This is a genomic window from Caproiciproducens lactatisolvens, assembly GCF_052443335.1.
Lineage (GTDB): Bacteria > Bacillota > Clostridia > Oscillospirales > Acutalibacteraceae > Caproiciproducens.
This window is the reverse complement of sequence record NZ_CP195750.1, coordinates 1,669,074-1,899,759: the sequence shown is the minus strand read 5'-3', so window position 1 is coordinate 1,899,759 and position 230,686 is coordinate 1,669,074. Positions and strand designations below refer to the sequence as shown.

Annotated in this window: 222 protein-coding genes, 2 tRNA genes, 1 pseudogene and 1 other annotated feature (2 of these 226 only partly in view); of the genes and pseudogenes, 155 read left to right on the top strand and 70 right to left on the bottom strand. The window is 52.5% G+C overall.

The annotated features are described in order from the left end of the window. From ACRQV7_RS09350 to ACRQV7_RS09335, 4 genes are all read right to left on the bottom strand, one after another. On the bottom strand, positions 1-414 hold the 5' portion of the coding sequence (locus ACRQV7_RS09350) for a LemA family protein (RefSeq protein WP_038324681.1). The gene continues 144 nt to the left of window position 1, outside the view; 414 of the gene's 558 nt are visible here — the first part of the coding sequence; it begins with the start codon at positions 412-414; the stop codon falls past the left edge of the window. Positions 415-606: 192 nt separating this feature from the next. Then, complete coding sequence (locus tag ACRQV7_RS09345; RefSeq protein WP_275717626.1) at positions 607-1,248, bottom strand: redox-sensing transcriptional repressor Rex; 642 nt, start codon at positions 1,246-1,248, stop codon at positions 607-609. A gap of 26 nt (positions 1,249-1,274) precedes the next feature. Beyond that, positions 1,275-2,483: an NADP-dependent isocitrate dehydrogenase gene (locus ACRQV7_RS09340; RefSeq protein WP_444657927.1), complete on the bottom strand. Its 1,209-nt coding sequence runs from the start codon at positions 2,481-2,483 to the stop codon at positions 1,275-1,277. Between the two features lie 53 nt (positions 2,484-2,536). Beyond that, on the bottom strand, positions 2,537-4,471 hold the full coding sequence (locus ACRQV7_RS09335; RefSeq protein ID WP_444657926.1) for an aconitate hydratase: 1,935 nt from the start codon (positions 4,469-4,471) through the stop codon (positions 2,537-2,539). 244 nt (positions 4,472-4,715) lie between these two features. Here ACRQV7_RS09335 and ACRQV7_RS09330 point away from each other — a divergent pair, with 244 nt between their 5' ends. The 5 genes from ACRQV7_RS09330 to ACRQV7_RS09310 all read left to right on the top strand — a co-directional run bounded on the left by ACRQV7_RS09330 (position 4,716) and on the right by ACRQV7_RS09310 (position 11,276). After that, complete coding sequence (locus tag ACRQV7_RS09330; RefSeq protein ID WP_275717629.1) at positions 4,716-5,552, top strand: ClpP family protease; 837 nt, start codon at positions 4,716-4,718, stop codon at positions 5,550-5,552. A 207-nt stretch (positions 5,553-5,759) separates the two neighbouring features. Beyond that, entirely contained in the window at positions 5,760-8,258 is a 2,499-nt protein-coding gene (locus ACRQV7_RS09325; RefSeq protein ID WP_444657925.1) for a DNA translocase FtsK 4TM domain-containing protein, read from the top strand. Positions 8,259-8,263: 5 nt separating this feature from the next. After that, a complete protein-coding gene (locus ACRQV7_RS09320) occupies positions 8,264-10,138 on the top strand; it encodes a YgiQ family radical SAM protein (protein WP_444657924.1) in 1,875 nt (624 codons plus the stop codon). After that, positions 10,105-11,028, top strand: a complete 924-nt coding sequence (locus tag ACRQV7_RS09315; protein WP_444657923.1) for a ComEC/Rec2 family competence protein — start codon at positions 10,105-10,107, stop codon at positions 11,026-11,028. Before ACRQV7_RS09320 ends, ACRQV7_RS09315 begins: the two co-directional genes overlap by 34 nt. A gap of 26 nt (positions 11,029-11,054) precedes the next feature. After that, the gene (locus tag ACRQV7_RS09310; protein WP_444657922.1) at positions 11,055-11,276 is read left to right on the top strand and encodes a DUF3006 domain-containing protein; all 222 of its coding nucleotides are present in this window, start codon (positions 11,055-11,057) and stop codon (positions 11,274-11,276) included. A gap of 74 nt (positions 11,277-11,350) precedes the next feature. On the opposite strand, the gene ACRQV7_RS09305 is transcribed toward ACRQV7_RS09310, so the two are convergent. The 3 genes from ACRQV7_RS09305 to ACRQV7_RS09295 all read right to left on the bottom strand — a co-directional run bounded on the left by ACRQV7_RS09305 (position 11,351) and on the right by ACRQV7_RS09295 (position 15,343). Beyond that, a complete protein-coding gene (locus ACRQV7_RS09305; protein WP_444657921.1) occupies positions 11,351-12,502 on the bottom strand; it encodes an FtsW/RodA/SpoVE family cell cycle protein in 1,152 nt (383 codons plus the stop codon). Positions 12,503-12,627: 125 nt separating this feature from the next. Continuing rightward, on the bottom strand, positions 12,628-14,667 hold the full coding sequence (locus tag ACRQV7_RS09300; protein ID WP_444657920.1) for a histidine kinase dimerization/phospho-acceptor domain-containing protein: 2,040 nt from the start codon (positions 14,665-14,667) through the stop codon (positions 12,628-12,630). After that, a complete protein-coding gene (locus tag ACRQV7_RS09295) occupies positions 14,642-15,343 on the bottom strand; it encodes a response regulator transcription factor (RefSeq protein ID WP_444657919.1) in 702 nt (233 codons plus the stop codon). The genes ACRQV7_RS09300 and ACRQV7_RS09295 overlap by 26 nt, the downstream gene beginning before the upstream one ends. A 264-nt stretch (positions 15,344-15,607) precedes the next feature. Between ACRQV7_RS09295 and ACRQV7_RS09290 the strand changes: the two genes are divergently transcribed. The 5 genes from ACRQV7_RS09290 to upp are packed head-to-tail and all read left to right on the top strand — an operon-like array spanning position 15,608 to position 19,541. Further along, positions 15,608-17,275 (top strand): formate--tetrahydrofolate ligase, encoded by a 1,668-nt coding sequence (locus ACRQV7_RS09290; RefSeq protein WP_444657918.1) that lies wholly within the window; start codon positions 15,608-15,610, stop codon positions 17,273-17,275. Positions 17,276-17,294: 19 nt separating this feature from the next. Further along, positions 17,295-17,720 (top strand): tRNA (adenosine(37)-N6)-threonylcarbamoyltransferase complex ATPase subunit type 1 TsaE, encoded by a 426-nt coding sequence (gene tsaE / locus ACRQV7_RS09285; protein WP_275717578.1) that lies wholly within the window; start codon positions 17,295-17,297, stop codon positions 17,718-17,720. Continuing rightward, positions 17,717-18,427, top strand: a complete 711-nt coding sequence (gene tsaB / locus ACRQV7_RS09280) for a tRNA (adenosine(37)-N6)-threonylcarbamoyltransferase complex dimerization subunit type 1 TsaB (RefSeq protein WP_275717577.1) — start codon at positions 17,717-17,719, stop codon at positions 18,425-18,427. The genes tsaE and tsaB overlap by 4 nt, the downstream gene beginning before the upstream one ends. Next, a complete protein-coding gene (rpiB, locus tag ACRQV7_RS09275; RefSeq protein ID WP_275717576.1) occupies positions 18,424-18,867 on the top strand; it encodes a ribose 5-phosphate isomerase B in 444 nt (147 codons plus the stop codon). Before tsaB ends, rpiB begins: the two co-directional genes overlap by 4 nt. 41 nt (positions 18,868-18,908) lie before the next feature. Continuing rightward, a complete protein-coding gene (gene upp, locus ACRQV7_RS09270) occupies positions 18,909-19,541 on the top strand; it encodes a uracil phosphoribosyltransferase (protein WP_275717575.1) in 633 nt (210 codons plus the stop codon). Positions 19,542-19,605: 64 nt separating this feature from the next. Here upp and ACRQV7_RS09265 read toward each other — a convergent pair whose 3' ends face one another. Both ACRQV7_RS09265 and ACRQV7_RS09260 read right to left on the bottom strand, forming a co-directional pair. Beyond that, complete coding sequence (locus ACRQV7_RS09265) at positions 19,606-20,541, bottom strand: hypothetical protein (protein ID WP_444657917.1); 936 nt, start codon at positions 20,539-20,541, stop codon at positions 19,606-19,608. A 16-nt stretch (positions 20,542-20,557) separates the two neighbouring features. After that, positions 20,558-21,757 (bottom strand): tRNA(Met) cytidine acetate ligase, encoded by a 1,200-nt coding sequence (locus ACRQV7_RS09260; protein ID WP_444657916.1) that lies wholly within the window; start codon positions 21,755-21,757, stop codon positions 20,558-20,560. A gap of 130 nt (positions 21,758-21,887) precedes the next feature. Here ACRQV7_RS09260 and ACRQV7_RS09255 point away from each other — a divergent pair, with 130 nt between their 5' ends. Continuing rightward, on the top strand, positions 21,888-23,141 hold the full coding sequence (locus tag ACRQV7_RS09255) for an acetate/propionate family kinase (RefSeq protein ID WP_275717572.1): 1,254 nt from the start codon (positions 21,888-21,890) through the stop codon (positions 23,139-23,141). A 125-nt stretch (positions 23,142-23,266) separates the two neighbouring features. On the opposite strand, the gene ACRQV7_RS09250 is transcribed toward ACRQV7_RS09255, so the two are convergent. Next, positions 23,267-23,878, bottom strand: coding sequence for a TetR-like C-terminal domain-containing protein (locus ACRQV7_RS09250; RefSeq protein ID WP_442868017.1), 612 nt, complete (start codon positions 23,876-23,878; stop codon positions 23,267-23,269). 242 nt (positions 23,879-24,120) lie between these two features. Here ACRQV7_RS09250 and ACRQV7_RS09245 point away from each other — a divergent pair, with 242 nt between their 5' ends. From ACRQV7_RS09245 to ACRQV7_RS09235, 3 genes and pseudogenes are all read left to right on the top strand, one after another. Then, positions 24,121-26,406, top strand: coding sequence for an efflux RND transporter permease subunit (locus tag ACRQV7_RS09245; RefSeq protein ID WP_444657915.1), 2,286 nt, complete (start codon positions 24,121-24,123; stop codon positions 26,404-26,406). Next, positions 26,403-28,484, top strand: coding sequence for a hypothetical protein (locus ACRQV7_RS09240; RefSeq protein ID WP_444657914.1), 2,082 nt, complete (start codon positions 26,403-26,405; stop codon positions 28,482-28,484). The genes ACRQV7_RS09245 and ACRQV7_RS09240 overlap by 4 nt, the downstream gene beginning before the upstream one ends. A gap of 192 nt (positions 28,485-28,676) precedes the next feature. Next, a pseudogene (locus tag ACRQV7_RS09235) lies at positions 28,677-28,808 on the top strand (SDR family NAD(P)-dependent oxidoreductase); the annotation flags it as partial. Positions 28,809-28,981: 173 nt separating this feature from the next. Here the strand turns inward: ACRQV7_RS09235 and ACRQV7_RS09230 are convergent. The 11 genes from ACRQV7_RS09230 to ACRQV7_RS09180 all read right to left on the bottom strand — a co-directional run bounded on the left by ACRQV7_RS09230 (position 28,982) and on the right by ACRQV7_RS09180 (position 39,636). Continuing rightward, entirely contained in the window at positions 28,982-29,599 is a 618-nt protein-coding gene (locus ACRQV7_RS09230; RefSeq protein ID WP_275717568.1) for a V-type ATP synthase subunit D, read from the bottom strand. 110 nt (positions 29,600-29,709) lie between these two features. Then, a complete protein-coding gene (locus ACRQV7_RS09225) occupies positions 29,710-31,125 on the bottom strand; it encodes a V-type ATP synthase subunit B (protein ID WP_275717567.1) in 1,416 nt (471 codons plus the stop codon). Positions 31,126-31,170: 45 nt separating this feature from the next. Continuing rightward, positions 31,171-32,931, bottom strand: a complete 1,761-nt coding sequence (locus ACRQV7_RS09220) for a V-type ATP synthase subunit A (protein WP_444657913.1) — start codon at positions 32,929-32,931, stop codon at positions 31,171-31,173. Positions 32,932-32,966: 35 nt separating this feature from the next. Next, positions 32,967-33,563, bottom strand: a complete 597-nt coding sequence (locus tag ACRQV7_RS09215; protein WP_444657912.1) for a V-type ATP synthase subunit E — start codon at positions 33,561-33,563, stop codon at positions 32,967-32,969. A gap of 33 nt (positions 33,564-33,596) precedes the next feature. Then, a complete protein-coding gene (locus ACRQV7_RS09210) occupies positions 33,597-33,905 on the bottom strand; it encodes a V-type ATP synthase subunit F (RefSeq protein ID WP_275717564.1) in 309 nt (102 codons plus the stop codon). A gap of 27 nt (positions 33,906-33,932) precedes the next feature. Then, positions 33,933-34,376, bottom strand: coding sequence for an ATP synthase subunit C (locus tag ACRQV7_RS09205; RefSeq protein ID WP_444657911.1), 444 nt, complete (start codon positions 34,374-34,376; stop codon positions 33,933-33,935). A 50-nt stretch (positions 34,377-34,426) separates the two neighbouring features. Beyond that, a complete protein-coding gene (locus ACRQV7_RS09200; RefSeq protein WP_444657910.1) occupies positions 34,427-36,328 on the bottom strand; it encodes a V-type ATP synthase subunit I in 1,902 nt (633 codons plus the stop codon). A 45-nt stretch (positions 36,329-36,373) separates the two neighbouring features. Further along, positions 36,374-37,444 carry a V0D/AC39 family V-type ATPase subunit gene (locus tag ACRQV7_RS09195; RefSeq protein WP_444657909.1) on the bottom strand — a complete coding sequence of 357 codons (1,071 nt, stop codon included), beginning with the start codon at positions 37,442-37,444 and terminating at the stop codon, positions 36,374-36,376. A 6-nt stretch (positions 37,445-37,450) separates the two neighbouring features. Next, the gene (locus ACRQV7_RS09190) at positions 37,451-37,762 is read right to left on the bottom strand and encodes a hypothetical protein (protein ID WP_444657908.1); all 312 of its coding nucleotides are present in this window, start codon (positions 37,760-37,762) and stop codon (positions 37,451-37,453) included. Between the two features lie 208 nt (positions 37,763-37,970). After that, positions 37,971-39,329: a PFL family protein gene (locus ACRQV7_RS09185; protein ID WP_444657907.1), complete on the bottom strand. Its 1,359-nt coding sequence runs from the start codon at positions 39,327-39,329 to the stop codon at positions 37,971-37,973. A 37-nt stretch (positions 39,330-39,366) separates the two neighbouring features. Beyond that, positions 39,367-39,636, bottom strand: coding sequence for an ACT domain-containing protein (locus ACRQV7_RS09180; protein WP_038324643.1), 270 nt, complete (start codon positions 39,634-39,636; stop codon positions 39,367-39,369). A 238-nt stretch (positions 39,637-39,874) separates the two neighbouring features. On the opposite strand from ACRQV7_RS09180, the gene ACRQV7_RS09175 reads away from it, so the two are divergent. The 28 genes from ACRQV7_RS09175 (at position 39,875) to ACRQV7_RS09040 (ending at position 72,037) form a co-directional block, all read left to right on the top strand. Then, positions 39,875-40,687, top strand: a complete 813-nt coding sequence (locus ACRQV7_RS09175) for a histidinol-phosphatase HisJ family protein (RefSeq protein WP_444657906.1) — start codon at positions 39,875-39,877, stop codon at positions 40,685-40,687. A gap of 29 nt (positions 40,688-40,716) precedes the next feature. Beyond that, positions 40,717-41,202 carry an Lrp/AsnC family transcriptional regulator gene (locus tag ACRQV7_RS09170; RefSeq protein ID WP_444657905.1) on the top strand — a complete coding sequence of 162 codons (486 nt, stop codon included), beginning with the start codon at positions 40,717-40,719 and terminating at the stop codon, positions 41,200-41,202. After that, the gene (locus ACRQV7_RS09165; protein ID WP_444660257.1) at positions 41,198-42,364 is read left to right on the top strand and encodes an aminotransferase class I/II-fold pyridoxal phosphate-dependent enzyme; all 1,167 of its coding nucleotides are present in this window, start codon (positions 41,198-41,200) and stop codon (positions 42,362-42,364) included. Before ACRQV7_RS09170 ends, ACRQV7_RS09165 begins: the two co-directional genes overlap by 5 nt. A 29-nt stretch (positions 42,365-42,393) precedes the next feature. Further along, entirely contained in the window at positions 42,394-43,266 is an 873-nt protein-coding gene (ispE, locus tag ACRQV7_RS09160) for a 4-(cytidine 5'-diphospho)-2-C-methyl-D-erythritol kinase (protein WP_444657904.1), read from the top strand. A gap of 2 nt (positions 43,267-43,268) precedes the next feature. Beyond that, a complete protein-coding gene (locus ACRQV7_RS09155) occupies positions 43,269-43,778 on the top strand; it encodes a GAF domain-containing protein (protein ID WP_444657903.1) in 510 nt (169 codons plus the stop codon). A 25-nt stretch (positions 43,779-43,803) separates the two neighbouring features. Beyond that, positions 43,804-44,145 carry an arsenate reductase family protein gene (locus tag ACRQV7_RS09150; protein ID WP_444657902.1) on the top strand — a complete coding sequence of 114 codons (342 nt, stop codon included), beginning with the start codon at positions 43,804-43,806 and terminating at the stop codon, positions 44,143-44,145. A 101-nt stretch (positions 44,146-44,246) separates the two neighbouring features. Further along, positions 44,247-44,849 carry a stage II sporulation protein R gene (gene spoIIR, locus ACRQV7_RS09145; protein ID WP_444657901.1) on the top strand — a complete coding sequence of 201 codons (603 nt, stop codon included), beginning with the start codon at positions 44,247-44,249 and terminating at the stop codon, positions 44,847-44,849. Between the two features lie 173 nt (positions 44,850-45,022). Next, positions 45,023-48,373: a PD-(D/E)XK nuclease family protein gene (locus ACRQV7_RS09140; RefSeq protein ID WP_444657900.1), complete on the top strand. Its 3,351-nt coding sequence runs from the start codon at positions 45,023-45,025 to the stop codon at positions 48,371-48,373. After that, positions 48,370-51,903 (top strand): helicase-exonuclease AddAB subunit AddA, encoded by a 3,534-nt coding sequence (addA, locus tag ACRQV7_RS09135; protein WP_444657899.1) that lies wholly within the window; start codon positions 48,370-48,372, stop codon positions 51,901-51,903. Before ACRQV7_RS09140 ends, addA begins: the two co-directional genes overlap by 4 nt. A gap of 186 nt (positions 51,904-52,089) precedes the next feature. Beyond that, positions 52,090-52,629 carry a translation initiation factor IF-3 gene (infC, locus tag ACRQV7_RS09130; protein ID WP_038324629.1) on the top strand — a complete coding sequence of 180 codons (540 nt, stop codon included), beginning with the start codon at positions 52,090-52,092 and terminating at the stop codon, positions 52,627-52,629. A gap of 22 nt (positions 52,630-52,651) precedes the next feature. Further along, the gene (gene rpmI / locus ACRQV7_RS09125) at positions 52,652-52,849 is read left to right on the top strand and encodes a 50S ribosomal protein L35 (protein WP_275717549.1); all 198 of its coding nucleotides are present in this window, start codon (positions 52,652-52,654) and stop codon (positions 52,847-52,849) included. Positions 52,850-52,896: 47 nt separating this feature from the next. Then, positions 52,897-53,250, top strand: a complete 354-nt coding sequence (gene rplT / locus ACRQV7_RS09120; protein ID WP_275717548.1) for a 50S ribosomal protein L20 — start codon at positions 52,897-52,899, stop codon at positions 53,248-53,250. Positions 53,251-53,308: 58 nt separating this feature from the next. Then, positions 53,309-54,118, top strand: a complete 810-nt coding sequence (locus tag ACRQV7_RS09115; protein WP_444657898.1) for a TrmH family RNA methyltransferase — start codon at positions 53,309-53,311, stop codon at positions 54,116-54,118. Positions 54,119-54,120: 2 nt separating this feature from the next. Beyond that, the gene (gene dprA, locus ACRQV7_RS09110; protein ID WP_444657897.1) at positions 54,121-55,275 is read left to right on the top strand and encodes a DNA-processing protein DprA; all 1,155 of its coding nucleotides are present in this window, start codon (positions 54,121-54,123) and stop codon (positions 55,273-55,275) included. Between the two features lie 137 nt (positions 55,276-55,412). Beyond that, on the top strand, positions 55,413-57,494 hold the full coding sequence (gene topA, locus ACRQV7_RS09105) for a type I DNA topoisomerase (protein WP_444657896.1): 2,082 nt from the start codon (positions 55,413-55,415) through the stop codon (positions 57,492-57,494). Next, on the top strand, positions 57,491-58,813 hold the full coding sequence (gene trmFO, locus ACRQV7_RS09100; protein ID WP_444657895.1) for a methylenetetrahydrofolate--tRNA-(uracil(54)-C(5))-methyltransferase (FADH(2)-oxidizing) TrmFO: 1,323 nt from the start codon (positions 57,491-57,493) through the stop codon (positions 58,811-58,813). The genes topA and trmFO overlap by 4 nt, the downstream gene beginning before the upstream one ends. 181 nt (positions 58,814-58,994) lie before the next feature. Next, a complete protein-coding gene (plsX, locus tag ACRQV7_RS09095; RefSeq protein WP_444657894.1) occupies positions 58,995-60,029 on the top strand; it encodes a phosphate acyltransferase PlsX in 1,035 nt (344 codons plus the stop codon). Between the two features lie 31 nt (positions 60,030-60,060). Further along, positions 60,061-60,735, top strand: coding sequence for a ribonuclease III (gene rnc, locus ACRQV7_RS09090; RefSeq protein ID WP_444657893.1), 675 nt, complete (start codon positions 60,061-60,063; stop codon positions 60,733-60,735). Then, positions 60,732-61,730 (top strand): elongator complex protein 3, encoded by a 999-nt coding sequence (locus tag ACRQV7_RS09085; RefSeq protein ID WP_444657892.1) that lies wholly within the window; start codon positions 60,732-60,734, stop codon positions 61,728-61,730. Before rnc ends, ACRQV7_RS09085 begins: the two co-directional genes overlap by 4 nt. Before the next feature lie 13 nt (positions 61,731-61,743). After that, positions 61,744-65,322, top strand: a complete 3,579-nt coding sequence (gene smc / locus ACRQV7_RS09080) for a chromosome segregation protein SMC (RefSeq protein ID WP_444657891.1) — start codon at positions 61,744-61,746, stop codon at positions 65,320-65,322. Between the two features lie 16 nt (positions 65,323-65,338). Further along, positions 65,339-66,259 carry a signal recognition particle-docking protein FtsY gene (ftsY, locus tag ACRQV7_RS09075; protein ID WP_444657890.1) on the top strand — a complete coding sequence of 307 codons (921 nt, stop codon included), beginning with the start codon at positions 65,339-65,341 and terminating at the stop codon, positions 66,257-66,259. Then, positions 66,256-66,840, top strand: a complete 585-nt coding sequence (gene rdgB, locus ACRQV7_RS09070; RefSeq protein WP_444657889.1) for an RdgB/HAM1 family non-canonical purine NTP pyrophosphatase — start codon at positions 66,256-66,258, stop codon at positions 66,838-66,840. The genes ftsY and rdgB overlap by 4 nt, the downstream gene beginning before the upstream one ends. Beyond that, positions 66,837-67,142, top strand: coding sequence for a YhbY family RNA-binding protein (locus tag ACRQV7_RS09065; RefSeq protein ID WP_275717531.1), 306 nt, complete (start codon positions 66,837-66,839; stop codon positions 67,140-67,142). The genes rdgB and ACRQV7_RS09065 overlap by 4 nt, the downstream gene beginning before the upstream one ends. 24 nt (positions 67,143-67,166) lie before the next feature. After that, complete coding sequence (nadD, locus tag ACRQV7_RS09060; protein WP_444657888.1) at positions 67,167-67,778, top strand: nicotinate (nicotinamide) nucleotide adenylyltransferase; 612 nt, start codon at positions 67,167-67,169, stop codon at positions 67,776-67,778. Continuing rightward, positions 67,771-68,343, top strand: a complete 573-nt coding sequence (yqeK, locus tag ACRQV7_RS09055; RefSeq protein WP_275717527.1) for a bis(5'-nucleosyl)-tetraphosphatase (symmetrical) YqeK — start codon at positions 67,771-67,773, stop codon at positions 68,341-68,343. Before nadD ends, yqeK begins: the two co-directional genes overlap by 8 nt. A 32-nt stretch (positions 68,344-68,375) precedes the next feature. Next, complete coding sequence (gene rsfS / locus ACRQV7_RS09050; RefSeq protein WP_444657887.1) at positions 68,376-68,732, top strand: ribosome silencing factor; 357 nt, start codon at positions 68,376-68,378, stop codon at positions 68,730-68,732. Positions 68,733-68,756: 24 nt separating this feature from the next. Then, on the top strand, positions 68,757-71,165 hold the full coding sequence (gene leuS / locus ACRQV7_RS09045; protein WP_444657886.1) for a leucine--tRNA ligase: 2,409 nt from the start codon (positions 68,757-68,759) through the stop codon (positions 71,163-71,165). Between the two features lie 407 nt (positions 71,166-71,572). Continuing rightward, complete coding sequence (locus ACRQV7_RS09040) at positions 71,573-72,037, top strand: hypothetical protein (protein WP_444657885.1); 465 nt, start codon at positions 71,573-71,575, stop codon at positions 72,035-72,037. 209 nt (positions 72,038-72,246) lie between these two features. Here ACRQV7_RS09040 and ACRQV7_RS09035 read toward each other — a convergent pair whose 3' ends face one another. The 3 genes from ACRQV7_RS09035 to ACRQV7_RS09025 are packed head-to-tail and all read right to left on the bottom strand — an operon-like array spanning position 72,247 to position 73,385. Continuing rightward, complete coding sequence (locus ACRQV7_RS09035; protein WP_444657884.1) at positions 72,247-72,696, bottom strand: hypothetical protein; 450 nt, start codon at positions 72,694-72,696, stop codon at positions 72,247-72,249. Positions 72,697-72,729: 33 nt separating this feature from the next. Further along, a complete protein-coding gene (locus ACRQV7_RS09030) occupies positions 72,730-73,002 on the bottom strand; it encodes a DUF1294 domain-containing protein (RefSeq protein WP_444657883.1) in 273 nt (90 codons plus the stop codon). A 14-nt stretch (positions 73,003-73,016) separates the two neighbouring features. Beyond that, positions 73,017-73,385, bottom strand: a complete 369-nt coding sequence (locus ACRQV7_RS09025) for a zinc ribbon domain-containing protein (RefSeq protein WP_444657882.1) — start codon at positions 73,383-73,385, stop codon at positions 73,017-73,019. 136 nt (positions 73,386-73,521) lie between these two features. Between ACRQV7_RS09025 and ACRQV7_RS09020 the strand changes: the two genes are divergently transcribed. Continuing rightward, the gene (locus tag ACRQV7_RS09020) at positions 73,522-74,805 is read left to right on the top strand and encodes a glycoside hydrolase family 10 protein (protein WP_444657881.1); all 1,284 of its coding nucleotides are present in this window, start codon (positions 73,522-73,524) and stop codon (positions 74,803-74,805) included. 14 nt (positions 74,806-74,819) lie between these two features. On the opposite strand, the gene mtaB is transcribed toward ACRQV7_RS09020, so the two are convergent. Beyond that, on the bottom strand, positions 74,820-76,133 hold the full coding sequence (gene mtaB / locus ACRQV7_RS09015) for a tRNA (N(6)-L-threonylcarbamoyladenosine(37)-C(2))-methylthiotransferase MtaB (protein ID WP_444657880.1): 1,314 nt from the start codon (positions 76,131-76,133) through the stop codon (positions 74,820-74,822). 129 nt (positions 76,134-76,262) lie between these two features. Here mtaB and ACRQV7_RS09010 point away from each other — a divergent pair, with 129 nt between their 5' ends. Continuing rightward, positions 76,263-76,502 (top strand): HPr family phosphocarrier protein, encoded by a 240-nt coding sequence (locus ACRQV7_RS09010; protein ID WP_444657879.1) that lies wholly within the window; start codon positions 76,263-76,265, stop codon positions 76,500-76,502. Positions 76,503-76,541: 39 nt separating this feature from the next. Here ACRQV7_RS09010 and abc-f read toward each other — a convergent pair whose 3' ends face one another. Beyond that, a complete protein-coding gene (abc-f, locus tag ACRQV7_RS09005; RefSeq protein ID WP_444657878.1) occupies positions 76,542-78,440 on the bottom strand; it encodes a ribosomal protection-like ABC-F family protein in 1,899 nt (632 codons plus the stop codon). Between the two features lie 88 nt (positions 78,441-78,528). After that, positions 78,529-78,960 carry a hypothetical protein gene (locus ACRQV7_RS09000; protein WP_444657877.1) on the bottom strand — a complete coding sequence of 144 codons (432 nt, stop codon included), beginning with the start codon at positions 78,958-78,960 and terminating at the stop codon, positions 78,529-78,531. Positions 78,961-79,093: 133 nt separating this feature from the next. Between ACRQV7_RS09000 and ACRQV7_RS08995 the strand changes: the two genes are divergently transcribed. Both ACRQV7_RS08995 and nrdR read left to right on the top strand, forming a co-directional pair. Further along, positions 79,094-79,879 carry a sugar phosphate isomerase/epimerase family protein gene (locus ACRQV7_RS08995; protein ID WP_275717499.1) on the top strand — a complete coding sequence of 262 codons (786 nt, stop codon included), beginning with the start codon at positions 79,094-79,096 and terminating at the stop codon, positions 79,877-79,879. A gap of 81 nt (positions 79,880-79,960) precedes the next feature. Beyond that, positions 79,961-80,419: a transcriptional regulator NrdR gene (gene nrdR, locus ACRQV7_RS08990; RefSeq protein ID WP_275717497.1), complete on the top strand. Its 459-nt coding sequence runs from the start codon at positions 79,961-79,963 to the stop codon at positions 80,417-80,419. Between the two features lie 72 nt (positions 80,420-80,491). On the opposite strand, the gene ACRQV7_RS08985 is transcribed toward nrdR, so the two are convergent. From ACRQV7_RS08985 to ACRQV7_RS08965, 5 genes are all read right to left on the bottom strand, one after another. Next, positions 80,492-81,304: an IS3 family transposase gene (locus ACRQV7_RS08985; RefSeq protein WP_444657876.1), complete on the bottom strand. Its 813-nt coding sequence runs from the start codon at positions 81,302-81,304 to the stop codon at positions 80,492-80,494. A 26-nt stretch (positions 81,305-81,330) separates the two neighbouring features. Beyond that, positions 81,331-81,699 carry a helix-turn-helix domain-containing protein gene (locus ACRQV7_RS08980; RefSeq protein WP_444657875.1) on the bottom strand — a complete coding sequence of 123 codons (369 nt, stop codon included), beginning with the start codon at positions 81,697-81,699 and terminating at the stop codon, positions 81,331-81,333. An 81-nt stretch (positions 81,700-81,780) separates the two neighbouring features. Then, entirely contained in the window at positions 81,781-82,161 is a 381-nt protein-coding gene (locus ACRQV7_RS08975) for a DUF4363 family protein (protein ID WP_275717495.1), read from the bottom strand. Continuing rightward, a complete protein-coding gene (locus ACRQV7_RS08970; RefSeq protein WP_444657874.1) occupies positions 82,158-82,835 on the bottom strand; it encodes a DUF421 domain-containing protein in 678 nt (225 codons plus the stop codon). The genes ACRQV7_RS08975 and ACRQV7_RS08970 overlap by 4 nt, the downstream gene beginning before the upstream one ends. 301 nt (positions 82,836-83,136) lie before the next feature. Further along, on the bottom strand, positions 83,137-84,390 hold the full coding sequence (locus ACRQV7_RS08965; RefSeq protein WP_444657873.1) for a glycosyltransferase: 1,254 nt from the start codon (positions 84,388-84,390) through the stop codon (positions 83,137-83,139). Between the two features lie 267 nt (positions 84,391-84,657). Between ACRQV7_RS08965 and ACRQV7_RS08960 the strand changes: the two genes are divergently transcribed. Together ACRQV7_RS08960 and ACRQV7_RS08955 are read left to right on the top strand one after the other, a co-directional pair. Beyond that, entirely contained in the window at positions 84,658-85,722 is a 1,065-nt protein-coding gene (locus tag ACRQV7_RS08960) for a glycosyltransferase family 2 protein (protein ID WP_444657872.1), read from the top strand. Continuing rightward, complete coding sequence (locus ACRQV7_RS08955; RefSeq protein ID WP_444657871.1) at positions 85,722-86,912, top strand: glycosyltransferase; 1,191 nt, start codon at positions 85,722-85,724, stop codon at positions 86,910-86,912. The genes ACRQV7_RS08960 and ACRQV7_RS08955 overlap by 1 nt, the downstream gene beginning before the upstream one ends. 81 nt (positions 86,913-86,993) lie before the next feature. On the opposite strand, the gene ACRQV7_RS08950 is transcribed toward ACRQV7_RS08955, so the two are convergent. After that, positions 86,994-88,358: a radical SAM protein gene (locus tag ACRQV7_RS08950; RefSeq protein WP_275717485.1), complete on the bottom strand. Its 1,365-nt coding sequence runs from the start codon at positions 88,356-88,358 to the stop codon at positions 86,994-86,996. A gap of 335 nt (positions 88,359-88,693) precedes the next feature. Between ACRQV7_RS08950 and ACRQV7_RS08945 the strand changes: the two genes are divergently transcribed. From ACRQV7_RS08945 to ACRQV7_RS08900, 10 genes are all read left to right on the top strand, one after another. Further along, positions 88,694-90,148 (top strand): UDP-N-acetylmuramoyl-L-alanyl-D-glutamate--2,6-diaminopimelate ligase, encoded by a 1,455-nt coding sequence (locus ACRQV7_RS08945; protein WP_444657870.1) that lies wholly within the window; start codon positions 88,694-88,696, stop codon positions 90,146-90,148. 14 nt (positions 90,149-90,162) lie between these two features. After that, the gene (locus ACRQV7_RS08940; protein ID WP_444657869.1) at positions 90,163-91,515 is read left to right on the top strand and encodes a UDP-N-acetylmuramoyl-tripeptide--D-alanyl-D-alanine ligase; all 1,353 of its coding nucleotides are present in this window, start codon (positions 90,163-90,165) and stop codon (positions 91,513-91,515) included. A 294-nt stretch (positions 91,516-91,809) separates the two neighbouring features. Beyond that, entirely contained in the window at positions 91,810-93,240 is a 1,431-nt protein-coding gene (locus ACRQV7_RS08935; RefSeq protein WP_444657868.1) for a C40 family peptidase, read from the top strand. A 370-nt stretch (positions 93,241-93,610) separates the two neighbouring features. Further along, a complete protein-coding gene (potA, locus tag ACRQV7_RS08930) occupies positions 93,611-94,744 on the top strand; it encodes a spermidine/putrescine ABC transporter ATP-binding protein (RefSeq protein ID WP_275717478.1) in 1,134 nt (377 codons plus the stop codon). A 2-nt stretch (positions 94,745-94,746) separates the two neighbouring features. After that, positions 94,747-95,565 carry an ABC transporter permease gene (locus ACRQV7_RS08925; RefSeq protein WP_275717476.1) on the top strand — a complete coding sequence of 273 codons (819 nt, stop codon included), beginning with the start codon at positions 94,747-94,749 and terminating at the stop codon, positions 95,563-95,565. Continuing rightward, positions 95,562-96,374 (top strand): ABC transporter permease, encoded by an 813-nt coding sequence (locus tag ACRQV7_RS08920; RefSeq protein ID WP_444657867.1) that lies wholly within the window; start codon positions 95,562-95,564, stop codon positions 96,372-96,374. The genes ACRQV7_RS08925 and ACRQV7_RS08920 overlap by 4 nt, the downstream gene beginning before the upstream one ends. Before the next feature lie 3 nt (positions 96,375-96,377). Next, entirely contained in the window at positions 96,378-97,580 is a 1,203-nt protein-coding gene (locus ACRQV7_RS08915; RefSeq protein WP_444657866.1) for an ABC transporter substrate-binding protein, read from the top strand. Positions 97,581-97,798: 218 nt separating this feature from the next. Next, on the top strand, positions 97,799-99,031 hold the full coding sequence (gene spoIVB, locus ACRQV7_RS08910; protein ID WP_444657865.1) for a SpoIVB peptidase: 1,233 nt from the start codon (positions 97,799-97,801) through the stop codon (positions 99,029-99,031). Between the two features lie 118 nt (positions 99,032-99,149). Further along, positions 99,150-99,935: a sporulation transcription factor Spo0A gene (spo0A, locus tag ACRQV7_RS08905; RefSeq protein ID WP_444657864.1), complete on the top strand. Its 786-nt coding sequence runs from the start codon at positions 99,150-99,152 to the stop codon at positions 99,933-99,935. 103 nt (positions 99,936-100,038) lie between these two features. Then, complete coding sequence (locus ACRQV7_RS08900; protein WP_275717097.1) at positions 100,039-100,311, top strand: hypothetical protein; 273 nt, start codon at positions 100,039-100,041, stop codon at positions 100,309-100,311. A gap of 10 nt (positions 100,312-100,321) precedes the next feature. Here the strand turns inward: ACRQV7_RS08900 and ACRQV7_RS08895 are convergent, their stop codons facing one another. Continuing rightward, complete coding sequence (locus ACRQV7_RS08895; protein WP_275717099.1) at positions 100,322-100,492, bottom strand: hypothetical protein; 171 nt, start codon at positions 100,490-100,492, stop codon at positions 100,322-100,324. A 125-nt stretch (positions 100,493-100,617) separates the two neighbouring features. Further along, positions 100,618-101,097 (bottom strand): acyl-CoA thioesterase, encoded by a 480-nt coding sequence (locus ACRQV7_RS08890; RefSeq protein ID WP_275717101.1) that lies wholly within the window; start codon positions 101,095-101,097, stop codon positions 100,618-100,620. A 249-nt stretch (positions 101,098-101,346) separates the two neighbouring features. On the opposite strand from ACRQV7_RS08890, the gene ispD reads away from it, so the two are divergent. The 13 genes from ispD to pfkA all read left to right on the top strand — a co-directional run bounded on the left by ispD (position 101,347) and on the right by pfkA (position 115,533). Further along, positions 101,347-102,054, top strand: a complete 708-nt coding sequence (gene ispD, locus ACRQV7_RS08885) for a 2-C-methyl-D-erythritol 4-phosphate cytidylyltransferase (protein WP_444657863.1) — start codon at positions 101,347-101,349, stop codon at positions 102,052-102,054. Next, entirely contained in the window at positions 102,051-102,521 is a 471-nt protein-coding gene (gene ispF / locus ACRQV7_RS08880; RefSeq protein WP_444657862.1) for a 2-C-methyl-D-erythritol 2,4-cyclodiphosphate synthase, read from the top strand. The genes ispD and ispF overlap by 4 nt, the downstream gene beginning before the upstream one ends. Before the next feature lie 60 nt (positions 102,522-102,581). Continuing rightward, on the top strand, positions 102,582-102,809 hold the full coding sequence (locus tag ACRQV7_RS08875) for a DUF3343 domain-containing protein (RefSeq protein ID WP_275717106.1): 228 nt from the start codon (positions 102,582-102,584) through the stop codon (positions 102,807-102,809). Next, positions 102,806-103,942, top strand: a complete 1,137-nt coding sequence (locus tag ACRQV7_RS08870; protein WP_444657861.1) for an aminotransferase class V-fold PLP-dependent enzyme — start codon at positions 102,806-102,808, stop codon at positions 103,940-103,942. Before ACRQV7_RS08875 ends, ACRQV7_RS08870 begins: the two co-directional genes overlap by 4 nt. 85 nt (positions 103,943-104,027) lie before the next feature. Then, positions 104,028-104,912 carry a diadenylate cyclase CdaA gene (cdaA, locus tag ACRQV7_RS08865; RefSeq protein ID WP_444657860.1) on the top strand — a complete coding sequence of 295 codons (885 nt, stop codon included), beginning with the start codon at positions 104,028-104,030 and terminating at the stop codon, positions 104,910-104,912. Next, positions 104,909-106,186, top strand: a complete 1,278-nt coding sequence (locus ACRQV7_RS08860) for a CdaR family protein (RefSeq protein ID WP_275717109.1) — start codon at positions 104,909-104,911, stop codon at positions 106,184-106,186. The genes cdaA and ACRQV7_RS08860 overlap by 4 nt, the downstream gene beginning before the upstream one ends. Positions 106,187-106,407: 221 nt before the next feature. Then, the gene (hprK, locus tag ACRQV7_RS08855) at positions 106,408-107,373 is read left to right on the top strand and encodes an HPr(Ser) kinase/phosphatase (RefSeq protein WP_275717110.1); all 966 of its coding nucleotides are present in this window, start codon (positions 106,408-106,410) and stop codon (positions 107,371-107,373) included. Positions 107,374-107,406: 33 nt separating this feature from the next. After that, positions 107,407-108,147 (top strand): phosphatase, encoded by a 741-nt coding sequence (locus ACRQV7_RS08850; protein WP_275717112.1) that lies wholly within the window; start codon positions 107,407-107,409, stop codon positions 108,145-108,147. 68 nt (positions 108,148-108,215) lie between these two features. Then, positions 108,216-109,127 carry a UDP-N-acetylmuramate dehydrogenase gene (murB, locus tag ACRQV7_RS08845; protein WP_444657859.1) on the top strand — a complete coding sequence of 304 codons (912 nt, stop codon included), beginning with the start codon at positions 108,216-108,218 and terminating at the stop codon, positions 109,125-109,127. Between the two features lie 9 nt (positions 109,128-109,136). Continuing rightward, positions 109,137-109,997 (top strand): RNase adapter RapZ, encoded by an 861-nt coding sequence (gene rapZ, locus ACRQV7_RS08840; protein WP_275717116.1) that lies wholly within the window; start codon positions 109,137-109,139, stop codon positions 109,995-109,997. 21 nt (positions 109,998-110,018) lie between these two features. After that, positions 110,019-110,939 (top strand): DNA-binding protein WhiA, encoded by a 921-nt coding sequence (gene whiA, locus ACRQV7_RS08835; RefSeq protein WP_275717118.1) that lies wholly within the window; start codon positions 110,019-110,021, stop codon positions 110,937-110,939. A 24-nt stretch (positions 110,940-110,963) separates the two neighbouring features. Further along, positions 110,964-114,461: a DNA polymerase III subunit alpha gene (locus tag ACRQV7_RS08830; RefSeq protein WP_444657858.1), complete on the top strand. Its 3,498-nt coding sequence runs from the start codon at positions 110,964-110,966 to the stop codon at positions 114,459-114,461. 103 nt (positions 114,462-114,564) lie between these two features. Continuing rightward, on the top strand, positions 114,565-115,533 hold the full coding sequence (pfkA, locus tag ACRQV7_RS08825; protein WP_444657857.1) for a 6-phosphofructokinase: 969 nt from the start codon (positions 114,565-114,567) through the stop codon (positions 115,531-115,533). 41 nt (positions 115,534-115,574) lie between these two features. On the opposite strand, the gene ACRQV7_RS08820 is transcribed toward pfkA, so the two are convergent. The 3 genes from ACRQV7_RS08820 to ACRQV7_RS08810 form a co-directional block, all read right to left on the bottom strand. Beyond that, positions 115,575-115,883 carry a late competence development ComFB family protein gene (locus tag ACRQV7_RS08820; protein ID WP_444657856.1) on the bottom strand — a complete coding sequence of 103 codons (309 nt, stop codon included), beginning with the start codon at positions 115,881-115,883 and terminating at the stop codon, positions 115,575-115,577. A 117-nt stretch (positions 115,884-116,000) separates the two neighbouring features. After that, positions 116,001-116,492, bottom strand: a complete 492-nt coding sequence (locus ACRQV7_RS08815; RefSeq protein WP_444657855.1) for an amidase domain-containing protein — start codon at positions 116,490-116,492, stop codon at positions 116,001-116,003. Between the two features lie 72 nt (positions 116,493-116,564). Continuing rightward, positions 116,565-116,957: a hypothetical protein gene (locus ACRQV7_RS08810; protein ID WP_444657854.1), complete on the bottom strand. Its 393-nt coding sequence runs from the start codon at positions 116,955-116,957 to the stop codon at positions 116,565-116,567. A 224-nt stretch (positions 116,958-117,181) separates the two neighbouring features. Between ACRQV7_RS08810 and ACRQV7_RS08805 the strand changes: the two genes are divergently transcribed. Beyond that, entirely contained in the window at positions 117,182-118,378 is a 1,197-nt protein-coding gene (locus ACRQV7_RS08805) for an HD-GYP domain-containing protein (RefSeq protein WP_444657853.1), read from the top strand. On the opposite strand, the gene ACRQV7_RS08800 is transcribed toward ACRQV7_RS08805, so the two are convergent. The 15 genes from ACRQV7_RS08800 to ACRQV7_RS08730 form a co-directional block, all read right to left on the bottom strand. Beyond that, positions 118,375-119,301: a Gfo/Idh/MocA family protein gene (locus tag ACRQV7_RS08800; RefSeq protein ID WP_444657852.1), complete on the bottom strand. Its 927-nt coding sequence runs from the start codon at positions 119,299-119,301 to the stop codon at positions 118,375-118,377. The genes ACRQV7_RS08805 and ACRQV7_RS08800 overlap by 4 nt on opposite strands. Before the next feature lie 190 nt (positions 119,302-119,491). Then, complete coding sequence (locus ACRQV7_RS08795) at positions 119,492-119,644, bottom strand: hypothetical protein (protein WP_275717134.1); 153 nt, start codon at positions 119,642-119,644, stop codon at positions 119,492-119,494. Between the two features lie 184 nt (positions 119,645-119,828). Next, entirely contained in the window at positions 119,829-120,041 is a 213-nt protein-coding gene (locus ACRQV7_RS08790) for a cold-shock protein (protein ID WP_275717135.1), read from the bottom strand. Between the two features lie 226 nt (positions 120,042-120,267). Continuing rightward, positions 120,268-120,411: a hypothetical protein gene (locus ACRQV7_RS08785; protein WP_275717137.1), complete on the bottom strand. Its 144-nt coding sequence runs from the start codon at positions 120,409-120,411 to the stop codon at positions 120,268-120,270. Positions 120,412-120,484: 73 nt separating this feature from the next. Further along, complete coding sequence (locus ACRQV7_RS08780) at positions 120,485-120,652, bottom strand: hypothetical protein (RefSeq protein WP_275717139.1); 168 nt, start codon at positions 120,650-120,652, stop codon at positions 120,485-120,487. Positions 120,653-121,382: 730 nt separating this feature from the next. Then, entirely contained in the window at positions 121,383-122,831 is a 1,449-nt protein-coding gene (locus tag ACRQV7_RS08775; RefSeq protein WP_444657851.1) for an amino acid permease, read from the bottom strand. Between the two features lie 173 nt (positions 122,832-123,004). After that, on the bottom strand, positions 123,005-123,772 hold the full coding sequence (locus ACRQV7_RS08770) for a type III pantothenate kinase (RefSeq protein ID WP_444657850.1): 768 nt from the start codon (positions 123,770-123,772) through the stop codon (positions 123,005-123,007). A gap of 14 nt (positions 123,773-123,786) precedes the next feature. Continuing rightward, the gene (locus tag ACRQV7_RS08765; RefSeq protein WP_444657849.1) at positions 123,787-124,458 is read right to left on the bottom strand and encodes an ECF transporter S component; all 672 of its coding nucleotides are present in this window, start codon (positions 124,456-124,458) and stop codon (positions 123,787-123,789) included. 336 nt (positions 124,459-124,794) lie between these two features. Beyond that, complete coding sequence (locus ACRQV7_RS08760) at positions 124,795-124,995, bottom strand: hypothetical protein (protein WP_038324376.1); 201 nt, start codon at positions 124,993-124,995, stop codon at positions 124,795-124,797. A 123-nt stretch (positions 124,996-125,118) separates the two neighbouring features. After that, positions 125,119-125,544, bottom strand: coding sequence for a CBS domain-containing protein (locus tag ACRQV7_RS08755; protein ID WP_444657848.1), 426 nt, complete (start codon positions 125,542-125,544; stop codon positions 125,119-125,121). A 117-nt stretch (positions 125,545-125,661) separates the two neighbouring features. Continuing rightward, positions 125,662-126,222: a CBO0543 family protein gene (locus ACRQV7_RS08750; RefSeq protein ID WP_444657847.1), complete on the bottom strand. Its 561-nt coding sequence runs from the start codon at positions 126,220-126,222 to the stop codon at positions 125,662-125,664. Positions 126,223-126,235: 13 nt separating this feature from the next. After that, the gene (locus tag ACRQV7_RS08745; protein WP_444657846.1) at positions 126,236-126,817 is read right to left on the bottom strand and encodes a CBO0543 family protein; all 582 of its coding nucleotides are present in this window, start codon (positions 126,815-126,817) and stop codon (positions 126,236-126,238) included. 27 nt (positions 126,818-126,844) lie between these two features. Continuing rightward, complete coding sequence (locus ACRQV7_RS08740; RefSeq protein ID WP_444657845.1) at positions 126,845-127,348, bottom strand: CBO0543 family protein; 504 nt, start codon at positions 127,346-127,348, stop codon at positions 126,845-126,847. Between the two features lie 370 nt (positions 127,349-127,718). Then, positions 127,719-129,053 (bottom strand): acetyl-CoA hydrolase/transferase family protein, encoded by a 1,335-nt coding sequence (locus ACRQV7_RS08735; protein WP_444657844.1) that lies wholly within the window; start codon positions 129,051-129,053, stop codon positions 127,719-127,721. A gap of 19 nt (positions 129,054-129,072) precedes the next feature. After that, positions 129,073-130,281 carry an MFS transporter gene (locus ACRQV7_RS08730; protein WP_444657843.1) on the bottom strand — a complete coding sequence of 403 codons (1,209 nt, stop codon included), beginning with the start codon at positions 130,279-130,281 and terminating at the stop codon, positions 129,073-129,075. A gap of 246 nt (positions 130,282-130,527) precedes the next feature. Here ACRQV7_RS08730 and ACRQV7_RS08725 point away from each other — a divergent pair, with 246 nt between their 5' ends. Continuing rightward, positions 130,528-131,415, top strand: a complete 888-nt coding sequence (locus tag ACRQV7_RS08725) for a LysR substrate-binding domain-containing protein (RefSeq protein WP_444657842.1) — start codon at positions 130,528-130,530, stop codon at positions 131,413-131,415. 173 nt (positions 131,416-131,588) lie between these two features. Here the strand turns inward: ACRQV7_RS08725 and ACRQV7_RS08720 are convergent. Then, positions 131,589-131,664, bottom strand: a tRNA-Ala gene (locus ACRQV7_RS08720). A gap of 193 nt (positions 131,665-131,857) precedes the next feature. Between ACRQV7_RS08720 and dhaS the strand changes: the two genes are divergently transcribed. The 15 genes from dhaS (at position 131,858) to ACRQV7_RS08645 (ending at position 147,076) form a co-directional block, all read left to right on the top strand. Beyond that, positions 131,858-132,466, top strand: coding sequence for a dihydroxyacetone kinase transcriptional activator DhaS (gene dhaS, locus ACRQV7_RS08715; RefSeq protein WP_444657841.1), 609 nt, complete (start codon positions 131,858-131,860; stop codon positions 132,464-132,466). A gap of 83 nt (positions 132,467-132,549) precedes the next feature. Continuing rightward, on the top strand, positions 132,550-133,512 hold the full coding sequence (locus ACRQV7_RS08710; protein ID WP_444657840.1) for a glycosyltransferase family 2 protein: 963 nt from the start codon (positions 132,550-132,552) through the stop codon (positions 133,510-133,512). 121 nt (positions 133,513-133,633) lie between these two features. After that, complete coding sequence (miaB, locus tag ACRQV7_RS08705) at positions 133,634-135,103, top strand: tRNA (N6-isopentenyl adenosine(37)-C2)-methylthiotransferase MiaB (RefSeq protein WP_444657839.1); 1,470 nt, start codon at positions 133,634-133,636, stop codon at positions 135,101-135,103. A gap of 22 nt (positions 135,104-135,125) precedes the next feature. Next, a complete protein-coding gene (locus ACRQV7_RS08700) occupies positions 135,126-135,533 on the top strand; it encodes a YlbF family regulator (protein WP_275717168.1) in 408 nt (135 codons plus the stop codon). Between the two features lie 39 nt (positions 135,534-135,572). Continuing rightward, positions 135,573-138,182: a DNA mismatch repair protein MutS gene (gene mutS, locus ACRQV7_RS08695; protein WP_444657838.1), complete on the top strand. Its 2,610-nt coding sequence runs from the start codon at positions 135,573-135,575 to the stop codon at positions 138,180-138,182. 24 nt (positions 138,183-138,206) lie between these two features. Beyond that, positions 138,207-140,123: a DNA mismatch repair endonuclease MutL gene (gene mutL / locus ACRQV7_RS08690; protein ID WP_444657837.1), complete on the top strand. Its 1,917-nt coding sequence runs from the start codon at positions 138,207-138,209 to the stop codon at positions 140,121-140,123. Then, positions 140,123-141,073, top strand: coding sequence for a tRNA (adenosine(37)-N6)-dimethylallyltransferase MiaA (gene miaA / locus ACRQV7_RS08685; RefSeq protein WP_444657836.1), 951 nt, complete (start codon positions 140,123-140,125; stop codon positions 141,071-141,073). Before mutL ends, miaA begins: the two co-directional genes overlap by 1 nt. Next, entirely contained in the window at positions 141,070-142,359 is a 1,290-nt protein-coding gene (locus ACRQV7_RS08680; protein ID WP_444657835.1) for an HlyD family efflux transporter periplasmic adaptor subunit, read from the top strand. Before miaA ends, ACRQV7_RS08680 begins: the two co-directional genes overlap by 4 nt. Then, a complete protein-coding gene (locus ACRQV7_RS08675; RefSeq protein WP_444657834.1) occupies positions 142,337-143,074 on the top strand; it encodes a YggS family pyridoxal phosphate-dependent enzyme in 738 nt (245 codons plus the stop codon). Before ACRQV7_RS08680 ends, ACRQV7_RS08675 begins: the two co-directional genes overlap by 23 nt. Before the next feature lie 20 nt (positions 143,075-143,094). Beyond that, positions 143,095-143,571, top strand: a complete 477-nt coding sequence (locus ACRQV7_RS08670) for a cell division protein SepF (protein WP_444657833.1) — start codon at positions 143,095-143,097, stop codon at positions 143,569-143,571. Continuing rightward, positions 143,571-144,326: a YlmH/Sll1252 family protein gene (locus tag ACRQV7_RS08665; RefSeq protein ID WP_444657832.1), complete on the top strand. Its 756-nt coding sequence runs from the start codon at positions 143,571-143,573 to the stop codon at positions 144,324-144,326. The genes ACRQV7_RS08670 and ACRQV7_RS08665 overlap by 1 nt, the downstream gene beginning before the upstream one ends. A 14-nt stretch (positions 144,327-144,340) precedes the next feature. After that, the gene (locus ACRQV7_RS08660) at positions 144,341-145,102 is read left to right on the top strand and encodes a DivIVA domain-containing protein (RefSeq protein ID WP_275717184.1); all 762 of its coding nucleotides are present in this window, start codon (positions 144,341-144,343) and stop codon (positions 145,100-145,102) included. Positions 145,103-145,207: 105 nt separating this feature from the next. Next, on the top strand, positions 145,208-145,687 hold the full coding sequence (lspA, locus tag ACRQV7_RS08655) for a signal peptidase II (RefSeq protein ID WP_444657831.1): 480 nt from the start codon (positions 145,208-145,210) through the stop codon (positions 145,685-145,687). Further along, entirely contained in the window at positions 145,687-146,607 is a 921-nt protein-coding gene (locus tag ACRQV7_RS08650; RefSeq protein ID WP_444657830.1) for an RluA family pseudouridine synthase, read from the top strand. The genes lspA and ACRQV7_RS08650 overlap by 1 nt, the downstream gene beginning before the upstream one ends. A 22-nt stretch (positions 146,608-146,629) precedes the next feature. Then, the gene (locus ACRQV7_RS08645; protein ID WP_275717190.1) at positions 146,630-147,076 is read left to right on the top strand and encodes a ComEA family DNA-binding protein; all 447 of its coding nucleotides are present in this window, start codon (positions 146,630-146,632) and stop codon (positions 147,074-147,076) included. A gap of 118 nt (positions 147,077-147,194) precedes the next feature. Here the strand turns inward: ACRQV7_RS08645 and ACRQV7_RS08640 are convergent, their stop codons facing one another. From ACRQV7_RS08640 to ACRQV7_RS08625, 4 genes are read right to left on the bottom strand one after another with little or no spacing between them, the layout of a single operon-like run. Beyond that, positions 147,195-147,428, bottom strand: coding sequence for a hypothetical protein (locus ACRQV7_RS08640; protein WP_275717192.1), 234 nt, complete (start codon positions 147,426-147,428; stop codon positions 147,195-147,197). 16 nt (positions 147,429-147,444) lie between these two features. Continuing rightward, positions 147,445-148,521 (bottom strand): 6-phosphofructokinase, encoded by a 1,077-nt coding sequence (locus ACRQV7_RS08635; protein ID WP_275717194.1) that lies wholly within the window; start codon positions 148,519-148,521, stop codon positions 147,445-147,447. 36 nt (positions 148,522-148,557) lie between these two features. Next, positions 148,558-150,672, bottom strand: coding sequence for an RNA degradosome polyphosphate kinase (locus ACRQV7_RS08630; RefSeq protein WP_444657829.1), 2,115 nt, complete (start codon positions 150,670-150,672; stop codon positions 148,558-148,560). A gap of 17 nt (positions 150,673-150,689) precedes the next feature. Beyond that, positions 150,690-152,165, bottom strand: a complete 1,476-nt coding sequence (locus ACRQV7_RS08625) for a Ppx/GppA phosphatase family protein (protein ID WP_275717198.1) — start codon at positions 152,163-152,165, stop codon at positions 150,690-150,692. Positions 152,166-152,550: 385 nt separating this feature from the next. On the opposite strand from ACRQV7_RS08625, the gene larE reads away from it, so the two are divergent. Then, complete coding sequence (gene larE / locus ACRQV7_RS08620; RefSeq protein ID WP_444657828.1) at positions 152,551-153,363, top strand: ATP-dependent sacrificial sulfur transferase LarE; 813 nt, start codon at positions 152,551-152,553, stop codon at positions 153,361-153,363. A gap of 87 nt (positions 153,364-153,450) precedes the next feature. Here the strand turns inward: larE and ACRQV7_RS08615 are convergent, their stop codons facing one another. From ACRQV7_RS08615 to ACRQV7_RS08605, 3 genes are all read right to left on the bottom strand, one after another. Further along, complete coding sequence (locus tag ACRQV7_RS08615; protein WP_444657827.1) at positions 153,451-154,224, bottom strand: sulfite exporter TauE/SafE family protein; 774 nt, start codon at positions 154,222-154,224, stop codon at positions 153,451-153,453. 58 nt (positions 154,225-154,282) lie between these two features. Continuing rightward, complete coding sequence (locus ACRQV7_RS08610) at positions 154,283-154,981, bottom strand: GNAT family N-acetyltransferase (protein WP_444657826.1); 699 nt, start codon at positions 154,979-154,981, stop codon at positions 154,283-154,285. 90 nt (positions 154,982-155,071) lie between these two features. Next, a tRNA-Ser gene (locus ACRQV7_RS08605) sits at positions 155,072-155,157 on the bottom strand. A gap of 191 nt (positions 155,158-155,348) precedes the next feature. On the opposite strand from ACRQV7_RS08605, the gene asnS reads away from it, so the two are divergent. From asnS to purD, 34 genes are all read left to right on the top strand, one after another. After that, a complete protein-coding gene (asnS, locus tag ACRQV7_RS08600) occupies positions 155,349-156,743 on the top strand; it encodes an asparagine--tRNA ligase (RefSeq protein WP_444657825.1) in 1,395 nt (464 codons plus the stop codon). Positions 156,744-156,781: 38 nt separating this feature from the next. After that, positions 156,782-157,174: a bacteriohemerythrin gene (locus ACRQV7_RS08595; protein ID WP_275717208.1), complete on the top strand. Its 393-nt coding sequence runs from the start codon at positions 156,782-156,784 to the stop codon at positions 157,172-157,174. Between the two features lie 187 nt (positions 157,175-157,361). Further along, positions 157,362-158,642 carry an aminotransferase class I/II-fold pyridoxal phosphate-dependent enzyme gene (locus ACRQV7_RS08590; protein WP_444657824.1) on the top strand — a complete coding sequence of 427 codons (1,281 nt, stop codon included), beginning with the start codon at positions 157,362-157,364 and terminating at the stop codon, positions 158,640-158,642. Between the two features lie 147 nt (positions 158,643-158,789). Then, positions 158,790-160,199 (top strand): preprotein translocase subunit SecD, encoded by a 1,410-nt coding sequence (locus tag ACRQV7_RS08585; protein WP_444657823.1) that lies wholly within the window; start codon positions 158,790-158,792, stop codon positions 160,197-160,199. Beyond that, complete coding sequence (gene secF, locus ACRQV7_RS08580; RefSeq protein ID WP_444657822.1) at positions 160,196-161,152, top strand: protein translocase subunit SecF; 957 nt, start codon at positions 160,196-160,198, stop codon at positions 161,150-161,152. Before ACRQV7_RS08585 ends, secF begins: the two co-directional genes overlap by 4 nt. A 206-nt stretch (positions 161,153-161,358) precedes the next feature. Next, the gene (gene recJ / locus ACRQV7_RS08575) at positions 161,359-163,452 is read left to right on the top strand and encodes a single-stranded-DNA-specific exonuclease RecJ (RefSeq protein ID WP_444657821.1); all 2,094 of its coding nucleotides are present in this window, start codon (positions 161,359-161,361) and stop codon (positions 163,450-163,452) included. Continuing rightward, the gene (locus ACRQV7_RS08570; RefSeq protein WP_444657820.1) at positions 163,442-165,604 is read left to right on the top strand and encodes a RelA/SpoT family protein; all 2,163 of its coding nucleotides are present in this window, start codon (positions 163,442-163,444) and stop codon (positions 165,602-165,604) included. The genes recJ and ACRQV7_RS08570 overlap by 11 nt, the downstream gene beginning before the upstream one ends. A 62-nt stretch (positions 165,605-165,666) precedes the next feature. Next, positions 165,667-166,302, top strand: a complete 636-nt coding sequence (locus ACRQV7_RS08565; RefSeq protein ID WP_275717220.1) for an MBL fold metallo-hydrolase — start codon at positions 165,667-165,669, stop codon at positions 166,300-166,302. Further along, positions 166,299-167,795 (top strand): coproporphyrinogen dehydrogenase HemZ, encoded by a 1,497-nt coding sequence (gene hemZ / locus ACRQV7_RS08560; protein WP_444657819.1) that lies wholly within the window; start codon positions 166,299-166,301, stop codon positions 167,793-167,795. The genes ACRQV7_RS08565 and hemZ overlap by 4 nt, the downstream gene beginning before the upstream one ends. Beyond that, entirely contained in the window at positions 167,758-168,702 is a 945-nt protein-coding gene (locus ACRQV7_RS08555; RefSeq protein ID WP_444657818.1) for a uridine kinase family protein, read from the top strand. The genes hemZ and ACRQV7_RS08555 overlap by 38 nt, the downstream gene beginning before the upstream one ends. Before the next feature lie 75 nt (positions 168,703-168,777). Next, positions 168,778-169,143 (top strand): zinc-ribbon domain-containing protein, encoded by a 366-nt coding sequence (locus ACRQV7_RS08550; protein WP_081928281.1) that lies wholly within the window; start codon positions 168,778-168,780, stop codon positions 169,141-169,143. Positions 169,144-169,359: 216 nt separating this feature from the next. After that, on the top strand, positions 169,360-171,123 hold the full coding sequence (locus ACRQV7_RS08545; protein ID WP_444657817.1) for a putative polysaccharide biosynthesis protein: 1,764 nt from the start codon (positions 169,360-169,362) through the stop codon (positions 171,121-171,123). 47 nt (positions 171,124-171,170) lie between these two features. Then, positions 171,171-171,962 carry a nucleoside triphosphate pyrophosphohydrolase gene (gene mazG / locus ACRQV7_RS08540; RefSeq protein ID WP_444657816.1) on the top strand — a complete coding sequence of 264 codons (792 nt, stop codon included), beginning with the start codon at positions 171,171-171,173 and terminating at the stop codon, positions 171,960-171,962. A gap of 51 nt (positions 171,963-172,013) precedes the next feature. Beyond that, positions 172,014-172,289 carry an HU family DNA-binding protein gene (locus ACRQV7_RS08535; RefSeq protein ID WP_038324296.1) on the top strand — a complete coding sequence of 92 codons (276 nt, stop codon included), beginning with the start codon at positions 172,014-172,016 and terminating at the stop codon, positions 172,287-172,289. 78 nt (positions 172,290-172,367) lie between these two features. After that, the gene (locus tag ACRQV7_RS08530; RefSeq protein WP_444657815.1) at positions 172,368-172,628 is read left to right on the top strand and encodes an RNA-binding S4 domain-containing protein; all 261 of its coding nucleotides are present in this window, start codon (positions 172,368-172,370) and stop codon (positions 172,626-172,628) included. 58 nt (positions 172,629-172,686) lie between these two features. Continuing rightward, entirely contained in the window at positions 172,687-172,965 is a 279-nt protein-coding gene (gene yabP / locus ACRQV7_RS08525; protein WP_038324293.1) for a sporulation protein YabP, read from the top strand. A 14-nt stretch (positions 172,966-172,979) separates the two neighbouring features. Continuing rightward, entirely contained in the window at positions 172,980-173,516 is a 537-nt protein-coding gene (yabQ, locus tag ACRQV7_RS08520) for a spore cortex biosynthesis protein YabQ (protein WP_444657814.1), read from the top strand. A gap of 3 nt (positions 173,517-173,519) precedes the next feature. After that, positions 173,520-173,822 carry an FtsB family cell division protein gene (locus tag ACRQV7_RS08515; protein ID WP_275717236.1) on the top strand — a complete coding sequence of 101 codons (303 nt, stop codon included), beginning with the start codon at positions 173,520-173,522 and terminating at the stop codon, positions 173,820-173,822. Between the two features lie 33 nt (positions 173,823-173,855). Further along, complete coding sequence (locus ACRQV7_RS08510) at positions 173,856-174,299, top strand: S1 RNA-binding domain-containing protein (protein WP_444657813.1); 444 nt, start codon at positions 173,856-173,858, stop codon at positions 174,297-174,299. A gap of 46 nt (positions 174,300-174,345) precedes the next feature. Next, positions 174,346-175,500, top strand: coding sequence for an amidohydrolase (locus ACRQV7_RS08505; protein WP_444657812.1), 1,155 nt, complete (start codon positions 174,346-174,348; stop codon positions 175,498-175,500). Positions 175,501-175,510: 10 nt separating this feature from the next. Continuing rightward, positions 175,511-176,353, top strand: coding sequence for a fumarate hydratase (locus tag ACRQV7_RS08500; RefSeq protein ID WP_444657811.1), 843 nt, complete (start codon positions 175,511-175,513; stop codon positions 176,351-176,353). 89 nt (positions 176,354-176,442) lie between these two features. Beyond that, positions 176,443-176,979, top strand: coding sequence for a ribosome hibernation-promoting factor, HPF/YfiA family (gene hpf / locus ACRQV7_RS08495; RefSeq protein ID WP_275717244.1), 537 nt, complete (start codon positions 176,443-176,445; stop codon positions 176,977-176,979). Positions 176,980-177,100: 121 nt separating this feature from the next. Beyond that, entirely contained in the window at positions 177,101-178,219 is a 1,119-nt protein-coding gene (locus tag ACRQV7_RS08490) for a THUMP domain-containing class I SAM-dependent RNA methyltransferase (RefSeq protein ID WP_444657810.1), read from the top strand. A 32-nt stretch (positions 178,220-178,251) separates the two neighbouring features. Further along, positions 178,252-179,154 (top strand): diacylglycerol/lipid kinase family protein, encoded by a 903-nt coding sequence (locus ACRQV7_RS08485; protein ID WP_444657809.1) that lies wholly within the window; start codon positions 178,252-178,254, stop codon positions 179,152-179,154. Positions 179,155-179,311: 157 nt separating this feature from the next. After that, positions 179,312-179,596 carry a co-chaperone GroES gene (locus tag ACRQV7_RS08480; protein WP_275717250.1) on the top strand — a complete coding sequence of 95 codons (285 nt, stop codon included), beginning with the start codon at positions 179,312-179,314 and terminating at the stop codon, positions 179,594-179,596. Between the two features lie 39 nt (positions 179,597-179,635). Next, positions 179,636-181,267, top strand: a complete 1,632-nt coding sequence (gene groL, locus ACRQV7_RS08475; RefSeq protein WP_444657808.1) for a chaperonin GroEL — start codon at positions 179,636-179,638, stop codon at positions 181,265-181,267. 243 nt (positions 181,268-181,510) lie between these two features. Then, the gene (locus ACRQV7_RS08470; RefSeq protein WP_444657807.1) at positions 181,511-181,966 is read left to right on the top strand and encodes an NfeD family protein; all 456 of its coding nucleotides are present in this window, start codon (positions 181,511-181,513) and stop codon (positions 181,964-181,966) included. A gap of 1 nt (position 181,967) precedes the next feature. Beyond that, on the top strand, positions 181,968-182,888 hold the full coding sequence (locus ACRQV7_RS08465; protein WP_444657806.1) for an SPFH domain-containing protein: 921 nt from the start codon (positions 181,968-181,970) through the stop codon (positions 182,886-182,888). A 306-nt stretch (positions 182,889-183,194) separates the two neighbouring features. After that, positions 183,195-183,701: a 5-(carboxyamino)imidazole ribonucleotide mutase gene (purE, locus tag ACRQV7_RS08460; RefSeq protein ID WP_444657805.1), complete on the top strand. Its 507-nt coding sequence runs from the start codon at positions 183,195-183,197 to the stop codon at positions 183,699-183,701. Between the two features lie 22 nt (positions 183,702-183,723). After that, on the top strand, positions 183,724-184,758 hold the full coding sequence (gene purM, locus ACRQV7_RS08455) for a phosphoribosylformylglycinamidine cyclo-ligase (RefSeq protein WP_444657804.1): 1,035 nt from the start codon (positions 183,724-183,726) through the stop codon (positions 184,756-184,758). Next, positions 184,752-185,381, top strand: a complete 630-nt coding sequence (gene purN, locus ACRQV7_RS08450) for a phosphoribosylglycinamide formyltransferase (protein WP_444657803.1) — start codon at positions 184,752-184,754, stop codon at positions 185,379-185,381. Before purM ends, purN begins: the two co-directional genes overlap by 7 nt. Positions 185,382-185,383: 2 nt before the next feature. Further along, entirely contained in the window at positions 185,384-186,091 is a 708-nt protein-coding gene (locus ACRQV7_RS08445; RefSeq protein ID WP_444657802.1) for an IMP cyclohydrolase, read from the top strand. A gap of 15 nt (positions 186,092-186,106) precedes the next feature. Beyond that, complete coding sequence (locus tag ACRQV7_RS08440) at positions 186,107-187,285, top strand: phosphoribosylaminoimidazolecarboxamide formyltransferase (RefSeq protein ID WP_444657801.1); 1,179 nt, start codon at positions 186,107-186,109, stop codon at positions 187,283-187,285. Between the two features lie 21 nt (positions 187,286-187,306). Further along, positions 187,307-188,566 carry a phosphoribosylamine--glycine ligase gene (purD, locus tag ACRQV7_RS08435; RefSeq protein ID WP_444657800.1) on the top strand — a complete coding sequence of 420 codons (1,260 nt, stop codon included), beginning with the start codon at positions 187,307-187,309 and terminating at the stop codon, positions 188,564-188,566. Positions 188,567-188,616: 50 nt separating this feature from the next. On the opposite strand, the gene ACRQV7_RS08430 is transcribed toward purD, so the two are convergent. The 5 genes from ACRQV7_RS08430 to ACRQV7_RS08410 all read right to left on the bottom strand — a co-directional run bounded on the left by ACRQV7_RS08430 (position 188,617) and on the right by ACRQV7_RS08410 (position 194,020). Further along, complete coding sequence (locus ACRQV7_RS08430; protein WP_275717271.1) at positions 188,617-188,916, bottom strand: hypothetical protein; 300 nt, start codon at positions 188,914-188,916, stop codon at positions 188,617-188,619. A 56-nt stretch (positions 188,917-188,972) separates the two neighbouring features. Continuing rightward, entirely contained in the window at positions 188,973-189,218 is a 246-nt protein-coding gene (locus ACRQV7_RS08425) for an IreB family regulatory phosphoprotein (RefSeq protein WP_038324264.1), read from the bottom strand. A 72-nt stretch (positions 189,219-189,290) separates the two neighbouring features. Then, positions 189,291-191,669 (bottom strand): phenylalanine--tRNA ligase subunit beta, encoded by a 2,379-nt coding sequence (gene pheT / locus ACRQV7_RS08420; protein WP_444657799.1) that lies wholly within the window; start codon positions 191,667-191,669, stop codon positions 189,291-189,293. Between the two features lie 15 nt (positions 191,670-191,684). Then, positions 191,685-192,704: a phenylalanine--tRNA ligase subunit alpha gene (pheS, locus tag ACRQV7_RS08415; protein WP_275717275.1), complete on the bottom strand. Its 1,020-nt coding sequence runs from the start codon at positions 192,702-192,704 to the stop codon at positions 191,685-191,687. A 62-nt stretch (positions 192,705-192,766) separates the two neighbouring features. After that, positions 192,767-192,980, bottom strand: a binding site (T-box leader). A 50-nt stretch (positions 192,981-193,030) separates the two neighbouring features. Continuing rightward, complete coding sequence (locus ACRQV7_RS08410) at positions 193,031-194,020, bottom strand: LacI family DNA-binding transcriptional regulator (protein ID WP_275717277.1); 990 nt, start codon at positions 194,018-194,020, stop codon at positions 193,031-193,033. Positions 194,021-194,346: 326 nt separating this feature from the next. On the opposite strand from ACRQV7_RS08410, the gene malQ reads away from it, so the two are divergent. The 9 genes from malQ to sigE all read left to right on the top strand — a co-directional run bounded on the left by malQ (position 194,347) and on the right by sigE (position 203,671). Next, on the top strand, positions 194,347-195,846 hold the full coding sequence (malQ, locus tag ACRQV7_RS08405; RefSeq protein ID WP_444657798.1) for a 4-alpha-glucanotransferase: 1,500 nt from the start codon (positions 194,347-194,349) through the stop codon (positions 195,844-195,846). Between the two features lie 27 nt (positions 195,847-195,873). Beyond that, positions 195,874-198,213, top strand: a complete 2,340-nt coding sequence (locus ACRQV7_RS08400; protein WP_444657797.1) for a glycogen/starch/alpha-glucan phosphorylase — start codon at positions 195,874-195,876, stop codon at positions 198,211-198,213. A gap of 107 nt (positions 198,214-198,320) precedes the next feature. Continuing rightward, on the top strand, positions 198,321-198,833 hold the full coding sequence (locus ACRQV7_RS08395) for a DUF6106 family protein (RefSeq protein ID WP_444657796.1): 513 nt from the start codon (positions 198,321-198,323) through the stop codon (positions 198,831-198,833). Then, positions 198,814-199,200, top strand: coding sequence for a holo-ACP synthase (gene acpS, locus ACRQV7_RS08390; protein WP_444657795.1), 387 nt, complete (start codon positions 198,814-198,816; stop codon positions 199,198-199,200). Before ACRQV7_RS08395 ends, acpS begins: the two co-directional genes overlap by 20 nt. Further along, complete coding sequence (locus ACRQV7_RS08385; protein WP_444657794.1) at positions 199,181-200,713, top strand: NAD(P)H-hydrate dehydratase; 1,533 nt, start codon at positions 199,181-199,183, stop codon at positions 200,711-200,713. The genes acpS and ACRQV7_RS08385 overlap by 20 nt, the downstream gene beginning before the upstream one ends. A gap of 32 nt (positions 200,714-200,745) precedes the next feature. Beyond that, positions 200,746-201,243: a hypothetical protein gene (locus ACRQV7_RS08380; RefSeq protein ID WP_275717289.1), complete on the top strand. Its 498-nt coding sequence runs from the start codon at positions 200,746-200,748 to the stop codon at positions 201,241-201,243. Between the two features lie 161 nt (positions 201,244-201,404). After that, entirely contained in the window at positions 201,405-201,776 is a 372-nt protein-coding gene (locus ACRQV7_RS08375) for a type II toxin-antitoxin system PemK/MazF family toxin (protein ID WP_038324246.1), read from the top strand. A 284-nt stretch (positions 201,777-202,060) separates the two neighbouring features. Further along, entirely contained in the window at positions 202,061-202,885 is an 825-nt protein-coding gene (locus tag ACRQV7_RS08370) for a sigma-E processing peptidase SpoIIGA (RefSeq protein ID WP_275715954.1), read from the top strand. Positions 202,886-202,975: 90 nt separating this feature from the next. Further along, positions 202,976-203,671, top strand: coding sequence for an RNA polymerase sporulation sigma factor SigE (gene sigE, locus ACRQV7_RS08365; RefSeq protein WP_275715977.1), 696 nt, complete (start codon positions 202,976-202,978; stop codon positions 203,669-203,671). A 43-nt stretch (positions 203,672-203,714) separates the two neighbouring features. On the opposite strand, the gene ACRQV7_RS08360 is transcribed toward sigE, so the two are convergent. Both ACRQV7_RS08360 and ACRQV7_RS08355 read right to left on the bottom strand, forming a co-directional pair. Next, positions 203,715-204,215 carry a DNA-deoxyinosine glycosylase gene (locus tag ACRQV7_RS08360; protein ID WP_444657793.1) on the bottom strand — a complete coding sequence of 167 codons (501 nt, stop codon included), beginning with the start codon at positions 204,213-204,215 and terminating at the stop codon, positions 203,715-203,717. Continuing rightward, positions 204,199-205,521: a CCA tRNA nucleotidyltransferase gene (locus tag ACRQV7_RS08355; protein WP_444657792.1), complete on the bottom strand. Its 1,323-nt coding sequence runs from the start codon at positions 205,519-205,521 to the stop codon at positions 204,199-204,201. The genes ACRQV7_RS08360 and ACRQV7_RS08355 overlap by 17 nt, the downstream gene beginning before the upstream one ends. Before the next feature lie 183 nt (positions 205,522-205,704). Here ACRQV7_RS08355 and sigG point away from each other — a divergent pair, with 183 nt between their 5' ends. Together sigG and ACRQV7_RS08345 are read left to right on the top strand one after the other, a co-directional pair. Then, positions 205,705-206,475, top strand: coding sequence for an RNA polymerase sporulation sigma factor SigG (sigG, locus tag ACRQV7_RS08350; protein WP_444657791.1), 771 nt, complete (start codon positions 205,705-205,707; stop codon positions 206,473-206,475). A gap of 88 nt (positions 206,476-206,563) precedes the next feature. Further along, the gene (locus ACRQV7_RS08345; RefSeq protein ID WP_444657790.1) at positions 206,564-208,693 is read left to right on the top strand and encodes a glycosyltransferase family 39 protein; all 2,130 of its coding nucleotides are present in this window, start codon (positions 206,564-206,566) and stop codon (positions 208,691-208,693) included. Positions 208,694-208,765: 72 nt separating this feature from the next. Here ACRQV7_RS08345 and ACRQV7_RS08340 read toward each other — a convergent pair whose 3' ends face one another. Next, on the bottom strand, positions 208,766-209,296 hold the full coding sequence (locus ACRQV7_RS08340) for an inorganic diphosphatase (RefSeq protein WP_038324237.1): 531 nt from the start codon (positions 209,294-209,296) through the stop codon (positions 208,766-208,768). A 108-nt stretch (positions 209,297-209,404) separates the two neighbouring features. On the opposite strand from ACRQV7_RS08340, the gene ACRQV7_RS08335 reads away from it, so the two are divergent. The 19 genes from ACRQV7_RS08335 (at position 209,405) to hisE (ending at position 228,497) form a co-directional block, all read left to right on the top strand. Further along, a complete protein-coding gene (locus ACRQV7_RS08335; RefSeq protein WP_243122456.1) occupies positions 209,405-209,695 on the top strand; it encodes a YlmC/YmxH family sporulation protein in 291 nt (96 codons plus the stop codon). 143 nt (positions 209,696-209,838) lie between these two features. After that, a complete protein-coding gene (rpsB, locus tag ACRQV7_RS08330; RefSeq protein ID WP_275715942.1) occupies positions 209,839-210,585 on the top strand; it encodes a 30S ribosomal protein S2 in 747 nt (248 codons plus the stop codon). Between the two features lie 55 nt (positions 210,586-210,640). Next, positions 210,641-211,555, top strand: a complete 915-nt coding sequence (gene tsf, locus ACRQV7_RS08325) for a translation elongation factor Ts (RefSeq protein WP_275715940.1) — start codon at positions 210,641-210,643, stop codon at positions 211,553-211,555. 189 nt (positions 211,556-211,744) lie between these two features. Next, positions 211,745-212,455 (top strand): UMP kinase, encoded by a 711-nt coding sequence (gene pyrH, locus ACRQV7_RS08320; protein WP_275715938.1) that lies wholly within the window; start codon positions 211,745-211,747, stop codon positions 212,453-212,455. Between the two features lie 2 nt (positions 212,456-212,457). Further along, positions 212,458-213,012, top strand: coding sequence for a ribosome recycling factor (frr, locus tag ACRQV7_RS08315; RefSeq protein WP_275715936.1), 555 nt, complete (start codon positions 212,458-212,460; stop codon positions 213,010-213,012). An 8-nt stretch (positions 213,013-213,020) separates the two neighbouring features. Beyond that, the gene (locus ACRQV7_RS08310) at positions 213,021-213,728 is read left to right on the top strand and encodes an isoprenyl transferase (RefSeq protein ID WP_275715934.1); all 708 of its coding nucleotides are present in this window, start codon (positions 213,021-213,023) and stop codon (positions 213,726-213,728) included. Next, on the top strand, positions 213,729-214,553 hold the full coding sequence (locus tag ACRQV7_RS08305; RefSeq protein WP_275715932.1) for a phosphatidate cytidylyltransferase: 825 nt from the start codon (positions 213,729-213,731) through the stop codon (positions 214,551-214,553). Between the two features lie 43 nt (positions 214,554-214,596). Then, complete coding sequence (locus ACRQV7_RS08300) at positions 214,597-215,748, top strand: 1-deoxy-D-xylulose-5-phosphate reductoisomerase (protein ID WP_275715930.1); 1,152 nt, start codon at positions 214,597-214,599, stop codon at positions 215,746-215,748. A 13-nt stretch (positions 215,749-215,761) separates the two neighbouring features. Beyond that, on the top strand, positions 215,762-216,832 hold the full coding sequence (locus tag ACRQV7_RS08295) for a M50 family metallopeptidase (RefSeq protein WP_275715928.1): 1,071 nt from the start codon (positions 215,762-215,764) through the stop codon (positions 216,830-216,832). A 2-nt stretch (positions 216,833-216,834) separates the two neighbouring features. After that, on the top strand, positions 216,835-217,878 hold the full coding sequence (gene ispG / locus ACRQV7_RS08290; protein ID WP_442868003.1) for a flavodoxin-dependent (E)-4-hydroxy-3-methylbut-2-enyl-diphosphate synthase: 1,044 nt from the start codon (positions 216,835-216,837) through the stop codon (positions 217,876-217,878). A 62-nt stretch (positions 217,879-217,940) separates the two neighbouring features. Beyond that, the gene (locus ACRQV7_RS08285; RefSeq protein ID WP_444657789.1) at positions 217,941-222,236 is read left to right on the top strand and encodes a PolC-type DNA polymerase III; all 4,296 of its coding nucleotides are present in this window, start codon (positions 217,941-217,943) and stop codon (positions 222,234-222,236) included. Positions 222,237-222,307: 71 nt separating this feature from the next. Continuing rightward, on the top strand, positions 222,308-223,504 hold the full coding sequence (gene hisZ, locus ACRQV7_RS08280; protein ID WP_444657788.1) for an ATP phosphoribosyltransferase regulatory subunit: 1,197 nt from the start codon (positions 222,308-222,310) through the stop codon (positions 223,502-223,504). Between the two features lie 12 nt (positions 223,505-223,516). Then, positions 223,517-224,155, top strand: a complete 639-nt coding sequence (hisG, locus tag ACRQV7_RS08275) for an ATP phosphoribosyltransferase (protein WP_444657787.1) — start codon at positions 223,517-223,519, stop codon at positions 224,153-224,155. Further along, positions 224,152-225,429 (top strand): histidinol dehydrogenase, encoded by a 1,278-nt coding sequence (hisD, locus tag ACRQV7_RS08270; protein ID WP_444657786.1) that lies wholly within the window; start codon positions 224,152-224,154, stop codon positions 225,427-225,429. The genes hisG and hisD overlap by 4 nt, the downstream gene beginning before the upstream one ends. Before the next feature lies 1 nt (position 225,430). Next, positions 225,431-226,483 carry a histidinol-phosphate transaminase gene (gene hisC, locus ACRQV7_RS08265; protein ID WP_444657785.1) on the top strand — a complete coding sequence of 351 codons (1,053 nt, stop codon included), beginning with the start codon at positions 225,431-225,433 and terminating at the stop codon, positions 226,481-226,483. A gap of 17 nt (positions 226,484-226,500) precedes the next feature. Continuing rightward, a complete protein-coding gene (gene hisB, locus ACRQV7_RS08260; RefSeq protein ID WP_444657784.1) occupies positions 226,501-227,076 on the top strand; it encodes an imidazoleglycerol-phosphate dehydratase HisB in 576 nt (191 codons plus the stop codon). 21 nt (positions 227,077-227,097) lie between these two features. Further along, positions 227,098-227,835, top strand: a complete 738-nt coding sequence (gene hisA / locus ACRQV7_RS08255) for a 1-(5-phosphoribosyl)-5-[(5-phosphoribosylamino)methylideneamino]imidazole-4-carboxamide isomerase (RefSeq protein WP_444657783.1) — start codon at positions 227,098-227,100, stop codon at positions 227,833-227,835. Continuing rightward, positions 227,822-228,178, top strand: coding sequence for a phosphoribosyl-AMP cyclohydrolase (gene hisI / locus ACRQV7_RS08250; RefSeq protein WP_444657782.1), 357 nt, complete (start codon positions 227,822-227,824; stop codon positions 228,176-228,178). The genes hisA and hisI overlap by 14 nt, the downstream gene beginning before the upstream one ends. Continuing rightward, positions 228,171-228,497: a phosphoribosyl-ATP diphosphatase gene (gene hisE / locus ACRQV7_RS08245; protein WP_444657781.1), complete on the top strand. Its 327-nt coding sequence runs from the start codon at positions 228,171-228,173 to the stop codon at positions 228,495-228,497. Before hisI ends, hisE begins: the two co-directional genes overlap by 8 nt. Positions 228,498-228,614: 117 nt before the next feature. Here hisE and ACRQV7_RS08240 read toward each other — a convergent pair whose 3' ends face one another. Continuing rightward, the gene (locus ACRQV7_RS08240; protein ID WP_444657780.1) at positions 228,615-229,574 is read right to left on the bottom strand and encodes an RluA family pseudouridine synthase; all 960 of its coding nucleotides are present in this window, start codon (positions 229,572-229,574) and stop codon (positions 228,615-228,617) included. Positions 229,575-229,723: 149 nt separating this feature from the next. On the opposite strand from ACRQV7_RS08240, the gene pyrE reads away from it, so the two are divergent. Together pyrE and ACRQV7_RS08230 are read left to right on the top strand one after the other, a co-directional pair. Further along, positions 229,724-230,305, top strand: coding sequence for an orotate phosphoribosyltransferase (gene pyrE, locus ACRQV7_RS08235; RefSeq protein WP_444657779.1), 582 nt, complete (start codon positions 229,724-229,726; stop codon positions 230,303-230,305). A gap of 24 nt (positions 230,306-230,329) precedes the next feature. Continuing rightward, on the top strand, positions 230,330-230,686 hold the 5' portion of the coding sequence (locus ACRQV7_RS08230) for a JAB domain-containing protein (protein ID WP_444657778.1). It continues 405 nt past the right edge of the window; the window shows 357 of its 762 coding nt (coding positions 1-357); the start codon lies at positions 230,330-230,332; its stop codon lies off the right edge, out of view.

The following is a 230,686-nucleotide window of genomic DNA, read 5'->3' as shown; positions in this document are numbered from 1 at the left end:
CTGACGGGCGAAAGCAATTTTGCTTTCAATGTCCTTCAGCTGACCCTGCAGGTCCAGAAAATTCTGGTTTGCCTTCAGGTCCGGGTATTGCTCCGCCGTGGCAAACAGGTTTACCATCGCGCGGGACAGCTTGGCGTTGTTCTCCATCGCCTCTTCGGGCGTTTTGGAGCTCATGGCCGCGCTGCGCCATTTTGTGACCTCTTCCAGGGTCGATTTTTCATGGGAAGCGTATCCCTTGACGGTTTCCACCAGGTTGGGGATGAGGTCAAAGCGTTTTTTCAGCTGAACGTCCACCTGTGCCCATCCGTTGTCCACTCTTACGGAGAAAGAGACAAGCTTGTTGTACATGCCTGTGACCCAGAAAACAAGAATCAGGATAACTGCGGCAATAATGCCAAAGGTGATCCAATCCATGATGCGTACCTCCTAATCATCTCTGCGGTTTTTGAATATCAAGACATCGCTTAAATTGCTATGAAATGATCATAACATATTTTACATAAAAAGAAAAGCGGGGGAAAACAATCCTTATTGTACCCCGAAAACAGATTTTATTTGCCATGCAAAAAGGGGAAAGGATTTTCATATCCTTTCCCCCCGAACAGTTTATTTCCGGCTTGGGTTTGAAATTCGGTAGCAAAGCGTCATCAGGCTGTCGTTCAGATGAACGTTCTCAACAATCGTATCTTCATACTTCATTGTAATATCATAATGGCTGAAGTTCCAGTAATTGCGCACACCCAGATTGTAAAGGCGTTCAATCATGGTATGAACGCCGTCGCGGGGGATGCAGAGCACAGCCATGGTCGGCTGGTCCTTCTGGCAAAAATCTTCCAGCTCCACCGTGTCGCGTACAATCTGACCGTTGATTCTGGTCCCGGTTTTACTGGGGGAGCTGTCAAAAATACCGATCAGTCTGAACCCTTCGTCATCAAACGACATGTGAGAGGCGATTGCTCTTCCCAAATTTCCGGCTCCGATCAGAATCGCCTTATACTCATTGGAAAGGCCCAGAATATTCCCGATTTCATCACAGAGCTGGTCGACAATATAGCCGTAACCCTGCTGGCCGAACCCGCCGAAGCAGTTCAGGTCCTGACGGATCTGCGAGGCGGTCAGCCCCAGCTTCACGGACAGCTCGGTGGAAGAGATCCTGGTGACCCCTTTTTGTTTCAGATGGGTTAAAAAACGATAGTAGCGGGGCAATCTTCTGATTACCGACATTGAAATATTTTCGCGTCTTGGCATACGCTTTCCCTCCGTAATAGTCCGGTTTATAGAAGCCGAACCAGACTTTTATTGACTTCCCTTAAAAAGGTTTCGGTGTCAACTGTGGTTTTGCCTGGCAGCGTGGAAAGAGCGGCAAGATCGCCGGTCATAATGCCGCTTTCAACTGTCTGAATAGACGCTTTTTCCAGTTTGTCCGCAAAATCCGTCAACGCGGGAAGGTGATCGAGCTCTCCGCGTTTTTTCAGCGCGCCGGTCCAGGCAAACAGGGTAGCCATGGAATTGGTGGACGTCTTTTCGCCCTTCAGATGTTTGTAGTAATGGCGCTGTACGGTGCCGTGGGCCGCCTCGTATTCATAGATTCCTTCGGGCGAAACGAGAACGCTCGTCATCATGGCAAGGCTGCCGAAGGCGGTTGCGACCATATCGCTCATGACGTCGCCGTCGTAATTTTTGCAGGCCCAGATGTATCCGCCTTCTGAACGGACCACACGGGCTACCGCGTCGTCAATTAAGGTGTAAAAATAGGTAATACCGGCTTTTTCAAATTTTTCTTTGTAATCAGATTCGTAAATTTCCTGAAAAATATCCTTGAAATGATGATCGTATTTTTTTGAAATCGTGTCCTTGGTCGAAAACCACACATCCTGTCCGACGTCGAGCGCGTAGCTGAAGCAGGACCGGGCAAAGCTTTCAATGCTTTTGTCTATGTTGTGCTGGCCCTGAATAATGCCGGATGTCTCGAAATCATGAATCAGCGCGCGCTCTTCGGTGCCGTCCGCTTTTGTAACGACAAGCTCGGCTTTTGCGCCGGCGGGAACGGTCATTTCCGTGTTGCGGTAGACGTCGCCGTAGGCGTGGCGCGCAATGGTGATCGGCTTTTTCCAGGTGGTGATAAAGGGCGTAATGCCCTTCACAAGGATAGGGGAACGAAAAACGGTGCCGTCCAGAATTGCACGGATGGTGCCGTTCGGGGATTTCCACATTTCTTTCAATCCATACTCGCGCACTCTGTCCGCGTTCGCGGTAATCGTTGCGCATTTTACGGCAACGCCGTATTTCTTTGTGGCATAAGCGGAATCAAACGTGACCTTATCGTCGGTTGCGTCGCGGTTTTCCAGCCCGAGATCGTAATATTCCGTCTTCAGGTCGATATAGGGGATCAGCAGGATATCTTTAATCATCTTCCAGATGATTCTGGTCATTTCGTCGCCGTCCATTTCCACCAGCGGCGTCGCCATTTGAATCTTATTCATTCGTAGCCCTCCTGTTTTCTGTAAGCGTTCTGCAAGTCCGTTGTATTTTTGTATCAGCTGTTCTGTTCTTTGATGTAGCTCAGCAGGCCGCCTGCAAGAACGATCTTTCTCTGACGGTCGCTCAGAATGGCGTCTGCTTTGAAGGAGGTGCCTTTTGTCAGGTTTTTTACAAGAACGGTTCCGCCGTTTTCGATGGTGGCGCGGATATCCGGCAGCTCCAGTTCGTCCATCTGGTCGATTCCGTCGTAATCCTTCTCATTTTTAAATACGAGCGGAAGGATTCCTCCGTTCGCCAGATTGGCGCAGTGGATACGCGCAAAGCTTTTTGCGATCACCGCTTTGATTCCAAGATACAGCGGGACCAGAACGGCGTGCTCACGGGAAGAGCCCTGTCCGTAATTGGAGCCGCCCACAATGATGCCCTTGCCGTATTGGAGGCAGCGCTCCGGGAATTCCTTGTCACAGACGGCGAAACAGAAGTTGGAAAGGTAGGGAATGTTGGAACGGTACGGAAGAATCTTCGCCCCCGCCGGCATAATGTGGTCGGTTGTGATGTTGTCGCCGACCTTCAGCAGGGCTTTTGCGGCGATGTCCCCGGGGAGGGCGGTGGTGGTGGGGACTTCCTTGATGTTCGGCCCGCGCAGGACTTCCACGTTTTCCGCTTCCTTCTCACTGGCGGGGGGGATGATCATATTGTCGTTGATCAGGAATTTTTCGGGCTGCCCGATGGGAGCTTCCTCGCCCAGCGTCCGGGGATCGGTCAGAACGCCGTTGATGGCGGAAGCCGCGGCGGTTTCCGGGCTGACAAGGTAAATTTTGGCGTCCGCCGTGCCGGAACGTCCCTCAAAGTTGCGGTTGAAGGTCCTCAGCGAAATGCCGCCGGAATTCGGGGATTGTCCCATCCCGATGCAGGGGCCGCAGGCGCATTCCAGAATCCGTGCGCCGGCGGAAATCAGGTCGGCAAGAGCGCCGTTCTGTGCAAGCATATTGTAAACCTGTTTGGAGCCGGGGGCAATCGAAAGGCTCACGTCGGGGTGAACCGTCTTTCCTTTTAATATGGAGGCGATCCGCATCATGTCGCGGTAAGAGGAATTGGTACAGGATCCGATACAGACCTGATCCACTTTGATGGGGCCGATCTCGTCCACGGTTTTTACCGCGTCCGGGCTGTGGGGACAGGCCGCCATCGGTTTCAGCTCGGACAGGTTGATCCCGATGGTTTCATCGTACTTCGCGTCGGCGTCCGGCTTTAGCTCCACCCAGTCCTTTTCGCGGCCCTGTGCTTTCAAAAACGCAAGGGTTACTTCGTCGGAAGGGAAGATGGAGGTGGTTGCGCCCAGTTCCGCGCCCATGTTGGTGATCGTCGCGCGCTCCGGCACGCTCAGCGCCGCGATTCCTTCGCCGCCGTATTCCACGATCTTGCCGACGCCACCCCTTACGGACAGAAGGCGCAGGACCTCTAAGATAATATCTTTGGCGGAAACCCATGGAGAAAGCTTTCCGGTCAGATTGATACGCAGCATTTTCGGCATGGGGATGTAATATTCGCCGCTGCCCATGGCAACCGCAACGTCAAGCCCGCCGGCGCCCATGGCGAGCATGCCGATTCCGCCGCCGGTGGGGGTGTGGCTGTCCGAGCCGATCAGCGTTTTGCCGGGAACGCCGAAGCGCTCCAGATGGACCTGATGGCAGATTCCGTTGCCGGGTCTTGAAAAATAAATTCCGTGTTTCCTGGCGACCGTCTGAATGTACCGGTGGTCGTCCGCGTTTTCAAAACCGGTCTGCAGGGTATTGTGGTCGATATAAGCGACAGAGCGCTCTGTTTTTACGCGCGGGACGCCCATAGCCTCGAATTCCAGATAGGCCATGGTTCCGGTGGCATCCTGCGTCAGCGTCTGGTCTATTTTCAAACCGATATCGCTACCTGGCGTCATTTCGCCGCTTAGAAGATGGGTTTTTATGATTTTCTGTGCCAAAGTCAAACTCATTATCAAGCTTCCCTCCAATTCGAATTCCCAACATAGTTAAATATATAACCATTATCCAATAAAAAAGCAAAATTGTCAATCTATCCAATCACTTTCTGCCAAAGCATTCTATTTTGACGCTTTATTTTCTTGATGAATATCACAACAGATGATATAATCATAATATTGATATTTCAAACTTGTACATTTCCGTGTATGAGAACGCCCTTCTTACGGCACAATAAAGCGGTAGGAGGGATTATCAATGAGCCATAAAGACCAAAAAGAAAAAGGCCAGAAAGAAGACCGGGATTATATAAAGCGGGTCAATGATGACGATAAAGCCGAGAAAAACGAAAAGCAGACCGACCAGATTATCGACACCGGTTCGGTGATTACCGGCAACGGCAAACATCTGATTCACTGCCTGACGATCATCGGTCAGATCGAAGGACATTATATTCTGCCTTCGCAAAATAAGACGACCAAGTACGAGCATGTGATTCCGCAGCTTGTCGCGATTGAGGAAGAACCCACCATAGACGGGCTTCTGATCATTCTGAACACCGTCGGCGGCGACGTGGAAGCCGGGCTTGCCCTTGCGGAACTGGTCGCGGGGATGAAAAAGCCGACTGTGTCGCTCGTGCTGGGCGGCGGCCATTCCATCGGCGTGCCGCTGGCGGTTGCCGCCAAGCATTCTTTCATCGCCCCCAGCGCGACGATGACCATTCATCCGGTGCGTATGAACGGCATGCTGCTCGGCGTTCCGCAGACCCTTGAGTATTTCCAGCGCATGCAGGAGCGCATTACGCGGTTTGTCATGCAGAATTCTCACATTTCCGCCGAACGGTTCCACGAGCTTTCCATGAACACGCAGGAGCTGGTTATGGACGTGGGGACGGTTCTGGACGGAAACGACGCCGTCAAGGAAGGCCTGATCGATTCTCTCGGAAGCCTTTCCGACGCCATCGACTGCCTCTACGATATGATAGAAAAAAAGAAAGCGCAACAAAAAAAGTCCGGCGCAAGAACCCCTAAGGCGGGGGCAAAAAAGCCGGAGCCCAAAACAGCAAAGACCGCTGCCAAAAGCCGCAGCGTATAAAACGAGCCGCGCAACTTCTTTTCAGTTCCCTCTTTGAGGGAGCTGGCAGGCGGAGCCTGACTGAGGGAGTCTGATGGAAGCCCCGACCGGGAGCTTTTACTCCCTCCGGCGCGCCGCCTCCCTCACGGAGGGCGGCAAAAAATGCAAAAGTTACATATAACGAATGACAGAAGCAAATGAAAATAAAAAATATAAGGTGATTATAAGGTGGCAACTCAAAGAACAAATACGAATAAGAAAGCGGCGCCCCACGCACGGAGCAAGCCGAAGGCACAGCACCTTGCCGGCGGAAGAAAAACAAGGGCGGAAAAGGATGCCGAGTATATCAGGCAGCGCAATCAGATCAACGCGATTGTGGTGTTTGCCATGTCCATTCTGATGGTCTGCCTTGTGCTGATCGGGGGCGACCACATCTGGCTGTGGTGCCACAACGCGCTTCTGGGCCTTTTTGGCAGCTGCGCGATCATCTGGCCGATTCTTCTCTGCTACATATCGCTCGTAACGGCTTTTGAGCGCCAGAAAAACCGTCTGGGCAGCAAAGTCATTTTTATGATCGTCATTATTGCACTGTTTTGTGCGGCTGTCTATATTTTTACCGATCAGAACAATACGCCCATCACCTCGTACTGGGACAGGCTCAAGGATCTTTATACCCTGGGTACCCAAAGGTCCGGCGCCGGGCTGTTCAGCGGCCTGATCGGAATCCCGTTCGTCGCGGCGCTCGGCTCGACCGGGGCAAAAATCGTTATTATTCTGTCTCTTTTTGTAGCGGTTATGATTTTGACCGGGACCAGCCTTGTCCAATTGTTCCGGGCGGTGACAAAACCGGCCGACATGATGGCTGCCAGTTTCAGCAGCGCACAGGAACAGCGGGCTGTGGAACGCGCCCGTCAGGCCAATTCCAACATTGATATTGCGCTTGACCGCGAGGATATGGCGCAGCGTGCCGTTCAGGCCAAGGGCAAGCCGCAGAGGAACAAGAAGCTCGAACAGCTGGAAAAGGTGTTCGGGGTCAAAGAACCCGTAGTGGAAAAGATAGAGCAGCCCGCGGCTCCGGTTCCGCAGGCCGCGGATAAAACCGGCTCCGCAGCGGCGGCTGCCGCTTATGCCGCCCGTCAGGCCGTTTCACCGCAGCCGGAAACGCAAAAAACCCCCGAACCCGCCGGCGTGCAGATGACCATGTTTACCGACGAGCCGCCGCAGGACGGTACCTACCATTTCCCACCGGTCACCATGCTGGAGACTACAAAGGAACTGAGCGAGCAGGATGTGACCGAGGAACTGAAGCTGAACGGGCAGATGCTGGTGCAGACGCTGAAGAGCTTCGGCGTCCAGACAAAAATCGTGGATATCAGCCGCGGCCCCGCCGTCACCCGTTACGAGCTGCAGCCCGCCGCGGGTGTGAAAATCAGTAAAATTACGAATCTGTCCGACGATATCGCCATGAACCTCGCCGCGTCCGGTGTGCGCATCGAAGCGCCGATCCCGGGCAAGGCCGCCGTCGGAATAGAGGTCCCGAACAAGAAGGTCAGCGTTGTCAGGATGCGTGAGCTGATCGAGTCCAACAGCTTCGGCGCGGCGAAGAGCCGCCTGACCGTCGTGCTCGGGCGCGACATCGCGGGTGCGGTCGCAACGGCGGATCTGAGCAAGATGCCTCATCTTCTGATTGCGGGCGCCACGGGTTCCGGTAAATCCGTGTGCATCAACTCGTTTATTGTCAGCCTTCTGTATAAATCCACTCCGGAAGAAGTCAAATTTCTGATGATCGACCCGAAGGTGGTGGAATTGGGCATTTATAACGGGATTCCGCAGCTTCTGGTCCCGGTCGTCACCGATCCCCGCAAGGCTGCGGGCGCTTTGGGATGGGCCGTCACGGAAATGCTCAAGCGGTACAAGACCTTCGCCGCGAACAACGTGCGTGACCTGGGCGGATACAACGCGCTGGCGGAAAGCAACGGCTTTCAGGATGAAAACGGGCAGCCCATGCCGCATCTGCCGCAGATCGTCATCATCATCGACGAGCTTGCCGACCTGATGATGGCCGCCCCCAACGAGGTGGAGGATTCCATCTGCCGCCTGGCGCAGATGGCGCGTGCCGCGGGCATGCATCTGCTGATCGCCACACAGCGGCCCTCCGTCGACGTCATCACCGGAATTATCAAGGCAAATATCCCAAGCCGTATCGCGTTCTCCGTTTCCTCCCAGGTGGATTCCAGAACCATTCTGGACATGGGTGGCGCGGAAAAGCTTCTGGGGCGCGGGGATATGCTGTTTTCGCCCGTCGGCTCGCAGAAGCCCACCAGAATCCAGGGCTGCTTTGTCAGCGACAGTGAAATCGAATCCGTCGTAAATTTCGTAAAGAAGTCGCAGGAAGCGGGATATGATAAAAATATTGCCGAGGAGATTGAGAAAAACGCCGTAGCCGAAAAGGACAGCGGAGGAGGCGGCGGTGTGAACGGCGACACCGACCCCATGATGCCGGAAGCGGTCAAATGCGTTGTGGAAGCGGGACAGGCTTCGACCTCTCTGCTCCAGCGCCGCCTGCGCCTCGGGTATGCCCGCGCCGGCCGTCTGGTCGACGAGATGGAGCAGATGGGCATTGTAGGCCCGCACGAAGGCTCCAAGCCGCGTCAGGTGCTCATTACATATCAGCAGTGGCTGGAAATGACCATGCAGCAGGCAGATCAAAAAGAAAGTGAAGAATAAGCGGAATGCCTTTTTTACCCATTACAAAAGAAGAAACGGATGCTCTTGGCTGGGACGCGCCGGATTTCGTTGTCGTAACCGGCGACGCTTACGTTGACCATCCTACCTTCGGCACCGCGATCATCTCGCGCGTGCTGGAGCAGTTTGGCTACCGGGTGGCCATTCTGGCGCAGCCGGACTGGCGCACCGACCGGGATTTTACCCGGTTCGGCAAGCCGAAATACGGCTTTCTGGTCAGCTCCGGAAACATTGATTCCATGGTCGCCCATTACACCGTGGCGCGCCGCAGACGCAAAGAAGACGCCTATTCGCCGGGGAACAGAACCGGTCTCCGGCCCGATCGCGCCGTTATTGTCTACACGAAAAAAATCAGGGAAATCTATCCGGACTCGCCGGTCGTTATCGGAGGGCTGGAAGCGTCCCTTCGCCGCTTCGCACATTACGACTACTGGGACGACAAAATCCGCCCGTCGATTCTTCTGGACTCCGGGGCGGATTTGCTGACCTACGGCATGGGCGAAAGCCAGACGGTCGAAATTGCCCGCCGCCTGTTTTCCGGCGAGCCGATCGGTACGATTACCGATATCCGCGGCACCTGCTATGCGGTTCCCACGAAGGAATACCGGCCCGTTCCGGCGGTCGACTGTCCCAGCTTTGAGCAGGTCTGTCAGAATAAAAGGGAGTACGCCGTTTCCTGCCGCAAACAGCAGGACGAGCAGGACGCCGTGCGGGGACGCAGAGTTATTCAGCGTCACGGCGGCAAAATACTGGTTCAGAACCCGCCGATGCCGCCTTTAAAGCAAAAGGAGCTCGACGCCGTTTATGAGCTGCCGTATATGCGCACCTATCACCCGTGCTACGAGAGCATGGGCGGGGTTCCGGCCATTCAGGAGGTACAGTTCTCCATTACGCACAACCGCGGCTGTTTCGGCGCCTGCAATTTCTGTTCCATTGCGTTCCATCAGGGCCGTTCCATCACCACCCGCAGCGAGGAGTCCATCCTGCGCGAAGCAAAAAAGCTGACGGAAAATCCGGATTTTAAGGGATATATCCACGATGTCGGCGGCCCGACCGCCAATTTCCGCCATCCGTCCTGCGACAGGCAGGAAAAGCTGGGGCTCTGCGCGGGCGGTAAAAAATGCCTTGCACCGAAGCCGTGTCCTCTGCTCAAGGTGGACCACAGCGAATACCTGGATATTCTGCGCAGGCTGCGCGCCCTGCCAAAGGTCAAACGCGTGTTTATCCGTTCCGGCATCCGCTTCGATTATTTAATGGAAGACAAGGACGACGCCTTTTTCAGGGAACTGGTCAAATACCATGTCAGCGGACAGCTGAAAGTTGCGCCGGAGCACTGTACTCCGGAGGTCCTTGACTGTATGGGCAAGCCGCATATTGAATCGTTTTTGAAATTTGAAAAAAAGTATTATCATTTCTGTAAGGAGGAGGGCAAGGAGCAGTATCTTGTTCCATACCTGATGTCCTCCCACCCAGGCAGCACTCTGAAAGACGCGGTTTCGCTTGCTCTGTTTCTGAAGCGCGAGCACCTTCGTCCGGAGCAGGTGCAGGATTTTTATCCCACCCCCGGCACTATTTCCACCTGCATGTTTTACACCGGACTCGATCCTTATACGATGAAAGAGGTTTATATTCCCCGCACCGACCGGGAAAAGGCGATGCAGCGGGCGCTTCTGCAGTATTTTAATCCAAAGAACAGGGATCTGGTAATTGCGGCGCTGAAAGCCGCGGGCCGCAGCGACCTGATCGGTACGGGCGGCTCGTGTCTTGTCCCTCCCAACCCTGCCATGCAGCGTGCAGCCCAAGTTCAAAAAAGAGAGAAGCAGGGCAGATGGAGCAGCAAAAAAACAGTAAAAAGGCGCTGAAAATCACTATTTCGCTGTTTCTGGTGATTGGATTCGTTGTTTCGCTGCTGCCGTTCGGGGCGGCAGCCTCCTGGCACCGGATTTTTTCCTTTTTCGGGCTGAGCGATTTCTCCGCGGCGGCGGATTCCAGCCCAATGTCCTTCCATGTGCTGGAGGTCGGAAAAGCCGACAGCATTTTGATTGAGTGCGGGGGGAAAGCGATGCTCGTGGACGGCGGGACTGTCGATTGCGGGGAACCGGTGGCGGAATACCTTGACCGCCGGGGCGTGAAGAAGCTGGAGTATATGGTCAACACACACCCCGACGAGGATCACATCGGCGGTCTTGCGTACCTGATCGGGCGTTATCCCGTCAAAAAATATTTTGCGCCCGATATTCCGAAGGACCTGATTCCATCCAGCGAGGAATATCTTGCCGCGCAGAAAGCGCTGAACGAAAAACAGATTTCCACGACTGCTCCCCGGCCCGGAGAAACTTTCTCTCTCGGCGGTATGAAAATAGAGGTTCTTGCCCCTGTCCGGCAGGGCGGCAGCACCAACAACAATTCCATCGTCCTGAAGCTGACCTATGGGAAAACGCGGTTTTTGCTGATGGGCGACGCGGAAAAAGAGGAGGAATCCGATTTGATCGCAGGCGGGGAAGACCTTTCCGCCGATGTTCTGAAGGTCGGCCACCACGGCAGCAGCACCTCCACCACGGACGCTCTGCTGAACGCCGTAAAGCCGAAATGGGCGGCGATTTCCGTTGCCGACGATTCCAACGGGCTTCCGAAACGGGAAGTACTGAAAAGGCTTTTGTCCGCCGGTGCGGCGGTTTACCGGACCGACGTCAGCGGAACGCTTATTTTTATGAGCGACGGGCAAACTATAAAGCTTGCAGCCGAGCGCTGATGATAATAAAGAGGGGGATAGAAAAAATGAAAATGCTGGTCATAGACCGTTTTGAGGGAACCTACGCAATCTGTGAGGACAAGGATCAGAAATTCTTCGCCATCGAAACCACCGAGCTTCCGCAGGGCGCGCGGGAAGGCGACGTGCTGAACGTGGACGACGCCGAGGGGGCGCTCAGCATCAACGCGGAAGCGACGGCGCAAAGGCGTTCCAAAACAAAAAAACTGCAGGATAAACTTTTTCAGTAAAAATGCAGAATATCATAAAAACACCGCCCTTTCCCGTTGTGATGGGATAAGGCGGTGTTTTTTATCATGATGCTTTATCGCCGGAGCGTAACTTTGTCCGTGTTCATTCTGTGCATATGCACGTTCTGCGCTAACCCGAACCCTAAATACAGACAGGCTGCGGACGAACCGCCCGCGCTGAAAAACGGGAGCGTAACGCCCATGACAGGCAAAAGGTTCAGGCACATGCCTAAATTGAACAGTGCCTGCGCCGCAATCATGCCGAAGAAGCCGAAGCAGATGCTGCTGCCCAGACAGTCGGGGGATTTTCTCGCAATCCGGAGCGTCCGCAACAGGAGCAGCAGAAGAAGAACCATAATCAGCATACAGCCGAAAAAGCCGAGCAGTTCTCCGGCAACGGAAAAAATGAAATCACTTTGCTGTACGGGTACCAGCCTTTTACTGACGCGCGAATTGCCGTTGAACAGCCCGCGTCCCCACAGCTGTCCGCTGCCGATGGACAGCCTGCCCTGAATCTGCTGCAGGCCCTTGTCCAGCGGATCCGATTCCGGGTGGCGGAAAATGGTAAAGCGGTCTTTCTGGTAATCCTGCAAAATATATTCCCACGCAATAGGGAATGCAACAGCCAGTGCAGCGAACACCGCTCCAAAGTATCTGAGCTGAACCCCGGCTCCAAACGCCATGGCAAGGAACATGCAGAAGAAGATGACCGCGGTGCCGTCATCTCCCTGAAAATGGACCAGTACGACTGGAATCAATGCATGGAAAGCCAGCAGCATGACCTGCGGAAAGGATTTCAGCAGGTCGCGTTCTTTCAGTTCCGATATATGTTTGGAAAATGTAATGATAAAACCAATCTTGACCAATTCGCTCGGCTGAAAGGTGATACCGCCGGGGAGCTCTATCCACGCTTTTGCGTTTATACCGCCGCTATTCGTGACCGCCTTACCGAAAATCTGTGTGTAAATGATTAAAAAAAGGCAAAATCCCGCCACAATATACCAATAGCTCGCGATTTCCCGGTAATCGATCAGCGTGAACAGGATCGCGCCCACATAGCCGATCACAATGGCGACCAGCTGTACGGCAAAATAGGACTTGCCCGAGCCGCTGTTGGGCACGGTTTTCAGCAGCAGAAGGCTGTACGCCGATATCAGGATCATAATTGTCCAATACAGCTTGTCCGCCCGTTTTAAATAGTTGACAAAAGATTTCAAACCTCGCATGACTTCACCTCTAATTTACTTATTATATGATGGAAACGCGAAAACTGCAAGCGAATAATAAAGGAAAACCGGCGCGGGCGGGAAGCTCGCATCGGTTTTCCTTTTTATGTCAGAAGCAACAGGATTTACTGCTCTTCGGGCTGCAGCTGCGCAAGCGGAAAATCGACTCTCGCCGAAAACAGGTCGGCGTCGACGCTGATCCGGAACCTTCCCCCGCAGGCCTCCGTAAAGCTGCGTGCGATGGAAAGCCCCAGCCCGCTGCCGCTTGTCGTGCGCGAACTGTCTCCCCTTACAAAGCGTTCGGTCATATCCCGGTCGCCGTCCAGCTCAAAGCGGGAGGTATTCTTTACCGAGGCGGAGGCTTCTTCCCCGGTTTGTTCCAGCGTGATAAACACACGGGAGCCGTCCAGCGAATACTGCAGCGCGTTGCCGATGAGATTCTGGAACACCCGGTATAAGAGCTTTCCGTCTGCCCGGATCATGACGGGGGTATCCGGGATGTCGATTTTCAATACCAGTCCGGAAGCCTCCACCTGCTCGTTCATGTCCGCCAGCGTCTGCAGGATCAGCTTGCCGTAATCCAGAATTTCCGGATTCATCTCGATGTTTCCGCTGGTCGCCTTGCTCACCTGAAAGATGTCCTGCACCATGTTTTTCAGCCGGTCGGATTTTTGGGCAAGGATTTCGATATAATCCTTTATGTGGTCGGACAACCCCTCCTCCTGCTTTAACAGGTCGATATAGCTGATGATGGAGGTGAGCGGCGTTTTCAGGTCGTGGCTCACATTGGTGATCAGCTCTATTTTCATCCGTTCGCTTTTGAGGCGTTCCTCCACCGCTTCGCCGATGCCGGACTGGATCTCATTCAATTCCAGCGAAGCGTTTTTCAGGTCCGCTTCCGCGGGCAGCTCGACCACCGCCGAAGGATCGCCGGTTTTTACAAGGGAAATATGGCGTATCAGAAGCCCGATGTCGTAGACGGTGTTCTGAAATCTGCGCACATACCGGTAAATCAGGTAAATCATCCCGGCAAGCACCAGCAGCAGAAAGACCATGACGAAGAAGGAACTGGGATGAATGACGGCCGTTACGGTCAAACCAAACAGCAACAGCAGGATTTCAGCCGCCAGCAGCGCCCAGAACCGTTGGACCATCTGCCTCTGGAACGGCTTTGAAAATTCGAACCTTCTGTAATTGCTTAAAATGGAGTTAAAAATATTGTGTCGGTAGAAGGGACGGTTATAGCGCATATCGTTCACAACCAGATAATAGAAGAACATCGAAACCGCCGCACAGATTCCCCATAGAATCCGGTCGCTGCTCCAGGTTGCGGGCATAAAAGCAAAGTCCAGACAGACCAGCACGGCGACGCACAGCGCCTTGAATTCCCACCAGAACCAGCCGGTAAAGCGCGCCAGAGCCAGATCGGCCTGTTTTTTGTCCTTTCTCAGCAGAACATATACGGCAAAGGCGATCAGGCCAAGTGCCAGAAAGACCCCGGCGGCATACAAAGCGGTTTTTCCATTTCGTTGGTTGTCGGGAATATAGGACAACACGCTGCTGCCGCTGACGGGCTCAATGAGCTCACTGCGGACAAACATGGTTACCCTGTAATTTTCAATGCCGGAATCATTCAGCTTCGTGTTGCTGGTATAACCCGGAACATACCACATGGATTTGTTGGGCCGGTAGACTCCGTCCCCGTAAATATCCAGATTTTTTCCGTCCTTGGTAATCGTCACCTTTTTGCCGTCGAAATGCAGCCTGAAGTTATACCCGTCCGGCAGCGGTGCGGTATCCAGATCCAGATTCGGGTACCCGTTGGTATGCATTGCCGGTTTGTCCTTTGTTCCCGCCGAATAGAGGATGTTTTTGCTCGCGTCCCGGTCCAAAACCTCCCAGGCATCGGTACCGTCAGCTCCTTTTCCTGCGGCCAGCGAATCCAGAATATCCTGCAGCCGGTATCCCATCCCCTGACTGAACAGGGAAGTTTTTTGATAGTCCTGTTCAAACGCATCGTTCACTTCTCTGAGGAAGTAGTCGCCGCGGTTGACGAATTCCCCGGAAAAAAGGGCCAAGGTCAGGATCCCCGTAATCGTCACCATACTGAAGAAAAAACAGAGCCAGCTGAATACCGGCTTAAACTTTTTCGATTTTGTAGCCAATGCCCCACACCACCTTTAAATATTCGGGTTCCTTTGGGTTGAGTTCGATTTTTTCCCGGATGCGGCGGACGTGGACCATAACGGTGTTTTCCACACAGTAGGCGGGCTCGTTCCATACGCGGCGGTAGATTTCCTCCGCAGGAAAGGTCCTGCCCAGATTGCGCATCAGCAGGTCGACGATTTTGGTTTCCGTCGCCGTCAGGCGGACGGGCTCGCCGTCCGCCTTCAGGATGCGTTCGTCCGTATTGTAGCTCAGTCTGCCGTTGACGATTTCGTTTGCGTTCGTATTCGCGTTGATGTCGCCCAGGCTGATGTAGCGCCTGAGCTGGGAACGGATGCGCGCGACAAGCTCCATGGGATTGAACGGCTTTGTCACGTAGTCGTCCGCACCCATGCTGAGTCCGAGAATTTTATCGGTGTCCTCGCTTTTTGCCGAAAGCACGATGATCGGGATATTGCGTTTTTCACGGATTTTCATGACCGCGGAAAGCCCGTTCAGCTTCGGCATCATCACATCGATCAAAATCAAATGGATTTCGTTGTTCATCGCCGCGTCGACGGCCTCCAGCCCGTCATAGGCACACAGAGCCGAATAACCCTCTTTTTCCAGCAAAATGGCGATTGCGCGGACGATTTCACGGTCGTCGTCGACAATCAGAATCTGTTTTTTATCCATTTGATTTCCTCCCTCAAAAACCTTAACAACAGCTTACCGCATATTTCTTAAGAAAAACTGAACGGATTTCTTACAAAAAACTGAAGATTTTAATTTTTTGTACTCGCCCTATTCTTGATCTGTGGAGCTGCTTTTCATTATAACATATCCGGACAACGATGCGGCAGCCGTCTGTTTCATCAGGAAATATTACTCTTTCCTGTTCATTTTTACAAAAGAATATGATATAATTTTGTCATAATGATGTGTTAGGAGAATGCATGAATGCTGACGGACATCGAAATTGCACAGCAGGCAAAGCTCGTACCGATTGCGAAAATTGCCGCTGACCTCGGAATTTACGAGGAAGAACTTGAGCCATACGGCCGGTTTAAAGCAAAGCTGAACGACTCTCTCTACAACAGACTTGCCTCCCGCAGGGACGGCAAACTCATTCTGGTTACGGCAATCAATCCCACTCCCGCGGGGGAGGGGAAGACCACCACGACGGCGGGCCTTGGCGAGGCAATGAAGCGGATCGGAAAAAATGCCGTCATTGCCCTTCGCGAACCGAGCCTCGGTCCGGTATTCGGCATCAAAGGCGGCGCCGCGGGCGGCGGATACGCACAGGTGGTGCCGATGGAGGACATCAACCTGCATTTTACGGGCGATTTTCACGCCATTACTTCCGCAAACAATTTGCTCTGCGCCATGCTGGACAACCATATCCATCAGGGAAACGCGCTGGGGGTTGACCAGCGAAGGATTTTAATCAAACGCTGTCTCGACATGAACGACCGCGCCCTGCGCAGCATCGTGGTCGGCCTTGGCGGGAAAATCAACGGAATTCCCCGCGAAGACGGCTTCTGCATTACCGTTGCGTCGGAAATCATGGCCATTTTCTGTCTTGCGTCCGACATTACGGATCTGAAGGAACGGCTGGGAAGAATTCTGGTCGCGTACACCTTTGCGGGCGCGCCCGTCTACGCTTCGGACCTCAAGGCGCAGGGCGCCATGGCCGCGCTTCTGAAAGACGCGATCAATCCGAATCTGGTGCAGACGCTGGAGGGCACGCCCGTTATCATGCACGGCGGGCCGTTTGCCAACATCGCCCACGGCTGCAACTCCGTCAGGGCCACGCGCCTTGCTTTGAAGCTTGCCGATTACTGCATTACCGAGGCCGGCTTCGGCTCCGACCTTGGCGCGGAAAAATTTCTGGACATCAAGTGCCGTCTTGCGGGCCTGAAGCCCGGCGCCGTTGTCCTTGTGGCGACCGCGCGTGCGCTGAAATACAACGGCGGCGTGCCGAAGGACCGCACGGCGGAGGAAAATCTGCCGGCGCTGGAAAAGGGAATCGTCAATCTGGGCGCGCATATCGCCAATATGAAGAAGTACGGCGTGCCGGTGGTCGTCGCCATCAACCGCTTCGGCAGCGATTCCGACGGTGAGATGGCGTATATTGAAAAATACTGCCGCGACAACGGCGCGGATTTCGCGCTTTCGGAAGTCTTTGCCAAAGGCGGAGCGGGCGGCGTGGAGCTGGCGAAAAAGGTCTGTGAGGCGGCGGAAAAGCCGTCGGATTTCCATCCGATTTATTCCGTCGATTCCACGGTCAGGCAGAAAATTGAATGCATTGCCAAAGAAATTTACGGGGCGGACGGTGTGGACTACACCGGCCAGGCGGAAAAGGCTATTGCCGACATCTCCGCGCTCGGCGGGGACAGGCTGCCCGTCTGCGTTGCGAAAACCCAATATTCCCTTTCCGACAACGCCGCGCTTTTAGGACGGCCGAAAGGCTTCCGTATCACCATCCGCGACCTGCGCCTTTCCAACGGCGCGGGGTTTGTGGTTGCGTACGCGGGGGATATTATGACCATGCCCGGACTGCCGAGGGTACCGTCCGCCGAAAAGATCGACGTGGACGCGAATGGGAAAATTTCGGGATTATTTTAAAGATATAAGGGGACCGGATATGCAGGAAATCATCACTTCTTCGCCTGCCGGGACGGAAGCGCTCGGGGTAAAAATTGCGGAAAAGCTGACCGGCGGCGAGGTGCTGGCGCTTTTCGGCGGGATGGGGATGGGGAAGACCGCCTTTACGCGCGGCCTTGCCCGCGGGCTTGGAATTCAGGACGGCGTTTCCAGCCCGACCTTTGCGCTCGTTCACGAATATCACGGCAGGCTGGATGTCTACCATTTTGATATGTTCCGCGTAACCGGGTGGGACGACCTTTACTCCACCGGATTTTTTGATTATCTCGACAGCGGCGGCGTGCTCGTCATCGAGTGGAGCGAAAACATCGAGGCCGCTCTTCCGCAGGATGCGATACGGATTGAAATCCGTCGGGGCGCGCGGGAAAACGAACGGATTTTTCAGATAGAAGGGATAAAACCATGAGGATACTGGCAATCGATTCTTCCGCGACCGCGGCCTCGGCGGCTCTGCTTGACGACGACAGGCTGCTGGGAGAGTTTTACATCAATACCCGCCTGACCCACAGCCAGACGCTGATGCCCATGATCGACCATCTTCTGGAGTGTACGCGGACAGAACTGGGAAACGTCGATCTGTTTGCGGTTTCCGCGGGCCCCGGTTCTTTTACGGGCGTCCGTATCGGCGTGGCGAGTATCAAAGGCTTGGCCATGGCGCAGAATAAACCCTGTGCGGGAGTTTCCGCCCTGGAGGCCATGGCGCAGAACCTGGCGCACCTGGACTGCACGGTCTGCGCGGTAATGGACGCCCGCTGCGGGCAGGTCTATAACGCGGTCTTTTCCGCGCATGAAAATTCCGTGGAAAGAATCACTCCCGACCGGGCGCTTTCCATTGAGGATTTGGCACGGGAATGTAAAAATTACACGAAACCGATATTCCTTGTTGGAGACGGCGCGAAATTGTGCTATAATAATGAGCGGTTTAAAAGCCTGAGCGCGGTTCTGCCGCCCGAGCACCTGCTTTACCAGCGTGCCTGGGGCGTGGCAAAGTCTGCGCAGAAAGTATATGAGCGGGGCGGGGCGGTGTCCCCGGCGGCTCTGATGCCGATCTATCTTCGCCCGCCGCAGGCGGAGCGGGAATTAAAAAAACGAATAAAAGGAGAAATCAAATGATAGCTTTAGGAGCGGATCACGGCGGATTTTTATTGAAAGAAGCCATTAAGAACTATCTTGCTGCCGAAAATATTGCCTATAAGGATTTCGGCACGTTTGACGAAACCTCTATCGACTATGCGCCGGTTGCGGCAAAGGTCGCGCACTGCGTAGCGGACGGCGAAGCGGAGCGCGGAATCCTGTGCTGCGGAACGGGAATCGGGATGAGCATCGCGGCCAACAAGGTGCAGGGCATCCGTGCGTCGGTGTGCGCCGACGCTTACTGCACGGAAATGACCCGCCGGCACAACAATTCCAATATTCTCTGCCTTGGAGGCCGGGTGATCGATGAAAAAAAGGCGGTGGAGCTCGCAAAGATCTACCTGAAAACCGAATTTGAAGGCGGCCGCCACCAGCAGCGCATTGACGAAATCTCTGCGATAGAGCGCGGCGAGCTGTAATTTTTGGGTTACAACAATACAAGACTATGGAGGCTGTCAACATGGATAAACAGGTATTTGTTATGGATCATCCGCTGATTCAGCACAAGCTGACTTTTTTACGCGACAAAAACACGGGTTCTAAGGAATTCCGCGAGCTGGTCGGTGAAATCGGGATGCTGATGTGCTACGAGGCGACCCGCGATCTTCCTTTGGAGGACACGACGATCGAGACCCCCATGGGGAAAGCGAAAACAAAGGTGATTGCGGGAAGGAAGCTTGCGTTTGTTCCTATTTTAAGAGCGGGCTTGGGCATGGTGGACGGCGTACTGAAAATGGTTCCCGCCGCGAAGGTCGGCCATATCGGCCTTTACCGCGACCACGAGACGCTGCAGCCGATAGAATACTACAGCAAGCTGCCGCAGGATATTGAGGAGCGCGACGTCATCGTGCTGGACCCGATGCTCGCCACCGGCGGCTCCGCGATCGACGCAGTCACCATCATCAAGCGCAGCAAGCCGAAAAGCATCCGCTTTATGTGCATTATTGCCGCTCCGGAAGGGGTGAAGGCGTTTACCGAAGCGCATCCCGACGTACAGCTTTTCTGCGCCGCCGTCGATGATCACCTGAACGACATCGGCTACATTGTACCGGGCCTTGGCGACGCGGGCGACCGTATTTTCGGAACACTGTAAAAATTGAGAGAAACGGGGGGCGGCCATTGGCCGCCCCCCCCCGTTTGATCGTATCGAAAAAATTTTATTTGAAATGCGCGCAGAATTTTTCGATTGCGTCCTCGTCGACCGGATCATCCGGGAAAGGCTGCCTGATCAGCGAAAGATTTTCCACGTGACGGATTCCCTCGCCCGGTTCCAGGCCGTACAGCGGGCTCAGCGATTCCATTTCGATAAAATCGCCGCACGCGTACGTCTCATAGGAGCAGCCGTAATCCGGGTACGCCGCCTGAGCGGTGTGAAGGTAACGCTTTATTAGCGTATATTCTCCGCAGGTGTACGATGCCCAGCCCGGCGTATTGTTGACGCCCAGCTTCAGTGCGTCGGGAATGTCCGTGTCGTGCCGGATCGTAATAAACCGGTTGCCCGCTGACAGGCGTTTGTCCCGGATATCGGAATACGGCCAAAGAGTGAGAAGCCGGTTGGGGAGCAGCGAGCTGCCGGTGTCCTTGTTCATCGGGATCACCTCCACGCCGCCGCCCTTCACCATGGTCAGCGCCCACAGCGCGCAGTTCCGTTTTTCCTTCGAGCAGTTTTTCGCGCTGTGTACCACCATGATATCCGTGGTGCCCTCGGTCATGATCACTTCAAAGCTCAGCTGAACGTCGTTGCGCTTTTGGCGCGGGGGCGTAAAGCTGACGCCTTCCGGCAGAATGCCGTATACGACCGGCTCGTTGTCCGGATAATACGTTTCGGGCATTTTTTCGGGACTGAGCCATACGCGGTGGCCGCCGTAATGGTAAAAAGCCGCGTCCTTGCCGTAGCGTTCCGACATACTTTCGCTGCTGATATAATTGCGGCGTTCCAGATCGTTGTAAAGAATATTTTCTTCGCCGATAAAGCCGAAACGGACGATGCGCGGCCCGAACTCAATGGTTACAACAACGTCGATCAGGCCGTTATCCAGCCTCAGGCATTTTCCGTAGTTCTCATATTCCGTTTCTTTAATTTCAATAGACAAGAGAAGACACATCCTTTCAGTCAAAAGACGAAATAGAAATAATACCCGTTGTCCTGTCGAGCCCGCAGGGCGCGATTTTCGGCATACACAGCGCATAAAGGTCCGTTGCTCTGTTTTCTAATTCAAGCATATTTTTTCCGCTTTTGTCAAGAGAAAATATGTCCGACGAATTGGTGATGACCGGCAGAGCTGCCCGCCCCTTCATGGAATGCAGAATTTCCGTGCCGCGCTGATTAAAGCCGAGGATGCGCAGATAGGGAGGAATCCCCGCGCTCATGGAAGCATCCAGCCCCAGAAAAGCGGAAAGAATGATCCGCCGGATTCTGGCGTGCGTATATCTTTTGGACTTAATCAGGCTGTATGCTTCCTCCAGGCCGCCGGCTTTGCGCACCGCGGCGTAAACCCGGTTCTCCAGCCCTTCGCTGATGTCGGGAAGGGCGGCGAACCGTTCGGGGCTCATCGTTCTCAGCTTTGCCAGAACGGCCCGCTCGATGAGGGCAAGGGCGGCGGGAGCGTTTCCGGCTTTTATTTCCCGCCTTGCCGTTTCCGCACAGGAAGGAGGCATCAGCGGGGAAAAATCTTCTCCGGAGCGCATCATTCTCCGTATCTGTGAGGCGGAGGCCACGAATCCCTCCGGGGCCTGCGCGTCGTGCGCGGCGCCCACGCGTCTGACTGTAAACGGTTCGATGCCGGAATTCAGTCTGCGCAGCGCCTTCAGGTATTCTATGCCTAAAATATTGTTTGGCTCGCTTAAAAGTTCCGCGGTTTCTTCGTCGAACAGGCCGGCGACCGCGCTTTGCCTTGCCTTTGCAAAGGTTGCGCCGCTTTTCAGCTCGGAACGGATTCTTTCCCGCAGCTCTCCGGAGCCGAGCGCCTGTTCCGCTTTGTATAAATCCTCTGTGCGGCCGCATTCGCTGCCGAAGCTCAGCAGGTCGATTCCCATCGCGTCCAGCAGCGCTACGCCGCCGTAAGCAAACTTTTCCGCTCCCGCAAGCGCCCAGGGCAGCGGCAGCTCCACGACAAGGTCGACGCCGTTTTCCAGCGCCTGCCTTGTCCGCGCCCATTTGGAAAGGATCGCCGGTTCGCCGCGCTGCACGAAGTTGCCGCTCATGACCGCCGCAACGTGGGTTGCCCCCGCTTTGCGGGTTTCCGAAACCAGCGCGGCATGTCCGTTATGGAACGGATTGTATTCAGAAACGATTCCGGCCACATGCATTTTATGACAAACTCCTTGATTTTTCTTGAATTTGACGGTTCGATGTACTATTATTATAATATACAGTATTCTCTCGGCGGATTCAATAGCCGCTCGGGTATCTAAGAAAGCATTTTTAGGAGGAAAAAGCATGAAGATTTTGGTAATAAATGCAGGAAGCTCTTCGCTCAAATATCAGCTGATTGATATGGAAACCGAAGAGATGCTTGCAAAGGGGAACTGCGAGCGTATTGGTATAGAAGGCGGAACGTTTACCCATAAGACTGCGGACGGCCGCAAGAAGGACTTGCAGGTCACCATGTCCGATCATAAAGAGGCGTTCAAGCTGGTTACGGCAGCTTTAACGGATAAAGAGGTCGGTGTCGTCAAAAACCTGTCGGAGGTTACGGCAATCGGCCACCGCGTTGCTCAGGGCGGCGCCATTTTCAGCAAATCCCTGTTTATCAATGAAGATGTGATCGAAGGAATCAAGAGCTTGATTCCGCTGGCTCCGCTGCACAACGGGCCCGAGCTTCAGGGAATCCTCGCCTGCCGCGAGGTTTTTGGAAAAGACATACCGGAATGCGTTGTCTTTGATACTTCCTTCCATTCCACCATGCCCCCGAAAGCTTACATGTTTGCCATTCCTTACGAATATTATGAAAAATATAAAATCCGCCGTTACGGCTTTCACGGCACCTCCCACCGCTATGTCAGCAATCACTGCGCGCATCTGATGCACCAGCCGATCGAGGACATCAACATGGTTACCTGCCATATCGGCAACGGTTCCTCCATTGCGGCCATCAAGGGCGGCAATGTTGTCGATACCAGCATGGGCCTTACGCCGCTGGACGGTTTTATGATGGGTACCCGCTCCGGCTCGCTGGACCCGTCGGTCGTAACCTTCATTATGGAGAAAGAAAACCTTACCCCCGAACAGATGGATGAAATTCTGAATAAGAAATCCGGACTGCTCGGCATCAGCGGACACAGCGACGACCGCGACGTTACCAAAGCGGAAATCGAGGGGGATCCCAGAGCTATTCTTGCCCATGAAATGCTTTCTTATCAGATTATCAAATATATCGGCTCCTATGCGGCGGCCATGAACGGCCTTGACTGCATCGTTTTCACAGCCGGTCTCGGTGAAAATCAGGCTCATCTGCGTTACGCGGTCTGCCGCGGCCTGAAATTCTTCGGCGTGAAGATCGATCCGGTTCTGAACGACAAAATGGTTTCCGGGCGCGAAGGCAAAATTTCCACCTATGATTCCAAGGTTGCCGTTTATGTTATTCCGACCAATGAAGAGCTTGTCATTGCGCGCGACACCAAGGAGATTGTCGAGAAGCTGACCTACGCTTCCACAGAGGACAAGACGGTCGTTGACCTTGAAGATATCTGATAAAATAAAGGAATAAAATGAAAAGGATGCATCCCGCGGGATGCATCCTTTTCATTTTATAAACTCTGCATATCCCTCCAAATGAATTTGTCTGCCTATGCTGTACCAGCAATAATCGTACTAAGTTATTGAATCACTTCGATCCCCGTCATGATCATCTGCTCAGCAAGGGAAGCCATGTGCTCCGAAGATTCCTTCAGTCCGGTTTCCAGCCATTTCTGCAGAAGTCCAATACAGCCGGAAACGATAAAGGAATAATAATATTCAAAATTCTGGGATTTACCAAACAGTTCCATCCAATCGCGGAAGCAACGCTCCCTAACCAAGTCTTTCAGACGGTTAATGAACAAGATATCCCCATTGCTACTGATTAATACTTTGCACATATCGGCATTCTCTTTTACAAAGCGGAAAATATCTACAATCATCGGTAACGGCCGTCCGTTTAAGGACTCTGCCGGATATCTGTCCAGCACGCTGTGGAAATTTTCAAACATCTCCTTTTCGATCTGTTCCACCATGTCGAACACGTCTTTATAATGCAGATAGAAGGTTCCACGATTAATATCTACCAGATCGGATAATTCTCTGACGGTGATATCCTTTATGCTCTTTTCCTCAAGAAGCTGCGTCAAACCCTGACGGAGCTCTTTTTTTGTTTTACGCACGCGGCGGTCCACTTTATCATTTCTCATAGTTTCTTTCTGCTCATGTCGTTCTATTTTATCATTTTGCATGATTTTCTCCTCTGCTCAACATAAAAATATACAAATGTCTATTATTGATCATATTGCTCATAAATTGACCATTGCCGTCTTTTCTATGTCTTATTATAATAGATTCGTGTCAATTAATCAATTGAAATTTTGATTGAATAAAGCTTTTAAAGCGTATAAGAAGATAAAATTTGCCTTGGAAGATGAAAAGGGGCAAATCGCATTGGAAAGCGTTGAGGAAGAATAGAAGGAGATCTCTACCTATGAAAATACGCAGAAAGTTGCCCACCAAACGCAATGTGATCAATTTTATTGTCGACCGGAGGAGACTGCTTGAAATCATTTTCGGCATTCTTATCGTTTTGAGCCTTTTTTGCAGCCTGTTCGTTGAAATCAATTACGATTTAAAAGAATACCTTCCGGCCGACACACCGTCGGAAAGCGGAATCAATCTGATGGAGAAGGAGTTCGGCTATCCGGGGACCGCGCGCGTGATGGTGGACGATGTGTCGTTATATGAAGCCAAGGCCTATAAGGAAAAAATTGAAGCGATCGACGGCGTCGACCGGGTACTTTGGGCCGACTCCGAAACGGACGTCTATCAGGCCGGCGAATTCGTCGAGAGTAAAGACATCGAGGATTATTATAAAAACAGGCATTCCGTCATGGATATCATTTTTAAGGAAAGCGACACCAGCAAGCGTACCTCGCAGTCAATCGATGAAATCAGGAAAATAACCGGCGCAAAAGGGCATTTGGTCGGTCCCGCCGTACAAGATAAGACGGTCAGCGAGGGCCTGAGAAGCGAAATAGGCAGCGTGCTGGCGCTCGCTTTCGCGGTGATCGCCCTCGTTCTGTTCCTGTCGACGACCTCTTGGTTCGAGCCGGTTCTGTTCCTGTTCATCATGGCCATCGTCATCATCATCAACAGCGGCACGAATGTTTTGCTGGGGACGATTTCCTTTTTGACCTCAAACGTCTCGTCCGTTCTGTTGCTGGCCTGCTCGATGGACTTCTCCATTTTCCTCCTGCACGCATTCATCCGGAGAAAAGAGGCCGGCGAAGAACCGGAGCAGGCGATCCGTGACGCTCTGGAGGAAGCCATGAGTTCCATCATCCCCAGCGGCGTGAGTACCATCGCGGGTTTTCTGATGCTGGCGACGATGAAATTCACCATCGGCTTCGATCTGGGGATCGTTCTGGCAAAAGGGATCGTCATCAGTCTGGCTACCGTCCTTTGCCTGATGCCCGCGCTGATTCTGCACAGCTACAAACTGGTCGAAAAAACGGCGCACCGCCCGTTTCTGCCGAAATTTGAAAAGCTCGGCAGGATTTCTTTCAAAGCGCGCTATGGCGTGCTGATCTTTATCGCGCTTGCCGCGGTTCCGGCTTTTGTCGCGCAGGGGATGAACGATTTCGTTTACGGCGGTGAAACGATGGGCGCGAGTCCCGGCACGCAGATGTATGCGGATGAGCAGGCGATCGACGCACAGTTCGGGCGCAGCAATCTTCTGATGGCCCTGTACCCGAACACCTCCCTGGTGAAGGAGAAGCAGCTTTCGGACGAACTGGAAAAGCTCGGATATGTGAAAAGCGTCACCTCGCTTTCAAATACGCTGCCGGAAGGCGTTCCGGCCAGTATGGTTCCGAAAAGAGAATTAAACGATCTGCACACGGACCGTTACGCGCGTATGATGATTTATATCAGGACCAAAGGGGAAAGTGAGCTGGCGTTCCATGCCTCCGATGAGATCCAGGCGGTCGTGAAAAAGTATTATCCGGAGGATTCCCATGTCATCGGCGAGACCCCTTCCACACAGGATATCAAAACCACGATCAACGGCGACTATAATGTGGTCGACCTGCTTTCCCTTGCCGGGGTTGGTGTGATTTATGCGATTACGTTCCAATCCGCCCTCGTTCCTTTCTTATTGATGATTCCGGTTGAAATGACCGTATTCTTCGATATGATTTTTCCTTATCTGGCGGGAGATTCAACAACGTTTTTGGGCTATCTGATCGTCAGCAACCTGATCCTGGGTGCTACAGACGACTACGGAATCCTGATTACCACCACATATCTGGATTTTCGCGGGAGGATGGACCGAAAGCAGGCATACGTTGAAACGATCGCGACATGCACCCCTTCGATCCTGGCGTCGGGCATGATCCTTTCCGGGGCGGGATATCTTTTTTACTTCATTTCCTCCATCGCGGCGATCGGCGATCTGGGGCATCTGGTCGGCCGCGGCGCGCTGCTGAGCATCCTGCTGATGGTTTTCCTGCTTCCCGCGATCCTGTATCTGTTTGACGGACCGATCATGCGCAGCCGGCAAGGGCACGCGGACCGTATGAAGCGGCTGCACGAAGGGAAAAGCAGGAAGCCCCTGCCGAAGCGAGAGGCCTCGAAAAATCTTCGGAAGCACCTGAAAACGATCGCAGGAAGCTGGAAATTTCCCTGTAGACAGTCTTCAGGTCCGAAAAAACCGGGCGCATTTGAGACGTCTGAGCCAAATCCACCAAAATCAGAACAGGAGGATCTACAATGAGAACATGGAAAAAATTTTTGGCAGGCTTTCTTGCCGCGGTCATCCTGGCGCCGTCCCTGGTGGTACCCGCGCAGGCCGCCGCGCCGTCGGTGACGACGGACGAATCGATGTACGTCAACCTGGACCATTACGGAAAAGTGGAGCAGGTCAATGTTGTAAAAAGAGTTGACCTGAACGGGAACAGCCAATTTACGGATTACGGCTCTTATGAAAAAGTGACCAATATGTCCAATCTGACGGAACCAAGCGTTTCTTCACAGGGCGTCACTTGGAAGCTGCCGGAAAGCTCGGGGAGCTTTTTCTACGAATGTGCGCTCAAGCCGGAAGGCGCAACCCTCCCCTGGAGCTTTGACGTGTCCTATAAGCTCAACGGGGTCCCGACCGACGCAGAAAATCTGGCCGGGGCTTCCGGTATGGTGGAAATCAGCGTGAAAGCCGTACCGAACCGGAATGTCAGCGATTATTACAAAAACAACATGCTTTTACAGGCCGGCACCATGATCGATATGGAAGACACGCTGAGCATCGAGGCGCCCGGAGCGCAGGTGCAGACGGTGGGAAAATCAAAGCTTGTCATGTTCGCCGCGCTGCCAGGCGAGGAAACGACCTTTAACATGCGGATCGGAACGAAGAAATTTGAGACCGACGGACTGGTACTCATGATGGTTCCGGGCTCCCTTGACCAGATGAAGGATATCAAGGACCTCAAGGAAGACAAGGATACGATGGAGGATTCCGTGGATGCGATCCACGACAGCACCAATGTGATTCTCGGCACGATCGAATCGATGTCCGTCGGGCTGAAGCGGACGCAGTCCGGCCTTTCCGCTCTGGACCGGGCGCGCGGCACGATCAGCTCCAAAAAGGACGGTCTGTACAACAAAGCGGACCTGAGCCTTGCGGATCTCACCGCTGTCGCGCAGCAAACGGCACTTCTGGTCCCCCATCTGCAAAGCGCGCAGCAGATGGTTAAGGATGTGAATGGCGACCTGAATGCGCTGACGAAAATTGTCGGCGAAGCCAAGCCCTATCTCGCTTCGCTCAATAGTTCCATCGGCAGAATTCAGGACGATGTGAAGGACCTGCGGGAGGTGCTCGACAATATTGACAACACTTCCAGCGATCGGAATGAGGTCCTCGGTGATATGAGGAAGGATATCGAAAGTGCGAGAGCCGGTCTGACCGCGCTGCAGCCGCTTCTGACTGATTTGAGCAAAAATCTGGGTGAACTGAGCGCTCTTCTCGAGCAGCTGCAGCAGGCGCTGGGTGAAACCGACCCGGCGAACGCCGCTTTATTTGCAAGCCTGAAAAAGGTGGCCGACTCAACGAACAGCCTTGTGTACGCGATGGGACTGGCATGCGGTCAGGCGGACGAGTACCTTGATACGGCGGACAAAACCGTCGATTTGGCGGACGATTATTTCGATGCACTGGACGACGCCACGGATACCGCGAGTTCGATGCTGAAGCATTCCAACCAGCTGGGCGATTCTGCGCAGAGTCTGCTGCGGCTGGGGGAAACGCTGATCGACCAGACGACGGATCTAAACAGCACGATGAACCGGTACGAGCCCGAAACTGTCTCCGCGCTGAAGGATACCGAGGAGCTGACGCGCCGCCTGACCAGCGCCCTGAACAGTTCGAATGCCTTTCTGTCGTCGTTCGAGTCCACCATAAAAGCCAGCGACGGCAACCTGGACGCAGGAAGCCGCGACAGCCTGAACGGCATGATCGGCGTGTTGGGAAAGAGCCTCGACGGCATCTCCCGGACCTCGGTCATCAAAAAGGCCAACAACACCATCAAGGACGCGATCGATAAGGAAACGGATAAATATGAAGACGACAGCAACCTTTTGAACCTGGACGCCGAGGCAAAGCCGGTTTCTTTTACCTCCGAGAAAAATGCCTCCCCCGAAAGCATCCAGATTATCCTGCGCACGGAGGAAATCAGCGCCGGGGACGAGGAGGAAAGCACGGAGGATCTTGAGAAGGAAAAGGAGAAGATGAACCCCTTCCAGAGAATGCTCAATGTATTTCAAAAGATCTGGCAGTCTGTGATCGACGCGTTTACAGAATAATTTGGCTAAATTAAAATACAATAGCCAGAAAAGGTTTTGTCCATTATTGAATACTTTTCTGATACTGCCCTTATAGGAAATTTGAGAGTATTCATCTTGAGGCCAAAGAAAACAAAAACGAGAGAGATAAAAGCCTTGTAATATGCAAATTGCATTACAAGGCTTTTATTCTGAAGCAATAAGAAAAATGGTAGCACTATTTTGGAAACTTGTTCCGTTTCATCTTTTGCACCCAATCCCCGTTTAAATGTCTATAGTGCAACAAAGGCTTATTTGAAGTCTTTTTGCATAGGTTTGCGGCAGGAATTGAATGTAAAGATATAGGAGGCTGAAACATGGGAATAGCGATTGCAATGGCGCATCCTCCGGCCTTGGGAAAGAGTTTGCGGGAGAACTTATTGAAAATCATCCGGAGAAAGTCTTTGCTAAATTTAAGAAAGCGATGAATACATAATGTATTTATACGAATACAAGTCATAACCCCCGCTTGCCGGGGATTATGACTTGTTGTTTTTCTGTCTTTTAATCACTTTCAGGCGGGAGAATTCTTCCCTGTCCTTTTCTTCCAGCGCGTCGGTAATAAACTTTACGGTTTCCTCAAACCGGGGAATCATAATATTCTTCAGCGCGTTGGCCCGCTTCTGGGTCTTTTTGATCGCGTCCGCCAGCCGGTAAACGCTATTTTCCACCTCTGCCAGCTCTGCGGTCAGCCGCTTTACTTCGTTGAATTTCATATAGGCGTTGTCCAGCATAATATTGGTGGAATTCAGCCCGAACGGAATCGGCGCACACACCGTATCAATCGAAACCATGGGAATCTCCACCCCCATGACGCTTCTGTAGGCTACGTTCAGGTTGTTGTCGAGCGGTACCGTGCGGGACAGTTCGTTGCAGATGCCCAGCGTGATATTTGCTCTCTGCAGCGCGGCGTAAGCTTCATCGTAAGTATCGTCAATGACGCTCTGAATTTTTGCGGCCCGCTCAATCAGAGCCATCATTTCACGGATCAGGATGTTGCGTTTACGATCCAGAAGATCATAGCCGGTGCGCGAAAGCGCAAGGGTTTTTTTTGTAGCGAGCAGATTGCCTTTTGTGGGGACGATCTGGTTGCTCAATGCGGCTCACCTCCTTACTTAGCCGGTCAAATCGTGCGGTACCGTGACACGCACCATTTCTCTCAGCCGTATTCGTATGGTAAAAATTGCCCTGCTGCACGATTCCGGAATTACTCCGCCGGAGTTTCCTGTCCGGGTTTCTCAGGTTCCTGGGCTTTGCTGTAGTATTTATCGAGAATCGCGTCGTCCACACGGTCCAGCTCCCCGCGCGGCAGGGTGGAAAGCAGTTTCCAGCCCAGGTCAAGGCTCTGGCCGATCGTGCGGTTTTCATTGAAGCCCTGGTTGACGAACTGGGATTCGAACAGCTTGCCGAATTCAATATATTTCTTATCGACGGGCGAAAGCTCTTCTTCGCCGATAACCGACGCCAGGGAACGGGCGTCCATCACCTTCGCATAGGACGCGAAAAGCTGGTTGGAAAGCGCGGAGTGATCTTCACGTGTGTAGCCCGCACCGATGCCGTCCTTCATCAGACGGGAAAGGGAGGGCAGTACGGAAACCGGGGGATAGAAGCCGGAGCTGTCGAGCGAACGGTCCAGAACGATCTGGCCCTCGGTAATATAGCCGGTCAGGTCGGGGACAGGGTGGGTCACGTCGTCGTTCGGCATGGTCAGAATCGGAATCTGCGTGACGGAGCCTTTCTTGCCGCGGATCATTCCGGCCCGTTCGTAAAGGGAAGCGAGGTCGGAGTACAGGTAGCCCGGGAATCCTTTTCTGCCCGGGATTTCACCCTTGGAGGAGCTGAATTCACGCAGCGCCTCTGCATAGGAGGTCATATCCGTCATAATGACGAGGATGTGCATCCCCAGCTCAAAGGCAAGGTATTCGGCGACCGTCAGCGCGCAGCGCGGGGTCAGGATTCTTTCAATGATCGGGTCGTTTGCAAGGTTCAGGAACATAACGACCTTCTGCAGTACGCCAGACTCGTCAAACGAGCGGCGGAAGTATTCGGCAACGTCGTTTTTTACACCCATGGCGGCGAAAACAATCGCGAAGTTGCTGCCGCTGTCGTCGCTGATCTTCGACTGTCTCGCGATCTGGACGGCAAGCTCGTTGTGCTTCATGCCGGAGCCGGAAAAGATCGGGAGCTTCTGGCCTCGGATCAGCGTCATCAGGGTGTCTATGGTAGAAATGCCGGTGTTGATATAGTTTTTCGGGTATTCTCTGGAGACCGGGTTGATCGGCGTCCCATTGATATTGGCTTTTTTCAAAGGGAATATTTCGCCGAGCCCGTCAATCGGGCGGCCCGAGCCGTTGAACACGCGGCCCAGAATTTCCGGGGAAAGCGGCATCTCCATCGGATGTCCCATCAGCCTCGTGCTGGTATTGTCAAGGGAAATGCCGCGGGTGCCTTCAAACACCTGGATCACAACGCGGCTGCCTTCCATCTGAACAATTCGTCCCCGACGCAGCGTGCCGTCGTTCAGACGGATATCGACGACCTCTTCAAACGAGGCGTTTGCGACATCGTCCAGAACGATCAGAGAGCCGTTAATTTCTTGTAAGCCGATATAATCAAGAATCATGGCGTAACCACCTTCTTAGGTAAAATTAGGAGTTTCATCCGGGCGTCAGGAAGCAAGAATTGCGGAGAGAGTCCGGTCTATTTCTTTTATATAGTCGTCGAACATCTCCGGCTTGTTGTTGGGAATGTCGTATTTCATCTTGACCAGCTTGTCGAACAGCCCTGACTGCACAATGCCGGAAATCGGGACGGACGCGGACACAAGCTGTCTTGCCTTTTTATAGAGATACAGGATCACTTTCATCATCAGCTTCTGCTTTTCAAGGGGAACAAAGGTATCTTCCGCGTGGAAAGCGTTCTGCTGCAGGAAACCGACTCTGATAATTCTGGCGATCTCAATGATCAGCTTCTGGTCGTCGGGCAGAACGTCCGAGCCGATCAGCTTGACAATTTCCATCAGCTGGTTTTCTTCCTGCAGGATTTTATTGATCTCCTTGCGGTATTTGATAAAGTCTTCGCCCAAATGCTCCGCGTACCACGGATCCAGATCGGTGAAATATTCACTGTAGCTTTGGGTCCAGTTGATGGCCGGGTAATGCCTTGCGTAAGCAAGGGCTTTATCCAGCGCCCAGAAGCAGCGGGTAAAACGTTTTGTGTTCTGTGTGACGGGCTCGGAAAAGTCGGAGCCCTGCGGGGAAACGGCGCCGATAATGGTAATGGAACCGTCCGTGCTGTTCAAATTTTTGACCATGCCCGCGCGCTCGTAAAATTCGGAAAGGCGGCTGGGCAGATAGGCCGGGAAGCCTTCCTCGGCGGGCATTTCCTCCAACCGGCCGGATATCTCGCGGAGAGCTTCCGCCCAGCGGGAAGTGGAGTCCGCCATGATGGCAACATGATAGCCCATGTCGCGGTAGTATTCGGCAAGCGTGATTCCCGTGTAAATGGAAGCCTCGCGCGCCGCGACGGGCATGTTGCTGGTGTTGGCGATCAGTACGGTCCGGTCGGTCATCGGCCTGCCGGATTTCGGGTCGATCAGTTCCGAAAACTCATCCAGAACCTGGCTCATTTCATTGCCGCGCTCGCCGCAGCCGACGTAAATAATGATATCAGCATCACACCATTTGGCGAGCTGATGCTGCGTCATGGTCTTTCCGGTGCCGAAGCCGCCCGGAATCGCCGCAGTGCCTCCCTTCGAAATGGGGAAGAGGGTGTCTATGACACGCTGGCCGGTAATCAGCGGCACTTTTGTCTGCAGGCGCTCGGTCACCGGGCGCGGCACGCGGATCGGCCAGCGCTGGCAGAGGGAAAGCCGGTGTGTTTCCCCGTGTTCGTCCTGCAGCTCCACAACGGGATCGGTCACTTTGTATTTGCCGTCTGCGTTTACCTTTGTGACCACGCCGGAAAGAAGCGGGGGAACCATGCATTTATGCTTGATGATGGTTGTTTCCGGGCACTCGGCGTAAACGTCGCCGCCCTTTAACCGGTCGCCCTCTTTCACGGTGACCGTAACGTCCCAAAGCCGGCTCTCATCCAGAGCGGACACGTTGCTTCCGCGGGCGATAAACGCGCCGGACTGCTCCGCAATACTTTTCAGCGGGCGTTCGATTCCATCAAAAATATTGTCGATAATTCCGGGGCCGAGCGTAACGTTCATGGGGCTGCCAGTACCGGAAACAGGCTCTCCGGGCTTCAGCCCCGTAGTTTCTTCATAAACCTGAATGGTAATCAATTTATTTGTAATGCCGATTACTTCGCCGACCAGGCGTTCGTTCCCGACATATACCATTTCCATCATGGAAAAGCTGCGCGAGTCCTTTACGGTTACGACGGAACCGTTTATTCCGAATATTACGTCATGATTCTCCATCTCATTCATCTCCGTTATAACAATTGGGTACCGGCTCAGACGACAGCCATCCCCGAGTTTTCTGCAAACCACTCGCGCTGGTCCTCCAACATGGAATCGAGCGTTATGTCCGCGGCAATGCCCATCCGGGAATTGTAGGCGCGAATCCCGCCGATATGAATGTCGGGGCTGATCTTGAAAGTACAGTCTTTTCCAAAAGCCTCTTTTATCAGCTCCTGGCAGGTTTCGTCTTCTTTTTTAATGCAAAGGACAGTGCCGGGTTCCGTGAAGGTCCCGGAAAGCTCGGCCGCGAATTTTTTCAGCAGAGAGACGTAATCGCTTTTCTGCGTAAACTCCGTCAGCGCGTTTTTGGCGCGCCCAAAAACCTCCGTGGTGATTTTCCGGCGTTGAGCCAGAAGTTCCTTTCGGCCTTCCATTTCACGCTGGGCCATTTCACGGGAAATCCCGTTGCGCATTTCCGCCATTTCCTTCTGGATCAGGCGGTATGCTTGAGTCAGCACCTCCACCTCGGCTTCATCCAGCTCTTTTTGCTTGAATTCCGTCACTTCCCGCTCAATCTTTTTACGCTGTTCTTCCGCGTAGTGATTGATGGCAAGGTAGAATTTATTCATTTTATCATCGTTGACAGCCATGATTGAATCCCCCCGTTCCGCCGTAATTGCGGCTTAAATTTTCAGCCCGATGGCCTCACGGACATAACGGGTAATCGAATCCTTCGTACGGCCGTTGCCGTGTCTGTCCGGAATTTCCAGAATGAGCGGGCGCTTTTGATTGAGCTTTAAATCATAAATCAAATCGGGGCAAAGGGAAAGGAGGTTTTCCGTTATCAGAATAACGGCGACATCTTCCATTGCCATGGCCTCCTTCAGTGCTTTCTGCACCTCGGCGGTCTCATGAACCACCACGCCGTCGATCCCGGCCAGACGCAGCCCAACCTGCGTATCCACATTGTCGCTTATCAGGTAAAAGCGCATAGGCAATGCACCTCAGCTTTCGATCAGTTAAACCTTGTTCAGGATCAGAATGGAAATCAGCAGGCCGTACAGAGCGATACCTTCGCCCAGAGCCACGAAGATCAGCGCCTTACCGAACGCCTTCGGATCTTCGCTGGTCGCGCCGATAGCGGCGGGGGCCGCCGCGGCAACGGCAATACCGCCGCCGATGCCCGCAAGGCCGGTAACGAGGGCGGCCGCAATCAGGCCAAGGCCGTTGGAAGCTGCCGGAGTCGCCGTATCAGAGGTGGTTGGCGCGGCGGGAGTATCGGAAGGAGTGGTGGCGGAAGCCACGACGGGAATCGCAAAGGTAAGAACGCAAACCGCCATAAAGGCCAAAAGCTGCGTCGCTATGGCACTGCGAACTTTTTTCCCGTTCTTAACGGAACGGACGGAAAGAATTACCGAAGCAATCAAAAACAATACAGGTAAGCAAATTAATACGAAATTCATGATAGTACCTCCATCAAATATCTGATTGATATGGTTATCGTCAAAAAGCATTACTGCTCCCTACGAACAACAACAGGATTGAACGGACGTCCTCCGCCGTCGAAGAAACGGCTGAACATCTCGTAGAATTCAAGCCTCAATACCTGAATCCCCACAAGCAGGCCTTCCAGGGCCATAACGAACACGTTGCCGATCATCACGATCAGGACGTATCCGATGCCGCCGGACATTTCGGCAAGCGTAAACACAACCAGCATCATACCGGCGTGGACAAGCACAAAAGCGCCTACGCGCAGAAAGCTCATGGTGTTTGTCGCAAAGCTCAACAGGAATTCAAACATCTCGAAAAAGTTCTGCATGATGAAATCGCCCCATTTTTCGGGCTTCCAGTCCGGCCTGTGCTCCACGAAACCGCCGAGTACTTCGCGGAAGAACATCACGGCGATCGGCAGGATGATGAAGCAGACGACATAGGAAGGAGTGACGATCTGCCAGCCGAACAGCATCTGTCCGCCGAAACCGAGCACCAGCGACGTATAGAAAATGAACCCGGCGACCCCGTTGGGGCCGAACAGAGCGTTCTCATAGTGCTTTCTCTTCAGGGAAGAGTAAATGTTGATTAAGATTGCCAGCATAACCAGAACCACGCCGATTCCCACCGCAGAATAGATAATCATGTTGGTGGTGGCGGGCTTCATCACTTCCACCGGCTTTTCGGCAAAGCCAAGCGCACGGTAGACCGGGTCAAGCGCGTTTTCAAATCCGAATACCGAACCGAAGACCAGCCCGAAAACAGCGGAAGAAAAGCCGCAGGGAATCAGGATTCTGCCCAGCTTCATCTGCTTCTTTTTCCACATGTACCAGCCGATCAGGGAAACGCAAAGTCCCTGGCCAAGGTCGCCGAACATGATGCCGAACAGCAGGAAATACGTAATGGCGACAAACGGGGTCGGGTCGACCTCGTCGTAACACGGAAGCCCGTACATGTCGACAAAGAATTCAAAGGGACGGAATATCTTCTTGTTTTTCAGCTCTACGGGCGGGGAGTGCAGCAGCTCTTCCTCGGCTCCTTCAAAGGTGTAATTCAGGGACTCCACCTTGTCGAGCGCTTTTTTGAAGCGGTTTTCCTGGTCCGCCGGAATCCAGCCGGTCAGGATGAAATTATCGTTGTAGCGGGCCGCATAGCGACGGATCCCAAAATAGACGGACTGCTCGGTCAGCCAGGAATAAACCTTCTGGCACATTGTCTTTTCCTTTTTCCAAAGCGCTTCAAACTGTTCGTCGATATGCTTGAGGCGTTCTGTTTCCGCATCGCGTTTTTGGCGGAGTGTTTCCACACCCGATTCCGGGCTGCCGGTCAGTTCCGTCAGGCGCGTCCTTTCAAAATAGAGGCTGGAAAAGATCCGGTCGACCTCGCTGACCATATCAATGGGCGAAAAATAAACCCCCCAGTAATGAGTCGCATCGCTCGTGGACGGAAAAAAGATAATGTATGGATTTTGTTTGTAAGAATTCAGTTTTTCATAGCTTTCTTTCGGAAGAGAGCCGAACCGAACCTTAATGTACTTGCAGGCGTGAATCTGGTCCAGGTCCAGTTCAAGGCCCACGAAATGACTGATGTTTTCTATTTCTCCGGTGTAATTCTGAATTTTGAGCTGAGCATCCTCACGTTCCTTCTGCAGCTGGCTGAAAGAGGACGATATATAGTCAACGTAATCGTTCATCTCTTCGCGGCTCATCTTGATTCCGGAAACCTCGGCGGCGCTCAAAAGGGTAAGCTTCTTTTTGGAACCCGCCATAGCGTCGGTAAGCTGCTGCAAGGGCTCGGAATAGGGATTTTCTTCATTCAGCGGAGAAAAATCGGAAGTATCGGAGTAGAATGACAGCGCATTGTCCGGGTGAAATACACACGATTTTCCGCACAGCGCGGTGGCTTGATCCAAGTCATCCATTCTTCCTATTATACTGATTACTTTCACTTTTAAAACGGCCAAATATCAATCACTCCTTTCACTGAATTGATAGACTACAAGCAATTTTGCAATCTCATCAGGGGGTAATTTGTATCTGATACCCTCAACGATGGTAATAATGTCCGTCACTTCCGCCTGCATGGCAAAGGTATACGCGATCATCACGACCGACGGATGCGTGGAAAAATGAATATCGTGCCGGGATGTCTTATATTTGATAAGATTTACGAGATTCAAAGATTTATCAATATCTTCAGAATCTATCTTAAGAACGCGTTTACCGATTTTGGTTTTGCCCATCGTTTCTTTGACCCCGGCTTCATCGGCGGCTTCGATCATTTCGTTCAGCCAGCGTTTGTTCATATTGCCGAACGGCAGGAGGGAACTGCGGATAAAATCCGGGCCTACCTGGTAAAAACGCTTTAAACGGATCATGCGGGCGTAGTTGTCCAAACCGATGTAGGTGTTGAAAATCCACCGAAGCTGTTTGGCGGTTTGTCCCCGGGTGTACTTGTCGATTACTTCAAACACGTTCTGATAAAGATAGGTGTAAAGGGCGTTTTCAATTCCGGCGTAATTGATCGGAATTCCCCCGACAGGTTTGAAGCCCTCCAGAATCTTTCGGTACGGCGTGTGGCTGAGCGCGCCGAGCAGATCGTCGTAGCTTTTGATCTGGCTGAGCGCCGTCAGGTTAATGTGCGTGTGCCGGGTCAGATACATCGGCAAAGAAAACAGATAATCCTCCGGCGTGCCGGCTTCCAGTAAAAGAATACTGTGCAGAATCTGCTCGATTTCGCCGCGCGTAATCGGATACCGGGAAAAATGATCGCCGACGGATATTTCGTATCTGCACAGGGAAGCGTAATCCTCAAAGAGTTTTTGCTTCAGCTTGGCCTCAAGCTGGCCGCGGTGGACGCTGTTTTGGTCAGTCCCCGCGAGCGCCTTGCCGTAGGCTGTCCGCATTTTCAGGTAGTTGGCGACTTCCCCCACGTTCTGACAGGCCATCAATTCCCTGTAATTCTGTTTTGTAAGGCGTCTTCCGTACATGGCGCGCGCCTTTGACAGAACCACATTGGAAGAAAAGGTGGAAAGCATTTTTTATCACTCTCCTAATACGCGGGCGACGATTGCATTTACCCAGGCGTCGCCGTTTTTGGCGTAAAGGTCGTCCAGCTTTGAAGAAAGCTCGGCGATTTTCTTTTTCTTCTCATTCCATTCGGCCTCGGCAGCCGCGCGCTCATCTGGTTCGTTCAGAGCAATCCGTTTTCTGGCCCTTTCCAGATAATCGTTCCGAATCTGTTCCCGTTTTTCTGCGACTTCCTTTTCAGAACTGACCTTCTCCCGTTGGGCCGCATCCGTAATTTCCCGGGCTTGACGGTCCATTTCGACAATCTGCTTAATCAAATCCTGCATCTGACCGCGCCTCCTCGTGGCGAAATAAACAATTTATTTCAAAATATTTGTAAACATATTACATACTCGGTGATTACTCATTATAGTCCTGTTGTGCGGCTTTTACAATATGCAATAATACGCAAGGAAAAGCATTGTTTTTTATAAAATTATACATTGTGTTTAAATTATCAGAAAAACCAGGAGCTTTATAAGCGGTGTTTTCGACTTAATTTTTAAGACTTTGCATCGGTGCGGGGATTCTTCCGCCGCGCTCTATAAATTTCAAAGGAGAGTACCGATTGACTTCCATCACGGGGCCGCCGCCCAGAAGGCCACCGAAATTCAGCTCTTCTCCGGCCTTTTTTCCGATAGCCGGAATGATGCGCACGGCGGTGGTCTTCGAGTTGACCATACCGATCGCGGCTTCATCCGCAATAATGGCGGAGAGGATTTCCGCGGGCGTGTCGCCCGGAACCGCGATCATGTCCAGACCTACGGAGCACACGGCGGTCATTGCTTCCAGCTTGACAATGCTCAGCGCGCCGCACCGTGCGGCGTGAATCATGCCCGCATCCTCCGTTACCGGGATAAACGCGCCGGAGAGTCCGCCGACATGGGAGGACGCCATCACGCCGCCCTTTTTGACGGCGTCGTTCAGAAGGGCGAGAGCGGCCGTTGTGCCGTGCGCGCCGCAGCACTCAAGGCCCATTTCCTCCAGAATATACGCCACGGAATCACCTACGGCCGGAGTCGGCGCGAGGGAAAGGTCGACGATGCCGAACGGAACGTACAGCCTGCGGGAGGCTTCCTGCGCAACCAGCTGACCCATGCGTGTAATTTTAAACGCCGTTTTTTTAACGATATCCGCTACCGCCGTAATATCGCAGTCGCCGGCCTTTGCCAGCGCCGCGCGTACGACGCCGGGGCCGGAAACGCCCACGTTGATCACGCAGTCCGGTTCTCCCGCCCCGTGGAAGGCGCCCGCCATAAACGGATTGTCCTCCGGCGCGTTGCAGAAAACGACCAGCTTGGCCGCGCCGATGCAGTCCCGGTCGGCGGTGGCCTGTGCCAGCTCGCGGATGATCCTGCCCATTTTGGCCACGGCGTCCATATTGATGCCCGCCTTGGTGGTTCCGATGTTGACGGAGGAGCAGACGAATTCCGTCTCGCTCAGCGCTTCCGGAATGCTCTTGATCAGGGCATAGTCGCCGGGCGCAAATCCCTTGTGAACCAGCGCGGAATAACCGCCGATGAAGTTGACGCCGGTCGATCTGGCGGCACGGTCAAGGGCTTTGGCAAAATGCACCGGGTTGTTGCCGGGGCACGCGGCCGCGATCATTGCAATGGGGGTAACGGCGATCCTTTTATGAATAATCGGGATGCCGTATTCTTTGCTGATATCTTCGCCGGTTTTTACCAGATTACCTGCGTAACGGCAAATTTTATCATAAATTTTATCGCAGGATTTATCGATGTCCGAATCGACGCAGTCCAGAAGGGAAATCCCCATTGTGATGGTGCGCACGTCCAGATTTTCATTGTCAATCATGTTGATGGTTTCCAGTATGTCATGGGAGTTGACCATTGCTTGTCCTCAGACCCTTCTTTTATATAATGTAGCTTTATATCCGGTGCATGGAGTTGAAGATATCCTCGTGCATGACGTGGATGGTCAGATTCATATCGCTGCCGATTGCCGTGAGCTTGTCCGAAAGCTCGTTGAAAGGGATGGTGGATTTTGAAATATCGACCATCATGATCATGGCGAACAGGTCCTGTAAAATGGATTGTGTCACTTCTACCACGTTGACGCCGTTGTCGGCGCAGATCGTAGAAACCCGGGCAAGAATGCCTACCATATCTTTGCCTATGACCGTAATTACCGCACGCATAGTTATTACCTCCAGATGAATATTGTTGGGGAAAAACTTACACTTCATTATGAACGACATTTGAATTCTTGTCAATAGAAGCCGTCGGACGTGCGGCGTAGTCAATCTGTTCAAACATAAGCCCTTTTATAGGGTGCGAAATATGGATGATTGACCTATAAATATACGGCGTTTTATGATACTATGTTATATTAACAAGATAATTTGAAACAATTCGTTTTTTACCGGGAGGAAATTTATGAAATATCATTATATATCGGACAGCCACGTCCATTCCGACTGTTCCCGCGACGCCAACGACCCGACCATGATGATGTGCGAAAGCGCGGTGCGGCTCGGTCTTTATTCCATCACCATGACGGACCATTGCGAATGCAACGTCTACCGGGAGGAAGAGTACGACAGAAGCATCCGGCAGTCTTACTTTGAAGCGCGCAAGGCGGGCGCCGTTTTTCACAGCCGCCTGCACGTCTATGCCGGAGTGGAGCTCGGACAGCCCGTGCAGGATTTTTCCGCCGCGGACGACGTTCTCGGCTCCTGCGATTTCGATTTTGTGCTTGCTTCCGTTCACAGCATTAAAAACAGTGTGGATTTTTATGATTTGGATTACAAACATGCGGATATCGACGATAGCCTGGAACGGTACTTTGACGAGCTTCTGGAAGTGATCGAATGGGGGAAATTCGATTCTCTTTCTCACCTGACCTATCCCTGGCGGTATATTGTCGGCGAACACAACATCAAAATCGACAATCAAAAATTTGAAGGAAGAATAGACGAGGTGCTGAAAGCGCTGATCCTGAAGCACAGGGCGCTGGAGATCAACACTTCGGGGCTCCGCCAGAAGATTGGTACGACTCTGCCGGATCTGCCGGTGCTGGCCCGCTACCGCGAGCTGGGCGGCAGGCTGATCACCATCGGTTCGGACGCACACCGCTGGGCCGACGTGGGGGGCGGGGTGGAAAAGGGGCTCAGTCTTTTGCTTGCCGCAGGCTTTCATCACTTTACCGTTTATCAACATCATATACCTAAATTTTTACCGATATCTTAAATTCATGAAAAATTTTGGGAGGAATTATTATGGACCGTTTACTGAATCTTTTAGATGAAAATGCACGCCTGAGCACTGAACAATTGGCCGTCATGCTGGACAAAACCCCGGACGAGGTCGCCGACGCGATCGCCGATTATGAAAAGCAGGGGGTGATCAGGGGCTATAAGGCACTCATCAACTGGGAAAAAATCGATGAGAATAAAGCAAGCGCGCTGATCGAGCTGCGTGTATCGCCGAAGCGCGACCGCGGCTTTGATGAAATTGCCAACCGCATTATGCAGTTTGACGAGGTGGAAAGCGTTTACCTGATGTCCGGCGGCTATGATCTGGCGGTCAAGGTGCACGGCAAAAGCATGCAGGAAATCGCCATGTTCGTCATGCGCCGCCTCTCCACGCTCGACTCCGTCCTTTCCACAGCCACCCACTTTATCCTGACCCGTTACAAAGACGGCGGCGTCATCCTCAACTCCGAGGATGAGAAGGACGAGAGAAGGAGTGTTCTGTGTGATTGACTACCAGTCCGTGCTCAATGAGGAAATCAGGCGGCTGAAGCCGTCCGGAATCCGCCGCTTCTTCGACATTGCAAACGAAATGGAGAACGTGATCTCCCTTTCCATCGGCGAACCCGACTTTTCCACGCCCTGGCATGTCCGCCAGGAAGGAATCAAATCGCTGGAGGACGGCAAGACGTGGTATTCGCCGAACCGCGGATTTATAGAGCTGAGGGAAGAAATCTGCCGGTGGCTGAAGCGCCGCTACCATATTGAATATGAGCCAAAGACGGACGTCGTCGTGACGGTGGGCGGCAGTGAGGCGATCGACCTCTGTGTCCGCTGCCTGATCAATCCCGGCGAGGAAGTGCTGATCCCCGAGCCGAGCTTTGTCTGCTACCGTCCGCTGACGGAAATGGCGGGCGGCGTGCCGGTCACGATCGAAACGAAGCAGGAGGATCAGTTCCGTCTGACCGCGAAAGCGCTGCGGGAAAAGATTACGCCGAAAACGAAGCTGCTGATTCTTCCGTTCCCCAACAACCCGACCGGCGCGGTCATGCGACGTAAAAATCTGGAGGAAATCGCCGAGGTCGTCCGGGAAAACGACCTTCTGGTGCTTTCGGATGAAATTTACAGCGAGCTTACCTACGGCGATACCCGCCACGTTTCTTTCGCCGCGATTGAGGGAATGAAGGAACGCACCGTTGTCGTGAATGGGTTTTCCAAAGCGTTCGCCATGACCGGCTGGCGTCTCGGTTATGCCGTCGGGCCGAAGGAAATCGTCGGGCAGATGACGAAGCTTCATCAGTACGGCATCATGAGCGCCCCCACCATGGCGCAGTACGCCGCGATCGAAGCCATGAAAAACGGAGACGGCGACATTGACGAAATGCGGGAACAGTACGACATGCGCCGCCGGCTGATTGTGGATGGCTTCAATTCCATGGGGCTGACCTGTTTTGAGCCGGAAGGCGCCTTCTATGTATTCCCCTGTATTAAAAGCACGGGAATGACCTCTCAGGCTTTCTGCGAAAAGCTGATTTACGCGGAGCATGTCGCGGTCGTTCCGGGCGACGCCTTCGGCAGCTGCGGGGAAGGGTATGTGCGCGTGTCCTATTCGTACTCCATTAAGCATATTACGGAAGCAATGTCGCGGATCGGCCATTTCCTGAAGAGTTTATAATGCCGGTATCAGAAGAGAGGAACACAAGGATGCCTTTCACAGTCAAAGCAAACGCGAAAATCAACCTGACGCTGGACATTACCGGGAAACGCGAGGACGGCTATCATCTTCTGCGCATGGTGATGCAGTCCGTCACCCTTTGCGATATCCTTACGCTCCGTACGGAAGGGAAGGGAATCCGCCTTTTCTGCGGCCGGGGCGAAATTCCCTGTAATGAAGCCAATACCGTTTATCAAGCCGCGTCGGCCTTTTTTGCTTACACCGGTATCAACCCGAACCTGACGGTACATATCGATAAGGCGATTCCGCCCCAGGCCGGCCTGGGCGGCGGAAGCGCCGACGCCGCCGCCGTGCTGCTTGCGCTGAATCAAATATACGGCGCCGGTTTACCGGAGCAAACCCTCTGCGAAATCGGGCTGAAAATCGGCGCGGACGTTCCGTTCTGCGTTGTCGGCGGGACCGCGCTTGCCGAAGGGATCGGGGAAAAGCTGACGGCTTTGCCCGCCCTGCCCCCGTGCCGGATTGTGATCTGTAAGCCGCCGGTGGGGGTCGACACCAAAAGGGCCTATGCGCTGGCGGACGCCGCCTCGAAACAAGAGAGCGGTTTTTCCGCCGCCATGCTCGACGCGGTCCGGAAGGGGGACCTCGGCGCGGTCGCGCGGAATCTTGGCAATGAGTTTGAACAGGTGATGCATCTTGCCGAAGCGTCCCATATCAAAAACGCGATGATTCGGCACGGCGCGCTCGGCGCGTGCATGACCGGAAGCGGCTCGGCCGTCTTCGGTATTTTTGAAGAGGATGAAAAGGCTTTGTCCTGCCAATCGGCGCTGAAGGACGTTTATCCCGAAGCCCTTGTCTGTGAGCCGGCTTCCTCGGGCTGTCTGCTTCAATGGGAGGATTGACGATGGAGCAAACGGAATCTCTTTATCCGGAAGATCAAAAAGAAATGTACGCGCTTTTAAAGGCGCAGATGAAAGCGGTTTTGGACGGGGAGCGCCACATCATCCCCAATCTGGCGAACGCTTCCGCCCTGCTGGGCGGCGCGCTGCGGAATATCAACTGGGTGGGCTTTTACCTGAAGCATCGGGAGGAACTGCTGCTCGGGCCGTTTCAGGGAAAGCTTGCCTGTATGCATATCGGGTTTGGAAAGGGTGTCTGCGGCGCCGCGTACAGCCGAGGGGAAACCGTGCTGGTGAAGGATGTCCATCGGTTCCCGGGACACATTGCCTGTGACTGCGCTTCCAATTCCGAAATCGTCGTTCCGCTGTTCAGTCATCGGCAGGCCGTCGGCGTGCTGGATATCGACAGTCCGCTGCTTTCCCGCTTCAACGAAACGGACGCCCGCGAGCTGGAAGGGCTCGCCCGGATCATCGGAAATTCGTGCGACTGGACCGAACTGCCCGGTTTGCAATGAACACGGGAGCGGAAAGGAGGAAAAATTGAATATTCAGATATTCGGAAAACCGAAGTGCTTCGATACCAAAAAGGCGGAACGCTATTTTAAGGAACGCAAAATAAAATACCAGAGCATCGACGTCGCGAAATACGGCATGAGCAGGGGAGAGTTCAACAGTGTCAAGTCGGCTGTCGGCGGCCTTGCGAAGCTGATTGACGGGGATTCAAAGGATGACGATGCTGTGCTCCTCCGGTACCTCGCGGGGGATCAGGCCAAAGAGGAAAAGCTTCTCGCAAATCCGCGGCTTCTGAAAACACCCATCGTCCGCAACGGAAAACAGGCGACTGTGGGTTATCAGCCCGAAATATGGAAAACGTGGGAGTGATTTTGTCCCATCATTATACAAAATTAGGCCCACAACGAATAAAAGCGGTTTTTTGTGTCAATAATTCCCTTGCAACATAAACAGAAAGGGACTTACTTAACATGAAACTGTTTGAAAAATCGCTTTGTCTGGCACTGATATTAACCGTGCTGTTTTCCTTCACCGGCTTTGCCGCCGGCTGTGAAGATATACCGAACCATGTGCTTCGCCTGCACGTCCTCGCAAATTCCGACTCCGAATCGGATCAGGCGCTGAAACTGAAGGTGCGCGACCGGGTTCTTACCGAGAGCCGCGGCTTGATGGACAGCGTCAAAAATAAGGCCGAGGCGCAGGAAGCCGTTCGCTCCGCCATCCCCCAGCTGAAAGCGGCGGCGGAGGACGAAGTCAAAAAGCAGGGCTTTGATTATCCCGTCAATGTGGAAATGGTCCACATGTATTTTACCACCAGAGAGTACCGGACGGTAACTCTCCCGGCGGGGGATTACGATTCCCTGCGCGTGACCATCGGGAAGGCCGCGGGCCGCAACTGGTGGTGCGTCATTTTCCCGCCGATGTGCCTGCCCGCCGCCGAGGAACCCAAGGAGCTGGGCGACGTGCTCAACGCGAACCAGCTTGGAATCGTAGAGGGCAAAGGCGAATTTGAAGTAAAATTCAAATCGGTGGAACTTTATGAACAGCTGAAAAATTACCTCGAAAAGAAATAGAATATTCTTTTACAGCATTTCCACTTGCTTATGCAAATGTGTTCGTATTCCCCCCGCCTTTGGCGGGGGGAATACGCCTTGTTTCGCAAATTAAAATGGAATTGCTGTAAGCGCGGCATCCATGCTATAATGTTCAGTATGAAATCAGGATATTGAATGTTTGGGGGCATACGATGCTGCGTTTTATTTTGGGCCGCGCGGGCAGCGGGAAAACGGAACTGCTGCGGGCAGAACTGAAAAATATGGCTCAGGCCGCACAGAAAAAAATCATGCTGATCGTACCGGAGCAGTCGTCGTTTGAAAACGAGCGCGCCATGCTCCGGCTGCTCGGCGCGGAGGATGTGCAGCGCGTTTCGGTCACGAGCTTTTCCCGCCTGGCGGATCTGGTGTTTCGCCGGTACGGCGGCGGCGCGGGGCGCCGGCTGGACGACGGGGGCCGCAGCATCTTTATGAGCCTTGCGCTGGAGCAGGTGAAGGACCAGCTCAGCTTTTACCGCAAGAACGCGGAAAGCACCGAGCTTGTCGGCCTGATGATCGCCGCTTCCACGGAATTCAAAATGTGCGGCGTGACCCCGCTCGATATCGGACACGCGGCGGGGGAAATGCCCCGGGGGACCCTGCGCCAGAAAATGACGGAACTTTCCCTGATCCTTTCCGCCTATGACGCGCTGGTCGCGCAAAGCTTTGTCGATCCGCTGGACGACCTGACAAGGCTGAAAAACACCCTGCAGGAGCATCGTTTCTTTTCGGAATATACCGTGGCGCTCGATTCGTTCCAGAGCTTCACGGTGCAGGAATACAATATCATCAACCTGATCCTTTCTCAGGCGGACGACCTGTACGTTACGCTCTGCACCGATCAGCTTGACGACCCGGAGCACGGCATGGGCCTGTTTTCGCTTGTCCGCCGAACCGGGAAAAACCTGACGCGGCTTGCGCGCCAAAACGGCGTGAAAATCGCGCCGCCGGCCGTTTTGCCGGGCGGGGCACGTTTTCAAAGCAGGCCGCTGGCCGCGGTGGAGGCCGGGGCCTTCCGCTGCGGGCGCACGGCGCAGGACTGCGAAAATAACGGGGACGTCGTGCTGTATGAAGCAAACAACGCGTACGGCGAGTCCGCCTTTGTCGCCGCCTCCATCCGCCGCCTGGTGATGGAAAAGGGCTATCGCTACCGCGATTTTGCGATTATCACCCGTTCGACCGACCGTTACCGCGGGGTTCTCGATCTGGCTCTTGAGCGGTGGGAAATCCCGTATTTTATGGATAAGCCGCAGGCGATCGACGCCGAACCGCTGATGCGCCTGGTGCTTTCCGCGTTCAAAACCGTACAGTCCGGTTTTTCCTCGGACTCCGTTTTTTCGTACCTGAAAACCGGCCTGACGGCGCTCGGCACCGATGAAATCTCCCAGTTGGAAAACTATGTTTTCGTGTGGGGCAAGGAAGGGAAACAGTGGAAAGAGGACTGGACGGAGCATCCCAAAGGGTTTGCGGAAGAAATGACGGACTCCGACCTGAAAAAGCTCGCGGAAATCAACGAAAGCCGGAAAGCGGTGATGAAGCCGCTGCTTCGGTTTGCTTTCAAACTCCGCGATACCGACGGGGAGGGGATGGCCGCGGCGGTGTACGACCTGCTTCAGGACATCGGCGCCGCCGGGCACCTGAAAGACCTCGCGCGGCATCTGTCCGACTGCGGGGAGCCGGAGCTTGCCGACCGCCAGCTGCGGCTCTGGGACCTTCTGATGCAGATTCTGGACCAGACGGCGCTGGTGCTGCAAAAGAATCCCGTCACCTCCGCGCGCTACGCGGAGCTTCTGCGTCTGGTCATTCTGGCAAACCGTATGGCAAGCATCCCGCAGGGATTGGACGAAGTGACCGTCGGGGCCGCCGACCGCACCAGAACCGGAGCGCCGAAGGTGGTCTTTCTGATGGGGGCCGCGCAGGGCGAATTTCCCTTATCGCCCGGCGGGGACTGCGTTTTCAGCGACAGCGAGCGGCGGGAGCTCATCCGTCTGGGACTTCCCCTGAACGACACCCTTGAGGGTACGGCGGTGCAGGAGCGCTTCCTTGCCTACGCGGCAATGAGCGCCGCCTCCGAAAGGCTGTACATAACGTATCCGCTTACCGGCCCGGCGGGGGAAGCGAACACGCCTTCCTCCATCCCGGGCGAAGTATGCTCCATTTTAAAAAATACGGCGGTCGTCAACGAGCTTCTACTGCCGCAGACCTATTTCGCGAACGCGAAGGAACCCGCCTTTGAACTGACGGCGCAGCAGTGGAAGCACAATACCGTGCTGTCCGCCACGCTGAAAGACCTGTTCGGAAAGCGCGGCTGCGAACACCGCCTGTCCGCGATCGACCGCGCCGCGCAGAACCGGCCCTTCGTTTTCGCTTCCCCTGAAAAAGCGACGGCGCTGTTCGGGGAAAATCTTCATGTTTCCGCGACGCAGATCGAAAAATTTTATCTATGCCGCTTCCAGTACTTCTGCCGTTTCGGCCTGAACGCGAAGGAGCGCCGGGCGGCGGAGCTGGACGCGCTGGAGTACGGCAGCCTGATGCATTTTTTACTGGAGAAGCTGTTCCGCGACACCGGCAGCGAAGCCATCCTCCGCATGAGCCCGGAGGAGCTTAAACGGGAAATCCTCCGTCTTTTAGATGTGTACATCGATACCAAAATGAGCGGCGTTCAGAATAAGTCGCCGCGTTTTGTGTACCTGTTTCTGCGTCTGGCCGATTCGGCACAGGTGATCGCGTCCCATATCGCCAAGGAGCTTTCCCAGAGCGAATTTAAGCCCGTCGACTTCGAGCTTTCCATCGGAAAAGATGGGATTCCCCCCCTGCGTATCCCGCTGCCGGACGGGGGACAGGTGGAAATCGACGGCAAAATCGACCGGGTCGATCTTTTCGACCGGGACGGGGTCGGCTATGTACGCGTGATCGACTATAAAACCGGCCATAAGGAATTCAAATTATCGGATATTCTTTACGGGGTCAACATGCAGATGCTGATCTATCTGGCGGCGCTGATGGAGAACGGCGACGGCCGCTACGGGGAGGTCCGGCCCGCCGGCGTGCTGTATATGCCCGCGAACCGCCCCGCCGTTTCCGCTTCCCGCAATACGGAAGCCGAAAAGATCGGGCAGGAGGCGGCGAAAAAGCTGCGGATGGACGGGCTTATATTGGACGACGCCGAAATCATCGCGGCTATGGAGCACGGCGGGCAGGGGAATTATATCCCGGTCGCGCTCAAAGACGGCGTGCCGGGCAAACGCGACCATGTGGTTTCTCCGGGGGAGCTGGCCGGTGTGATGAAACATATTAAAGAGCTGGTCGGCGCGATGGCCGGAGAGCTTCACGGCGGCGACGTTTCGGCGGTGCCGCTTTCCGGTACCTACGACGCCTGCGCGTGGTGCCCCTATGCGCCCGTCTGCGGCCATGAAAGGGACGATCCCACACGCGAAATGCGGCAGTGGGACAGGGACGAAGTCATCAAAGAGCTTACGCAGGCAAAGGGAGGGAACGAGGAATGAGCGCACGCACATGGACGCAAAGCCAGCAGGACGCGATTGAGGCGCGGGGCGGCACGCTGCTGGTATCCGCCGCGGCGGGCTCCGGAAAAACGGCGGTTCTGGTGCAGCGCGTGATTGAGCGCATGACCGACCCGCAGAACCCCACCGACGCCGACCGCCTGCTCGTCGTTACCTTCACCAAGGCCGCGGCGGCGGAAATGAGCGGACGTATCGCGGCGGAAATCGCAAGGCTGCTGGAAGCCGACCCTATGAACGTGCGGCTTCAGCGCCAGCAGATTCTGCTGACCCGCGCGCATATCAGCACCATCCACAGCTTTTGCAGCGAGCTGATCCGGGAAAACTTTTATAAGCTGGGAATTTCCCCGGATTTTCGCATCCTGGACGACAGCGAGATGAAGCTGCTGCGCGGCGACGCGGTTTCCGCCGTTCTGGAAGCGTTTTACGCACAGAACGACCCGGATTTTTACGCTCTTGTCGACGCGTTTTCTTCCGGCCGGGACGACGCGCGCATGATCTGGACCGTCGATACCCTTTACGATTTTGTCCGGTCGCATCCGTTCCCGGGCCGCTGGTTGCGGGAAAAGGCCGCCATGTATGAGGGGGAGGCTCCCGCTTCCCGGACCGTGTGGGGACGGACCGTTTTAAAGTACGCCGCGGACGCGGTGGACTACTGTATTTCCCTGACGCGCAACTCCCTCGCGCTGATGCGGGAGGACGAAAAAATCGCCGGCGCGTATGGCGACGGCTTCCAATCCGATCTGGCGGGGCTTCTGGCGCTGAAAGACGCGGCGGACGCGGGCGGCTGGGACGCCGTCTCTTTCCAGTGCGCCAATTTCGCCTTTCAAAGGCTGAAGCCCTTGCGGGGCTACGGCGACGACCCGCTGAAAAACAAGCTTTCGGCGAGCCGCAAGGAAGTGCAGGAAACCGTCAAAAAACTGGCGGAGCTGTTCGGCGCTGACGAACGGGAATGCGGGGAAGAGATTGCCCGCATCGCCCCGCTGGTAAAGAAACTGTTCGAGGTCACGGAAAAATTCGGCGAAGAGCTGGACCGGCTGAAACGGGAGCGCCGCGCGGCGGATTTCAGCGATCTGGAGCATTACGCCTTAAAGCTGCTTGTCCGGGAGACGGACGGCGGCTTTGCGCCGACGGAGGACGCTCTGGAAATATCCGCCCGGTTCGACGAGGTGATGGTCGACGAGTATCAGGATACCAACGAAGCGCAGGATATGATTTTCCGTGCGGTTTCCCAAAAGGAAAATAACCTGTTCATGGTCGGCGACGTCAAGCAGAGCATTTACCGTTTCCGTCAGGCGATGCCGCAGATTTTTCTGCGCCGCCGCGCGCAGTACCCCGATTACGACAGAACAAAGGACGAATATCCCGCCTGTGTCGTACTGGACAAAAACTTCCGCAGCCGCCGCGGGGTGACCGAAACGGTGAATTTCGTGTTCCGCCAGCTGATGAGCGAGCAGACGGGCGAGCTGGATTACACGAAAGCGGAGGAGCTGGCCGCCGGGGCGGATTACCCGCCCTGCGGCGAACCCGCGGCGCAGCTCGATATCATTGACCTTTCGGCGTCCGAAGACGATGAGGAAATGATCGCGGCAGAAAGCCGCCATATCGCGGAGCTGATCTATCGGATGACCGGGGACGGTACCGCCGTGACGGACCATGGCCGGCAGCGGCCCGTCGTCTACCGGGATATCTGCATTTTGCTGCGCAGCGCGAACCGGTACGCGCACGAATACGCGCGGGAACTGGCCGCGCTCGGGATTCCGGCCTGGGCCGACACGGCGGGCGGCTTCTTCGCGGCGGCGGAAGTGGGGACGGCGGTTTCGCTGCTGCGCGTGATCGATAATCCGATGCAGGATATCCCGCTGCTGTCGGTGCTGATGAGCCCCATTTACGGCTTTACGGCGGACGATATGGCCGATATCCGCATCCCGTCGCGCAGCGCGCCGCTGTATCCCGCGCTCGTCTCTGCCGCGCAGGACGGCAATCCGCGCGCGGCGGACTTTCTGCGCGATATGGACGCCTACCGTACGCTGGCGGCTACCATGCCGTCGGACCGGCTGATTCAGGCGGTCTATGACAAAACGGGCTATCTGAATCTGGTTCAGGCGATGCCCAACGGGGAGCTGCGGCTTGCGAACCTCCGCCTGCTGCTCGAATACGCGAAAAAATACGAAGCCTCCGGTTACAACGGGCTTTCCGGTTTTATCCGGTTTATCGACAGGCTTCAGAAAAGCAGCGCCGACCTCGCGCCCGCCTCCACCATCAGCGAGGCGGCCAATGTTGTGAAAATCATGAGCATCCACCGCAGCAAGGGGCTGGAGTTCCCGGTCTGCATCCTCGCCGGGTGCTCCCGGCGCTTCAATAAGGAACGGGGAGACGTGCTTTTGCACCCCTCGCTCGGCCTTGGGGTAAAGCTCAGGGACGACGCCGGGCTCTGCCGCTACACGACGATGCCGCGCGAAGCGGTCGCGCTGGAGCTGGACCGCAATGAAATGAGCGAGGAGCTGCGCGTGCTGTACGTCGCCATGACGAGGGCGAAGGAAAAGCTCATCATGGTGACGACGGTCAGGGACGCGGGAAAAACGCTCGGAAAGCTCGCCGCCCGGCTGACGGAGGAAAACAGGATACAGCCCTATGTGGTGCGCAGCGTTTCCAGTATTTCCGACTGGCTGCTGCTCTGCGCCCTGCGCCACCCCGACGGCGCGCGCCTGCGAGACCTTGCCTGCGCCCTGCCGGGGATCACCGTCGGTTCGGAAGAGCCGTGGGCCATGAATCTGGTCTATCCGCCGAAGGGGGATCCTGCCGTCCGGCAGCCGGAGGAGGTTTTGCCCGCGCGGCCGGACCTGGCGCTGGAGGAAGAAATTTCCGCGGCGATGGACTATGTCTATCCGTACGCCGCCTTAAAAGGGATACAAGCCAAGGTGGCGGCCTCCGACCTTGCCGCGCGTGAATTTTCCGCGCAGTACGCCGCCGTGTCCCGCCCCGCGTTTTTAAGCAAAACGGGGCTGACTCCCGCCGAGCGCGGGACGGCGCTGCATACCTATATGCAGTTCGCGGATTACGAAAAAGCGCGCGAAGCCCCCGAAAGCGAGTTGGAACGCCTTGTCGCCCAGGGCTTCCTGACGGCCGAGCAGGGGAACGCGGTCGATCTCGCCCGCGTGCGTGCCTTCTTTGAAAGCCCGCTCGCAAAAAGGATTTTCGCTTCGGAAAACGTCCTTAGGGAATATCGCTTTACCGTGGAGATCACCGCGGGCGACGTCCGTCCGGAGCTGCCGGACGAGCTGAAAAACCAGCCTGTGGTCCTGCAGGGCGCGATCGACTGCGCGTTTGAGGAAAACGGCGAGCTGGTGATCGTGGACTATAAAACCGATCGGACGAATCATCCCTCGGAGCTGTGGGAACGCTACCGTACGCAGCTTGCGCTTTACCGTCTGGCAATGGAACAGTGTACGGGGAAAAAGGTTGCCGGTTGCCTGCTTTATTCCTTCAGCCTGAATTGTGAAATCTCCAATTAACGCTTGACAAATCAAAAAATCACTGGTAAAATAATTCAGTAAAACAAAGCGGGGCATCTTATGCCCACACCTGTGGGGTTTCGTCCGCCATGGGTCAATACGGAAACCGGCTTTTGAAAGTCGTCATTTTTGTGTATTGTTGCGCGGGCGGATATTCTGCCCGCGCTTTTTATTGAAACCGATAACGTGTTTTGGAGGTGCTTAACAATTAGCAACAAGGAACTGCAGATTAACGAGGAAATTCGTGACAGGGAAGTGCGTGTCGTCGGTTCGGACGGTTCTCAGCTTGGCATCATGAGTTCGGCCCAGGCTTTGGAAAAAGCGTTCGAACAGAATCTTGATCTTGTCAAGATCGCGCCGCAGGCAACGCCGCCGGTGTGCAAGATCATTGATTACGGCAAATTCAGATTTGAGCAGGCAAAGCGTGATAAGGAAGCAAAGAAGAATCAGCGCATTGTCGACATCAAGGAAATCCGTTTGTCTTTAAACATTGACACTCACGACTTTAACACAAAAGTCGGTCACGCAACCCGCTTCTTAAAGGATGGCGATAAGGTCAAGGCTTCCATCCGCTTCCGCGGACGGGAAATGGGACATCCGGAGCAGGGTTACAGCATTATGCGGAATTTTGCTGAGGCACTCAGCGAAATCGCCAATGTGGAAAAACCGGCAAAGTTAGAGGGACGTAATATGCTCATGTTCCTTGCATCCAAACCCGCTAAGTAATCATCATAAGGAGGACAATACCATGCCTAAAATTAAGACACATACCGGCGCGAAAAAGCGCTTCAAGCTTTCCAAGAACGGAAAAGTGATCCGCGGCCATGCCAATAAATCCCATATCCTGAACAAAAAGACCACCAAGCGCAAGAGAGGCCTCAGGAAAACCACTGTTGCCGACAAGACCAACGTGGCGCAGGTAAAGAGATTAATTCCTTACAAATAAGAGTCAGTCCTGTTGATTAAAATAACCATTTCAATGGAGGTAATAGAATGGCACGTGTAAAAGGTGCGTTGATGACACGCAAGAGAAGAAAAAAGACTTTAAAACTTGCGAGGGGCTATTGGGGTTCCAAGAGCAGACATTTTAAAATGGCCAAACAGGCCGTCATGAAATCAGGTAACTACGCGTTTATCGGACGTAAAGCAAGAAAGAGAGATTTCCGCCGCCTGTGGATTACCCGTATTTCCGCCGCATGCCGCGCGAACGACGTCAGCTATTCCGTGTTTATGAACGGGCTGAAAAAAGCGGGGATTACGCTGAACCGTAAAATGCTTGCAGAAATCGCTGTTGCCGACGAAGCCGCATTTAAGAGCTTGATTGAAAAAGCAAAGGCAGCGCTTTAAAAAGCTGTAATTGCGCCCGGAAAAAAAACCGGGCGCAAATTTTATATGGAGAGAAAACATGCCGGATCTGATTACAAGCCGTCAAAATGAAATCATCAAACACGCCGCACGCCTTTCCTCGGCCGCAGGGTTCCGCAGGGAACAGGGATTTTTTCTGGTAGAGGGCGCGCGGCTCTGCCGCGACGCGGCGCAGAGCGGGGTCGGTATCAGGACTCTGTTTTACACGGCGCAGGCGGGCGAAAAATACGCGGACTATCTCGGCGAAATTCAGCCGGCGGCGGAAGAGTGCTATCTGGTGGAGCCGCATGTCGCGGCGCTTCTGTCGGACACCAAGTCCCCGCAGGGCGTTTTCTGCGTCTGCAGAATGCGCGCCGGGACGGAGGAACTGGAGGCAATGGAGCCGGGGCTTCATTACCTGGGGCTTGAGAATATTCAGGATCCGGCCAACCTGGGCGCGGTGCTCCGTACGGCGGAGGCGCTGGGGATCGGCGGCGTCCTTTTGGGCGGCAGCTGCTGCGACGTCTATTCCCCGAAGGTGCTGCGCGCCAGCATGGGCGCGGTTTTCCGCCTTCCGTTCTATGTGGGGGCCGAGCTTGCTTCCGCCATCGGATTTCTGAACGGCCGCGGGTTCGTCACCCTTGCCGCGGTTCCGGACTCCTCTGCTCAAAAGGTGACGGAGGTCGGTTTCCGAAAGCCGACGGTGCTTTTCGTGGGCAATGAAGGAAACGGGCTTACTTCCGCGGCGGTCGCCGCCTGTTCGGGGTCGGTGACCATCCCCATGCTCGGCAGAGCGGAATCTCTCAACGCGTCGGCTTCCGCCGCGATTCTGATGTGGGAAATGATGCGCGAAAAATCGGGAGGCGTTTAAGAATGTCTGTTGACCAAAGGGCATACTGGGTGTGGCTGCAGCACGCGCTCGGCGCGGGCAGCTCCAAGCAGAACCGTATTCTTTCGGGTTACCGTTCTCTGAACGACTTTTATGCCGCCGGCGTGGAAAGCTGGCTGCTCGAGGGTTACTTTACGCAGAGCGAGCTGGGCAAGCTCGGCTCGTACTCCGTTCAGGACGCCGAAGCCCTGCTCGAGTACTGTGAGAAAATCGGGCAGCGGGTTCTTACGCCCGGGTGCGCCGGTTATCCCGGACCGCTCGGTGAGATTCATAACGCTCCGTGCGCGCTGTATGTCAAGGGGGCCCTGCCGGACTTCTCCGCGGTTCCCAGCGTCGCCATTGTGGGCACCCGCAAGGCGACCGCGACCGGAATCGCGACCGCGCGCAGCTTCGCTTTTGAGCTTGCCAAACAGGGAGCGGTGGTTGTCAGCGGCGGCGCGCTGGGCATTGATACGGCTGCCCACAAGGGCGCTTTGCAGGCCGGCGGGAAAACCGTCTGTGTGCTTGGCTGCGGCATCGACTATAATTACCTGATGGGAAACGCGTCCCTGCGCGAGGCCATCGCGCTTTCCGGCGCGGTCATTTCGGAGTATCCCCCGAACACGCAGGCCGTCAATTCCAATTTCCCGATCCGCAACCGCATTATTTCCGGCCTGACGCTGGGAACCCTTGTGGTGGAGGCCGCCGGGAAAAGCGGCTCGCTGATTACCGCGCAGTACGCGCTGGAACAGGGAAGGGATGTTTTCGCCGTGCCCGCCGGGATTTACAGTCCTGTTTCTCAGGGAGTGAACGGGCTGATTAAAAGCGGGGCGAAGCCCGTGTCCAACGCGGGCGAGATTCTGGAGGAGTACCTTTACCGCTTCCCCGGCCAGATCGATTTCAGGGACGAAAAAACGAACGTGATTTTTTCTCCGGAACCGGAGCCGGTACAGCCGTCGGCGGAACCGCCGGATGAAAAAGAATTTTCAGAGGACGCCGTGCTTTTGTATTCCAGCCTGACGGACTCGCCGAGGCATCTTTCCGAGCTGGAGCGCCTGACGGGCATTTCCGCCCCGCGGCTTCTGACCGCGGTGACCGAGCTGGAGCTTGCCGAAAAGATTCGTTCCCATTCCGGGCGCCGTTACAGCCTGCCGGTCTAAATATTGTTAAAAATTGCCGAATGCTCGGCAAGTTTTAAAAATGTTTAATATTTTATGGTAAAACGTTATAATATTGAATAAATTCTGAATTCCGGCAAACAAAAAGAAAATAAAACAGGACAGATGAGGTGGTTTTCATGTCAAAGCTAGTGATCGTTGAGTCACCGGCCAAGGCCAAGACAATTAAGAAATTTTTAGGCTCGGGTTACGACGTGATCGCGTCCATGGGACATGTACGCGATTTATCGGAAAACCGGTTGAGCGTTGACGTAAAAAACAATTTTAAACCGAAGTATGAAATTATCAAAGGAAAGGAAAAGCTGGTTCAGGAGCTGAAGGACAAAGCCGAAAAAAGCGACGGCATCCTGCTCGCGACCGACCCCGACCGCGAAGGAGAGGCGATATCCTGGCATCTGGCGTACATCCTCGGCCTTGATACCGAAAAGGACAACCGTATCACTTTTAATGAAATTACGAAAACGGGCGTTACCAAAGGAATGGAGAACCCCCGCAGTATCGATATCGACCTTGTCAACGCACAGCAGGCCCGCCGTATTCTGGACCGCCTTGTGGGCTATAAGCTGAGCCCGTTCCTGTCGCAGAAAATCCGCAGGGGCCTTTCCGCCGGGCGTGTGCAGTCCGTCGCGGTGCGCATTATCGTGGACCGCGAGGAGGAAATCCGCGCTTTCGTACCCGAGGAATACTGGACGATCGACGCAAAATTCGTCCCGCACGGTTCCCGCCGGGCCTTTGGCGCAACCTTTTACGGCGACACCAGCGGAAAGATCAAAATTTCGGACAAGGAACAGTCCGATAAGATTCTTGCGGAGCTGGAAAACGCGGAATACCGAATTGTCAAGCTGAAGAAAGGCACGCGCAAAAAGTCGCCCGCGCCGCCGTTTATTACCTCAACCCTTCAGCAGGAGGCTTCCCGCAGGCTGGGCTTTCAGGCCCGCCGCACCATGAAGGCCGCGCAGGAGCTGTATGAAGGCATTGAAATCGACGAAATGGGCGCCGTCGGTCTGATTACTTACATGAGAACGGATTCGCTCCGTATCTCCGAAGACGCGATCAAGGATGCGGGCGACTATATTCTGGAGCGCTGGGGCAAAAAATATCTGCCCGACACGCCGCGCCATTTTAAAACAAAAGCCGGCGCGCAGGACGGCCACGAGGCCATCCGTCCGTCCATGCCGGGGCTTTCTCCCGACAAGGTGAAGGACAGCCTGACGGGCGACCAGTATAAGCTGTATAAGCTCATCTGGGAACGTTTCATCGCCTGCCAGATGTCCAACTGCCTGCAGAGCACCACGCAGGCCGATATTCAGGCAAAGGACTATATTTTCAAGGCTTCCGGCTATACCGTCACCTTCGACGGCTTTACCGTGCTCTACGAAGAGGGCAGGGATGAGGAAGCGGAACGGGAAGGCTCTTTGCCGGTGCTGGAAAAGGATATGCTGCTCAAGCTGAAAGAAATCGCGGGCAACCAGCATTTTACACAGCCGCCCCCGCGCTATACGGAGGCTTCCCTCATCAAGGCGCTGGAGGAAAACGGAATCGGGCGTCCGTCCACCTATGCCGCGACCATATCGACGATTACGGGCCGCGAATATGTGACGCGCGAGGGCAAAGCCCTGAAACCGACGGAGCTGGGAGAAGTCGCGACCAAGCTGATGCGGGAGAAGTTTCCGAAAATCGTCAATATCAAATTTACCGCTCAGGTGGAAAATGATCTGGACAGCGTCCAGAGCGGAAAGACCGACTGGATTCAGACGCTCCATGATTTTTACGGGGATTTCGACAAGACGCTCAAGCAGGCCAAAGAGGACATGCAGGGCGTAAAGATTCAGCTCAAAGAGGACGAAACCGATATTATCTGCGAAAAATGCGGCCGCAGAATGGTCATTAAAACCGGCCGCTACGGTAAATTTATCGCCTGCCCGGGATATCCGGAGTGCAAGAACATCAAGAAGCTGGTGCAGGAAACCGGAGCGGAATGCCCCAAGTGCGGCGGCAAGGTCATAGTGAAAAAATCCAAAAAGGGCCGGATTTTTTACGGATGCTCCGAATATCCGAAGTGCGACTTCATCTCATGGGACGAACCGAGCACGGAAAAATGCCCGCGCTGCGGCAAGACCCTGCTGAAAAAGAAGGGAAAGCATCCGAAATACTACTGCATTACCCCTGACTGCGGCTACGAAAGAACGGAGGAAGAATGAGTATCAGAGTCGTCGGCGCGGGCCTTGCCGGCTGTGAGGCCGCGTGGCAGATCGCCCGGGCGGGAATCGCGGCCGAGCTTTACGAAATGAAGCCGGTCCGATATTCCCCGGCGCACCACAGCCCGGATTTTGCCGAGCTGATCTGTTCCAACTCCCTGAAAGCGGAGCGCGTGGAAAGCGCCGCCGGACTTTTGAAAGAGGAAATGAGGCGGCTGCATTCCCTGCTGATGCAGTGCGCGGACGGCTGCCGGGTGCCGGCGGGCGGCGCGCTCGCGGTTGACCGGGAGCGGTTCTCACAGGCCGTTACGCAAAAAATATCCGCTCACCCGCTGATTCATATCCACCGTGAGGAAATCACGGAAATACCCCGGGACGGGATCGCCGTGATCGCGACAGGACCCCTTACCGCGGATGCGCTTGCCGCGGAGATTGCCGCTCTCTGCGGCGGAAGCCTCAGCTTCTTTGACGCCGCCGCGCCGATCGTGTCCGCGGAAAGCCTGGACAGGGACAGAATCTTTGCCGCGTCCCGGTACGACAGGGGCGGGGACGGCGCATACCTGAACTGTCCGATGGACAAAGAGGAGTACGAGCGCTTTTACGCCGCCCTGGTTTCCGCCGGGCGCGCGCCCGTGCGCGATTTCGACGTCGCGGACCCGAAGGTGTACGAGGGCTGCATGCCGGTGGAGGTGATGGCGCAGCGCGGGGCGGACACCCTGCGCTTCGGCCCGCTCAAGCCGGTCGGCCTGCGCGATCCGCACACGGGCCGCCGCCCGTGGGCGGTCGTTCAGCTGAGGCGGGAGGACAGTCAGGGAACACGGTACAATCTGGTGGGCTTTCAGACCAACCTGAAATTCGGGGAACAGAAGCGCGTGTTCGGGATGATCCCGGGCCTTGAGAACGCCGAGTATTTCCGTTACGGCGTCATGCACCGCAATACCTTCCTGAATTCGCCAAAGGTGCTTTCCGCCGACTACAGCCTGCGCGAACGGCCAGCCCTCTTTTTCGCCGGTCAGATTACCGGCGTGGAGGGGTACATGGAATCCGCTTCGTCCGGCATCATGGCGGGAATCAACGCCGTGCGCCGCCTGAACGGGCAGGATACGCTGGTTCTGCCGGATACGACCATGATCGGCGCGCTGAGCCGCTATGTGGCGTACGGAAGTGAAACCGATTTTCAGCCCATGGGGGCCAATTTCGGCGTGATTCCGCCGCTCGAGCCGCACATCCGTGACAAAAAGGAGCGCTATGCCGCCTTTTCCGCCCGTTCCCTGCAGGAATTGAAAAAAATCATGGCAGCAAATCAACCAGGCCTTGTTTGATAAATAAAAAACGACGGGATTTTCGAGATGAAATTGTGCCGAGCAAGGAAAAAAGTGCAGGAATACGGTCCGTATTCCGAGCGCTTTTGACGCCGGGCGGCGCAATTTTAGCCGAAACAGACAAGTTCCTTGATTGTTCAAACGAGGCCTTGAATGAATGTCAAAAACAGAGGTGTTTCAAATGAAAATAATCGTTGATGCATTTGGAGGCGACAACGCCCCCCTTGAAATTCTGAAAGGCTGCGCACAGGCCGTCGCGGAGCTGGACGTCGATATTCTGCTGACCGGACGGGAGGAGGAAATCCGCCGGGTGGCGAAAGAGAATGCAATTTCCCTGAACCGCATGCAGATCATCGATGTGCCGGGCGTGATTACCATGGAAGAGCACGCCGGGGAAATCATGAAATCGAAATCCAATTCCTCCATGGCGGAAGCCCTGCGCCGTCTGGCCGCGGGGGAAGGCGACGCCTGTATTTCCGCGGGCAACAGCGGCGCTCTGGTAGTCGGCGCGACCCTGATCGTCAAAAGGATCAAGGGAATCAAGCGCGTCGCCTTTGCGCCGGTCATGCCGAAAAGGGAAGGCTGCTTTATGCTGATCGACTCCGGCGCGAACGTGGACTGCAAGGCGGACATGCTCCGCCAGTTCGGCGTGATGGGTTCCGTTTACATGCAGAAGGTCATGAATATCGATCATCCGCGGGTTGCCCTCGCCAACATCGGCACGGAGGAACACAAGGGCGGCGACCTTCAGCACGAAGCGTTTGCCATGCTGAAAAATTCCGGCCTGAACTTTGTCGGCAATATTGAAGCGCGCGATATCCCGCTCGATGCCGGCGACGTGATTGTTGCGGACGGCTTTACCGGAAATTCGATTTTAAAAACATACGAGGGTGTAGCCATCCTGCTGATGGGGAAGCTAAAGGAGATCTTCACGAAAAATTCTCTGAACAAGCTTGCGGCGGCGATTGTTTTAAAGGACGTCAAAACGCTCAAAAAGACGATGGATTACAACGAATACGGCGGCGCCCCGCTGATGGGCTGCGCCAAACCGGTGTTCAAGGCGCACGGCAGCGCAAAAGCCAAAACCTTCTATAACGCGCTCCGCCTGTTAAAATCCTATGTTTCCGGCGGCGTCGTCGACGAAATCGCAAGCTCCATTGAGAACTATAACAAGAATGCCGCAAAAGAATCCGGCGATGAAAACGCGGCGGAGTAAGGTAAGATTCGTTTTAACGGAGCGTGAGTTTATGAAAGAACTGGAAGACAAACTGGAGTACCATTTTAAAAATCAGCAGTATCTGAGAACGGCGCTGACCCATTCGTCCTATGCCAACGAAACCCGGGTGCCGGGCGGCAGCAACGAGCGGCTGGAGTTCCTTGGGGACTCGATTCTGGGGCTGGTGGTGGCGGATTACCTGTTTAAGCAGTTCCCCGACCTGCCGGAAGGCGATCTTACGAAAAAGCGGGCCGCGCTGGTCTGTGAAAAGGCCTGCTGCGGATTCTCCACCCAGCTGGATGTCGGGAAATTCCTGCTTTTAAGCCACGGGGAACAGAACTCCGGCGGCCGCACGCGTTCCTCTATCCTGGCCGACGCGTTCGAGTCCATTATCGCCGCGATCTATCTGGACGGCGGCATGGAGGAGGCCCGCAGGTTTATCCTTCGCTTTGTCCTGCCCCTGCTGCAGACGGCAAGGCCGAAAGCCTTCAAGGATTATAAGACCGCCCTGCAGGAGATCATCCAGCAGAATCCGGAGGAACATCTGGAATATGTGCTGACGGGCGAAAGCGGCCCCGACCACGACAAGCATTTTACCGTGGAGGTCCACCTGAACAGCAACGTCATCGGCAAGGGCGGCGGGCGCAGCAAAAAAGAGGCCGAGCAGCAGGCTGCCCGCGAAGCAATGGAGCTGATGGGTTATTGAAACATGCCAACGTAGCGATTTTCGTGCCCCACAACGGCTGTCCGCACCAGTGCAGCTTCTGCAACCAGCGCGCCATTACCGGCCAGCTGGCGCAGCCCTCGCCGCAGGATGTGCAAAACGCGGCCGGGATCGCGAAAAACAGCCTGCGCGGGAATACGAAAAATGCAGAGATTGCCTTTTTCGGCGGCAGCTTTACCGCGATTGAGCCGGGCTATATGGTTTCCCTTCTGGAAGCGGCGGCGCCTTTTGTAAACGACGGCACCTTTGCGGGAATCCGCGTTTCCACAAGGCCGGACTGTATTGACGAAGAGATTTTGAAGCTGCTGAAAAAATACGGCGTTACCTCGATTGAGCTCGGCGCGCAGAGCATGGACGACCGTGTTCTTCGGCTGAACCGGCGCGGACATACCGCGCAACAGGTCGCGGCGGCGGCGCGGCTGGTGAAATCCAACGGTTTTACGCTTGGGCTGCAGATGATGACCGGGCTTTACGGCGATACCGCCGAAGGCAGCGTGCTGACCGCGAGAAAGCTGGCCGCGCTCCACCCGGAGAATATGCGGATTTATCCGACCGTCATTATGCGGGGGACGGAGCTGGGTGACCGATATCTCGGGGGAGAGTACCGAACGCTGAATCTGGAAGAAACCGTGCAGCTCTGCGCCGGACTGCTGGATTTCTTCGAGGATCAGGGCATCAGGGTCATCCGCCTGGGACTACACAGCTCGCCGGAGCTGGAGCGGGACATGCTCGCCGGACCGTGGCATCCGGCTTTCCGGGAGCTTTGCGAAAGCGCGCGCCTGCTTCGCCGAATTTCCGCGTACTTACGGCAAAATCCGCAGTTAAAAGACAGTATTATGATTAAGGTGAACCCGAAAACGGCATCAAAGGCTGCGGGGCAGAAAAAGTGCAATTTGGCCGCTCTTGCGCAACTGGGTTACTGTGCAAAAATCGTACAGGACGCAGGCGTAGAGGAAAATTGCTTTACGATAGAATAATTGAGGTGAGAATATGCTGTTGAAGTCACTGGAAATTCAGGGGTTCAAGACATTTCCTGATAAGACAACTCTCAGCTTCGACCATGGTATCACGGCGGTCGTGGGCCCGAACGGAAGCGGAAAAAGCAATATCAGCGATGCTGTCCGCTGGGTTCTGGGCGAACAGTCCACCCGGGTGCTCCGCTGCACGAAAATGGAGGACGTTATTTTCAGCGGTACTCCCGTGCGCAGGGCACAGGGCTTTGCCGAGGTTACCCTGAACATTGACAATGCCCTTCGCCAGCTTCCGTTCGATGCCGACAATGTGGCGGTCACCCGCCGGTATTACCGCTCCGGGGACAGCGAATATTTGATCAATAAGGCCGCGGTGCGGCTGAAGGATATCAACGAGCTTTTCATGGACACCGGCCTTGGCCGCGACGGATACTCCATCATCGGACAGGGCAAGATCGACAGCATCGTGGCCGCCCGTTCGGAGGACCGCCGCGAAATTTTTGAAGAGGCCGCGGGGATTTCCCGCTTCCGTTACCGCAAGGAGGAATCCGAGCGCAGGCTGAATCAGGCCGAGGACAACCTCCTCCGCCTGAGGGATATTCTGACGGAGCTGCAGGACAGGGTCGGCCCGTTAAAGGAACAGTCCGAAAAAGCGCAGCAGTACCTTGCCTACGCCGCTGAAAAGCGTACGCTGGAAATCGGGCTCTGGCTCAATACGCTGGAAAAATCGGGCCGGGTTCTGCGCGAGCACGACGATAAAATCCTGATTGCCCGTGACCAGCATGAAACGGTGGAGCGGGAGCTTCAGGAAATAGACGAAAAAATCGAGCAGAATTTCAGGGAAGCCGGCGCCTGCACCGCAAAGGTGGATGAAATCCGCCAGGAAGCGGCCAGGCAGGAGGAGAACGCCGTCAAAAAAGACGGCGAAGCGTCGGTCCTGCAGAACGATATTCAGCACAACGAGGAAAATATCGGGCGTATCCGAAAGGAAATCGAGCAAAGCGCCGTTTCCAGTCAGGATATGGAAAAGGAAATCGATCAGAAAAAGACTCAGATTCGGCAGAAAACAGAGTACATAAACGAGAAGAATCGACTGACCCAAACATACACCGAACAATTGGAAGAACTCCGCCGGAGCATGAACGAAACCACCGGGAAAATCGACGGATACACGCGGGAAATTGCGGAATGTGCCAATCAGGCGACGGAAGCAAAGGTCGCGGAGATGACGGCGGTTTCCTCCATCACCGAAATACAGCTTCGGCTTACCGATATTGCCCAGACCGTCCGCGCCAAAAAGGAGCAGATGGCACAGCTTCAGAAAGAGTCCGGCGATTACGCGAAAATGCTTTCCGATACCGACGAACGGATCGGCGCGCTGACCAACACGGCGAAGGGCTACGAGCTGCGGCTGAATACGCGCCGCCAGCGGATGGAAGCGGTCAAGCAGCAGAGCGAAACGCTCCGTCTGGACGCACAGGAGCACGCGCGCAAGGCACACCTTCTGGAGGAGCTGGAGCGCAATCTGGAAGGCTTCTCCCACAGTGTCAAAATTGTGATGAAGGAAGCCGGGCGGGGGACCGTCGGCGGCATCCACGGGCCGGTTTCCCGACTGATCAAAGTACCTTCCGAATACGCCGTCGCCATTGAAACGGCGTTGGGCGCGGCCATGCAGAACATTGTCGTCGGCAATGAACAGGACGCGAAAAACGCGATCCGTTTGCTCAAACAGCGCGATTCCGGCCGGGCGACCTTTCTTCCCCTTACAACGATCCGGGGAAATGTCCTGCAGGAAAACGGCCTTGACGACTGCCCCGGCTTCGTCGGCATCGCGGGCCGCCTGTGCAGCTGTGATGAAAAATATAACGGGATCCTGAATTCCCTTTTGGGGCGCATTGCTGTGGCGGAGGATCTGGACAGCGCCGTCGCGATCGCCAAGCGCTACAACTACCGGTTCCGCATTGTTACGCTGGACGGGCAGGTCGTCAACGCGGGCGGTTCGCTTACAGGCGGTTCGCTCGCCAGAAACTCCGGACTGCTCAGCCGCGCGTCGGAAATTGAGCGCATCCGGGCACAAGCCGCTGAGCTTCAGAAGAAAGCGGAAGCCGCCGCCGCGGCGCTGAAAACCGCTTCGGAAGAGGTTTCTTCCTGTGAAGCGGAGCTTGCCGCAGCCAAAGCGGAGCTTTCTTCCGCGCAGGAAGAGCGTGTGAAAATCGATTCCGAGCACAGGCGCGCGCTTGCCGACCTGGCCGCCGTCTCCCGCGACTGCGACGCTTTGAACGAGGAAAACAAAACGGCCGGCGCAAGGCTCAGCTTTCAAAGAGAAGCGCAGCAGGCCGCGCAGGCCCGCTCAGAGGAAATCACGGAAAAGCAGGCCGCTTTACAGGCGGAGCTCAGTCAGATCAGCGGCAGCCGCACCGAGCTGAACCAGGCCAGCGACGAGCTCTCCGCGCAGCTGCAGGAAATCCGCATGGCCTGTCTCTCGGCGCAGAAGGACATTGAGTCTCTGCGGGCGGGGATCGAGGACATTGAACGCAGGAAACAGGACCACGAGGGCCGTACGGAAGCGCTGAACGAAGAGATCAGTGCCGTCCGGGCCGCCAGCGCCGCGCTGACCGTCCGTGTGGAGGAACTGAAAGAGCAGGCCGCCGCCCTTCGCGAAGCCGCGAAAAAATGCGGCGGGCAAATCGAAGAGCTGAACGCCAGACGGATGGAGTACGAACGCCTCTCCGCGGAAATGCGCGCGAAGGAGCATGAAAAATCGGCGGAAAAAGAAAAAATAGGTCATGAGCTTGCCCGTCTGGAGGAACGCAAGGCCAACCTTCAGAAAGAGTATGATGAAATAATCAGCCGCTTATGGGAAGAATACGAACTGACACGCCGGGAAGCGGAAGAGACGGGCGCGAAAATAGAAAATCCGGCGCAGGCGCAGAAACGCCTGAACGAGCTGAAAAATAAAATCAAGGCGCTCGGCTCCGTCAATGTGGCCGCGGTCGAGGAATACAAGGAAGTTTCCGAACGCTACGAGTTTATGAAGGCCCAGATCGAAGACGTCGAAAAAAGCCGCGACGAGCTCAAAAAGCTGATCGGCGAGCTGACGCATCAGATGCGCGGCCTGTTTGTGGAACGCTTCGGGCAGATCAACGCAAATTTCAAGCAGACGTTCCGGGAGCTGTTCGGGGGCGGTACCGCCGAGCTGGCGCTGAGCGCGCCCGACGATATTTTAAATTCGGGCATCGAAATCTCCGTACAGCCGCCGGGCAAGATCATCACGCATCTGGAGTCGCTCTCCGGCGGGGAAAAGGCGCTGGTGGCGATCGCCCTGTATTTTGCGATTATGAAGGTCAACCCGCCGCCGTTCTGCGTGCTCGACGAAATCGAAGCCGCGCTGGACGACGTGAACGTCGACCGGTTTGCCGCGTATCTGCGCCGCATGAATAAAAACACGCAGTTTATTGTGATCACGCACCGCCGCGGCAGCATGGAGGAAGCGGATGTGCTTTACGGTGTCACCATGCAGGACGAGGGCATTTCCAAGCTGCTGGAGCTGCATGTGTCCGAAATTGAGGCCAAGCTTGGCATGAAGGAACAACATTGATGAAGGAGACAATCAAATGGGCTTATTCTCAAAGATAAAAGAGGGATTAAAAAAGACAAGGGACAAAATGAGCTCCTCCGTGGAGTCCATGCTCCGCTCCTTTACCTCCATCGACGAGGAGCTTTTTGAGGAGCTGGAGGAACTGCTCGTCATGGGCGACGTCGGCGTGCCCACCGCGCAGCATATCTGCGACACGCTCCGCAAAAAGGTAAAGGAACAGGGCGTTACCGACCCGGAAGCGATTTACGGGATGCTGCGCGAAACCGTTGCGGAAATGCTCCGCGGCGGCGAAGAGCTGCAGATTTCCACCAAACCGTCCGTGATTCTGGTCATCGGCGTCAACGGCGTCGGCAAAACGACCACCATCGGGAAAATCGCGTCCCGGCTGAAGGGCGAGGGGAAAAGGGTCGTTCTCGGCGCGGCGGATACCTTCCGCGCCGCCGCCGTGGAACAGCTGGAGGTCTGGGCGCAGCGTTCCGGCGCCGAGCTGGTGAAGCAGCCGGAGGGCAGCGACCCCGCCTCCGTGGTATACGACGCGGTTGCCGCCGCCAAGGCCAGAGGAGCGGACGTGGTGATCTGCGACACGGCCGGACGGCTTCACAATAAAAAGAACCTGATGGACGAGCTTTCCAAAATCGGCCGCGTCATTGACCGGGAGCTGCCGGACGCGGACAAAGAGGTGCTGCTGGTGCTCGACGCCACCACCGGCCAGAACGCCGTGAACCAGGCGCGCGAATTCCAGAACGCGGCCGGAATCACCGGGATCGTGCTGACTAAGCTGGACGGCACCGCGCGCGGCGGCGTGGTGCTCGCCATCCGCGAAAATCTGGGAATCCCGGTCAAATTCATCGGAGTCGGGGAACAGGTCGACGACCTTCAGCCGTTCGACGCCGACGAATTTGCCGAGGCTTTATTTGCAAGGGAGAATCAGGAATGAAATTTGTCATGGCTACCCATAATCAGAAGAAGCTTCAGGAGCTCGAGCGCATTTTGATGCCTCTCCATATCTCCGTTTCGGCGCCCGATCTGCCGGAGGTGGAGGAAACAGGTACCACCTTTGCGGAAAACGCATTTCTCAAAGCGGATTCGGCCTGCCGGGAAACGGGGCTGCCCGCCGTTGCGGACGATTCCGGCCTGATGGTGGACGCTCTGGGCGGAGCGCCGGGCGTGTATTCGGCCCGGTACGCCGGGGAAGACGCAACCGATCTTGACCGGATCCATAAGCTGCTGGACGCGGTTAAGGATGTTCCGCGGGAAAAGCGTACGGCGAAATTCGTCAGCGCCATCTGCTGTGTTTTCCCGGACGGAACCCGGATCACCGCACAGGGCGAATGTGCGGGGACCATCGCGTTCGTTCCCGAAGGGGAGGGCGGTTTCGGCTATGACCCAATTTTTCTTGTCAATGGAAAATCCTTCGCTCAGCTGACCGCAGAGGAAAAGGATGAAATCAGCCACCGCGGCCGGGCGCTCAGGGCGTTCGCCGAAAAATTACGGAACAGGAAGGAAGAGAACGGATGATGACCAGTAAACAGCGCGCATTTCTCCGCTCCCTCGCAAACGATATCGACACGATTTTAATGGTGGGAAAATCCGGCGTCGGCCCGGACGTCGTCAAACAGGCGGACGACGCTTTGACCGCGCGGGAAATCCTGAAAGGAAAAGTGCTGGAGACCTCTCCCGTCCCCGTCAGGGACACCGCCGAACGGATTGCCGCCGAGACGGGCTCGGAAGTCGTACAGGTCATCGGTTCCAAGTTTGTACTGTACCGCAGAAACGAAAAAGAACCGAAAATCACTCTTCCCAAAGCGGCAAAAAAGTAATATGATATGACATAAGGTGGAAATATGCAGAAAATTGCCGTATTCGGCGGCACCTTCAACCCCATTCACAACGGGCATATGCATCTGGCAAAGCGGTTTGCAGAGCTGATCGGGGCGCAAAGGGTACTGCTGATTCCGACTTATCAGCCTCCGCACAAGCACGCGTCCAACCTTGCCCCCGGCAGGGACAGGCTTGCAATGTGCCGCCTTGCGTGCGAAGGGAATATTTTTGAGGTCAGCGACATAGAGCTGAAACGGAGGGGCCGCAGCTACACTGCGGACACTCTGCGGGAACTGAAAAAAAGAAACCCGGATTCCGAGCTTTACCTGATTACCGGCGAGGATATGTTCCTTACCCTGAAGCACTGGTACGAGGCGGAAACGATTTTCAGGCTGGCTGTTCTGTGCGCGGCCCCGCGCGGCGGCGACGGACTGCGTTCCCTTTTGGACTACGCTGAAATTCTGGAGAGGGAAGGGGCGAAAACCTTCATCCGGAATATTGAATATCTTCCTATTTCGTCAACAATGATCCGCAATGCGGTTCAGGATGGGAAAAGCATCTCGGAGCTTGTCCCGCCGAAGGTTGCGGATTATATAGCGGAAAATAAGTTGTATTTGGAGCAGGAAAATGAATAAAATCGATTATGAGGCGATTATAAAGCCGTTTCTCAGCCAAAAACGGTATGATCATTCCCTTTGTGTCCGCGACGCTGCGGTGCGTCTTGCAAAAAAGTATGAGGCCGATGTGGAAAAAGCGGAAGTTGCCGGAATTCTTCACGATATTATGAAGGACGTTCCGCCCGATGAACAGCTGAAAATGATGATGCGCTACGATATCATCCTGACCGATGTGGAGCGCAGCGCGCAGAAGCTGTGGCACGCAATGCTCGGCGCGGCTTATCTGGAGAAGGAACTGAAAATCACCGACGCGGAGATTTTAAATGCCGTAAGGTATCACACGACCGGGCGGGCCCACATGACCCGGCTGGACAAAATCATCTTTATCGCCGATTTTATTTCCGCGGACCGCGATTACGACGGCGTGGAGGCTCTGCGCAGGGCCGCCGACGTCAGTCTGGAACAGGCGATGATCGAAGGAATGGTTTACACCATTCAGGACCTGACAAAAGACTGCCGCGCCATCCATCCCGATACGATCGCCGCTTATAACGAGGCGGTTCTGAAAAATAAATACAGTTAAATAAATACAGTCAAAAGGAAAGGTTGTTGTGTATGACGTCACTGGAACTGGCAAAGGAAACGGTTAAGATTTTGGATGAAAAGAAAGCCATGGACCTGAAGATCATCGGCATTAAGGATATTTCCGTGATTGCGGATTATTTTGTTTTTTCGACCGGTACCAGCAGCACTCACGTCAAGTCGCTTGCGGAAGAGGTCGAGTTCAAATTAAAGCAGCTCGGCGTCAGCCCGGAGCACGTTGACGGCTACCGTTCCAACTCCTGGGTGCTTCTGGACTACGGCAATGTTATGGTCCATATTTTTACGGCGGACGCGCGCGAATTTTACAATCTTGACCGTCTGTGGCAGGACGCGGAAAAAATCGACATTTCCGATATTGTAAAAGAATAATCAAAATATAGGAGCGAAGGAAAGATGAAATACGATCACAGGTCAATTGAGAAAAAATGGCAGGATAAATGGGAAACAGCAGGCGTTTTCCATGCCTCCAACGCCAGCGGCAAACCGAAATATTACGCGCTGATAGAATTCCCCTATCCGTCCGGACAGGGGCTTCACGTCGGTCACCCGCGCTCCTACACGGCAATCGATATCGTTGCGCGCAAGCGCCGCCTGCAGGGCTACAATGTCCTGTATCCTATCGGCTGGGATGCCTTTGGTCTGCCGACGGAGAATTTTGCCATCAAAAACCATGTGCATCCGGCGGAAGTGACAAAGAAAAATATCGCCCGCTTTAAGCAGCAGCTTCAGTCCCTCGGCATCTCCTTCGACTGGTCGCGGGAAATCAATACGACCGATCCCGATTATTATAAATGGACGCAGTGGATTTTCCTACAGCTGTTCAAGCACGGCCTTGCCTACAAGAAGGAAATGGCCGTCAACTGGTGTACTTCCTGCAAATGCGTGCTGGCCAACGAGGAAGTGGTCAACGGCGTCTGCGAGCGGTGCGGCAGCGAGGTCGTCCGCAAGGTCAAATCCCAGTGGATGCTCAAAATCACCGAATACGCCCAGCGCCTGATCGACGACCTTGACCTTGTCGACTACCCCGACCGTGTCAAGGCGCAGCAGAAGAACTGGATCGGCCGCTCCACCGGCGCGGAGGTGGATTTCACTGCGACGACGGGGGACAAGCTCACCGTTTATACCACCCGGCCGGACACGCTTTACGGCGCGACCTACATGGTCGTTTCCCCGGAGCATCCTATGATTGAAAAATGGGCCGACAGGCTGAAAAATATCGATGAGGTGCGCGCTTACCAGAGCGAAGCCGCCAGAAAATCCGACTTTGAGCGCACGGAGGTGGCCAAGGATAAAACCGGCGTCCGCCTTGACGGCGTAGCGGCCGTCAATCCCGTTACCGGAAAAGAGATTCCGATCTTCATTTCCGATTACGTGCTGGTTTCCTACGGCACGGGCGCCATCATGGCCGTCCCGGCGCACGATACCCGCGACTGGGAGTTTGCGAAAAAATTCGGTCTGCCGATTATTGAGGTGGTCAAGGGTGGCGACGTGGAAAAGGAAGCCTTTACCGACTGCGCGACCGGCACCATGGTGAATTCCGGGATTCTGGACGGCCTGACCGTGGACGAGGCCAAGAAGAAGATCACCGATTACTTAACGGAAAAGAAGCTGGGGCACTCCAAAGTGAACTTTAAGCTGCGCGACTGGGTCTTTTCGCGTCAGCGCTACTGGGGCGAACCCATTCCGGTCGTTTACTGTGAGAAGTGCGGTTATGTTCCGCTGCCGGAAAGCGAGCTTCCGCTGCGGCTGCCGAATGTCAAATCCTACGAGCCGACCGACACCGGCGAATCTCCGCTGGCGCACATGACGGACTGGGTAACGACTACCTGCCCGCACTGCGGAGGCAAGGCGAAGCGCGAAACGGACACCATGCCGCAGTGGGCCGGTTCTTCCTGGTACTTCCTGCGTTACATCGACCCCCATAACGACAACGCGCTTGCCAGCGAGGAAGCCTTGAAATACTGGATGCCGGTCGACTGGTACAACGGCGGTATGGAGCATACGACGCTCCATCTGCTCTACAGCCGCTTCTGGCACAAATTCCTTTACGACATCCATGTGGTGCCTACGCCGGAGCCGTACGCAAAGCGCACCAGCCACGGCATGATCCTGGGTGAAAACGGCGAAAAGATGAGCAAATCCCGCGGCAACGTCGTCAACCCCGATGAAATCGTCAGCGAGTACGGCGCGGATACCATGCGCCTTTACGAGATGTTTATCGGCGATTTTGAGAAAGCCGCCCCGTGGAGCTCCGCGGGCATCAAGGGCTGCCGCCGCTTTGTGGAGCGCTACTGGAATCTTCAGAATATTCTCTGTGAGGAGAAGGGCGTCAGAAAGAGCCTGGAAATTTCCTTTAATAAAGCAATCAAAAAAGTCGGAGAGGATATTGAGGCGCTCAAATTCAACACCGCCATTGCCACGCTGATGGCGCTGATGAACGATATTGCCGACGCGGGCTCCATTACCCGGGATGAGCTCAAAATTTTCACCGTTCTGCTCAATCCGTTTGCGCCCCATGTAACGGAAGAGATGTGGGCGCTGATGAAGTTCGACGGCGCGATGGCCTGCCAGCAGGCGTGGCCGGAATACGACGAGGCAAAATGCACCGAAGACACTATCGAAATCGTTGTCCAGGTCAACGGCAAAGTGCGCGCGCACCTGAGCGTCGCGGCGGATATTGCCAAGGATGCGGCGGTTGCGGCAGCCAAGGCCGACGAAAAGATTGCCGCCGAACTCGGCGGGAAAACCGTTGTCAAGGAGATTTATGTCCCCGGCAAGCTGGTCAACATCGTGGTAAAATAATTGTATATAAACAAATAAACGGCACCGGTAAAACCGGTGCCGTTTATTTGTTATATTTGTTTGTTCCGGAACCGAAATGGCATACTGTATAAAAAATTGGGAAACGATTTAGACGACATCACAAATTTAAAAAAGTTTGGGAAAAACTGTAACAAAACACGGTTTGAATCGTTATATCTATAGGAACGCAAACGGACTTTCCTGATTCATTGCGTTCCTTATGTCGGATTTTCAGAGGGATAGCCGATCGGCATGAAATGTGTGGGCAAATCATACACATTGTGTTGGCAATACCGGATTAAGCAAAAGAAAGGTCGATAGAGTTGCCGAAGCTTTTAAAAAACAGAAATGCATCCGGTGAAAATAGTCCACCCGCTCCGGTGCCGTTTATATTGTTTGGGTTCGCGATGTTCATTGTAAATATCATCCAGTTCAGCTACCGGGTCTATTCCCGTCAGGTGTATTTGGCGCTGCTGTCGCTCCAAAAGCAAAGCGTCAAGTCGCCGGAGCTGGACAGTCTTTGGAAAATAATCGGTTATACGGCGACGGCTGTCGAGATCGGTTATTACCTTATCGGAATTGCCTTTTTCATCTGGATAGGATATCAGATGATCCATTCCAGAATTCAGATTCATCAGGTGTTTCTGTATACTTTTCTGATGTATGCTTTTTCCATTTTGATTTTTCTGCCGCTGCAGATCAATTATCTGGAAGGCAATCTCCTGTCGCCTGTTTTTATTTCCTTTCTTCTTTCTTTTGTACAGATATTCTTTGCATGGACAAAATGCAGGCGGACAAATTCCGTATTGAAGGAGATAAAAGATCAACCCGTTTCCCGTCCTGCGGACGACCGAAAAACAGTGGGGTGGTAATCGCATGAACAAAAAGTGTCACATCCTGCTTTTCGTAAAGCATATTTGCGAACCGGCTGTTTTTATACTGCTTACCATCGTCAACCTTTTCGTTCTGAAAGCGATGGACCAAGACCGTGTGTTTTATTTCCATCCCTATAGAGTGATCATTGTACAGGTAGTCATTCTGTTTCTATTTGGAATGTTTATAAATGCGATTAACAAAAAACTTATTTTTCGCTTTGCTCTTTCCTATTTAGCAGTTTCTTTGCTGTGTATTGTGGCCATACTACTTCTGTATGTATTCTATGCGTCTCTTCCACAATTTTTTGTTCAGAATTTGAATACCATTCAATTGTTTCTGTCTGTCTATTCCGGGGCAAATTTCCTTTCTGCTTTTTATGGAGAAAAATCCGATTTGAAAATGTAATCTGGTTTTCCGCTGCAAATCGGTTGTCAGGAAGCCGGGCATTGTCCGGAACAAAAAAACAAGCAGGGGCTGTTGCAAAAGAATTTGCAACAGCCCTTGAAATTTTTATAAGGATGGATGCCTGCTTTTCTTTTTTACCCAGGCACGAATCTGAGGAAAGCGAAAGATTTTTGAACCGACCCATCTCAGCACGCGCGAATATAAAATTCCCAAAAACAGCAGAGCCGCAACGAGCTTTAACGCAGCCCATATGTCCATGATGGAAGCCTTCTTTCCTACGGTATCATCTGAAAAACAGGTAATACACAAAACAAATCTGCATCGTAATGATCATCGGAATGCCAAACATAAATTTCTTATGCTGGGTTTTATGCCGGATCGCGTACATGGTGAGCAGCATGGCGGGGGATCCGCCGAGCGCCGCAATCAGGAGCAGGGTGTTTTCCGGAACGCGCCAAAGGTGCTTTTTTGCATTGTGCTTGTCTGCCGCCGTCAGGATGACCGCGATAAAATTAATAATAATTAAGTAGCAAATCCAATATATATAATTAGGCATGTCTTACGCCTCCGTCAGAGCAGTCTGGAGCCGCAGTTGGGGCAGTACCGGCTGTTGGGGTCCACCGCGCATCCGCAGCTCGGACAGGTTTTCCGGCTGGCACCCTGCACGACATACATTCTTTCCGGATTGATTTCAGCCGCGGGGTCTTTTTCAATGCGCCTGCCTTCGTCCTTTGCCAGTTCGTACACGGTACCGCAGTTTGGGCAGGTGACGAAGTATCTTTTCCCGAAACGGAACAGCGGAATAAAGAAAAGCGTGAACTGCTGAAACGTATAGGTAACCGCGGCCATCGCGCCGCCGCCGGAACAGCAGGGGAGACAGCCGCATCTCCGCAGGCCAAGGTCGTGCGCGCCGCTGGTTACTCCGATGATGAAGAACATCACACCGCCCCCAATCAATGCATTTATTAAATTGTATCGTACACTATCCGGACAGTTCTGTCAAATACATGGTTGTTGAAATTGAAAAAACGTCACAAAATCGGGGAAAAGCCACAATTGGAAAGGATGGGTTTCTATGGTAATCAAGCTTTTTAACCGGCACAGTATTTTTATCTGCGCCTGCATTCTGGCAGGAGTCATCGCGCTTACTATGCTGGTCAATATCGGGCATAACCGGTTCAGGGAACAGCCCTCCCCGGCGTCCGGGGGGGATCCGTCTTCCACATCCGCTTCGGCGCCGGCCGCGACCGGCGCCGCCGTTCCGGCCTCCTCCGACGAAATGCGGGCGGTATGGGTGCCGTACATGAACCTGAATATGAGTCAGGAAGAGGACAAGAGCGAAAAAGTCTTTCAGAAAAAGTTCGACGCCATTGTCGCCGGGGCAAAAAACTGCGGGATGAACACGCTGATCGTCCACGTACGGCCGTTTGGGGACGCTCTGTACAAGTCGGCCTACTTTCCGTGGAGCCATGTCGTCGGCGGAACACAGGGGGTGGACCCCGGTTACGATCCGCTTGCTTACATGGTTACGGCTTCCCACAAGGCGGGGCTGAAAATTCAGGCATGGATCAATCCGCTGCGCATTCAGGTGTCCGGAACGCCGTCCATTCTGGCGCAGGGCAATCTTTATAATACATGGAAAAGCGACGCTTCCAGGGCGGGCTGGGTCGTGGACAGCAACGGCGGGAAATATTACAATCCCGCCTACCCGCAGGTGCGCAAGCTGATTGCGGACGGCGCGAAGGAAATCGCGCAGAATTACGATGTCGACGGGATTCAGTTTGACGATTATTTCTATCCGACGCAGGACGGCTCGTTCGATAAGAGCGCCTACGACGCGTACTGCGCTTCCGCTTCCAAAAGCGGCACGCCGCTCAGTCTGCTGGAGTGGCGGCGCGGCAACATCAACGCGATGGTTTCACTGGTCTACAGCGAAATCAAGTCGGTAAAGCCGAACCTGCCGTTTGGAATCGCCCCGCAGGGGAATGTGGAGAACGACATGAACATGGGCGCGGACGTCGCCTCCTGGTGCAGCGCACAGGGGTATGTCGATTATATCTGTCCGCAGCTGTACGTCAATTTTGAAAATCCCGTTCTTCCGTTTGACACCGCCGCCCAAAGCTGGCGCAAAATGGTGGTGAACACCAACGTAAAACTATATCTGGGGCTTGCCGTTTACAAAAGCGGCTCCGACGCCGACAGCGGCACCTGGAAAAAATCGAACAATATCCTGGCGCAGCAGGTGGAGGTCGGCCGAAAAACCTCCTGTGACGGGTTTATGTTTTATTCCTGGGATTATCTGAACAGCGACCAGACAAAGGAAGAGGTGCAGAACGTCATGAAGGTGCTGAATTCGTAACGCCCGGCTTTGGATTATTTTTCACCTATTAACTGCTGTTTCTCTATTTCGGCAAGGCAGCAGTCGCTCAGTGCCTCCGTAATGCGGGCGGGAATAATTTTCCCGCTCAGGCTTTTGCCGCTGTGCGCTTTAACCGGCGTGTAGTTTTCGGTGTAGCCCTCATAGACATTTTTATCGCATTCCCGCTCGAACAGCACCGGCTCGGTCAGCCCGATCTGTCTTTGGAAAAACGCTTCCTTGGTCTGCTGCGTCGCTTCGATCATCAGGCGGCTGCGCTGTTCCTTGACCGCCTGCGGAAGCTGGTCGGGCGCGTCGTTGGCTTTTGTGCCGGGACGGCGGGAATAGGCGAAAACATGCACCTTCGCAAAGGCGATTTCCCGGGCAAAGGCCAGCGATTCCTGAAACTCCTCTTCGGTTTCGCCGGGGAACCCCACCATGATGTCGGTGGTGATCGCCGCGTTTTCAAAGGCCGCGCGCAGGTTTTTTACAATCGTCCGGTATTCCTCTGTGCTGTAATGCCTGTTCATGCGCCTCAGCGTGGCGTCTGAGCCGCTTTGCAGGGACAGGTGGAATTGGGCGCAGAGCTTTTCCTGCCGGCTCAGACGGGCGATGACATTCTCGCTCAGCTGTTCGGGTTCCAGGGAGCCCAGACGTACGCGCGCGACGGAATCCGGTTCGCAGGCGGCTTCGACCGCGTCGCAGAGATGCAGGCCGAGATCCTGCCCGTAAGCGGACAGGTTGATCCCGGTGAGAACGATTTCCCGGTATCCGTTCGCGGCGATTTCCGCGATTTCCTTTTTCAGTTCGTCCATCGGCTTGGAGCGTACCCGCCCGCGCGCATAGGGGATGATGCAGTAGGAACAGAAGCGGTTGCAGCCGTCCTCGATTTTAATAAAAGCGCGGGTGCGCTCGAAAAAGCTGCTCACGTTCATCGACTCAAAGCCCGGGGCCTTTTCATGGGGAACAATGTCCACCACGCGCTGACGCGAGGAAAGGTATTTCAGGATGTCGGGCAGAAGCGCCGCGCGGTTGGAATTGCCCAGCACAATGTCCGCGTCGTGCAGCCCGGCGGCCGCTTCGGGGAAGGCCTGCGGCATGCAGCCGGTCAGGACAAGGACCGCTCCGGGGTTCTTCCGTCTTGCCCGGTGGAGCGTCTGGCGCACCTTATGGTCGCTCATGGCGGTGACGGTGCAGGAATTGATCAGCACCACGTCGCTTTCCTGTGCGGCGTCGCATACGGTAAATCCCGCAGAGACAAGCTGGGACAGCATTGCCTGTGATTCGTACTGGTTCACCTTGCATCCAAGGGTAATAACAGAGACTTTCATTTCTTCACCTTTTACAAATTTAGATATTTAAAATTACTTATTGACATAATGTATGGCTATATTAAATATTGAAAAAATTCCTTCCGTGCTATATCATGAGTAGTGAATTTTGTAATACGGAGGTATCATATGTATACAACTTCTATTTTACTTTCCAGCATTGAGGCTGTCAAAAAGTTTGTAACTCTGACGAACAGCTATACCTTTCCGATTAACCTGAGTACAGATAGATACAAAATTGACGCGAAATCAATTATGGGAGTATTTAGCCTGGATCTGTCCAAGCCGATCACGATCGAAGTTCCGGGTGAGGAAGGAAAAGAATTTATCTCCCAGCTTGAACAGTTTAAACCGCAGACACAAAACTAAATCGATGATGAGCAGTTCGGTGATCCGGACTGCTTTTTTTTATTCCTGGTATTTCTGCGCCAGAACGCTCCAGCGCTGAAACAGCTTTTCGCTCTCTTTGGTCAGGCAGTCTGTTTTTTCGGTGATTTCCATCGCCGCCTCGTAGTCGCTGGCCACTTCCGGTTTGGAAAGCTCTTCCTTTAAAGCGGCGATTTCCGCTTCGAGCTCGTCGATCTTCGCCTCGCTGCGTTTCAGCTCCGCCTTTTCCTTCCGGATCAGCGCGTCGCGTTCCTTCTGCAGCCGGTACTCGTTCGGTTTCACGGCGGCGGGCTCCGCCGTTTCCGCGGCCTTTGCGCGGCTTTTTTCAAGATAGCTGTCGTAGCCGCCGATAAATTCCTGCGCGCCGTCCTTGTCAAGGAAATAGACCCGGTCGGCGATTTTATTGATCAGGTAGCGGTCGTGGGACACGATGAGCAGGGTGCCCTCGTAGCTCTGCAGCGCCGCCTCCAGCGCTTCGAGAGAGTCGATGTCCAGATGGTTGGTAGGCTCGTCCAGCAAAAGGAAGTTATCCATGGAAAGCATCAGGCGGAGCAAAAGGACGCGCGCCCGCTCTCCGCCGCTTAAAGCTTCCACAGCTTTGAACACGTCGTCGCCCTTGAATAAAAAGACGGCCAGCGCGTTTCGGATATCGGTCTGGGTCATTTTCGGGTAGGAATCCCAGATTTCGTCGATCACGGTTTTTTCCGGATGCAGGCCCGCCTGAATCTGGTCGTAATAGCCGACGTCGATTCCCGCGCCGAAACGGAATTCGCCGCCGGAGGGGGTGTTGATCCCCAGAAGCATCTTTAAAAGGGAGGTCTTTCCGCAGCCGTTCGGCCCGATCAGAAAAACTCTTTCGCCCCGGTGGATTTCAAGATTCACATTCTGAAACAGCAGCTTGCCGTCGAACTGCAGGGCAAGGTTTTCGGTGCTCAGGACATCGTTGCCGCCCCGCTGGCGGATGCCGAAGTCGAAATGGATGCCGTCCGGTTTTTCATCCGGCTTTTCCAGCGTTTTTTCCAGCCGTTCGATCACCTTCATTTTGCTTTCCGCGGTCCGGATGCTCCGTTCCTTGTTCCATTGCCGCTGCTGCGCCACGATTCCCTCAATGCGCTTGATTTCCTTCCGGGTATTGTCGTACTTGCGCTGCGCCGCCAGATTATTTTCGTCTTTCTGGGCAAGATAGGTGCTGTAGTTGCCCTTGTACGGGGTCAGACGGCCGTTTTCCAGCTCAAAGGTGCGGTTGGTCACCCTGTCCAGAAAATACCGGTCGTGGGAGATGACCACGAAGGAGCCGTTGTAGGAACGCAGGAAATCTTCCAGCCATTCCACGGAGGAGATATCCAGATGATTGGTCGGCTCGTCCAGCAGCAGCAGGTTGGCGCCGCACAGCAGCATCTTCGCCAGCTGCAGCTTCGCCTTCTGCCCGCCGCTCAGCACGGCGATCGGCAGCCCCATCTGTTCGTCGTCGAAACCGAGTCCCAGCAGCGCGGAGCGCGCCCTGCTTTTACAGGTCAGTCCGCCCTGCGCGACAAAGCGGTCGTTCATCACAGTTTGTTTTTCTATCAGCCGGTCAATTTCCTTCGGCTTCGCCTGCAGCTGCAGATTGATGCTTTCCAGTTCCTTTTCCATTTCCAGAAGCCCGGAAAATACGGTCAGCACCTCGCTGTAGGCGCTTCTTTCCAGATCGCGGCAGACATGCTGTTCCATATACCCCAGAACGGTCGAATTCGCCTTGAAAATATCGCCGCCGTCCGGCTGCGTTTCGCCGGTCAGCAGCTTGAGCAGGGTGGTTTTGCCCGAGCCGTTGATTCCCACAAGCCCTATGCGGTCGTTTTCCTGTATCTCAAAAGAGACGCCGCTGAAAATCATATCGGCGCCGAAGGATTTATTCAAATTGCTTGCGCTCAGCAAACCCATAGCCGTAAAAACCCCTTATATGTAAAGTGCGGAGCGTTCGGGCCCCGCTCCCATATTATAATGAAATAGCGCGGTTAAATCAAGTTCTTCAAAGATGCTTCTTCAATTCGTCGATGTTTTTCTGCTCATTGATGATATAATCTTCCGCCAGCTTCTTTACCTCGGTGTCGGCGCCGTCGAGCCGGTCCAGATTTTTTGTGACGCCCTTGATCCCCGCGGCGGTGCCGTTCATCATCAGCTTGGCTATGTGAGACGGAGTCTGGTCCACCATCGTGTTGATCCGGATGGACCCGCGCAGCATCGCTTTCTGCATCGTCTTTTCCGCCCCCGGCATCCTGCCGTCGGCGTGAAGCATCCGCTTTGCCTTCGCGCCCATATCCTGATAGCGCAGAGCCTGATCCTCTATTTCGGTGCGCAGCCGCGGGTTTTGGACCTTGGGAATGATCAGCTGAGTCGCTTCCAGCCCCATTTTTGTCGCCTGATAGATTTCTTCCAGCAAAGTTGCGTTTTCGTTTATCATAATTTCTTCTCCCGTTTTATTTGTAAAATCAAGGAATTTGTTTTTACCGGCAATCATAGAATATCCAGCCGTGCTTTGATTAATCTGGACATTTTTCTTCCATCGGGATATAATCTTAAAAAGGGGTGATACTATGCGTTCCGGCATCTCAACGGCCTGCCTTTATCCCATGGAACTGGAGCAGGCTCTTCCGGCGTTAATCGCGCTTGACTTCCACCTTTTTGAGGTGTTTATCAATACAATCAGCGAACTAAGACCGAAATATATCAAAGAATTAAAAAGAATGGCGGATGACAGCGGCAGTATTGTAAAGTCCGTTCATCCGTTCACCTCCGGCTTTGAAAGTTTCCTTCTTTTTTCGGATTACCAGCGCCGTTCCGACGACGGTTTGGAGTTCTATAAATGGTACTTTCACGCCGCGAACCTTCTGGGCGCAGAAATTCTGGTGCTTCACGGTCAGCGCAACGACAAACGCAGCAGGATCACCGAGCAGGAGTATTTTGAGCATTACGCGCGGCTCTATGCGCTGGGGAAAACATTCGGCGTCACGGTGGCGCAGGAAAATGTCAATCTGTTCCGCAGCAACGAGCCCGGGTTTATCTTGAGAATGCGGGAATATCTGCACGAAGACTGTGCGTTTGTGCTGGATGTCAAGCAGGCGGTGCGCGGAGGGGAAGATCCCTTCCAAGTATGTGCGGCGATGGGGGAAAGGCTGGTCCACGTCCACATCAACGACAACAAACCGGGGGAGGACTGCCTTTTGCCCGGCAGCGGAACCATGGATTTCGGCGCGCTGAAACAGCTGATGCAGAAATCCGGCTATAACGGGGACCTGATTATCGAGGTCTACCGGCGCAATTTTGGCGAACTGAACGAATTGACAGGCGCAAAAAAAGTCGTAGATGGTTTGATTTACTAATATTTTGTTTCATAAACGCTTGCTAACGGCTGAAAAAATATGTTATAATTATACAAATAGTTTTATAGAGGTGATTTTACAATGCGGTGCCCGTATTGCGGCCATGAAGAGTCAAAAGTCATTGATTCCCGCCCGACCGACGAAGGCGAAAGAATCCGGCGGCGCAGGGAATGCCTGAAATGTGCCAAGCGTTTCACAACCTATGAGGTAATCGAAACGGTACCCATTGTTGTGATCAAAAAAGATAAATCGCGTGAAACCTTCGACCGCAACAAGCTGTTGAACGGCCTTTTGCGCGCGTGCGAAAAGCGGCCCGTGTCCATCGACACGCTGGAGCGCATTGTGGACGAAATCGAAAACATGCTCCAGAATTCGCTTGACCGCGAAGTACCCTCCAGCCTGATCGGCAAGTACGCTATGGAAAAGCTGAAGGATGTGGACGAGGTGGCTTATGTCCGTTTTGCCTCGGTTTACCGTCAGTTCAAGGATATCAATACCTTTATGGAAGAATTGAACAGGATGATTAAGAACAGGTCCTGAAAAATCTGATAAAAACGTGGAAAGCGGCAGGTGTAACTGAATTGACCCCAAAAAGTTAGACAAATATTTTAATTAGGCAGCCGAGAGGGCTTGTTGTCTGTGAAGAGCAGGCGGCAGGCCCCTTAGCTTTGCCTTGGAGCGGCGGTAGTTATAATAGTCAATATAATCGACGAGTTCAGTTTTAAAATGCTCCATGGACTCAAAAGTCTGTAAATATAGCAGTTCGCTCTTGAGCAGACCGAAAAAGTTCTCAATCACGGCATTGTCCAGGCAGTTGCCTTTTCGGCTCATACTCTGCCGGACGCCTTTCTTTTTGAGCATACGTTGGTATTGCTTGTGCTGGTATTGCCAGCCCTGGTCGGAATGCAGGATCAGGTTTGTCCCGTCTGGAATTCTTGCAAAAGCCTTGTCCAGCATTTCTGTCACCATGGAGAGCGCTGGTTTGTCCGAGATTGAGTAACCTACAACATCACGGCTACACAGGTCAAGAATTGGTGACAAATAGAGCTTCTGCCCAAACAGACTAAATTCTGTGACATCGGTCACCCACTTCTGGTTTGGCTTTTCCGCCTCGAAGTTTCGTTCCAGCAGATTTGACGCAACCTTGCCAACCGCGCCCTTGTAAGAGTGGTACTTCTTCATCCGTACACGGCAGACAAGGCCAAGCTGCTTCATCAGCCGCTGCACCGTCTTGTGGTTTAGTGGGAAACCGCGGCGGCGCAGCTCTGCGGTAATACGCCGGTAGCCATAGCGCCCTTTGTTCTCGTGGTAAATTGCGGCAATGCCCTCTTTGGCGTTGCCGTATTTATCTGCCTTTGCCAGCCGTTTCTCATGGTAGTAGTAAGTCGAGCGCGCAAGCTGAGCCACTTCCAACAGAATTTCCAATGAATAACTTTGCCTCAGTCCTCGAATCACCAGCGTTTTTTGCGCGCTTTTCGCTCGTCTTCCAAAACCAAGGCTTGCAAGTTTTTTAGGTACGCCACCTCTGCACGCAGTCGCTGATTCTCTGCGATCAGATCTTCTTCCATCTGCTTGTCCAGTTTTGGTGGTCGGCCTTTCTGGGTTCCGCTGGCGGCACTGGCTCGGCCTCGACGCTCGACATACAACCCTGCCGGTCCCTCTTCAAGATAAATTCGTTCCCATTTCTTGATTCGTTCTGCTCCGCCAATTTCAAATATGCGCATTGCTTCACGATAGCTTAATCCGTCCTTTCGGACTGTTTCTACTACCAGCTGCTTAAATTTACCAGTATACTTCTTGAGTGGTATTCCTTTGGGCATAAAAACTGCACCCCTTCCGTTAGTTTCAGTATATCATACTGTCTAACTTTTGGGGTGCAGTTCAAACCTGCCGCTCTTTTCTTAAAAGATATTTTCAAGGGTGGGAAACTGAGATTCGTTCAAATACATGATCTGTGTGATGCCGCGGTCACAGTCCGCCCCGAATTGGTCTGTTCCCCCAAAATAGCAGAGCATGGGCAGCCCGGAAAGCGTCTGGTCAACGGCTTCCAGCGGCGCGTGCGGCATGAAGGTACACAGCACTTCATGATAGCCGTGCCAGTCGTCCGCGGCCTTTTGACTCAGCTTCTGTGCTTCTTTAAGATCGCCCTTTAGCGCCGCCTGTCGGGCGCTTTCGAGGGTTTGGGTCATCTGTTCGCTGACTTTTTTGGTTTTGACCGTTCCATAGGTACAAACCGTTATGAGCAGAACGAGGATCACTGCGCAGGCCCATAAACGTTTCATTGCTTTTCATCCTTCTTGATAATATTGAAATCTCCCTTTCTGTTGGCCGTCATAATAAAAATCTGGTCCGTGCTGATGTTTTTGCCGCGCAGAACGCCTTCCAGCCATTCCCGGCTTTTGTTGCACAGCTGAAGGGAAAAGTCGGAAATGACCCCGTCGCTGATGACGACGGTTTCGAGCCCGGTATCCGGCAGCGCCACGCCCAGCATTCCGGCGGTCGGCTGTTCCTTGTCCGGCTTTTTGATGACGCTCATCTTTCCGTTTGTCTCCACAATCGCATAGGCAATGTCCTCAAAGCTGAACACGTTTTTTTGCCGCAGCTGCTCCGAAAGGTCCTCTGTGCTCATGCGCAGGCGGCGCATTTCCTTCTGGTCCACCTTGCCGTCGTTGATTACGATGATCGGCCTGCCGCAGATCAGCTTTCGGAATTTCGTGCTTTTCAGCATCAGGCCGGATACAAGGATTTCACACATCACGAGCACCGCGATGGGGATGAACCCGCTTACCAGGGGCTGCCCTGTGTCTTGCATCGGGATTGCCGCAATATCGGAAATCAGAAGGGTCACAACGAGCTCGCTTGTCTGCAGCTCGCTGATCTGCCGTTTGCCCATCAGCCTTACCGCTACAATAATGACTATGTAGAGCAGTAAGGTCCTTATAAATGAAATGGTCATGTTTTTATCACCGCTGATAGTATGTTCGTCCTGCGGCGGCTTATTCATTTTGTCCGAAATCAAAGGGTCTCGTGGAAACGGAGAAATGCAGGAAATCTGAGTGTGTCGAAAAACTGCCAGGCGTCGAGAAATCGTGCGAGCGCAGCCAACGCAGTAAGTAAAATTGTAAAACAATTTTGCGGTTGCGCTACTTTATCGACTGTCTGAATGAAAAAACATGCCCTCTGCAAAGGCTTTTCAGCCTGTCAAAGCGCATGTTCGGCACATGGTATTTTCGATGATGTTTTTGCCGCGGTTCTTTTTAGAGCGGTTTAATCTGCTGGGCGAAAGCGGCAAAATTGTCTTGCGCGCAAAAGGTGCTCAGATAAACCGACCGGCAGTTTTCGCGCAGCTTTTTTCTTTCTTCCTCCGGTAACTCCGCTGCGGAACGGATGGCCGAAGCCAGCTTGTCCGGGGTAAAATCCGCCTCGATTAAAAAGCCGGTTTCGCCGTCGCGGACGATTTCTCCGGTTCCTCCCACATCCGTTGCAATCGCGGGAATTCCGAACGAGCAGGCTTCCATAACGCTGACCGGAAGCCCTTCCGTGCTGCTGGTGTTGACGAACAGGTCGACCGGGGTGTTTTGGTAATAGGCCATCAGGTCGGAATTTTTCACTTCTCCCCGGAAATCATACTCCATAAACCGCAGATTTTCCGCCGCGTATTTTTTCAGCTCTTCCAATGCGCCGCCGCCGCCGAAATGCGTCCATTTCAGCGCAAGACCGCTGCCGTTCAGCAGGCTCAGGGATTTGGCAAGCAAATCCACGCGTTTGAGCGGGACGATGTGGCAGCAGCTGACAATCTGGAAAGGTCCCGTTCCGCCTGCTTCCGTCGTTCCATAATCCCGCGTACCCAGATAGGCGGTCTGGATTTTTCCCGCGTATTGGGGATACAGGCCGGTTAAGTAGTCGTTTCCGTCTTGGGAGCAGGTGTAGACCTTGTCTATGTTTTTCAGAAGGTAATACCGCAGCGGCAGATAATTCATGGAGTTGCGGTAAGCGTAAAGGTCGTAGCCGTGCGCCCGGCAGACGGCCAGCTTGGCTTTTGCCTGGCAGTACCGTTTCAGCCTGACCGCCGCCATGGCGATATCGTAGAACCAATAGCTGTAAAACGTTACGCCGTCGTATTGCTGCAGGGAATACGGAGCGAGAATTTTAACCGTTTCATCGTACACGATTTCCGATTTCGCGATAAAATAACTCAGATAAAGCCTTTTTTTCAGCGACCCCTTCACGGCGTTCCGCTCGTCTTTTCCGGAATAGCCCTTGTAGTCCTTAAAGGGAAACTGTCTTGCCACCGCTCCGGCAAGGCTGCGTTTGACTTTGGATGCGCGGATGTTGCGGACGCAGACGTTTTTCGGCACGCCTCTTGTCTGTACCGGGTTGTCGGCAGTGCTTGTGGCCACGATGATGACCTGATCGAATGCTTTCGCCAGAAGAGGGAGCTCGTCCTCTATAAATTCTTCCCCCTTGTCGAAAGGGAACGTTTTCGTTAACAATACCAGGCAGTCCTTCATCGGAAAACAGCCTCCTGATCGATTTAAAATAGAAATATATAAAAGAATAGCATACAAAATGCTGCATTTCAACACGCTGCTGTAAAATAATCTTGTATTGGTTCACAGAAAATGGTATCATAAGATGTATTTTTATATGCGAATACGTTGACCGGCGCCTGTTTCCCGGTTCTTAACCGGTTTAAAGCGGGGGCTGGAAAGGATACCCGGCGCTGTATCCGGAAAAGGACGCTGCCGCCGGGGTGACGAAGAGAAGGAGGTCTGGTTTTGCCAAAAGTAAGTGTGGTTATACCGGTATACAACGTGGAAAAGTATTTGGCGCAGTGTGTCGAAAGCATTTTGGCGCAGACGCTGACGGATATAGAGATTCTTTTAGTAAACGACGCATCGACCGACCGTTCGCTGGAGCTTGCGCGGACGTATGAAAAGGACTCCCGTGTCAGGGTGCTGGACAAGCCCCATGGGGGGCTGGGAGATACCCGCAATTACGGCGCCGCCCGCGCCACCGGAAAATACCTGTCTTTTGTGGATTCCGACGACTGGCTTGACCCGGAGGCACTGCAGAATTTGTATTCCTCTGCGGAAAAATGTGCCGCGGATATGGTGGTCTTTAACTTTGTACGCGAAAACAGTAAAGCGGATGAGCACCGCGTCTGCAAGCTGCCGGTGAGTTTCCCGGCCTTCGATCGGGAAACGCGGGAAATCCTGCTCCGGGAGCTGATCGGTCCCGACCCGGCGGACAGCCCCTGGCGGCAGGTAGAGATGCTCGGCTGCGCATGGCGCAGGTTTTTCCGCCGTGAGTGGTTCCTGGAAAATCGCCTTTCGTATTTCAATGAGCAGGAAATTATGCTGGAGGATCTTCCGGTATCGATCATGGCACACTGCCTGACGGACAAAGTGCTTATTCTTGGAGGAGCCTATTACCATTACCGTTATAATCCCAAATCGTTAAGCACCCGGTACCGTCCCCGCAAAATGGAGATGATGACCGCCTGCTACCATGTGGTGCGCAATTTCCTGCAGAAAAACGGCCTTTACGCCCAGTATGGGGAACGCCATCTTGCTTGGCTTCTCCGCAGCGCGGCGCATTCCTCTCTGGTCAACTGTTTCAGCCCCAATAACGATGTGGGCTTTGCGAAAAGATACAAAGAGGTGCGCGGTATTCTCCGGAATCCGGTGCTCAGGGTTGCGGCCCGTTCCGACTACCTGAAAAACGGCACCCGTGCGGACAGGATCATCCTCCGGCTGATCCGCTCCAAAAACGCGCCGGCCGTCTATTTGTTCTACCGGATTTATTCCAATATGCTGTTGAAAAACGCGGGGAAACGATAATGGCGAAAAAACGTGTTCTTTTTATCAATTACAGCCTGCACAGCGGCGGCATTGAAAAAAGCCTGGTTACGGTGCTGTCTCTGTTCGATTATGAAAATTATGAGGTTGACCTTCAGCTTTTCGCGAACGACGGCCTGTTTCTGAGCCGCGTTTCACCGAAGGCGAACCTTCTGCCTCCGCTTTTTCCGGCGGAGTACAAATTAAATATCCGTCAGGCCTTTTTTGCCCTCGTCAGAAAGGGGCATCCGCTGATCGCGCTCTGCCGCCTTCTGGTTACCTTTGCCGGTCTGCGCGGGACCATGGGCGAGCGGCTGGTGCGCATGTGGAATGTGGAAAGGCGTTTTATACGGCCTTCCCAAAAGGAATACGACGCGGTGGTGGCCTTTATGGAGGGCCAGCCGATTTATTACGCCGTGACCAAGGTCAAAAGCCCCGTCAAGATCGGATTTATCCACGGCGATTATACGGCGATGGGGTTGAACAGCGGGTTTGACCGCGCATTTGTCGGAAAGCTGAACGCGCTGTGCACGGTTTCCGAATCCTGTAAGACCGCGCTTGAGAACACCTTTCCAGAGTACTCCGACCGGTTCCATGTGATCTACAATATCATCTCTTCCACCTTCATGCGCCAGATGGCCGGGGAGCCCGCCGACTTTGAAGACGATTTCTCCGGTCTGCGCGTACTGTCCATTGCCCGTCTTTCCCATCAGAAGGGGCTTGACATTGCGCTGCCCGCCATTGCCGCTTTAAAGAAGAAGGGGCTTCGCTTCAAGTGGTATATCATCGGAATCGGCCCGGAAAAAGAAAATCTGGAGGCGATGATCCGGGAACTCGGCATCGGCGATACCGTCCGGTTCATGGGGGAGCGTCCCAATCCGTACCCGTATCTGAAGGCTTGTGATATCTACCTGCAGCCGTCCCGGTTCGAGGGCAAATCCATCGCCGTCGACGAGGCGATGGTCATGTGCCGCCCGATCCTGCTCACCGATTTTTCCACGGCCCGCGACCAGATCGATTCCGGCAGGAACGGACTGATCGTTTCCATGGACAGCGGGGGGGTTGCGGCAGGGCTGGAGGATTTGCTGCTGCATGAGGAAAGACGCGCGGAATTTTCACAGGCTCTGGCGCAGTGTGATTATACCAATGAAGAGGAAATCAAAAAGCTGTATGCGCTGATCAGCGGCAACTGACAGAAAAAAGCTCTCGCTTTGGTACCAAAGCGAGAGCTTTTTTTCGGCTGACGGCAAAGTCTGCCGTTTTTTATGGGGCGGTCAGCCCGCATTTTCCTGTTCTTCCGGATGGGACTCGTCCCAGAGCCTTCCCGCGACGGGAGCCCAGTTCTTTGCGGCGTTGACGCATTTTGCGCTCAACTCCTCAACATTCTCGGGATGAGTCATGTCCGTGGATTGCGCGCCGGACTTGTGTACCATGTCGGACAGCCTGCCCGGATTGTCGAGCAGCGGGCAGGGGCGCAGGTGGTTTCCGTTAAACGGCTGGTTCCTGCGGTACTGCATGAACAGCGGGGACTGGTACGCTTCCAGAAGGGTTTTGTCTTTGATGTTGGAATCGGCGTAATGGATGAACGCGCACGGCTCGATATCCCCGTTCGCGTTGATGTGCAGGTAGCAGCGTCCGCCCGCGATGCATCCCTGTACATACTCGCCGTCGTTCCAGAAGTCCATGGTGAACAGCGGCTTTGTCCCCCTGAATTTCCGGATCTGGTGATACATGAACTCCCTTTGCTCCGCAGAAGCCATCAGCTCGGGAACCGCGTCGGCCCCGACCGGCATATAGGTGAAGAACCACGCGAATTTCGCGCCTTTCGCGATCATGTCGTCAAAGTATTCCTCGCTGCCGATCACGTCGGTGTTCTGGCTGGTATAGCAGCAGGAGATGCCGAACGGAAGCTTTTTCTCCTTTAAAATCCCCATCGCTTTGACGACCGCCTGATAGGTGCCTTCTCCGCGGCGGGAGTCGGTGGCTTCTTCAAAGCCCTCCACGCTGATTGCGGGCACGAAATTCTTTACCCGCAGCATTTCGTCCGCGAACGCTTCGTCGATGAGCGTTGCATTTGTAAAGGCCAGAAATTCGCAGTCGTTGTGCTTTTCACACAGCCTGATAATGTCGTCCTTCCGTACGAGCGGCTCGCCGCCGGAATAGATATACATATAGGTGCCGAGCTTTTTCCCCTGCTCGATAATGCTGTCGAGCAGCTCAAAGCTCATATTCATTTTGTTGCCGTAATCCGCCGCCCAGCAGCCCTTGCATTGCAGGTTGCACGCGGAGGTGGGGTCCATCAGGATTGCCCACGGAATATTGCAGTCGTACTTTTCTTCGTTTTTATTTTTGCGCTGGCAGCCTACAATGGAGGAATTGATCAGGAAATTTTCGAACATTTTTTTCCTGACACCGGAATCAATGTCGTCATAAAGGCTCATAATCAGTTTGTACCAGTTGTTTTCTGGATTTTTCAGCGCTTCTTCAACCAGATTGTAAGCGTTGTGATAATAATCCTCCTTGTCGAATCTGCGTACCCAGTTTAAGACCTTCGGTACGTTTTCCTCAGGATTGTTGTCCAGGTAGCTCAATACTTTTTTCAGTCCGTAGGATTCCAGTTTTTCATTCACAGTTCCCATCACGCATGCTCCCTTTCTATCGTTTTAAGCGCCGTGTACGCTGTCTGACTGTATGTTAGCATTATCCGGAACGGTTGTATCTATACAAAATGGTTCCACAGTCCAAATATCATACAGAAAGGGGAAAGTGTCATGTAACCATAAAGAAGGGTTGCCGGCCTAATACAATTGACTTTGACATCTCTTTATTGTATCATCAGAAGAGTTTCTATAGCAATTCCGGTTACGTTTGCGGGACAAAACATGTTCCTCCCCCGCCTTCGGCGGGGGAGGAACGCAACCTTGTTGCAGAATCAACTGGAAATGCTCTAAATTATGGATACGGAGGCTGGATTATGCAGTTAAAAAATATGCTAAAAGGATTAAAATATACCTGCTCCGGTGACACGGACGTTGAAATAACCGATATCGTTTACGATTCGCGCAAGGTAATTAAAGACTGCGTGTTCGTGTGCCTGTGCGGCTCTTCCGTCGACAGCCACGACTTTGCGCAGCAGGCGGCGGACGCCGGCGCGGCCGCGATTGTCGCGCAGCGCCCGGTAACGGTGCGCAACGCGGCGGTGATCTTGGTGGAAAATACGCGCTATGCCATGGCGGTGATGGCGGCGGCCTATTTCGGGCACCCCGCCGATCAGCTCCGCGTGGTGGGCATTACCGGCACGAAGGGCAAAACGACGGTTTCCTATATGATCCGTTCCATTCTTGAGGCGGGCGGAATCAAGACCGGCATCATCGGGACCATCGGGACGGTTGTCGGCGACGAAGTGATTCAGACGAACAACACCACGCCGGAATCGTACGATGTGCAGCGTTTCCTGCGCAAAATGGCGGACAGCGGCTGCAAAGCCGCCGTGATCGAGGCTTCCTCCATCGGGCTCAAGGACCACCGTGTGTCGGGCTTTGCCTTTGACATCGGGCTGTTCACCAATTTTTCGCCCGACCATATCGGCGGAAACGAGCATAAAACGCTGGAAGAGTACCTGCAGTGCAAAAGTATGCTGTTCCGGCAGTGCCGGACCGGTATTATCAATATAGACGATGAAAATTACCCCGGAATTATCAAAGGCCACACCTGTACGATCGAGACCTACGGCTTTTCACCGGAAGCCGGCCTGCGCGCGTGCAATGAAAAGCTCATTTCGCGTCCGGGTTATCTCGGCGTTCATTTTGACCTTCAAGGCCAGCTTGCCTTCGGCGTGGACGTGGATATCCCCGGCCGGTTCAGCGTTTACAACGCGCTTGCGGCGGCGGCGGTCTGCCGCCATTTTGATGTGACCCCGCAGGCGATTGCCGAAGGGCTGAACACGGTCAAGGTCAAGGGAAGGGTAGAACCGGTCAGTGTTCCCGGGAATTATACGCTGCTGATCGATTACGCGCACAATGCGCTGAGCATGGAAAATATTCTGGAAACCCTGCGCGAGTACCGTCCGCACCGCCTGATCTGCATGTTCGGCGCGGGGGGCAACCGCGCGCGTTCCCGCCGCTATGAAATGGGCGAGGTCAGCGGAAAGCTCGCCGACCTTTCCGTGATTACGGCGGATAATTCACGCTACGAGGATGTCATGGACATCATCGGGGACATAAAGGTCGGTATCGCCAAAACGGACGGAAAATATGTGGTGATCCCCGACCGTAAGGAAGCGATCAAATACTGTATGGAGAACGCCGAAGACGGCGATATCGTCGTCCTTGCGGGAAAAGGCCACGAGGATTATCAGGAGATTCAGGGAGTCAAATATCATTTGGATGAACGCGAGGTTATCGCGGATATTATCAACGGAAAAATATAGGTGATCATATGAGAATGACAGTTGGAGAAATCATCGCCGCCTGCGGCGGGAAGCTGCTCTGCGGCGATCCCAATACCCTGATCACGTCGGTCAGTACGGACAGCCGCAAAATCCAGTTCGGCACCCTCTTTGTCCCCATCGTGGGGGAAAAGACGGACGCCCATTCGTTTATCAATGCGACTTTTGCGGCGGGGGCCGCCGCAACGCTCACACAGGAGCACGACGGGATGATCGACTCTCACGCATGGATCCGCGTGCAGAATACGGAACAGGCCCTGCAGAGGATCGCGGCCGTTTACCGGCAGCGGTTCCATATTCCGTTTGTCGGAATTACGGGAAGCGTAGGCAAAACGACCACGAAGGAAATGGTCGCCCTCGCGCTTTCCGGCTCGTTCAACGTGATGAAGACCGAGGGAAACTATAACAGCCAGATCGGGCTTCCGCTGACCATGTTCCGGGTTTCCGACACGCATCAGGCCGCCGTGGTGGAGATGGGGATGAGCAATTTCGGCGAGATGAGCCGTCTGGCGCAGATCGCCGCGCCGGACTATGCCGTTATGACCAATATCGGCATTTCCCATATCGAGCAGCTGAAAACACAGCAGAATATTTTGAGCGAAAAGCTGCATATTACCGATTGCTTCCATAAGGATTCCATCCTGTTCCTGAACGGGGACGACGCGCTCCTTGCGGGCCTGCGCGGAAAACCGGGAATCAGAATCGTCTGGTTCGGCACCGCTTCCTGGTGCGATTTCCGGGCGGAAAATATCCGCACGGCGGCCTCGTCCACCCGGTTCACTCTAATAATGCCGGGCGGGTCCTGCGAGGTGGAGCTTCCGGCGCTGGGGCTTCACAACGTGACCAACGCGCTGGCCGCTTTAGCGGTTGCCAAAACGCTCGGCGTCCCGACGGAAAAGGCCGCTGCAAAGCTTGCGGAGTACCGGCCCCTTGCCATGCGCCAGCAGATCCATCATGTCAGCGATGTCACGATCATCGACGATTCCTATAACGCCAGCCCCGACGCGATCAGAAGCAGCGTCGACGTCCTGTGCGGCTTCCGTACGGGCAAGCGCATCGCGGTGCTGGCCGATATGCTGGAGCTCGGCGATTTCTCCCGGCAGGCGCATTTTGACGTGGGCGCGTATGCCGCCCGGGCGGGGGTGGACATCGTGTTGACGGTGGGCGAGCGGGCCAGGGAAATCGCCGAAGGGGCACGCAGCGTCAATCCGGACTTCGTCTGCTATTCCTGCGGGGACAATGCGGAAGCGATTGCAAAGCTCAAATCCCTTCTGACCGGGGGAGACGTGGTGCTTGTCAAGGGCTCCCGCGGAATGAAAACCGATCAGATCGTCAAAGCCCTTCTTTAAAAAGAACGATCTCCTCTTTACGCCTTCCTCTTTTTCAACACACTCCCGCGGCGGACTTTTTTAGTCCGCCGCTTTTCTATCCTCGTTCAGAATTGCGATAATTATTTAACAATTTTAACATTTAAAAGTTGCCGCAAATTGTGAATTTTTTCATAATTCTGATCTTTGCCTGTTGCGTTCCGGAAAAACATGTGTTAAAATATTACTAATTTGTAATATGTGTAACGAATATGTATCATTTTTTACAGACAGAAAGTAGAAAAAAGAGTAACGGAAGTGCAGCAGGAGGTTAAAATGAAAAAGGGGTTCGGGTTTCTATCAGTGTTCGTCGCGGCAGTCCTTATAGCGATCCTTTCGATGAATGTTTCTTCAGCCGTCAGCGCGGCAAGCGCCAAAACAGGAGTCGGACTTTCCGAACATGTCCTCAAGGCATATAAAGAAGGATGGAAATACCGTGCCGGCGGATACGGCCAGTTTTCCGGCGGAGTCCGCGGAACCGACTGCTCCGGCCTGATCAAATCGTATCTTTGGTGGACAGGCGATTCCAGCGACCCCAGACCCAGTCTGGTTTCCGTAGCCGGAAGCTCCGGCGGGATGCTCGAATCCGCCAGCGCAAAGGGTAAAATCAATTATTCCGATTCCTCCTCTCTGCCGCGAATCCACGGACTGATTCTGTATCAGCCGGGTCATGTCGGCGTTTACGTCGGCAATAACATGGCGGTGGACAACCGTGCGACGGGGGTCAATATAAAATATGAAAAGGTCTTCGGCCGCGACAAGCCGAAATGGACCATGTGGTTCAAACTGCCCCAGATTACATATCCGACCACGGGCTTTGCAAGCTTCAACGGCCAGAAGTATTACTATGAAAACGGCCAGTATGTCGTCAATACGACCAGAACCATTTCTGGCGTTACCTATACGTTCGGCGCTTCCGGCGCACTGACCGCTTCCTCCGGAGAGGCTATTCAGGCTGCTGCGGAGTCCTCGGGTACAACGGGTAAAACGCCTTATATCACGCTTCAGGCGGATTCCAAAGGCGCGGATGTGGAAAAGCTGCAGCAGCGTCTGAAGGACCTTGGGTACTATTATGAATCGGTAAACAATTATTACGATTACTGCGTGTCCGATGCCGTCAGCGCGTTTCAGGGCGCTGTGGGGATCAATTCCACCGGCATTGCCGATCCGGCCACACAGGCGAAGCTGTTTGCGTCCGGCGCGGTGAAAAACCCGAAGCCGGGAACCGTTACGCCCGGCATGCATTCCTCGCTGGTTTTTTCCATGCAGAAAAGGCTGATCGCTTTGGGCTATATGACCGGCGACCCGACCATTTACTACGGGGACCTTACCAAACAGGCCGTTCTGGCCTACCAGAAGGCTTCCGGTCTTGCGCAGACCGGAATTCTGGATCAGGCCGCCCTGAGCGTCCTTTATTCGGATGCCGCGGTGAAAGCCCCGGCGCAGCCGGTTTCCTCCGTTGCGGAGAAGAGCCTTTCCTCTGAAGCTGCTGTGGAAAGCAAATCCGGGACCATCGTCTTCAGCAACATGATTCCCGCCGTCAACGCCGCGGCGGCTGACAGAAGCGTACAGGAAGCTTCCGGCTCCGACGGCGGTATGATTTTCAGCGTCGTGCTGTTGTCGGCGTTTTTGTCCGGCGCCTTTATGACGGTGAAAAGGATCCGGGCCTTACGGAAAAAAACGGCAGCGGTTCTTATTAAAAAATAAAACATTGATTTCTCAAAAATCCCGCAGGAGCCTGCGGGATTTTTTTCGTCTATATAACAATTATTTTGTATTGAGAAAAACAGAGCATTTCAGCGGAAAACAGAGAAAAATTCATTAAATTCATGTGTAATTTAAAAAATCAATAGGAATTTGATGAAATATTCAAAAAAATCTTGACAAATCGTATTTATGCCACTATATTTGATATGTTGCGTTTGCATCTGAATTCTATATCAGCGGCGCTTCACTGCCGCAGTCAGCAATGACCGCGAAAAATCCTTTGCGGAGGGCAGTGGCAACGGCGTGGCTGGGATTGCGTTTAACCGCTTGGCTTGACGTAACTAATTTTACCGCAAAGGGGATGCACTATTTGGAAAATCCATCTATCATTTCATTGAACAACATCGTGGTATCGTTTGACGGAGAAATTGTGCTGAAGGATTTTAACCTCAGCATCAGGGACGGTGAATTTGTCACCCTGCTCGGACCTTCCGGTTGTGGAAAAACGACAACCCTCAGGATCATCGGCGGCTTTGTCAAACCGGACACGGGCGATGTTTTTTTCAATGGCAAAAAAATCAACGATCTTCCGCCGCATAAAAGGGAGGTCAACACCATCTTTCAGAAATATGCCCTGTTTCCGCATCTGAACGTGTACGACAACGTCGCGTTTGGCATGAGGGTGCACGGCAAGAGCGAAAGCCAGATCAAAGCCACAGTGAAGGAAATGCTCAACCTTGTCAACCTGAACGGTTTTGCGCACAGAAATGTCAATCTGCTTTCCGGCGGTCAGCAGCAGCGCGTTGCCATCGCGAGGGCGCTTGCGAACGAACCGAAAGTTTTGCTCCTTGACGAACCATTGGGTGCGCTTGATTTAAAGCTGCGAAAGGATATGCAGGCCGAGCTTAAAAAGATACAGCAGCAGACCGGAATCACTTTTGTTTTTGTTACCCATGACCAGGAAGAAGCGCTTTCCATGTCCGACACCGTTGTGGTCATGGACAGGGGTGCCATTCAGCAGATCGGCTCTCCGCGCGATATCTACAATGAGCCGGAAAATGCTTTTGTCGCTGATTTTATCGGCGAAAGCAATATCCTGGACGGGGTCATGCACGAGGATTACCTTGTGGAATTCGCGGGCCATCCCTTCCAATGTGTCGACAAGGGTTTTCAGCCGGACGAGCCGGTGGACGTGGTGATCCGCCCGGAGGACATCGACGTGGTGGAGCCGGATACCAGCCATCTGACCGGAATTGTCACCAGCGTGACCTTCAAGGGCGTTCATTACGAAATCATCGTGGACGTCCGCGGATTTAAATGGATGATTCAGTCGACCGATTTTCAGGAGGTCGGCAAAAAAATAGGAATGATGCTTCAGCCCGACGATATCCACATTATGCACAAATCGGAATATTCCGGCATGTTCGGCGACTACAGCACCTTCAGTGACGAAATGGACGAGGACAGTCAGCCTCTGCCCGAAGAAGGGGAGGTCGGGAATTAAGAATGAAAGCAAAATCAGCCGCGGCTCCTTATGCTGCATGGATGTCCATTTTTATTATTGTTCCGATGATTCTGGTCGTTATTTTTGCGTTCACCGATAAAAGCGGGGCGTTTACCTTCAAAAATATCGCCGAAGTCGGACAGTATTCCAACGTCTTTCTGCGCTCCATCTGGCTGGGCGCTCTGGCCACCGTGATCTCCCTGCTGCTGGGGTATCCGCTTGCCTATATTATTTCCCACATCAGCGCGCGCAGGCAAGGCATGATGATTATGCTCGTCATGCTGCCGATGTGGATGAACTTTCTGCTCCGTACCTACGCCTGGATGACCCTGCTGGAGGACAACGGTATCATCAACAGCCTGCTTGCGTCCTTCGGCCTGGGAAAGCTGCATTTGATCAATACGCAGGGCGCGGTCGTGCTCGGAATGGTCTACAACTATATTCCGTATATGATCCTGCCGCTTTACTCCGTACTGACCAAAATCGATTCCAGCGTGATCGAAGCGGCGCAGGACCTCGGCGCGAATCAGATGCAGGTGTTTTCAAAGGTCACTTTTCCCATGAGCATGCCCGGGGTGATTTCCGGGATCACCATGGTTTTTGTACCGGCGGTCAGCACCTTTATCATTTCCAAAATGCTCGGCGGCGGCGCAAACCTGATGATCGGCGACCTGATCGACATGCAGTTCCTGGGAAGCGCGTACAACCCGAACTTAGGTTCCGCCATTTCGCTGGTCCTCATGGTGCTGATTCTCATCTGCATGGGGATCATGAACCAGTTTGACGAAGGGGAGAACAACGGGGGAGGAATCATGATATGAAAACAATTTCAAGGATTTATTCCGCCGTTCTGTTCCTGTTCCTCTACGCGCCGATTTTCGTACTGATCGTTTTTTCCTTTAATAATTCCACCACCATGAGCCGTTCCGTCTGGTCGGGCTTCTCTTTTAAGTGGTACGCGCAGCTGATGCAGGACGGCATGCTCCTGAACGCTCTGAGAAACACGCTGGTCATCGCGGTGATCGCGGCGGTCGTTTCCACCGTTCTGGGGACGTCCGCGGCCATCGGCATCAACGGCATGAACAAATGGATGAAGCGCATGGTGATGAATGTAACCAATCTGCCCATGGTCAATCCCGAGATCGTCACCGGCGTTTCCCTGATGCTGCTGTTCGTGTTTTTCGCCAAGGCCATGGGGAACATATCGCTCGGCATGTTTTCCCTGATATTGGCGCACATCACCTTCTGTCTGCCCTATGTGATCCTGTCCGTCATGCCGAAGCTCCGGCAGATGGATTCCCATTTGTATGAAGCGGCCCAGGACCTTGGGTGCAGCCCGGTTCTTGCCTTTTTTAAGGTGGTTCTGCCGGAAATCATGCCGGGGATTGTGACGGGCATGATTATGGCCTTCACCCTTTCCATAGACGATTTTGTCATCAGCTATTTTACAAGCGGTACCACGCAGACGCTTCCGATCTTTATCTATTCCATGACGAGAAAGAGAATCAGCCCTGAGATCAACGCGCTGTCCACATTGCTGTTCGGCACGATCATGGTGCTGCTCATCATTGTCAACCTTCGCCAGTCAAAAGACAGGAAAGCGGAAGAAAACCTGATTGAGGAGGCGTGAAATTTGAAAAAAACGATTGCAGCTCTGGCAGCTGCCGTACTGCTTGCCGCCGCTGTCAGCCCGTCGGCGTTTGCGTCTTCGGAAGAACCCGAACAGCCCGCCGCGCCGAAAACAGGGGTGACCATCAATGTGTACAACTGGGGCGAGTATATTTCGAACGGCGTCGACGATACGCTTGACGTCAACAAGGAGTTTACCAAACGGACCGGCATCGACGTGAACTATACCACGTTCGATACCAACGAATCCCTTTACTCTAAGCTTGCCAACGGCGGGGCGAACTACGACATTATCATTCCTTCGGATTATATGATTTCCAAGCTGATTGACGAGAAAATGATTGAAAAGCTGGATTTCAGCAACATCCCGAATTTCCAGTATATCGACGAACAGTTCCGCAACCCGAAATACGATCCGAAAAATGAATATTCCGTCCCCTACACCTGGGGGGTAGTCGGTATTTTTTACAATAAAAAATACGTAAAAGAACCGGTCGACAGCTGGGAAATCCTGTGGGATAAAAAGTACGCGGGAAAAATCCTGATGTTTGACAACCCGCGCGATTCCTTCGGCATCGCGCAGAAAATTCTCGGCTATTCCTACAACAGCACGAATGTGGAGGAGTGGGAGAACGCCGCGAAGCTTTTAAAAGAGCAGAAGCCGCTTGTTCAGGCCTATGTCATGGATCAGATCTTTGACAAAATGTCCAGCGGCGACGCCTGGCTTGCCCCGTATTACGCGGGGGACGCCGCCACCCTGGTGGAAGATAACCCGGACATCGGGTTTGCCATTCCGACAAAGGAGGGGACAAACTTCTTTGTCGATGCGATCTGCATTCCGACCGGCGCCCAGCACAAAAAAGAGGCCGAGGCGTACATCAACTTTCTCTGCGATCCCGAAATAGCCGCGGCGAACGTGGACTATATCGGTTACTCCACGCCGGAGTCGGCCGCCAAGGAGCTTTTGCCGGAAGAAACCGTCAACAATCCCATTTTTTATCCCGACAAGGAAATTTTGGACAAATCGGAAACCTTTGTCAACCTTCCCGAGGACACCAATCTGCTGCTGGATACGCTTTGGGCGGAAGTAAAAATGGGCGGCCCCGGCCAGACGGCGACCTTGGTCGCGGTTCTCTTGGGTTTTTTGCTGCTCTATATCGGAATTGTTGTTTATAAAAAAATGAAAGCGAAACGCGAACTGCAATAAAATTGCATTTTTGAAAATGAAAAGGATAAAAGCCCGCGGCGTTTATGCGCCGCGGGCTTTGCGATTTTATCCCATCTCATGTAAATGAAGGCATTTTCGGCCTAAGACAGCGCAATTGGAGAAAATAATTCCAGTTAATTCCAATAATCAAGAGAATTGTCATAATAATTTCACCGTCCCGTGGCAGATTAATAGAGCGGCGCAAGGGAGGTGAAATTTTGAAAAAATTTCTAAAAGGATTCACCGCATTCGCGGCTGTGCTGGCTTTTTTGTATGCTGCCAGTGTCGGCATGGCCGATTATTTCACACCTGATTCCTATAAAATTACTGCCGGAAGCAGTCTGCAATGGGGTTCGGACGCAATTACGGCGGTGGCCGAAAATGGCGCCGATATTTCCACCGGCATCTGTTCGACACCGAATAAAAGTTATAAGGCAAAGCTGATGCTCTATCATGTGATCCCCATCAAGACGGTCAGCGTGAATGTCGTCAAGGAAACGCTTCTGGTACCCTGTGGTACGCCGTTTGGAATCAAAATGTTTACAAACGGCGTAGTCGTCGTAGGGGTAGCCGATATCAAAACTTCATCCGGAACAATCAACCCCGCAGCCGTGGCGGGACTGAAGGTCGGCGATATCATTACGGAGGTTGATGGCAAAAAAGTCAACACCAACGCGGAAATCATCAAGATGGTTACAGACAGCGAAGGCCGCAGCCTTACTTTTACCGTTTCCCGGGACGGGCAGGTCCTTACGACCACCGTTCAGCCGGTTAAATCTGAGGTCGACTCCGTCTACAGGGCCGGCGTATGGCTCCGGGACAGCACTGCGGGAATCGGGACGCTCACCTTTTACAATCCTGTTACGAAATGTTTTGCCGGTCTGGGCCACGGTGTCTGTGATACGGATACCAATGAGCTGATGCCGCTGCTGAACGGAGACATCGTTCCCGTCACAATCAGCGGAATCACCAAAGGCGAAAAGGGAAGTCCGGGAGAGCTTCGGGGATATTTCAGCACCGATACCGCGATGGGAACGCTGGAAGCCAATGTTCCCGCCGGCGTTTACGGAACCCTGAACACCGCTCCCAAAGGAGAAGCCCTGGAAGTGGCGATGAAACAGGAAATCAAAGCCGGTCCCGTCAAAATCCTTTCGACCATAGACGGCGGCAGGCCGCAATACTTTACTGCTGAAATCGAAAAAATAGACTATCGTGAAAATGTACAAAGCAAAAATATGGTTTTGCACATTACTGACGAAAAACTGCTGAACGCCACCGGAGGAATCGTTCAGGGAATGAGCGGCAGCCCGGTTATCCAAAACGACAAAATCATCGGCGCTGTGACCCACGTTTTTGTGAATGATCCAACACGAGGATATGGCATTTTCGCTGAAAATATGCTGTCGGTTTCAGAGAGCATTAGATCAAATGACAAACAAAAAGCTTCTTAATCTAATGTTGCGCTTTTATATTTCCCCTTTTTAGCAAAAAATATTTTTACAACCTATTGCCATTTTTTCCAATATATGGTAATATAACGGTAAATTAAATCTATTAGGGGGACTTAAAATGGAAAAGCGTATTAAACTTCTCATAGCAAATGACAGTGCAGAGTTTAACCGTGATTACGGTCGAATTTTTGAACAATCCGGCATGGAAATAATCTATACGCAAAAGGATGGCATGAAACTGCTTGAAAAAATAGAATCCATTCATCCTGATGTCGTCCTTGCCGATTTGTTTATGCCCCGTTTGGATGGAATAGGCGTGATGAAAGCGGCTCAGGCAAAGGTCCCGGGCATGGGGCCGATGTTTGTAATCATTTCCAATTTTACCAGCCCCGCTTTGGAGCGTGAAGTAATGGTGTCGGGAGCGTCTTATTTTGCCATTTACCCATTTAATGCCGCGGACCTTTCCGACAGAATCATTCAGCTTTGTTCCATTTCCGGTTTAACGCAGAAAACGCCTTCCAGACAGCAGGCGCCGGCCGCAGCGGAGCCATCGCTTGAAATTCAGGTAACTGAAATACTCCATCAGATAGGAGTCCCTGCTCATATTAAAGGCTACCACTATTTACGCGACTCAATTATTATGGCAATAGAAACACCGGATATTATCAATGCGGTTACCAAACAGCTTTACCCAAGCGTTGCAAAACAGTATGACACAACGGCTTCGCGTGTGGAACGCGCCATTCGCCATGCAATAGAGGTCGCATGGGACCGCGGCGACGTGGATATCCTCAATTCCTATTTCGGCTATACCATCCACAATACGCGCGGAAAACCGACCAACAGCGAGTTCATTGCAATGATCAGCGACAGGCTCCGGCTCCACATGAAAAGCGCAAGCTGATTTTCATTTTTAAATCCTATGCACTCCTTTACTTTATCGGATGTGAATTTTTATTCTGCCTTTAAAGTAAAGGAGTTTTATTTAACACGGGGTGGTGATTGCTATGAAACGAAGCATATTGATCCTTGGAATCCTTCTGCTTGTGACGACGCTGAATTTCACCGGCTGTAAAAATACCGCCAACACGGGAGCTGCGGGCAAAGCCGCCGACGCCGGCGCGCAGAGCAAGGTGCCGGATAATCTGAAGCTGGTCAGCCTCACGAAGATCAGCGCGGACGACATCCTGTATGTTTACGTCGACCAGGTTTATCATACGGAGGTTTATGTCTGCAAAAATTTAAAATCAAATACGGTCAGTATTTCCACCAACAAATAAAAGAGGCGGATCAGTTCGATCCACCTCCGCGATAATCAATGATATTTGTAAAATCGATGGCCAAATCATCCGGTTCTCCCGCCAAAAGGTCAGCCTGTACTTCTTTGGGAGTTTTTCCCTGCTGGGTGATTTTTTCTTTGCTGTCCCGGTTGGTTTCCCAATGATCGGGTCGGTCAGGCATATCATTCACTCCCTTCGGTTCACAGGCTTAGTATAACACCGTACACGGCGTTTCATTCAGAGCCCGGAAATCAGGAAGTGCAAAATTTTTTATTTTCGGATGCAATGCCGGGTCGACAGGCGTTTTCAGTATGCTTCCAGGCGGCGCTGCTGACGCAGCCTGCGCCGCTTTTCGCCGGCTTCCCATTCCATTTTTTCCTGAAAGCTTTCACAGATCAAGCCGGGAACGGGAGTCGGCTTTTCGTTTTCGTCAAGCGCTACAAGAACCAGATATGCCGTGTTCACGAGCCTTCTCTGGCCCGACAGGTCCTCGGAAAAGCTGTCGACGCGCACTTCCATCGAAGTCGTTCCGACGTAGGTGATCCTGCCGTGTAAAACCACCAGGTCGGTCATGTAAACGGGGCTTTTGAACCGGAGCGTGTCGATTTCCGCCGTAGTGACATTGCGGTTGGAATGCCTGCGCGCAACGGTCCCCGCGACAATGTCGATCCAGGAGGCGAGCCGCCCGCCGAAAACACGTCCCTGGCCGTTCAGATCGTTCTCGAAGATGACCTGTATCTGTTCCGTTTCAGAATCCGACACCCTTTTTGCCGGTAACTCGTTCATAGTACCACCAGTCCTTATCAATGAATTCATATACTCAATCATATACGATCCTTGGAAAAAACTCAATACAGCATTTCCAGTTAATTCTGCAAACTGAAATGGAATTGCTGTAGGCGGGGACGCCTCTATAATTGTTAACACAGTTTTAATTTTCAATTTGTGACAGGATTGTAATTGCGCCGCGGCGGATAAAATATTATAATAATAACCATTCGATCAAAATCCGATCAAAAAGGAAGGGACGAATGGATGGGAAGAAAGCCTCACTGCTGCGCCGTGATCGTTGCCGCCGGAAGCTCCACCCGCATGGCGCTCGGTTTTTCAAAGCAGTTTGTTTCCCTTTGCGGGACGCCCGCCATTGTGCGCACGCTTTCCGCCTTCAGCAGCGCGGAACTGATCCAGAGTATCGTTGTGGTCTGCCGGAAAGAAGATATTGCTCAAGTCGGAAACGAGATTCAGAAATATAGAATCAAAAAAGTAACTGCGATTGTCGAAGGGGGCGCTACCCGGCAGCAGTCTGTTGCGGCGGGGATTTCCGCGGTGCCGGAAAATGCCGCCTATTTTGCCATTCACGACGGGGCAAGAGCGCTGATTACTCCCGAAGAAATCAACGCGTCGGTGGAAGACGCCTATGAGTGCGGCGCGTCTGCGCTTGCGGTTCCCGTCAAGGATACGATTAAAATCATCGGGAAAAATAATTATGTGGTTTCCACCCCGGAGCGTTCCGCCCTGTGGGCGGTTCAGACCCCGCAGGTGTTTGAACGGGGACTTTACCGGCGGGCGATGAAACAGGCTTTGGCGGACGGGGGAGATTACACGGACGACTGTCAGCTGGTTGAACATACAGGCGTTAGGGTGCATTTGTGCATGGGGACATATACGAATATCAAACTGACCACGATGGAAGATGTGGAAATTGCGCAGGCTATTTTGAAAAGCAGGGAGGTGCCGCTATGAGGATCGGCCACGGCTACGACGTGCACCGGCTTACGGAAGGCAGAAAGCTGATTTTAGGCGGTGTCGAAATCCCGTATGACAAGGGCCTTCTGGGCCACTCCGACGCGGACGTGCTTGCCCACGCCGTTGCAGATTCGCTTTTGGGAGCCGCCGCTCTCGGCGATATCGGGACGCATTTTCCGGACACGGACCCCGCTTTCAAAAACGCGGACAGCCTTGTGCTGCTCACGCGGGTCTGTGCGCTTCTCGCTCAAAAGAATTACCGCATTGCAAATATTGACGCCACGATCATTGCGCAGGCGCCGAAACTGAAACCCTATATCGAGGCCATGAGGGAAAGGCTGGCGGCGGCCTGCGGGGTTGGCTTGAATCAAATCAGCGTGAAGGCCACCACCGAGGAACATCTTGGATTTACCGGTGCGGGAGAGGGAATTGCCGCACATGCGGTATGTCTTATTGAATCATAACCGATAGTCAAAAGGCATGTTTCCGGCATACTCTGTAGTAAAAACAGAGAGGTGATTATCATGAGCAAACCGATGATTTTGATTAGTTCAATCACGTATGCCATGAAGAGCCGCGACATCCTGTTCAGCTACGGTATTAAAGCTTATGTTGAAAGAACACCGGGCGGCAACCGTGCCGGCTGCGGTTACAGTATATATGTTCCCGACAGGACGGATGAAGCAGAGAGTATTTTAGCCGGCGCCGGCATTAAAATACTTGGACGAGCGGAAAGAGACGGATCGTTATGATTTATCTTGACAATGCCGCGACTACGTATCCAAAGCCGAATTCCGTTCTAAGTGCGGTAAATGTTGCTTTGAGAAATTATGGAGCCAACCCCGGACGCGCCGGTCACAGTATGTCGCTTGCAGCGGCAGAGGAAATTTACCGCTGCCGCAAGGCGGCGGCCGATTTTTTTCGTGCGCCCGGGCCTGAATGCGTTGCGTTTACTCTGAACTGTACGCATGCGCTGAATTATGTGATAAAAGGGCTGCTCAGGCCCGGCGACCACGCGGTGGTTTCCTGCCTTGAGCACAACGCCGTCATGCGGCCTCTGCAAAAGCTGATGGAGTCCGGAGTGACTGTTACCAGAGCGCGGGTTTTTCCGGGCGATAACGACGCCACGGTAGACGCTTTCCGCAGTGCGCTCAGGGAAAACACAAAACTGATCGTCTGTACACACGCCTCCAATGTCTGGGGAATCCGGCTGCCCGTCGAACGCATCGCCGCCCTGGGCCATATTTACGGCGTCCCGATTGCGGTCGACTGCGCACAGTCGGCGGGCGTTCTGCCGATCGATATGGCGAACGGCGGTTTCGATTATCTCTGCATTGCGGGCCATAAGGGCCTTTACGGCCCTATGGGGACCGGCATGCTGATTACGCCGGACGGCTCCTCGCTTCCCACGATCATTGAAGGCGGAACCGGGACCAACTCCCTTTTGCTCGAACAGCCTTCCAGCATGCCGGACCGCATGGAAAGCGGCACTCAGAACATGCCGGGCATCTCCGGGCTGCGGGCCGGGATCGAGTTCGTGAAAAGCCGCGGGGTCCAGACGATCTATCAGCATGAGATGTCGCTGATCCGGAATTTATACGAAAAACTGTCAAAAATAAAAAACGTGAAGCTTTACACGGCGGAGCCGGACGCGCCGTATTTTGCGCCGGTACTTTCGTTCAATGTGGGCGACGTTCCCAGCGAGACCGTCGCGCAGAAGCTGAACGCCCGCGGCTTTGCGGTGCGCGCGGGGCTGCACTGTGCGCCTGCGGCGCATGATTTTATGGGGACCCTGACGCAGGGCGCCGTGCGGGTCTGCCCGTCCGCTTTCAGCAATTTGGGCGAAATGAACAGTTTTACCGCGACTCTCATGAAAATAATCTGAAAATAAAGATAAAAGGATTGCATATCAAATTATATATGTTAAAATTATAAGGGATGTGTGTTATTCTGACGGAAGGAAGTAAGTTATGGATGTCGTTGTGACCATATGGAATTCGTTTATCGGTATTGTGAAACTGTTTCGTGTTTCCGATGCGTTGGACGTCATTCTGGTTTCCTTTATTATTTACAGTGGAATAAAACTGGTTCGTGAAACAAGAGCGGAGCAGCTGATTAAAGGAATTATTGTGCTTCTGGCCGTGTGGGGTGTGTCCTATGCCCTGAAGCTTTATATGATGAAAAACCTGCTGACCTATTTTTTTCAATTCAGCGTTGTGGCCATTATGGTGGTCTTTCAGCCGGAAATCCGGCGTGCGCTGGAACAGATCGGCCGCAGCGGGATGGGGAATAAGCACTGGCTGTTCGGTGTTTCAAACGATGATCTTGAAATGCTGAGGCAGCAAAACCGCAGGGGCGTGAATGCCGTTGTCGATGCCGCGGCGGTTTTGCAGAAACAGAAAACGGGCGCCCTGATTGTTTTTGAAATGCAGACAAAGCTGGGCGATATTATTGATACGGGTACGGTGGTGAATGCCATTCCGTCTTCGCCCATTATCTGCAATATCTTTTTCAACAAGGCTCCGCTTCACGACGGCGCCATGATTATGCGCAGCGGTATGGTGTATGCCGCTGGCTGCATTCTGCCGCTGACAAAGAACGACAGCGTCAGCATTGAACTCGGTACCCGCCACCGCGCCGCGATCGGCATGAGTGAGAACTCCGATGCCGTCGTGGTTGTGGTGTCCGAAGAAACGGGGCAGATTTCCGTTGCCGTAAACGGCGTCCTCACGCGCAATTACACCAGGGAAACGCTGAAAAGCGAGCTGGAAAACCTGATTCTGACCAGTGAAGCCGAAACCGGCGAGAAGCGCCAGAGCATTATCCCTTCGATAAGGAGGGCGAAAAAGAAATGAAAAATAAAAAATTTAATATAGGCCGTTTATTTTATGACGATAAATTTGTAATGCTGTTTTCCGTCCTTTTCTCCATTGTCCTGTGGATTTTTATGGCTACCGGAAACACCGAGGAGTTTCCCCGGCAAATCACCGATGTGCCGGTCGTCATCAATCTTTCGGACGCCGCGCAGGAGGACGGGTTAAAGGTTTTCAGCCCGGTCGACCAGACCGCGACCGTATCCATTAAAGGCAACAGCCTGATTGTCAATCAGATCAAGGCTTCCGATATGCAGGTCGTCGCTCCGCTGGCCTCGACCATTACCAGCCCCGGAAGCTATACATTTAATTTGTCGGTACAGAAAAAAGGGACCCTTTCCGATTACGAGTGGGTTTCCATTTCCCCCAGCCAGGCGATCATCACAGTGGACCGGTATGCGGAAAAGACCTTTACCATCCAGAATGACATCAAATACAAGCCGGGTTATCAGTCGGATCCCGCTTTTTTTGTCAGCGCGCCTACCTTCAGCAGCGACACGGTCACGGTTTCGGGCCCTGAAAAGGAAGTCTCACAGATCAACAGGGTATCCGTACAGTACGAGATCAGCGACACGCTGAGAGAATCCAGGAGCTTTACGACCGATTTGGTCATGTACGATGCAAACGGCAATAAAATCACAAGCAACAAGCTGAAAATGAGCGAGCAGAAGGTGGATGTCACCATTCCAGTCCTTGCAAGGCAGGTCCTGCCTCTCAGCGTGAACTTTACCAACAAGCCTCTGGGGCTGTCGCTTTCCTCCGGCCAGATCAAAATTGACCCCCAGACCATCGAAGTGGCGGGTCCGCAGGATGTGCTGGCCAATCTGACGGAGGTCAGTCTTGCTCCGCTGGATTTTTCGGGCATCAGCCCGACGAGAAATTCCTTTGACGTGAACGTGACCCTTCCGGCGACCTGCAAGAACCTAAGCAATGTTCCGGTTGCCAAGGTTACGCTGGATTTGAGCTCCATGGCCACGCGGCAAATGGTTGTCAATAATTTCACCGTTAAGAATCTCGCGGCTGACAAGTCCGCCACCGTTTATACCAAGACCCTGACGGTTACGGTTGTCGGGCCGGAGGCTGAGATTTCCAAGCTGACGGAAAACAGCCTTTCCGCTCAGATCGATATGTCCGGCAAAGAAAATTTCACCGGGCACACGGAAATGCCGGTCACCATCAGTGTGGGGAATTCCGTAAGCACCTGGGTCTACGGAAGCTATATGGCGAATATCAGCGTCACTTCTAAAAGCGGATAGCCTGTGAAAAATCTGCTGTATTCACCCCCCGGCAACGAAATGAATGACACCGTGAAAACGGATAGAATCACCTCCGGCTGCAGGAAACTGCGGACGGAGGTGTTTTTCCGGAAAGCGTACGATATTATTTAATTATTGGCTTTAAACTTTTCGCCGGTTGAGATATAATAAATATATCATAATATTCTATATATTATAAAAAGAGGGAAGCAGGTGTTTTTTTGAGCAGCAATTTTACGGTGCCTCTGTCCAAGGTGATCGGCGAACTGTCGCTGGATACGATTTATATGCCCGGAGACCCTAAAGAAATTCTGATTTCTTCCACGGATGTCAACCGTCCGGGACTGGAGCTGAACGGGTTCTATGATTATTACGATACAAGGCGCATTATTATTTTCGGCAACGCGGAGGCCTCCTTTTTGAGGTCGATTTCCTCCGATAAACGCAGCACAGTTCTGAACGAGATTTTTTCCCAAAAGCCTCCCGCCGCGATTATTGCGCGCAGCATAGAGCCGATGTCCGAACTGCTGGAAGCGGTCAAAGCCCATGAAATACCGCTTTTAACAACGCCGGAGACGACCTCCAGCCTGGTGGCTTCCCTGGTTTCCTTCATGAACGTGGAGCTTGCCCCGCGGATTACGCGCCATGGAGTGCTGATCGAGGTTTACGGCGAGGGAATCCTTCTGGTCGGCGACAGCGGTGTTGGCAAAAGCGAAACGGCCATTGAACTGATTAAGCGCGGCCACCGCCTCATAGCGGACGACGCGGTGGAAATACGCAAGGTGTCCGCCAAATCGCTGGTCGGACAGGCCCCGGATAACATTCGGCATTTTATTGAGCTTCGCGGCATAGGCATTATTAACGCCCGCCGCATTTTCGGTATGGGCGCCGTCAAGCTGACGGAAAAGATCGATATGGTGATCAACCTGGAAATCTGGGACAATAACAAGGTTTACGACCGCATGGGCATCGACAGCGAATACACGGAAATTCTTGGCATCAAGGTGCCCGTGCTGACCATTCCGGTGAAGCCGGGCAGAAACCTCGCGATCATCATCGAGGTGGCCGCCATGAACAACCGTCAGAAAAAGATGGGCTACAACGCGGCGCAGGAGCTGATGCAGAATCTCGGCATGGATATTTCCGTGCTGCAGGAATCGGAAAAAAAGCTGGATCTGGATTTATAATACGGGAATAGGGAATAGAAGCTGGGAGTAAATATGAATATCATCGCAGATACCCATACGCATACGCTCGCGTCCACACACGCCTACAGCACCTTGCAGGAAATGGTACACGCAGCGTTTTTAAAGAAGCTTTATGCCATCGCCATTACCGACCATGGCATCACCATGCCGGGAGCGCCGGGCCGCTGGTACTTTCACAATTTAAGGATCATTCCTCATCTTCTCGAAGGGGTGCTTGTCCTGCGCGGGCAGGAGACCAATATCATTGATTTTGACGGCAATATCGACCTTGAAAAGGACAGCATCTCTACGATGGACTGGGTGGTTGCCTCCATTCACGCGGAAGCGGTTCCGAAGGAAAGACCGACTGTCGAGGAAGTTACAAACGCATGGATGAATATTGCGAAAAATCCGCATATTCATGTAATCGGGCACAGCGGTACGCAGAAATACCGGTACGACTACGAGTCGGTAATCCCGGAATTCGGGCGGCGGGGAAAGCTGGTGGAGCTGAACGAAAGCAGCTTTACCGGAAGGGAATCGTCCATCCCCAACTGCAAAAAAATCATGGAAATCTGTAAAAAGCGCGGTGTGCCGGTGATTGTCAACACGGATTCCCATTTTTCCAGCCTGGTGGGCTGTTTTGACCGGTCGCTGGCGCTGCTGAAGGAACTGGATTTCCCCGAGGAGCTTGTGGTGAATTCCAGCGTGGAGCGTTTTCAGGCATACCTCAGAGAGTATACGAATGTTTTTAGCGATCCTTTATTACAGTAAAAATGATTCCGACTGTCCGGATTGCCGTAAAAATCCGATCGACACTGTCGGAATAGCCGGAGGAAACGATGAATCATTTAGAACAGCTTGCCCTGACGGCGGAAGACCTGGGCTGTAAGGTCAGCCGTAAAGAACCGATGAGCCGGCACACCACCTTTAAAATCGGGGGACCGGCGGATTTGTTTATTACCGTGTCCTCACGTGCGGAAATCCAGAAACTGTACCGCGCGGCGGCCGAACTAAAAGTACCCCTGATGCCGATCGGCAACGGCTCCAACATGCTTGTGAGCGACAACGGGATACGGGGCGCGGTTGTCGCGCTGGACGGCGAGTTCCGCGAAATCAGACAGAACCCGGACGGTACGGTTTCCTGCGGCGCGGGCGCGTCCCTGGCGGGGGTCTGCGTTTTCGCCAGGGAGCATTCGCTGACCGGCCTTGAGTTCGCGTGGGGAATTCCCGGCGCGGCGGGCGGAGCCGCGTTTATGAACGCGGGCGCCTACAATCAGGAAATGAAGAGCGTGCTTCTTTCCTGCACGCATGTTACAAAGGAAGGGAAAATCGGCATGCTGTCCGGCGAAGCGCTGCAGCTGGGTTACCGCCGCAGCGCCTATACCGACAACGGATACACCATTCTGGAGCTCAGGCTCGATCTGAAGCCGGGAGATCAGGACGAAATTTCGGCGGAAATGGATGACCTTTACCGCCGCAGAAAATCAAAGCAGCCGCTGGAACTGCCGAGCGCGGGAAGCGTGTTTAAACGGCCGGAAGGCCACTTTGCCGGCACCCTCATAGAGGCCTGCGGCCTGAAGGGCAGAACGGTGGGGGGCGCGATGGTCAGCCCCAAGCACGCGGGCTTTATTGTCAACACCGGCGGCGCGACCTGCCGGGATGTGACGGAGCTGATTAAAATCATCCAGGATACGGTTTATCAGCAGACGAAGATATCTTTGGAATGCGAAGTGAAAACCATTGGCAGTTAGGGAGGAAATATGGAGTTTCTAATTATTACGGGCCTTTCGGGCGCGGGGAAATCCCGCGCCATTGACGCGTTGGAGGATATTGGCTTTTACTGCATCGATAATATCCCTCCCAAGCTGATCATCGCTTTTTATGAAATGTCCAAACAGGCGAAAGGCACGCTGTCGCGGGTGGCGGTCGTCACCGATATCCGCGGAGGGGACATGTTTTCCAGCCTGTTTGAAACGCTTGACCAGATGAAAAGCGAGAATAAGGAATATAAAATCCTGTTTCTGGACGCGAACGATTCTGTGCTGATGAACCGTTTTAAGGAAACCCGCCGCAAGCATCCGCTGGTGGAAAATTGTCTCGGCTCGCTGGAACAGGCCGTAAAGCTGGAACGGGATGTTTTAAAGCCGGTCCGCGAATGCGCGGACTATATCATCGATACCTCGTATCTTTCTCCCGCGCAATTGAAAGAACGCATTTCCAGCCTGTTCCTGGGCGATTCCTCCGACGCGCTGATGATCCACTGCGTTTCCTTTGGTTTCAAGTACGGGATTCCCGCCGAGTCGGATCTGGTGTTTGACGTGCGCTGTCTGCCGAACCCCTACTATGTTGAGGATTTACGCAACCTGACCGGGCTTGACGAGCCGGTGCGCAGCTATGTGATGAAATGGGAGCAGACGCAGGGCTTTATCGAACGCTTCCTGAATCTGATCGATTACATGATCCCGCTCTACTGCAACGAGGGGAAAAGCCAGCTCGTGATTGCGATCGGCTGCACCGGCGGGCATCATCGCTCCGTTGCCCTGGCCCAGCTTCTGTACAACCATCTGCTGGAACAGAACAGGAGGACAAGCGTCAACCACCGCGATATCCAAAAGCAATAACAGAATCGGGAGCGTACAAAAATGTCATTTGCGTCTGAAACAAAAACCGAACTTTGTCAGGCGATGCCGCAAAAATCCTGCTGCCGGAAAGCGGAATGCTACGGCATGCTTTTATTCGGCCGCAGCTTTTCTCAAAATGCCGTTTCCCTGACGATTCAAAACACCGCCGCCGCTCACAGGGCCGCGCAGCTTACCGCGGAAACCGCCGGGGTGGTCGTGGATGTTTCCACCTCCCTTTTGCGCCGGAAGGAGCGCAAAAGCGCTTTTACCGTTGCCGTATCCGGCGGCGGACAAAGGGAAGAGGTGCTTTCCTGTTTCGGGCACACGGGAAAAGAAATCCATCTTCGGATCAACCGTGCCAATATGGAAAACGATTGCTGCGCCTGCGCGTTTCTGCGGGGCGTTTTTCTTTCCTGCGGCACCGTATCCGACCCCAGCAAGGACTATCATCTGGAATTCGTGGTGCCGTTTATGAACCTTGCCAGGGATTTATGCGCCTTTATCAGCGAAATCTATGAGCTCGACCTGCAGCCGGGTCTGCTGAACCGGAAGGGTTCGTACGTAGTCTATATCAAGGGGAGCGAGCATGTCGCGGATTTTCTGACCTTTATGGGCGCCGGAAAGGCCGCCATGAGCCTGATGCAGGTCAAAATGCTGAAAGAGGTCCGCAACAACGTCAACCGGAAAACCAATTTTGAGACGGCGAATATTGACAAGACGGCGTCCGCCGCGGCGGAACAGATTGTCGCAATCGAAAAGATCATCCGTTCAGCCGGGGGATTGTCCGCGCTGCCGGAGGAACTGCGGGAGCTTGCCGTGCTGCGCTGCCGGTATCCCGAAATGTCGCTCCGCGAGCTCGGCGCGACGCTCTCCGAACCGCTCAGCCGGTCCGGGGTGAACCACCGTCTGCAGCGCATTATGGAGTTTGCGAGAGTATTATAAAGAACTGACAGGAGGGTACCGCACATGTTTGTTCATCTGCATCTGCACACCGAGTACAGCCTGCTGGACGGCGCGTGCCGTATCACAGAGCTGCTGAATACCGCCGCCGGGCGGGGAGACACCGCCGTAGCGATTACCGACCACGGGGTCATGTACGGCGCGGTCGATTTTTATAAGGAAGCCAAAAAGCGCGGCATCAAGCCGATCATCGGGTGCGAGGTCTACGTCGCCCAGCGCACGCGCTTTGACAAGGTGCACGAGCTGGACTCGGAGCACCGGCATCTGGTCCTTCTCTGTGAAAACAACACCGGCTACCAGAATCTGATCGCCATGGTATCGAAGTCATGGACGGAGGGTTTTTACAGCAAGCCGCGCGTGGATTTCGACCTCTTACGGGAGCACCACGAGGGGCTCATTGCCCTTTCCGCCTGCCTTGCGGGAGAAATCCCGCGCGCCCTGACCGCGGGCGACTACGCCGGCGCGAAGGAAGCCGCCCTGCGCTACCGCGATATTTTTGGGGAGGACAATTTCTATCTGGAGCTGCAGGATCACGGTTTGCGGGAGCAAAAGCGCATCAATCCGTCCATCATAAAGCTTTCGGAGGAAACGGGAATCCCGCTTATTGTGACCAACGACTGCCATTACATCAGCCGGGAAGACAATAAAATGCATCATATCCTCCTTTGTATCCAGACCAACCACACAGTTGAGGATAAGGACGGTATGGAATTCGGCAGCGACCAGTTCTATTACAAGAGCGAAGAGGAAATGCGCGCCCTGTTCCCGGGTCATCCGGAGGCCGCGGACAATACGGTCCGTATCGCAGAGCGGTGCAATGTGGAGTTTGAATTCGGCAAAACCAAGCTGCCGCATTTTGATACGCCGAACGGACAGGAGAACACGGCGTTTTTCCGTGACAAATGCTACGAGGGCCTTTACAGGCATTACGGAGAAAACCCCGCGAGCGGGCTGGTCGGGCGGCTGGAATATGAATTAAATACCATTGAGCATATGGGATACGTCAATTATTACCTGATCGTCTACGATTTTGTACGCTATGCGAAGGAAGCCGGTATCCCGGTGGGGCCCGGAAGAGGCTCCGGCGCGGGCAGTCTTGCGGCGTATTGTATCGGGATTACGGGAATCGATCCCATTCGGTACAACCTGTTGTTTGAGCGCTTTCTCAACCCCGAGCGCGTCAGTATGCCGGACTTTGACATCGACTTTTCCGACGAACGCCGTCAGGAAATGATCGAGTACGTCGTGCGGAAATACGGCGCTGACCATGTTGCCCAGATCGTCACCTTCGGCACCATGGCGGCGCGGGGTTCCATTCGCGATGTGGGCCGCGCCTTGGCGGTTCCCTACGCGACGGTGGACGGAGTTGCGAAGCTGGTGCCGATGGAACCGAACATCACGCTGGAAAAGGCGCTCAAAGTTTCCACCGATTTAAGGCAGCGCTACGACACCGACCCCCAGATTCACGAGCTGATCGATATGGCGAGAAAGCTGGAGGGAATGCCGCGCAACGCTTCCACCCACGCCGCGGGCGTCGTCATTACGGACAGGCCGGTCGCGGAGTATGTGCCGCTTGCCAAAAACAATGATTCCGTAGTCACGCAGTATACCATGACTACACTGGAAGAGCTCGGCCTGCTGAAAATGGACTTTCTCGGCCTGCGCAACCTCTCCGTCATCCGCGACGCGCAGGACATGATCGCCGCGCAGCGGCCGGGCTTTCAGATCGAAGACATTCCGCTGGACGATAAAAAAGTGTACGCCATGCTTTCCAGCGGCGCGACCGACGGCGTGTTCCAGTTTGAATCCGCCGGGATGCGCAGCGTCATCATGCAGCTGAGGCCGGAATACATCGAAGACCTCATCGCGGTTATTTCTCTGTACCGTCCGGGGCCGATGGAATCCATTCCGCGCTATGTCGAAAACCGCCATCATCCGGAAAAGGTTTCTTACCGCCATCCGCTGCTAAAGGATATTCTGGACGTTACCTACGGCTGTATTGTCTATCAGGAACAGGTAATGCAGATTTTCCGTACGCTGGCGGGCTATTCGCTGGGGCGCGCGGATATCGTGCGCCGTGCGATGAGCAAGAAAAAAGCCGCCGTGATGGAGAGGGAACGGGAAATCTTTCTCTATGGGCTGACCAACGAAAAGGGAGAGGTTGAAGTGGACGGCTGCATCCGCCGGGGTGTGGACGAGCCGACGGCAAAAGCCATCTACGGCGAAATGGAAAGCTTCGCGTCCTACGCCTTCAACAAATCCCACGCCGCGGCCTACGCGCTGCTGAGCTATCAGACCGCCTGGCTCAAATGCTTCTATCCGCGCGAATATATGGCGGCGCTGATGACCAGTGTGCTGGACAACAACAATAAGCTGGCGGCTTACATAGCCGAGTGTATGCGCCTGGGCATCCGCGTGCTGCCGCCCAACGTCAACCAGAGCGGCGTCGGCTTCACCGTTGCGGGGAAAGACATCCGCTTCGGCCTGCTCGCCGTGAAAAATCTGGGCCGGGGATTCATTGTCAGCATCCTGCGCGACCGGAAGGAAAATGGGCAGTATACCACGTTCTACGGCTTCTGCAAGCGTATGTACGGCGAACTGAACCGGCGCGCACTGGAAAGTCTGATCAAATGCGGGGCGCTGGACGGGCTTGGCGTCAACCGCAGGCAGATGCTGACCAGTGTCGGCAATATCATGGATTATCTCGACGACGACAAGCGCCGCAATGTGGACGGCCAGATGGGCTTTTTCGACACTCCCGCCCAGACGGCCGACGACGAGGAGTATTCCATAGCGGAAATGCCCGATTTCAGCGCCGGCGACAAGCTTTCCATGGAAAAAGAAGTGACCGGCATGTATCTTTCCGGTCATCCCATGGCAGAATATATCAATCAGTATGACGCGGTCCACGCAAGCCGCACCGGCGATATCCTTGACGACGCAAGGGAGAACGGAGGGCGCTTTCACGACGGCGATACGGTGACTCTCCTCGGGATTATTGCCGGCGTAAAAATGAAAGTGACCAAGAGTAATACCACGATGGCGTTTGTGACATTGGAAGACATGTTCGGCTCTATGGAGGTTCTGGTTTTTCCGAAAATCCTCGCCCAGTATGCCGAGTGGATCACGGAAGGGAAAATCGTGAAGATGTTCGGCAGAATCAGTATGCGCGAAGACGAAGAGGCCAAGCTGGTCTGTGAATCGGTCGGTCCCGCTCCCTCCCTTCACGGGGGTTGTGAAAAAAGTGCGGGGGCCGCAAAGCCCGCGCATCCGGGACTTTACATCAAAGTGCCGGAGGAGCAGTCGGAGCTTTATGACCGGGCCAAAAAATATCTTGCCATTTTTGACGGCAGGACGCCGCTTTATATTTACTTTGTCAATACCAAAAAGCTGGTGCGGGCTCCCTTTTCCATGTATGTCAGCGTCAACGATATTTTGGTGCGGGAATTAAAAAACCTGCTCGGAGAAAAAAATGTGGCGGTTGTAAAGGAAATACAACAATAATCCATATAGCGGATACTTTTGTCCATATTCACCGGTTGATTCTTCTTCGCCTGATATACTATAATTTAGATATGGCAAAGCAACGAATTTAGGGGGTAACATCATGAATGCAAAAACAATTGCGGTTCTGACCAGCGGGGGAGATGCGCCGGGAATGAACGCAGCCGTTCGGGCGGTAGCAAGAACCGGTATTTCTTATGGAATGAGAGTCATGGGCGTACGAAGAGGCTTCCATGGCCTTTTGAACCGCGACGTCTTTGAAATGAATCTGCGCAGTGTTTCCGATATTATTCATCACGGCGGTACGGCCTTGTTTACGGCCCGCAGCCCGGAATTCAATACTCCGGACGGCGTAAAAAAGGCTGCCGACAATTGCCGTGATATGGGAATCGAGGGCATCGTGGTCATTGGCGGAGACGGTTCTTTCCGCGGTGCGCGCGACCTTACCAAGGAGGGAATTCCCTGTGTAGGCGTGCCGGGTACAATCGACAACGACATTGCCGCCAGTGAATATACCATTGGATTTGACACCGCCATGAACACGGCTGTGGAGATGGTTGACCGTCTGCGCGATACGACCGAGTCGCATGACCGCTGCAGTGTTGTAGAGGTCATGGGCAGGAAATGCGGCGATCTGGCACTCCAGACCGGTATTGCGGTCGGTGCAACGACCATTCTTGTTCCGGAAATCCCGTTCGATTTTCAGACGGACATCATCAACCGTATGATGTTTACCCAGAAAACGGGTAAAAAGCATTTTATCATTGTGGTGGCCGAGGGCGTCGGCGGGGTGGACAAGCTGGCAAAGGATATTGAGGAAAAAACCGGGATCGAAACCAGGGCTACGGTGCTTGGCCATGTACAGCGCGGCGGTTCGCCCACGCTCCGTGACCGTGTGGCCGGCAGCGTAATGGGATTCCATGCGGCGGATCTTCTGTATAAGGGCCGGGGCAACAGGGTCGTTGTGATGCAGAAGGGCAAGATCGTTGATTTGGATATTACGGAGGCGCTTGAGATGGAGCGCGTTTTTGACAAGAGCCTGTACGACATAGCGCTTAAGATTTCGATCTGATTAAAAATAAAAGGAGTTCCGTTTTTGTGGCGGAACTCCTTTTATTTTTGCGTATTATTTTCAGAAGAAATTTCAGCGGAAAGATTATGATGAGGGTTTTCCGAAATAACCTTTGCTGCCTGAAACAATGCGTTGAGCAAATCCGTTTCATACTGTATGGACAGCGTGTCCAGCTTGGAATAAACCTCACCTTCATAGGTGGCGACATATTTGGGCGGAAGTCTGTTCAATGCGTAAGAAGCGATGTCCATCCGGCATTTCTCACATTTACAGCAATCCAGCTTATCGATTACCTCGTCCATTTTGGTCAAAAGCAGGGATTCCATCAGATTTTTCAGTTTTACTCCCATACAGATCTGCCTTTCCTTCAAATTGCCCGTTCATAACTATTTCATTCTATCATCATTGGAAGTATTTGTAAATGATTTTCGGAAACATGCCGTCCTCTTTTTCAAGCGCCGGAAATTTCACTGGTATTTTCTTACGCCTTTGATATGTAGGTAGCGGATGGTACTGTAAAAATAGCTGCTCAGCGGCCGCATATATGCGTCGTACGTATGGGCGGCGATGAAAATGTCCTGTGGAGTGATGTCCACAACCACGGGGGAGTGGTAAAAGTGGTTCTCGGCGTTGCCGAGCTGGACAATGTCCCCAACCTCCAGGGAACTTACGTCGACCTGCTCCGCATAAGGCCCCGCTTCCTTGTTTGCCGTAAGAAAATTAAAAAGATATTGTACTCCGCTCCACGAGGGGGTACGGTCATTGCCGCTTTTGTAGTACCAGCCGAAAACGGGGGTGTAATTCATCACCCTGCTTCCGGCATAAATGCACTGCGAGGCAAAATTGGTACAGTCGCCGCCCATTTTATCGAAATTCATGAAGGCGCGGTTCCTCAAAAGAGCCCACGTTTTGGCGTATTCGGCCACCTGTTCCCGGTTATACGGTATCTCAACCAGCATAAGGATGCACCTCTTCCAATTATGATTCTTATCAAATTTTATGATGCATCCGCCTTTGGCATGACAAAACGTTCAGCCTTTTCCGCGATACCTGATTTTATGATAAAAATAGGAGAGAAACTGCAATGCGGTGCCGGCGCAAAGTCCGATGGCCATCCAGGTGAACAGGGATAAAAGGCCGGCCAGGTCCTCCCAGCCGCTTCTGCTCCCCAGAAATGTCCGGAACATAACAAGGTATCCCACGAAAAGCCCCAGGGCGAAGACAGAGCACATGATTTTCAGCTGCAGCAGATATAAAGCAGAGGAAACGGCGCCGAAAATCAGGGAAAGAATGACGTATGCAGCAATATTCTGCAGTGTGACCGGATTCCCGAGCAGATATTTTATACCGAGATAGAGCAGCGTGAAAGACAGAATGGCCACGGTGAAAAAAATAAACCAGAAATTTTTTTTGTTTTTCTTCATACAAATCCTCCTGACCGAACAAATAAAAAGGATATTTCTGTCAGGAATATGCCCGCTTTTCCGCTTGCTTAGACGCAGGGGGAAAGGGAGGTTTGTGCAGCACGAGTGGATTTTTCAGATTCAGAACCTGTAAATTTTGCTATATGGTCATAAAAAGTCATTTCTTGTATTATTATAAAATAAATGTTATAATTTACCAAACTGCAAACATGGAGATTGTGATCATGGATTTTAATGTGAATGAACTATTGAATTCTCTTTCCTATACGCTTGACTTTGTAGAAAAGGACTTAATCAGTGATGTTACCAATCACGGCAGAAGGGTTGCTTATATTGCCGCAAGAATCGGGCAGAAAATCAATTTATCCAATACGGAATTGTTTGACCTGATTTCCTATTCGCTTCTGCACGATAACGGCGTGACCAAAGCGCTGATCCAGATGGATGGCACTGAAAATTACAAAAAAGCGGAGCTCAACAGGATGCATTGTGTGGAGGGGGAGAAGAACATTGATTTTTTCCCTTTTTTTCATAAAATACCAAATGTTATTCTCTATCATCACGAACATTATGACGGCAACGGATTTTTCGGCATTTCCGGCAAGGAAATCCCGATGTTTTCAAGGATTATCGCTCTGGCTGATTCCGTCGCCATCTATTTTTCCGAAGGAAGAAAGCCTGCCGATATTGAAGCCCGGGTTCAGAAATCCACGATTTTCGATCAGACTTTCATCGATGTTTTTCTGGAGCTGAGCAGAAATATTGAATTCTGGCTGAATATGGATGACAATTTCGTGTTCCAGGCGCTGCGCATAGTTACCCCCACCGTCCACAGGGAGTTCAGCTATCAGGAAATGCGCACGGTTTCCAGAATATTCAGCAATATTATTGACGCGAAGTCACCGTTTACCGGTTCGCATTCACGCGGGATCAGTGAGAAGACCGGGATTCTGTGCGATTATTATGAATTTGACAGAGAGACCTATTGGAAAATGCGGATTGCCGCCGATCTGCACGATTTGGGAAAGCTGATGATACCTAATGAAATTCTGGACAAACCCGGTACTCTGGATGCGAATGAGATTGCGGTCATACAGTCCCATCCGTTTTATACCCGCAAAACGCTGGAAGAAATCACAGGGTTTGAAGAGATCGCCGACTGGGCGGCCAACCATCATGAAAAGCTGAACGGGAAAGGGTACCCGTATGGATTTGACGGGAACAGGCTTGATTTTCATTCCCGGCTTCTGTGCTGTGTGGATATCTATCAGGCCCTGACGGAAAACAGGCCGTACCGTCCGGCTATGCCGCACAGCAGGGCGATTGCGCTGATGCGGAACATGTCGGAGCACGGCCTGATTGACGCTTCCATTGTAGAAGATATCGATTCCATTTTTGAATCGGCCTGCGCGACTGCTTAACTTCCGATATGCATCATCGCGTCCAGAAGCCTTTGGGTTTTCAATGCTTCCTCGCCGTTTACCAGCGGTTGGGTATTTCCTTCAATGGAATTGATAAAATGGAGAATGGCCCCTTCAAATCCCTTGCGTTTTAAAATGGTTTCCCAGGCCGGCGGAGTTTCCGTTTCCGTTTTCCCCCCGGTTTCGGTTTCAAAAGTATCCATATCCCTGACCCGCACGAGTGTCCCTTCGGTGAGAACCTCGATCCTTTCCAGATTGGTACCGGCTTTCCGGTGCATGTCCAGAAATACGGCACAGCCGTTTTCCGCCTTATATTGGTGCTGGGCAAAAATCAGTTCCTGATTTTCATTCACCCTGACGGAACCGCCGATCTGACTGCCACTTTCAGGATCAGCGAACCAGCGTGCGGTGTCTGCCAGATGAATATAGTCGTCCAGCATCGTGATTCTATAATTTTCGGGCCGGATGGAATCCGCCCGGTGCTTTTCCAGCCGAATCAGCGCCGTTCCGGCGCCCGTCAGATTTTTTGCCCGGACATACATCGGCGCAAATCTGCGGTTGAACCCAACCATCAGCTTTCTGCCGTATCGCAGGCTGAGCTCCGCGAGCTGCTCCGCTTCGTCGGAGGTAGCCGCAAGCGGTTTATCTACATACACGTCCTTGCCGTGCTTCAAAGCCTCTGAAACGATCTCATAGTGGGACTTTGTCGGCGAAGATACGAATACGGCGTCCGTTTCCCCCAGCAAATCCATCAGACCGGGAAACGCTTTGATCCGGTACATGCCGCACAGCTGGCTCCTTTTCCATTCCGTAGGGCTGTATCCCCCGACAAAAGTCCAGTTCCTTTCAGCCGAAAGAAACGGGAGATAAACCTTCTGCGCTATATTTCCAAGTCCGATCATTCCAACACGAATTTTTGACATGGCGGCGGCCTCCTGATATTTGTTTTTTTCATTCTATCACAGTGCAAAAACGATATCAATGACGCGTTAAGGCATCAACGGCAGTCTGCAGACAGAAAAAGACCTCCGGCTTCGAAAACAGGCGTAGCTTTTAAGCCGCATCTGGTTCAACCAAGCGGAGGCAGTTATTGGGAACGGACGTGCCGTCCATTCAGTCCATACTATCGATTTCTTCCTGGAGTTCGTCTATGAAAACTTCAATCTTATCCATGCGGGTATGGTCCTTCTGTTTTTCAGCCTGCTGATAGCAAACCTTATATACCACTAATTTGCTTTTCAGCATTGCTTTTTTCTTTGTATTCAATAGAGCACCTCCTGAATGTATTTCTTTTATTATAACATAGAAATATAAATCCATAGTGTGATTGAAGAAAGAGAAATATTGACAAAAAAGTACGCCGTAAACGGCGTACTTCAGCAATCGGCATTCTTCAGTTATCTTTGCCTAAAAAAGCATTCGCTACAGTAAACCGGACGGAAAGGAAATGTTATTGTACGACAGTAACATTGGCAGCTTTCAATTTCCCGTTGCGAGGATCTGTCTCGGTGTCAAAAGTAACTTTCTGGCCTTCCGTTAAAGATTTATATCCCTGACCGGTAATTGCGGAAAAATGGACAAACACATCGTCCCCGCCGTCGTCGTTGGAAATAAACCCAAATCCTTTATCCTGATTAAACCATTTTACCGTACCTTTATTCATAAAAAGCACCTCCAAATATATTATATCCGCATGTAAAATAAAAAACCGCACATTTATGTAAATCATTAAACGGTCAATGACTTACATAAATATGCGAGTTCCATTGGTACATTTAGAATACTTATCCATTATAGCACAAAAACAGCAGAAGTCAAGCGCAGCCAACGATTATTTAGAAATTTTAATGTATTTCTATTTTTGCGGCCTCTGAAAAAGCAGCAGAGGGTTACCCCTCTGCGACAATGGAGTCCAGGCACTTAATCAAATCCTGAATGGAATTGATTTTGACATCTCTCTTCATAATTTCTTCTTTCAGATCCTTTGACAGGGAGTCGAACTTGCTTTTTATTGCGGGCCCTATATCAGCCATATTATCACCTCGCGAGTAGGATTCCCTTTCCTCTGTAAAAAATACAGCCGTCCCGGATTCCGGGACGGCTTTTTCAGTTTGGCTGGCTCCGGTCGTTCCGAAGAAAATCCTGATAAGAATTCTCTTCGTCACTGTCGTCTTTTTCTGCCTCTTTTTCGTTGTACTCCATAAAATCATAGTCGCCGGCTTCAAACGGATCATTTTTGTCGTTTTTATTCCAGCCGCAATACGGAATATTCATAAAAATCAATCACCTCAGGATTAATTTTTACGAAACCGCTTGATTTATGAATGGAAATTTATTTTGAGCGCGGTGTGTTGCCCCCGCTTTGCTTTTTAATGTCCCCGCTGGCGTCCCGGCCTGCCGGGAGTATGAGGCGGTCCCGGCGGATGGGGCGGTCCCGGTGGATGGGGCGGCCTTGGCGGACGGGGCGGTCCCGGCGGATGGGGCGGTCCCGGTGGATGGGGCGGCCTTGGCGGACGGGGCGGTCCCGGCGGATGAGGCGGCCTTGGCGGACGCCTTCTGGGCTGGAACCACCACCAGAAGGGGAAGAATCCTCTTGCCATACTGATTACACCTCCTTACTCTCTATAATATGCAGCTGACAGAGTTAAGAAGGTTCCAACGTAAAATAAAAGCGGCCCATACCGTATCACCGGTGTGAGCCGCCTGTACCGCCTGTTTTCAGACGGACAAAAAAGAGGGAAATGAAAAAGAGTATATGTGAATCCCCATAGGGGAACCTGCTGTTAGTCTGCCTGCCTGTCGGTTCGGTATTCCGTCTGTGCCGACAGGCGTACGGCAGTAATCATAATATCTTTATACAAAGGAGGAGCAAAAACCTTTTCGGAACAATGAAAAGTATACCGTTCGCTTATGTCTGTGAGGTGAAGCAGCTTTTAAAATTCTGAGAAATTAATGTTAACAAATTAAAAACATGGAAATATGTGGTTTCGAATAAAAAACCGGCTTATTTCCGATTGCCGTCGTTGTTTTTCGTGTTTGTCGGGGTAAGCTCTTTGGAAAATTCCGCCGAAAGATTTTCCTGAAAGTCCTTTTTTACCGCGTTTCCGCGGGAAAGCTCCGGATGCTTCGAAAGAGAATACAGCCTGACTGCGACATAGCACAGCGAATAAAAAATGACCATAAAAATTCCCGCCATCAGGCCGGACGCCTGTCCGGGAACGAAGGGCATACTGACCATAATCACGATCAGGGCGATCAGGACAAGCAGGGAGGTATAGGGATATCCCTTTACCTGGCATTTCCCGTTCGGCGGACAGCCGTGCTGTTTGCGAAAACGGATATGGGTCGCCATGATGAGCGTATAGGTAAAGAGCAGGGCAAAGCCGCCGGAGCTGATCAGAAACAGGTAAACTCTCGGAAACAGCAGGCCGAGTCCCAGCCCCACCAGCATGGAAAAACCTGAAAACAGGATTCCGCGGCGGGGAACATCGTTCTGATCCTTCAGCCAGATGGGGGCAAGGCCCTCCTCCGCGAGCGAACGCATCATCCGTCCAAGACCGAACATGGCCGCCAGCATGGTGGACAGGATGGCAGTCATCAGCACCAGATTCATGGCGGTGCCGGCCCATCCGATTCCGCTTCTGTTCAGGGCGGCGACCAGAGGACTCGTCTCTTCGTTAATATCGGCGGTCGGAATCAGGGGGAGAAGCACGGCGACGGAAAGAATGTAAAATCCGACCAAACAGAGCACCGTATCATTGATTGCTTTCGGAACGGTTTCCTGCGGATTGTCCGCTTCCGAAGAAGCGAGGCCGATAATCTCAAAACCCGCATAGGCGAACATGACAATCAGCATGCTTCCGGCAATCCCTTTGATTCCTCCCGGCATCAGGGGCTCCTTCCTAAGCGCTCCCGTACCGATCGCCGGGCTTCCGGGGAAGAGCCCGGCAATCAGCAGAGCGGCGATTACCACAAAGGAAACGATCGCCAGCAGCTTGATCGCCGCCAATCCGCTTTCCAGCCTGCTGAGTTTATCCGCGCCCAGCAGATTCAGGGAGGTTACAATAATAATGATCAGGCTTCCGAACAGCGGGATGGAAAGATTCGGTACCCATTCCCTGACAAGGATGGACACGGCGGTGGCCTCGCTGGACATGGCGAGAATCATTCCCGTCCAGTACACCCATCCCACGACAAACCCTGTGCCCTGCCCGTACGCCTGGGCCGCAAAGGTGCGGAAGGAGCCCGCGTCGGGATTGGCGACGGTCATTTCGGACAGTGCGAACAGGATAAAGTAAACCAGAAACCCGGCTAAAATATAAGACAGTAAAATCGACGGACCCGCGGCGTGAATTGCCACCGACGAGCCAAGAAAGAAGGAACCTCCTATGACCGTTCCCAGCGCCATCATGGTAAGCTGCCATGCGGACAGTCCCTTTTCTTTTTTCTTCATAATCCCAGCTCCGTACATAAAATCTCTCTGTTGTTTCTCAACAAAGATAGTATGTCCGGATTTTTCCTGATCCGGGCTGTCAGCTTTTTCCTCGGCGCACGATGAACCTCTGTCCATACATCGGAATGAAGATAAAGGAAGGGCTGAAATCCGGTGATTTCAGCCCCTGCAGGTTATTTGATATTTTTTTTGTAAATGATGTACAGACCCTTTAAAGTCAGGTCGTTGTCCCAGATGATTTTGCGCTTGCAGTAGGGAACAATATGGTGCGCAAGCCCGCCCGTAGCCACGACGGTCACGTGCTGGTGCAATTCTTCCTCAATGCGGTCGATCACCCCGTCCAGCATGGCGGCATTTCCGAAGATAGCGCCGCTTTTCATACAGTCCACAGTATTTGTTCCCATGATTTTCTTCGGCGCCTCTAAACTGATGTGCGGAAGCTGCGCGGTTTCTCTGGAAAGCGCTTCCATAGCGACGCGTACGCCGGGCATAATCATGCCGCCGATGTAGTTCCCACGCGTGTCTAAAACAGAGAGAGTCGAGGCGGTGCCCATATCGAAAATAATGGCGGGCTTTGGATACCCGGCGTAGGCGGCTACCGCGTCCACCACAAGGTCGCTGCCGAGCTGCGCCGGATTGTCGATCAGAATATTCAGCCCGGTCTTTACGCCGGAACCGACAATCAGAGAGACTTTCCCTGTCAATTTTTCAATCGCGTCCTGTAAAACCACAGAAAGCTCCGGGACAACCGAGGAAATGATTCCGCCCTCTATTTTTGAGAAGGGACAGCGGTTTACCATAAAAAGGCTCTGCACCAGAATCGCGTATTCGTCGCTTGTCTTTGCACGGTCCGTGGCAAAGCGTGCGGTAAAGTGGATTTCATTGTCATCCATACAGCCCAGGACGGTATTCGTATTCCCAACGTCAACGGCGAGAATCATAAAAAATCACCTGCTTATTTTCTATTCGGAAGATTTTGAATTCCGGCATATTCTTTTTTCCGCAGCTTCAGCAACGGCTTGCATACCGCAACGGTAATCAGGGCGGCCACAAGAGCCTCAGGAACGCCGTTTGTTCCGACAATGCCGAGCACGACGCCGATTACCGCACTGACCGGAATGGATTTGGCGGTCGCATAGGCTTCTTTAAACAGAAAATAAATCAGGCTCATTACCAGCGCGGTGTTGGTGAGAGCCCCTGAAATTCCGCCAAGCGTAAGGGAAAGATATTCTCCCTTGGAGCTGTTCTTTGAAAGCTTCTGCGCAAACTGATACACATAATACGGCACAACACCAACCAGAATGCGGGGAATGAAGCAGATCACAAGGGCCAGAGGGCTGCCGTGCGCGGTTCCCGGGACGGGAATGAAGGGACAGAACGCGAAAGAGAGCACGGACGGAGTCATGTAGTTGCTGAGCAGGCTTGTCAGGCCAAAAATACCGCCCAGAATCGCCCCGCGTTTCGGCCCCAGCACAATCGAGCCGATGATGACCGGGATGTGGATGATGGTGGCTTTGATAATCACCAGATTGATAAAACCAATCGGTGTGAAAGCCAGCACGAGAATGATGGCGGCGAACAGCGCCGTCAGGACAAAGTCCCCATACTTTGCGGATTGTTTATTCACTTTTATTACCTCCTGCTGCTGTTCCGTTGTTGGATACAGCGCAAATTTCCTGTTTATTATATCAGTCTGTGGGAAAAAGTCAATCGCTTTATCCAATCTAAGGAAATACCTGACAAAAAAAGCCGCCGATGAATCAAAAAAATCAACGGCGGCGAAAAGACAGAACTGTTAGCGGTGGCCGCGTGGCCGCATCCACCTGCGCGAAGGACGCGAGTATGGAATCCTCGGACGACGGGGAGGGAACCACCACCAGATATAAGGGAATCTTAACATAGTACACACCTCAGTATTATGATATGCAATGATGCTGAGGTGTGGGATCGTTTTCGATTTTCTTTATTCGTGCTGCAGGCCGTTGTTTTCTTCATTTTCCGGTTTCGGAATATGGTAAATTTCCGTGTAGGATTCAGCTTCCCCTTCGGACACCGGGGGAGTCTGTATCAGGCCGGTGCATTCCGTCGAGGAGATGACGTTGTCCGTATAGAAAAAGGAATCCTGATCGTTCAGCTTCAATTTGCGTTTTTGTATATCGCTCATTTGGTCGTCCTCCTTAATTTTGATACTATCCTTAGTTTATCCAAATCACAGAATTTATTGCATAATAAATGCACCCCTTATCGATTTCAGACTTTGGGGTGCATTCTATGGGACGGCGCGTGTTCACATACTGCCGTGGCTGGGCTGAGAAATATTTTTTAAGGCTTCTTCGGCATTGTCCTGCAGGGTGGGCTCAAGGGAGATGTCACCCAGCGCGACCATCCCGATCAGGCTGTTATGGTCCACAATGGGAAGCCGGCGGATCTGTTTTTCACTCATGATTCTGGCGGCGTCATGGACATCCATATCGGGGCTTCCGACGACCGGATCGGAGCTCATGATATCCCTGACCGTCTGTTTCGCGTTTCCGCCGTTCGCCGTCGCCCGCAGGGCGACATCCCGGTCGGTGACGATGCCGATGACCTTATTCTGACTGCATACAGGGATGGAACCCACATCGTGTTGCTTCATCAACTGCGCGGCCTTTTCGATGGAATCATTTGAATCCAGACTTGCAATTTTTGTTGACATAATTTCTTTTACTTTCATAATCCTCACCTCAGCGTTAGGTTTCCCTTTGATGGGCGGAATTATTACCGGTTTATAAATTTTATGCATCAAATATCGCCTGTGCATAGAGGAAGGACGAACCGAGAAAAGCCATATTCAAAGCTGACCTGAATGGTTTGCCTGCGTTCTGAATATTTTCGCCATGATTGCTTTTGAACAGATCCCTATGGCGAAATACAGCGGCAGCCCATAATAGCTTTTCCAGGTAATCATTTGATAGATGCCGCTCCAAACAAAAAGCGGCTCAAGGACGAAACACGAGAGAGCGGACATGATAACCGAGGCGATCGTGAAGCTTTTCCATGTCCTGAAATGTTGATAGATAACAGAGTAGACCAAAGGCAGGCTTGCCAGGTCGATCGCCGCTATGGGAGGAAAGAGCGGAAATATCTCCGCGGGATAATCCCAGAGGGTCATTTCCTCTCCCAACTCGTCCAGAATCAGAATCATCACGGTTACGATACCCGCATACAAAACAATCTCATTCAACCTGGATTTATCGACCGTTTTCCACCAGACAACGACGGACAATAGAAACACCAGCAGCAGCAGCCACCACCTGAAACGCAGCAGCTCGGTCTGAAACCATTCTTCAAAGCGTGCAGAAGTCAATCTCCATTGTATGTCGGCATTTGCCAGCATATTATTCGGTATCAATTGCATTCGCTCCTTAATTTCGATTCACCGGGACACCGATCTGATTTTTTTCCCTGATCGCGTAAATTTTCTTTACCGCTGTTTTTATGCAGATTGCCACTATCGTATAGATCGGAAAGCTGAAATAGTATTGCCAGTGAATCAGATAATAGAATCCTGCCCAGGTAAGGAGCGGCTCAAACAGAAAACAAATGACAGCCGATGTTATGATCACTGCGTACACAAATCTTTTGCCCTCGCCGAAGCGCTGATAAACCTGTGAATAAATCAGGGGAAAACTTATTAAATTAACGGAAGATAACGGCGGGAATATAGGGATAAGATCGATCGGATAATCCCATAACGTCAATTCTTCTCCGTATTCGTTGATTCCCATAAAGACGATGGCGGACAAAATCACGAACAGGCAGATTTCCAGCGATCTCGATTTATCAAGCATCACCCACCAGATCAATGCAAGAATTACAAGAAAAACAATCAAAAACCACCATTTAAAATGGAATACGTCTTCCCGCAGCCATTCTTTAATGTGAATATCCGTCAATTCCCTTTGAATGTCTACGCTTTTTGGGGTAGCAAACTCTTTCGCAAACATTGGTTTTCTCCTTATTTATATATTCCGTTATAAATCTGTTAAAGGAATTTTAAAATAGAATACTCCTCCGGTCACCAATGAAAACAGTATTACCCATGCCCATATCGGATGTTTATAGTGCATCCGCAGCAATGGGAATACTCCAATGTAAAGCAAAACGGACCACCAGAGATTCCATCCATTGTAATATTGTATCTCTCCATGAATATAAAGTGCAATTTCGACAAACGACATCATGGCAATAAATGCACATAAATACGCGATCTGCTTCATTTTTCCCTTGGGATATTTTGATAAAAACAGGATTACCACACAGGGGAAAATCAGAAAGCCGAACAGATAATCGGCTAATCGGTCGATCGACGTTGAGCCATAGTAGAGCCACAAAGGTTTTTTGCAGGTGATAATGTCTTCCGTGAGATTTCCAATAATATAAAAAAGCATTGTCGGGTAATACAGTTTCCAGTTCTTCCAATCGCTCCACTTATAGCAAAGTCCTAAAAATACGATTTGCATGATGGCAAGCGTCAAAATTTTACACGTCCTCACAAATTGGAATTTTTATAGTACTTTACAGCATTTCCCAGTTGTTTCTGCAACAAGGTTGCGTTCCTCCCCCGCCGAAGGCGGGGGAGGAACGCGTTTTGTCTCGCAAACTGAAATGGAATTGCTGTAGATAGTTTGTTCCTGTATTTTTTGCTGTTTAAGAAATGCAATTTAGTAGAAAGGGACGCTTCCTATAATTTCTCCGGCCGTCCCATTTTCTATACAACAAAAATAAATAAGGCGGATTTTCACGGCGGAGAAATCTATTTTCATAGATGATAGAATGACAAAACACCCCCCGCTGTAGGAAATCAGCTACAGCAGGGGGTGTTGCTATACGAGAGAAAGCAGTTTTTTACCAAATTCTGTTTATTTCGGCTTGACGGCGCAGTTCCTCGCGAAAGTCCGGATGCGCAATGTTGATGAGCGCTTCGACTCGGCGGCTTACATTCAGCCCGCGCAGCCAGGCAATGCCGTATTCCGTCACCACGTAATCCGTGTCGTTGCGGGATGTGGTGACAGCCGAGCCCTTCTTCAAAAACGGCACAATCTTTGAATGAAGGACCTCTTTGCCGTTTTCATCCTTGGTGGTATAGGTGGAGTGCATGGCGATAATCGACTTGCCGCCGGGAGACATCTGCGCGCCCTGCACGGTTTCCGACTGTCCGCCCGTGCCGGACCACTGGGTGTGGCCGACTGTTTCCGAAGCGCATTGGCCGGTAAGATCAACCTCCAGCGTGGCGTTCACCGAAACAAATTTGTTGTTTTTCCCAATGGTGTACGGGTCGTTGGTAAAGGTGCAGGATTTGAACAAAACAGAGGGATTGCTGTCGATGTAGTCGTACAGCCTCTGGCTGCCCATTGTGAAAGAGCAGACCGAGTAGCCGTTGAGCAGCCCCTTTTGGGAATTGTCCACTGCGCCGCATTCAATCAAATCCACCATGGTTTCCGTAAACATTTCCGTGTGGATTCCCAAGTGGTGCTTACTTTTCAGCTCCGTCGCCACCGCATTCGGGATATTGCCGATTCCCAGCTGAATCGTGGAGCCGTCCTCGATCAGCGAGGCGATATATCTGCCGATTGCCGCATCCGTTTCGGTATAGGGAGCCAGCTTGCTTTTGAAGATGGGTCGGTCGGATTCCACAACTGCCGCAACCTCGGAAATGTGGACCTGTGTGTCGCCGAAGGTGCGGGGATAATTGGGGTTTACCTCCACAATGGCAAGCGCTCCCTTATCGATCAGGTCCCGCTCATAAATCGCGCTGACGGACAGGGACATATAGCCGTGCCGGTCCATGGGGGATACCGTGGCCAGCACCACGGGGCGTCGGTTTTCATAAGCGATGCGGTCAAGGGTTTTGCGCAGAATAGAGGTGGAGCTCTGGGGCACGTGGCTCACCAGTTTTTTGGTCTGTGCGTCGCGCAGACCGGCATTGAAAAACCAGCCGTTATGCGCCATGACCCCCTTCATTTCAGGATCCTTGAATGCCTCATAATACTTTAGGGGCAGGCAGGTATTCAGGACCGTATTTTTTACGCCGGTCTCTTTAAGATGCTGCAATTTTTCAAGAATCGCCTCGGGCTCCCCGGCCGCTTGGGCGGAAAACATATAGTCGTTGTCCTGAATCAATTCCAGCGCCTGTTCGGCGGTCATTTTTTTCTCACGGTATATTTCTTCAAATGATTTCATGAAAATTTCCTTTCTATATTTACTGCTTCTTTTCCTTTGCCGTGCGCCCTGTTTCCGGAAGAAGGAACGATCCGAGGAAGAAGGTTGCGCTCATCACCAGCGCGATGGTCAGTCCGGCCGAATACCCGGATTTGTCGATCACAATGCCGATCAGATAGAACACCACCGATTCGATTATATAGGACAGCGCCCAGAACAGCCCCATAATGGTCGTCAGCTTTGCGGGGGACATGTTCGGCAATTCCTGCGGAATCATTACGAGGGAGGTGACCGGCAGGAACATCAGCACGCCGATGGCGAAGGCGGCGATCATCGAAAGCATACCGTTTTTCGTGTTGAACATCAGCACGCCGAACAAGGTCATGGCAAGACCGCTCCAACGGATCACGGGCAGGCGCTTGAAGTATACCTTGGACAGCATGATCGCAAGAATGGAGCCGGCGACGCCGCCGACCGCCACCAGGGTGCTGAGTGTTTTAGAGTTGATTGCGGTTACGCCGGAAATCGGGAAAATATTGAGCAGCACAATGTAGAAGGTAAGTAATCCGGAATAGGTAAGCGGCAGCAACCAGTTGATTTTTTCTTTGATCGCATCCCCTATGGTATATTTCTCCGTGTCCGCACCGGATGAACGGTTCAGCTCAAAGTCCTCTCCCAAAACCGGCCATATGATAAACAATACGGCACTGATTGCCGCGAAAAATGCCATGCTGTACTGCCAGGTCTGCATCCAGCGGATGACCGGGCCGACGATCAGCATTGCGATGATTCCCCCGACATTGTAGGCCACGTTATTGAGCGCATTGACTGTCGGGCGCTTCTCAGGGGTAAAAAAGTGAATGACAACGGGACTGAAATAAACTACGTACAACGCGCCGCCAAACCCCATAAGGAAGCGGCCCAAAATGAAAATCCAATACTGCGGCGCCAGCACAGCCAGCGCGCTGCCCGCGACAATCAGCCCGGAACCCAAGCCGATCGCCTTTTTAGGCAGCAGTTTGACAAGAATTCCGGCAGCCATGAAGTTACCGATGATTTTTGCGATGGTAATAGCGTTGGAAATGAAGGTTGCTGAAGCAAATGACTGCAGATTGAAATATTTCATGATCTGCGGTGTCAGCGTGCTGCCTGCCACCCAGTTTACAGCGAAAAACGCGTATGTGAAAAACATCACCGTTTCAATCAGTATGGCTCTGACGGAAGATACTTTTCTCTCTTGCTCTTGCACAAATACCTCTCCTCTCGCTTGCATACAGCCGCATGCAAGCAGTTGTTCAATTTCGTCTGCTTTGGCCAAAGCATTTCTTCATCATTATCATAACACGGTGTTTTTCAGAGGAAAAATACAAAAAATTCATACCCGTATGAATCAATTTCATACAAAAGCGTGCCTTGATCAGCAATTTCAGGATTGCAATCACAGGATTTCCAGGTATAATGAAGACAGAGTAAACAATTGAGGAGGAAATCCCCAATGACGATGGTTCAGCTGGCTTACTATGTGGAAGTGGTCAAACGACGCAATTTTACAAGAGCGGCGGAGAAGCTTTTTGTCAGCCAATCGACCCTGAGCAAGGCCATTCGCGCGCTGGAGAATGAATTTCAGGCGGAATTCATTGGCCGCCGGGCGAAGGATCTTGTGATTACGCAGGACGGTTTGGCATTTTATGAATACGCAACAAAGCTGCTGGACTATTATCACACGCAGACGCAGGAACTGGAGCAGCGGCTTCGCTGCTCGGGCGGGACCCTGACGCTCGGCCTTCCGCCGTCCGCCGGAACCATCTATTTTTCTTCCCTGATTTATCAATTTCGGAAGGCTTACCCGGAAACTGATTTACAGATTACGGAGATCACCTCCAAATCGATCCGGGATCTGGTGGACGACGGAATGCTCGATCTGGGCGTGGTGATCGAACCGTTTTCAGACAGCAAGTTTTACAGCCAAACCGTTTTTCACTCGGAGGCCGTGCTGGTCGTCCCCAAGCAGCATCCGCTTGCCGCCAAAAGCTGCGTGGACTTCGGGGCGTTGAAGGCGGAACGTTTGTTAATGGTTTCTCCGGATTATATGTATTACGATGTAATGCTGGAGCGCTGCAAAGCCGCGGGCTTTACGCCGAATATCGTTTTTGAAAGCTCCCAATGGGATTTGCTGTTGGAGATGGTTGCAAACAATCAGGGCGTCAGCATCTTGCCCAAGCCCCTGATCGATAAGCTGTACGCCGACCGTGTGTGTCAGCTCCATCTGAAGAACCCGGAATTTCCCTGGGCGCTCTCCGTCATTTACCGCACGGATAAGTTTCTGACCATACCCATGCAGCATTTTTTAAAAATATGCGGCAAATCGAAGCAGTCCCCGTAAAGCAGCACGAAGGGTCAGAAAAAGGGTTCCTTACCGCTGTGGAAGGGACTTCTTTTTGTGTTTCTCCCGCTCTTACTTGAACAGAAGTTGACATTCTTCCTTCCAGTACAATTCCAGGTAAAACAAAAATCCAGGAACCTGATGGTTCCTGGATTTTTGTTAATTTTTTGTTTTGGTGGAGCATAGCGGGATCGAACCGCTGACCTCCACACTGCCAGTGTGGCGCTCTCCCAGCTGAGCTAATGCCCCATACGTTATTTTAAAACAGCTTTGTTATAATATCATACTTTCTGGGAGAATGCAAGTACTATTGTAAAAAAATTGGATTCCTTACAGCCATATTGAAAAAATATAATAATACTGGTAAAATGGAAACAAATCATTCATTCAGGGTGCGAACTTTCATACATAATCGTCCTCATGTATTTCAGGAGAATAAACCATGTCTGATTCACTGATCACTAAAAAAGCGATTGCAGCTTCCATAAAGGAATTGATGAAGAAAAGACCGCTCCAGAAAATATCGGTTGCCGATATTGTGGAACACTGCGGGATTAACCGTCAGACCTTTTATTATCATTTTAAGGACAAATATGATTTGGTGGACTGGATTTATTACAATGAGGTCGTTTCCGCCGTCACGCAGCACAGATCGTTTGAGGAATGGAACAACGTTGTGCTTGATGTTCTGAAAACAATGAAGAATGAGCAGTATTTTTATACGAATGCTCTCAGCGTCACCGGACAAAACGCTTTTCAGGACTATTTTTTCAATGTAACGAAGGATCTGATTGCCGAAATGCTGGACACCGTTTCGCGGGGCGGTCAGATCGCCGCGGAGGACAAGGTTTTTATAGCGGAATTCTATTCCTACGGGCTTGTAGGCGTCGTTATCCAGTGGGCGCGCTGCGGCATGAAGCAGCAGCCGGAGGAAATTGTTCTGCGCCTGACGCATTTTATCGACGACAGCAAGCTCTACACGGCCGGACGCTATTTTCAGGGGCATCCGGCGGAGAAAAAAGCGAATATCACTGAAAGTAATTCGAATTAGGAACGGATAACTGTCAGTTTTCATCTTTTCTATTCGTCGCGATATGATATACTGGTAACAGATTCGGTAAAGGAGGTTCGGTAATGCAGATTACAAAGCTTTCCATTATTGTTCCGGTAAAGAATGTTGAACAGGAAATATCGGGAGTATTGCGCTCGATCGCCGCGCAGGCGGCCGGGCTGGACGCGGAATTTATCGTAGTGGATATGGGCTCCGCGGACAAGACGGTCTGGGAAGCCGTTCAGCTGATCAAAGAACTGAAGCTTCGTGGTTTTGTCATTCAGAACGGCGACGGAACCGTCGCCGCGGCTTTAAATACAGGGATACAGAAGTCCGGGGGAGATTATCTCACTTTTATTTTCGCCCGCAGACTGTACCGCGATTTTATCGGCGGATATCTGGAAACGGCTTTGCGCACCTCGGCCGATTTTGTATTCGGCAGCATCAGCGAGGAGGAAGCCCATGCCGCGGAACGCCGGCTGATCAGCAAGGCGATCCGTCAGGAAAGCGGCGCCCAATACCTAAAGGGCGTCCTCAGCCATTCGATCCATATCGATATTTCCGCAATCATGCTCCGGCGCAGATTTCTGCTGGACAGGCAGATCTATTTTTTCGACTCCTGCAGCCACGGATACGCGGAGGAGTTTGTTTTCCGCTGCCTGCTTTCCGCCGAGACGCTTGCGCAGTCGCCGACGGTCATCAAACGGGATACCGTCTATGAATTAAAACGCGGCAAGCAGAAGCCGGTTGGGAAGAATATATTCCAGCATGCCGACGCCATGCTGCGAATTTTTGATTTCATCAAAACCACCCACAGGGAAGACGAGGAGCTGATCCAGCTGTTTGAACACCAGAAGCTGCCGCTGACCGTCATGAACGGGGTGGACATTATGCTGAAAGAAGGAGCGGGCTATAACACGGTGCGCGGCTATCTGCACGCCGCCGGATACGACAAGCTGCTTTCAGCGGGCAGGAAGACGGACAAAGCGCTGAAACGCCGGATCGCCGTCTGGCGCACCATTCCTTGGATGTATAAAGCAAAATAGGTTTTTTTTCTTTCCCTGCCGCCGCTTGTCCGGAGGCAGGGTTTTTGGTTCTTTTTTCTTGAAGTAACCAAAGCAACATGATATAATCAGTTATACCATACAACATAGGAGGGCTATCCTTTTGGCAGAAAAATTTCCGGCTCAGGAGCAGCCGGCGCGTTCCCAGGCTGAATTCATCAGCGACGTTTCTCAGATCATGGCGATCCGGGCGCGCGGCGCCGTCCCCATGGCGCTGGTACACACTTACGGCTGTCAGCAGAATGTTGCGGACGGCGAGAAAATAAAGGGCCAGCTCGAGGAAATGGGGTTTTCCTTTACCGATCACGAAGATGAGGCGGACCTCATCATTTTTAATACCTGCGCGGTCCGCGAGCATGCGGAAGACAGGGTTTTCGGAAATGTGGGAGCGCTGAAAAATGTGAAACGGCGCAATCCTTCCCTGATTATCGCCCTCTGCGGCTGTATGATGGAGCAGGAGCATGTCGCCGAGCGGATCCGGAAGAGCTTTCCTTTCGTCAACCTGGTTTTCGGCACCCATGTGATTCATAAGCTTCCCGAGCTTTTATTTACCACAATTACGCAGGGCTCCCGTGTGTTTGCGCGCGGCGACGACAGCGAGGACAGGCAAATCGTCGAGGGTCTGCCGGTCCACCGCGACGGAAACACGAAAGCATGGCTTACGGTCATGTATGGCTGCGACAATTTTTGCTCATACTGTGTTGTGCCCTATGTGCGCGGCAGGGAGCGCAGCCGTACCCCGGAGGCGATTCTGGAGGAGTTCAAAGGCCTTGTAAAGGCGGGATACAAAGATATTACCCTTTTGGGGCAGAATGTCAATTCCTACGGCAAGCATCTGGACGAACCGGTGAATTTTTCACAGCTTCTGAGATCGCTCGACGCGGTGGAAGGCGATTACCGCATCCGTTTTATGACCTCGCACCCGAAGGACGCGACCCGTGAGCTGATTGACACGATTGCGCAGGGGCGGCATATCAGCCGTCACCTTCATCTTCCGTTCCAGTCGGGCAACGACCGCGTGCTGAAAGAAATGAACCGCGGCTACACCCGTGAAAAATATCTCGATCTGATCCGTTATGCCAAGGAAAAGCTTCCGGATCTTTCTCTTACTTCCGACGTGATCGTCGGGTTTCCGGGCGAAACTTACGAGGAATTCCTCGACACCGTCAGCCTGATTCAGGAGGTGGAATTCACCTCGCTGTTTACCTTTCTCTATTCCCCGCGCGTGGGGACAAGGGCGGCGAAGATGCCCGACCCGGTTCCCGCCCAGGAAAAGTCAAAATGGTTTGCGCAGCTTTGCGAAGCGCAGGAGCAGATCGCGGCGTCGCGCTGCGCCGGGATGGTCGGCACAGTCCAGCGGGTGCTGGTGGAAGAGCGCAATGAAAAGAACGGCCTTCTTTCGGGGCGGACCGACGGCAATATCGTTGTCGATTTCCCGGGGGACCAGAGCCTGATTGGCAGCTTTGCCGATGTAAGGATCACTTCCGCCCGCAACTGGATTTTAAACGGAGAACTTCATCTTGCTCCCTCCGGCGCCCGGCGAGTTTCTGATACTTTTAATCAATCAATATAAATCATTATTAAGGAGTAACAAAATGGATATTATCAGCTTAGCGAGAGAAATCGGCAAGGAAATACAGAAGGACGAGCGTTATCTGAATATGCAGCTTGCAAAGCAGAACAGCGACGATGATCAGCAGCTGCAGGATTTGATCGGCGAGTTTAACCTGAAGAGAATGGCAATCAACAACGAGGCCCAGAAGCCGGAGCAGGATTCCGACAAAATGCAGGTGCTCAATCAGGAGCTGCGCCACGTCTACGCCCAGATCATGCAGAATCCGAATATGACGGCTTACAACAGGGCCAAGGAAGAAATGGATGCTCTGCTTCAGCGCGTCAGCGCCATCATCGGCCAGTCCGCCGACGGCGAGGACCCGGAAACCACCGATTACGTGGAATCCTCCTGCGGCGGCAACTGCTCCTCCTGCGGAGGCTGTCACTGATTCCCCGTCAAGTCATGAATTGGAGATGAAACGCAGGTTATGGCAAATCTTTCACCCATGATGCAGCAGTATTTTGAAATTAAAAAACAAAATCCCAATACAATCTTGTTTTTCCGCCTTGGTGATTTTTATGAAATGTTTTACGATGACGCCAAACTTGCATCGAAGGAACTGGAGCTGACGCTGACCGGGCGCGACTGCGGACAGGAGGAGCGGGCGCCCATGTGCGGCGTGCCCTTCCACAGCTATGAAAGCTATGTGGCGCGTCTGGTCGCGAAGGGCTATAAGGTCGCCATCTGTGAGCAGATGGAGGATCCCGCGCTGGCCAAAGGGCTGGTAAAACGCGATATTATCCGCGTGATTACGCCCGGTACGGTGTTGGAAAGCAGCATGCTGGACGAGGCGCGCAACAACTTTATCTGCTCGCTCTGCGCTGAGGGCGCGGGCGCGGGAATTTGCTTTGCGGATATTTCCACCGGGGAACTGCACGCGACCACGCTTTCCGGCGGGGATCTGACGGAACAGATTAAAAACGAGCTCTCCCGCTATTCGCCGCGCGAAATCCTCGTCAATCAGAACACTCTCGAGCTGACCGGGCTTCCGAAATTTATCCGGGAGCGGCTTTCCGCCAGTCTGGAGCTGCTGGATAACGCGGAGTTTGAGGCGCAGAGCTGTTCTTTGCTGGTGCTGGACCAGTTCCATTCCAAAAGCCTTGCGGATCTGGAGCTTTCCGATAAAACGGAGATTGTTCAGGCTGTCGGCGCGCTGCTTTCCTACCTGAAACGCACACAGCGCGTGGGCATTGAGCGCATTAATGGGATAGACCTTTACACCGGTGCGCAGTATATGCATCTGGACTTGAACGCGCGGCGCAATCTGGAGCTTCTGGAAACGATGCGCAACAAGGAAAAGCGCGGTTCGCTCTTGTGGGTGCTCGATAAAACGCGCACGGCGATGGGCAAGCGCCTGATCCGCAGTTGGATTGAGCAGCCGCTGTTGAGCCCGGTCCAGATCAACCGCCGTCTGAACGCGGTGGAGGAGCTGGCGGGGGACGCCATTCTGCGCGACGCCGTCGCCGAACAGCTGACCGGAATCCACGATCTGGAACGCCTGATGTCCCGCATCGTGTACGGCTCCGCCAACGGCAGGGAGCTTCGTTCGCTGTCCTCCGCAATCATGCGGCTGCCCGCTTTGAAGACCCTGCTGAAAGATGTAAAGTCTAACCTCCTTACAGAGATTGAACAGCATATCGACGTTCTGGAGGACGTCTGCCAGATGATCGACCGGGCGATTGTGGAAGAGCCTCCGTTTTCCATTCGGGAAGGCGGCATGATCCTGCCGGGCTACAGCGAGGAACTGGATCTTCTGAAAGGCGACATGAGCGACGGCCGGGGAATCATCGCCCAGATCGAGGCGCAGGAACGGGAAAAAACGGGTATCCCAAAGCTGAAAGTCGGGTACAACCGGGTATTCGGCTATTATATTGAAATCAGCAATTCCTATAAGGATCAGGCGCCCCCGGAATACATACGCAAACAGACCCTTACCAACTGCGAACGCTTTATTACCCCCGAGCTAAAGGAGCTGGAGGGAAAAATCCTCGGCGCGCACGAAAAGTCCGTACAGCTGGAATTCCAGCTTTTTGACGCCGTCCGCAGCAATGTAGCCGCGCAGCTGACCCGCGTACAGGCGACGGCCAACGCGATTGCAAGGCTTGACGTGCTGACTTCCTTTGCACAGGTTTCGGCGGAACATCATTATGTCCGCCCGATCGTCAATCTGGACGGGAAAATCATTCTCAGGGAAAGCCGCCATCCGGTCGTCGAGGTTTTGCTCGATACTCCTTTCGTGCCGAACGACGTTACGCTCGACAGGAACGAAAACCGGGTCGCCATCATTACCGGCCCGAACATGGCCGGTAAATCCACTTATATGCGTCAGATCGCACTGATCGTTATTATGGCTCAGATTGGCTGTTTTGTACCGGCTTCCTATGCGGAAATCGGGATTACGGACAGCATTTTCACCCGCGTGGGCGCTTCCGACGATCTGGCTTCCGGCCAGTCGACCTTTATGGTTGAGATGTCCGAGGTTGCGGACATCATCAAAAACGCCACCGGCAACAGTCTGCTGATTTTGGATGAAATCGGGCGGGGAACCTCGACCTTCGACGGGATGAGCATTGCCCGCGCCGTTCTGGAATATGTCGCCAACAAACAGCTTTTGGGCGCGAAAGCTCTTTTCGCTACCCATTATCACGAGCTGACGGAGCTGGAAGAGTTGATTGACGGCGTGAAAAATTACAATATTGCCGTAAAAAAACGCGGCGACGACATTACCTTCCTGCGCCGGATCGTGCGCGGCGGAGCGGACGACAGCTTCGGCATCGAAGTGGCCAAGCTTGCCGGCGTGCCGAATAAAATTGTGAACCGTGCGAAACAGGTGCTGACGGAGCTCGAAAGCGGGCAGCAGGTGACCATGCCGAAAAGGCGCGGGCATAAAGAGGAAACGCAGGAAGATTTACAGCTTGTGATCACTCCGCCGAACGAGACGGAAATTATGGACAGGCTCAAAAAGCTGGACGTCAACACCCTGACGCCCATCGAGTGCATGAATACGCTGTTTGAGCTGGCCACACTCGCAAAATAGGAACACCGTAAAAGGAGGCGTTTCATGAGTAAAATCAATGTATTGGACAAACATATCGCGGAATTGATCGCCGCCGGTGAGGTAGTGGAACGCCCTGCTTCCGTTATTAAGGAGCTGGTCGAAAATTCAATCGATGCCGGTGCGGCCTCTATTACCGTGGAAATAAAAAACGGCGGGATTACCTATATGCGGGTCACGGACAACGGCAGCGGGATTGCCCGTGACGACGTTGCGGTTGCCTTTCTGCGCCATGCCACCAGCAAAGTTCACAGCCAGGACGATTTGGAGAGCATCTCCACCCTTGGCTTCCGCGGCGAGGCGCTGGCCTCCATTGCGGCTGTGGCCCGGGTGGAGCTTCTGACCGCGACACAGGGCGAGCTGGCGGGGACGCGCTATGAAATCGACGGCGGGGTGGAACAGACCTGTGAGGATGCGGGCTGCGCGCAGGGAACCACCCTTGTGGTGCGCGACCTTTTTTATAATACGCCCGCGCGCATGAAATTCCTGAAAAAGGATGTTACGGAGGCAAACGCCATCGCCGCGGTGATGGACAGACTGGCTCTTTCTCACCCGGAAATTTCGGTGCGGTTCATCCGTGATTCCCGCGAAACGCTGAACAGCCCCGGCGACGGCAAGCTGAAATCAGCCATATACGCTGTTTTCGGAAAGGAATTTACCGCGGGGCTGATTCCGGTGGAATACGAATTGAACGGTGTAAAGCTTTCTGGCTTTATCAGTAAACCTGCCGCGGCACGTCCGAACCGGAGCATGCAGCATTTCTTTATTAACGGCCGCTACATCAAAAGCCGCACCGCGATGGTTGCTCTGGAAGAAGCGTTCAAGGGTTCTTTGATGGTGGGGAAGGTCCCTGCCTGCGTGCTTCATATGGGGATTTCCTATCAGGCGGTGGACGTCAATGTCCATCCCTCAAAAATAGAGGTTCGCTTTATCAATGAAAAACCGGTGTTTGACGCGGTTTACCACGGTGTCAAAACCGCCCTTCACCGCGGGGACGCGCCAAACGTCATGGCCTTTCAAAAGCAGGGGACTTCGGTTTTCGAACAGCCAAAGGCCCCGGTTCAGATCCGGTTTTCCGCTCCCCCCGCGGCTGGGGCTGTGCAACCGCAGCCGGCCGTGCCGGTGATCCCGGCGGTTCGCCCCGCGGCGCCGGCGTACAGCTTCGCGGTCAGCGATTCACACAGGCCGACGTTCCATACGGATTTCGCGGCGGCAAATGTTGAATTTACCGAACCGGTTCCCGTGACACAGGAAGATCAGGCGACCGTCCCCGCCGCCACGGAGCCCGCGGCCATGGTGGAGCCGGAGAATCCGGCGGTGCCGGAACCCGGACCTGTCGAACCTCTCGATTCCCCGGAACCGGAAAAGCTGGTGGGGGAAGCCTTTCATACTTATATTATTCTGGAACGGGGAGACGAACTGGTCTTTATCGACAAGCATGCCGCCCATGAGCGGATGCTCTACGAAAAGCTCAGGGCGCAGGAAGGCCGGGCCGACCAGCAGATGCTTTTGGAGCCGGTCGCCGTTACCCTGGAGAAAAACGAGTACGCCGCGGTCATGGATTCCCTGGACGTCTGCGCGGCGGCGGGGTTTGAAATCGACGACTTCGGTTCCGGCACCGTGCTGGTCCGGAGCGTCCCGCTGATTCTCGGCGACGACGATATTGCGGGTACGGTGATGGAGATTGCGGGCTACCTGCAGTCGGCCAAAAACGATATCACGACGGAAAAGCTGGACTGGCTTTACCACAATGTCGCGTGCCGCGCGGCGGTAAAGGCGGGGGACCTGAGCTCGCCGATGGAACTTGCCGCTCTCGCCAGGAGAATGGAAAATGAGGATATCCGCTACTGCCCGCACGGGCGGCCGGTATCCATCGTGATGAAGAAAAAAGACCTGGAGCGCCAGTTTGGGCGGATACAATGATGAGCAGGAAAGATAAAATCCCGGTTGCGGCGGTTGTCGGCCCGACCGCTTCCGGTAAAAGCCGTCTTGCGGTGGAGCTTGCGCTCCACAGAAATGGCGAGGTGATTTCAGCCGATTCGATGCAGATTTACAAAGGAATGAATATCGGCACGGCCAAGCCGACGACGGAAGAAATGCGCGGTGTGCCGCATCATCTGATCGATTTCGCGCCGCTTTCCCAGCCGTTCAGTGTGGCGGACTATGTTTCGCTTGCTTCGGACTGCATTTCGGAGGTGTACGCGCGCGGCAGGCTGCCGGTCATTGCGGGGGGAACCGGGCTTTATATCCGCTCCCTCCTGCAAAATATACGGTTTACCGAGGACGATAAGGACGAAGCGCTGAGAAAGGAGCTTGCCGAAAAGGCCGAAAAGCTGGGCGTACAGACGCTGATCGACGAGCTGCGCAGCTTTGACCCCGCGTCAGCACAGCGAATTCATCCGAACAATCTCAGCCGTGTGATCCGCGCCATTGAGATTTACCGTACGACCGGCGTCACAATGACCGAACAGCTGAAGCTGTCAAGGCAAGCGCCTTCCCCGTATGACACGTGCATCATCGGCCTCGATTTTCAGGACCGTCAGAAGCTCTACGACAGGATCAATCTGCGGGTGGACCGGATGATACAGGACGGATTGCTGGCGGAAGCGGAAGAAATTCTGAACCGGCCCGGCGCCCAGACCGCGCTGCAGGCGATCGGCTACAAGGAGCTTTTGCCGTATTTCCGTTCGGAGTGCTCTCTGGACGAGGCGGTCGAATCCATTAAGCGGGAAAGCCGCCGGTACGCCAAGCGCCAGCTTACCTGGTTCCGCCGTGACGAAAACATCCGTTGGATTATGGTGGATGAGTACGAGGATTTTGACGGAGTGATCCAACAGGCATTCCGGATAGTCGATCGGAAAGGATGGGAATGATGAATAGTCCGCTGCTGAGAAGAATTGCATCGGCTGTTGTGGCCATCCTTCTGTTTATTTATATGGGATATCAGATTTATAACTCCCATTACGCAAAGGTCCAGACGGAAACGGCGTCCTACGCCAGCGCGGCGGACACCGTACAGGTGACCGGCACCGCCGTCAGGAAAGAAAAACTGATGAACACCAAAACCAACGGCGTGATTACTTACAGCATCAGCGACGGGGGAAAGGTGGCAAAGGGCGGCACGGTCGCGAAGATTTACCCGAATGAACAGAGCGCCGCGGCACAGCAGCAGATTGCCGGCCTTGATTACCAGATTTCCAAGCTGCAGAAACTCAGTACGCCCGGGGACACCTACGCGGCGAGCATCGGTTCCATCAGCTCGCAGATTAACCTGAAGCTGGTGGATCTGCTGGACTGCATCCAGTCCGGCGAATACACCGAGCTGACGAACAGCCGCGAAGATTTGCTCTACCTGATCAACGAGCGCCAGATCGTAACGGATAAGACGGCGAATTTCAACACCAGAATCAACGCGCTGAAGGCGGAGCGTGAGACGCTGTCCAAATCCAACAGCGCGGCGACCGGCTCTGTTACCGCTCCGGCGTCGGGCTATTTTATCAGCTCCGTGGACGGCTATGAATCGGTTTACGACTATGACAAGCTGTTGACCATTACACCTGCGGAATTCAGGGAAAAGCAAAAGGAAAAGCCTGCGGAGCAAAGCGGTTCCATCGGGAAGATCTGTGAAGATTACGACTGGTATTTCGCCTGTCTGGCGGCGGCGGACAAAGCCTCCAAGTTCAAGGAGGGCGACGCTGTATCCATTCAGTTTCCGTTTGCTTCCCATCAGACTGTCCCTGCGACGGTCGCCGCGGTGAATCAGGCGGACAAAGACACCGAAGCGATCGTTATTCTGCAGAGCAGCAGCATGAATTCTTCGCTGGCACTGATCCGCAACGCCACGGCGCAGATTCAGATTGAAAAATATACGGGAATCCGTGTGAGCCAGAAAGCGATTCATTTTGCCAAGGTGACGAAAACAGGAAAAGACAGCGACGGCAAGGCAACTTCGGTTACCAGGGAAATCAAGGGCGTGTATGTCATGCATGGCAGTGAAATAGAGTTCAGGCAGATTTTTCCGCTGTTCAGTACGGGGAATTACGCCATCTGCCGGACCGACCCGCCGAAGGAGGACCTGATGACCGATTCAACCGTAAAGCTGTTTGATGAAGTAGTTGTGGAAGGGACTGATTTATATGATGGAAAAGTCGTCAAATGATTTTGGCCGCCGGATTTCGGATTTGGAAGAAAATCTGAAGGTGATCCGCAGCAATATAGCTGACGCCGCCGTAAAGTCGGGACGCCGTCCGCAGGATATCACGCTTCTTGCGGCCACGAAAACCGTTCCGGTGGAAGTGATCAATCACGGGATCGCGCTCGGCATCGACCATATCGGTGAAAATAAAGTGCAGGAGCTTTGCGAAAAGTACGACGCCTATTCGCTTTCCCGGTGCGAGCTCCAGTTTATCGGGCACTTACAGACCAATAAGGTGAAAAATATAGTGGGGAAGGTCTCTATGATCCAGTCGGTGGACAGTATTAAGCTGGCAAAGGAAATTTCCCGCCTTTCGCTTGCCAGGGACCTTACGACCGATATTCTGATCGAGGTCAATATCGGGAGCGAGCCAAACAAATCGGGGGTGCTGCCGCCGGAGCTGTACGATCTGATCGGGCAGATTTCGCTTTTGCCGGCGATCCATATCCGCGGTTTGATGGCGATTCCGCCCGCAGACGCGGACAGCGGCGAAACACAGGGATATTTTTCAAAGATGTTCCAACATTTTATTGACATCAGGGATAAAAAAATAGATAATGTTAATATGGATTACTTGTCCATGGGCATGTCGTCCGATTATTCCCAGGCAATCTTATCGGGAGCCAATATGGTTAGAATTGGTTCTGCTCTGTTTGGCCCAAGAATATACAATCAATAATCATTACAGGAGGCTTAGCGATGGCAGGAATTGTAGAAAAAATCAAAGATATGTGGAACCCGCCGGAAGACGAGTACGACTACGATTATGACGGTGTCCAGCAGGAGGATATTTCCTCCCGTCAGAACGAGGAAGCCGAGATCCGCGAACGCGATACCATTAAGCGCGCGCCCGTGCAGAACAGCGGAAATAAGGTCGTCAATATCCATGCGACCGCTCAGCTGCAGGTCGTTCTGTTTAAGCCGGAGCGCTTCGGCGAAGAGACCTGCGCAGTGGCTGACGAGCTTTTGAAAATGCATACGGTGGTTTTAAACCTTGAAAATACAAACAAGGATATTTCCCGCCGCATTATTGATTTTCTGAGCGGCGTCGCTTACGCGAACGGCGGAAAAATCAAGAGGGTCGCCACAAGCACCTTCATTATCACGCCCTATAACGTTGACTTGACGGGTGATGACGTTTTAGATGAGTTGGAAAACAACGGTGTTTATTTTTAATGGAGAAACAGTCGGCCGACGCAATTTTTGAAGCAAAACTTTGCGATGCCGTACGTCTGGCACAAAGCGGAGCGAAGCCCCGCTTTGCGGGCTTTTTAGACGAGCGTCAGGCGCTTGCGGCACAGAAAATCATGAATCGTCTTTCCTTTAAAAACTATATGCTCTGGGGCGGATACGACGGCTCGGAGCGTGTAGTTTTTGGCGCATTTCCGGACTTTGCAGAGCCGGATACCGAATCGTTTCCCATTGCCGCGGTTACCGCAAGCTACCGTGCCTGCGACACGCTTACCCACCGCGACTTTCTCGGCGCCCTCCTTGCAAACGGGCTTCAGCGTGAAACGCTCGGGGATATCCTTGTGGAGGAGGGCCGCTGCGTGATTTTTTCCCGCGGCGAGGTAACCGACTATCTTTTGTCCCAGACGCAGAAAATCGGCAGAGTGGGTGTCCGTCTGGTCAAAGGCGCCGTACTGCCGCTGCCGGTCGGCAGGAGCTTTGAAGATTTTTCCGCGGTTGTCGCTTCCGCGCGGCTGGACTGTATTGTCGCGGCTGCTATCGGTACAAGCAGGGAAAAGTCATCAGAGATGATTCGCGCCGGGCTGGTGATGCTGAACCATGAAGTGAACATTTCGGTGTCGGCGGCTGTCGCACCGGACAGCAAACTCTCCATCAGGGGAAAGGGCCGTTTTGTTCTTGACCGCCTTGGGCCCGTCACAAAAAAAGGCAGATTGAGTATCGCAGGCAGGAAATATATTTAACGGAGGGCTCGAACATGCTATCAATGAACGACATTATTAACGCCAGTTTCAGAAAATCCGGTTTTTCCGGGTACCGTACCGACGATGTGGATCAATTCATCGATCAGGTCAAGGAATCCTATGACGCGCTCCTCAAAAAAGACCTGGAACAAAAAGAAGCGTATGAAAGGCTGAAGGCGGAAAACGAGCAGCTTCTTGAAAAAATTAAAATATTGGCTGCAAAAGTGGAAGACTACCGTTTGGAAGAGGATGAGATCAAGAATGCCCTTGTCAGCGCCCAGAAGCTGGGCGACGCTTCCATCCGCGAATCCCGCCACAAGGCCGAAATTATTGTAAAGGACGCCAACATCAAGGCGGAGCGGATCGTCTCCGGCGCCAAACAGAGCGTGATCGAACAGCAAAAGGAAATGGAACGCCTTCAGCAGACTGTTTCGGATTTCCGTTCCAAGCTGCTGGGCCTTTATAAAGAACATCTTACCTTAATCGATGCTCTGCCGTCGCAGAAGCCAGAAGCAGCGCCCGCGCAGAATGCGGAGGTTTTGGTACCGGAACCGGTTTCTCCGGCCCCCGCGGCTGAGGAAGAGGCTCAGCCTTTGGAGGAACCGGTTCCTTCTGAGACACAGGACCGCCTGTTTAACACCGAGGTTTCCAATTTCGATGACGATGATTTTCCGCCGGAGGGAAAGCCGCAGCATTTCAGTTCCATTCCGTTCAGCGATGAGGATGAGACTGCGGACGGCGAGAATTCTTCCGAAGGCATCTACGACCGTCAATAAGGATGCTCCCTGCCGTTGCGCATGAGCTTTCAATAACTGCAAAAAGGGCGGGCTGTCTGGTTCGCCCTTTTCCAATCATCATACCATACAAAAGGAGAGATTCCGTTGGCAATTATTGCACTATTGCTTGCAGCGGCGGCTGTTGCAATCGACCAGATTCTCAAACTGCTGGTTACGTCCAATTTACAGCCTAACAGCGGTTTTCATGTGATCAATGGCTTTTTAAAAATCTTTTATATTCAGAACCGGGGGGCGGCGTTCGGAATGCTGCAGAACCAGCGCTGGTTTTTCGTTGTGGTGACTCTGACCATTTCCGCCGTCATCATTTACGCCCTGTTCCAATACAAACAGCATAATTTCTTTTCCTATGCGGCCGGTACGCTGATTATTGGCGGCGGAATCGGGAACCTGATTGACCGGATGATGTATGGCTACGTCGTCGATTATATTTCTGTCAGCTTTTTTCCTCCGATTTTTAATTTTGCCGATTGCTGCGTAACGGTCGGAACGGTGTTTTTAATGATTCATATCCTGTTTTTTTCCGATTTAAACAGCAATGTTGAGAAGGTTATCCGTACAAAATAATGCAGAAGATCATTCAAATTGAGATACAGCCGGAAGATTCCGGCATCCGGCTGGACAAGCTTGTCAGTGAAAAGACGGAAAATATGACGCGCTCTGCGGCGGAAAAGCTGATTGAGCGGGGCAATGCGACCCTGAACGGAAAGCCCCTTACGAAAAGCTACCGTGGCACGGCCGGCGACCGCATTGACCTCGTCGTTCCCGAGCCGGAAAAGCTGGATGTCCGGCCGGAAGAAATTCCCCTGGAAATCCTGTATGAGGACGCGGATTTGCTGGTCGTCAATAAGCCGAAGGGGATGGTGGTGCACCCGGCCGCCGGCAACCACACCGGCACGCTGGTCAACGCTCTTCTGGCGCACTGCGGCGATTCGCTTTCCGGAATCAACGGGGTCGTCCGGCCCGGCATCGTTCACCGTATAGACAAGGATACAAGCGGTCTGCTGATTGTGGCGAAAAACGATTTTGCCCATCGGAACCTGGCCGAGCAGATAAAGGCGCACAGCTTTACGCGCCTTTATGAGGCTGTTGTCCACGGCAGCCTGAAGGAGGATGACGGGACGATTGACGCGCCTATCGGCAGGCATCCGCTCCACCGGAAGATGATGGCGGTGACCGAAAAGAACTCCCGCAATGCCGTTACGCATTATCATGTTCTTGCGCGGTACGACGGGTTTACCCATGTGCAGTGCCGGCTGGAAACGGGGCGTACCCATCAGATCCGGGTGCACATGGCGTACATTGGGCATCCGGTTGCGGGGGATGCGGTTTACGGTCCGAAGAAGCCCGTTCCGAATCTGAACGGTCAGTGTCTGCACGCCAAGGTGATTGGATTCCTTCATCCGCGTGACGGCCGATACGTGGAAATCACCAGCGAACTTCCGGCCTACTTCGTTCAGTTTCTGAAAAAGTTAAAGCGGGATTAGCGCTGGATAAGGTGGCTTCAGCATGGACGACGAAACTTTGCATGTGCGGTATCTCATGGTAATTGCGATGGTACTGTCCGCCCTCATTATCGGGTATAACGCGTTTTATGTGCCCGAAGTTTCTCTTTCCGATCTTGTTGTTACAACGGATGTTTCTTCGTCGGCTGACGAAACGTATATCCCCAAAACCGGATCGGAAGCTTCGTCCTCCGCAGTTTCCGCCCTTTCGTCCAAACCGGAGAAAGTTGCGGGCGGAACCCCGGCGGTGAACGGAAAAATCAATATCAATACTGCCACCGCTCAGCAGATGAGCGACGGTCTTGACGGAATCGGCGACGTGATCGCGAAGCGAATTGTGGATTACCGTGAGAAAAACGGTTCTTTTAAAAGCATAGAGGAAATCAGGAAGGTCAGCGGCATCGGCGAAAAGACGTTCGCGGGGCTCAAAGACCACATTACGGTATCATAAAAATTCATAATGAACGAAAACAAGCATCCGCCGGCCCAGCCGGCGGATGTTTCAGCTTATCAATAAAGTCATTCCCTTGTTTTGGCTCCCTCCTTGAGGGAGGCTTTCAACGGACGGCCTATCCGTTCTTTTGTTTGTCGTCCGTTTCTTCCGCCGTGTGGTTTTTCCTGTATAGCCGCGCGGCTTTTTCAATTTCAGGCAATGACTTCTGAACCGTATTGGTACAGCGAACAATCCTGATAAAAGCGCAGATGTTCAGTACGGCCGTAAATGCCATCATGGCGGCGGAAATCGCACCAATCATCATGGTAACCGCCACGACGGCGGGCTTCTTGTTTCTGTTCGGTTTCATATGATTCCCCTCTTTCTCAATCGCCAAAGCAGATGCCGATGTCCCGCGCGGTCTGAATGATCTCGCAGTCTGTTGGGACGCCTTTCAGCTTTCCAGCGACCTCATTCAATGGAACGGGAACGATGCTTCCGTTTTGCAAAGCCACCATATTTCCGTATTTTTTATCGGAGATGAGTTTCGCTGCCGCGGTGCCGAACCGTGTCGCCAGAAGCCTGTCGTAGGGGCAGGGACTTCCGCCGCGCTGAAAATGTCCCGGAACCGTCACGCGGATTTCCTGACCGGTTCTCTCGCTGATTTCCCTTGTAAGACGGTAGGAAATGGAGGGATAGGGCATCCCGGCCCTCGACGCTTTGAACTCTTTTTTATTCATCTTTGCTTCCTGCTGGGAGATCACGCCCTCCGCTACGGCAAGAATGGAAAAGCGCTTTCCGTGTTTGTTGCGCTGTTCCAGCGTTTGGGCGATACTGTCAATGCTGTAAGGGATTTCCGGCAGGAGGATCACGTCCGCCCCGCCCGCAATGCCTGCGTGCAGGGTCAGCCATCCCGCTTTGTGGCCCATGATTTCCACTATGAACACCCTGCCGTGAGAGGTCGCGGTGGTGTGGATGCAGTCCAGCACATTTGTCGCGATTTCCATTGCGCTGCTGAATCCAAACGTCATATCGGTGCCCCAGACATCGTTGTCGATGGTTTTCGGCAGAGTGACAATATTCAGCCCTTCTTCGCTCAGCAGGTTGGCGGTTTTATGGGTTCCGTTTCCGCCTAAAATCACCAGGCAGTCCAGCTTCATCTTTTTATAGTTGTCCTTCATGCATTTAACTTTGTCAACGCTGTTTTCGTCCACCACGCGTATCAGCTTGAAGGGCTGGCGGGAAGTACCCAGAATGGTGCCGCCAAGGGTCAGAATACCCGAAAAATCGTCCGGCTTCATCCGTTTGTAGCTTCCCTCAATCAAGCCGCGGTATCCGTCGTTGATTCCATAGATCTCAATGTTTTCCTTAAATTCAACATAAAGTGCTTTTGCGACACCGCGGATCGCCGCGTTCAGTCCCTGACAGTCCCCGCCGCTTGTTAAAATTCCGATTCTTTTCATACGTTTCCTCTTTCCCTGATTCCTTTATCCTTAAAATTACCTGAGTTCCGCACTGTAAATTGGGCGGAATGGCTTATTGCCGTCCTGTTCCATGTATTGATTTACCGCCGCCTGTGCCAGACGGGAAAATTCAATCTGGCAATTGCAGGGGGCTTTCCCGCGCTTGTCTATATGAGCGTATACCGTGTCGGACTGCATGATCCGGGCGTTGATATTGTCGCTCAGCATCAGGTCCAATATGGCAAACGCCCGCTGCCGCAGGTCTTCTTCTTCAATCGGAAATATAAGCTCCACACGCCGGTCGAGGTTGCGCTGCATCCAGTCCGCGCTTCCCATATAGATTTTTGGGTTGCCCGCGTTTTCAAAGCGGAAAATGCGGCTGTGCTCCAAAAGCTGGCCGACGATGCTGTAGACCGTAATATTTTCGCTGATTCCCGGCAGCCCGGGAATCAGGCAGCAGATGCCGCGCACTACCAACCGTACCGGAACTTTTGCCTGGGAGGCTTTGTATAGCAGCTCGATAATATCGGGGTCGACAAGGGAATTCACTTTTGCCGTGATCCCGCAGGGCAGGCCCTGACGGGAGTTCTCAATTTCTTTTTCGATCATCCGCCGGAAAAAGCTTCTCATTCCGTGCGGCGCAACCACGAACCGGTTGTATTCCGGCGGGCGGGAGTACCCGGTCAGCACGTTAAACAGGGAAGAAGCGTCCGTTCCGTAAGGTTCCTTGCAGGTAAAGACACCGATATCGGTATAAATTTTCGCGGTCGAATCGTTATAGTTTCCCGTTCCCATATGAAGGTACCGGCGAATGCCGTCCTCATCGCGGCGGACGACCAGCAAAATTTTGCAGTGGGTCTTTAGTCCGGCCAGACCGTAGATGACATGGCACCCGGCTTCCTCCAGCTTTTTTGCCCAGAGAATGTTATTTTCTTCGTCAAACCGCGCTTTCAGTTCCACCAGTACGGTGACCTGTTTTCCATTTTCCGCCGCGGTAATCAGTGCCGCCACAATCGGGGAATGCCCGCTGACGCGGTAAAGGGTTTGTTTGATTGCCAGCACGTTTTCGTCCTCCGCCGCCCTGCGGACGAAATCGACCACGATGTCAAAGCTTTCATATGGATGGTGAACCATCCTGTCCTTTTCGCGGATGGCCTCGAAAATATCGTCGTAGCCCCAGAAATCGGCGGGGGGATAGACCGGCTCGATCGGTTGAAAGCACAGGGTTTTAAATTCCGGGATGGAAGCGAATTTTGAGAAAAAGGTCAGATCCAGCGGGCCGGGCAGCTCATATATTTCATCCTCGCTGACGTCGAGCATGTCGATCAGGAATTCCCGCGTCTCAGCATCGCATTTCTGTATCAGTTCCAGACGCACGGGCTTGCCGCGCTTGCGCTTTTTAATGGATTTCTGTATTTCGATCAGCAGGTCCTCTGACTCCTCGTCAATGTCCAGATCCGAATTGCGGGTCATGCGGAACGGGCAGGCGGACTGAATATCGCTGAGCTCGAACAGCTCTTCCAGCTTATACATGATGACATTTTCCAGAAGAACATAGGTTTTGCCGTGGTCGGAGGGGACTTCCAGAAACCGGGACAGAATCGCCGGCACCTGTACGACGGCGAAATAGGAATCCTCTTCACCCTTGAGCCGCACCGCAATATTCAGGCTTTTATTTGCGAGCAGCGGGAACGGGCGGCTTGTGTCCACCGCGAGCGGCGTCAGCACGGGGAAGAGCACTTTATCAAAATAATCGGAAATAAAATGCAGCTGATCGGGGCTCATTTCCTCAGGAGGGATAAAGCTGATATCGCTTTTTCTCATTGCCGGCAGAATAGAGCGGTACAAACAAGAATACTGCTTTTCCGTAAAGGCATGGATTTTTTTGGACAGCAGAGGAAGGAGCTGTTTTGGCGTCAGGCCGGAGGGGTCCTCACCCCGATAATCCGAATTCACCTGTTCCTTCACGCCGGCTACGCGCACCATAAAGAATTCATCCAGATTGGAAGCGGTAATCGCCAGAAAACGGATCCGCTCCATAATCGGATTTTCCCGTTCAAAAGCCTCTTCCAGCACCCGGGCGTTAAAATCCATCCAGCTTAGTTCACGGTTGATATAGGGGATTTTTATTTTTTCAATGATATCGTTCATGATCAACACACAGCCTTTTATATAAGAGATGATTTGATGGTGAGCACCGGATTGTATCCGAAAACCTCTTTAAAGAAAGGGGCGCACTGGTCAAACGCCCATTTTTCCAAATAGACGTTATCGTTGCTTTCCGCTGTGATCAGTAACTTGTCGTTTTCCAGCTTGACCTTAATATCCTTCAGCTTCTGCTTCTGCGATTTATCCAGGGCATTGGCAAGCCGGAAAATCGCCACCAGCTTGGAAACGATCAGCCTGTTCTTGTCGCTGGTACGGATAAATTCAACGTCGTCGTAATTCGGCACGTCGTATTCGTTGTACCGGGAGACATACGCTGTAATCAGCATTTCGTCGTCGGTCATTCCGTAAACGTCAATATCTTTAATCAGGTCGAACGCGCTCAAAAGGTGCTGCTTGGCCGTCACATAGTGCCCGCTGTCGTGCAAGATGGCAGCCAGCTCCAGAAGAAGCCTTTTCCTGTGGTCAAGGCCGTGGGCGCCCTTCATTTTGTCAAAAATGCGGCAGGCAAATTTTCGGATATTATCGGAGTGCTTTTGATTGCAGTTGTAGGTTTTTGCGATTTCCTGCGCGCAGGAGATGGCATTTGCGCGGACATGTTCAAAATATTCATCCCCGCTCTTCGGGATGAGCATCAGCCGCATCAGTGCGTCCCAAAGCTCCACCTTAGGAGAGATGATATGATCGGAAGTGGTAAAGTCGATCAGAGAGATGTAAATGGCCAGGGCGGAATACAGCAGCTCCGCGGTTTCCTCGTTAATGCCGTACTCGATCCCGATCTTTTCCTGGGACATGGAGCGTACCCGCTTAAACAGGTCGGTGAGCATTGCCGTAGGAATGGTATAACAGTCGTCCACCGGCTCCACACCGCAGATTTTTGCAATCAGCTGAATCTCGTTGCCGGTCAGGATCAGATTCGACACGATCCCCTTCTTAAACGGAATATTGATATGTCCGATAATCGAATGAAGATATTCTTCTACAACGGTATAAAAGTCTTCCGTCAGTTCCTGGATATTTCCCAGCATATCATGCAGTTTTAGCGCGCCCATCGGGATGTTCTGAGAGAAAACCATATGCTTGCCGTTATAAACGGAAAATCCGATCGTTCCCGCACCAATGTAAGAGATCAGCGCGTTTTCACTCTTCTTATTTTCGATTCTGTTCAGAAAATTTAATATTTCGGAATAAATCAGCGTTTTTTCCTGGTCGTCTTCCAGGACCTGAACCGTAATATCATTTTGGATTTTCAGCTGGTCTACAACGTAGGACCTGTTTTTGGCATCCCGGAATGCGGTGGTGGCCACGACTTTGCACTGGTCAACTCCGTATTCGTTCATGATGGAAGAGTAGCCGTGCAGGACGCGGGAAAGCTCTCGCAGGCTTTCAAACCGGATTTTCCCTTCCGTAAAGACCTCGTGCCCGAGGCTCAGGGGATACTCCAGGATATCCAGATCAACGATTTCGCCTTTTTTCAACTGGGATATTCTCATTTTCAGCATATTCGAACCAATGTCGATTACTGCTGCTACCTTTGCTGTCTTATTAGTTCTTTTTCTGTTCAAAACGCGACACCACCAATGTTTCGTTTTTATAAGTCGATTATAACAAATGTCGGCCTGTTCATCAACTTTTTAAGCCCCTTCTGAAAACTTTATTATTTTATTGAAATCCGGGAGGATTTATGTATAACAAATAGGAGCTTTTGCTGAAAACGCAATTCGGCTACCTCCTTTTGCAGACTATTTCCGGTTGACAATCCGGAGAATCTGGGATAAAATGAATACTAATCTGATAGGAATTGATAAGATTAAATCAGTATGATGTCAGATGTGAGAAAAAATTAAATTGATGGGGACAGATATGGATTTATTAGAGATCAAGTATGAGAACCTGAAAGAATATTTAAGAAGCCTGAAAAGCGTCGCCGCCGCTTTTTCCGGCGGGGTTGATTCCACTTTTCTTCTGAAAGTGGCCCATGACGTTTTAGGCGATAAGGCAATTGCCGTTACGGCGCGTTCCCTCAGTTTCCCCAAAAGGGAACTGGACGAAGCAACCGCGTTTGCGTTTAACAATTCCATCGAACATATCATTGTGGACTCCGAAGAACTGAATATCGACGGTTTTTCCAAGAATCCGACCAACCGATGCTACTTATGTAAATCCGAGCTTTTTTCCAAAATTAAGGCAATCGCACAGACAAAAGGAATTGAAAATGTTATCGAAGGTTCCAACTCGGACGATAACGGGGATTACCGCCCGGGCCTGACGGCTGTTGCGGAACTGGGGATTAAAAGCCCTCTGAGGGAGGCCGGCCTTACGAAGGCGGAAATCCGCCGGCTTTCCAAAAGGCTCGGACTTCCCACATGGAACAAGCAGTCCTTTGCCTGTTTGTCCTCCCGCTTTCCGTACGGGGAGGACATTACGCCGGACAGGCTGCGCATGATCGATCAGGCTGAACAGTATCTGCTTGATTTGGGCTTCCATCAGGTGCGCGTCCGTTTCCACGGGAATCTGGCCCGTATCGAGACGGATGAAAACGGATTCACCGCGATGCTGGATAGAAATACGCGCGATAAAATTGATTCCAGATTCAAAGAGATCGGGTTTATCTATATTGCCTTGGATATCAAAGGGTACCGTACCGGAAGCATGAATGAGACCTTGAATCAATAAAATAAGGCCATTCCTCGATTTTCATAACAGAAGCCTCGGACCGTTTCTTTGCGATGGTCCGGGGCTTTTCTTATCCCTATACGATTTCTATTTCATCAGCATGTCGTAAACGACTTTGGAAAACAGAAGTACCAGTACGAAGACCATAACGGGCCGGATGAACCGGGCCCCTTTTTTAATTGCCAGTCCGGAACCGATCCAGTGTCCGGCGATGGAACAAACCGCCGCGGGAACGGCAACGGAGTACTGAATCGTACCCGCCGCAACAAACGTAACAAGCGCGGCTGCGTTGGAGGCCAGATTTACGACTTTGGTATTGCCGCAGGCCGTTTTGTAGTCGAACCCGAGCAAAGCAGTAAAAGCAATAATCAGAAAAGTGCCGGTGCCCGGCCCGAAAAAGCCGTCGTACATGCCGAGAGCCAGCCCGATCCCCGCGGAAAGGACCGTGGCGCGCCGTGCGGGGATCTTTTCAAAAGTGCTGATATCCGAACTGTCCTTTTTTCGTGAAAGTAAGATGACGGCGGCGGCAAAGGGGAGAAGCACCAGCATGGCGAGACGAAGGAAACGGTCGTCCAGAAAGAGCGCCAGCCGCGCGCCGGCGTAGCTTCCGGCCAGGGCAAATCCGGCCGAGACGAGAGCGACGCGCAGATAGAAGCTGCCGCTTTTTAAAAACCTTCCGGTAGAGAACATCGTGCCGATACAGGAGGAAAATTTGTTGGAGCCAATGGCAAAGTGAGACGTCATGCCCGTCAGGTAGTATGCGGGAAGGGAGATCAGTCCGCCCCCGCCCGCGACTGCGTCCACAAAGCTTGCCAGAAACACCAGAGGGCAGGCGATAAGGATTTGCTGATAAACTGTCATGCTTGATTCCCCCGTAAATTGTGATTGGGTACAGACGGGCAGCAGCCGGGCGGGGGCGCTACCCCAGCCAGCAGATGGCCTGTTCTGAAACAGTAAAGCCCAGCTTTTTCTGCAGCCTCAGGGAAGCCGTATTTCCGGCAATGACCTGGGCGAACGGAACGCGGCCTTCCGCCAGAAAACGGTTGACGAGGAAGGTTTCCAGTACGACGGCAACGCCCTGGCGGCGGTATTCAGGCAGCACCTCCAGCAGGCCCATGGAGCCCTCCGCGTGAATGCCGATAAATCCTGCCGGCGCGCCGCTGAGAAACGCTCCGAATAGGGAGCCGGATTCCAGAAGTTCCTGCACCGATACGATGCCGGCGAGGGAATAATGTTTAAACAGAAACGGCAGATAGGATTCGTCCAGCGGGCGGATCACCGCCGCGGACTCCGGTACGGGCAGAGGGTCTCTTTTGAAATACGCCGCCTGATGGCAGGCTGTTTTCCTGCGGAACCGGAATTGTTTCTGAACCGTATCGATACAGAAATTCTGATGCGTGACGATCACTTCGGGCTGTCTGACGGACGAAAGCATTTTTTCCGCTGTCTGCCCGTCCTGTGCGCTGATCATATAGACGCCGCAGCTTTCATTATAAAGCAGGACGCCCCGGTTGGACGCCTGTAATATTTCGGTGTCGTTTTGTTTCAGAATCTCCAGCATATCAATATGTAAAAGCATATCCTTTGATAAATACGATACGGCTTGTTTCGCGCTCATTGAATTTCCGCGTCCTTTCCTTAAACTGATGCGATGTATTTTTAACCTTGTCCATGAAAAAGAGCACCCGCAAATGCGGATGCTCTTTCTTGGCGGAGAGGATGCGACTCGAACGCACAATGCCTTGCGGCACACCACATTTCCAATGTGGCTCCTTACCATTAGAATACCTCTCCAAATGGCAATTAAGTTGCTCTCACATCAGGCAACTCTGATATTATATCGAATGTTCCGTGAAAAATCAACCCCTAATTTAGAGATATTTGAAGTTTTACGGAAATTCCTGTGTTTTTGGTATTGCACAGCGTAGCTTCGTGTTATAATATAAGAATAATTCATAAGTTGCTAATATTTAGGAGGTATCAGCTTGAAAAGGACTGAAATAGCCGAATTATATTCCAAAGCGGCGGAACTCGGCGGTAAAACCGTCACGGTTTGCGGCTGGGTACGCACGATCCGGGATTCCAAAGCCCTTGGCTTTATTGAACTGAATGACGGGAGCTGCTTTAAAGGAGTTCAGATTGTATTTGAATCCGATAAAATTTCTAATTTCACAGAGGTCGCAAAGCTGAATGTGGGTTCGGCTCTTACGGTGTCGGGCAAACTGCTTTTGACGCCCGAAGCGAAGCAGCCTTTTGAAATCCATGCCGCGCAGGTGGAGGTGGATGGCCAGTCCACGCCGGATTATCCCCTTCAGAAAAAGCGCCATTCTCTGGAGTATCTGCGTACGATCGCCCATCTGCGTCCGCGCACCAATACGTTCAGCGCGGCGTTCCGCATCCGTTCCGCCGCGGCGTATGCGATTCATAAATTCTTCAATGAAAATGACTTTGTCTATGTCCATACTCCGCTGATTACCGGCAGCGACTGTGAGGGAGCGGGGGAGATGTTCACCGTGACCACGCTGGACGCGGACAACCCTCCCCGGACGGAAAGCGGCGCTGTGGATTATTCACAGGACTTTTTCCAGAAGCATACTTCGCTGACGGTTTCGGGACAGCTTGAGGCCGAGTGCATGGCCATGGCTTTTGGAAAGGTATACACCTTCGGACCTACCTTCCGTGCGGAAAAATCCTATACCCAGCGCCACGCAGCGGAATTCTGGATGATAGAGCCGGAAATCGCGTTCGCCGACCTGCAGGACGACATGGAGCTGGCGGAATCTATGATTCAATTCGTCATCCGGTATGTCATGGAGACCTGCCCGGACGATATCGCGTTTTTCAACCAGTTTGTCGACAAGGGCCTTGTGGACCGGCTGCGGAATGTCGTCGATTCCGATTTTGCCCGAGTGACCTATACCGAGGCGGTTGAGATTCTGAAGAAAAACAACGACCGGTTTGAGTATAAAGTGGAGTGGGGAACCGACCTTCAGACCGAGCACGAGAAATATCTGACGGAAAAGGTCTACGGAAAGCCGGTTTTTGTGACCGATTATCCAAAGGAAATCAAAGCGTTCTATATGCGCCTGAACGACGACGGCAAAACGGTGGCGGCGGTGGACCTGCTGGTGCCGGGAATTGGCGAGATTATCGGTGGCAGCCAGCGCGAGGAGCGCATGGACGTTTTGCAGCAGCGCATGAAGGAGTTCCATCTGGATGAGGAAAATTACTGGTGGTACCTCGACCTGAGGCGCTACGGCGGTACAAAGCACGCCGGCTACGGCCTTGGCTTTGAGCGTCTTGTCATGTATCTGACAGGAATCGCCAATATTCGCGACGTGCTGCCTTTCCCGCGCACGACCGGCACGGCGGAATTTTAATGGGGATTTGATTCAAAAACAGAAAGGATGTGTCTTTTATGGCAATGTGGAAAGAAAGCTTAAAAATCGGCGTGCCTCTGATTGACGGGGAGCACAAGGAGCTTTGCGACCGGATTGACCAGCTTTTTGCCGCCTGCAATCAGGGCAAGGGCAAGGAAGAAATTTTCAAAACGCTGGAGTTTCTGGAGGGCTATACCATCAAGCATTTTTCGGACGAAGAAAAGCTGCAGAGAAGCAGCGCCTATCCAAAGTACAAAGAGCATAAGGAGTTGCATGAGTATTTTAAGAAACAGATTGCCGATCTGAAAAACGATCTTTCAAAAGAAGGTGCTTCCATCGCGCTGGTATCCAAAACCAATTATTTTCTGATGAACTGGCTTCTGAATCATATCCAGAAAGTGGACAGTGAGCTTGCACAGTATTTGAAGTAATTTCCACCGAAAACCTTTTGGGCAGCTTCCTAAATGTAATACATAGAAATGGGTTCTTAGGATTCTAATTTCATGAAAATTGATGAAAATGCAGGAATTTTATTTTTAACTTGCATTTTATCACGGCATATATTAGAATAATAGGAGTTTACATATGTATTTTGCATATTATGATAGGGAGATGCTCATGTTGCAATTTTTATCCATGTCAGATTCCGAGCTGTCGAAAGTGAAAGCAGACTTGCAGAGCCGCTACGACCAGTTTAAAGCCCAGGGCCTTAAACTGAATATGGCGCGCGGAAAACCGGCGACGGATCAGTTGAATCTTTCCATGAAAATGCTGGATACTCTGAATTCAGGTTCGGATATGCATTCTTCAACCGGAGACGACTGCCGCAATTATGGTCTGCCGGACGGCCTGCCGGAACTGAGAGAGCTGTTTGCGGAAATGATGGGCGTGGATGACCACAATATCATCGTCGGCGGAAACTCCAGTTTGAACATGATGTTTGACGCGGTGTCCTGTGCCATGACGCATGGCTTTGCAGGCTGTGAGCCGTGGGGCAGACAGGGTACTGTTAAATTTCTGTGCCCTTCGCCCGGCTATGACAGGCACTTTGCCATCACCGAATATTTCGGCTTTGAACTGATTACCGTACCGATGCTTGCCACCGGCCCGGACATGGACGTCGTGGAGAAGCTGATCGCGGACGACGCGGCGGTTAAGGGAATCTGGTGCGTGCCGAAATATTCCAACCCCACGGGCATTACCTATTCCGATGAAACGGTCCGGCGGTTTGCGGCCCTGAAGCCGGCGGCAAAGGATTTCAAAATCTTCTGGGATAACGCCTACTGTGTCCATGACCTGACGGATACCCCGGACACTCTGCTGAACCTTTGGCACGAATGCCGGAAACATAATAATATCGATTTGCCCATCTTCTTTGCTTCCACCAGCAAGATCACCTTTCCGGGCGCGGGTATCGCGGCTATGGGGGCAAGCGAAAGCAACCTCGCCGTCCTGAGGGAGCATTATTCCTTCCAGACGATCGGGCCGGATAAGCTGAATCAGCTCCGCCACATTTATTTCCTCAAGGATATGGACGGAGTGATGAAGCACATGGCGAAGCACCGCGCTCTGCTGGAACCGAAATTCCGAACGGTGACCAACAGCCTGGCTTCGGAGCTGGGGGGCAAGGGGGTTGCCGAATGGACCAACCCGAACGGCGGTTATTTTGTCAGCGTGGACGTTCTGGACGGCTGCGCAAAGCGTGTGGTTTCGCTCTGCAGGGAAGCCGGGGTCACCCTTACCGGCGCGGGCGCAACGTATCCGTACGGCAAGGACCCGAACGACAGGAACATCCGGGTTGCACCGACTTACCCGCCCGTAGCGGAGCTGGAACAGGCGATGGAACTGTTCTGTATCTGTGTTCAGCTTGCGGCGGCGGAAAAGCTGTTGAGCAAATAGGGAAGGGGAGCGCTGCTCCCTTTCTTTTTTTGACCGTATCCGTTAATAATCTTACCAAATCGATTGACTTTTTGGGGCAATAACAATATAATAAACTTTGTTACGTCTGCGAGGATTCACAGAATACCAAAATTGGAGGATTTACGAATGAAGCGAGTAGCAAAACCAGTTTTTTTCATCGTCGCCCTCCTCATACTGTTTTTAACTTATACTGCTACCTTTGGCATTAAGGGACAAAACGGGGATAATTCGAACACCTACATAAAGGGTGTAAGCGACATTAGATGGGGAATTGACATCAACGGCGGCGTCGAGGCTACGTTCAGCCCCGCAACTTCGACCAAGGCAACCAAGGAGCAAATTGATTCCGCCAAAGCAATTATCGAGCTTCGAATGGCTGACAAGCACATCACCGATTATGAGCTGTATACGGACTACGATCATGACCGGATTATTGTCCGCTTCCCGTGGAAGAACGGCGAAACCAGTTTCGACCCGGAAAGCGCAATTCAGGAGCTTTCCGCAACGGCGATGCTTACCTTCCGTGAGGGCGGTGAGTACACGACGACGGAAACCGGTTCCGATGGACAACCCGTCTATAAAACCCCGAAGGGAACCACCGCGGAGAAAATTATTCTTCAGGGAAATGAAATCAGCAGCGCCAAGGCCGAAATGTATTCGGACCAAACGTCCGGCGGGCAAAAATATCAGGTGGCTCTTACGCTGAGCGACAGTGGGACCGAAAAATTCGCGGAGGCGACCGGGCGCCTGCAGGGCCAGGTCATTTCCATCTGGATGGACGATGTGATGATTTCCAGTCCGACGGTCAACGCGGTCATCACCGACGGAAAATGCTCCATCGAGGGCAATTTTACCGCCGCGGAAGCATCCGATTTGGCAAACAAGATTTCTGCCGGTGCGCTTCCCTTTAAGCTTACCACTACAAACTTCAGCACGATCAGCCCTCTGCTGGGGGCTTCTTCCCTGCACGCCATGCTGATTGCCGGCTGCATTGCATTCGCTATCATTTGTATCTTTATGCTTTTCGTTTTCAGACTTCCCGGCTTTGTCGCGATTATTGCGCTGCTTGGCCAGATCGCGCTTTCTTTTGCGGCTGTTTCCGGTTACTTCCCGTTTGTAAACAGCTTCACCATGACCCTGCCCGGTATTGCCGGTATTATCCTTTCCATCGGCATGGGCGTGGACGCAAATATTATTACCGCATCCAGAATCAAAGAGGAGCTGTGGGCGGGCAAAACGCTTGACGGCGCTATCCAGAAGGGTGACGACAACAGCTTCTGGGCGATTTTCGACGGCAATATCACCGTTATTATCGTTGCTCTGATCCTGATGGGCGTTTTCGGACCGACGAACATTCTTTCCATGATCTTTGGCCCGTCGACCACCGGTTCCATTTATTCCTTCGGTTATACTCTGCTCATTGGTATTGTCGGCAACTTCGTGTTCGGCGTAACGGCGACCCGCCTGATGACAAAGTCCCTTTCCGGGTTTAAGTTCGCACGCAGCAAATGGTTATATGGAGGTGCCGCAAAATGAAAACCTTTCACATCAAATTTTTTGAAAACAGGAAAATCTTTTTCGGTATTTCCATTGGAATCATGGCGATTGGTCTGATTTTCAATATCATTTTCGGCACCCAGCTCGACATTCAGTTTACCGGCGGCGCGGTTATCAAATATTCCTACACCGGAAAGATTGTACAGGAGGATGTAGAGAAGATTGTTCAGGATGCCACGCAGAAGGACGTTACCGTCCGTATCCTTGAAGATGTAAAATCCGCCGACGGCTCTGAAGCAAAAAACAACGTTTCCATTTCCTTTGCGGGAACGGATTCCATTTCCATTGACAGCCAGCAGGCAATTGCCAAAGCGCTTGCGGCAAAATACCCGAACGCGGGCTTCCAGGTTGTCGAATCAAGCTCTATCAACCCTTCCATGGGGCGCAGCTTCTTTGCGAAATGTATCGCCGCGGTTGCGATTGCCTCCCTGCTGCTGATTTTTTATGTCGCACTCAGATTTAAGAAAATTGGCGGTATGTCTGCCGGCGTTATGGCGATTATCGCCCTTCTGCACGATATCGCGATGGTTTACTTTACCTTTATTATCTTCAGAATGCCGCTCAACGACAGCTTTATTGCGGTTGTTCTGACCATTTTGGGATATTCTCTGAACGATACCATTATCATTTACGACCGTATCAGAGAAAACCGCAGGCTGCTTGGACCGAAGACTCCGTATTCGGTTCTGGTCAATACCAGCATCAACCAGACCTTTACCCGTTCCCTCTATACCGCCGGATGCACCTTTTCTTCCATTGCGACGGTGTATATTATCGGCGCTGTTTACGGCCTGAGCAGTGTAACGACGTTCGCCCTGCCGATGATGGTAGGTATTGTCACCGGCTGCTATTCCTCCGTCTGCGTTGCCGGCCCGATGTATGTCATGTGGCAGAACCACAAGGCTGCAAAAAAGGTGCAGGCAAAAGCTTAAAGCTTTTGCGCGGGTGAAAACCGTTATTTGAATCCATGCCACCGGTCTGTCCGGCTGACCTGTTTTTGTGGTCGCCGGCAGTCATCGGTGGCTTTTTGTTGTCATGCATGGGAACCGTGGCCGCTTCGATGTGATAGGATGCAGATAAATATTGAATATTTTTTATCAAAATGATACAATAAGAAATTATGGGGCAGGTGTAGTGCGTGAGTATAAAAAAGTGGCAGGTTTTTCCCTGTGACGGCCAGTCTGTGCAGAAAATATCGAAAGAAACAGGAATTCCCGAGCTTCTGGCGGTTTTGCTGCAGGCAAGGGGAATCACGGAGCCGGAGCACATCCGGGAGCTGTTTCAGTCCGAACTGACTTTTTCCGATCCGTTTTTAATGGCCGATATGCGTCAGGCGGCCGACCGTATTTTAAGCGCTGTGGACGGATTTGAAAAAATAGCCGTTTACGGGGATTACGACGCCGACGGGGTAACCTCTACCGCAATGCTGTATTCCTATCTGGAATCCTGCGGAGCAAATGTGCTGTATTATATTCCGGAGCGTGAAGGGGAAGGCTACGGCCTCAACAGCAACGCGATCAAAACACTGTATGAGCAGCAGGTCAGCCTGATTGTTACGGTTGACAACGGGATATCGTCGATCGAAGAAGTCGATTATGCGAACAGCCTTTCCATGGATGTTGTTATTACGGATCACCACCGGCCGCGCGCGGAGCTGCCGCGTGCCTGTGCCATTGTGGACCCTTACCGGGCCGACTGCAAAAGTCCGTATAAAGATTTTTCCGGTGTCGGAGTCGCCTTTAAGCTGATTATGGCTCTGGAAGGGGAAGACTGTGATATAACGGCTCTTCTCGATAATTACGCCGATCTTGTCGCGATCGGAACGATCGGCGATATTGTTCCGCTGACGGGAGAAAACCGCAGCTTTGTCAAAGCGGGACTCAGGATGATTTCACGCACCGACCGGATCGGTCTTCGCTCTTTGCTGGAGCAAGCGGGGATGGAAGGGCGGAAACTGACCTCCGGAAATATTGCCTTTACCATTGTGCCGCGCATCAACGCGACGGGGCGGATCGGTTCGCCTGACAGAGCGGTCCGTCTGCTGCTGAGCGAATATCCGGACGAAGCGGGTGAGCTTTCCTGCGATATCAATGACGAAAATGAATACCGGCGCCAAATTGAGAGAGAAATATATGAAAAGGCACTGCATCAGTTAAAGGAACAGCCGCAGAGGCTTTATGACCGCGTTTTGGTCATCGAGGGCGAAAACTGGCACCATGGCGTCATCGGAATTGTTTCTTCCAGAATTACCGAGCAGTTTGGAAAACCAAGCATCATCATTTCCTATTCCGGCGAAGAAGCCAGGGGTTCCGGCAGAAGTATTGAGGGATTTTCCCTCTTTGAAGCGGTGCGTTCCTGTGACAGACTGCTTACCCGCTATGGCGGGCACCCGATGGCGGCTGGCCTGACGTTGCCGACGGAAAACATCTCCGCGTTCCGTAAAACGATCAATGCTTACGCCGCTTCCTTGGACGGCCCAATGCCGGTTCCCATTCTGAAAATCGACTGCCTTTTAAAACCGCAGCAGCTGACGCTGGATATTCCCGAATATGTACGGGCGCTGGAACCGTTCGGGATGGGGAATCCGTCGCCGCTTTTCGGTTTGTATCATATGACATTGTCCGACATCATGCCGGTCGGCGGTGGAAAGCATCTGCGCGTTACCGTGACGCAGGGTACCGCCGCTGTACGCTGCATGAAATTCGGCACTACGCTGGAGCAGTTTCCGTATTCTCCCGGCGATCTGCTTGACCTTGCGGTCACGCTGGAAGCACGGGAATACAACGGAAAGAATACGCTTTCCATTTATATCAAAGACCTGAAACGCTCCGATGTGGATTTGGACGGGGTCATTGCCGGGTTTGCGCTCTATGAGAAATCCAAAAGAGAAGAACCGTTGTCGCAGGAAGAGCTTTCCGGCCTGATACCGAACCGGAACGAGTTTGCCGCCGTTTACCGCGCGGTGCGTGCGGGAAACGGCTTTTCCGGGGAAGCGGAAATCCTTTTGGCGAAAATCGGTTCCGCACAGATCGGCCTTGGAAAGCTTCTGACGGCACTGGACGTCCTTGCTGAGCATCATCTGATTAAGATGGAAAAATCCGGCAATATCTGCACGGTAGAAATGATACATACGGAAAAGAAAGTGGACTTGTTCCGTTCCAACATACTGAATCATTTATATTCTCTGGGAAGGGCGGGTGAATCCTATGGCGTGGCCGCTAATGACGTATGATCGTTTGGTCGCTTTAATCAAGGAAAGTGAACATGAATATGACATGGACGTGATAGACCGCGCCTATCAGCTCGCGGTAAAATCCCATGAGGAGCAGAAACGCCTTTCCGGCGCGCCTTATATTTCCCATCCTGTCGCGGTCGCTTGCATCCTGGTGGAACTGGGCATGGATACCGAATCCGTTGCAGCCGGCCTTCTGCATGATGTTGTGGAGGATACGCCGGTCAATCTGGAGCAGCTGAAAAAGAGCTTTGGGGCGGAAATTGCCAACCTGACCGACGGTGTAACAAAGCTCGGCCGTATTCCGTACTCTTCCCGGGAGGAACAGCAGGCGGAGAACCTGCGCAAAATGCTGATCGCCATGGCGGAAGATATCCGGGTCATCATTATTAAGCTTGCCGACCGCCTGCACAATATGCGCACGATTGAATTCATGCCGCCGCAGAAGCAGCGCGACAAGGCGCTGGAAAATATGGAGGTTTACGCGCCGATTGCACACCGTCTGGGCATCCGGGCCGTGAAAGAGGAGCTGGAAGACCTTTCCCTCCGATGTCTGGACCCCGTGGCCTATGAGGAGATTGAAAGCAGCCTCGAGCTGCGCAGCAGTGAGCGCAAAGCCTTTATTGAACGGACAAAAAAGTGTATTTTTGAACGCGTGTCGCCGCTGATTCCCAACGTTTATCTGGAAGGAAGAGTCAAGAGCATCAACGGGATTTTCCGGAAGACATTTATCCAGGGACGCTCCATGGATGAAATATACGATATCTACGCCGTGCGTGTCATCGTCGATACGGTAAACGACTGCTACAATGTTTTGGGCGTTATTCACGACATGTACCGTCCGATTCCGAACCGGTTCAAGGATTATATCTCTACCCCGAAGCCGAATTTGTACCAGTCCCTGCACACGACGGTCATCGGGAAGGACGGAATCCCGTTCGAGGTGCAGATCAGAACGTGGGAAATGCACCATACCGCGGAATACGGAATCGCGGCTCACTGGAAATACAAGCTCGGTCTTGGCGGTAAGAGCGGCGATTCGCTGGAGCAGCGTCTTGCCTGGATCCGTCAGATGCTGGACAGCCAGAAGGACAGCGAGGACGCGACCGACCTGGTGCGCACCATCAAATCGGATCTGGCCCCGGAAGAGGTCTTTGTCTTTACGCCGAGGGGCGATGTCATTAACCTGCCGTCCGGCTCCACCGTGATTGACTTTGCCTATGCCATCCACAGCGCCGTCGGCAACCGGATGATCGGCGCAAAGGTGGACAAGCGGATTGTGCCGATTGATTACAAAGTAAAAACCGGGCAGATCATTGAGATCCTGACCTCCAAAGAAACCCGCGGACCCAGCCGCGACTGGCTGAAAATCGTCAAAACAAGCGAGGCCCGCAATAAAATACGCGCCTGGTTTAAACGCGAGAAGCGCGATGAGAACATCATCGAAGGCAAAGCGGAGCTGGAACGCGAATTCAGAAGGAACGGCATTGAAATGAGCGAGTCCGAGCTTGCCGCCATTCTGGAAAAAATCGGCGCCAAACAGAACTGCGCCACGGCGGACGATGTATACTCCGCCATTGGCTATGGCGGAATCCAGCTTTGGAAGATCATGCCCAAGATCAAAGAAGACTATATGAAGGACAAGCGTCCGCCTGCGGCCCTGCCGGCACAGCCGCCTGCCAAACAGACGCCGAAGAAGCCGGTGGGCGGCGTTACGGTCGACGGGATGGACAACTGCTTGATCAAGTTTTCGCGCTGCTGCAACCCCCTGCCCGGGGATGACATCATCGGCTTTATTACCCGGGGCTTCGGCGTTTCCATCCACAAGCGCACCTGTTCCAATGTTCCGCAGAACCTGCAGGACGCGCCCGAGCCGGAAAGATGGATCAAGGCTCACTGGACGGGCGAAGTCAAGGAAGAATTTAAATCCACGCTGGAAATTGTGGCGAACGACCGCTCCGGCCTGCTTGCCGACGTGACCCAGCAGCTTTTCAATATGCACATCTTTATTCACTCGCTCAATTCCAGAGAAACAAAGGACGGCAGCGCCGTGATTTCCGCTACCATTACCATCAACGGTCTGGAGCACCTGAACAGCATCATTAACCGTCTCAATAATATTGAGGGGATTATTTCTATCAAACGTTCTTAAGAGCTGACCGGACGGCTGAACTGCCGGCAATTATGAGGATACAGGAGGTCTTAAAGCCAGATATGAAAGTAAATAGAATCACCGGCGGGCCGCTGCCCACCAACTGCTATATTCTGACAGATGACGAAACCGGCCTGTCGGCGGTAATCGATCCGGGTTTTGAGGACCCGAGACTGACAAAGGCGGTTCTTGCCGCGGGCAAGGAGAATATCAAAGCCATTTTGTTAACTCACGGGCATTTTGATCATATTATGGGGGTAAGTTCTTTAAAACGGCTGACGGGCGCCAAAATCTATATCTATTCCGACGATATGCTGTTTACCGCTGACAATTCCCTGAATTTGTCCACCATGGTCACCCCGCTGGGAGCAGAGCCTTTTACGGCGGATGTCTCGCTGAACGACGGCGATAGGATAGAGCTTGGCAGCCTGAAAATCCGTGTGATGCATACGCCCGGACATACGATCGGCAGCTGCTGCTATCTTGTGGGAGACGCTATTTTTTCAGGCGATACGCTGATGAAATGCAGCTGCGGCAGGACAGACTTCCCGACCGGGAGCTACCCGCAGATGATGGATTCCCTGAAAAAGCTTGAGAATCTCGAGGGAGACTATCATGTTTACCCGGGGCACGAATGGGAAACGACGCTGGAATACGAAAGAAAAAACAATCCGTATATGGGGAACGGCGTCTTATGATCCTGATGATCGACGGACACTCGTTCCATTACGAAATGGAAAATCTCTGCCGCGTCTTTTTTCCTTATCAAAAAATCAAAGTGGTTTCCGAATTACCCGCTGATGAGCAGGACGACTGGCTCGTTTATACCGGGCTGAAGGCCTTGCCGGAAGGATTGCGGATTTCCGTGCGCGTGAAGCTCGGTTCCTACGAGGGCGAAGACTCGGATACGCTTGCTTTATCGGGAGATGTCCAGCAGAAGGACAGCGAGCGCCGTATGGCGGTTATGCTGTTCCGCCTTCTGACACAATACTGCGGCTTTACCCCGAAGTGGGGAATCCTGACGGGAGTCAGGCCGGTAAAGCTGCTCCGCCGCCTGATTGCCGAAAAAGGGGAACAGGAAGGGCTGGATTATTTTCGGAACGAGCTTCTTGTTTCCGGCGCCAAAACGGAATTAAGCCTTCTGACCATGCGCGGCGAAGAAAAGATTCTGGCACAGTCCAGGCCGGAATCCTTCAGCCTGTATGTTTCCATCCCTTTCTGCCCGACGCGCTGCTCTTACTGCTCCTTTGTTTCGTCGTCGGTCGAAAAGACGGCAAAGCTGATTCCGCAGTACCTGACTCTCCTTTGCGAAGAAATCCGTCATACCGCGAAAGTAGCCTCCGGCCTGAAGCTGCGGCTGGAGTCCGTTTACATCGGCGGAGGAACACCCACGACCCTGTCCGCGCAGCAGATGGAGGCCCTTCTGGCCGCCATCCGCGACAGCTTTGACCTCTCTGCCTGCCGTGAGTTTACTGTGGAAGCGGGCAGACCGGACACCATTGCCGGCGATAAGCTGGACGCAATGAAAAGGCGCGGGGTTACGCGCATCAGCATCAATCCACAGACGCTGAACGACGAAGTGCTCAAAGCGATCGGCCGCCGCCATACGACCGCACAGACCCTTTCGGCTTTCGCGCTGGCGCGTGAACACGGCTTCGGCAATATCAATATGGATCTGATCACGGGACTGCCGCAGGACACGGTGGAGAGCTTTATGTCCACTTTGGATGAAGTGATCCGCCTTGCCCCGGAAAGCGTTACGGTCCACACGCTTGCCCTGAAACGTTCGGCCAGAATTTTCCAGGAGGGAAGCGAGCCCTTTGTAAGCGGCGTACAGGCGTCGGAAATGCTGGATTACGCCGACAGCCGGCTGCTTTCGCACGGGTATTTGCCGTATTATCTTTACCGTCAGAGCCGGATGGTGGGCAATCTGGAAAATACCGGATGGGCGAAGCCCGGCTTTGAAAGCCCGTACAATGTTGTGATTATGGATGAATCCCAGACGATTCTCGCCTGCGGCGCGGGTGCCGCGAGCAAAATCAAAGACCCGTATTCGGACGGACTTACCCGTATTTTTAACTTTAAATATCCCTATGAATATATCGATCGCTTTGAGGAAATGATTATTAGAAAAGATCAGGTGAAAACTGTTTATGAGCAATTTTGTAGAGTATCAGAACGAGCTCAGTAAGATCAATGCCGCGGCGTCCACACAGCCGGAAGCTTTTGTTATGCGGACAGAAGAGTCCTATCACCAGAGCATCCGAAATATAGCCAGAAGCATTGCCGGACAAAAGCGGAACTGCCGGCTGATTATGCTTTCCGGCCCGTCCAGCAGCGGAAAAACAACCACCTCAAATCTTTTGAAAAACGCGTTTCAGTCGATCGGAGTCGGCTCCACCATCATCTCTCTGGATGATTTCTACCGCGGGGAGCGGCAGGCTCCGGTGCTTGAAAACGGGCAGCACGATTATGAATCCGTGGACGCGCTGGATGTTCCCGACATTGAAAGATGCCTTCTTTCCCTGATCGAGAACCGTCACTGCACGATGCCGGTTTTCAATTTCGAAATCCACATGCCGTATCCGCACAGGCGCCATGTGTCTCTGCGGGAGCACGACATTGCCATTGTGGAAGGAATCCACGCGCTGAATCCGGTTTTTATCGACAAGCTGCCCCAGGAGGGCGTATGTAAAATCTATATCAGTGTGAAGCAGGGAATTCACGAAGGGAGCAAACAGCTGTTTGACGCGAATGAAATGAGGCTGGTGCGAAGGATTGTAAGGGATTACAATTTCCGGGGCGCTAAGCCGGTGCGTACGCTGGAAATGTGGCCGACGGTAATGGACGGGGAGAGGAAATACATTAAACCCTACCGCAGTGACGCCGATTATACCATCAATTCGCTGCACACCTATGAAACCTGTGTGCTGGCAAATCAGGCCATCCCACTTCTGAAGACCGTTCCCACCGATTGCGGGCAGTACCCTTTGACGGAAAAACTCGTCGAAAGCCTTGAGAAGTTTACTCCGATCAACAATGAATTCGTTCCCCGGGATTCCATTATCCGCGAGTTCATCGGCGGCGGGATATATTGATGAATTTTATTGCATTTCCTCTGCCGTTGGAATATAATTTTAGTAAGAAAACCTAATTAAAGGAGTGTGCTATTTATGGGACTGTTTGAAGATGTCGTTGTCAACGCGAAGTCCGCGGTGAATGTTGTCGGCAAAAAAGCAGGTCAGTTTGTTGATGTCTCTAAGCTTAGAATAAACGCTGCCGATCTGAACAATGAAATTTCAAAGCGTTTTGAATCGCTTGGCAGGACGGTTTATGAAGCCAAAAAGACCGATAACGACTCGTCTGACCTTGTCAGTGAATGCATTACCGCAATAGATGATTTATATGAGCAGCTTGACGCTGTCAATGAGCAGCTGGTCGCCATGCGCGCCAGAATGGTTTGCAAGAACTGCGGTGAGGAAAATCCGCAGAACGCGGATTACTGCAGTAAATGTGGCCATAAGCTTTCGGATGACTGAGATCGTTCGGCATTTATTAAAGAGAGGGGCGTAGTACCCCTCTTTTTCAATGTCTGGAATAATGTTCATAATATTTTAACTTATTTAGTATACTATTTACCATGAGAAGATGTGTGCAATGGTAATTCCTCTTTTCTTCTGCCCTGACCGTGGAAAGAGGCATTTGCAGTTTATAGATAAAAAATTATGTGATTACTTTGGAATGGATGTGTCGCAATGGAAAACAAAAGGACCGCGGCCGTTGGCAAGCAGAGCTTTTTACACGGCGCTTTAATCCTGATGGTAGCGATTGCCCTGGTAAAGATTATCGGAGCACTGTTTAAAATTCCGCTTGCCTGGATACTGACGCCCGTTGGAAACGGCTATTTTGGAAATGCGTATTCTCTGTATTTCCCGATTTTCAGCCTTGCCACGGCAGGTTTCCCGATCGCCATCTCCCGGCTTGTGTCGGAAAACTCCGCCCGAGGCCGGTACCGTGACATCCGACAGATCCATACAGTTTCCATAAAGATTTTCCTGTTTCTCGGCATTGTCGCTTTTTCCATTATGTTTTTCGGGGCAAAGCCCTATGTTTCCTACGCGGTCGGAAACAACCCGCAAAACGCTCTTCCCGCGATTTACGCCCTTGCTCCGGCGATCCTCTTCAACAGCCTGATGGCGATCTACCGGGGATACTATGAAGGCCTGCGCAACATGTATCCCACCGCGATCTCCGAAATCGTGGAAGCGCTTTGCAAGCTGATTTTCGGCCTTGCCATTGCGTCGATGATTATTCAGTCCGGATTGAAGGAATTCGCGGCGAGCGGCACGGTTTACGGCGTGAAAATGGCTTCGGCGGAATACGCGAAGATCGCCACGCTCCCTTACGCGGCCGCGGGGGCGATTTTCGGCGTTACCATCGGTTCCGTTTTCGGTTTCCTCTATCTTTTTCTTTACCATAAAAGGCACGGCGACGGGATCACAAAGGAGATGCTTCGCGCGTCCCCCCGTCCGCTGCCCATGAAACATACGACCGTCCGCCTGATTAAAACGGCCATTCCGATTGCGCTGGGTTCGCTTGCGGTCAATCTTTCCACTTTTATCGACAGCACGTTCCTGCAGAAGCGCATCAACGATATCATGTCGGAGCATTCCCAGGTGCTGATCGGCATGTACGCGAACGTGATGCCCGACTCCGTCGTCAAGCTCAACAATGTACCTACTTTTCTGTTTGGCTGCTTTTCCAACGCATCAACCCTGTTTATGCTGGTGCCCGCTATTACGCAGGCGTTCGGCGTCAGCGCTCTTCCGAACGTCACGGAAGCCTGGACGGGCGGAAATCCTAAAAAAATTAAGCGAAGCATTGAATCGGTTCTTCGAATTGTGGCAATGCTAACCATACCGGCGGGATTGGGGCTTTCCGTACTCTCCACGCCGATTGCGACTTTGCTGTACGGTTCTCAGAACGCACCCACGGTTATCGGCAGAATTCTGGTTCTGCTGGGTCTTGGCGCGATTTTCGCGGCGATGAGCACGCCGATCAACAGCATGCTTCAGGCGGTGGGCCGGGTGGATCTTCCCGTAAAGCTGCTGGCTGTCGGCCTGGCGATTAAGCTTGTTTTAAACTACACGCTGGTCGGAATTCCCGAAATCAACGTAATGGGTGCGGGGACCGGGACTCTGGTGTGCTATATTTTCATTATGGTTTTCGCCCTGTTCTTCCTTTGCCGGGAAGCAAGGATCACGATCAACTTTGTGAGCATATTCCTGAAGCCGCTGCTGGCTTCCGTCATCTGCGTATCGGCCGCGTTTTTTATTCAGAAGGCGGGCGCGATGCTCGGACTGGGAAAGGTTGCGACCCTGCTGGCCATCGCCGCTGCGGGCGTGATTTATGTGATCTGCATGCTGTGGTTTAAGGCTCTGAATACGAACGATGTGCTTATGCTTCCAAAAGGACAAAAAATTGTGAAAATACTTGAAAAACATAATTGGATAAGGTAAAATGATAGCAGTTTATCCGATACTTTCTTTCACAGGAGATATTTGTTTTGGATTTTCAGTTCAAGAAAAAATACAGCATGCAGGATTTGCTGGATATCATGGCGATTCTCCGTTCTTCGGAGGGCTGTCCGTGGGACAGGGAACAGACACATCAAAGTATCAGGAATTGTTTTATTGAGGAGACTTATGAAGCTGTTGAGGCAATTGACAATGAGGATACGGAGCTTTTAAAGGAAGAACTGGGCGACGTCCTTCTTCAGGTGCTGTTTCATTCTCAGCTTGAAAAGGAAAGCGGCCGTTTTGACTTTTCTGATGTGGTGGACGGGATTGCCCAAAAGATGATTATCCGCCATCCCCATGTTTTTGGCAGCACGGTCGTCAACAGTTCCGACGAGGTTCTTGTCAACTGGGACGCGATCAAAAAGGAAACCAAAAAACAGGCGACCCAGACGGAAGTTCTGCAAAGCGTTTCAAAAGCCCTGCCCGCTTTGATGCGAAGCGCCAAGGTGCAGCATAAGGCCGCGAAGGTCGGGTTTGACTGGCCCGATATTTCCGGCGCGCTTGATAAGGTTGCGGAAGAAACCTGTGAATTAAAGGAAGCGATAGACAATGGAAGCTGGGAAGACCGCATGGAAGAATTGGGCGACCTTTTATTCTCTGTCGTGAATGTTTCGCGGTTTTTAAAAGTGGAGCCTGAGCAGGCCTTAAGCTTTTCCTGTGATAAATTTATCTTGCGCTTTCAGAAAATGGAACAGCTTGCAAAGGAACGCGGGGCCGATATGGCTTCTTTGTCGCTGGAACAGCTTGATTCTCTTTGGAATGAAGCTAAGACAAATTAATCATTCTCAGCTTTCTGCTGTTGAATAATAAAAAAACGGAGGTCAAATATTATGAACAAAACAGAATTAATTGCTGCTGTTGCTGAAAAGGCAGGTATGTCCAAAAAAGATGCCGATAATGCTGTCAATGCAATGATTGACACAATCGTTAAAGCTGTTTCCGAAGATGAAAAAGTCCAGATTGTTGGTTTTGGTACGTTTGAAGTACGCAGCCGCAGTGAGAGACAGGGCCGTGACCCGAGAACAAATTCTCCCATCACCATTCCCGCTTCCAAAGTTCCTGCTTTCAAGGCAGGCAAAGCATTTAAGGACGCTACAGCTAAATAAAATAGAACGGTTCTCATAAAAGGCTGTAACAGACTATGACGTTACAGCCTTTTATTTATTTCAGAAGGGGTTTATACTATGCGATTGGACAAATATCTGAAAATATCCCGTATCATTAAGCGCCGCACCATCGCGAACGAAGCCTGTGACGCCGGCCGGGTACTTGTGAACGGAAAACCGGCCAGAGCCTCCTACGACGTGAAGGTAGACGATATTCTGGAGCTGCAGCTCGGTTCGCGCGGCGTAAAGGCGCAGGTGCTCAGCGTAAACGAATACGCGAAAAAGGAAGAGGTCGCGGAAATGTACCGCGTTCTGTCGGACGGACCCGCGAACCTTTAAGTATATGTCCCTCCGTTTATGCATACAAATTGGTATGAATGAATAGGAGGGTCTTGAAATGGCTGAAGAAAAAAAGTCTGTGAAGGTACCGCACAGCCTGATCCTTGAAAACCGTCGCGCATTGACCGCCACCGGCGTTTCCAATGTTGACAGCTTTGACGAACAGACCATTGTCGCCTACACCGACCTGGGCCAGCTGATTATTAAGGGGACAAAGCTGCAGATTAATAAATTGAATATTGAAACCGGCGAACTGACCTTGACCGGCGATATCAGCGCCATGTCCTATGTTGAAAATCAGCTTTCAGGCGGCTTTTTCTCGAGGCTGTTTAAATAGGGGAGTGAGGTTATTTGAATTTATCTCTCACTGCCCAGCTTCAGGGGTTTGTCATTGCCATTGCTGCCGGTGTATTCCTGGGCGCGTATTATGATATTTTCCGCATCTTTCGCACCGTATTTCAGTCGGAACGCCGCGCCGTGTTTTTTCAGGATCTGTTCTATATGGTTACGGCGGCGTTTGTTACCTTCCTGCTTGCCCTGGGTGTCAATTACGGAGAAGTAAGGTTTTATATTCTGGCGGGGGAAGGAATCGGCTGGTGCCTGTATTATTTGACGGTAGGTACGGTAACCTACCGTGTGTTTCGTTTTATAGCGGGAATCGTCCGAAAATTCATCATTGTTCCTGTTAAGAAATTACTTGCTAAAATATCTCATTTGCTTCTCTCTGTTCTGAAGAAAATTGGTAAGAATACAAAAATAGTCGCATCAAATCTGAAAAAACGCTTGAAACATCACCGTGAAATAGTGTATAATCATTTCAAAGCAAAGCCTGAAGGAAAAAAGAAAAAGAAGCGGAAAAAGACAGCAAAGCTTAGGAGGCGCCGCTGAGTTATGAAGGTTATCAAGAAAAAAAAGCAAAAGGGCAGTTTTTTGCTGCGTACGGCTATCTTTGCTTTTGCAATCTATACGATTGTTGCGCTTGTTAATCAACAGGTTCAGATCAGCCAGAAACGCCAGGAACTTGCGGCCGTTAAGCAGAAGATCGTTATCCAGCAGGTAGAAAACGAGGACATAAAACATGCCCTGGGCACAGGCGCAAACGGGAACAGTGATTATATTGAACGCGTTGCGCGCGAAAGCCTGAACTTTGCCAAGCCGGGAGAACGTGTTTTTGTTAATATTGCGGGGAATTAATCGCTCTATTATTAAGGAGGAAATCACTTACATATGCAGCTTGAGGTAGGAACGATCCTGGAAGGAAAAGTTACGGGCATTACAAAATTCGGCGCTTTTGTAGAATTGCCGGGCGGCAAAACCGGTATGGTGCATATTTCGGAAGTCGCACCCACCTTTGTTAAGGAAATACGCGACTTTGTGACTGAGAACCAAATGGTGAAGGTCAAGGTAATGAGCATCAGCGAGGACGGGAAAGTCAGCCTTTCCATGAAAAAGGCCATTCCGCCCGCACCGCGAGGCAATGCTCCCGCCCCACGCGTATCCAGGCCGGGAAACTACGAGTGGCAGGGCAGAAAAAGCGAAGCGACAAGCTTTGAGGATATGATGTCCAAGTTCAAGCAGACAAGTGATGAAAAGATGTCGGATCTGAAAAGATGCGTGGAGTCAAAGCGCGGCGGCTTTTCCAAGCACGGCGGTTCCGGCCAGTCGAAATAATTTCAGCGGAGTGCACGCACTCCGCTTTTTTGTTGGAGGAAAAACAATGCTGATTATTCATGCAAAAATTGATACGATGGCGGGCAAGGTCATAGAAGACGGCTGGATCCGCACAAAAGGCGAAAAAATCGATTCTCTGGGCTCCGGCTCCGTACGGCCCGCACAGGATGAGCAGGTCCTCGACGTTCGGGGAGCCGGTGTTTATCCGGGTTTTGTGGACGCGCACACGCATGTCGGCATGTGGGAGGACGGCCTTACGTTTGAGGGGGACGACGGGAACGAGGAAACAGACCCCGTTACGCCGCAGCTGCGCGCCATTGACGCGGTGAACCCCATCGACCGCTGCTTCGGCGAAGCCCTTGCCGCCGGCGTTACTACGGTGGTGACCGGCCCCGGCAGCGCCAACCCGATCGGCGGCCAGCTCGCCGCGATCAAGACCTGCGGGGGACGGATCGACGACATGCTGGTAAAAGCTCCTGTCGCCATTAAAATGGCGCTGGGGGAGAATCCGAAATCCGTGTATCACGGCAAAAATCTTGCCCCCTCCACAAGGATGGCGACGGCCGCCTTGATCCGCGAGGAGCTTTTCAAGGCGCAGCGGTATCAGAAGGACCTGGAGCGCTCTAAGACCGACGAGGATTTTGACGCGCCCGAATTCGATATGAAGTCCGAGGCGCTGCTTCCCGCCCTCAGGGGCGAAATAGAGGTGCATTTCCACGCGCACCGCGCCGACGATATTTTTACCGCCGTCCGCATCGCCAAAGAATTTCACCTGAATTACGTGATTGTCCACGGCACGGAGGGGCACCTGATTGCGGACGCGCTGGCAAAGGACGGCGTACGGGTGCTGGCCGGTCCCTTCCTTTGCGACCGCTCCAAGCCGGAGCTGAAAAATTTAACGCCGCAAAACCCGGGAATTCTCGCAAATGCGGGCATCCTTACCGCGATTATCAGCGATCATCCCGTCGTCCCGCTGCAGTATCTTCCGACCTGTGCGGCGCTTGCCGTGCGCGAGGGAATGCGCTATGAGGACGCTTTGAAGGCGATTACCATCAACCCGGCGAAAATCTGCGGAATCGACGGCAGGGTGGGTTCGATTGAACCCGGAAAAGACGCGGATATGGTCGTCTTTGACGGGAATCCGCTCGAAATGACTTCTAAACCGAAATATGTGATTGCCAACGGAAAAATTATTCAATGAGGGAACGCGTATGAGAGAGATTGATGTTTCACAGATTACCGAAGCGATTAAAAAGCTTTTTATTGACGCGAACCGCGTTTTGCCGGAGGACCTTGAAAACTGTATCTCCGCCGCCTCGGAGAAGGAGACGTCCCCGATTGGCAGGACCGTTCTGTGCGATCTGTGCGAAAATATGAATGCCGCGCGGGAGCTCGAAATCCCCATCTGTCAGGATACGGGCATGGCTGTGGTTTTTGTTGAAATCGGGCAGGAGGTTCACCTGACCGGCGGTTCGTTTGAGGACGCCGTCAACGAGGGGGTGCGCCGGGGGTATCTCGAAGGCCGGCTGCGCTGTTCGGTGGCCGCGGACCCTATCCGCAGGGGAAATACAGGGGACAACACGCCCGCCGTCATCCATCTGCGCCTGGTCCCCGGGGACAAGCTTACGATTACCGCGGCGCCGAAAGGGGTTGGCAGCGAGAATATGAGCCGAATCAAAATGTTTACCCCGTCCGCAAGTACGGACGAACTCATCGGGTTTGTCGCGGACACGGTTCGGGCCGCGGGCGGGAACCCGTGCCCGCCGGTTGTTTTGGGTGTGGGCATCGGCGGCGATTTTGAAAAATGCGCCCTGTTGGCAAAACAGGCGCTCTGCCGCCCGGTTTCGCAGCGGAATTCCGACCCGTTTTACGCCGGGCTGGAGCAGCGGATGCTTGAAAGAGTCAATGAGTTGAACGTCGGCCCGCAGGGCTTTGGCGGGCTTACGACGGCTCTTGCGGTGAATATCGAGCAGTTTCCCACTCACATTGCCGGGCTGCCGGTAGCGGTCAACGTAGGCTGCCATGTGACCCGCCACAAGAAAATTACCATTTAAATTTTCTGACGCTTTTATTTGCCATATGATTATGGTATATTATAGGTAGTCGATATTCTTTTTTAAGAATAGAAAAAGGAGATGTTCCTATGAAAATTGCTGTTACTGGCAGGAAGGTCAATCTGCGGGATAATTTTAAGGAGTTGGCTGCAAAGAAGCTGTCGCGCTTTGACAGAATTTTCGATGAAGACGCGCAGGCCAATGTGATGGTGACGCTGGAGAGGAACCGCCAGACGGTTGAAATTACGATTAAATCGCGGGGAATGATTTATCGCGCGGAAGCAACGGACTTTGAGATGAACGACGCGCTGGATCAGGTGATCAGCGCGCTGGGCAGGCAAATCCGTAAAAATAAGACAAGGCTTGAGAAAGAAATCCATTCTGCCGCCCTCGACCAGTATGTACAGAATTATCTGCATACGGACGAAGAAGACGACAGCGAATATAAGATCGTGCGTACCAAGCATTTCTTTGTAAAACCTCTCAGTACGGAGGAAGCGATTCTTCAGATGAACCTGCTCGGCCATCAGTTTTTTATGTTCCGCGACGAACAGAGCGGAGAAATCAATGTGGTTTATAAGCGCAAGGACGGAAATTACGGATTATTGGAGCCGGATACGGAATAATAAAATATTCGCACCCGCACTGTTTTGGTGATAAAACACGGTGCCTGATAGAGAATAGTTTTCTATAACGATTGGGGCTGCGTACTGTCGCAGCCCCATATTTTAATTTTGGAGTGGAATTATGGATCATTTTAAATTGGTATGCCCCTGCCTTCTTGGGGTGGAAGGCCTTGTGGCGGAGGAACTGCGTGCAATGGACGCGAAAAATGTGGAGCCCCAGAATGGGCGGGTCGTTTTTGACGGCTCCGACGAAATGCTTGTCCGTGCAAATCTCTGGTCGCGTTACGGGGAACGCGTGCTCGTGCAGATGGGGAATTTTCGGGCGCTCAGCTTTGAGGAGCTTTTTCAGGGGGTAAAGGCCCTGCCGTGGGAGCGGTGGATCGGGAAAAACGACCGCTTCCCGGTCAAGGGACGCAGCTTGAATTCCAAGCTGTCCAGTGTTCCCGACTGCCAGTCCATCATCAAGAAAGCGATTGTGGAGCGTTTAAAGCAAAAGTACCATGTCGGCTGGTTCGAGGAGACGGGAACGCTTTTTCAGGTCCAGTTCCTGATCATGAAGGATCAGGCCAGCATTATGATCGATACCTCCGGAGAGGGGCTTCACAAGCGGGGATACCGCGCAAGCTCCACGGAAGCGCCGATTAAGGAGACGCTTGCCGCCTGTATGGTACATCTTTCCCGCGTGCGGCACGACGCGAATTTTATCGATCCGTTCTGTGGTTCCGGCACTCTTCTGATCGAGGCCGCCCTGTACGCGCTGAATATCGCGCCGGGTTTGCAGCGTCATTTTTCCGCCGAACGCTGGGACTGTATCGATAAGAGCCTTTGGCAGAAGGAAAAGGTACGCGCGCAGAGTGTGGTCCTGCGCGACGCTCCGTTTACCGCTCACGGCTACGATATTGACGGCGCGGCGGTCACGCTCACGCTTGAGAACGCGAAAAAAGCCGGGGTTATCTCCCAGATTCATGCGGAAAAACGGGGGATAGAGGATTTCACGCCGGTGGGCGAATACGGCTGCGTGATCTGTAACCCGCCCTATGGAGAGCGCCTTTTGGACATTCGTCAGGCGGAAGAGCTTTATAGGGTCATGGGCAGCGTCTTTGAACGCAGGCACGGATGGAGCTACTCCATTATCAGCCCGGACGATACCTTTGAAGATTGTTTCGGCCGCAAGGCCGACCGGCGCAGAAAGCTTTACAACGGTATGATTAAATGCCAATACTACATGTATTTTAAATAACCTTCCTCAAATCATTTCGGCTGGAGGCTATCATGCGGTATGTATTTATTGTGAATCCCGTCGCCGGCAAAAAGAATGCTTATGATACCGTTTTTCCCGCTATCCGCGAATATCTGGACGCGAACGGAATCGAGTTCTCCTGTTATCTCACCGAGAGGCCGAAGCACGCCACCGAGCTTGCGGAAACAGAGAGCGGGAAAGGGGACCCGGTCCGGATTTACGCCATCGGAGGAGACGGGACGCTGAGCGAGACGGCGGCCGGCGCCATCGGGAGAAAAAATGCCGAGGTGGGAATTTTTCCATGCGGTTCCGGCAATGACTATATCAAAACCTTTGGGAAGCCCGCAGACTTTTTATCCTTGAAAAAGCAGTTGAAAGCACACTCCCGCCCCGTGGATATGATTCATTCCAACGGGCAGTATTCCATTAACCTTTGCTCTGTGGGACTGGACGCCAGGGTCGCTTTTGAAATGGTGAAATTCAAGGACATTCCCTTTATCAGCGGGCCCATGGCCTATAATCTGGCTCTTGCAAAAGTACTGGTCGGCAGGCTGGGCGAACCGCTGGAGATTCTGATCGACGGCGGCGCAAGGTTTGACGGCACTTACCTGTTTGCTCTGGCCGGCAGCGGAAAGTATTACGGCGGGGGCTTTTGCGGCGCGCCGCAGGCTGTTCCGGACGACGGGCTGCTGGATTTTGTGCTGATCAAAAAGCCGCCCGTGTATCAGATTCCGCCGCTGATTAAAATATACAAGAACGGCGGGCACCTGGAATCCGAGAAATTCAAAAGCCTACTGACCTTTTGCCGGGGAAAGAAAATGGAAATCACAGCGCCGAATCTGGCCGTCGCCAATTTTGACGGCGAATGCGCCACAATCAGAAATCTTCGTTTTGAGGTGGTTCCGAACGCGGTTAATTTTATTGTGCCGGTTTAAAAATCCAAAAAATTCACAATAATTGTAAATAATTTATGAAATTGCAGTTTTTTAGAAAAAAGCACTTGATTTTCCGAACATAAGTATATAAAATATATCTTAGCACTCTGGGGATATGAGTGCTAAAACAAATCAATTATTTGAAGGAGGACATATTATGACTATTAAACCATTGGCAGACAGAATTTTAATTAAGATGGAAGAAGCCGAGGAGACCACGAAGAGCGGGATTCTTCTTGCCGGCTCCGCAAAGGAAAAGCCGCAGATTGCGGATGTGATCGAGGCAGGACCCGGTGGCGTCGTGGACGGCAAAGAAATTAAAATGTATGTGAAAAAAGGCGACAGAGTCATAACAAGCAAGTATTCCGGAACCGAAATCAAGATCGACGGTGAGGAATTTACCATCGTACGCCAGAGCGATATTCTTGCAGTCGTAGAGTAATTGACAGACATCATAAATTGATATTGGAGGAAATAAACAATGGCTAAACAGATTATTTACGGCGAGGATGCCAGAAAAGCGCTTTTAAGCGGTATTAATCAGCTTGCTGATACAGTGAAAATCACCCTTGGCCCGAAGGGCAGGAACGTCGTTCTCGACAAAAAATTCGGCGCTCCCCTCATTACCAACGACGGTGTCACCATTGCCAAAGAGATCGAGCTGGAAGACGCTTTTGAAAATATGGGCGCTCAGCTTGTTAAGGAAGTCGCGACAAAGACAAACGACGTTGCCGGCGACGGTACCACCACGGCGACTCTGCTTGCGCAGGCCATTATCCGCGAGGGCATGAAAAACGTAACCGCGGGCGCCAATCCGATGGAGGTCCGCAAAGGCGTACAGAAGGCCGTTGACGCTGCCGTAAAATCTCTGGCGGATCATTCCAAAAAGGTTTCCGGTTCCGAGGACATCGCCCGTGTTGCAACGATTTCCGCTTCCAGTGATTTTATCGGCAAGCTGATTTCCGAAGCAATGGAGAAAGTGACCTCCGACGGGGTCATTACGGTGGAAGAATCCAAAACGGCCGAGACATACTCCGAGGTCGTAGAAGGCATGATGTTCGACCGCGGCTATATTACCCCTTATATGGTAACAGACACGGAAAAAATGGAAGCCGTTATTGATGATGCATATATTTTGATTACGGACAAGAAGATTTCCAATATCCAGGAAATTCTTCCGCTTCTGGAAAAGATCGTACAGTCCGGCAAGAAGCTGGTCATTATTGCAGAGGACATCGAGGGCGAGGCTCTCACCACCCTGATCCTGAATAAACTGCGCGGCACCTTTACCTGTGTCGGTGTAAAGGCTCCGGGCTTTGGCGACAGAAGAAAAGACATGCTTCGCGATATCGCCGTTCTGACAGGCGGTCAGGTTATTTCCGAAGAGCTGGGACTGGAGCTCAAGGAGACCACGATTGAGCAGCTCGGCCGTGCGCGCCAGGTGAAGGTGGACAAAGAGAACACCATTATTGTCGACGGTTCCGGCAATAAGGATGAGATCAAAGCAAGGGTATCCCAGATCCGTTCCCAGATCGGGACCACAACCTCCGACTTCGACCGCGAGAAGCTGCAGGAGCGTCTTGCCAAGCTTTCCGGCGGCGTAGCCGTTATCAAAGTCGGCGCGGCAACCGAAGTGGAAATGAAAGAGCAGAAGCTCCGCATTGAAGACGCTCTTGCCGCAACAAAGGCTGCTGTGGAAGAAGGTATCGTAGCGGGCGGCGGCGTTGCTCTGCTGAACACCTACAAGGCTGTGGAAAAGGTTGTTGAGGACAGCGAAGGCGACGCAAAGACCGGCGCCAAGATCATCCTGAAAGTCCTTGAGGAGCCGATCCGCCAGATCGCCGCGAACGCGGGCCTTGAAGGCTCTGTGATTGTGGAACACATCAAGAATGCCGACAAGGTCGACTACGGCTTCAACGCTCTTACCGAGGAGTACGGCGATATGATTTCCTTCGGTATTGTGGATCCGACCAAGGTAACGCGTTCCGCACTGCAGAACGCGGCTTCCGTAGCGGCCATGGTGCTCACCACGGAATCTTTGGTAACGGACAAAAAAGAGCCCGCTCCGGCTCCCGCTATGCCGGCGGACCCGGGCATGGGCGGCATGTATTAATCGTAAATAACAGTATTTCAAAGGACGGGCGCTTTTTGGGCGCCCGTCTTTTTCTTGTTTGTTCATCCACGGACCGGCCAGGCGAGAGCCGGCCCGGCTTACTCAGCCTCAACCCGGGCCGGGGGGATGGACTTATCCGCCCGGTAAAAAACGGGCCGAAACCGTCTTTTTTGACGATTTGGCGTTATTGTTTTCATATTGGAATTGTGGTAAGATAGATGCAACACCGGAAGGAGTGAAAACATGGAGACATATTTGCCTTACTTTTGGCTCGCGGTGATTATTGTCGCGGCAGTTGTCGAAGGCTCTACCGCTCAGCTGGTTTCCATCTGGTTTGTTGCAGGCGGGGTCGGCGCCCTGATTGCAAACCTCTGCGGAGCCGAGCTTTGGACCCAAACGGTGGTGTTTGTGGTGGTAACCGCCGTTACGCTGGTGAGCACCAGGCCGTTGGTAAAAAAACTGATGAATTTCAAGAAAGAAGAGACCAATGCGGATCGCTATATTGGAAAGGACGGCATTGTGACAGCCGAAATTAACAATACCCTGGGCGTAGGACAGGTGAATGTTCTGGGCAGCGTCTGGACGGCGCGAAGCGAAGACGGTTCGGTCATAAAAATCGGAAAACATGTACGGATCAAAGCAATCGAAGGGGTTAAACTGATTGTAACGGTACATAACGGAATGAAGGAGGAAGAATAGAATGGGAATCAATCTGGCGGGTATCTTTCTGGTCGCGCTTGCAATTATTGTCCTTATTATTTTAATCAGCAATATCAAGGTCGTGCCGCAGGCGCACGTGTATGTGTTGGAACGCCTCGGCGCTTACAACAGCACCTGGACGACCGGCCTTCACTTTAAAATCCCGTTTATCGACAAAATCTCAAAAAGGGTTTCTTTAAAGGAACAGGTCATTGACTTCCCGCCGCAGCCCGTTATCACAAAGGATAACGTTACCATGCAGATCGACACCGTCGTGTATTTTCAGGTTTCCGACGCGAAGCTCTATGCCTACGGTGTGGAGCGGCCCATTTCCGCGATCGAAAACCTGTCCGCCACCACGCTGAGAAACATCATCGGCGATCTGGAGCTGGACCATACGCTGACCTCCCGCGACGTCATCAACACCAAAATCCGCACGATCCTTGACGAAGCCACCGACGCGTGGGGCATCAAAGTCAACCGCGTGGAACTGAAAAACATCATTCCGCCGAGGGAGATTCAGGAGTCCATGGAGAAGCAGATGAAGGCCGAGCGTGAGCGCCGTGCCCAGATTCTGACCGCGGAAGGCGAAAAGCGCAGCGCCATCCTGATTGCGGAGGGCGAGAAAGAATCCGCGATTCTGCGCGCGGACGCGGAAAAGGAAACAAAAATCCGTGAGGCGCAGGGCGAGGCGCAGGCGATCATGCTGGTGCAGCAGGCCTATGCGGACAGTATCAAGCTTCTGAACGAGGCCGATCCGGGCGACAGCGTCATTGCGCTCAAGAGCCTGGAAGCGTTTGAAAAAGTCGCGGACGGAAAAGCCACGAAGATTATTATTCCGTCCAACATCCAGTCTTTTGCGGGCCTTGCCACATCTCTGAAGGAACTGGTGGCGAATGATGCCGGTGCTGCTGCGGAATAAGCAGGGTCATACTATACAAATTACAATACGATAAGCCGCTCTGCGCGTGATAACTGTACAAAAAAATTTTTTGGCTGATACAGCTATTGAATTTATTGTCGGAATCACCTACAATAGATACATTATGTGTTGTCGGAGGGAAATGCAATGACAGTATCTTCCGTTTATAGGTTCAAGGGAACTGGAATTGTTTACTGTCAAGCTGCGCCAATATTCCGGATGTTATAATGGCTTCAGGCTGTGCCGTCTCATGGTGCAGCCTGTTTTTTATTGCTCCGGACCGACGGAAAACGATAGGAGAGTGTAATGATGACAGATAAAAAAGTAGCGATCATCATGGGAAGCGACAGTGATTTCCCGGTCGTCTCGGCTGCTGTGAAGCGGCTGAAAGCGTTTGGAATCCCGATGGAAGTACATGTGATGTCCGCGCACAGAACGCCGCAGGCAGCCGCGGAATTTTCCCGTTCCGCCGCTGGGAACGGATTCGGGGTAATCATTGCGGCGGCGGGGAAGGCGGCGCATCTGGCGGGCGTGCTTGCCGCGCACACCACCCTGCCGGTCATCGGCATTCCGGTCAAGTCCTCCACTCTCGACGGGCTTGACGCCCTCTTGGCGACGGTGCAGATGCCGGGCGGGATTCCGGTTGCCACCGTGGCGATTGACGGCGCGGATAACGCCGCGATTCTTGCGGCGCAGATGCTGGCCCTTTCGGACGAAACGCTGGCCGCAAAGCTGCGGGAAATGAAACAGGCAATGGCTCAGGGCGTTGCGAAGAAGGATGAAGCGCTGCAGGCGAAGGTTCAGGAACTGTGAGAAAATATTGGGAGGATCGGACATGAAAAGTTTCAGCGAAAGTTATAAAGCGGCCGGAGTCGACGTTACCGCCGGATATAAAGCGGTCGAATTGATGAAGAACCATGTGGCCCGTACCAAAATCCCGGGCGTGGTTTCGGGAATCGGCGGCTTCGGCGGGTTGTTCCAGCCGGATCTTTCCGGGATGAAGACGCCGGTTTTTGTAAGCGGCACGGACGGCGTGGGCACAAAGCTGAAAATTGCTTTTTTAATGGACAAGCATGACACGATCGGGATCGACTGTGTGGCAATGTGCGTCAACGACGTCGTTTGCTGCGGGGCAACGCCGCTCTTTTTCCTGGATTATCTCGCGGTAGGGAAAAACTATCCGGAAAAGATTGCGCAGATCGTATCGGGCGTCGCGGACGGCTGCGTGCAGTCCGGCTGCGCGCTGGTCGGCGGGGAAACGGCGGAAATGCCCGGCTTTTATCCTATGGACGAATACGATCTGGCGGGTTTCTCCGTCGGGATGGTCGACAGGGACCGCATCATTGACGGGTCCGAAATTGAGGCCGGCGACGCGATCGTCGGGCTGCAGTCGTCCGGCGTTCATTCCAACGGCTTTTCGCTGGTCCGTAAAATCTTCAATATCAGCGAGAAAAATATCAATATGCAGATCAATGAATTTGGACATACCCTTGGGGAAGAGCTCCTGACTCCGACTAAAATTTATGTGAAGCCGGTTCTGGCGATGATGGAAAAAGTCGGCATCAAGGCGGTCTCCCACATTACGGGCGGCGGATTCTTTGAAAATATTCCGCGTATGCTCAAGCCCGGCACGACGGCTAAAATCGAACTGGCTTCCCTGCCGAAGCTGCCAGTTTTTTCCATGATGCAGAGGCAGGGGAATATCCCGGAGCGCGAAATGTACAATACTTTTAATATGGGGATCGGCATGTGCATGGTTGTCTCCAAAGAGCAGGCCAATACCGCGGTCGCCGAACTGAATTCCATGGGCGAGCATGCCTATGTGATCGGAAGCGTGGTTTCCGGCGGGGAAGGTGTCATCCTATGCTGAACATCGCTGTTCTGGTTTCCGGCGGCGGAACAAATCTGCAGGCGCTGATTGACGCCCGGAACCGGTCCGAGCTCAGCGGTGGAAAGCTGGCGCTTGTCATTTCCGGCAGGGCGGATGCTTTTGCCTTGCAGCGCGCGGAAAAGGCGGGCATTCCTACGGAAATCCTGCTCCGAAAGAGCTTTGCGGCGCAGGAGGACTACGACCGCTCCCTTTTGGAAATTCTGGGCCGGTACGAAATCGATCTGGTCGTCCTTGCGGGCTTTATGACCATTATCGGCGAAAAGGTCGTCCGGCACTATGAAAACAGAATCATCAATGTCCATCCGGCGTTGATTCCCTCGTTCTGCGGAGAAGGCTTCTATGGACTGAAGGTCCATGAGGCTGCGCTTGCCAAGGGAGTCAGGGTAACGGGGGCGACCGTGCATTTTGTCAACGAGGTCTGCGACGGCGGGCCGATTATTCTGCAAAAGGCGGTGGAGGTTTTGCCGGGCGATACGCCGGAAATCCTCCAGCGCAGGGTGATGGAACAGGCGGAATGGAAGCTGCTGCCCAAAGCGGTTTCGCTGTTCTGCGAGGGCAGGATTGAAGTGGCTGACGGAAGAACCGTCATTAAGGAGGACTGAGCATGGAAATACAGAATATTGAAAGCAATCTGGCATCCAACAGGTATCCGGGGCGCGGAATCATTCTCGGCAGGAGTGAGGACGGTCAAAACGCCGTAATCGCCTATTTTATTATGGGGCGCAGTGAGAACAGCCGCAACCGCGTGTTTGTGGAGGACGGCGAAGGGATCCGCACACAGGCATTCGACCCGGAAAAGCTGAGCGACCCTTCGCTGATTATCTATTCGCCGGTCAGGGTTTTCGGCGGGACCACCATTGTGACGAACGGGGACCAGACCGATACGGTCTATGAATTTTTAAAGGCGGGAAAAGCCTTTGAGTCCGCTCTGCGCACGCGTACCTTTGAACCGGACGGGCCGAATTTTACGCCCCGCGTTTCCGGTATCATGGAAGCGGACGGAAGCTACCGGCTGTCCATTCTGAAAAGCGCGAACGGAAATCCGGCCTCTGCGCAGCGCTTTTTCTATGAATATTCCTCTCCGGTCAGCGGGGAAGGGCATTTTATCCATACTTATCGGGGAAACGGCAGTCCGCTTCCTTCCTATGAAGGCGAGCCGACGCCGGTCTGCATTTCCGGTGAGATTGACCATTTTACGCAGAAGCTCTGGGAAAACCTGTCTGAAGAAAATAAGGTTTCTCTGTTTACCCGTTTCATCAACCTGAAAACCGGACTGACGGAAACCAGAATCATCAATAAAAACCATGATTAACAGGAGGGCGCTGAAATGTCAAATGAGCTACCTTTAAAATACGGCTGTAATCCGAATCAGAAGCCGTCGCGCATTTTCATGCAGGATGGCGGCGAACTGCCGATCGAGGTGCTGAACGGAAAGCCGGGCTATATCAATTTTCTGGACGCCTTCAACAGCTGGCAGCTGGTCAAAGAGCTGAAGGCCGCCGTGGGGCTTCCCGCCGCCGCCTCTTTTAAGCATGTCAGCCCCGCGGGCGCCGCGGTTGCGTGCGAGTTGCCCGACACGCTGAAAAAGATTTATTTTGTTGACGACCTTACGCTTTCCCCGCTTGCCAGCGCGTACGCCATGGCCAGGGGAGCGGACAGAATGTCTTCCTACGGCGACTGGATCGCCCTGTCCGATATCTGCGACAAGGAAACGGCGACCTTGATCGCACGCGAGGTTTCGGACGGGATCATTGCTCCGGGCTATACGGAGGAAGCGCTTGCCATTTTGAAATCCAAGCGCAAGGGCGGCTACAACATTGTCTCGATTCAGCCGGACTACAAGCCCGCTCCTGTCGAGCATAAGGACGTTTTCGGCATTACGTTTGAGCAGGGCAGAAATGAGATCCTGATCGACAACGACATGCTTTCCAATGTCATAACGGAAAATCGGGAAATTCCCGAAAGTGCGAAGCGCGATCTGCTGATTTCCCTGATCACCCTGAAATACACGCAGTCCAACTCCGTCTGCTACGCTAAAGGCGGACAGGTGATCGGCGTCGGCGCGGGGCAGCAGTCCCGCATTCACTGCACCCGGCTGGCGGGAAATAAGGCGGACACCTGGTATTTACGCCAGCACCCGAAGGTGCTTGGGCTGAAATTCAAAGAAGGAATCCGCCGTCCCGACCGCGACAATACCATTGATGTGTATATTTCCGACGATTACATGGATGTTCTGGCGGATGGAATCTGGGAGAATTTCTTTGCGCAGAAGCCGGAACCGCTTACCCGTGAGGAAAAACGCGTCTGGCTGGATACGTTAACGGATGTCGCGCTGGGTTCGGACGCCTTTTTCCCGTTCGGGGATAATATTGAGCGCGCTCACAAAAGCGGCGTGAAATATATCGCGCAGCCGGGCGGTTCCATCCGCGACGACAATGTCATTGATACCTGCAACAAATACGGAATCGCCATGGCCTTTACCGGCATGAGGCTGTTCCACCATTAATAAGACGTAGGAGCGGATAATATGAAGATACTGGTCATCGGCGGGGGAGGCCGCGAGCATACCATTGTGCGCAAAATCAAGGAAAGCCCAAAGGTGGAAAAGGTTTATTGCGCTCCCGGCAACGGCGGAATTTCACGGGACGCCGAGTGTGTGGATATCCCGGTAACGGATATCGACGGCGTGGTCCGGTTTGCAAAGGAAAACCGGATCGGTCTGGTCTTTGTCGCTCCCGACGACCCGCTTGCCGCCGGAATGGTGGACGCGCTGGAATCGGCGGGAATCCGTGCGTTCGGCCCGCGCGCCAACGCGGCTGTGATTGAAAGCAGCAAGGTGTTCTCCAAGGATTTAATGAAAAAATACCATATTCCCACCGCGGGATATGAGGTCTTTGACGACCCGCATGCCGCGATGGAATATATCCGGGCAAATAACCAATATCCCATCGTTATCAAAGCGGACGGCCTTGCGCTGGGAAAAGGCGTGATCATAGCCGCCGATTACGGCGAGGCGCACGCCGCGGTAAAAACCATCATGGAGGATAAGGTCTTCGGCGCCTCCGGCAACCGGGTGGTGGTGGAAGAATTTATCACCGGGCCGGAAGTTTCGGTTCTGGCGTTCACGGACGGAAAATGCCTGAAACCGATGGTTTCCTCCAAAGACCACAAGCGCGCTCTGGACGGGGACAGGGGCCCCAATACCGGCGGAATGGGCACGATCAGCCCGAACCCGTATTACTCCGAAGAAATGGCGGAGCTGTGCATGAAGACCATTTTTCTGCCGACCGTAGAGGCGATGAACCGGGAAGGCAGGACGTTCAAGGGATGCCTGTATTTTGGCCTGATGCTGACGAAGGACGGGCCGAAGGTGATCGAATACAATTCCCGTTTCGGCGATCCGGAAACACAGGTGGTCCTGCCACGGCTGAAGACCGATTTCGTAGAGATTCTGGAGGCCGTTGTCGACGAACGGCTGGGCTCCCAGCCGATCGAATGGAGCCAGGAAGCCTGTGCCTGTGTCGTGATGGCTTCCGGCGGATATCCCGGAAGCTATGCCAAAGGGCTCGAAATTTCCGGCCTTGACGATTACGGCCAGGTGGAGGGCGCCACCGTCTACCACGCGGGAACGCTGTACCGGAACCATCGTTTCTACACCAACGGCGGCCGCGTGCTGGGGGTCACCGCGCTGGGCGGCACTTTGGACGAGGCACTTGAAAAGGCTTACGCCTGCGTCGGTAAAATCAGGTTTGAAGGCGCTCATTACCGGCGGGATATCGGAAAATAGGCACAAAAAAGACGATACGGAATTTTCCGTATCGTCTTTCATTATATGATCTATTCTGCAAGCGCCCTGGTCAGCCAGGCGTCCGCAATATCCATTGCAAGGTAAAGCCCGGGTTTTTCACTGGATTTTACAATCTGTTTGCGTGAGCGGATGTTCTGATCCGTATACATCAGCTGTATGGTGACCCGGTCTGCAACGTCAAGATCCTGAACCTTCTTTTTGCTCTTTATTTCAAGCTTTACAACGTATTTATCCTGCATGCTTCCGTAATAAATCACATCACCACAGCGCACCAACGGCTTGCCCTTATAGGTAGGAAACTGAGGTGTGCTTTCGTCTGCATCATTCATTCGTGTGTCGTCCTCCTTCTGTTCAATTCATAAGTGCTTCTGTAACAGTGCGTGATTTACTCACCCAAATAGGATTTCAACAATACCTGCAGCAATTCATCGCGGTCGATTCTGCGAATCAGGCTGCGGGCGTTATTGTGTGTCGTGATATAAGTCGGATCCTCGGAAAGAATGTAGCCGACAATCTGGCTGATGGGATTGTATCCCTTTTCTTTCAAAGCATCATACACCAGGGTGAGTGTTTTTTTAATATCCTCTTCACGGTCGGTGCCGAGCGAAAAGGTCATCGTTTTATCAAGCATGGAAACACCTCCGATACTGACATCATACAACATACATACAATAATTTCAAGAACTAATTTGCGAACAGAAGCTTATGAACGTAAAATAGCACCGGCCTTTTCAAGTTCCTTCATGACTTTTTTCATCGTTCCGGCAATGCGCTCATCCGTCAGCGTGCTGTCTGCAGAACGCATGGTAATGCTGAACGCGACGCTCTTCTTGCTGGAATCGATTTGCTCTCCTTTATAAACGTCAAAGAGCTTGATTTTTTCCAGCAGATTTCCGGCGCCGCGGATAATTGCCTTTTCAAGTGTCAGCACGGGAGTGCCGTCGTCGCAGAGAAGAGCGAGGTCGCGGGTCACGGCGGGGAATTTCGGAAGGGGAGTATACGTTTTTTCGGATTTCGCGTATTCATACATCTTGTCCGCATCCAGCGAAAAGCAGTAAACCCTGTCGCTGATGCCGTAATTTTCAGCGACCTGCGGATGGATTTCCCCGATCACGCCCAGGCGTTCTCCTTCTATGCTCAGCACGGCGCAGCGCCCCGGGTGATAGCTGGGCTCTTCGGAAGAAGCCTCGATTTCCCAGCCGTATACGCAAAGTTTCCCCAAAATCTGCTCCGCCATTCCTTTCGCCGTAAAGTAATCGGCGTGATTGCCGTACATTCCGACGACCAGATTGGTTTTTTCAATCGGCAGTTTGTCCTCCGAAGTCGGGATATACTCGCTGGCAAGCTCGAACAGGCACGCGTCCGCATTCCTGTTGTTATAGTTGCGCGAAAGCACTTCCAGCATGGAAGGAAGGGCCGTAGTACGCATGATGCTGGTATCCTCGCCAAGCGGATTGGAAATGGTGATGGATTTGCGAAGCGGGGAGCTGGCCGGCATTAAGATTTTATCGTAGTATTTCGGGCTGATGAACGAATACGTCATGATCTCGCTGGCGCCCAGCGCGAGCATGGTGTCGTTGATGGTGCGCTCGAATTTTTGCCTTGCGGAATATTTCCCCTGTGCGCCGCCGCCCAGCGCAGTGCCCGGAATCTTATTGTAACCGTAAAATCTTGCGATTTCTTCGGCAATGTCGGCTTTGTGCTGCAAATCGGGGCGGAAGGTGGGCGCCAGAATATCGTCACCGTCGAATTCGCATTCCAGCTTGCTCAGGATCGCTTTCATCTCGTCCGCGGTCAGCTGAATGTCAAGGAAGCGGTTGATCCAGTCCGCGTCCAGATGGATTCTGGTGCGTTCGCCGGAGGAGTGGTCGTCAACGATCCTGTCGTCAAGCACGTCGCCGGCGTCCAGCAGCTCCACCAGTTCACAGGCGCGTTCCAGCGCGGGAAGGCAGTTGTTGGGGTCCAGCCCCTTTTCATAGCGGGAGGATGCGTCGGTTCTCATGCCCTGATCCCTGGCGGTCGTGCGCACGGAAACGCCGTTGAAGCATGCCGACTCAAACACAATCGTAGTGGTGTCGCCGACGATTCCGCTGTATTCGCCGCCCATCACTCCGGCGATGGCAATCGGCTTATGGGCGTCCGCAATCACCAGATTCTTCGCGGTCAGCTTATGGTCGACGCCGTCCAGCGTGGTGATGGTTTCCCCGTCCTGCGCACGGCGCACGCGGATTTTGCCCTCGTCAATAAAACGCAGGTCAAAGGAGTGCATCGGCTGGCCGTATTCAAGCATGACATAGTTTGTGATATCGACGATGTTGTTGATCGGGCGCACGCCCATGGCGCGCAGTCTTTCGCGCATCCAGCGCGGGGAGGGCTTCACGCGGACATTCTTGACCACGCGGGCCGAGTAGATGGAGCATAAATCCGGAGCTTCCACCTTTACGTCGAGCATCCCCTTACAGGAGCCGTGCCCCGCCTTTACGACCGGCGTGTGTACGCTGAAGGGCTTGTGAAAGGTCGCCGCCGCTTCCCGGGCAAGGCCGATCACGGAAAAGCAGTCCGGTCTGTTGGATGTAATTTCAAATTCGACTTTTGTGTCGTCGAACCCAATCGCCTTGCACACAGGTTCGCCAAGCGCGCAGTCCTCCTGTATCACGAAAATGCCGTCTTCAATCGCGTAGGGAAAGTCGTGCTTTGTCAGCCCCAGCTCGCTGAGGGAACAGAGCATTCCGTTGCTTTCCACGCCGCGAAGCTTGCCCTTTTTGATTTTTTTGCCGCCGGGCAGAAGAGAATTGTCCATTGCGACCGGCACCAGGTCGCCTACCTTTAAATTCTGCGCACCGGTAACGATTTGAATCGGTTCCCCGGAACCGGTGTCGATCTGCGTAATCCATAAATGGTCGGAGTCCGGATGCTTTTCCAGAGAAAGCACCTTTCCCATGATTACGTTTTCAATTTCGCTGCCTTCGGTCTCCCAGCCTTCGACCTTGGAGCCGCTCATGGTCATCGCTTCTGTAAAATCGCGGATCGGCATATCGTCAAGCGTTACGAATTCTTTTAACCATCTCATTGAAAGATTCATTGTTCTGCGTCCCCCTTAAAATTGCTTCAGGAATCTGACGTCGTTTTCATAAAACAGGCGCAGATCGTCAATGCTGTATTTCCTCATGACTACGCGTTCCAGGCCCATGCCCAGCGCAAAGCCGCTGTAGACCTCAGGGTCGATCCCGCAGTTGGAAAGCACCTTCGGGTGTACCATGCCGCAGCCGAGGATTTCAATCCAGCCTTCGCCTTTGCAGAGGCGGCAGCCTTCTCCGTGACAGTTGAAGCACTGTACGTCCACTTCGGCGGAAGGTTCGGTAAAGGGGAAGTGGTGCGGCCGGAACCGTACTACGGAATCCTCGCCGTACATACGCTTTACAAAGGTTTCAAGAGTTCCCTTCAAATCTGCAAAGGTAATTCCCTTGTCAACCACCAGGCCCTCAATCTGATGGAACAGCGGGGAGTGCGTGGCGTCAACCGCGTCCGAACGGTAAACCCTGCCGGGGGAAATGATGCGGATCGGCGGCTTCTGTTTTTCCATGACCCTTACCTGCACCGGCGAGGTCTGTGTACGCAGCAGAATGTTGTCGTTGATATAGAAAGTATCCTGGGTATCCCTTGCGGGGTGATCCTTCGGAATGTTCAGCGCCTCAAAGTTATAATAGTCGTATTCGACCTCCGGCCCCTCAACAATCTCAAAGCCCATACCGACAAAAATTTCCTTGATCGCGTCCAGCTCAATGCTCAGGGGATGCTTTGCGCCAAGCTCCCGGCGGACGCCCGGCAGCGTAACGTCGATTTTCTCTTTTTCAAGTCTTTTTTGGGTTTCTTCTTCTTTCAGTTCCGCGGCGCGCCTGACCAGATCGGCTTCAATAAAAGCGCGGACCTCATTGGCCAGCTGGCCGATTTTGGGGCGCTCTTCCGCGGAGAGGCCGCCCATCTGTTTTAAAATGGAGGTCAGTTCTCCCTTTTTTCCCAAATATTTAATACGCAGATTTTCGAGTATCTGCTGTCCTTTCGCCTCATCCAATTCGCGCATTGCTTTTTCGCGGATTGCTTCCAGCTCCTGCTTCATAGCGTTATCATCCTTTCCATTCTTTCAGACATGAATCAGCAATAAAAAACGCCTCCGCCCCGGCAAGGGACGAAGACGAAAGCTCCGTGGTACCACCCTAATTGATTACTCGCCGGCCTTTAACGGTGCCTGCCGTCGCAGCCTACTGAAAAGGTTCAGCCGCGCCACTCCAAAGGGAACTTCGCCTTTTAAGGCTTACAGGCATGCTTTCAGCCGCTGACATGCCCTCTCTGAATAAGCGGAGAAAAAGGTTACTTCCTTTATCCTTGTGTTAATACTACATAATATAACACCTTAACACGTCAATTGCAAGCGGGATCTTTCTTTTACGGGCAGGTTCCCGTGGAATTCCGTATAATCAGCTCCGGTTTCAGCAGAACTTTGCTGATGCTTACGCCGCCGATCAGTTCCTCCAGCATCATGAAGGCGCTTTTGCCGATCGCGACCCTGTCCTGCCGGACTGTGGTCAGGGTGGGGGTCAGGTGCTGTGCGATCGGCAGATCGTCAAAGCCGATCACGCTCATATCCAAGGGCACACATTTTCCCAGACGGTTCAGTTCGGCAATCACGCCCGCCGCAATCAGGTCGCTTGCGCAGACAATGGCGGTCGCCCCGTTTTTCATAAAGGAACCGACATAATCTTTGGCGCATTCCGGAACATAGTAGCCGTTGGCAATTAAATTAGGATTGACTTTCAGTGAATAATGTTCCATGCTTTGAATAAAGGCCTGATGGCGTTCATTGGTCACCAGACTGTTTTTGGAACCGTTCAGCAAGGCAATGTTTTTATGGCCGTATTCGTAAAGATGCCTGACCGCGAGGTCGATGCCGTTATACCCGTCGGTGCCGACGTAGCCCACGTGCTTATTGGGGATGCAATTGTCCAGTAAAACCGTTGGAACCGACGTTTTGTACAGTTGGTTGATGTAGTCGTCATGCAGCGCGAATCCCAGCAAAAACGAACCGCTGTATCCGTGTTTCAGCATATAGGAATCATACTTTTCCTGAGTCTGCATGTTCAGGTTTGTGGGAATGACCGTTACGTCGCAATGATGTCTGGCAGCACTTAGTTTAAACCCTACGACAATTTCATAGCCAAACTGGTCAATGTTTTCATATTCCATGTTTTCGACCAGGATGCAGACCTTGCGTTTGCCGAGCTTTTGCACTTTTTTGGAAGCGTATCCCATTTCTACAGCGGTGTCCAGCACCAGCTGGCGCATCTCCTCGCTGATATCGTTTGCTCCATTCAAGCCTTTTGATACGGTGCTGACAGCAATTCCAAGCTTTTCTGCAATGTCTTTAATCGTAGCCATAGAAATCCCTCTTTTCCTGTTCAACCACAGTATATACTGTGGCCGCGCATTATTTCAAGAGTTATATTTTCAAATTGGAAAATATATGAAACAAATTTTTTATAAAATAAGATAAAGATTTGATACTTTGAGATAATTTTACGAAAAATTACGAAAAATATTTTTGTTTATAGGTTTATTTATCATTTTTGATTGAACAAATGTCCCGAAATATTGTGCTTAAAAATAGAAAATACTTACAGAAGAGTTCCTTTTTTCATATTGACATTCCGAAAATCCTTTGATATTATATTGTCATATTTTCGTGATTTTTCGTAGCGGGGTGGATGAAATTGCCAGTTAGAAATCAACTTGTCCGCGGTTCAGGTATTTTACTCCCAATCAGCAGCCTGCCTTCCGATTACGGAATCGGGACGTTTGGCAGTCAGGCATTTCGGTTTATCGACTTTTTGAAGGATGCCGGACAGAAATACTGGCAGGTGCTTCCCATCGGCCCTACCAGCTATGGAGACAGCCCTTATCAGTCCTTTTCCGCTTTTGCGGGAAACCCGTATTTTATCGATCTGGACATCCTGATGGAAGAAGGGCTTTTGAAGCACGGTGAAGCGTGCTCTTTTTTCTGGGGCGGCAAGGAGGAGAGCGTGGATTATGCCGCGCTTTTTCAGTCCAGGTTTGCGGTGCTTCGCACGGCTTTCTCCAGAAGCAGGCACGCAGACACTGCGGAGTATGGGCAGTTCTGTGAAGAAAATGCATACTGGCTGGAAGATTATTGCCTGTATATGGCTTTGAAGTTTGAATTTGAAAATAAAGAGTGGCTGCTCTGGCCCGAGGACATCCGCTTCCGCCGTCCGGCGGCCGTACAGCGGTATTCGGAAAAGCTGAGGGCGGAAATGGATTTCTGGAAATTCTGCCAGTTTGCGTTTTACAGGCAGTGGAACCGGGTAAAAGCCTATGCGAATCAGCGCGGAATCCGGGTGATCGGGGACATTCCGATTTATGCCGCCCTTGACAGCGCGGATGTCTGGGCAAACAGTGAGCTTTTTCAGCTGGATTCCCGCCGCATGCCGACGAAGGTCGCCGGGGTTCCGCCCGATCTTTTTTCGAAAGAAGGACAGCTCTGGGGGAATCCCTTATATGACTGGGATGCCATGGAACATGATCATTTTGGCTGGTGGAAAAAACGGATGAAATTTTCCGCAAAGAGATATGACGTCATCCGGATTGACCATTTTATCGGTATTGTCCGGTATTATGCCATTCCCGCGGGAGAAACGACGGCGGTCAGCGGCAGCTGGCAGCCCGGTCCGGGGCGCAAACTGACGGACGCGATAAACGATTCCATCGGAAAAGCGCAGGTGATTGCGGAGGATCTGGGTGTTGTTGTTCCCCAGGTGAAAAAGCTTCTGAAAATCAACGGATATCCCGGGATGAAAGTCCTGCAGTTCGCGTTTGACGGGAATCCGAAAAATCAGCATCTCCCAATGTACTATACAAGCAATACGGTGGTTTACGGGGGAACGCACGATAACGACACGCTGGTTGAATTTTTCAGCAGGATGCCGGCAAAAAATGTCAGGTATGCAAAAGAATACCTCAATGTCAAAAGAAGAAAAGACCTGCCGGGGGCTGTTCTTCGCGCCGCTTATGCCAGCGTGGCCGATACGGTGATTTTTCAGGCGCAGGATATCCTGTTTCTGCCTGGCTGGGCCAGGATGAATTATCCCTCCACGGTAGGGTCCAACTGGCGGTGGAGGCTGAAAAAGGGTCAGCTTACCGACGGAATTTCAAAAGAACTCTGCAGCTTGGCGAGGATTTACGGCAGATAGGTCTCTGTACTTTAAGGAGTGGATTTTATGAACAAATTTAAGAACGATGTGATAACCCTTTTGGAATTGGAAAGCGGTAAAACGATCCATCAGGCGGATGTTCTGGAACTGTATCATGCGGTTTCGAAGGCGGCGATGAAGCAGGTGAAGTCCAAATGGGAAGCGCCGGACGCAGGTAAAAAGGCCTGCTATTTTTCAGCCGAATTTTTGACAGGACGGCTCATTTACAGCAATTTACAGAATTTAGGGCTTCTGAACCAGCTTTCCGAGCTGTTTCATGAAAATAATATAGACGTAGCTGTTTTTGAAGAGATCGAAGACGCGGCGCTCGGAAACGGAGGGCTTGGCAGGCTCGCCGCCTGCTTTTTAGATTCGGCCGCCACACAGGGGATTGCCCTGAACGGTTACGGAATCCGGTACAGGTACGGCCTTTTCAGGCAGTATTTTGAAAACGGATTCCAGAAAGAAACCGTGGACGACTGGCAGCAGTTCGGCGACCCGTGGTCCCAGTGCAGAGAAGAGGACAAAGTAGAGGTCAGGTTCAAAAACCAGACGGTCTATGCGGTTCCCTACGACACGCCCGTCATCGGGTACGGAGCGAACACAGTGAACACCCTGCGTCTTTGGCAGGCGGAGCCGGTAGTTCCGTTTCATTTTCAGCTGTTTAACGACCAGAAATTTGAACTTGCCGTCCGGGAGAAGGATGATGCGGAAGCGATTTCCAGCGTACTGTACCCGAATGACACGACGGACAAGGGGAAAAAGCTCAGGCTGAAGCAGCAGTATTTTTTCACAAGCGCGTCTTTACAGGATCTTATCAGAACCTATAAGAAAAGATACGGAAACGATTTCACGCATTTTTCGGGGGAGTACGCGATTCAGCTGAATGATACGCATCCCGTGGTGTCCATCCCCGAATTTATCCGGCTTCTGGTCTCCGGGGAGGGGGTGTCCTTCGGAAAGGCGCTGAAAATCGCAAGACAGACGTTTGCCTATACCAATCATACCATTATGGCTGAAGCGCTGGAAAAATGGGATGCGAAGCTGTTCAGGAGCGTGCTCCCCAATGTGTACCGGTATGTGGTCATGATTAATAAAGCCCTGCTCAAGGAGCTGTCCGGCATGGGAATTACGACAGAGAAAGCGCAAAAGCCGTATCTGATTATTGACGAAAACTCGGTGATTCATATGGCGCGGCTCGCGGTTTTCGCTACCCATTCCGTGAACGGTGTGGCGGAAATCCATACGGAAATACTGAAAAACTCCGTATTGAAAGAATGGTATCAGATTTACCCCAAGCGGTTCAACAATAAAACCAATGGAGTCACCCAGCGGCGCTGGATGGCACTTTCCAACATGGAGCTTTCCGGATTTCTCACCGACAGGATCGGCAGTGGCTGGGTTACGGATTTGGAGAAGCTGAAGAATCTGGAACGATATAAGGACGACGATAACGTTATCCGCCAGTTTGCGCAAATCAAACAGATAAAGAAGCAGCAGCTTTCCGACTATATTGAAAAGCATGACGGAATCAGGCTGAACCCCGAATTTATTTTTGACGTTCAGGTGAAACGGCTGCACGAATATAAACGTCAGCTCCTAAACGCTTTTTCCATTCTTGATCTGTATTTCGGCTTAAAGGACGGAAGAATCCAGCATTTTAACCCGACAGCCTTCCTGTTCGGCGGCAAGGCGGCCCCGGGGTATCTCAGGGCAAAAGGCATTATTAAATTCATCCATGAAATTGCCAATAAAATAAACAATGACCCGGACGTCAGTCATTTGATGAAAGTTGTTTTCGTCTCCAATTACAACGTGTCCTATGCGGAAAAAATCATGCCGGCCGCCGATATTTCCGAACAGATTTCGACAGCGGGGACGGAGGCCTCCGGTACGAGCAACATGAAGCTGATGCTCAACGGCGCGGTAACGCTCGGAACACTGGACGGAGCGAACGTGGAGATCATCCGGCAGGCGGGGGAAGAAAACAATTATATTTTCGGAGCGCGTGTGGAGGAGCTTGAAAAAATCGCGGACTCCTACAACCCGAGAACGATCTACGAGCAGAACGAAAGGGTACGGGCGGCGGTGGATACTCTTGTCAACGGCATGTTTGACGACGGGGGTACCGGAATGTTCCGGGAACTGTATCATTCCCTGCTTGACGGGGCCAGCTGGCATAAGCCGGATCATTACTTTGTCCTGTACGATTTTCTCTCTTACTGCGACACAAGGCTGCGTGCAATTTCCGATTACAGCGACCGGCTGGCGTTTTCCCGCAAAGGCTTTCTGAACACAGCCGGTGCCGGAAAATTTTCGAGCGACAGGGCGGTCAGGGAATATGCCATACAAATCTGGGGAATGTGATAAGGAACCTGTCGGCAATTCCGCTGCCGGGGGCGCAATCCCTTGTAATGCGGAAACCGATATGTTACAATATCCAATAAATCAGCATTCGGTTGGAGAGATTGAAAATGGATATTTTTGTTGAACAAATGATCAAGAAAAGAATCGGTAGAAGCGATTGGTTTGTATTTGCCGGGGCCCTCGCGGCAAGCTGCCTGATCCTTACGCTTTTGGCGGTGTACATACCCATGCTTTTGCTGCCGGCTATGGTCGGTATTTTTGTTCTGGACTACTATCTGATTTCTTCGCGCAGCCTGGAATACGAATACAGTGTGACCAACAGCGATCTTACGATCGATAAAATCATCAGCCGACGGAGCAGAAAAAAAGTGATCTCCGTTGATGCGCACGACATTGAAGCTCTGGGCAGGTACCGGAAGGAAGATCATCAAAAACAGTCCTATTCGGCCAGATTTAACGCTTCGGAATATGAAAACGGCCGGGACGCCTGGTATCTTGCGGCGCGTCATCCCCAAAAGGGCAGGATTCTGGTGCTGTTCAGCCCGAGCGAAAAGGTCCTGACCGCGATCAAACCATTTCTTTCAAGGCAGGTAGCAGTCAATGCTTTTGGCAGGAATTGATTTAGTTGAAATAAAAAGAATCAAGAAATCCATGGAGAATCCGCGCTTTTTACTGAGGATACTCGGCCCCGCCGAGTACGCTCAGCTTGAATTGCGCGGATTTCCCGTTCAGAGCGTCGCCGCCAGCTTCAGCGCAAAAGAAGCCTTTTCCAAAGCGCTGGGCACGGGGATGCGCGGATTTTCGTTCGGCGAGGTGGAGCTGTTGAGAGAGGAAAACGGCAGGCCATATTTTCAATTGCGCGGCAGCGCGCTGAAAATCGTGCAGAAAAGAAAAATTGTTCTCCAGGTCAGCGTGACCCATACAAAAGAATACGCTTCGGCAGTTGTGATCGGGGAGGAGCCTGAAAATGAAGGTATTAAACTGTGAACAGAGCAAGGAGCTTGAAAAAAGCGCCGTCGACTCCGGAATCAGCTATTTGGAGCTGATGGAAAACGCCGGTGCCGCGGCCGTCCGTTTCCTGCGGAAAAAGTTCAGCCTGTCCGGACGGAAAGTCGTGATTCTTTGCGGGAAAGGAAATAACGGAGGAGACGGCTATGTGATGGCGCGCAGGCTGTCTGAGCTCGGCGTGTCGGTTACCGTGGTGATAACCGACGGCCTTCCCCGCACAGACCTTGCAAAGGCCATATTTTCGCGTCTGAAGGATACAGCGGTAAAAATTCTGGACGGTGGGGAAAGCGGGAAAGCAGAAGCCGCCATCGCCTCCGCCGACTTTATCATTGACGCCATTTACGGGACCGGGTTCCACGGCCGTGTTCCGGATGAAATGCTTCCGGTCTTTCACGCGGTGCGAAATTCCGCCGCAGAGGTTGTTTCCCTGGATATCCCCAGCGGTGCCAGCTGCGATTCCGGGGCGGTGGATGGGGAATGCATCCAGGCGGACGATACGATTTCCTTTTCCACCCTGAAAAACGGACATCTGATTCAGCCCGCACAGGATTACTGCGGGCAGGTAACCGTGGCGCCGATCGGTATCGGCGCAGATCTCATCGCCAGCCAGAAGTCGACGTTTGAGGTAACGGAGCTTTCGGCGGCACAATCTCTGCTGGGGCCGCGGGACCCGCTCAGCAATAAGGGGAATTACGGCAGGCTGCTGTGCCTCTGCGGCAGCGACGGAATGGCAGGAGCGGCGGTAATGAGCGCAAAGGCGGCTGTTCGCTGCGGAGCCGGTATTGTGGATGCGGCGCTTCCCCGTACCATTTACCCGATCGTTGCTTCCCAGATTGCGGAGCCGGTTTTCACCCTGCTTGACTATGCGCCGGACGGAACGATGCTTCCCGCCGGCAGGAAGGCGCTGAAGGATGCTCTGTCCAAAGCGAGCGCGTGCCTGATCGGCTGCGGGCTGGGGCGCGGGGAAGAGATGACGCGGATCGTATGCGGTCTCGTTTCCGATTCACAGGTTCCCCTCATTATTGACGCAGATGGCATAAACATCCTTGCGGAGAATATAAATGTATTGGAAACAGCCCGCGTTCCTGTTGTACTGACTCCCCATCCCGGGGAGATGGCCCGTCTGATGAAGACCACCGTAAAGGATGTGCAGGCCCACCGGTTGGAGTATGCCCGGAGCTTTGCGGAAAAGCACAATGTCATCCTCGTGCTCAAGGGCGCCGGCACATTGATTGCGGAGCCGAACGGAATGGTACATCTCAATCCAACGGGAAATCCCGGAATGGCAAAGGGAGGCAGCGGGGATGTTCTGGCGGGAATGGCGGCTTCCTTTATTGCGCAGGGGATTGACCCTGCGGCGGCGGCGGTCGGCGCGGTGTATCTTCACGGTGAGGCGGGGGATCGCTGTGCGAAAGCGTTTTCCCAGTACGCCATGCTGCCGACGGACATGATCGGTATGCTTCCGGGGCTGTTTCTGGAGCTTGAGCGGTAAAACCGTATTTTTTGTGCGGAGAGTGGAAAGCTATGCGCCGGACAGCGATATGCCTGTTTTCTTTTTTTCTGGTTTTCTCTTTTTCTGCCTGTGCGGCGCAGGAAATGAAGGCCGAAGACATCGTTTTCTGTTTTCACTGCACGGCCGATATTGATTACAACGGCGAAAAAATACAATGCGCATTGAGTCGCGACGCGCCCGGAAGGGCGAACGTGCAGTTTCTTTCCGGGGATATGAACGGTCTGACCTACGATTGGAGCGGCGAAGGATTTTCTGTTTCCTACAGTGGAATTTCCGCCAAAAGCGACGAGTGCGTTTTGCCGGACACCTCTTTTGCCGTCATTTTGCTGCAGGTTCTGGACTATGCGGAGAAAGGCGGCTCCCTTACCAGAACGCATGGGAATGAATTTTCCGGCACCGTGGAGGGCATTGATTTCACAATGACCGCCGACAGAAATACGGGGCAGATTCAAACCATTTCCATTCCTCAAAAAAAACTGAAAGCGCAGATGCGCGACGATACGCAATAAGGGTGTGACGGCGGTTGCACCCTTTTTTTCTATTTAATTTTATGTCAACCTCCGCGCCTAAATAATATTATGTGTTAGGGACTGCAAGCGAATAAATCGTCTGGAGAATGTCAACAATAACCGCAGACCCTATATCATAAATTATTCGGAGCGTGAAAAATGTGAACATTAGAAGAGGCGATATTTATTATGCCGACCTGAGCCCGGTTGTTGGTTCTGAGCAGGGCGGCGTCCGACCTGTGCTGATTGTTCAGAATGATGTTGGAAACCGGTTCAGTCCGACCGTGATTGCCGCGGCAATCACCAGCCAGCGAGCAAAGGCAAACCTTCCAACGCATATTATGCTCAATGCCCAGACCACCGGACTCGCAAAGGATTCCGTTGTCCTGCTTGAACAGGTTCGTACAATCGACAAACACAGATTGAAAGAGCGCATGGGGCGCCTTGATAATACGGCAATGACACAGGTCAATCAGGCTCTATCTATCAGCTTTGGCCTTGATCTTGACGAAGAGGAACGCGAGGCTACATAGAGTTGCCTGAAATCAATAAAAATATGTACATTTCTATTGGCCGTAAAAACCATAAAAATAAAATAAAAAAGAGGAATGGCCTCCCCGCAAAGGAGCAGCAGAAAACCCAGCGGGGAAAACAGGAGCATCAAAATGTGAATCAAATAAAACGCAACGCCGGTTCTTGTGAGGACCGGCGTTTTTTATCGTAAACATACAATTTTAATTCTGAATCGGATACAATTTATGACACAATGTTTGACCCTGCACCAGTATAATTATTTTTAGCGCAGGGAGGGATCTCTTTGAAGCAGACGATTTACATAGACGTACTGGTCGGTATCAACTTATTTATCAATTATTTTTTGCTGCTTGCCGTTTCAAAATTTCTTTCGCTGCCGGTGAAACGTTCCAGAATGGTTGCAGCCGCGGCCCTGGGTGCGGCCGCTTCTCTTTCTATTCTGCTGCCCGAAACCAATCTTTTTTTATCCTTGGCTTTTAAGCTGGCCGTGTCGGGACTGATTGTTTTATTTGCGTATCCCTATTACGGAATCAAGCAGTTTCTGAGAGAACTGGCCGCCTTTTATATCATGAGCTTTGCCTTTGCGGGTTTCATGCTTGCGCTGTGGTATTTTATCGCCCCGCAGGGGCTCATTATCAAAAATTCGGTGGTTTATTTCAATGTTTCACCGCTTCTTCTGATCATTCTGACAGTTATATGCTATTTTATCATACGCCTGATTCACCGCATTACGGGCCGTCAGGCCCCGGAAAACCTTTTCTGCCGGATTCAGATCGATTTTAACGGAAAGTCGGTTTCCTGTGCCGCAAAGGTGGATACCGGCAACACGCTGACCGAACCGTTTTCAAACGCGCCGGTCGCCGTTGTCTGTGAGGATTGTCTTGACGGAATCGCCCCGCGGCACGAAAGCGGGAAAATCCGGCTGGTGCCGTTTCAGGCGGTTTCGGGGGAGGGGCTTCTTCCGGCGTTTAAACCGGATAAACTGACAGTCATGACAGGAAGAGAGAAGATTGAAGTACACGAGGTGTACATAGCGGTAACCAAATCGAAGCTTGGAGCGTTCAGCGCGCTCTTAAATCCGGATTTACTGCAAAAAACGTCAGCCTAAATTTGGCCGTAGGCAGGCGCGTTTCTCAGCCGCGGCGGCAGCGGCAAAAGGGAAAGAGTGAAAATGGGAATGAATAAGCTGATAAGGGAAATGGGAAATAAGCTGTCATTATTATGGCTGCGATTAGGTCTAAACGGGCATGTACACTATATTAACGGGCCAGAGACTCTTCCTCCGCCGCTGACGAAGAAGGAAGAGGAAAAGGTGATGATGAACATTCTGAACAATGTTCCAAACGCGCGGGAACCGCTGATCACCCACAACCTCAGGCTTGTTGTGTACATCGCCAAAAAGTTTGAATCGAGCAGCGCCGGGGTGGAGGATCTGATCTCGATCGGAACGATTGGGCTGATTAAAGCAGTAAACACTTTTTGCCCCGAGCGCAACATCAAGCTGGCAACCTATGCGTCCCGCTGTATTGAAAACGAAATTCTGATGTACCTCCGTAAAAGCTCCCAGTTAAAAAACGAAGTCTCCATCGACGATCCGTTAAATGTGGACTGGGACGGAAACGAGCTTCTGCTTTCCGATATTCTGGGCAGCGACCAGGATACCGTCAACCGCAACATTGAACAGGAGGTAGAGCGGAATCTTTTGCTGACTGCCGTGTCGCATCTCGCTCCGCGGGAGCGGGAAATCATGCAGCTCCGTTTTGGCCTGAACAACACAAAAGAGCATACGCAGAAGGAAGTAGCCGACACCCTTGGTATTTCACAGTCATACATATCGCGCCTGGAAAAACGGATTATTGAAAGGCTGAAAAAGGACCTGGAGCGCGTAAGCTGAAAAAAGGCGGGCATCACGATGCCCGCCTTTTTCGACGCTTTCTTTATTCCAGTGTGTATTTCAGAATCACCCGGTAGGCTTCTCTCAGGCTTTCATAGTTATAGTGCCGGCAGTTGGCCGGGCTTGTCGAAGGCAGCGCAATGGCCGGACATCCCGCGCTTTTTTCACAAAACCTGCGGTAGAGAGCGGCGGCCTTTGTTCCCGTGGTAAATACCGCGCGGATATCGGTTCCTTTTAAGAGGCCTCCGATATCGTTTGCGACCGGGTCGCGGATACTGCCGTCGTCCGCCCCGGAGATTTTGCAGCTTTTGAGGACATCCCAGAGCGCAATGCGGTTTCTCAGCAGAAATTCCGTTTTTTCCGCGTTGCTTTCCGGAAGCTTCTGGCCGTATAAATCCGATACGATTCGCCAGAACCGGTTCTGCGGGTGGGAGTAGTAAAACCCGTATTCGCGGGATTTCGGCGAAGGGATCGTCCCTAAAATCAATATTCTTGAATTTTCATCATAAACAGGTCCAAAGGTATGCTCAACTGTTTCCGTCATGATATTCTTCCTTTAACTGTAATGCGTATTTCAGAAGTGCTTCCCGCCGGTTTAAACATTTGCCGTCCATCACCGCGCTTAAGAGCAGGGAAAGCATCCTGCCGATTTCGCTCCCTTCGGGAATGCCGATCGATAATAAATCCGAGCCCTTGATCTGTAGATCTTTCAGAGAGTAGCATAATCCCCGTGTGAAAATGCTTTGGAATATCGCTTCCGCTTTTTTCAGTTCTTCCAGTCCATGGGTATCGGGCGGGTTTTGCGCCCGTAAATCCGCGTCCCGCACTTTAAAAAGCAAACTCAGCGTTTTTTTGCCGTACTGATGGAGAAGCTTCAGCAGGCTTCTTTCGTCCGCGGGAAGAGGAAACCGTTGAAGCCCCGTTAGCTCGGAAACAGTTTTCACCGTATCTCTGTCATACCGGAGTCGTAAAAGAATTGCTTTGACCGCTTCGGCGTTTTGGCTGCAGGAACCGTCAAAGGACTCTCTTCCGTTTCGGCTTTGTTCAGACGGGGCAGATTGTCGGATATGATAGAAAAGCATGGTCAGCCGTAAAACAGGCGTTGCTTCCACCATTGAAACGGCTTTCAGCGTGTGCTCCCATTCGTCCGATTTGGTCATGAAGCAAAACTCCGGAATGATCTGTTCCAGCACGGCGCGGTATTTTTGAAGCACCTCGGACGGATTCCTGCAAAGGAGCCTGGTCAGCTCCGACTGAATGCGCTCCCGGGCAATTTGTTGGAGCAGCCCGCAATTGGACAGAATGGCGGCCGAGGTGTTCGGCTCCGGGGAAAATCCCAGCACGGAGGAAAAGCGAAGCGCCCGCAAAATTCTGAGCCCGTCCTCCTGAAAACGCAGGCCGGGGGTTCCGACGCATCGGATGATTCGGCCTTTCAGGTCATCCATCCCGCCAAAGCAGTCGATTACGCCGTCGGCGTGAGAATAGGCGAGGGCGTTGACGGTAAAATCCCTGCGTGATAAATCCTCCTTTAAGCTGCGGGTAAAGCGGACGCTGTCCGGATGCCGGTTGTCGGAATACTGTCCGTCCACCCGGAAGGTGGTCACTTCCACGGGCCGATGATCGATCAGCACCGTAAGGGTTCCGTGCTGAATTCCGGTTTTTACGCACGGACAGCCGCTGAAAATGCGTTCCGTTTCCTCGGGCGGGGCGGAGGTGGTCACATCCCAGTCGCTCGGCTCCAGCCCGAGGATGGAATCACGCACACAGCCGCCGACGACATAGGCCTCAAAGCCGGAAGCCGTCAATTTTTGAAGAACCGTTTCAACCTGCGTCGGTATCTGAATTCGCATGGCTCCGCCTCGCTTGCTCTTATTTCCTGTTTTTACAGGATACGGATTGATTATAGTATATACGACTTTATAACGGAAAAGCAATTCCCTTTCCCCATAATATTTTTACCGCCGGCTCCGCATGAATCACCCCGCCCATGGTAATAATGGTAGTAAGTTATTCCATGGAAATGAGGGAACGGCATGCAGTACAATAAAGTCGAAATCTGCGGAGTCAATACTTCGAAATTAAAAGTACTTACCGAAAAGGAAAAAATGCAGCTGTTGCGCCGGGTGAAAGAAGGGGATATGAAAGCCCGCGACGAACTCATTAACGGGAACCTGCGTCTTGTTTTAAGCGTCATTCAGCGCTTTACAAACCGCGGGGAAAATCTTGACGATCTTTTTCAGGTGGGCTGCATCGGCCTCATCAAGGCGATCGACCACTTTGACATCAATCAGGGCGTCCGTTTCAGCACCTATGGGGTGCCTATGATCATCGGAGAAATCCGGCGTTATCTGAGGGATAACAATTCCATACGCGTCAGCCGGTCGCTGCGCGACACCGCGTATAAGGCCATGCAGGCGAAAGAAAGAATGACGGCTGAAAACAGCCGCGAGCCCAGCATCGATGAAATAGCAAAAGAATTGAACCTGCCGAGGGAGGATGTGGTGCTTGCGCTGGAATCCATTGTAGAACCGGTTTCGCTTTTTGAGCCGGTTTTTTCAGACGGCGGCGACACCATTTATGTGATGGATCAGGTGGGTGATAACAACGACGATTCCAACTGGCTGGACGAAATCGCGCTGAAGGAAGCGATCCGCGATTTGAACAGCAGAGAAAAGCGGATTCTTTCCATGCGCTTTTTCCAGGGAAAAACACAGATGGAGGTTGCTTCGGAGATCGGAATCAGTCAGGCGCAGGTTTCCAGGCTGGAAAAGGCCGCGCTGGATAAGATCAAGAAAGACATTTAGCTGTTGTTTTCTTTCCCGTCACGTCAACTTCACAATCAGCAATTATACTGGGCGCTGTAATAGATTGCAAGGAATCGGAGGACCTTCTATGCAGCCCATCATTGTGAAGTTCAGAAAAAAACCTTATATCCCCGCGCTGATATTGATTGCGGCGCTGTCGTTTACCTTAAACTTCTACGCGATTTCCAACTACGGAACCGGAAACGAATATTACGCGGCGTGTGTAAAAAGCATGACGCTGAGCTTTAAAAATTTCTTCTTTGTTTCATTTGATCCCGCCGGAATGGTTTCTGTAGATAAGCCCCCGCTCGGCTTGTGGACGCAGGCGATTTCCGTACTTATTTTCGGCTATCACGGCTGGGCCATGCTGCTCCCGCAGGCTTTGGCGGGCGCGGCCTCCACCGTGATGATTTACATTTTGACCGCCCGGTATTTCGGGCGGCCCGCCGGGCTTGTTTCGGCCCTGCTTTTTGCCATAACCCCGGTCGTCGTTGTCGCGTCGCGCAACAATACGATGGATATGCAGCTGATTTTTGTATTGCTGGCAGCGGCGTGGTTTCTTTTTCGCTCGATCGACAGCGGAAGATGGAAATATCTGTTTCTCGCGGCGCTGTTTGTCGGATTGGGCTTTAATATTAAAATGCTGCAGGCATACATGATTCTGCCCGCCGTTGCCCTGACTTATCTGTTTTTTGCAAAAGAAAAAATTGGGAAACGGATTCTTGCCGGGATTTTGAGTATGGTTATTGTTCTGGGAGTCTCTTTCGCATGGGTGCTTGCCGTGGAATTTTACCCCGCTGAAAACCGGCCTTACGTGGACAGCACCAGCAGCAATTCCATGATCGAACTGATTTTCGGCCATAACGGCACGGAAAGGCTGTTTGGACAAAGCATGGGCGGCGGAATGGGAGGCGGCTTTGGCCGTTCATCCGACAGGGATGCTTCCGGCTCGGCACCACAGACGAATGATGACGGAAACGGGACGCCTTCCGACGGTTACGGGCAGGGCGCGCCGGACAGTAACACGAATGGAAGTGGACAGGGAATGCCCGGCGGCAATACAGATGGGAACGGGCAGGGCACGTCCGACGGTGCCGATGAAAACGGACAGAACATGCCTGACGGCGGTGCGGACGGCCGTGGAGACCGCCAGGACGGCGGCCGCAATATGGGTGCGAATGGGATGGGCGGTTCTGAAATCGGGAATGCGTCCCCTCTGCGGCTGTGGACGTCAAATTTATACGGACAGGGTTCCTGGTTCCTGCTGTTCGCCCTTTGCAGCATGCTGCTTTGCATGAATAAATGGAACTTCAGAAGAAAAAATGAGCGTCAGGGTGCTTTTGTATTCTGGTCTCTGTGGCTGATTACCATGGCGGTTTTCTTCAGCTTTGCCGGATTCTATCACCGGTATTATCTCTGCATGATGGCGCCCGCCATTGCCGTCCTGAGCGGCATCGGAATTGTTACCATCTACAACGGGCTGAAGCACAGACGGGAGAAAAAAACGGAGTATCTTCGTCCCGTGCTTCTGCTGGCTGCGTTCCTTCTCAATCTTGCTCTGCAGATTGTCTGTGTTTTGCGGTATTCCGAGCTGAAGACATGGCTGCTTCCCGTTATGCTTGCCGCGGCGGGCATTGGAATCCTCCTGTTCGCCGTTTATTGTGTCAGACATAAGCGCGGCATTCTTGCGGTTTCTCTGGCGGTGCTTGTCCTGTCCTCAGTGGCAGCTCCTTTTTACTGGGCGCTTACGCCGGTCATGGGCGTAACGAATTCCACAATGCCGTACGCCGGTCCGGAGCTGGTGCAAAGCGGACAGGGGAACGGAACCGGCATGTTGTCGGAAAACGGCAGCGCGCAGAGCGCCTCTTTGGAAGCTTATCTGGTGAAAAATTATAAAGAGGGCAGCTTTCTTGTTACCGCACAGCGTTCCAGCAGCGTAGCGCAGTTCATCATTGACACCGGCCTGCCCTGCTATGCTTACGGAGGGTTCCTGGGTTCGGACAATTCCCTTACGGTCGATCAGCTGAAAACGCTTGTCGCTCAAGGCAAAATTACTTATTTCCTGTTGAATGGAAGCTTCGGCGGTTCCGGTTCCGATATTGAGTCTTATGTAAAAGAAAACGCGGTGTTGGTGGATTCCGGCGAATACAGCTCCAATACAAGCAATGTCGGCCAAATGGGCGGTCAGGGCGGCACTTTATATCTGTTTCAGTCGTAACTGTTTTCTTTGAGCGATTGCGGCGCAAAAAATCCCCTGTGAATTTCACAGGGGATTTTGGATCAGCGAAAATTATTTGCAGAATTTTTCGATGTAGCTGTCAATGGAGCTCTGAATGATTTCCTTGGCATCTTCGGGCCCTTTGACTTCGTCGATTGCCGTCACTTTTCCCTCCAGCTGTTTGTAAACGGAAAAGAAATGGGACATTTCGTCAAAAATATGTTTCGGCAGCTCCTTAATGTCACGGTAGCCGTTATAGGTGGGGTCGTTAAACGGAATCGCGATGATTTTTTCATCTTTCATCCCGTTATCCACCATAATAATCACGCCGATGGCATAACACCGCACCAGGGAAAGCGGACGGATATCCTCGGAACAGAGGACAAGTACGTCAAGAGGGTCATTATCACTGGCGTAAGTACGGGGAATAAAGCCGTAGTTCGCGGGATAATGAGTGGAAGTGTAAAGAATCCGGTCCATCAGCAGCAAACCGGTTTCCTTGTCGAGCTCATATTTGATTTTACAGCCCTTTGGAATTTCTATGACGGCACAAAAGTCTTCTGTCTTAATTCTTTTAGGTGAGATATCATGCCAAATATTCATAATAACCTCCTGATTTTTTCTCGGATAATTATACCATTTTCTTTTTGATTAATCAATTAATTAATTATATAACAAAGTTCGGCATATATCTGTAGGGGAGGTGGAAGCGTGAATTGCCGGATCATTGATATGCGCCATAAAGAAGTCATCAATGTAAAGGACGGGACCCGGATAGGATGTGTCTGTGATGTGGAAATAGACACCGCGGACGCCAGAGTGATTGCCATTGTAATTTACGGCCGCCTGCGCTGCTTCGGACTGCTGGGCAGGGAGGACGATATTATTATTAAATGGCAGGATATTCAGGTAATAGGGGACGATACTATTTTGGTGACGTATAATAACTATTGCCGAACGAAAAAAAGAGGGCGCGGGTTTGGCGGATTCTTTGGCAACTGAAAAACTCTTGAATTTTATTCTTTTATATGCTATAATTATCCGCGCAATAAAAAACACACGTCTCTGCTATGACGATTTGGTGCCCGGCTTCCGGGTGTTGCGTCTGTTAAAGCGGGACGGAGGAAAAACCAAGGAGGATTATTATGTCAGTAGTATCAATGAAACAACTTTTGGAGGCCGGCGTCCACTTCGGTCACCAGACCAGAAGATGGAACCCGAAAATGGCTCCGTATATCTTTACGGAACGCAACGGCATCTACATCATCGACCTGCAGAAAACCGTCAAGAAGCTGGAGGACGCTTACAGCTTTGTCCGCAGTCTTTCCGCTGAAGGCAAATCCGTACTGTTTGTCGGCACCAAAAAGCAGGCTCAGGATTCCGTGAAGGACGAAGCGGAACGCGCAGGCGCTTATTTTGTCAACGCGCGCTGGTTGGGCGGCATGCTGACCAACTTCCGTACGATCCGCCGCAGAATCGACCGCTTGAACCAGCTCAAGACCATGGAAGAAGACGGCACCTTCGATCTTCTGCCGAAAAAAGAAGTCATTAAGCTTCGCCTTGAGATTGAAAAGCTCGAGAAATTCCTGGGCGGCATCAAGGATATGAAACAAATTCCCGGCGCACTGTTTATCGTTGACCCGCGCAAAGAGAGAATCGCCGTAGCGGAAGCCAAAAAGCTCGGCATCCCGATTGTCGCGATTGTCGACACCAACTGTGATCCGGATGAAATCGATTATGTTATTCCCGGCAACGACGACGCGATCCGTGCCGTCAAGCTGATTTCCGCAACCGTCGCAAACGCAATCGTCGAAGGCAAGGAAGGCCAGATGGGCGCCGCTGCCGCCGAAGCGGAAGAAGAAAAAGTGAATGAAGCAGAAGCCGCGGAATAATCGGTAATATGCGCAGATAATAAATAAAACGAATATTAAGAGCGGAGGAAACAGAATGGCTTTTACAGCTAAAGATGTTGCAGCGCTTCGTGAGAAGACCGGCTGCGGGATGATGGACTGCAAAAAAGCGCTGGAAGCATCCAATGGAGACATGGATGCCGCGATCGACTTTTTAAGAGAGAAAGGCCTTGCGGCCGCTACGAAAAAGGCGGGCCGTATTGCAGCCGAAGGCGTTGCTTTTGCATGCCTGAATGAGGAAGGAACCGTCGGTGTGGACATCGAGGTCAACGCCGAAACCGACTTTGTTGCGAAGAATGCGGATTTCCAGCACTTCGTAAAGGTCTGTGCGGATACGGTCATCGAGTCTAATCCTGCCGATGTGGAGGCTTTGCTTCAGTGCAAAGCAAGCGGTTCGGATCAGACGGTCGACGCGATGCTCAAGGATAAGATCCTGACCATCGGCGAGAACATTAAGATTCGTCGTTTCAAGCGTTTTGAAGGCGTGGTTGCAGCCTATATCCATGCAGCCGGAAAAATCGGCGTTCTTGTTAAATTCGATACTTCCGCGGAAATTGCGGCCAAGGAAGAGTTTAAGGAGTACGCGAAGAATATCGCCATGCAGATTGCGGCCATCAGCCCGCAGTACCTCGATCAGAAATCGGTTCCCGCCGATGTTGTTGAACATGAGAAGACCATTCTGAAAGAGCAGATTATCAACGATGGCAAACCTGCTGCAATTGCTGATAAGATTGTTACCGGAAGACTTGGAAAGTTCTTTAAGGAAATCTGCCTTTTGGATCAGGCCTATGTCAAAGACGGCGATCTTTCCGTGCAGCAGTACACGGAGGCTACCGCAAAAGAGCTTGGCGGCTCCATTTCGATTGTAGATTATGTCCGCTTTGAAAAGGGCGAAGGCCTTGAGAAGCGCGAGGATAATTTTGCAGAAGAAATCGCCAGCATGGTTAAGTAAGAATTCACTGAGGAATAGCGCAGGAAAACAATCCTGCGCTATTTTTATGCCTTCCTCCTGTTACCGCTTTCGGAGAAATGTTTCTAAATTATAAAACTTGACAATAATAACTATATTTAGTTATGAAAGCCTTTACTTTACACAATGCTTATTGTAGAATAATATAAAATGAAAACAGGGGTGTTTTATTTGCAACCTAAATATAACAGAATTCTTCTCAAGCTGAGCGGCGAATCTCTCGCGGGCAGCGAGACCCACGGAATTGATTTTGACACGGTGCTGAAAATCTGCGGACCGATCAAAAAATGTGCGGATATGGGGGTTCAGATCGGAATCGTTGTTGGCGGCGGCAATTTCTGGCGCGGCCGCAGCAGCGGAAAAATGGACAGGACCCGCGCGGATCATATGGGAATGCTCGCCACCACCATCAACGCGCTTGGCGTGGCCGACGCGTTGGAACAGCTCGGCGTTCAGGTCCGTGTGCAGACCGCGATTGCGATGCAGCAAATTGCCGAACCCTACATCCGCAACCGCGCCGTACGGCATCTGGAAAAGGGAAGAGTCGTCGTATTTGGCTGCGGTACCGGAAACCCGTTCTTCTCAACCGATACGGCGGCGGCGCTGCGGGCAGCCGAAATTGACGCAGACATTATTTTAAAAGCCACCATGGTTGACGGCGTTTATGACAGCGACCCCAAAAAGAATCCGGACGCCGTAAAATTTGACACCCTGTCCTTTATGGACGTACTCAACCGAAACCTGCAGGTGATGGACAGCACGGCTGCTTCACTATGCAAAGATAATAAAATTCCGATTCTTGTTTTCAGCATCGGCGAGCCGGATAATATTATCAAAGCCGTTTGCGGGGAATCGATCGGAACACTTGTGAAGGAGGACTAATGATGAAAGAAGTATTGGAACGCGCAGAGGACCATATGAAGAAATGTGTCAGTGCTCTGTCTGATGATTTTGCATCCATCAGAGCGGGCAGGGCGAACCCGGCGGTGCTGGATAAAGTAAAAGTCGATTATTACGGCACGCCGACCGCTATTAACCAGCTTGCGGCGGTGGCGGTAAGCGAAGCGCGGATTCTGACCATTCAACCTTGGGATATTTCCGTATGCCGCGCCATTGAAAAGGCCATTCAGACCTCGGACATCGGCATCAATCCTCAGAGCGACGGCAAGGTCATCCGGATTACATTTCCTCCGCTTACGGAGGAGAGACGCCGCGACCTGGTGAAGGAAATCAGCAAGATGGCCGAGGAGCGCAAGATCGCGATCCGCAATATGCGCCGTGACGCGATGGAAAAGCTCAAAGGCATGAAGAAAAATTCGGAGCTCACGGAAGACGAGCTGAAGCAGGCGGAAAAGAAAACGCAGGATTTAACCGATAAATATTGCAAACAGGTAGACGGCGCATTTGAAAAAAAGCAAAAGGAAATTATGGAAATATAGGTAAGAAAATGGAACAACAGTATCTTCCAAAGCATCTGGGGATCATTATGGACGGAAATGGCCGGTGGGCTAAAAAACGCGGACTCCCGCGTTCCGCCGGCCATACCGTAGGAGCGGCTGTCTTCAAGACAATCACGCGCTACTGCAGTTCGATTGGAATTGAGTATCTTACGGTATATGCTTTTTCAACGGAGAACTGGCGGCGTCCAAAAGAGGAAATCGGGGCTTTAATGAAGCTGTTCAAGCAGTATCTTGAAGATGCTCTGCGTGACTTTTTAAATGAGAACATAAAAGTACGTTTTATCGGGGATGTGTCGGCTTTTCCGCCGGAGCTGCAGAAACTGATTCGTGAAACGGAGAAGGTTTCGGAAAAGCGCACCGGTATGGTCCTGAACATTGCCATGAATTACGGCGGGCGTGCGGAAATCGTACACGCGGCCAGAATGCTTGCCGAGGATGTGCAAAAGGGAAGGCTGTCCCCTGAACAGATCAGTGAAGCTGCCGTTGCCGAACGGCTCTATACCGGCGGACAACCCGACCCGGATCTGATTATCCGGCCGAGCGGGGAAAGCCGTATCTCGAATTTTTTACTGTGGCAGTCGGCTTACGCCGAATACGTTGTAATGGATATTTTGTGGCCTGACTTTAAGCCAAGGGATTTAGATCGCGCATTAAACGAATACGCGAGCCGCAACAGGCGCTTTGGAGGGGTTTAATTGAGAGAAAGGGTTGCTTCAGGAGTATCTCTTGTCCTTTTTTTGGCCGCGATTGTAGTATTTAACAGCACCGTTCCGGCAGCTTTGAACATTGCGATTGCTTTGATTTCAGTTTTGGCTGTTTTTGAAATTATTTCCGCTTTGGGATTGTCCAAAAATTTTGTCCTGCTTATCCCAAGCCTGATCTTTTCCGCGGTAATTCCGCTGATACAGGTTGATATGCTGCAGCAGGCTGCCTATTTTCTTTACACGGTCGTCATATTCGGGGCATTGATTCTGTACCATAAGGTGATCACCTTCCGCGAGGTGGGCGTCATCTACAGTATGTCGCTGATGATTCCGACGGCCCTTGAAACCTTGATCAGCTTGCGCAATCTTGGCGGGAGGCACGGCATGTTTTATGTGATTATTGCAATTTTTTCTGCCTGGATAGCGGATACCGGGGCGTTTTTTGCCGGCAGCCTTTGGGGAAAACATAAATTGTGTCCGGATATCAGCCCGAAAAAGACGGTGGAGGGCGTTATCGGCGGCTTTGTTCTGAATATTGTCGCCATGATCGTTTTCGGATATATTTTCCACGCGGTTTACTATGCTTACAGCGTCGAAATATCGTACCTGACGCTGGTGGTCATCGGATTTTTCGGAACGATTATGTCCATTCTGGGCGACCTCAGCTTTTCGCTCATCAAGCGCAGCTGCCATATCAAGGACTTTGGGGAAATCATTCCGGGGCACGGCGGGATTCTGGACCGCTTTGACAGCGTGATTTTTGAAGCGCCGTTTGTGTATTTGCTTGTCCAGTTTATGCCGCTTGTCTTTCAATAAATATGTGCTCAGATGCAATAAAACTGCAAAATGGTGAATAATAATGAGAAGATGTCTTTCAATTCTTGGTTCGACCGGCTCCATCGGTACGCAAGCGCTTGATGTTGTACGCGGTTTGAACGTAAAGGTATGCGCTTTGGCAGCCAATGCCAATACGGCGCTTTTAGAGGAACAGATCAGGGAATTTAAACCCGAGTTGGCTGCGGTGTTTGATGAGTCCGCGGCGAAAAAACTGAAAATTGCCGTGGCGGACACTCCCGTACGGGTTGTGACCGGCATGGACGGTCTGTGCGAGGCCGCGGCGATGGAAAACGCCGATTTGGTCCTGAATTCCGTCGTGGGCATGGTTGGGCTGGTGCCCACCCTGACCGCGATCAAAGCGGGAAAGGACGTGGCGCTCGCCAACAAGGAAACGCTGGTCGCCGGGGGCTCCCTTGTGATGGAGGCGGCCAAAAAGAATTCGGTAAAAATCCTTCCGGTGGACAGCGAGCATTCGGCCGTATTTCAATGTTTGCAGGGCTGCCCGGAGAAAAAAGCGCTCAAGTGCATCATCCTTACGGCTTCCGGCGGGCCGTTTTTCGGGAAAAACAGGGATCAGCTGATTCATGTAACGCCGCAGCAGGCGCTCAGGCATCCGAACTGGAATATGGGCGCCAAGGTTACGATCGACTCCGCTACCATGATGAATAAAGGGTTGGAAATTATAGAAGCGTCCTGGCTGTTCGATATGCCGGCCTCCAAAATTTCCGTGGTCGTCCATCGGGAAAGCGTCGTTCATTCCATGATTGAATATGAAGATAATTCCGTCATTGCGCAGCTGGGACTGCCGGATATGAGAATTCCCATTCAGTATGCAATTACCTGGCCGCAGAGGCTTCCTTCGCCGGTTGGGCAGCTGAGTTTGACGGATTACGGTAAATTGACCTTTTTTGAGCCCGATTTCCAGACTTTCTCCTGTCTTGACGCGTGCAAGAAAGCAATTGAGCGCGGCGGGCTTGCCCCCGCGGCGGCAAACGGGGCAAATGAGGTCGCGGTAAAGCTGTTTTTAGACGGCAGGATTTCTTTTCTCCGGATTGGGGAACTGGTCCGCCGTGCGATGGAAAATCAGCCGGATGTTCAAACGGTTTCGTCTGTTGACGATATTTTGAATGCCGACCGCAATGCGCGGGATTATGTTTTCGGCGCGGTCGGCTGACGATGAGGTGATCATGATTACAAAAGCAATATTGGTGATTATAGCGATTCTTCTTTTCAGCTTTATTATTTTTATCCACGAATTCGGACATTTTTTCACGGCGAAGCTTTCCGGAGTTCGTGTCAATGAATTTGCCATCGGCATGGGGCCGAAGCTGTTTCATTTTACAAGGGGGGAAACGGAGTATTCCCTGCGCGCGTTTCCGGTCGGCGGCTTCTGCGCGATGGAAGGCGAAGATGAGGACAGCCCGGACGACCGTGCCTTTAACAACAGGCCGATTTGGAAACGGATGCTGGTGGTTGTGATGGGCGCCGTGATGAATATTATCTTGGGTCTCGTCATTATGATGATTCTTTTAGGCCAGCAGCCTGCGTTTTCTTCGACGACCATCTCGAAATTTACCGATCAGTCGGCCCTGCAGGCGGCCGGGTTTCAGGTTGGCGATGTTTTTAAAAGCATCAACGGCTATAAAATAAACGGGGACCGCGATTTGAGCTTTGCTCTCGCCATGGCGGACCCGATGAAAACGGATATTCAGGTTTCCCGCGGCGGAAAGCTGCTGAACTTTGATGATATACGGTTTAACACAAAGGAATCGGACGGGAAGCAAATCCTTGCCCTTGACTTTTATGTGCAGCCGATTGAAAAAAATCCCGGTACTCTGATTGTCAAATCCGCACAGGACACGGTTTCCACCGTGCGAATGGTCTGGTACAGTCTGGTCGGGCTTGTCACGGGAAAATTCGGGTTCAATGATGTCGCGGGCCCCGTCGGCGCGGCGAACGCCATCGGGCAGGCGGCCTCGATCGGTCTGCAGCAGAATTTTATCGCCGCCCTGAACAATATTTTGATGATGATGATGGTCATTACCGTCAACCTTGGCGTCGTGAATCTGCTTCCGCTGCCGGCGCTGGACGGTGGCAGGCTGCTGTTCCTGATCGTGGAAGCGATTTTCCGCAAGCCAATCAACCCGAAATACGAGGGCTGGGTAAACACGGCCGGCTTCTGCCTGCTGATGGGTCTGATGGTGATTATTACTTTCAACGATATTATCAGGCTGATTACTGGCAAGGGGTTGGGTTGATCATGCGAAAATCAAGGACGGTTCATGCCGGGAAGGTGACGATTGGCGGCGGTTCCAAAATATCCGTGCAATCCATGCTCAACATTCCTTCCACGGATATCGACGGCAGTGTCCGTCAGGCGGTGGAACTGGAGCAGGCCGGGTGCGATATCATCCGTGCCGCGATTCCGAGCAGGGACGCCATTCCGCTGATTCCGGCGATCAAAAACGCCGTACAGGTTCCGCTCGTCGCGGATATTCATTTTGACTATCACCTGGCGCTGGAAGCGGTGGAGGCGGGAGTTGACAAAATCAGGATCAATCCCGGCAATATCGGCTCCGACGACCATGTCAAGGCGGTGGCGGACGCATGCCGCCGAAAAAATATCCCCATCCGGATCGGAGTGAATTCCGGTTCGCTGGAAAAGGAAATCCTGGAAAAATACGGCGGTCCAACGCCGCAGGCGCTTGTGGAAAGCGCGCTGTATCACGCTTCGCTGCTGGAAAAATATGATTTTCACGATATTGTCCTATCGATTAAATCCTCCGATGTGAACAAAATGATCCAGGCCTATGAGCTGGCGGCGCAAAGCTGCGACTATCCGCTGCATCTGGGTGTAACGGAGGCCGGGACCGAGCGGATGGGCCTGATCAAATCCGCGATCGGAATCGGTTCTCTTCTGCAGCGCGGGATAGGGGATACCATCCGTGTTTCCCTGACGGCCGACCCGGTAAAGGAGGTCGCCGCCGGTTTTGATATTTTGCGGGCGCTTGATCTGAACACGGAGGGAATCCAATTCGTTTCCTGCCCGACCTGCGGCAGAACGCGGATCGACCTGATCCGCCTTGCGAACGAGGCTGAACAGCGCCTTGCGGGATGCAAAAAAAATCTGAAGGTCGCCGTTATGGGCTGTGCGGTGAACGGCCCCGGAGAAGCCCGCGAGGCCGATATCGGCATTGCCGGAGGAGACGGGGTGGGCCTTCTGTTCAAGAAGGGCCGGATTATCCGCAAGGTTCCGGAGGATCAGCTTTTGGACTGCTTAATGCAGGAGATAGATCAGATGTAAAGGACGGAATTCCATTGAAAACTTTTGGTGAATTTTTTGGTGCATACATAGAAGCTTCACGATTGCCGTCTCCCGTGTGCAACGGAAGCATTTCTTCATTACAAATCGATACAAATAACAGAATCATTACTGCTGACGTGGCGTTTCCATCTTTGGTGGAGCGCCGCGTGCTTTATGATGTGGAAAAGCAAATTTCCGCCTGTAAAGAACTGAACCTTGCCAAAGCCTGCATCTTTCCATCCTTCCCGTCAGAGACCTTCAGCGTTGACTATTACCCCAGTCTGGTGATGGAACTGAAGCGCCGGGAAGCCAGTATCAACGGGACCCTGACGGATTCCTCCGCAAGGGTCGAAAACGGAAAGCTGATCATCTCTCTGACGCACGGCGGAAGGGATTTGCTGGTTTCGCGTCATATTGACCGCCTGATTTCCAGGCTGATTCACGAGGAATTCGGCATCAGCCTGACGGTGGAATTCGACGGACTTCTGACGGTAGACAGCGAGAATCCGGTCTATATTGAAAAGAAAAAGAAGCGGCAGGAAACGCTGAAACGCGAAGCGGTTGTGGAGCAGGTGGAAGCCTACGAAACAAATCTCAATCATGTAAAAGCGCCCAGGACAATTCAGGTGCGCTCGGGCGAAACACTGCTCCCCTGCATGATACCGGAAACTGCCCGCGAACTGTACGGGCACGCGACGAAAGCAAAGCCGGTTCCGATTAATAAGGTAACTCCGGATATTGGGAGCGTAACGATTTGGGGCGAGATTTTTCAGATTGAAGAAAAGATTACAAGGGATCAGCAGAGAAAAATCATCACGATCAATATCACGGACTATACCAGTTCCATGACGCTGAAAATTATTGAGATGGTTTCCCAGTGCAAGGCGTTGGACACGCTGTCGAAGGGCATGTCGGTCATCGCCCGCGGCGATGTGGAATACGATAAATACGACCATGAAATCGTCCTGCGCGCCAAAAGCATCAGCACGGTCCAACAGCTGAAAGTGACGGATAAAGCCGATGTCAAGCGGGTGGAACTGCATTTACATACCAATATGTCCAGCATGGACGGCGTGAATTCCGCCGGAGACCTGATCAAGCGTGCCGCTCAGTGGGGGCAGAGCGCCATTGCCATTACTGACCACGGTGTGGCTCAGGCTTTTCCGGACGCTATGAACGCGGTGAACGACCTGAAAAAGAAAGATATCCATATCAAGGTCATTTATGGGGTGGAAGCCTATTTTGTCAATGATCTTGTACAGGCTGTCAAAGGGGAATCCTCTAAAACGCTGGATGACGAATTTATCTCATTCGATATCGAAACTACGGGCCTGAGCCCGAACAAGGACAAAATTACCGAAATCGGTGCGGTCAGGATCAAAAACGGCGAGATTATAGAAAGCTTCGATACCTTCGTCAATCCGCAAATCCCGATTCCGGCGAAAATAACAGAGCTGACCGGGATTACGGACTCCATGGTAAAAGACGCGCCGCTGGAAAAGGAAGCCATTCAGGCGTTTTATGATTTCTGCGGCAAAGACGCCGTTCTGATCGCCCACAACGCCGAGTTCGACACCTCGTTTATCCGGATTGCGGCGCAGCGCAGCGGAATGGATTTTTCCTACCCGTACATCGATACCGTTCCTATGTGCCGCTCCATGCTGAAGGATATCAAGAACTGCAAGCTGGACACGGTCGCCAAATACTTAAAGCTCGACCCGTTCAACCATCACCGCGCAAGCGACGACGCAACGGTACTGGGCAAGATCTTTATGGCGCTGTTAACGCGTCTGAAGGAAGACACCGGCGCGCAGTCGGTGATGGATATCAACTCCTCTCTGGCCGGCGGAGACCCTAAAAAAATGAAATCCTACCATCAGATCATTCTGGTCAAAAATAAAACGGGTCTGAAAAATCTGTACAAGCTGATTTCCAAGTCCCATCTGGACTACTTTTACAGAAACCCGCGTATCCCCAAAAGCGAACTGATCAAACACAGGGAAGGTCTGATTGTCGGCAGTGCATGTGAAGCTGGAGAACTTTACAGAGCGGTTTTCAACGCGCAGCCGTGGGAAACTCTGTGTGAAATTGCGGGTTTCTACGATTATCTTGAAATTCAGCCGATTGGGAACAATCTTTTTATGGTCCGCGAGGGCCTTGTCCCCGACGAGGAAAAGCTGAGGGAATTCAACCGTACGATCGTAAAGCTCGGAGAGCATCTCCATAAGCCGGTGGTCGCGACGTGCGACGTTCACTTTATGGACCCGAAGGACGGCGATTACCGCAGAATCCTGATGGCCGGTCAGGGATACAAGGATACCGACGAGCAGGCTCCGCTCTACATGCGCACCACCGCGGAAATGCTGGCGGAATTCGCTTATCTCGGTAAGGAAAAAGCGTATGAAGTCGTGGTGAAAAATACAAACCTGATCGCGGAGATGACGGAGGAAATCCGCCCGATTCCCGAGGGAACCTATCCGCCCTTTATCGAGGGTGCCGAGGAACAGCTGACCAGTATCACATGGACAAGGGCGAAAGAGGTCTACGGTGACCCGCTGCCGGATATCGTGAAAAAGCGTCTCGACCGTGAGCTGGGTTCCATCACGAAGCACGGCTTCTCCATCCTTTATATGACCGCGCAGAAGCTGGTCGCGGACTCGGAAGCACACGGTTATCTGGTTGGCTCCCGTGGTTCCGTCGGGTCCTCGTTTGTGGCGAATATGTCCGGTATTTCCGAGGTAAACCCGCTGGAGCCGCATTATGTCTGCCCCAACTGCAAGCACAGCGAATTCATCACCGACGGCAGCTATGGCAGCGGATTCGACCTGCCGCCGAAAAATTGCCCTGTCTGCGGCACGGAGTATAACCGCGACGGGCATACGATTCCGTTTGAGACCTTCCTGGGCTTCGACGGCGACAAGACGCCGGATATCGACCTGAACTTTTCCGGCGAGTACCAGACCAGCGCACACCGCTACACAGAAACGCTGTTCGGCAAGGACAACGTCTTTAAGGCCGGAACCATCGCAACCGTAGCGGATAAAACCGCAATCGGCTTCGTGAAGAAATACGCGGAGGAGAAGGGGATGGTGATGCACCGCGCGGAGGAACAGCGTCTGGCGATCGGCTGCACGGGAATCAAGCGCACGACCGGCCAACATCCGGGCGGCATGGTCGTCGTGCCGAAGGGCATGGAGATTTATGATTTCTGCCCGGTGCAGCATCCGGCGAACGATCAGAAATCGGATAATATCACCACCCATTTCGACTTCCATTCCATCCATGATACCATCTGCAAGCTGGACGAGCTCGGGCATGATGTTCCTTCCATTTACCGTTATCTGGAAGATTACACCGGCATTCCGGTTATGAAGGTTTCCATGAGCGACCCGGAGGTCATGTCGCTGTTTACCTCCACAGAGGCGCTGCACGTCAAGCCGGAGGATATCGATTCCCAGACCGGCACGTTTTCCCTGCCGGAAGTCGGCACCAGCTTTGTACGGCAAATGCTGATCGATTCCCAGCCCAAAACCTTTTCCGATCTTTTGCAGGTTTCCGGTCTTTCACACGGTACGGATGTCTGGCTCGGCAACGCGCAGGACCTGATTAAAAACAAGACCTGCACCATCGCGGAGGTAATCGGAACCAGAGACAGCATTATGACTTACCTGCTGCACAAAGGGCTGGAGCCGAAAATGGCGTTTAAAATTATGGAGATCACCCGTAAGGGCAAGGCCTCCAAGCTTTTGACGGAAGAGCATATTCAGGCCATGAAGGAGCATAATGTACCGCAGTGGTATATTGATTCCTGTATGAAGATCAAGTACATGTTCCCGAAAGCGCACGCGGCGGCATATATGATTTCAACCCTGCGTCTCGGGTGGTACAAGGTACATAGGCCGGTCGAGTACTACGCCGCTTATTTTACCGTACGCGGAGAGGACTTTGACGGCGCCACTGTCATGAAGGGCAGGGAAGCCGTCCGGAGACGCATGAATGAAATCAGCATGAAGGGCAAGGAAGCAAGCGCGAAGGAAGAGGCCGCCTATGCTACTTTCCAGATCATCAACGAAATGCTTGCCCGGGGAATCGAGGTTCTTCCGGTCGACCTTTATCAATCCGACGCGAAAAAATATCTGGTCGAAAATGGAAAAATCAGGCTGCCGTTTTCCTCTCTGTCGGGTGTGGGGGAAGCCGCGGCAAACAGTCTGGCGGCCGCAAAGGAAAAGGGGCCTTATATTTCTGTCGACGATCTTCAGACCCGCTCCAAGGTTTCCAAATCCGTTATTGAAACGCTTGCGGAGGCCGGTGCCCTTGCCGGATTGCCGCAAAGCAGCCAGATGACATTATTTGGTTGACAAAGAACGGTTTACTATGCTATTATATTACCATACTAAAGCATTCAACTGAAAGTCTACAGGTGTATTGGATGAAAAAATATAACAAAGTCACTCCGGAGGGGACGAAAGACCTTCTTTTTGAAGAATGCCTGGTGCGCAGGGATGTGGAGAAAACCCTGAGGGATGTCTTTTCTTCCAGGGGCTTCAATGAAGTGGTTACTCCCGGTTTGGAGTTCTATGATGTGTTTGACCCGAATTTTTCCGGAATCGGGCAGGAGGTCATGTATAAAATGTCCGACCGCCGCGGAAGACTGACTGTTATGCGGCCGGATTCCACCATGCCGATCGCGCGTCTGGCCGCGACCAGACTGCAGGCCTTACCGAAGCCGATCAGGCTTTTTTACACACAGCCCATCTACCGCAACAATCCGGCCCTGACGGGCCGCAGCGACGAAACGGCCCAGACCGGGATTGAGCTTCTCGGCGCGGACGGAATGCGCGCGGACCTTGAAGTGATCATGACGGCAATCGAGGCGCTGGGAAAGTGTGTCCCTGATTTTCGGTTTGAACTGGGTCACGCCGGACTTTTCCGCGCATTGGCCGAGCAGCTGCCTATTTCCGACGACCTGCGCGAGGATATCCGCAGCGCCATTGAATCGAAAAATTACGCGTCGCTGAACAGAATCCTTGACGGTTTGGAGCAATCCCGGCCGGTAACGGCGATGCGCACGCTTCCGCGCCTTTTCGGCGGGGAAGAGGTGTTTGCGCATGCGGAGCCGTTTTGTTCCGACGAAAAGTCCGGAGGAATGCTAAAATATCTGCACGAGCTTTACCGCTCCTTGAGCCGCCGCGGCCTTGGCGATAAAATGATTGTCGATTTGGGTCTGGTACAGCGCAACGATTATTACACCAATATCGTTTTCAGCGCTTATGTAGAAAACTGCGGCGACGCGGTCCTTCTGGGCGGAAGATACGACAATCTTCTCGGTTACTTTGACTTTCCGATGCCGGCTATCGGGTTCGCGATCAACGTGGACGCGATTTCCAAGATCATGCTGGAACACGGTACGCTCTATTCCGTTATGCCGGCGGACGTTCTGGTTCACGGAGAGACCGGTTTTGAAATGGAGGCCCTGAACTATGCTTCCACACTGATTGAAAAGGGTCTGAAATGCGAAAACAGTATCTTTGAGACAAAAGAGAAAGCGCTGGAATATGCGAAAACGCGCGGAATCAGGCGCGTGGACTGTATCGGAGACCGTATTGAGACCATAAATCTGACATAGGGTTGGGAAAAAATGAAACCACTTAGAATCGCCCTTACGAAGGGCAGGCTTGAAAATGATACCGTTGCCTTATTTGAGAAAATCGGCTTTGACTGTTCCGCCGTAAGAAATAAAGGGCGCAAACTGATTCTGCCGGTTTGCGGGAACCGGTTTGAGGTGGTTCTTGCCAAAGCCGCCGATGTCATCACCTATGTGGAGCACGGCGCCTGTGACCTGGGAGTCGTGGGAAAAGATACGATTCTGGAGCATGGAAGCGGCTTTTATGAAGTGCTGGACCTTGGCTTCGGCAGATGCAAATTTGCCCTTGCCGGTCCGAAGAACCGGGATTTTTTCAGCGGATATTCCTCGAAAACCATTGCTACGAAGTACCCGAATGTCGCGAGAAATTATTTTGAAAGCAAAGGAATGGACGTCAGGATCATAAAAATTGAGGGGTCCGTCGAGCTGGCGCCGCTTTTGGGCCTTTCCGACGCGATCGTAGACATTGTTGAAACGGGTTCTACCCTAAAAGAAAACGGGCTCGAAGTGATTGAAAGCATCTGTGATATTTCCGCGAGGCTGATTGTCAACGCGGTAAGCCTGAAAATCCGAAAAACGGAAATAGAGAGCCTTGTGGAAGAGATGGACCGGGCAAAGGAGGGAACAGCGTGATACAGTTTGTGAAAAAGGGCGGTAGCCGCGATTTTATCAGTCGGCTGAAACAAAGGAATGAAGAAACTGACCGGGCGGTGGAATCGGCGGTTTCGGAAATTATTGAAAATGTACGCCGTCACGGCGACGACGCGGTTCGCGAATACACCCTGAAATTTGACGGCAGCCAGCCCGAAAAACCAGAGATTTCCGCCGCGGAAATGAAGGATCTTATCAACCGATGTGAACCGGATTTTTTGTCCGCTCTCGCCAGGGCCGCGGAGAACATCAGGGACTTTCATTCCCGGCAGAAACAGCAGAGCTGGTTTCAAACCGATGAGAGCGGAGTAATGATGGGACAGCGCATTCGCGGCCTGTCAAAAGTCGGTATCTATGTGCCGGGCGGAACGGCGGCTTATCCTTCTTCCGTCCTGATGAATGCGATTCCCGCCAAAATTGCCGGAGTAAAAGAAATCATCATGGTGACCCCTCCAGGAAAGGACGGAAAACCCAATCCGGATATTCTGGCGGCGGCGCTGACCGCCGGGGTCGGCCGCGTCTTTCTGGCCGGCGGGGCGCAGGCGGTCGCGGCGCTTGCATTCGGGACCGAAACCATCCCCAAGGTCGATAAAATTGTCGGCCCGGGAAATATTTATGTAGCCACCGCCAAAAAGCAGCTTTACGGCACCGTCGATATCGATATGATCGCCGGCCCGAGCGAAATCCTGATTATCGCGGACGAAACGGCGCATCCGGAATTTCTGGCGGCGGACCTGATGTCGCAGGCCGAACACGACGTGCTTGCCTCCGCTATTCTGCTGACGACTTCGGAGAAAATCGCGGAGCAGACGGTTGCCCAGATTGACCGGCAGCTGCCAAAGCTGTCGCGCAGGGAAATCATTTCCAAATCACTGGACCGTTTTGGCGGGGTGGTGGTATGCGAAAGCATGGAGGAAGCCGTTTCCTTTGCCAACGAGCTGGCGCCGGAGCACCTTGAGGTTTGCGCCGCAAACCCGATGGAATATATCGGAAAAATCGACAACGCCGGTTCCGTTTTTCTCGGCAACTATTCGCCGGAGCCGCTTGGCGACTATTTCGCGGGACCGAACCATGTTTTGCCCACCAGTGGGACCGCGCGCTTTTTCTCCCCGCTTTCGGTGGACAGTTTTATCAAGAAATCCAGCTTTATCTATTATACGGAAGGCGCGCTGAAATCGGCGCAGAAGGATATTATTCAGCTCGCAGAGGCCGAGGGCCTGACTGCTCACGCGAATTCGATTAAAGTGAGGCGCTGAAATGGCTTACCAGTTAAATGAAAAAATCAGGGATCTGCGCCCGTATGACCCGATTACAGGCCACTATCCGATTCGTCTGGATGCCAACGAGTCCTTTCTTCCCATTCCAAACCGGATTGCATTGAAAATCATGGAATCTGCAGCGTTTACCGCTTATAACCGGTACCCGGATCCGTTGGCGTCGGAGCTTTGCGAAAGCTTTGCAAAGTTTTATCAGGTCAATCCCGCCCATGTCACGGCCGGAAACGGTTCCGATGAACTGATATCCGTTATCTGCGGCGCTTTTTTAATGAAGGGCGATGCGATGCTGACGGTGTCCCCGGATTTTTCCATGTATCGCTTTTACGCCTCCATTGTGGAAGCGAAAAGCATTGTCTACGCCAAAAATCCCGATCTGACCATCGACGTGGATAAGGTAATTGAATTGGCCAATGCAAACGATGTCAGGCTGATTCTTTTTTCCAATCCTTGCAATCCCACTTCGCTTGGGCTGCGAAAAGGGGAAGTCCGGCGGCTGATAACATCGGTAAAGGCTCTGGTGGTGCTTGACGAAGCCTATATGGACTTTTGGGACCAGTCCCTGCTGGACGAGGTGGAGCAATACGACAATCTCATGATTCTGAGAACCTGCTCCAAAGCGTTTGGCATGGCCGCCATCCGGCTCGGGTTTGCCGTAGCAAATCCGACACTGACAAATGCGCTGAAAGCGGTCAAATCGCCCTATAACGTGAACTCCCTCACTCAGAAAATCGGTTCCCATATTTTAAAGGAACCCGATCTAATCCGTTCCGGTATCAACGACATCGTTGCTTCCCGGAATATGCTCTATTCGGAAATGATGCGCATAGAAAAGAACAACAGCGAAAAAATGCATGTGTATCCCACCGCAACAAATTTTGTATTCCTTCAGATTGCCCAAGCGGAGGAAATTTATCTCGCCTTATTAAAATCAGGGATTGCCGTCCGCTTTATGGGCGATTTTCTGCGGGTGACGGCAGGTACGATGGAAGAAAACAAAGAGTTTATCAAAGTTTTTGAAACAGTGATTCAATAACAAAGGGAGGCGGAAAAATGAGAACGTCGGTACAAAAACGCAAAACCAAGGAAACGGATATTGCTGTTTCGCTTTCACTTGACGGCGGCGAAGTGAGCATTTCAACCGGAATCGGTTTTTTTGACCATATGCTCAATGCCTTTGCCGTACACGGAGGCTTTGGACTCACCATGGAGGCGGTCGGCGATTTGGAGATCGACGGTCATCACACGGTTGAGGATGTCGGCATCGTTTTGGGAAAAGCCTTTGCAGAGGCCCTTGGCGACAAATCGGGGATCGCCCGTTTCGGCACCTTTTTTGTGCCCATGGACGAAGCGCTTGCCTTTGCCTCTGTCGATATCAGCGGAAGGCCGTACCTTGTTTTTCAGGCGGAGTTCGAGCAGGAACGGGTGGGGGAATTCGATACCTGCCTGACGGAAGATTTTATGCGCGCCTTCGCGGTCAACGCCGGAATCACGCTCCACACCCGTATTGAATATGGCAAAAATGCGCACCATGAGATCGAGGGAATGTTCAAGGCCGTTGCCCACGCCATGCGGCTGGCGGCTACAAGAACTTCCTCGGGGGTGCTTTCAACAAAGGGATCTTTGTAATTTCATCAATAGGAGACGGCTATGGTTATTTTGCCCGCAATCGATATTAAGGACGGCGAATGCGTACGTCTGGTAAAGGGCGATTACAGCACGGCGCATAAAGTGGCGCAGGATGCAGTGTCCACCGCCAGGGTTTTTGAGTCTGCGGGAGCAAGCTGGCTGCATATTGTCGATCTGAACGGCGCAAAAGCGGCTCATCCCGTAAATTCGGAAATCGTTTTCAAGGTACTGCAGAATTCCGGGCTGAAAATAGAAATCGGCGGCGGAATCAGAAGCATGGAAACGATCAATTTTTATCTTTCCAATGGCGTGTCGAGAGTCATTTTAGGTTCTTCGGCCCTGAACGATCCCCATCTTGTCAAGGAATCTGTTCAGGGCTATGGCGAGCGCATTGCGGTGGGAATCGACGCTTTAAACGGCAAGGTTGCCGCGCAGGGCTGGACGGAAACCTCAACGGTGGATTATCTTGAGCTTGCCAAAAGAATGGAGCAGCACGGTATAAAGTATATTATCTTTACAGATATTTCCCGGGACGGCACTTTGACCGGTCCGAATCTGGAAATGCTGGACCGGCTGAATCATGCGGTGTCCTGTAATATTATTGCAAGCGGCGGTATCAGCAGCCTTGCGGATATCGCGGATTTACTGGATTTGAAGCTGTATGGGGCAATCTGTGGGAAAGCCCTGTACACCGGTGCGCTCGATTTGAAAGCAACGATTGCGCTTTGCGGGGAGGAAAAAACAAATGGAATGTATTGATGGAAAGGATAACCCCTTTATAGATCGCTTTTTTCAAAAATCCGATTTGCTTCCGGCGATCGTTCAGGAATACGGAACAAACGAAGTTTTGATGCTGGCCTATATGAATCGGGAGTCCATGAGAAAAACGCTTGAGACAGGATATACTTGGTTTTACAGCCGTTCCCGCCGGGAGCTTTGGAATAAAGGCGCGACCTCCGGACATTTGCAGAAGGTTGTGAGCGTCCACGGCGACTGTGATGACGACACCCTTCTGGTCGTCGTCAAACAGATGGGCGCTGCCTGTCACACGGGCGCACACAGCTGCTTTTTTAATGAAATCTGGAGGGATAACGATGCTTGATACTTGGCAGGAGCTTTACAGTACCATACAGAGCAGAAAAGAAACCCGTGCGGAAGGGTCCTATACCTGTTACCTGTTTGACAAGGGCCTTGATAAGATCCTGAAAAAATGCGGGGAAGAGTGCAGCGAGGTGATGATCGCCGCCAAAAACGGAGACAATGCCGAAACCGTCCTTGAACTATCGGATCTGCTGTATCATCTGACTGTGTTAATGGTCAACGAAGGAATCTCCCTGGAAGACATCCAGGCCGAGCTGGAAAGGCGCAGTGAAAAAACAGGGAACCTGAAAACCTTTCATCAGGTAGATAAAAACAGCTGAAAAGAGCCGGCGCGCACGCGCCGGCTCTTTTCAGCACAGGCAGCCGGTCAGGCCGCGCTTGCCCCCGCGGAACGTTTTCCCGGCGCGCGGCGAGTTTTGTATCTTACCATAAGGGGATCACGCCCAGCTGTAAAAATCTTTTAAGAACCAGATATCCTTTGCCTCATATTCCGAACCGTTCAGATAATTCAAAATTCCCGCGTCCGTGTCAAAGGTGAATTTCAGCTTGTAGGAATAAAGGGCCTGATAGGAAAATCCGGTTTGCTTATTGATCGCGTTCGTGCCGTATTTTCCATCCCCGGCGAGCGGGTGGCCGACGGAAGCAAGGTGCGCGCGGATTTGGTGGGTGCGTCCGGTCAGAAGCTCCACCTCCAGCAGGCTGAAGCTTCCGCGTTCTTCAAGCACCCGGTAGCGCGTTTTGATCGATTTGGTGTCCGCGGTGGGCCTGTGGGAAATATAGACGCGGTTCTGGCTTTCGTTTTTTTGGAGAAAGCCTTCCAGCACCGCTGTTTTCGGATCCATTTTTCCATGGACAATGCAGAGATACAGCTTCTGCATTTCGCGCTTTTTTACTTTTTCATTCATGATGCGGAGGGTTTCCGCGTTCTTCGCCGCCATTACGATGCCGCCGGTATTCCGGTCAATCCGGTTGATCAGGGCCGGGGCGAACGAATTTTCGTTTTCGGGGCGGTATTCCCCTTTCTCATATAAATAATGCTGAACGCGGGCAATCAGGGAATCAAAATGATAATTTTCGTCCGGGTGTACGATCAATCCCGGCTTTTTGTCTAAAATCATGATATTTTCGTCTTCATAAATCACCGTGAGCTTGTTCGGCGCTTTCAGAAAGTCGTATTCCTTTTGCTCCTGCTGAAAAAATTCATCTTTTAAATACAGGGTGAGAACGTCGCCCTCGTTCAGGCGGGTGGAAATTTCGCACCGCTTCCCGTTCAGCTTGATATCTTTTTTACGGATGCTTTTATACATCATGGACTGGGGGAGGTTGCTGAAGGATTTGGTGAGAAACTTGTCCAGCCTCTGTCCGGCGTCGTTTGCGCCTACGGTTATTTCTTTCATATGGAAAGACTCCTAACTTGATACATTTTCAGTGCTTCCGTCTTTCCAGATTATATCACGGATCAGGCCGCGGCAACAGTCGGAAATACTTTTCAAAAGAGATTTTTTAGTATATAATAGAATGAAATATTCGAGAAGGAGAACGAATTATGATAACACAGCAAAGGGTCATGGAGATTTTGGAAGAGGCTGGGGTTTTGCTGGAGGGGCATTTCAAACTGACCTCCGGCAGGCACAGCAACAAATACCTCCAGTGCGCCAGGATTTTTCGCAATACAAGGTACAGTGAGGAGCTTTGCGCGGCCCTTGCGGAACAGTATTGTCATGATCATGTTCAGATCGTCGTCGGACCGGCGATGGGAGCGGTCCAGATGGCTTACGAAGTCAGCCGCGCGCTTCACTGCGAAAACTTTTTCACAGAGCGCGGCGAGGACGGGAAAATGGCTTTGCGGCGCGGCTTCGCCGTAAATCCCGGGGACAGAGTGCTTGTGGTGGAAGACGTGGTGACGACCGGCGGCTCGGTCCGTGAGGTGATCGAGCTGGTAAAGGAAGCCGGCGGCGAAGTGGTCGGCGTCGGTTCCATTGTTGACCGGACAGGCGGAAAAATCGATTTCGGCGTTCCCTTTAAGGCGGTCGTTTCCGTTGAAGTGGAATCCTGGGAACCGGAAGAATGTCCTTTGTGCAAGGCCGGTGCTCCGGCGCCCGTCAAACCGGGCAGCAGAAAAATCTGATGGATGATTGGGGGTCGGGCGGCGTTGGAGCAAAACAAGGAGCGGCGCAGGGAACAGCCGCCGGAAATCAGTAACGAAGCCCAGCCCGTGCACGGCGGCCACAGGGACCGCGTGAAAAACAGATTTCTGAAGGATGGGCTTGACGCTTTTGAGCCGCACGCGGTTCTGGAGCTGCTTCTTTTTTACGCGATTCCCCTTAAGGACACCAATCCCATCGGCCATGCGCTCCTGCAGAAATTCGGGTCGCTGTCGGGGGTATTCGACGCGCCCTATGGAGAACTGATGAAAGTGGAGGGCGTGGGGAAGTCGGCGGCAATGCTGATAAAGCTCATTCCGCAGCTGTGCCGCCGCTACCAGGAAAATTTGGATAAAGACAAAAAT

Excerpts from the sequence above, each read along its gene's own strand:
- ACRQV7_RS09345 (WP_275717626.1), bottom strand. The coding sequence starts at position 1,248 with ATGCCAAGACGCGAAAATATTTCAATGTCGGTAATCAGAAGATTGCCC.
- ACRQV7_RS09340 (WP_444657927.1), bottom strand. The coding sequence starts at position 2,483 with ATGAATAAGATTCAAATGGCGACGCCGCTGGTGGAAATGGACGGCGAC.
- ACRQV7_RS09335 (WP_444657926.1), bottom strand. The coding sequence starts at position 4,471 with ATGAGTTTGACTTTGGCACAGAAAATCATAAAAACCCATCTTCTAAGC.
- ACRQV7_RS09330 (WP_275717629.1), top strand. The coding sequence starts at position 4,716 with ATGAGCCATAAAGACCAAAAAGAAAAAGGCCAGAAAGAAGACCGGGAT.
- ACRQV7_RS09320 (WP_444657924.1), top strand. The coding sequence starts at position 8,264 with ATGCCTTTTTTACCCATTACAAAAGAAGAAACGGATGCTCTTGGCTGG.
- ACRQV7_RS09315 (WP_444657923.1), top strand. The coding sequence starts at position 10,105 with ATGGAGCAGCAAAAAAACAGTAAAAAGGCGCTGAAAATCACTATTTCG.
- ACRQV7_RS09310 (WP_444657922.1), top strand. The coding sequence starts at position 11,055 with ATGAAAATGCTGGTCATAGACCGTTTTGAGGGAACCTACGCAATCTGT.
- ACRQV7_RS09305 (WP_444657921.1), bottom strand. The coding sequence starts at position 12,502 with ATGCGAGGTTTGAAATCTTTTGTCAACTATTTAAAACGGGCGGACAAG.
- ACRQV7_RS09295 (WP_444657919.1), bottom strand. The coding sequence starts at position 15,343 with ATGGATAAAAAACAGATTCTGATTGTCGACGACGACCGTGAAATCGTC.
- ACRQV7_RS09290 (WP_444657918.1), top strand. The coding sequence starts at position 15,608 with ATGCTGACGGACATCGAAATTGCACAGCAGGCAAAGCTCGTACCGATT.
- tsaE (WP_275717578.1), top strand. The coding sequence starts at position 17,295 with ATGCAGGAAATCATCACTTCTTCGCCTGCCGGGACGGAAGCGCTCGGG.
- tsaB (WP_275717577.1), top strand. The coding sequence starts at position 17,717 with ATGAGGATACTGGCAATCGATTCTTCCGCGACCGCGGCCTCGGCGGCT.
- rpiB (WP_275717576.1), top strand. The coding sequence starts at position 18,424 with ATGATAGCTTTAGGAGCGGATCACGGCGGATTTTTATTGAAAGAAGCC.
- upp (WP_275717575.1), top strand. The coding sequence starts at position 18,909 with ATGGATAAACAGGTATTTGTTATGGATCATCCGCTGATTCAGCACAAG.
- ACRQV7_RS09260 (WP_444657916.1), bottom strand. The coding sequence starts at position 21,757 with ATGCATGTGGCCGGAATCGTTTCTGAATACAATCCGTTCCATAACGGA.
- ACRQV7_RS09255 (WP_275717572.1), top strand. The coding sequence starts at position 21,888 with ATGAAGATTTTGGTAATAAATGCAGGAAGCTCTTCGCTCAAATATCAG.
- ACRQV7_RS09250 (WP_442868017.1), bottom strand. The coding sequence starts at position 23,878 with ATGCAAAATGATAAAATAGAACGACATGAGCAGAAAGAAACTATGAGA.
- ACRQV7_RS09245 (WP_444657915.1), top strand. The coding sequence starts at position 24,121 with ATGAAAATACGCAGAAAGTTGCCCACCAAACGCAATGTGATCAATTTT.
- ACRQV7_RS09240 (WP_444657914.1), top strand. The coding sequence starts at position 26,403 with ATGAGAACATGGAAAAAATTTTTGGCAGGCTTTCTTGCCGCGGTCATC.
- ACRQV7_RS09225 (WP_275717567.1), bottom strand. The coding sequence starts at position 31,125 with ATGATTCTTGATTATATCGGCTTACAAGAAATTAACGGCTCTCTGATC.
- ACRQV7_RS09220 (WP_444657913.1), bottom strand. The coding sequence starts at position 32,931 with ATGGAGAATCATGACGTAATATTCGGAATAAACGGTTCCGTCGTAACC.
- ACRQV7_RS09215 (WP_444657912.1), bottom strand. The coding sequence starts at position 33,563 with ATGGCTGTCAACGATGATAAAATGAATAAATTCTACCTTGCCATCAAT.
- ACRQV7_RS09210 (WP_275717564.1), bottom strand. The coding sequence starts at position 33,905 with ATGCGCTTTTACCTGATAAGCGACAATGTGGATACGCAGGTTGGGCTG.
- ACRQV7_RS09205 (WP_444657911.1), bottom strand. The coding sequence starts at position 34,376 with ATGAATTTCGTATTAATTTGCTTACCTGTATTGTTTTTGATTGCTTCG.
- ACRQV7_RS09200 (WP_444657910.1), bottom strand. The coding sequence starts at position 36,328 with ATGGATGACTTGGATCAAGCCACCGCGCTGTGCGGAAAATCGTGTGTA.
- ACRQV7_RS09195 (WP_444657909.1), bottom strand. The coding sequence starts at position 37,444 with ATGCTTTCCACCTTTTCTTCCAATGTGGTTCTGTCAAAGGCGCGCGCC.
- ACRQV7_RS09190 (WP_444657908.1), bottom strand. The coding sequence starts at position 37,762 with ATGCAGGATTTGATTAAGCAGATTGTCGAAATGGACCGTCAAGCCCGG.
- ACRQV7_RS09185 (WP_444657907.1), bottom strand. The coding sequence starts at position 39,329 with ATGGTCAACTCCCATGACATACTGGAAACCATCAACATGATTGACAAT.
- ACRQV7_RS09180 (WP_038324643.1), bottom strand. The coding sequence starts at position 39,636 with ATGCGTGCGGTAATTACGGTCATAGGCAAAGATATGGTAGGCATTCTT.
- ACRQV7_RS09175 (WP_444657906.1), top strand. The coding sequence starts at position 39,875 with ATGAAATATCATTATATATCGGACAGCCACGTCCATTCCGACTGTTCC.
- ACRQV7_RS09170 (WP_444657905.1), top strand. The coding sequence starts at position 40,717 with ATGGACCGTTTACTGAATCTTTTAGATGAAAATGCACGCCTGAGCACT.
- ispE (WP_444657904.1), top strand. The coding sequence starts at position 42,394 with ATGCCTTTCACAGTCAAAGCAAACGCGAAAATCAACCTGACGCTGGAC.
- ACRQV7_RS09155 (WP_444657903.1), top strand. The coding sequence starts at position 43,269 with ATGGAGCAAACGGAATCTCTTTATCCGGAAGATCAAAAAGAAATGTAC.
- spoIIR (WP_444657901.1), top strand. The coding sequence starts at position 44,247 with ATGAAACTGTTTGAAAAATCGCTTTGTCTGGCACTGATATTAACCGTG.
- ACRQV7_RS09140 (WP_444657900.1), top strand. The coding sequence starts at position 45,023 with ATGCTGCGTTTTATTTTGGGCCGCGCGGGCAGCGGGAAAACGGAACTG.
- addA (WP_444657899.1), top strand. The coding sequence starts at position 48,370 with ATGAGCGCACGCACATGGACGCAAAGCCAGCAGGACGCGATTGAGGCG.
- rpmI (WP_275717549.1), top strand. The coding sequence starts at position 52,652 with ATGCCTAAAATTAAGACACATACCGGCGCGAAAAAGCGCTTCAAGCTT.
- rplT (WP_275717548.1), top strand. The coding sequence starts at position 52,897 with ATGGCACGTGTAAAAGGTGCGTTGATGACACGCAAGAGAAGAAAAAAG.
- ACRQV7_RS09115 (WP_444657898.1), top strand. The coding sequence starts at position 53,309 with ATGCCGGATCTGATTACAAGCCGTCAAAATGAAATCATCAAACACGCC.
- dprA (WP_444657897.1), top strand. The coding sequence starts at position 54,121 with ATGTCTGTTGACCAAAGGGCATACTGGGTGTGGCTGCAGCACGCGCTC.
- topA (WP_444657896.1), top strand. The coding sequence starts at position 55,413 with ATGTCAAAGCTAGTGATCGTTGAGTCACCGGCCAAGGCCAAGACAATT.
- trmFO (WP_444657895.1), top strand. The coding sequence starts at position 57,491 with ATGAGTATCAGAGTCGTCGGCGCGGGCCTTGCCGGCTGTGAGGCCGCG.
- plsX (WP_444657894.1), top strand. The coding sequence starts at position 58,995 with ATGAAAATAATCGTTGATGCATTTGGAGGCGACAACGCCCCCCTTGAA.
- rnc (WP_444657893.1), top strand. The coding sequence starts at position 60,061 with ATGAAAGAACTGGAAGACAAACTGGAGTACCATTTTAAAAATCAGCAG.
- smc (WP_444657891.1), top strand. The coding sequence starts at position 61,744 with ATGCTGTTGAAGTCACTGGAAATTCAGGGGTTCAAGACATTTCCTGAT.
- ftsY (WP_444657890.1), top strand. The coding sequence starts at position 65,339 with ATGGGCTTATTCTCAAAGATAAAAGAGGGATTAAAAAAGACAAGGGAC.
- rdgB (WP_444657889.1), top strand. The coding sequence starts at position 66,256 with ATGAAATTTGTCATGGCTACCCATAATCAGAAGAAGCTTCAGGAGCTC.
- ACRQV7_RS09065 (WP_275717531.1), top strand. The coding sequence starts at position 66,837 with ATGATGACCAGTAAACAGCGCGCATTTCTCCGCTCCCTCGCAAACGAT.
- nadD (WP_444657888.1), top strand. The coding sequence starts at position 67,167 with ATGCAGAAAATTGCCGTATTCGGCGGCACCTTCAACCCCATTCACAAC.
- yqeK (WP_275717527.1), top strand. The coding sequence starts at position 67,771 with ATGAATAAAATCGATTATGAGGCGATTATAAAGCCGTTTCTCAGCCAA.
- rsfS (WP_444657887.1), top strand. The coding sequence starts at position 68,376 with ATGACGTCACTGGAACTGGCAAAGGAAACGGTTAAGATTTTGGATGAA.
- leuS (WP_444657886.1), top strand. The coding sequence starts at position 68,757 with ATGAAATACGATCACAGGTCAATTGAGAAAAAATGGCAGGATAAATGG.
- ACRQV7_RS09040 (WP_444657885.1), top strand. The coding sequence starts at position 71,573 with ATGTTCATTGTAAATATCATCCAGTTCAGCTACCGGGTCTATTCCCGT.
- ACRQV7_RS09035 (WP_444657884.1), bottom strand. The coding sequence starts at position 72,696 with ATGGGCTGCGTTAAAGCTCGTTGCGGCTCTGCTGTTTTTGGGAATTTT.
- ACRQV7_RS09030 (WP_444657883.1), bottom strand. The coding sequence starts at position 73,002 with ATGCCTAATTATATATATTGGATTTGCTACTTAATTATTATTAATTTT.
- ACRQV7_RS09025 (WP_444657882.1), bottom strand. The coding sequence starts at position 73,385 with ATGTTCTTCATCATCGGAGTAACCAGCGGCGCGCACGACCTTGGCCTG.
- ACRQV7_RS09020 (WP_444657881.1), top strand. The coding sequence starts at position 73,522 with ATGGTAATCAAGCTTTTTAACCGGCACAGTATTTTTATCTGCGCCTGC.
- mtaB (WP_444657880.1), bottom strand. The coding sequence starts at position 76,133 with ATGAAAGTCTCTGTTATTACCCTTGGATGCAAGGTGAACCAGTACGAA.
- ACRQV7_RS09010 (WP_444657879.1), top strand. The coding sequence starts at position 76,263 with ATGTATACAACTTCTATTTTACTTTCCAGCATTGAGGCTGTCAAAAAG.
- abc-f (WP_444657878.1), bottom strand. The coding sequence starts at position 78,440 with ATGGGTTTGCTGAGCGCAAGCAATTTGAATAAATCCTTCGGCGCCGAT.
- ACRQV7_RS09000 (WP_444657877.1), bottom strand. The coding sequence starts at position 78,960 with ATGATAAACGAAAACGCAACTTTGCTGGAAGAAATCTATCAGGCGACA.
- ACRQV7_RS08995 (WP_275717499.1), top strand. The coding sequence starts at position 79,094 with ATGCGTTCCGGCATCTCAACGGCCTGCCTTTATCCCATGGAACTGGAG.
- nrdR (WP_275717497.1), top strand. The coding sequence starts at position 79,961 with ATGCGGTGCCCGTATTGCGGCCATGAAGAGTCAAAAGTCATTGATTCC.
- ACRQV7_RS08980 (WP_444657875.1), bottom strand. The coding sequence starts at position 81,699 with ATGCCCAAAGGAATACCACTCAAGAAGTATACTGGTAAATTTAAGCAG.
- ACRQV7_RS08975 (WP_275717495.1), bottom strand. The coding sequence starts at position 82,161 with ATGAAACGTTTATGGGCCTGCGCAGTGATCCTCGTTCTGCTCATAACG.
- ACRQV7_RS08970 (WP_444657874.1), bottom strand. The coding sequence starts at position 82,835 with ATGACCATTTCATTTATAAGGACCTTACTGCTCTACATAGTCATTATT.
- ACRQV7_RS08965 (WP_444657873.1), bottom strand. The coding sequence starts at position 84,390 with ATGAAGGACTGCCTGGTATTGTTAACGAAAACGTTCCCTTTCGACAAG.
- ACRQV7_RS08955 (WP_444657871.1), top strand. The coding sequence starts at position 85,722 with ATGGCGAAAAAACGTGTTCTTTTTATCAATTACAGCCTGCACAGCGGC.
- ACRQV7_RS08950 (WP_275717485.1), bottom strand. The coding sequence starts at position 88,358 with ATGGGAACTGTGAATGAAAAACTGGAATCCTACGGACTGAAAAAAGTA.
- ACRQV7_RS08945 (WP_444657870.1), top strand. The coding sequence starts at position 88,694 with ATGCAGTTAAAAAATATGCTAAAAGGATTAAAATATACCTGCTCCGGT.
- ACRQV7_RS08940 (WP_444657869.1), top strand. The coding sequence starts at position 90,163 with ATGACAGTTGGAGAAATCATCGCCGCCTGCGGCGGGAAGCTGCTCTGC.
- ACRQV7_RS08935 (WP_444657868.1), top strand. The coding sequence starts at position 91,810 with ATGAAAAAGGGGTTCGGGTTTCTATCAGTGTTCGTCGCGGCAGTCCTT.
- ACRQV7_RS08925 (WP_275717476.1), top strand. The coding sequence starts at position 94,747 with ATGAAAGCAAAATCAGCCGCGGCTCCTTATGCTGCATGGATGTCCATT.
- ACRQV7_RS08920 (WP_444657867.1), top strand. The coding sequence starts at position 95,562 with ATGAAAACAATTTCAAGGATTTATTCCGCCGTTCTGTTCCTGTTCCTC.
- spo0A (WP_444657864.1), top strand. The coding sequence starts at position 99,150 with ATGGAAAAGCGTATTAAACTTCTCATAGCAAATGACAGTGCAGAGTTT.
- ACRQV7_RS08900 (WP_275717097.1), top strand. The coding sequence starts at position 100,039 with ATGAAACGAAGCATATTGATCCTTGGAATCCTTCTGCTTGTGACGACG.
- ACRQV7_RS08895 (WP_275717099.1), bottom strand. The coding sequence starts at position 100,492 with ATGCCTGACCGACCCGATCATTGGGAAACCAACCGGGACAGCAAAGAA.
- ACRQV7_RS08890 (WP_275717101.1), bottom strand. The coding sequence starts at position 101,097 with ATGAACGAGTTACCGGCAAAAAGGGTGTCGGATTCTGAAACGGAACAG.
- ispD (WP_444657863.1), top strand. The coding sequence starts at position 101,347 with ATGGGAAGAAAGCCTCACTGCTGCGCCGTGATCGTTGCCGCCGGAAGC.
- ispF (WP_444657862.1), top strand. The coding sequence starts at position 102,051 with ATGAGGATCGGCCACGGCTACGACGTGCACCGGCTTACGGAAGGCAGA.
- ACRQV7_RS08875 (WP_275717106.1), top strand. The coding sequence starts at position 102,582 with ATGAGCAAACCGATGATTTTGATTAGTTCAATCACGTATGCCATGAAG.
- ACRQV7_RS08870 (WP_444657861.1), top strand. The coding sequence starts at position 102,806 with ATGATTTATCTTGACAATGCCGCGACTACGTATCCAAAGCCGAATTCC.
- cdaA (WP_444657860.1), top strand. The coding sequence starts at position 104,028 with ATGGATGTCGTTGTGACCATATGGAATTCGTTTATCGGTATTGTGAAA.
- ACRQV7_RS08860 (WP_275717109.1), top strand. The coding sequence starts at position 104,909 with ATGAAAAATAAAAAATTTAATATAGGCCGTTTATTTTATGACGATAAA.
- ACRQV7_RS08850 (WP_275717112.1), top strand. The coding sequence starts at position 107,407 with ATGAATATCATCGCAGATACCCATACGCATACGCTCGCGTCCACACAC.
- murB (WP_444657859.1), top strand. The coding sequence starts at position 108,216 with ATGAATCATTTAGAACAGCTTGCCCTGACGGCGGAAGACCTGGGCTGT.
- rapZ (WP_275717116.1), top strand. The coding sequence starts at position 109,137 with ATGGAGTTTCTAATTATTACGGGCCTTTCGGGCGCGGGGAAATCCCGC.
- whiA (WP_275717118.1), top strand. The coding sequence starts at position 110,019 with ATGTCATTTGCGTCTGAAACAAAAACCGAACTTTGTCAGGCGATGCCG.
- ACRQV7_RS08830 (WP_444657858.1), top strand. The coding sequence starts at position 110,964 with ATGTTTGTTCATCTGCATCTGCACACCGAGTACAGCCTGCTGGACGGC.
- pfkA (WP_444657857.1), top strand. The coding sequence starts at position 114,565 with ATGAATGCAAAAACAATTGCGGTTCTGACCAGCGGGGGAGATGCGCCG.
- ACRQV7_RS08820 (WP_444657856.1), bottom strand. The coding sequence starts at position 115,883 with ATGGGAGTAAAACTGAAAAATCTGATGGAATCCCTGCTTTTGACCAAA.
- ACRQV7_RS08815 (WP_444657855.1), bottom strand. The coding sequence starts at position 116,492 with ATGCTGGTTGAGATACCGTATAACCGGGAACAGGTGGCCGAATACGCC.
- ACRQV7_RS08810 (WP_444657854.1), bottom strand. The coding sequence starts at position 116,957 with ATGAAGAAAAACAAAAAAAATTTCTGGTTTATTTTTTTCACCGTGGCC.
- ACRQV7_RS08805 (WP_444657853.1), top strand. The coding sequence starts at position 117,182 with ATGGATTTTAATGTGAATGAACTATTGAATTCTCTTTCCTATACGCTT.
- ACRQV7_RS08800 (WP_444657852.1), bottom strand. The coding sequence starts at position 119,301 with ATGTCAAAAATTCGTGTTGGAATGATCGGACTTGGAAATATAGCGCAG.
- ACRQV7_RS08790 (WP_275717135.1), bottom strand. The coding sequence starts at position 120,041 with ATGAATAAAGGTACGGTAAAATGGTTTAATCAGGATAAAGGATTTGGG.
- ACRQV7_RS08785 (WP_275717137.1), bottom strand. The coding sequence starts at position 120,411 with ATGGCTGATATAGGGCCCGCAATAAAAAGCAAGTTCGACTCCCTGTCA.
- ACRQV7_RS08780 (WP_275717139.1), bottom strand. The coding sequence starts at position 120,652 with ATGAATATTCCGTATTGCGGCTGGAATAAAAACGACAAAAATGATCCG.
- ACRQV7_RS08775 (WP_444657851.1), bottom strand. The coding sequence starts at position 122,831 with ATGAAGAAAAAAGAAAAGGGACTGTCCGCATGGCAGCTTACCATGATG.
- ACRQV7_RS08770 (WP_444657850.1), bottom strand. The coding sequence starts at position 123,772 with ATGATTCTCGCCGTTGACGTTGGGAATACGAATACCGTCCTGGGCTGT.
- ACRQV7_RS08760 (WP_038324376.1), bottom strand. The coding sequence starts at position 124,995 with ATGAGCGATATACAAAAACGCAAATTGAAGCTGAACGATCAGGATTCC.
- ACRQV7_RS08755 (WP_444657848.1), bottom strand. The coding sequence starts at position 125,544 with ATGAAAGTAAAAGAAATTATGTCAACAAAAATTGCAAGTCTGGATTCA.
- ACRQV7_RS08745 (WP_444657846.1), bottom strand. The coding sequence starts at position 126,817 with ATGTTTGCGAAAGAGTTTGCTACCCCAAAAAGCGTAGACATTCAAAGG.
- ACRQV7_RS08735 (WP_444657844.1), bottom strand. The coding sequence starts at position 129,053 with ATGAAATCATTTGAAGAAATATACCGTGAGAAAAAAATGACCGCCGAA.
- ACRQV7_RS08725 (WP_444657842.1), top strand. The coding sequence starts at position 130,528 with ATGACGATGGTTCAGCTGGCTTACTATGTGGAAGTGGTCAAACGACGC.
- dhaS (WP_444657841.1), top strand. The coding sequence starts at position 131,858 with ATGTCTGATTCACTGATCACTAAAAAAGCGATTGCAGCTTCCATAAAG.
- ACRQV7_RS08710 (WP_444657840.1), top strand. The coding sequence starts at position 132,550 with ATGCAGATTACAAAGCTTTCCATTATTGTTCCGGTAAAGAATGTTGAA.
- ACRQV7_RS08700 (WP_275717168.1), top strand. The coding sequence starts at position 135,126 with ATGGATATTATCAGCTTAGCGAGAGAAATCGGCAAGGAAATACAGAAG.
- mutS (WP_444657838.1), top strand. The coding sequence starts at position 135,573 with ATGGCAAATCTTTCACCCATGATGCAGCAGTATTTTGAAATTAAAAAA.
- mutL (WP_444657837.1), top strand. The coding sequence starts at position 138,207 with ATGAGTAAAATCAATGTATTGGACAAACATATCGCGGAATTGATCGCC.
- miaA (WP_444657836.1), top strand. The coding sequence starts at position 140,123 with ATGAGCAGGAAAGATAAAATCCCGGTTGCGGCGGTTGTCGGCCCGACC.
- ACRQV7_RS08680 (WP_444657835.1), top strand. The coding sequence starts at position 141,070 with ATGATGAATAGTCCGCTGCTGAGAAGAATTGCATCGGCTGTTGTGGCC.
- ACRQV7_RS08675 (WP_444657834.1), top strand. The coding sequence starts at position 142,337 with ATGATGGAAAAGTCGTCAAATGATTTTGGCCGCCGGATTTCGGATTTG.
- ACRQV7_RS08670 (WP_444657833.1), top strand. The coding sequence starts at position 143,095 with ATGGCAGGAATTGTAGAAAAAATCAAAGATATGTGGAACCCGCCGGAA.
- ACRQV7_RS08665 (WP_444657832.1), top strand. The coding sequence starts at position 143,571 with ATGGAGAAACAGTCGGCCGACGCAATTTTTGAAGCAAAACTTTGCGAT.
- ACRQV7_RS08660 (WP_275717184.1), top strand. The coding sequence starts at position 144,341 with ATGCTATCAATGAACGACATTATTAACGCCAGTTTCAGAAAATCCGGT.
- ACRQV7_RS08650 (WP_444657830.1), top strand. The coding sequence starts at position 145,687 with ATGCAGAAGATCATTCAAATTGAGATACAGCCGGAAGATTCCGGCATC.
- ACRQV7_RS08645 (WP_275717190.1), top strand. The coding sequence starts at position 146,630 with ATGGACGACGAAACTTTGCATGTGCGGTATCTCATGGTAATTGCGATG.
- ACRQV7_RS08640 (WP_275717192.1), bottom strand. The coding sequence starts at position 147,428 with ATGAAACCGAACAGAAACAAGAAGCCCGCCGTCGTGGCGGTTACCATG.
- ACRQV7_RS08635 (WP_275717194.1), bottom strand. The coding sequence starts at position 148,521 with ATGAAAAGAATCGGAATTTTAACAAGCGGCGGGGACTGTCAGGGACTG.
- ACRQV7_RS08630 (WP_444657829.1), bottom strand. The coding sequence starts at position 150,672 with ATGAACGATATCATTGAAAAAATAAAAATCCCCTATATCAACCGTGAA.
- larE (WP_444657828.1), top strand. The coding sequence starts at position 152,551 with ATGGATTTATTAGAGATCAAGTATGAGAACCTGAAAGAATATTTAAGA.
- ACRQV7_RS08615 (WP_444657827.1), bottom strand. The coding sequence starts at position 154,224 with ATGACAGTTTATCAGCAAATCCTTATCGCCTGCCCTCTGGTGTTTCTG.
- ACRQV7_RS08610 (WP_444657826.1), bottom strand. The coding sequence starts at position 154,981 with ATGAGCGCGAAACAAGCCGTATCGTATTTATCAAAGGATATGCTTTTA.
- ACRQV7_RS08595 (WP_275717208.1), top strand. The coding sequence starts at position 156,782 with ATGGCAATGTGGAAAGAAAGCTTAAAAATCGGCGTGCCTCTGATTGAC.
- ACRQV7_RS08590 (WP_444657824.1), top strand. The coding sequence starts at position 157,362 with ATGTTGCAATTTTTATCCATGTCAGATTCCGAGCTGTCGAAAGTGAAA.
- ACRQV7_RS08585 (WP_444657823.1), top strand. The coding sequence starts at position 158,790 with ATGAAGCGAGTAGCAAAACCAGTTTTTTTCATCGTCGCCCTCCTCATA.
- secF (WP_444657822.1), top strand. The coding sequence starts at position 160,196 with ATGAAAACCTTTCACATCAAATTTTTTGAAAACAGGAAAATCTTTTTC.
- ACRQV7_RS08570 (WP_444657820.1), top strand. The coding sequence starts at position 163,442 with ATGACGTATGATCGTTTGGTCGCTTTAATCAAGGAAAGTGAACATGAA.
- ACRQV7_RS08565 (WP_275717220.1), top strand. The coding sequence starts at position 165,667 with ATGAAAGTAAATAGAATCACCGGCGGGCCGCTGCCCACCAACTGCTAT.
- hemZ (WP_444657819.1), top strand. The coding sequence starts at position 166,299 with ATGATCCTGATGATCGACGGACACTCGTTCCATTACGAAATGGAAAAT.
- ACRQV7_RS08555 (WP_444657818.1), top strand. The coding sequence starts at position 167,758 with ATGAGCAATTTTGTAGAGTATCAGAACGAGCTCAGTAAGATCAATGCC.
- ACRQV7_RS08550 (WP_081928281.1), top strand. The coding sequence starts at position 168,778 with ATGGGACTGTTTGAAGATGTCGTTGTCAACGCGAAGTCCGCGGTGAAT.
- ACRQV7_RS08545 (WP_444657817.1), top strand. The coding sequence starts at position 169,360 with ATGGAAAACAAAAGGACCGCGGCCGTTGGCAAGCAGAGCTTTTTACAC.
- ACRQV7_RS08535 (WP_038324296.1), top strand. The coding sequence starts at position 172,014 with ATGAACAAAACAGAATTAATTGCTGCTGTTGCTGAAAAGGCAGGTATG.
- ACRQV7_RS08530 (WP_444657815.1), top strand. The coding sequence starts at position 172,368 with ATGCGATTGGACAAATATCTGAAAATATCCCGTATCATTAAGCGCCGC.
- yabP (WP_038324293.1), top strand. The coding sequence starts at position 172,687 with ATGGCTGAAGAAAAAAAGTCTGTGAAGGTACCGCACAGCCTGATCCTT.
- ACRQV7_RS08515 (WP_275717236.1), top strand. The coding sequence starts at position 173,520 with ATGAAGGTTATCAAGAAAAAAAAGCAAAAGGGCAGTTTTTTGCTGCGT.
- ACRQV7_RS08510 (WP_444657813.1), top strand. The coding sequence starts at position 173,856 with ATGCAGCTTGAGGTAGGAACGATCCTGGAAGGAAAAGTTACGGGCATT.
- ACRQV7_RS08505 (WP_444657812.1), top strand. The coding sequence starts at position 174,346 with ATGCTGATTATTCATGCAAAAATTGATACGATGGCGGGCAAGGTCATA.
- ACRQV7_RS08500 (WP_444657811.1), top strand. The coding sequence starts at position 175,511 with ATGAGAGAGATTGATGTTTCACAGATTACCGAAGCGATTAAAAAGCTT.
- hpf (WP_275717244.1), top strand. The coding sequence starts at position 176,443 with ATGAAAATTGCTGTTACTGGCAGGAAGGTCAATCTGCGGGATAATTTT.
- ACRQV7_RS08490 (WP_444657810.1), top strand. The coding sequence starts at position 177,101 with ATGGATCATTTTAAATTGGTATGCCCCTGCCTTCTTGGGGTGGAAGGC.
- ACRQV7_RS08485 (WP_444657809.1), top strand. The coding sequence starts at position 178,252 with ATGCGGTATGTATTTATTGTGAATCCCGTCGCCGGCAAAAAGAATGCT.
- ACRQV7_RS08480 (WP_275717250.1), top strand. The coding sequence starts at position 179,312 with ATGACTATTAAACCATTGGCAGACAGAATTTTAATTAAGATGGAAGAA.
- groL (WP_444657808.1), top strand. The coding sequence starts at position 179,636 with ATGGCTAAACAGATTATTTACGGCGAGGATGCCAGAAAAGCGCTTTTA.
- ACRQV7_RS08470 (WP_444657807.1), top strand. The coding sequence starts at position 181,511 with ATGGAGACATATTTGCCTTACTTTTGGCTCGCGGTGATTATTGTCGCG.
- ACRQV7_RS08465 (WP_444657806.1), top strand. The coding sequence starts at position 181,968 with ATGGGAATCAATCTGGCGGGTATCTTTCTGGTCGCGCTTGCAATTATT.
- purE (WP_444657805.1), top strand. The coding sequence starts at position 183,195 with ATGATGACAGATAAAAAAGTAGCGATCATCATGGGAAGCGACAGTGAT.
- purM (WP_444657804.1), top strand. The coding sequence starts at position 183,724 with ATGAAAAGTTTCAGCGAAAGTTATAAAGCGGCCGGAGTCGACGTTACC.
- purN (WP_444657803.1), top strand. The coding sequence starts at position 184,752 with ATGCTGAACATCGCTGTTCTGGTTTCCGGCGGCGGAACAAATCTGCAG.
- ACRQV7_RS08445 (WP_444657802.1), top strand. The coding sequence starts at position 185,384 with ATGGAAATACAGAATATTGAAAGCAATCTGGCATCCAACAGGTATCCG.
- ACRQV7_RS08440 (WP_444657801.1), top strand. The coding sequence starts at position 186,107 with ATGTCAAATGAGCTACCTTTAAAATACGGCTGTAATCCGAATCAGAAG.
- purD (WP_444657800.1), top strand. The coding sequence starts at position 187,307 with ATGAAGATACTGGTCATCGGCGGGGGAGGCCGCGAGCATACCATTGTG.
- ACRQV7_RS08430 (WP_275717271.1), bottom strand. The coding sequence starts at position 188,916 with ATGAATGATGCAGACGAAAGCACACCTCAGTTTCCTACCTATAAGGGC.
- ACRQV7_RS08425 (WP_038324264.1), bottom strand. The coding sequence starts at position 189,218 with ATGCTTGATAAAACGATGACCTTTTCGCTCGGCACCGACCGTGAAGAG.
- pheT (WP_444657799.1), bottom strand. The coding sequence starts at position 191,669 with ATGAATCTTTCAATGAGATGGTTAAAAGAATTCGTAACGCTTGACGAT.
- pheS (WP_275717275.1), bottom strand. The coding sequence starts at position 192,704 with ATGAAGCAGGAGCTGGAAGCAATCCGCGAAAAAGCAATGCGCGAATTG.
- ACRQV7_RS08410 (WP_275717277.1), bottom strand. The coding sequence starts at position 194,020 with ATGGCTACGATTAAAGACATTGCAGAAAAGCTTGGAATTGCTGTCAGC.
- malQ (WP_444657798.1), top strand. The coding sequence starts at position 194,347 with ATGAAATTGCCAGTTAGAAATCAACTTGTCCGCGGTTCAGGTATTTTA.
- ACRQV7_RS08400 (WP_444657797.1), top strand. The coding sequence starts at position 195,874 with ATGAACAAATTTAAGAACGATGTGATAACCCTTTTGGAATTGGAAAGC.
- ACRQV7_RS08395 (WP_444657796.1), top strand. The coding sequence starts at position 198,321 with ATGGATATTTTTGTTGAACAAATGATCAAGAAAAGAATCGGTAGAAGC.
- acpS (WP_444657795.1), top strand. The coding sequence starts at position 198,814 with ATGCTTTTGGCAGGAATTGATTTAGTTGAAATAAAAAGAATCAAGAAA.
- ACRQV7_RS08385 (WP_444657794.1), top strand. The coding sequence starts at position 199,181 with ATGAAGGTATTAAACTGTGAACAGAGCAAGGAGCTTGAAAAAAGCGCC.
- ACRQV7_RS08380 (WP_275717289.1), top strand. The coding sequence starts at position 200,746 with ATGCGCCGGACAGCGATATGCCTGTTTTCTTTTTTTCTGGTTTTCTCT.
- sigE (WP_275715977.1), top strand. The coding sequence starts at position 202,976 with ATGGGAAATAAGCTGTCATTATTATGGCTGCGATTAGGTCTAAACGGG.
- ACRQV7_RS08360 (WP_444657793.1), bottom strand. The coding sequence starts at position 204,215 with ATGACGGAAACAGTTGAGCATACCTTTGGACCTGTTTATGATGAAAAT.
- ACRQV7_RS08355 (WP_444657792.1), bottom strand. The coding sequence starts at position 205,521 with ATGCGAATTCAGATACCGACGCAGGTTGAAACGGTTCTTCAAAAATTG.
- sigG (WP_444657791.1), top strand. The coding sequence starts at position 205,705 with ATGCAGTACAATAAAGTCGAAATCTGCGGAGTCAATACTTCGAAATTA.
- ACRQV7_RS08345 (WP_444657790.1), top strand. The coding sequence starts at position 206,564 with ATGCAGCCCATCATTGTGAAGTTCAGAAAAAAACCTTATATCCCCGCG.
- ACRQV7_RS08340 (WP_038324237.1), bottom strand. The coding sequence starts at position 209,296 with ATGAATATTTGGCATGATATCTCACCTAAAAGAATTAAGACAGAAGAC.
- rpsB (WP_275715942.1), top strand. The coding sequence starts at position 209,839 with ATGTCAGTAGTATCAATGAAACAACTTTTGGAGGCCGGCGTCCACTTC.
- tsf (WP_275715940.1), top strand. The coding sequence starts at position 210,641 with ATGGCTTTTACAGCTAAAGATGTTGCAGCGCTTCGTGAGAAGACCGGC.
- frr (WP_275715936.1), top strand. The coding sequence starts at position 212,458 with ATGAAAGAAGTATTGGAACGCGCAGAGGACCATATGAAGAAATGTGTC.
- ACRQV7_RS08310 (WP_275715934.1), top strand. The coding sequence starts at position 213,021 with ATGGAACAACAGTATCTTCCAAAGCATCTGGGGATCATTATGGACGGA.
- ACRQV7_RS08300 (WP_275715930.1), top strand. The coding sequence starts at position 214,597 with ATGAGAAGATGTCTTTCAATTCTTGGTTCGACCGGCTCCATCGGTACG.
- ACRQV7_RS08295 (WP_275715928.1), top strand. The coding sequence starts at position 215,762 with ATGATTACAAAAGCAATATTGGTGATTATAGCGATTCTTCTTTTCAGC.
- ispG (WP_442868003.1), top strand. The coding sequence starts at position 216,835 with ATGCGAAAATCAAGGACGGTTCATGCCGGGAAGGTGACGATTGGCGGC.
- hisZ (WP_444657788.1), top strand. The coding sequence starts at position 222,308 with ATGAAAAAATATAACAAAGTCACTCCGGAGGGGACGAAAGACCTTCTT.
- hisG (WP_444657787.1), top strand. The coding sequence starts at position 223,517 with ATGAAACCACTTAGAATCGCCCTTACGAAGGGCAGGCTTGAAAATGAT.
- hisC (WP_444657785.1), top strand. The coding sequence starts at position 225,431 with ATGGCTTACCAGTTAAATGAAAAAATCAGGGATCTGCGCCCGTATGAC.
- hisB (WP_444657784.1), top strand. The coding sequence starts at position 226,501 with ATGAGAACGTCGGTACAAAAACGCAAAACCAAGGAAACGGATATTGCT.
- hisA (WP_444657783.1), top strand. The coding sequence starts at position 227,098 with ATGGTTATTTTGCCCGCAATCGATATTAAGGACGGCGAATGCGTACGT.
- hisI (WP_444657782.1), top strand. The coding sequence starts at position 227,822 with ATGGAATGTATTGATGGAAAGGATAACCCCTTTATAGATCGCTTTTTT.
- hisE (WP_444657781.1), top strand. The coding sequence starts at position 228,171 with ATGCTTGATACTTGGCAGGAGCTTTACAGTACCATACAGAGCAGAAAA.
- ACRQV7_RS08240 (WP_444657780.1), bottom strand. The coding sequence starts at position 229,574 with ATGAAAGAAATAACCGTAGGCGCAAACGACGCCGGACAGAGGCTGGAC.
- pyrE (WP_444657779.1), top strand. The coding sequence starts at position 229,724 with ATGATAACACAGCAAAGGGTCATGGAGATTTTGGAAGAGGCTGGGGTT.